At 58.1% G+C, this 190498-nt stretch carries 186 protein-coding genes, 2 tRNA genes, 1 pseudogene and 1 riboswitch; of the genes and pseudogenes, 79 read left to right on the top strand and 110 right to left on the bottom strand.

Going from position 1 to position 190498, the window contains the following annotated elements; all coding sequences use genetic code 11:
* Positions 1-292: 292 nt before the first annotated feature.
* The gene (gene msrQ / locus ACR0LF_RS13075) at positions 293-907 is read right to left on the bottom strand and encodes a protein-methionine-sulfoxide reductase heme-binding subunit MsrQ (protein WP_480578038.1); all 615 of its coding nucleotides are present in this window, start codon (positions 905-907) and stop codon (positions 293-295) included.
* 4 nt (positions 908-911) lie between these two features.
* Positions 912-1814: a protein-methionine-sulfoxide reductase catalytic subunit MsrP gene (gene msrP / locus ACR0LF_RS13070; RefSeq protein ID WP_480578035.1), complete on the bottom strand. Its 903-nt coding sequence runs from the start codon at positions 1812-1814 to the stop codon at positions 912-914.
* A gap of 193 nt (positions 1815-2007) precedes the next feature.
* Between msrP and ACR0LF_RS13065 the strand changes: the two genes are divergently transcribed.
* Together ACR0LF_RS13065 and ACR0LF_RS13060 are read left to right on the top strand one after the other, a co-directional pair.
* Entirely contained in the window at positions 2008-2823 is an 816-nt protein-coding gene (locus tag ACR0LF_RS13065; protein WP_480578032.1) for a cyclase family protein, read from the top strand.
* 192 nt (positions 2824-3015) lie between these two features.
* Positions 3016-3609, top strand: coding sequence for an NAD(P)H-dependent oxidoreductase (locus tag ACR0LF_RS13060; protein ID WP_480578029.1), 594 nt, complete (start codon positions 3016-3018; stop codon positions 3607-3609).
* A 137-nt stretch (positions 3610-3746) separates the two neighbouring features.
* Here the strand turns inward: ACR0LF_RS13060 and clpB are convergent, their stop codons facing one another.
* Entirely contained in the window at positions 3747-6365 is a 2619-nt protein-coding gene (clpB, locus tag ACR0LF_RS13055) for an ATP-dependent chaperone ClpB (protein WP_480578026.1), read from the bottom strand.
* 126 nt (positions 6366-6491) lie between these two features.
* Positions 6492-6809 (bottom strand): hypothetical protein, encoded by a 318-nt coding sequence (locus tag ACR0LF_RS13050; RefSeq protein ID WP_480578022.1) that lies wholly within the window; start codon positions 6807-6809, stop codon positions 6492-6494.
* A 138-nt stretch (positions 6810-6947) separates the two neighbouring features.
* On the opposite strand from ACR0LF_RS13050, the gene pyrF reads away from it, so the two are divergent.
* Both pyrF and ACR0LF_RS13040 read left to right on the top strand, forming a co-directional pair.
* Positions 6948-7652: an orotidine-5'-phosphate decarboxylase gene (gene pyrF, locus ACR0LF_RS13045; protein ID WP_480578019.1), complete on the top strand. Its 705-nt coding sequence runs from the start codon at positions 6948-6950 to the stop codon at positions 7650-7652.
* Between the two features lie 337 nt (positions 7653-7989).
* Positions 7990-9243 (top strand): DNA polymerase IV, encoded by a 1254-nt coding sequence (locus ACR0LF_RS13040; protein WP_480578016.1) that lies wholly within the window; start codon positions 7990-7992, stop codon positions 9241-9243.
* Between the two features lie 2 nt (positions 9244-9245).
* Here the strand turns inward: ACR0LF_RS13040 and ACR0LF_RS13035 are convergent, their stop codons facing one another.
* Complete coding sequence (locus ACR0LF_RS13035) at positions 9246-10106, bottom strand: N-formylglutamate amidohydrolase (RefSeq protein ID WP_480578013.1); 861 nt, start codon at positions 10104-10106, stop codon at positions 9246-9248.
* Between the two features lie 148 nt (positions 10107-10254).
* Between ACR0LF_RS13035 and ACR0LF_RS13030 the strand changes: the two genes are divergently transcribed.
* The 6 genes from ACR0LF_RS13030 to ACR0LF_RS13005 all read left to right on the top strand — a co-directional run bounded on the left by ACR0LF_RS13030 (position 10255) and on the right by ACR0LF_RS13005 (position 14210).
* Positions 10255-10329 (top strand) — tRNA-Val (locus ACR0LF_RS13030).
* Between the two features lie 89 nt (positions 10330-10418).
* On the top strand, positions 10419-10544 hold the full coding sequence (gene ykgO, locus ACR0LF_RS13025) for a type B 50S ribosomal protein L36 (protein ID WP_005648635.1): 126 nt from the start codon (positions 10419-10421) through the stop codon (positions 10542-10544).
* 113 nt (positions 10545-10657) lie between these two features.
* Positions 10658-11818: a WD40/YVTN/BNR-like repeat-containing protein gene (locus tag ACR0LF_RS13020; protein ID WP_480578010.1), complete on the top strand. Its 1161-nt coding sequence runs from the start codon at positions 10658-10660 to the stop codon at positions 11816-11818.
* A 185-nt stretch (positions 11819-12003) separates the two neighbouring features.
* A complete protein-coding gene (locus ACR0LF_RS13015) occupies positions 12004-13020 on the top strand; it encodes a Fe(3+) ABC transporter substrate-binding protein (protein WP_480578007.1) in 1017 nt (338 codons plus the stop codon).
* A gap of 117 nt (positions 13021-13137) precedes the next feature.
* A complete protein-coding gene (locus ACR0LF_RS13010) occupies positions 13138-13692 on the top strand; it encodes a helix-turn-helix domain-containing protein (protein ID WP_480578004.1) in 555 nt (184 codons plus the stop codon).
* Positions 13689-14210, top strand: a complete 522-nt coding sequence (locus ACR0LF_RS13005; protein ID WP_480578001.1) for an N-acetyltransferase family protein — start codon at positions 13689-13691, stop codon at positions 14208-14210. The genes ACR0LF_RS13010 and ACR0LF_RS13005 overlap by 4 nt, the downstream gene beginning before the upstream one ends.
* 15 nt (positions 14211-14225) lie before the next feature.
* Here ACR0LF_RS13005 and phhA read toward each other — a convergent pair whose 3' ends face one another.
* Positions 14226-15098, bottom strand: a complete 873-nt coding sequence (phhA, locus tag ACR0LF_RS13000) for a phenylalanine 4-monooxygenase (protein WP_480577998.1) — start codon at positions 15096-15098, stop codon at positions 14226-14228.
* A 47-nt stretch (positions 15099-15145) separates the two neighbouring features.
* Here phhA and ACR0LF_RS12995 point away from each other — a divergent pair, with 47 nt between their 5' ends.
* The gene (locus ACR0LF_RS12995; protein ID WP_480577994.1) at positions 15146-15604 is read left to right on the top strand and encodes an Lrp/AsnC family transcriptional regulator; all 459 of its coding nucleotides are present in this window, start codon (positions 15146-15148) and stop codon (positions 15602-15604) included.
* 113 nt (positions 15605-15717) lie between these two features.
* On the opposite strand, the gene ACR0LF_RS12990 is transcribed toward ACR0LF_RS12995, so the two are convergent.
* Together ACR0LF_RS12990 and ACR0LF_RS12985 are read right to left on the bottom strand one after the other, a co-directional pair.
* Positions 15718-18507, bottom strand: coding sequence for a bifunctional aconitate hydratase 2/2-methylisocitrate dehydratase (locus ACR0LF_RS12990; RefSeq protein WP_480577991.1), 2790 nt, complete (start codon positions 18505-18507; stop codon positions 15718-15720).
* Positions 18508-18705: 198 nt separating this feature from the next.
* A complete protein-coding gene (locus ACR0LF_RS12985) occupies positions 18706-20043 on the bottom strand; it encodes a serine hydrolase domain-containing protein (protein WP_480577988.1) in 1338 nt (445 codons plus the stop codon).
* Between the two features lie 236 nt (positions 20044-20279).
* Here ACR0LF_RS12985 and ACR0LF_RS12980 point away from each other — a divergent pair, with 236 nt between their 5' ends.
* The 3 genes and pseudogenes from ACR0LF_RS12980 to ACR0LF_RS12970 all read left to right on the top strand — a co-directional run.
* Complete coding sequence (locus ACR0LF_RS12980; RefSeq protein ID WP_480578063.1) at positions 20280-20717, top strand: SNIPE associated domain-containing protein; 438 nt, start codon at positions 20280-20282, stop codon at positions 20715-20717.
* Complete coding sequence (locus ACR0LF_RS12975) at positions 20714-21241, top strand: RNA 2'-phosphotransferase (protein WP_480577986.1); 528 nt, start codon at positions 20714-20716, stop codon at positions 21239-21241. The genes ACR0LF_RS12980 and ACR0LF_RS12975 overlap by 4 nt, the downstream gene beginning before the upstream one ends.
* Before the next feature lie 341 nt (positions 21242-21582).
* Positions 21583-22483, top strand: a pseudogene (locus ACR0LF_RS12970) (transposase); the annotation flags it as partial.
* Positions 22484-22489: 6 nt separating this feature from the next.
* Here ACR0LF_RS12970 and gyrB read toward each other — a convergent pair.
* A complete protein-coding gene (gene gyrB, locus ACR0LF_RS12965) occupies positions 22490-24907 on the bottom strand; it encodes a DNA topoisomerase (ATP-hydrolyzing) subunit B (RefSeq protein ID WP_480577983.1) in 2418 nt (805 codons plus the stop codon).
* A gap of 102 nt (positions 24908-25009) precedes the next feature.
* Positions 25010-25582, bottom strand: coding sequence for a TetR/AcrR family transcriptional regulator (locus tag ACR0LF_RS12960; protein ID WP_480577980.1), 573 nt, complete (start codon positions 25580-25582; stop codon positions 25010-25012).
* 100 nt (positions 25583-25682) lie between these two features.
* Here ACR0LF_RS12960 and ACR0LF_RS12955 point away from each other — a divergent pair, with 100 nt between their 5' ends.
* Positions 25683-26249: a carboxymuconolactone decarboxylase family protein gene (locus tag ACR0LF_RS12955; RefSeq protein WP_480577977.1), complete on the top strand. Its 567-nt coding sequence runs from the start codon at positions 25683-25685 to the stop codon at positions 26247-26249.
* On the opposite strand, the gene recF is transcribed toward ACR0LF_RS12955, so the two are convergent.
* The 6 genes from recF to mutM all read right to left on the bottom strand — a co-directional run bounded on the left by recF (position 26246) and on the right by mutM (position 32871).
* Positions 26246-27343 carry a DNA replication/repair protein RecF gene (recF, locus tag ACR0LF_RS12950; RefSeq protein ID WP_480577973.1) on the bottom strand — a complete coding sequence of 366 codons (1098 nt, stop codon included), beginning with the start codon at positions 27341-27343 and terminating at the stop codon, positions 26246-26248. The two genes, ACR0LF_RS12955 and recF, sit on opposite strands and share 4 nt — an antisense overlap.
* 59 nt (positions 27344-27402) lie before the next feature.
* A complete protein-coding gene (gene dnaN / locus ACR0LF_RS12945) occupies positions 27403-28524 on the bottom strand; it encodes a DNA polymerase III subunit beta (protein ID WP_480577970.1) in 1122 nt (373 codons plus the stop codon).
* Positions 28525-28743: 219 nt separating this feature from the next.
* Positions 28744-30129 (bottom strand): chromosomal replication initiator protein DnaA, encoded by a 1386-nt coding sequence (dnaA, locus tag ACR0LF_RS12940; RefSeq protein ID WP_480577967.1) that lies wholly within the window; start codon positions 30127-30129, stop codon positions 28744-28746.
* A gap of 556 nt (positions 30130-30685) precedes the next feature.
* Positions 30686-30949, bottom strand: coding sequence for a 30S ribosomal protein S20 (gene rpsT, locus ACR0LF_RS12935; RefSeq protein WP_039541017.1), 264 nt, complete (start codon positions 30947-30949; stop codon positions 30686-30688).
* A gap of 227 nt (positions 30950-31176) precedes the next feature.
* The gene (locus ACR0LF_RS12930; RefSeq protein WP_480577964.1) at positions 31177-31953 is read right to left on the bottom strand and encodes an enoyl-CoA hydratase; all 777 of its coding nucleotides are present in this window, start codon (positions 31951-31953) and stop codon (positions 31177-31179) included.
* 66 nt (positions 31954-32019) lie between these two features.
* Complete coding sequence (gene mutM, locus ACR0LF_RS12925; protein ID WP_480577961.1) at positions 32020-32871, bottom strand: bifunctional DNA-formamidopyrimidine glycosylase/DNA-(apurinic or apyrimidinic site) lyase; 852 nt, start codon at positions 32869-32871, stop codon at positions 32020-32022.
* A gap of 86 nt (positions 32872-32957) precedes the next feature.
* Here mutM and ubiE point away from each other — a divergent pair, with 86 nt between their 5' ends.
* On the top strand, positions 32958-33710 hold the full coding sequence (ubiE, locus tag ACR0LF_RS12920; protein WP_480577958.1) for a bifunctional demethylmenaquinone methyltransferase/2-methoxy-6-polyprenyl-1,4-benzoquinol methylase UbiE: 753 nt from the start codon (positions 32958-32960) through the stop codon (positions 33708-33710).
* On the top strand, positions 33711-35240 hold the full coding sequence (ubiB, locus tag ACR0LF_RS12915) for a 2-polyprenylphenol 6-hydroxylase (RefSeq protein WP_480577955.1): 1530 nt from the start codon (positions 33711-33713) through the stop codon (positions 35238-35240).
* A gap of 96 nt (positions 35241-35336) precedes the next feature.
* Here the strand turns inward: ubiB and ACR0LF_RS12910 are convergent, their stop codons facing one another.
* Positions 35337-36512 (bottom strand): acetyl-CoA C-acyltransferase family protein, encoded by a 1176-nt coding sequence (locus tag ACR0LF_RS12910; protein WP_480577953.1) that lies wholly within the window; start codon positions 36510-36512, stop codon positions 35337-35339.
* Positions 36513-36630: 118 nt separating this feature from the next.
* Between ACR0LF_RS12910 and ACR0LF_RS12905 the strand changes: the two genes are divergently transcribed.
* The 8 genes from ACR0LF_RS12905 (at position 36631) to ACR0LF_RS12870 (ending at position 43183) form a co-directional block, all read left to right on the top strand.
* The gene (locus ACR0LF_RS12905; RefSeq protein ID WP_480577950.1) at positions 36631-37194 is read left to right on the top strand and encodes a helix-turn-helix domain-containing protein; all 564 of its coding nucleotides are present in this window, start codon (positions 36631-36633) and stop codon (positions 37192-37194) included.
* A 109-nt stretch (positions 37195-37303) separates the two neighbouring features.
* Positions 37304-38491: a glycine C-acetyltransferase gene (locus tag ACR0LF_RS12900; RefSeq protein WP_480577947.1), complete on the top strand. Its 1188-nt coding sequence runs from the start codon at positions 37304-37306 to the stop codon at positions 38489-38491.
* A complete protein-coding gene (locus tag ACR0LF_RS12895; protein WP_480577944.1) occupies positions 38488-39438 on the top strand; it encodes a PLP-dependent cysteine synthase family protein in 951 nt (316 codons plus the stop codon). The genes ACR0LF_RS12900 and ACR0LF_RS12895 overlap by 4 nt, the downstream gene beginning before the upstream one ends.
* 19 nt (positions 39439-39457) lie before the next feature.
* Positions 39458-40486, top strand: coding sequence for an L-threonine 3-dehydrogenase (gene tdh, locus ACR0LF_RS12890; RefSeq protein ID WP_480578060.1), 1029 nt, complete (start codon positions 39458-39460; stop codon positions 40484-40486).
* Between the two features lie 63 nt (positions 40487-40549).
* Positions 40550-41431, top strand: a complete 882-nt coding sequence (locus ACR0LF_RS12885; protein WP_480577941.1) for a tryptophan 2,3-dioxygenase — start codon at positions 40550-40552, stop codon at positions 41429-41431.
* Positions 41432-41434: 3 nt separating this feature from the next.
* Entirely contained in the window at positions 41435-42262 is an 828-nt protein-coding gene (locus ACR0LF_RS12880) for an alpha/beta hydrolase (protein WP_480577938.1), read from the top strand.
* Between the two features lie 179 nt (positions 42263-42441).
* A complete protein-coding gene (locus ACR0LF_RS12875) occupies positions 42442-42807 on the top strand; it encodes a cupin domain-containing protein (protein ID WP_480577935.1) in 366 nt (121 codons plus the stop codon).
* A gap of 178 nt (positions 42808-42985) precedes the next feature.
* Positions 42986-43183: a hypothetical protein gene (locus ACR0LF_RS12870; RefSeq protein ID WP_480578057.1), complete on the top strand. Its 198-nt coding sequence runs from the start codon at positions 42986-42988 to the stop codon at positions 43181-43183.
* On the opposite strand, the gene ACR0LF_RS12865 is transcribed toward ACR0LF_RS12870, so the two are convergent.
* The 8 genes from ACR0LF_RS12865 to pip form a co-directional block, all read right to left on the bottom strand.
* Positions 43098-43592 carry a hypothetical protein gene (locus tag ACR0LF_RS12865; RefSeq protein ID WP_480577933.1) on the bottom strand — a complete coding sequence of 165 codons (495 nt, stop codon included), beginning with the start codon at positions 43590-43592 and terminating at the stop codon, positions 43098-43100. The genes ACR0LF_RS12870 and ACR0LF_RS12865 overlap by 86 nt on opposite strands.
* Positions 43593-43847: 255 nt before the next feature.
* Positions 43848-44357, bottom strand: a complete 510-nt coding sequence (locus tag ACR0LF_RS12860) for a hypothetical protein (RefSeq protein ID WP_480577930.1) — start codon at positions 44355-44357, stop codon at positions 43848-43850.
* 461 nt (positions 44358-44818) lie between these two features.
* Positions 44819-47293 carry a translation initiation factor IF-2 gene (gene infB, locus ACR0LF_RS12855; RefSeq protein WP_480577927.1) on the bottom strand — a complete coding sequence of 825 codons (2475 nt, stop codon included), beginning with the start codon at positions 47291-47293 and terminating at the stop codon, positions 44819-44821.
* 8 nt (positions 47294-47301) lie between these two features.
* On the bottom strand, positions 47302-47925 hold the full coding sequence (locus tag ACR0LF_RS12850) for an RNA-binding protein (RefSeq protein WP_480577924.1): 624 nt from the start codon (positions 47923-47925) through the stop codon (positions 47302-47304).
* Between the two features lie 22 nt (positions 47926-47947).
* Entirely contained in the window at positions 47948-49561 is a 1614-nt protein-coding gene (gene nusA, locus ACR0LF_RS12845) for a transcription termination factor NusA (protein WP_480577921.1), read from the bottom strand.
* Positions 49561-50151, bottom strand: a complete 591-nt coding sequence (gene rimP / locus ACR0LF_RS12840) for a ribosome maturation factor RimP (RefSeq protein ID WP_152459779.1) — start codon at positions 50149-50151, stop codon at positions 49561-49563. The genes nusA and rimP overlap by 1 nt, the downstream gene beginning before the upstream one ends.
* Before the next feature lie 160 nt (positions 50152-50311).
* Entirely contained in the window at positions 50312-51133 is an 822-nt protein-coding gene (locus tag ACR0LF_RS12835; protein WP_480577919.1) for an ABC transporter substrate-binding protein, read from the bottom strand.
* A complete protein-coding gene (pip, locus tag ACR0LF_RS12830) occupies positions 51130-52107 on the bottom strand; it encodes a prolyl aminopeptidase (protein WP_480577916.1) in 978 nt (325 codons plus the stop codon). Before pip ends, ACR0LF_RS12835 begins: the two co-directional genes overlap by 4 nt.
* A gap of 48 nt (positions 52108-52155) precedes the next feature.
* Here pip and ubiG point away from each other — a divergent pair, with 48 nt between their 5' ends.
* Positions 52156-52902: a bifunctional 2-polyprenyl-6-hydroxyphenol methylase/3-demethylubiquinol 3-O-methyltransferase UbiG gene (gene ubiG / locus ACR0LF_RS12825; protein WP_480577914.1), complete on the top strand. Its 747-nt coding sequence runs from the start codon at positions 52156-52158 to the stop codon at positions 52900-52902.
* 2 nt (positions 52903-52904) lie between these two features.
* Here the strand turns inward: ubiG and ACR0LF_RS12820 are convergent, their stop codons facing one another.
* The 4 genes from ACR0LF_RS12820 to ACR0LF_RS12805 are packed head-to-tail and all read right to left on the bottom strand — an operon-like array spanning position 52905 to position 55250.
* Entirely contained in the window at positions 52905-53345 is a 441-nt protein-coding gene (locus ACR0LF_RS12820) for a MarR family winged helix-turn-helix transcriptional regulator (RefSeq protein WP_037313149.1), read from the bottom strand.
* Between the two features lie 14 nt (positions 53346-53359).
* Positions 53360-54190, bottom strand: coding sequence for a carbon-nitrogen hydrolase family protein (locus ACR0LF_RS12815; protein WP_480577911.1), 831 nt, complete (start codon positions 54188-54190; stop codon positions 53360-53362).
* Positions 54190-54447, bottom strand: coding sequence for a glutaredoxin 3 (gene grxC / locus ACR0LF_RS12810; protein ID WP_171181132.1), 258 nt, complete (start codon positions 54445-54447; stop codon positions 54190-54192). The genes ACR0LF_RS12815 and grxC overlap by 1 nt, the downstream gene beginning before the upstream one ends.
* A gap of 38 nt (positions 54448-54485) precedes the next feature.
* A complete protein-coding gene (locus tag ACR0LF_RS12805) occupies positions 54486-55250 on the bottom strand; it encodes a double zinc ribbon domain-containing protein (protein ID WP_480577909.1) in 765 nt (254 codons plus the stop codon).
* Between ACR0LF_RS12805 and ACR0LF_RS12800 the strand changes: the two genes are divergently transcribed.
* Both ACR0LF_RS12800 and hemH read left to right on the top strand, forming a co-directional pair.
* Positions 55231-56061: a methyltransferase domain-containing protein gene (locus tag ACR0LF_RS12800; protein WP_480577906.1), complete on the top strand. Its 831-nt coding sequence runs from the start codon at positions 55231-55233 to the stop codon at positions 56059-56061. The genes ACR0LF_RS12805 and ACR0LF_RS12800 overlap by 20 nt on opposite strands.
* A 57-nt stretch (positions 56062-56118) precedes the next feature.
* A complete protein-coding gene (hemH, locus tag ACR0LF_RS12795; RefSeq protein WP_480577904.1) occupies positions 56119-57168 on the top strand; it encodes a ferrochelatase in 1050 nt (349 codons plus the stop codon).
* A 71-nt stretch (positions 57169-57239) separates the two neighbouring features.
* Here hemH and ACR0LF_RS12790 read toward each other — a convergent pair whose 3' ends face one another.
* Positions 57240-57422, bottom strand: a complete 183-nt coding sequence (locus ACR0LF_RS12790) for a hypothetical protein (protein WP_010442520.1) — start codon at positions 57420-57422, stop codon at positions 57240-57242.
* A 139-nt stretch (positions 57423-57561) separates the two neighbouring features.
* Positions 57562-58161, bottom strand: coding sequence for a L,D-transpeptidase (locus ACR0LF_RS12785; RefSeq protein WP_480577901.1), 600 nt, complete (start codon positions 58159-58161; stop codon positions 57562-57564).
* Positions 58162-58330: 169 nt separating this feature from the next.
* Between ACR0LF_RS12785 and dalA the strand changes: the two genes are divergently transcribed.
* A complete protein-coding gene (dalA, locus tag ACR0LF_RS12780) occupies positions 58331-58846 on the top strand; it encodes a divisome-associated lipoprotein DalA (RefSeq protein WP_480577898.1) in 516 nt (171 codons plus the stop codon).
* Positions 58847-58906: 60 nt separating this feature from the next.
* Here the strand turns inward: dalA and ACR0LF_RS12775 are convergent, their stop codons facing one another.
* The 7 genes from ACR0LF_RS12775 to ACR0LF_RS12745 form a co-directional block, all read right to left on the bottom strand.
* A complete protein-coding gene (locus ACR0LF_RS12775) occupies positions 58907-59371 on the bottom strand; it encodes a PTS sugar transporter subunit IIA (protein WP_480577895.1) in 465 nt (154 codons plus the stop codon).
* 58 nt (positions 59372-59429) lie between these two features.
* Positions 59430-59993: a ribosome hibernation-promoting factor, HPF/YfiA family gene (hpf, locus tag ACR0LF_RS12770; protein WP_480577892.1), complete on the bottom strand. Its 564-nt coding sequence runs from the start codon at positions 59991-59993 to the stop codon at positions 59430-59432.
* A gap of 252 nt (positions 59994-60245) precedes the next feature.
* A complete protein-coding gene (lptB, locus tag ACR0LF_RS12765; protein ID WP_480577889.1) occupies positions 60246-61004 on the bottom strand; it encodes an LPS export ABC transporter ATP-binding protein in 759 nt (252 codons plus the stop codon).
* Positions 61004-61495, bottom strand: a complete 492-nt coding sequence (locus ACR0LF_RS12760) for an LptA/OstA family protein (protein WP_480577886.1) — start codon at positions 61493-61495, stop codon at positions 61004-61006. Before ACR0LF_RS12760 ends, lptB begins: the two co-directional genes overlap by 1 nt.
* Before the next feature lie 3 nt (positions 61496-61498).
* Positions 61499-62098 (bottom strand): LPS export ABC transporter periplasmic protein LptC, encoded by a 600-nt coding sequence (lptC, locus tag ACR0LF_RS12755; RefSeq protein ID WP_480577883.1) that lies wholly within the window; start codon positions 62096-62098, stop codon positions 61499-61501.
* Positions 62099-62109: 11 nt separating this feature from the next.
* Positions 62110-63072, bottom strand: a complete 963-nt coding sequence (locus tag ACR0LF_RS12750) for a KpsF/GutQ family sugar-phosphate isomerase (RefSeq protein ID WP_480577880.1) — start codon at positions 63070-63072, stop codon at positions 62110-62112.
* Positions 63069-63683: a ribonuclease D gene (locus ACR0LF_RS12745; RefSeq protein ID WP_480577877.1), complete on the bottom strand. Its 615-nt coding sequence runs from the start codon at positions 63681-63683 to the stop codon at positions 63069-63071. The genes ACR0LF_RS12750 and ACR0LF_RS12745 overlap by 4 nt, the downstream gene beginning before the upstream one ends.
* Positions 63684-63695: 12 nt before the next feature.
* On the opposite strand from ACR0LF_RS12745, the gene ACR0LF_RS12740 reads away from it, so the two are divergent.
* Complete coding sequence (locus ACR0LF_RS12740; protein ID WP_480856372.1) at positions 63696-63869, top strand: hypothetical protein; 174 nt, start codon at positions 63696-63698, stop codon at positions 63867-63869.
* Positions 63870-63929: 60 nt separating this feature from the next.
* Here the strand turns inward: ACR0LF_RS12740 and ACR0LF_RS12735 are convergent, their stop codons facing one another.
* Both ACR0LF_RS12735 and ACR0LF_RS12730 read right to left on the bottom strand, forming a co-directional pair.
* Complete coding sequence (locus ACR0LF_RS12735; protein WP_480577871.1) at positions 63930-66164, bottom strand: CHASE2 domain-containing protein; 2235 nt, start codon at positions 66162-66164, stop codon at positions 63930-63932.
* A 39-nt stretch (positions 66165-66203) separates the two neighbouring features.
* Positions 66204-67181, bottom strand: a complete 978-nt coding sequence (locus tag ACR0LF_RS12730; protein ID WP_480577869.1) for a FecR family protein — start codon at positions 67179-67181, stop codon at positions 66204-66206.
* Between the two features lie 397 nt (positions 67182-67578).
* On the opposite strand from ACR0LF_RS12730, the gene ACR0LF_RS12725 reads away from it, so the two are divergent.
* From ACR0LF_RS12725 to ACR0LF_RS12690, 8 genes are all read left to right on the top strand, one after another.
* Positions 67579-67836: a metal-sensing transcriptional repressor gene (locus tag ACR0LF_RS12725; protein ID WP_480577866.1), complete on the top strand. Its 258-nt coding sequence runs from the start codon at positions 67579-67581 to the stop codon at positions 67834-67836.
* Between the two features lie 3 nt (positions 67837-67839).
* Positions 67840-69159, top strand: a complete 1320-nt coding sequence (locus ACR0LF_RS12720) for an MFS transporter (protein ID WP_480577863.1) — start codon at positions 67840-67842, stop codon at positions 69157-69159.
* A 53-nt stretch (positions 69160-69212) separates the two neighbouring features.
* Positions 69213-69641, top strand: a complete 429-nt coding sequence (locus tag ACR0LF_RS12715) for an Lrp/AsnC family transcriptional regulator (RefSeq protein ID WP_480577860.1) — start codon at positions 69213-69215, stop codon at positions 69639-69641.
* A gap of 73 nt (positions 69642-69714) precedes the next feature.
* Entirely contained in the window at positions 69715-70413 is a 699-nt protein-coding gene (locus ACR0LF_RS12710; RefSeq protein ID WP_480577857.1) for a transglycosylase SLT domain-containing protein, read from the top strand.
* A 9-nt stretch (positions 70414-70422) separates the two neighbouring features.
* A complete protein-coding gene (gene flhA, locus ACR0LF_RS12705; protein WP_480577854.1) occupies positions 70423-72510 on the top strand; it encodes a flagellar biosynthesis protein FlhA in 2088 nt (695 codons plus the stop codon).
* On the top strand, positions 72507-73280 hold the full coding sequence (locus ACR0LF_RS12700; RefSeq protein ID WP_480577852.1) for a flagellar biosynthetic protein FliR: 774 nt from the start codon (positions 72507-72509) through the stop codon (positions 73278-73280). The genes flhA and ACR0LF_RS12700 overlap by 4 nt, the downstream gene beginning before the upstream one ends.
* Complete coding sequence (locus ACR0LF_RS12695) at positions 73277-74365, top strand: EscU/YscU/HrcU family type III secretion system export apparatus switch protein (protein WP_480577849.1); 1089 nt, start codon at positions 73277-73279, stop codon at positions 74363-74365. The genes ACR0LF_RS12700 and ACR0LF_RS12695 overlap by 4 nt, the downstream gene beginning before the upstream one ends.
* Positions 74362-74751, top strand: coding sequence for a hypothetical protein (locus tag ACR0LF_RS12690; RefSeq protein WP_480577846.1), 390 nt, complete (start codon positions 74362-74364; stop codon positions 74749-74751). The genes ACR0LF_RS12695 and ACR0LF_RS12690 overlap by 4 nt, the downstream gene beginning before the upstream one ends.
* A 29-nt stretch (positions 74752-74780) precedes the next feature.
* On the opposite strand, the gene ACR0LF_RS12685 is transcribed toward ACR0LF_RS12690, so the two are convergent.
* From ACR0LF_RS12685 to ACR0LF_RS12645, 9 genes are read right to left on the bottom strand one after another with little or no spacing between them, the layout of a single operon-like run.
* Positions 74781-75287, bottom strand: a complete 507-nt coding sequence (locus ACR0LF_RS12685; protein ID WP_480856370.1) for a flagellar basal body-associated protein FliL — start codon at positions 75285-75287, stop codon at positions 74781-74783.
* Positions 75288-75296: 9 nt separating this feature from the next.
* Positions 75297-76028 carry a flagellar basal body L-ring protein FlgH gene (gene flgH / locus ACR0LF_RS12680; RefSeq protein WP_480577840.1) on the bottom strand — a complete coding sequence of 244 codons (732 nt, stop codon included), beginning with the start codon at positions 76026-76028 and terminating at the stop codon, positions 75297-75299.
* Positions 76028-76444: a flagellar basal body P-ring formation chaperone FlgA gene (gene flgA, locus ACR0LF_RS12675; protein ID WP_480577837.1), complete on the bottom strand. Its 417-nt coding sequence runs from the start codon at positions 76442-76444 to the stop codon at positions 76028-76030. Before flgA ends, flgH begins: the two co-directional genes overlap by 1 nt.
* Positions 76444-77229 (bottom strand): flagellar basal-body rod protein FlgG, encoded by a 786-nt coding sequence (gene flgG, locus ACR0LF_RS12670; protein WP_480577835.1) that lies wholly within the window; start codon positions 77227-77229, stop codon positions 76444-76446. The genes flgA and flgG overlap by 1 nt, the downstream gene beginning before the upstream one ends.
* A gap of 21 nt (positions 77230-77250) precedes the next feature.
* Positions 77251-77961: a flagellar hook-basal body complex protein gene (locus ACR0LF_RS12665; RefSeq protein WP_480577833.1), complete on the bottom strand. Its 711-nt coding sequence runs from the start codon at positions 77959-77961 to the stop codon at positions 77251-77253.
* A complete protein-coding gene (locus ACR0LF_RS12660; protein WP_171621143.1) occupies positions 77961-78233 on the bottom strand; it encodes a flagellar biosynthetic protein FliQ in 273 nt (90 codons plus the stop codon). Before ACR0LF_RS12660 ends, ACR0LF_RS12665 begins: the two co-directional genes overlap by 1 nt.
* Positions 78234-78237: 4 nt before the next feature.
* Positions 78238-78528 carry a flagellar hook-basal body complex protein FliE gene (gene fliE, locus ACR0LF_RS12655; RefSeq protein WP_480577830.1) on the bottom strand — a complete coding sequence of 97 codons (291 nt, stop codon included), beginning with the start codon at positions 78526-78528 and terminating at the stop codon, positions 78238-78240.
* A gap of 12 nt (positions 78529-78540) precedes the next feature.
* Positions 78541-78927 (bottom strand): flagellar basal body rod protein FlgC, encoded by a 387-nt coding sequence (gene flgC, locus ACR0LF_RS12650; RefSeq protein ID WP_480577828.1) that lies wholly within the window; start codon positions 78925-78927, stop codon positions 78541-78543.
* A gap of 12 nt (positions 78928-78939) precedes the next feature.
* The gene (locus ACR0LF_RS12645; RefSeq protein WP_480577825.1) at positions 78940-79326 is read right to left on the bottom strand and encodes a FlgB family protein; all 387 of its coding nucleotides are present in this window, start codon (positions 79324-79326) and stop codon (positions 78940-78942) included.
* Positions 79327-79412: 86 nt separating this feature from the next.
* Here ACR0LF_RS12645 and ACR0LF_RS12640 point away from each other — a divergent pair, with 86 nt between their 5' ends.
* The 6 genes from ACR0LF_RS12640 to ACR0LF_RS12615 all read left to right on the top strand — a co-directional run bounded on the left by ACR0LF_RS12640 (position 79413) and on the right by ACR0LF_RS12615 (position 86650).
* Positions 79413-80750 (top strand): FliI/YscN family ATPase, encoded by a 1338-nt coding sequence (locus ACR0LF_RS12640; RefSeq protein ID WP_480577822.1) that lies wholly within the window; start codon positions 79413-79415, stop codon positions 80748-80750.
* An 87-nt stretch (positions 80751-80837) separates the two neighbouring features.
* Positions 80838-81677: a flagellar motor protein MotB gene (locus ACR0LF_RS12635; RefSeq protein WP_480577819.1), complete on the top strand. Its 840-nt coding sequence runs from the start codon at positions 80838-80840 to the stop codon at positions 81675-81677.
* Between the two features lie 91 nt (positions 81678-81768).
* Entirely contained in the window at positions 81769-83064 is a 1296-nt protein-coding gene (locus ACR0LF_RS12630) for a flagellar hook protein FlgE (protein WP_480577816.1), read from the top strand.
* A 33-nt stretch (positions 83065-83097) separates the two neighbouring features.
* Positions 83098-84549: a flagellar hook-associated protein FlgK gene (gene flgK / locus ACR0LF_RS12625; protein WP_480577813.1), complete on the top strand. Its 1452-nt coding sequence runs from the start codon at positions 83098-83100 to the stop codon at positions 84547-84549.
* Positions 84550-84551: 2 nt separating this feature from the next.
* On the top strand, positions 84552-85559 hold the full coding sequence (locus tag ACR0LF_RS12620; protein ID WP_480577810.1) for a flagellin: 1008 nt from the start codon (positions 84552-84554) through the stop codon (positions 85557-85559).
* Positions 85556-86650, top strand: a complete 1095-nt coding sequence (locus ACR0LF_RS12615; protein WP_480577807.1) for a flagellar basal body P-ring protein FlgI — start codon at positions 85556-85558, stop codon at positions 86648-86650. The genes ACR0LF_RS12620 and ACR0LF_RS12615 overlap by 4 nt, the downstream gene beginning before the upstream one ends.
* A 53-nt stretch (positions 86651-86703) precedes the next feature.
* On the opposite strand, the gene ACR0LF_RS12610 is transcribed toward ACR0LF_RS12615, so the two are convergent.
* The 8 genes from ACR0LF_RS12610 to ACR0LF_RS12575 are packed head-to-tail and all read right to left on the bottom strand — an operon-like array spanning position 86704 to position 93880.
* Complete coding sequence (locus tag ACR0LF_RS12610; protein ID WP_480577804.1) at positions 86704-87348, bottom strand: DUF1523 family protein; 645 nt, start codon at positions 87346-87348, stop codon at positions 86704-86706.
* Positions 87349-87358: 10 nt separating this feature from the next.
* The gene (locus tag ACR0LF_RS12605) at positions 87359-87625 is read right to left on the bottom strand and encodes a hypothetical protein (RefSeq protein WP_480577801.1); all 267 of its coding nucleotides are present in this window, start codon (positions 87623-87625) and stop codon (positions 87359-87361) included.
* 1 nt (position 87626) lies between these two features.
* Entirely contained in the window at positions 87627-88964 is a 1338-nt protein-coding gene (locus tag ACR0LF_RS12600; protein WP_480577798.1) for a DUF6638 family protein, read from the bottom strand.
* Positions 88961-89419, bottom strand: coding sequence for a hypothetical protein (locus ACR0LF_RS12595; protein WP_480577795.1), 459 nt, complete (start codon positions 89417-89419; stop codon positions 88961-88963). Before ACR0LF_RS12595 ends, ACR0LF_RS12600 begins: the two co-directional genes overlap by 4 nt.
* Complete coding sequence (locus ACR0LF_RS12590; protein ID WP_480577792.1) at positions 89416-91347, bottom strand: AAA family ATPase; 1932 nt, start codon at positions 91345-91347, stop codon at positions 89416-89418. Before ACR0LF_RS12590 ends, ACR0LF_RS12595 begins: the two co-directional genes overlap by 4 nt.
* A 57-nt stretch (positions 91348-91404) precedes the next feature.
* Positions 91405-92523 carry a hypothetical protein gene (locus tag ACR0LF_RS12585; protein ID WP_480577789.1) on the bottom strand — a complete coding sequence of 373 codons (1119 nt, stop codon included), beginning with the start codon at positions 92521-92523 and terminating at the stop codon, positions 91405-91407.
* Positions 92516-92791, bottom strand: coding sequence for a hypothetical protein (locus ACR0LF_RS12580; protein ID WP_480577787.1), 276 nt, complete (start codon positions 92789-92791; stop codon positions 92516-92518). Before ACR0LF_RS12580 ends, ACR0LF_RS12585 begins: the two co-directional genes overlap by 8 nt.
* A 9-nt stretch (positions 92792-92800) precedes the next feature.
* Positions 92801-93880, bottom strand: coding sequence for a hypothetical protein (locus ACR0LF_RS12575; RefSeq protein WP_480577784.1), 1080 nt, complete (start codon positions 93878-93880; stop codon positions 92801-92803).
* Positions 93881-94163: 283 nt separating this feature from the next.
* On the opposite strand from ACR0LF_RS12575, the gene ACR0LF_RS12570 reads away from it, so the two are divergent.
* The 3 genes from ACR0LF_RS12570 to ACR0LF_RS12560 all read left to right on the top strand — a co-directional run bounded on the left by ACR0LF_RS12570 (position 94164) and on the right by ACR0LF_RS12560 (position 99244).
* Positions 94164-95639, top strand: a complete 1476-nt coding sequence (locus tag ACR0LF_RS12570; protein WP_480577781.1) for an NAD-dependent succinate-semialdehyde dehydrogenase — start codon at positions 94164-94166, stop codon at positions 95637-95639.
* Between the two features lie 129 nt (positions 95640-95768).
* Positions 95769-97952, top strand: coding sequence for an esterase-like activity of phytase family protein (locus tag ACR0LF_RS12565; RefSeq protein ID WP_480577778.1), 2184 nt, complete (start codon positions 95769-95771; stop codon positions 97950-97952).
* A 116-nt stretch (positions 97953-98068) separates the two neighbouring features.
* Positions 98069-99244 carry a S41 family peptidase gene (locus ACR0LF_RS12560; RefSeq protein ID WP_480577775.1) on the top strand — a complete coding sequence of 392 codons (1176 nt, stop codon included), beginning with the start codon at positions 98069-98071 and terminating at the stop codon, positions 99242-99244.
* A 130-nt stretch (positions 99245-99374) separates the two neighbouring features.
* On the opposite strand, the gene ACR0LF_RS12555 is transcribed toward ACR0LF_RS12560, so the two are convergent.
* The 6 genes from ACR0LF_RS12555 to ACR0LF_RS12530 form a co-directional block, all read right to left on the bottom strand.
* Positions 99375-99842: an Hsp20 family protein gene (locus ACR0LF_RS12555; protein ID WP_480577772.1), complete on the bottom strand. Its 468-nt coding sequence runs from the start codon at positions 99840-99842 to the stop codon at positions 99375-99377.
* A gap of 123 nt (positions 99843-99965) precedes the next feature.
* The gene (locus ACR0LF_RS12550) at positions 99966-100781 is read right to left on the bottom strand and encodes a trypsin-like serine peptidase (protein WP_480577769.1); all 816 of its coding nucleotides are present in this window, start codon (positions 100779-100781) and stop codon (positions 99966-99968) included.
* The gene (locus ACR0LF_RS12545; protein ID WP_480577766.1) at positions 100778-101569 is read right to left on the bottom strand and encodes a trypsin-like serine peptidase; all 792 of its coding nucleotides are present in this window, start codon (positions 101567-101569) and stop codon (positions 100778-100780) included. The genes ACR0LF_RS12550 and ACR0LF_RS12545 overlap by 4 nt, the downstream gene beginning before the upstream one ends.
* Positions 101570-101688: 119 nt before the next feature.
* A complete protein-coding gene (gene glcF / locus ACR0LF_RS12540) occupies positions 101689-103002 on the bottom strand; it encodes a glycolate oxidase subunit GlcF (RefSeq protein WP_480577763.1) in 1314 nt (437 codons plus the stop codon).
* A gap of 4 nt (positions 103003-103006) precedes the next feature.
* The gene (locus ACR0LF_RS12535; RefSeq protein WP_480577760.1) at positions 103007-104107 is read right to left on the bottom strand and encodes an FAD-binding protein; all 1101 of its coding nucleotides are present in this window, start codon (positions 104105-104107) and stop codon (positions 103007-103009) included.
* 49 nt (positions 104108-104156) lie between these two features.
* The gene (locus ACR0LF_RS12530; RefSeq protein WP_480577757.1) at positions 104157-105596 is read right to left on the bottom strand and encodes an FAD-linked oxidase C-terminal domain-containing protein; all 1440 of its coding nucleotides are present in this window, start codon (positions 105594-105596) and stop codon (positions 104157-104159) included.
* Between the two features lie 114 nt (positions 105597-105710).
* Here ACR0LF_RS12530 and ACR0LF_RS12525 point away from each other — a divergent pair, with 114 nt between their 5' ends.
* Positions 105711-106058 (top strand): hypothetical protein, encoded by a 348-nt coding sequence (locus tag ACR0LF_RS12525; RefSeq protein ID WP_480577753.1) that lies wholly within the window; start codon positions 105711-105713, stop codon positions 106056-106058.
* A gap of 3 nt (positions 106059-106061) precedes the next feature.
* Here ACR0LF_RS12525 and ACR0LF_RS12520 read toward each other — a convergent pair whose 3' ends face one another.
* The 4 genes from ACR0LF_RS12520 to ACR0LF_RS12505 form a co-directional block, all read right to left on the bottom strand.
* The gene (locus ACR0LF_RS12520) at positions 106062-106547 is read right to left on the bottom strand and encodes a flavodoxin family protein (protein ID WP_480577750.1); all 486 of its coding nucleotides are present in this window, start codon (positions 106545-106547) and stop codon (positions 106062-106064) included.
* 1 nt (position 106548) lies between these two features.
* Positions 106549-107019 (bottom strand): 23S rRNA (pseudouridine(1915)-N(3))-methyltransferase RlmH, encoded by a 471-nt coding sequence (gene rlmH / locus ACR0LF_RS12515; protein ID WP_480471155.1) that lies wholly within the window; start codon positions 107017-107019, stop codon positions 106549-106551.
* 44 nt (positions 107020-107063) lie between these two features.
* On the bottom strand, positions 107064-107423 hold the full coding sequence (rsfS, locus tag ACR0LF_RS12510) for a ribosome silencing factor (RefSeq protein ID WP_058276550.1): 360 nt from the start codon (positions 107421-107423) through the stop codon (positions 107064-107066).
* 164 nt (positions 107424-107587) lie between these two features.
* On the bottom strand, positions 107588-108937 hold the full coding sequence (locus tag ACR0LF_RS12505) for a mechanosensitive ion channel family protein (protein WP_480577747.1): 1350 nt from the start codon (positions 108935-108937) through the stop codon (positions 107588-107590).
* Between the two features lie 90 nt (positions 108938-109027).
* Here ACR0LF_RS12505 and ACR0LF_RS12500 point away from each other — a divergent pair, with 90 nt between their 5' ends.
* The 6 genes from ACR0LF_RS12500 to ACR0LF_RS12475 all read left to right on the top strand — a co-directional run bounded on the left by ACR0LF_RS12500 (position 109028) and on the right by ACR0LF_RS12475 (position 114013).
* Positions 109028-109135 carry an isopropylmalate isomerase gene (locus ACR0LF_RS12500; RefSeq protein ID WP_480577744.1) on the top strand — a complete coding sequence of 36 codons (108 nt, stop codon included), beginning with the start codon at positions 109028-109030 and terminating at the stop codon, positions 109133-109135.
* Positions 109136-109178: 43 nt separating this feature from the next.
* Entirely contained in the window at positions 109179-110582 is a 1404-nt protein-coding gene (gene leuC, locus ACR0LF_RS12495; RefSeq protein ID WP_480577741.1) for a 3-isopropylmalate dehydratase large subunit, read from the top strand.
* Between the two features lie 37 nt (positions 110583-110619).
* Positions 110620-111174, top strand: coding sequence for an HdeD family acid-resistance protein (locus tag ACR0LF_RS12490; protein ID WP_480577738.1), 555 nt, complete (start codon positions 110620-110622; stop codon positions 111172-111174).
* Positions 111175-111216: 42 nt separating this feature from the next.
* Positions 111217-111822: a 3-isopropylmalate dehydratase small subunit gene (leuD, locus tag ACR0LF_RS12485; protein WP_480577735.1), complete on the top strand. Its 606-nt coding sequence runs from the start codon at positions 111217-111219 to the stop codon at positions 111820-111822.
* A gap of 335 nt (positions 111823-112157) precedes the next feature.
* Positions 112158-112988 (top strand): hypothetical protein, encoded by an 831-nt coding sequence (locus ACR0LF_RS12480; RefSeq protein ID WP_480577732.1) that lies wholly within the window; start codon positions 112158-112160, stop codon positions 112986-112988.
* Positions 112985-114013 (top strand): endonuclease/exonuclease/phosphatase family protein, encoded by a 1029-nt coding sequence (locus ACR0LF_RS12475; RefSeq protein WP_480577729.1) that lies wholly within the window; start codon positions 112985-112987, stop codon positions 114011-114013. Before ACR0LF_RS12480 ends, ACR0LF_RS12475 begins: the two co-directional genes overlap by 4 nt.
* On the opposite strand, the gene ACR0LF_RS12470 is transcribed toward ACR0LF_RS12475, so the two are convergent.
* Positions 114005-114913, bottom strand: a complete 909-nt coding sequence (locus ACR0LF_RS12470; protein WP_480577726.1) for a Rossmann-fold NAD(P)-binding domain-containing protein — start codon at positions 114911-114913, stop codon at positions 114005-114007. The two genes, ACR0LF_RS12475 and ACR0LF_RS12470, sit on opposite strands and share 9 nt — an antisense overlap.
* A gap of 84 nt (positions 114914-114997) precedes the next feature.
* Between ACR0LF_RS12470 and ACR0LF_RS12465 the strand changes: the two genes are divergently transcribed.
* A complete protein-coding gene (locus tag ACR0LF_RS12465; protein ID WP_480577723.1) occupies positions 114998-115891 on the top strand; it encodes a LysR family transcriptional regulator in 894 nt (297 codons plus the stop codon).
* A 3-nt stretch (positions 115892-115894) separates the two neighbouring features.
* Here the strand turns inward: ACR0LF_RS12465 and ACR0LF_RS12460 are convergent, their stop codons facing one another.
* Positions 115895-116422 (bottom strand): redoxin domain-containing protein, encoded by a 528-nt coding sequence (locus ACR0LF_RS12460; RefSeq protein WP_480577721.1) that lies wholly within the window; start codon positions 116420-116422, stop codon positions 115895-115897.
* A gap of 91 nt (positions 116423-116513) precedes the next feature.
* On the opposite strand from ACR0LF_RS12460, the gene leuB reads away from it, so the two are divergent.
* Positions 116514-117617, top strand: coding sequence for a 3-isopropylmalate dehydrogenase (gene leuB, locus ACR0LF_RS12455; RefSeq protein WP_480577718.1), 1104 nt, complete (start codon positions 116514-116516; stop codon positions 117615-117617).
* Positions 117618-117692: 75 nt separating this feature from the next.
* Here leuB and ACR0LF_RS12450 read toward each other — a convergent pair whose 3' ends face one another.
* Entirely contained in the window at positions 117693-119876 is a 2184-nt protein-coding gene (locus ACR0LF_RS12450) for a transglycosylase domain-containing protein (RefSeq protein ID WP_480577715.1), read from the bottom strand.
* 258 nt (positions 119877-120134) lie between these two features.
* Between ACR0LF_RS12450 and ACR0LF_RS12445 the strand changes: the two genes are divergently transcribed.
* Both ACR0LF_RS12445 and ACR0LF_RS12440 read left to right on the top strand, forming a co-directional pair.
* Positions 120135-120473 (top strand): P-II family nitrogen regulator, encoded by a 339-nt coding sequence (locus ACR0LF_RS12445; protein ID WP_480577712.1) that lies wholly within the window; start codon positions 120135-120137, stop codon positions 120471-120473.
* A gap of 34 nt (positions 120474-120507) precedes the next feature.
* Positions 120508-121818, top strand: coding sequence for an ammonium transporter (locus ACR0LF_RS12440; RefSeq protein ID WP_480577709.1), 1311 nt, complete (start codon positions 120508-120510; stop codon positions 121816-121818).
* Positions 121819-121889: 71 nt separating this feature from the next.
* Here the strand turns inward: ACR0LF_RS12440 and ACR0LF_RS12435 are convergent, their stop codons facing one another.
* The 4 genes from ACR0LF_RS12435 to ACR0LF_RS12420 all read right to left on the bottom strand — a co-directional run bounded on the left by ACR0LF_RS12435 (position 121890) and on the right by ACR0LF_RS12420 (position 124851).
* Positions 121890-123074, bottom strand: coding sequence for an amino acid aminotransferase (locus ACR0LF_RS12435; RefSeq protein ID WP_480577706.1), 1185 nt, complete (start codon positions 123072-123074; stop codon positions 121890-121892).
* Complete coding sequence (gene sseA / locus ACR0LF_RS12430) at positions 123074-123928, bottom strand: 3-mercaptopyruvate sulfurtransferase (protein WP_480577703.1); 855 nt, start codon at positions 123926-123928, stop codon at positions 123074-123076. The genes ACR0LF_RS12435 and sseA overlap by 1 nt, the downstream gene beginning before the upstream one ends.
* A gap of 93 nt (positions 123929-124021) precedes the next feature.
* The gene (locus tag ACR0LF_RS12425; RefSeq protein WP_480577700.1) at positions 124022-124291 is read right to left on the bottom strand and encodes a CBU_0592 family membrane protein; all 270 of its coding nucleotides are present in this window, start codon (positions 124289-124291) and stop codon (positions 124022-124024) included.
* Positions 124288-124851: a helix-turn-helix domain-containing protein gene (locus ACR0LF_RS12420; RefSeq protein WP_480577697.1), complete on the bottom strand. Its 564-nt coding sequence runs from the start codon at positions 124849-124851 to the stop codon at positions 124288-124290. The genes ACR0LF_RS12425 and ACR0LF_RS12420 overlap by 4 nt, the downstream gene beginning before the upstream one ends.
* Positions 124852-124958: 107 nt before the next feature.
* On the opposite strand from ACR0LF_RS12420, the gene ilvD reads away from it, so the two are divergent.
* Positions 124959-126791, top strand: coding sequence for a dihydroxy-acid dehydratase (ilvD, locus tag ACR0LF_RS12415; RefSeq protein WP_480577694.1), 1833 nt, complete (start codon positions 124959-124961; stop codon positions 126789-126791).
* Between the two features lie 203 nt (positions 126792-126994).
* On the opposite strand, the gene ACR0LF_RS12410 is transcribed toward ilvD, so the two are convergent.
* The gene (locus tag ACR0LF_RS12410) at positions 126995-127813 is read right to left on the bottom strand and encodes a sulfotransferase family protein (protein ID WP_480577691.1); all 819 of its coding nucleotides are present in this window, start codon (positions 127811-127813) and stop codon (positions 126995-126997) included.
* Between the two features lie 143 nt (positions 127814-127956).
* On the opposite strand from ACR0LF_RS12410, the gene ACR0LF_RS12405 reads away from it, so the two are divergent.
* Together ACR0LF_RS12405 and ACR0LF_RS12400 are read left to right on the top strand one after the other, a co-directional pair.
* The gene (locus ACR0LF_RS12405; protein WP_480577688.1) at positions 127957-129534 is read left to right on the top strand and encodes a DUF5928 domain-containing protein; all 1578 of its coding nucleotides are present in this window, start codon (positions 127957-127959) and stop codon (positions 129532-129534) included.
* A gap of 205 nt (positions 129535-129739) precedes the next feature.
* On the top strand, positions 129740-133462 hold the full coding sequence (locus tag ACR0LF_RS12400) for a flavoprotein (RefSeq protein ID WP_480577685.1): 3723 nt from the start codon (positions 129740-129742) through the stop codon (positions 133460-133462).
* Here ACR0LF_RS12400 and ACR0LF_RS12395 read toward each other — a convergent pair.
* The 3 genes from ACR0LF_RS12395 to ACR0LF_RS12385 all read right to left on the bottom strand — a co-directional run bounded on the left by ACR0LF_RS12395 (position 133459) and on the right by ACR0LF_RS12385 (position 138920).
* Complete coding sequence (locus tag ACR0LF_RS12395) at positions 133459-134622, bottom strand: hypothetical protein (RefSeq protein ID WP_480577682.1); 1164 nt, start codon at positions 134620-134622, stop codon at positions 133459-133461. The two genes, ACR0LF_RS12400 and ACR0LF_RS12395, sit on opposite strands and share 4 nt — an antisense overlap.
* 20 nt (positions 134623-134642) lie before the next feature.
* Entirely contained in the window at positions 134643-137918 is a 3276-nt protein-coding gene (locus ACR0LF_RS12390) for an adenylate/guanylate cyclase domain-containing protein (RefSeq protein ID WP_480577679.1), read from the bottom strand.
* Between the two features lie 108 nt (positions 137919-138026).
* Positions 138027-138920, bottom strand: coding sequence for a LysR family transcriptional regulator (locus tag ACR0LF_RS12385; RefSeq protein WP_480577677.1), 894 nt, complete (start codon positions 138918-138920; stop codon positions 138027-138029).
* A 103-nt stretch (positions 138921-139023) separates the two neighbouring features.
* Between ACR0LF_RS12385 and ACR0LF_RS12380 the strand changes: the two genes are divergently transcribed.
* Genes ACR0LF_RS12380 through ACR0LF_RS12360 form a run of 5 tightly spaced genes read left to right on the top strand, consistent with a single transcriptional unit; the run spans position 139024 to position 144779 of the window.
* A complete protein-coding gene (locus ACR0LF_RS12380; RefSeq protein ID WP_480577674.1) occupies positions 139024-140466 on the top strand; it encodes an aldehyde dehydrogenase family protein in 1443 nt (480 codons plus the stop codon).
* Entirely contained in the window at positions 140466-141443 is a 978-nt protein-coding gene (locus ACR0LF_RS12375) for a membrane dipeptidase (protein ID WP_480577671.1), read from the top strand. Before ACR0LF_RS12380 ends, ACR0LF_RS12375 begins: the two co-directional genes overlap by 1 nt.
* Positions 141444-141448: 5 nt before the next feature.
* Positions 141449-143125 carry a hypothetical protein gene (locus ACR0LF_RS12370; RefSeq protein WP_480577668.1) on the top strand — a complete coding sequence of 559 codons (1677 nt, stop codon included), beginning with the start codon at positions 141449-141451 and terminating at the stop codon, positions 143123-143125.
* Positions 143122-143751, top strand: coding sequence for a DUF3726 domain-containing protein (locus ACR0LF_RS12365; RefSeq protein WP_480577665.1), 630 nt, complete (start codon positions 143122-143124; stop codon positions 143749-143751). Before ACR0LF_RS12370 ends, ACR0LF_RS12365 begins: the two co-directional genes overlap by 4 nt.
* 11 nt (positions 143752-143762) lie before the next feature.
* A complete protein-coding gene (locus ACR0LF_RS12360) occupies positions 143763-144779 on the top strand; it encodes an Ldh family oxidoreductase (RefSeq protein WP_480577663.1) in 1017 nt (338 codons plus the stop codon).
* A 112-nt stretch (positions 144780-144891) separates the two neighbouring features.
* Here the strand turns inward: ACR0LF_RS12360 and ACR0LF_RS12355 are convergent.
* A tRNA-Arg gene (locus tag ACR0LF_RS12355) sits at positions 144892-144968 on the bottom strand.
* Between the two features lie 115 nt (positions 144969-145083).
* On the opposite strand from ACR0LF_RS12355, the gene ACR0LF_RS12350 reads away from it, so the two are divergent.
* Together ACR0LF_RS12350 and ACR0LF_RS12345 are read left to right on the top strand one after the other, a co-directional pair.
* Positions 145084-146109 (top strand): LacI family DNA-binding transcriptional regulator, encoded by a 1026-nt coding sequence (locus tag ACR0LF_RS12350; protein ID WP_480577660.1) that lies wholly within the window; start codon positions 145084-145086, stop codon positions 146107-146109.
* A 2-nt stretch (positions 146110-146111) separates the two neighbouring features.
* Positions 146112-147326 (top strand): winged helix-turn-helix domain-containing protein, encoded by a 1215-nt coding sequence (locus ACR0LF_RS12345; protein ID WP_480578054.1) that lies wholly within the window; start codon positions 146112-146114, stop codon positions 147324-147326.
* A 3-nt stretch (positions 147327-147329) separates the two neighbouring features.
* On the opposite strand, the gene ACR0LF_RS12340 is transcribed toward ACR0LF_RS12345, so the two are convergent.
* The 3 genes from ACR0LF_RS12340 to ACR0LF_RS12330 all read right to left on the bottom strand — a co-directional run bounded on the left by ACR0LF_RS12340 (position 147330) and on the right by ACR0LF_RS12330 (position 150519).
* Entirely contained in the window at positions 147330-148028 is a 699-nt protein-coding gene (locus ACR0LF_RS12340) for a fumarylacetoacetate hydrolase family protein (RefSeq protein ID WP_480577657.1), read from the bottom strand.
* A 608-nt stretch (positions 148029-148636) separates the two neighbouring features.
* The gene (gene hpaR, locus ACR0LF_RS12335) at positions 148637-149071 is read right to left on the bottom strand and encodes a homoprotocatechuate degradation operon regulator HpaR (RefSeq protein ID WP_480577652.1); all 435 of its coding nucleotides are present in this window, start codon (positions 149069-149071) and stop codon (positions 148637-148639) included.
* Between the two features lie 305 nt (positions 149072-149376).
* Entirely contained in the window at positions 149377-150519 is a 1143-nt protein-coding gene (locus tag ACR0LF_RS12330; RefSeq protein ID WP_480577649.1) for a DUF3095 domain-containing protein, read from the bottom strand.
* Between the two features lie 141 nt (positions 150520-150660).
* Between ACR0LF_RS12330 and ACR0LF_RS12325 the strand changes: the two genes are divergently transcribed.
* From ACR0LF_RS12325 to ACR0LF_RS12315, 3 genes are all read left to right on the top strand, one after another.
* On the top strand, positions 150661-151833 hold the full coding sequence (locus ACR0LF_RS12325; RefSeq protein ID WP_480577646.1) for an MFS transporter: 1173 nt from the start codon (positions 150661-150663) through the stop codon (positions 151831-151833).
* Positions 151834-151852: 19 nt separating this feature from the next.
* Complete coding sequence (locus ACR0LF_RS12320; RefSeq protein WP_480577643.1) at positions 151853-152908, top strand: glycosyltransferase family 4 protein; 1056 nt, start codon at positions 151853-151855, stop codon at positions 152906-152908.
* 95 nt (positions 152909-153003) lie between these two features.
* Complete coding sequence (locus tag ACR0LF_RS12315) at positions 153004-154026, top strand: aspartate-semialdehyde dehydrogenase (RefSeq protein ID WP_480577640.1); 1023 nt, start codon at positions 153004-153006, stop codon at positions 154024-154026.
* Between the two features lie 257 nt (positions 154027-154283).
* Here ACR0LF_RS12315 and ACR0LF_RS12310 read toward each other — a convergent pair whose 3' ends face one another.
* Both ACR0LF_RS12310 and ACR0LF_RS12305 read right to left on the bottom strand, forming a co-directional pair.
* Positions 154284-155330 (bottom strand): linear amide C-N hydrolase, encoded by a 1047-nt coding sequence (locus ACR0LF_RS12310; protein ID WP_480577636.1) that lies wholly within the window; start codon positions 155328-155330, stop codon positions 154284-154286.
* 167 nt (positions 155331-155497) lie between these two features.
* Positions 155498-155851 carry a hypothetical protein gene (locus ACR0LF_RS12305; protein ID WP_480577633.1) on the bottom strand — a complete coding sequence of 118 codons (354 nt, stop codon included), beginning with the start codon at positions 155849-155851 and terminating at the stop codon, positions 155498-155500.
* Positions 155852-156458: 607 nt separating this feature from the next.
* Between ACR0LF_RS12305 and ACR0LF_RS12300 the strand changes: the two genes are divergently transcribed.
* Positions 156459-157391 (top strand): endonuclease/exonuclease/phosphatase family protein, encoded by a 933-nt coding sequence (locus ACR0LF_RS12300; RefSeq protein WP_480577630.1) that lies wholly within the window; start codon positions 156459-156461, stop codon positions 157389-157391.
* 48 nt (positions 157392-157439) lie between these two features.
* On the opposite strand, the gene ACR0LF_RS12295 is transcribed toward ACR0LF_RS12300, so the two are convergent.
* Both ACR0LF_RS12295 and ACR0LF_RS12290 read right to left on the bottom strand, forming a co-directional pair.
* Positions 157440-157976, bottom strand: a complete 537-nt coding sequence (locus ACR0LF_RS12295) for an SRPBCC family protein (RefSeq protein WP_480577627.1) — start codon at positions 157974-157976, stop codon at positions 157440-157442.
* Between the two features lie 118 nt (positions 157977-158094).
* Positions 158095-158568 carry a phosphoribosyl-AMP cyclohydrolase gene (locus ACR0LF_RS12290; RefSeq protein WP_480577624.1) on the bottom strand — a complete coding sequence of 158 codons (474 nt, stop codon included), beginning with the start codon at positions 158566-158568 and terminating at the stop codon, positions 158095-158097.
* Positions 158569-158850: 282 nt separating this feature from the next.
* Between ACR0LF_RS12290 and ACR0LF_RS12285 the strand changes: the two genes are divergently transcribed.
* The 3 genes from ACR0LF_RS12285 (at position 158851) to ACR0LF_RS12275 (ending at position 161420) form a co-directional block, all read left to right on the top strand.
* Positions 158851-159240 (top strand): hypothetical protein, encoded by a 390-nt coding sequence (locus ACR0LF_RS12285; RefSeq protein ID WP_480577621.1) that lies wholly within the window; start codon positions 158851-158853, stop codon positions 159238-159240.
* A 63-nt stretch (positions 159241-159303) separates the two neighbouring features.
* Entirely contained in the window at positions 159304-160686 is a 1383-nt protein-coding gene (locus ACR0LF_RS12280) for a leucyl aminopeptidase family protein (protein WP_480577618.1), read from the top strand.
* Positions 160683-161420 carry a C40 family peptidase gene (locus ACR0LF_RS12275; protein WP_480577615.1) on the top strand — a complete coding sequence of 246 codons (738 nt, stop codon included), beginning with the start codon at positions 160683-160685 and terminating at the stop codon, positions 161418-161420. The genes ACR0LF_RS12280 and ACR0LF_RS12275 overlap by 4 nt, the downstream gene beginning before the upstream one ends.
* On the opposite strand, the gene ACR0LF_RS12270 is transcribed toward ACR0LF_RS12275, so the two are convergent.
* The 10 genes from ACR0LF_RS12270 to ACR0LF_RS12225 form a co-directional block, all read right to left on the bottom strand.
* A complete protein-coding gene (locus ACR0LF_RS12270; protein WP_480577612.1) occupies positions 161417-161767 on the bottom strand; it encodes a DUF2794 domain-containing protein in 351 nt (116 codons plus the stop codon). The two genes, ACR0LF_RS12275 and ACR0LF_RS12270, sit on opposite strands and share 4 nt — an antisense overlap.
* 73 nt (positions 161768-161840) lie before the next feature.
* Positions 161841-163505: an ABC transporter permease gene (locus ACR0LF_RS12265; protein ID WP_480577609.1), complete on the bottom strand. Its 1665-nt coding sequence runs from the start codon at positions 163503-163505 to the stop codon at positions 161841-161843.
* 121 nt (positions 163506-163626) lie between these two features.
* Positions 163627-164844, bottom strand: a complete 1218-nt coding sequence (locus ACR0LF_RS12260) for a phenylacetate--CoA ligase family protein (RefSeq protein ID WP_480577606.1) — start codon at positions 164842-164844, stop codon at positions 163627-163629.
* Positions 164845-164863: 19 nt separating this feature from the next.
* Positions 164864-165697 carry an ABC transporter ATP-binding protein gene (locus ACR0LF_RS12255; protein WP_480577603.1) on the bottom strand — a complete coding sequence of 278 codons (834 nt, stop codon included), beginning with the start codon at positions 165695-165697 and terminating at the stop codon, positions 164864-164866.
* 71 nt (positions 165698-165768) lie between these two features.
* Positions 165769-167052 carry an ABC transporter substrate-binding protein gene (locus tag ACR0LF_RS12250; protein WP_480577600.1) on the bottom strand — a complete coding sequence of 428 codons (1284 nt, stop codon included), beginning with the start codon at positions 167050-167052 and terminating at the stop codon, positions 165769-165771.
* 75 nt (positions 167053-167127) lie between these two features.
* A complete protein-coding gene (locus ACR0LF_RS12245; protein ID WP_480577597.1) occupies positions 167128-168204 on the bottom strand; it encodes a branched-chain amino acid ABC transporter permease in 1077 nt (358 codons plus the stop codon).
* Between the two features lie 3 nt (positions 168205-168207).
* Complete coding sequence (locus ACR0LF_RS12240; RefSeq protein ID WP_480577594.1) at positions 168208-168465, bottom strand: hypothetical protein; 258 nt, start codon at positions 168463-168465, stop codon at positions 168208-168210.
* A gap of 2 nt (positions 168466-168467) precedes the next feature.
* Positions 168468-169454, bottom strand: coding sequence for a branched-chain amino acid ABC transporter permease (locus tag ACR0LF_RS12235; protein ID WP_480577591.1), 987 nt, complete (start codon positions 169452-169454; stop codon positions 168468-168470).
* A 29-nt stretch (positions 169455-169483) separates the two neighbouring features.
* Positions 169484-170302, bottom strand: a complete 819-nt coding sequence (locus tag ACR0LF_RS12230) for an ABC transporter ATP-binding protein (RefSeq protein WP_480577588.1) — start codon at positions 170300-170302, stop codon at positions 169484-169486.
* Between the two features lie 66 nt (positions 170303-170368).
* Positions 170369-172312: an AMP-binding protein gene (locus tag ACR0LF_RS12225; RefSeq protein WP_480578052.1), complete on the bottom strand. Its 1944-nt coding sequence runs from the start codon at positions 172310-172312 to the stop codon at positions 170369-170371.
* A gap of 346 nt (positions 172313-172658) precedes the next feature.
* Here ACR0LF_RS12225 and ACR0LF_RS12220 point away from each other — a divergent pair, with 346 nt between their 5' ends.
* A complete protein-coding gene (locus ACR0LF_RS12220) occupies positions 172659-173765 on the top strand; it encodes a class I SAM-dependent methyltransferase (protein ID WP_480577585.1) in 1107 nt (368 codons plus the stop codon).
* A gap of 280 nt (positions 173766-174045) precedes the next feature.
* On the opposite strand, the gene mutT is transcribed toward ACR0LF_RS12220, so the two are convergent.
* From mutT to ACR0LF_RS12205, 3 genes are read right to left on the bottom strand one after another with little or no spacing between them, the layout of a single operon-like run.
* Positions 174046-174444, bottom strand: a complete 399-nt coding sequence (gene mutT / locus ACR0LF_RS12215; protein WP_170404924.1) for an 8-oxo-dGTP diphosphatase MutT — start codon at positions 174442-174444, stop codon at positions 174046-174048.
* Complete coding sequence (gene argJ / locus ACR0LF_RS12210) at positions 174441-175667, bottom strand: bifunctional glutamate N-acetyltransferase/amino-acid acetyltransferase ArgJ (protein WP_480577582.1); 1227 nt, start codon at positions 175665-175667, stop codon at positions 174441-174443. Before argJ ends, mutT begins: the two co-directional genes overlap by 4 nt.
* A gap of 5 nt (positions 175668-175672) precedes the next feature.
* Positions 175673-176521, bottom strand: a complete 849-nt coding sequence (locus tag ACR0LF_RS12205; RefSeq protein ID WP_480577579.1) for a peptidylprolyl isomerase — start codon at positions 176519-176521, stop codon at positions 175673-175675.
* A gap of 176 nt (positions 176522-176697) precedes the next feature.
* Between ACR0LF_RS12205 and secA the strand changes: the two genes are divergently transcribed.
* The 3 genes from secA to ACR0LF_RS12190 all read left to right on the top strand — a co-directional run bounded on the left by secA (position 176698) and on the right by ACR0LF_RS12190 (position 182016).
* The gene (gene secA, locus ACR0LF_RS12200; protein ID WP_480577576.1) at positions 176698-179415 is read left to right on the top strand and encodes a preprotein translocase subunit SecA; all 2718 of its coding nucleotides are present in this window, start codon (positions 176698-176700) and stop codon (positions 179413-179415) included.
* A gap of 99 nt (positions 179416-179514) precedes the next feature.
* On the top strand, positions 179515-180432 hold the full coding sequence (locus tag ACR0LF_RS12195; protein WP_480577573.1) for a hypothetical protein: 918 nt from the start codon (positions 179515-179517) through the stop codon (positions 180430-180432).
* 27 nt (positions 180433-180459) lie between these two features.
* Entirely contained in the window at positions 180460-182016 is a 1557-nt protein-coding gene (locus ACR0LF_RS12190) for a phosphate ABC transporter substrate-binding/OmpA family protein (RefSeq protein ID WP_480577570.1), read from the top strand.
* A gap of 3 nt (positions 182017-182019) precedes the next feature.
* On the opposite strand, the gene radC is transcribed toward ACR0LF_RS12190, so the two are convergent.
* From radC to thiD, 11 genes are read right to left on the bottom strand one after another with little or no spacing between them, the layout of a single operon-like run.
* Complete coding sequence (radC, locus tag ACR0LF_RS12185) at positions 182020-182775, bottom strand: RadC family protein (protein WP_480577566.1); 756 nt, start codon at positions 182773-182775, stop codon at positions 182020-182022.
* 35 nt (positions 182776-182810) lie between these two features.
* On the bottom strand, positions 182811-183545 hold the full coding sequence (locus tag ACR0LF_RS12180; protein WP_480577563.1) for an ABC transporter permease: 735 nt from the start codon (positions 183543-183545) through the stop codon (positions 182811-182813).
* Positions 183542-184270 carry an ABC transporter ATP-binding protein gene (locus tag ACR0LF_RS12175; protein ID WP_480577560.1) on the bottom strand — a complete coding sequence of 243 codons (729 nt, stop codon included), beginning with the start codon at positions 184268-184270 and terminating at the stop codon, positions 183542-183544. Before ACR0LF_RS12175 ends, ACR0LF_RS12180 begins: the two co-directional genes overlap by 4 nt.
* Positions 184267-184941, bottom strand: coding sequence for a thiaminase II (gene tenA / locus ACR0LF_RS12170; RefSeq protein WP_480577557.1), 675 nt, complete (start codon positions 184939-184941; stop codon positions 184267-184269). Before tenA ends, ACR0LF_RS12175 begins: the two co-directional genes overlap by 4 nt.
* Positions 184938-185873 carry an ABC transporter substrate-binding protein gene (locus tag ACR0LF_RS12165; protein WP_480577554.1) on the bottom strand — a complete coding sequence of 312 codons (936 nt, stop codon included), beginning with the start codon at positions 185871-185873 and terminating at the stop codon, positions 184938-184940. Before ACR0LF_RS12165 ends, tenA begins: the two co-directional genes overlap by 4 nt.
* Before the next feature lie 19 nt (positions 185874-185892).
* Positions 185893-186855, bottom strand: coding sequence for a ThiF family adenylyltransferase (locus tag ACR0LF_RS12160; RefSeq protein WP_480577551.1), 963 nt, complete (start codon positions 186853-186855; stop codon positions 185893-185895).
* Positions 186852-187448 carry a thiamine phosphate synthase gene (locus ACR0LF_RS12155; protein WP_480577548.1) on the bottom strand — a complete coding sequence of 199 codons (597 nt, stop codon included), beginning with the start codon at positions 187446-187448 and terminating at the stop codon, positions 186852-186854. The genes ACR0LF_RS12160 and ACR0LF_RS12155 overlap by 4 nt, the downstream gene beginning before the upstream one ends.
* A complete protein-coding gene (locus ACR0LF_RS12150; RefSeq protein ID WP_480577545.1) occupies positions 187445-188209 on the bottom strand; it encodes a thiazole synthase in 765 nt (254 codons plus the stop codon). Before ACR0LF_RS12150 ends, ACR0LF_RS12155 begins: the two co-directional genes overlap by 4 nt.
* Positions 188210-188211: 2 nt before the next feature.
* On the bottom strand, positions 188212-188406 hold the full coding sequence (gene thiS, locus ACR0LF_RS12145) for a sulfur carrier protein ThiS (RefSeq protein ID WP_480577542.1): 195 nt from the start codon (positions 188404-188406) through the stop codon (positions 188212-188214).
* Positions 188390-189367, bottom strand: a complete 978-nt coding sequence (locus ACR0LF_RS12140; RefSeq protein ID WP_480577539.1) for an FAD-dependent oxidoreductase — start codon at positions 189365-189367, stop codon at positions 188390-188392. The genes thiS and ACR0LF_RS12140 overlap by 17 nt, the downstream gene beginning before the upstream one ends.
* Positions 189364-190167: a bifunctional hydroxymethylpyrimidine kinase/phosphomethylpyrimidine kinase gene (gene thiD, locus ACR0LF_RS12135; protein ID WP_480577536.1), complete on the bottom strand. Its 804-nt coding sequence runs from the start codon at positions 190165-190167 to the stop codon at positions 189364-189366. The genes ACR0LF_RS12140 and thiD overlap by 4 nt, the downstream gene beginning before the upstream one ends.
* A 46-nt stretch (positions 190168-190213) precedes the next feature.
* Positions 190214-190321: riboswitch (TPP riboswitch) on the bottom strand.
* Positions 190322-190498 lie beyond the last annotated feature (177 nt).

Raw genomic sequence — 190498 nt, 5'->3', positions numbered from 1 at the left:
CCGTCTCTCCGATGCGTCTCAACCGTCTCTCCGGCCCGTCTCCGCCGTCTCCAGCGTCCCAGCAACCGCCTCAGCAGCGCCGGTGAAGGGGGTTCTAAGTATAACCAGCCCTAGCCGCAAGCGGAAAATTCACGAAATCAGAAGAAAATCTCAAAAAGATGGAAAATAGTTTATTTTCAATATGTTGCGTGAGTTTCACTAGGCAAAGAACCACCAAAAAAAGCAAAAAAGCAGATGAGACCCTTTGCTCAACTGTCTTTTACACACAGTTACCCACAGACTCATTTTCGAGTCAGGCAGAATCTGCGCTGTTGGACCGGAAAGAGAGGTTGGGAATCGGCAAACGCAGGACAAGCAGGACGACGATAGCTGCCAGATAGGCCAGCGGCTCGATCTGAAAGCCTTTTGCCAGCATGACGTAATGCACGGCCCCAAGCAGAGCGGCCGGATAGACAAGGCGGTGCAGTTTACGCCAGCGCGGCCCCAGCCTGCGTACCGACCAGTTGTTGGAGGTTAAAGCCAACGGCAGCAGGATCAGAAATGCCCCCATTCCGACTGTTATATATGGGCGCTTGAGGATGTCCGCCCAGATCTGGCTGGGAAGCTGAACATCCAGCACCAGCCAGACAAGAAGATGCAGGCTGACATAGGTAAATGTCAAAACCCCAATAGCACGGCGGAACTTCATCAGGTTCAGACCGACAAACCGACGCAAAGGTGTGACGGCCAGACCGGCGATCAGAAGTTGCAGCGCCAGTTCGCCATAGCGATGCTCCAGCGCTTCTATCGGATCGACGCCCAGACCACCGGTCAAACCAAGATAGAACAGCCAGGGCGCGGGCAGTGCCCCCAGCAGATAAATGGCCCAAACCGGAATACGGCGGAGTGTCTGGTTAACAACCTGCATGATCCTAATAGTTCGCCTTCAGATCCATGCCTTCATACAGGCCAGCCACTTCTTCTTCATACCCGTTGAACATCAGGGTCGGTTTGCGCGACGCAAACAGCCCGCCGCCAATCTCACGCTCCGAAGCCTGAGACCAGCGCGGATGGTCCACGTTCGGGTTCACATTACTATAGAAGCCGTATTCGCGCGGGTTGGACATACTCCAGCTGGTGGGCGGTTCATCCTCGGTAAGCGTGATGCGGACAATCGATTTGATCGATTTGAAGCCATACTTCCACGGAACAACCAGACGCAAAGGCGCGCCGTTCTGATTTGGAATCGTTCGGCCGTAAATCCCTGTTGCCATGATCGTCAGCGGATGCATCGCCTCATCCATACGCAGACCTTCGCGGTAGGGCCATTCCAGAATGGGATACCGTACGCCGGGCATCTCATCCGGGCGAACCGCGGTCTCGAAGGCCAAGTATTTGGCCCCCTCCTGCACACCCGCCATGTTCAGCAGATCGGCCAGTTCGAACCCGTTCCACGGAATCACCATCGACCACGCCTCGACACAGCGGAAACGATAGATGCGTTCTTCCACCGTCATCTCGGACATGATGTCCTTGAAATCATACTCGCCGGGGCGGTCGACCAGCCCGTCGATCTTGACGCTCCACGGCTCAGTCGTCAGGGCGCCGGCGTATTTGGCGGGGTCATCCTTTCGGGTCCCGAATTCATAAAAGTTGTTGTACGAGGTGATCTCTTCCCAGGTGTTGGGCTCCAGAGCGTCCTGTGCCAAGGCGGGTCTGGCCATCGAGGTCAGCCCGACACCCGCCAATCCGGCCATAACCTGACGCCGGTTCAGGAACGCCGCCCTCGGGGTGACGTCGGCATGTGTCAAAGTGTTGGTCCAGCGATGCGCCATTTAGGTCTCCGTAATCAACTCACCTCGGGCATGAGGTAATCTGCTGATAGCACAGAGCCAAGGAAACAGGCGTAACGATTGAGAGACGGGATTGTAACGAAACGGATGCGCACGGGATGAGCCTCACATGGATATTCTTTGCCGCGACGGGAGTTGAGACGTTATGTTTCCAAAACAACAAGGGAGGAGAAACATGTGTGACATATGCGTAGTGAATGCCGTCAAGGAACGGATGCTCTCGAGACGAGGATTTTTCAAAGCAGCCGCTGCATCAAGCGTCGCAGCTGCTGCCACCGGCGCCACGGTCCCTGTGGCGCTGGCCGCCGGCCACGGGGGCGTCGAAGACATGACCCATACGCTTAGCCCCGATTTCCCTACTTGGGGTGGCGAGCCCGGCATCGCGGCCGAGCAGCCGTTTAACTTCGCGGATCACGGCTTCAACCTATTCAACCTTACCATCAATGAACATACGGGGACACATATAGATGCACCGCTTCATTTCTCGGCGGATGGTATTTCGGTCGACGAAATCCCGGTCTCGGATCTGGTCGCGCCGCTCTGTGTCGTGGATATCGCTGCCCGGGCGGCCGAAGATGCGGACACGCGCGTCACGCCCGATGACCTGAAAGCCTGGATCGCAGCAAATGGCGACATCCCAGACGGGGCCTGTGTGGCGATGTATTCCGGCTGGGGCGGCAAAACCGCTACGGACGAATTCCGCAACTTCGACGGCCAGGCTCAACACTATCCCGGCTTCCATGTCGAAGCGGCACAGATGTTGATGGAGGAAACCGGCGCGCGCTCGATTGCCGTGGACACCCTATCGCTGGATCACGGCATGTCCACCGATTTTGCCACCCATTATGCGTGGTTGCCTTCAGGTCGGTTCGGGATCGAATGTCTGGCCAATCTGGACCGGGTGCCTGCGGCGGGCGCAACACTTGTCATTGGCGCGCCGAAGCACAAAGGCGGCACAGGAGGACCGGCGCGGATTTTTGCTTTGGTGTGACAGCGTCAGGCGTTTCTACAGAGGCTCGCTAAACTGGCGGGCCCTATTCAGTTCCGCTATGCGCATCTTTTTGCGCAAAGCACGCCGCTGTCCAAGGAACCTACTCCTACATTCTCTTTTATCTTGACCTGAAGTTACCTTGAGCCTCCAGAGTAAATTCAAACGTCCCAATAGCGAGAAAAAGACCTGCCCGTGCACGTACTGACAATTCTTGATCATCCGGACCCCGAATCCTTTACCGCTGCGGCAGCGCAAAAATTCATGGATGGCGCAAGTGCCGCCGGTCACACCATCGAGCTTGGAAACCTTCACGCCGAGGGTTTTGACCCGCGGTGGTCCATGGCGGATATCGAGGGGGATTTAGCGTCCGAGGCTCTGGCAGATGTTGTTGCGGAACAAGATCGAATTGCGCGCGCTGACGCGATTTGCCTTGCATTCCCGTTGTTCTGGTGGGGCATGCCATCGATGATGAAAGGTTGGGTCGATCGCGTCTGGAGCTGGGGTTGGGCTTATGACCAGCTCAATGACCCGGAGAAATCGCTCCAAAGGGCCCGGTCCGGAGTTCTGTTGATACCGGCCGGCGCGCGTTCCGATGAAATGGAAAACGCCGGATATCTGCAGGCACTGGAAACAAGCTGGACACAAGGCACCTTCGGATATTTTGGGTTCTCACCCAGAAAACTTGAAGTTCTTCATGGATCGACCGGATCAGAAAACAGGCGAAAGGCGCTGTTAGAAAAATGCTACGACATTGGGCTTACTCTGCCCGCGCCGCAAGAAACCTAAGCGGCGAATTGAGCGCGACCGAAGAGCGTCATCCCTGAACCGAAACGGCAAACGCACCTGACGACTGATTTACTACTTGTGAACTTTTCAAATAAGGACCCGCTAAAACAGCAGGTCCTTTTGTCGAATATGCCTGATCAATGCACCACGGCATCGTCCGGTCGTGGTCGATCCGACGTACCCAACCGGTCACCTATGATCAGCCCATCGGAACCGGCGGTCACAGGAACAGTCTCTCCGTCCTTGATCTCACCAGCCAACAGCGCCTCGGCTAGCGGGTTCTGCAGGGCGCGCTGGATTACACGCTTCAGTGGGCGGGCACCAAAGACCGGGTCATAGCCTTCGTTCGCCAGCCATTCCTTGGCGCTATCGTCCAGGGCCAGCTCAATCTTGCGGGCGGCCAGACGTTTCTGCAGACGTGCCATCTGGATATCGACGATGCCATCCATATCGGCCCGCTTGAGGCGGTCAAAGATGATCGTTTCGTCCAGACGGTTCAGGAATTCGGGCCGGAAATGCGCCCGGACCGCATCCATCACATCCCGCCGCGCCTGCGCGCTGTCCGCACCTTCGGGCAACTGGCTGAGCGCCTGAGACCCAAGGTTCGACGTCAGGATGATCAGCGTCTGCTTGAAGTCCACAGTACGGCCCTGACCATCGGTCAGCACGCCATCGTCCAGAACCTGCAACAATACGTTGAACACATCCGGGTGCGCCTTCTCGACCTCGTCAAACAGCACGACCTGATAGGGCCTGCGCCGCACGGCTTCGGTCAGAACACCGCCTTCGTCATAGCCGACGTAGCCCGGAGGGGCACCGATCAAACGGGCGACCGCATGTTTCTCCATAAACTCGGACATGTCGATGCGCACCATCGCGTTGTCATCGTCGAACAGGAAGTTCGCCACGGCCTTGGTCAGTTCGGTCTTACCCACACCGGTCGGGCCGAGGAACAGGAACGAACCCAGCGGGCGACCTTCGTCATTCAGACCCGCACGCGCACGGCGTACGGCATTGGCGACAGCGGTCACCGCCGCATCCTGACCGATCACGCGGGAATGCAGATCATCTTCCATCCGCAGCAGCTTCTCGCGCTCACCTTCCAGCATTTTCGAGGTCGGGATACCGGTCCAGCGCTCTACGACGGAGGCAATCTGTTCCGGACGCACCGTTTCCTCGGCCATCATAGCGTTGCTTTCGGCGTTTTCAGCCTCGGTCAGCTTTTTCTCAAGCTCGGGGATGACGCCGTAGGACAGCTCCCCGGCTTTTGCCAGATTGCCTTCCCGCTTGGCGATCTCCAGATCAGCGCGCGCCTTATCGAGCTGTTCCTTCAGATCACGCGCACCGGCCAGCTTATCGCGCTCGGCCTGCCACTGGGCGGTCATCTCGGCGGATTTCTCCTGCAGATCGGCCAGATCCTTTTGCAAGGTTTCCAGACGATCCTTGGAGGCCGCGTCGTCTTCGAGCTTCAGCGCCTCTTCCTCAATCTGCATCTGCAGAATCTGGCGGTCTAGCTGATCGAGTTCCTCGGGCTTGCTATCCACCTCCATCCGCAAACGCGACGCCGCCTCATCGACCAGGTCGATGGCTTTGTCGGGCAGGAAACGATCAGTGATATAGCGATGCGAAAGTGTCGCCGCCGACACCAGCGCCGAGTCGGAAATCCGTACACCGTGGTGCAGCTCGTACTTTTCCTTGATGCCGCGCAGGATGCTGATCGTATCCTCGACAGTGGGTTCAGCCACAACAACGGGCTGGAACCGGCGCGCCAGGGCCGCGTCTTTTTCGACGTATTTGCGGTACTCATCCAGCGTCGTTGCACCGATGCAGTGCAGCTCACCCCGGGCAAGCGCAGGCTTGATCAGATTGGCGGCATCCATCGCGCCGTCGGATTTGCCAGCGCCGACCAGTGTGTGCATCTCGTCGATGAACAGGATGATTTCACCTGCGGCTTCAGTGACCTCGGTCAGAACGGCTTTGAGACGTTCTTCGAATTCACCCCGGTATTTCGCACCGGCGATCAGCGCGCCCATGTCGAGGGCCAGCAGCTTCTTATCCTTCAGCGATTCCGGCACGTCACCATTGACGATGCGCAACGCCATGCCCTCGGCAATTGCGGTTTTACCGACACCAGGTTCACCGATCAGAACCGGGTTGTTCTTGGTGCGGCGCGACAGAACCTGCATCGAGCGACGGATTTCCTCGTCGCGCCCGATGATCGGGTCGATCTTACCCTCCGCCGCGGCCTCGGTCAGATCACGCGCGTATTTCTTGAGCGCGTCATAACCCTCTTCCGCCGATGCAGTGTCAGCGGTCCGACCTTTGCGGATACCGTTGATCGCTTCGTTCAGTTTCTGGGCGGAAACGGCTCCGGCTTCCAAAGCGTCCTTGGCTTTGGATTTCACCATGCACAGCGCCATCAGCACCCGTTCAACCGGCACGAAGCTGTCGCCCGCCTTGGTGGCAATCTTGGTGGCTTCGTCCAGAACCTTGGCAGTCTGGCCGTCCATGTAAATCTGGTTGGCGTCACCGCTGACCTTTGGGATCTTGCCCATTGCAGCGTCCAACGCCTCGACCACACGGTTCGGCGCGCCGCCCGCGCGTGTGATCAGGTTGCTGGCCAGCCCCTGGTCGTCATCCATCAATGCTTTGAGTATATGCGTGGGCTCCAGCCTCTGGTGCCCCTCGCGCAGCGCAATGGTCTGCGCCGCCTGCACGAATCCCCGTGCCCGCTCGGTGAACTTGTTCAAGTCCATGCTATTCTCCTTTTCCAAGCGCCCCGTTTTGACATGCCCGCTTGGCGGCACATATCGGTCGAAGCCTCACATTCAATCTGGGAAATATCTGCGCCGGTTCAAGAGGCTAAGACTCAGAAATCACCGCTATTCGCGCTGGATCGTATAAACAGTGTAACCCCCTGTCTCGGCGACCTGAACCGCGCCCAGATCAGCAACCAGAGACTGGGCCGCCGCACTACCAGTCGGGCAGGAAACCAGGTCGGCAGTATGATCCAGGAAATTACCGGTGAAGGCCGTTTCACCCGTAAGCTGGCACCAATCATCCTCTGATCTGTAACCGCCCACCAGGCGCAAATCGTCATTTGTCGGCGCAGGTGCAGCCCCGGCATCCGGTGTCTCGGGCGGGGTTTCATCACATGCAGCCAGCGCAATCACTGCGCCCAGCAAAACCAGCTTTTTCATTTTCTGTCCCTTGTTTTGAAATCAAGTGCTCAATACGGGCACGATAACACAAAATGAAACTGACCGTGCCAGCTTCGAAGATGGACAGGACCGCCCGAACCCGCTAGGACGCAGACGTTTGCCAAAAAGGAGCGCCCCATGTCCGATGACCGCCTGATCGTAGCCCTTGATGTTCCGAACGCCCTTCAGGGTCTGGCCATGGCCGAACGGCTGGGGAATAGCGTTTCGTTCTACAAAATCGGGTTGGGTATGCTGACCGGAGGAGGGCTTGCATTGGCCAACGAGCTGAAACAGGACCACGGCAAACGCATCTTCCTTGACATGAAGCTGTTCGACATCGGCAACACAGTAGAGAATGCCGTGCGGGGACTGGCGCAATTCGATCTGGATTTTCTGACCGTGCATGGTGACCCCCATGTGGTGCGTGCCGCCAAAGAAGGCGCTGCGGGCAAAGACCTTAAGATCCTCGCCGTGACGATCCTGACCTCGCTGAACCGCGACGATCTTGATGCAAGTCTTTTAAAATCCGGCGATGTGCAGGATCTGGTTGTCGAACGCGCCGCCAAGGCACTGGAGGCCGGGGCTGATGGTGTCATCGCCAGCCCTCAGGAAGCCGCCCTGATCCGGGCTCTGCCGCAGGCCGAGGGGCGTCTGATCGTAACCCCCGGTGTGCGCCCAGCTGGTGCCGCACTTGGCGATCAGAAACGTGTGGCCACCCCGGCCAGCGCCATTCAGGACGGTGCAGATCACATCGTTGTTGGCCGCCCGATTTATCAGGCAGAGGACCCAAAATCCGCCGCCGAAGCCGTTTTGGCCGAGTTAAATTCTCTGAAAGTACACTAAGCGGATCAGACCCTTCAGGTGAATTTTTGCATGCAAAGCTTGCCGCAACAAATTGACCTTACGTCAATTTTTCGCAAAACCGCGCCAAATCGTCCCTGTGCCTGAAAACACACATTCAAAAGGTGAGTTTTACCAACGCGGCCTTCATCCTATCGAAGACCGTAAAACTTGGCGATTCTTAAGGGGAGTTACTCCCCAACGGACCATTTCTTCCTGAGGTCCGTTACCTCCCCCCGCGACGCTGCGGGGGGTTTTCTTTCCCCGAATGATCTTTGATCGCTGCTGGGTGATGATATAAGGAACCCCCAAGCCAACTGCGGAACACACGAGGACGCAGATGCCCGGTCTTTGCCGAGATTGCCTGACACAATTGACGAACGAACGGCGTTGCACGGCCTGCGGCAGCCCGAGGGTCAAATCACACCCCGAGTTGTTTGACCTGTCCATCGCTCACATGGATTGCGATGCTTTCTATGCGTCGGTGGAAAAACGCGACAACCCGGAGCTGGCGGACAAGCCCGTCATCATTGGTGGCGGCAAGCGCGGTGTCGTTTCAACGGCCTGCTACGTTGCCCGGATTCGCGGCGTGCGATCCGCCATGCCTATGTTCAAGGCGTTGCATCTCTGCCCCGACGCCGTCGTGATCAAGCCGCGCATGTCCGTTTATGCCGAAGTGTCGCGCAACATCCGCGCCATGATGGATGAGCTGACACCGGTGGTCGAACCCCTGTCCCTGGACGAAGCTTTTTTGGACCTGTCGGGCACCGAACGCCTGCACGGAGCACCCCCCGCCGTCATGCTGGCGCGTCTGATCAAACGCATGAAAGACGAGCTGGGAGTGACCGGGTCAATCGGGCTGAGCCACAACAAGTTTCTGGCCAAGGTTGCCTCGGACCTCGACAAGCCGCGCGGGTATTCAGTGATCGGCAAGGCGGAAACGGCAGAGTTTCTGAACGACAAACCTGTGCGCTTGATCTGGGGTATCGGCCCCGCAGCACAGGAATCACTGGATCGGGCAGGAATCCGAACCTTCAACGACTTGCTGCGTTGGGATCAGGAGGCGCTGACCGCGCGCTTCGGCTCGATGGGCTATCGCCTGTGGCATCTGGCACGGGGGCAGGACAAGCGTCGCGTTTCAGCCCATGAGCCGATGAAATCCATCAGCAATGAGACCACATTTTTCGAAGACACCGCCAACCCGGACGTTCTTGATGGCCACTTGTGGCGCATGGCGCTGAAAGTCTCGGACCGTGCCAAAGCCAAGGATTTGGCTGGTCGGGTCGTTACATTGAAGCTTAAAAAGGCCAACCACAAGATTCTGACACGGCGCGTATCACTACGGGACGCAACGCAGATCGCCGACAAGATTTACCGCACGGCCAAAGGGCTATTCGATCAGGTGGGTGATCAGGGGCCATACCGTCTTTTGGGATGTGGCCTGTCCGACCTGTGTCCGGCCGATCAGGCGGATATCTCGGGTGACCTACTTGATCCGGGTGCTGTCCGCAGATCAAAAGCCGAGCGGGCTACAGACGAAATTCGTCAGAGATTCGGAACCGAAGCAATCGTGAAAGGACGCGCTTTGCGCTAGGCTTACTCCGCCGCCAGACGAACCGGTTTCGAACCGATACTGGATATCTCTCGGATCACCTGCCGCAGCAGTTTCGAAAACGCCATGAAGTTGGCGTTCGGCGCGATGTTCTCTTCATTCATATAAAGTGCGCGGTCGATCTCGATCTGGATTGCGTGCTGATGGCGACCAGGGCGGCCGTAGGTCTGAGTGACATAGGCCCCGGCAAAAGGGGCATTCCGCGCCACGTTCAGGCCCGCCGACGCAAAAGCCGATTCGATGAAATCCACAATTTCGGACGACGCTGACGCACCGAACCGATCCCCCAGCACAATCTCGGGCCGTTTGTTGCGGGTCGTGCCAGCCATGGCCACCGCCTCATGCGGCATAGAATGGCAATCTACCAGAATGGCCTGACCAAACTTCTCGTGCGATTCGGCCAGCAGAGACTTCAAACGCGCATGATAGGGGCGCCAATAGGTGTCGATACGCAACCGCGCTTCGTCCATGGTCAGCTTGCCGCTGTAAATCGCCCGCCCATTGGCCACGACACGGGGAATCACGCCCAGCCCCGACGCAACCCGTGGGTTATGCCCGTGCCTGCGGGCACCGCTGATCAGCGCCGGGTCCAGCTCGTCCAAACTCCGATTCAGGTCCAGATAAGCACGTGGCATGGCCGCCTTGATCAAGGGCGCGCCATATTCAGCGGCAGAGGCAAACAATTGATCGACAAAAGCATCTTCCGAGGACCGAATCACGCTTTGATTCAAAACCGAACGTTTCAGAAAGGCTTCGGGATAGTCCCGCCCGCTATGTGGGGATGAAAAAACCACGCATGAGCTGCGGTTTTCGGGCATATCCAATACAAAGGCTGCGTTCTGCATGATCTCTCCATGTTCGCAATCAACATAGACCGGAAAATTGTTCTTCCAAACCCCTTGAACCCCTGAACGACTCCTTTTATAGACCCCGCTACCGGCGCGGTGATCCGCGCCCCATTTCGTTATGGGGCTGGGCACGCAAAGGTAAAGTGGGCGGTTAGCTCAGCGGTAGAGCACTTCGTTGACATCGAAGGGGTCACAAGTTCGATCCTTGTACCGCCCACCATCGTTTCACTGTTCCGGGTTTCCGGGGCACCCGCTAACCCAGGCGCTGGCCACGTCCTTGATGAAGGCGCCGCAGATTGGAGACAGACCATGAAGGTCAAGAACTCGCTCCGCTCGCTCAAGAACCGGCACCGTGACTGCCGTGTTGTGCGTCGCAAAGGCCGCGTCTACGTGATCAACAAGACGCAGCGCAAGTTCAAAGCTCGTCAGGGCTAAGAACTGCACTTCACTATTTTGAAGAACCGCGCTTTCGGGCGCGGTTTTTTTGTTTTCTGCACCTTTGGGCTTTACATGGTACCCTAGCGCCCAAAATGCGGAGCGCGAAGACCATGCGGAAACACGGCATCGACGTGCTGGTGGGCACGACCAAGGGCACGTTTATTGTCACCGGTGATCATGGCAGGTCAAACTGGAAAGTCTCGGGACCGCATTGCGACGGGTGGCCAATCAATCATGTCATCGGCGATACCGAAACTGGCACTCTTTGGGCCGGAGGCGGCGGCGATTGGCATGGCGCAGGCGTCTGGCGATCCGAAGACGGCGGAGCAAACTGGGAGCTGACAAAACTCACCAAAGGCCAACAGGATGAATGGGCCGCGAACGATTCTGATTTTGCCCAGATGATAGGCTGGACCGGAGAGCCTGCACCTTTCTCTGACGCCTTTTCGCAAATCTGGTCACTACGCTATGCGCATGGAACGCTATACGCGGGAACCAAACCGGCCTGCCTGCTGGCCAGCAATGACGATGGCCGGACTTGGAATACGGTTGAGGGTCTGACTAACCACCCCTCAGCACCCGACTGGAATCCGGGCGGTGCGGGGTTGGTCCTGCATACAATCGTGTCGGATCCGAATGACGCAGAAAAGCTTTGGGTTGGCATCTCGGCGGCAGGTGTTTTTGCAACCGAGGATGGCGGTACGAACTGGGAACGGCGCAACAGGTTGTCCAATGCCGAGGCCTGTACGAACCATGATCACCCCGCAGCCCCCAGAGATGGCGAAACAGGTCATTGCGTACACAACATGGTTCAAGCCCCCGGCACCACGGAGTTGCTGTATCAGCAAAATCATCACGGGGTCTGGCGTTCGCCCGACGGAGGGCGCAGCTGGGAGGATGTTACCCAAGGCCTGCCGTCAACCTTTGGCTTTCCGATCCATGTGCACCCGCGTGACCCTGACACGATCTGGACCTTGCCATTGAACGGCGACAGCATCGGACGCTATCCGCCGGAGGCCGCGGCTGCGGTGTGGAAATCCACCAACGGGGGCGCAACATGGCATGATCAGCGGCACGGCCTGCCGCAGGAGAGTTGCTTTTTCACTGTATTGCGCCAAGCCATGGCCGGAGACTGCCGAGACCCTGCCGGGGTTTACTTTGGAACCAACAGCGGATCTGTTTTTGCAAGTGTTGATGAAGGCGAAACTTGGGAAGAAGTGGCGCGCCATTTCCCGACGATTCTAGCCGTTGAAATACTTGATCGTGGATGACCCAGTTGGTTTTGATCTTTCTCCGTCAGACTATTCGCGGATGGTTAAGAAAACCTCTCATCATTCCCTGCGGTCATTTGACCGAGTAAATCAGTCGGATTTTCTTGCATCCCGCCGAGAATCGTATAATTGAGCAAATCAGTCGGATTAATGACCGACACGAAATTCAATTGTTGGGACACACTATGCTGAAATCCACAACCTGCCTTGCCGCCGCTCTGTCGGCATTGATCGCGACCACAGCGGCTGCCGAAGGTGAGCTGAACCTTTATTCGTCGCGCCACTACGACACTGACGAACGCCTGTACACGGATTTTGAAGACGCGACCGGCATCAAGATCAACCGGATCGAAGGCAAAGCAGACGAGTTGATCGCGCGCATGGAAGCAGAAGGCGCGAACTCTCCTGCGGACGTGATGTTGACCGTCGACACCTCGCGTTTGGCGCGTGCCAAGGATGCCGGCATCCTGCAGCCGATCGAAAGCGCAACTCTGGAAGAGCGTATCCCTGCCAACCTGCAGGACAGCGACAATCAGTGGTTCGGCTTTTCACAGCGCGGTAGGATCATATTTTACAACAAAGAAAACGTCACCAACCCGCCGGCCACGTACGCCGATCTGGCCAAGCCGGAATACAAGGGTCTGATCTGCATCCGGTCGTCGACCAACACTTACAACCAGACCCTGCTGGCCTCGATCATCACGCATGAGGGTGCCGAAGCTGCGAAATCATGGGCTGAAGGCATTGTTGCCAACATGGCGCGTGAACCGCAGGGCGGTGACACCGATCAGCTGCGTGGCATCGTTTCGGGTGAATGCGAAATCGCCGTGTCGAACACCTATTACTTCGCGCGTGCAATCCGCAAAGACGTCAAAGGTCTGTCTGCTGACCGCGACATGATCGGCTGGGTCTTCCCCAACCAGGACAGCTATGGCGCGCACATGAACCTGTCGGGCGGTGGCGTTGCGGCACACGCACCGAACAAGGAAAACGCGATCCTGTTCCTCGAGTATCTGGCAAGCGACCAGGCGCAGCAGTACTTCTCGGCAGGCAATGACGAGTTCCCGGCCGTACAGAGTGTCGAGCTGGCTGAATCGGTAAAGGCACTGGGTGAGTTCAAAGCTGACGAAGTGAACCTTTCGGAAGTCGCCAAGAACATCCCGGAAGCGCAGAAAATCTTTAACGAGGTTGGCTGGAAGTAATCCGCCGTATCGTCAAAAGCTTGAGAAGGGCGCAGGTTTCTGCGCCTTTTTTCATTTACATCAGCATATTTTGGGCTTAAATTTCCCATATCCGGTAATTTTTCTCTAATATGAACTATGCTCGATAACCTTTCGAACCGCCTCGCCGTCCGCTTGAACGAACTCCGCCACGGGCGCGGATGGTCTCTGGATCAATTGGCTGCTCAAAGCGGCATCAGCCGTGCGACGCTGTCCCGAATGGAGAAGGGAGAGGTCAGTCCCACAGCGGAAAACCTCGGCCGTCTCTGCGCCGCATATGACCTGCCGATGTCCCGGCTATTGATGATGGTCGAAGACAGCTTTGACCCCAAGGTTCCGTTTGAACGCCAGACCGAGTGGCGCGATCCTGAAACCGGCTTCACCCGCCGCGCAGTTTCACCCCCTGCAAACGGCCTGAACGCCGAGGTGGTGGAATGTCATCTGCCTCGGGACACTGTCATCACCTACGAGACACCGCCAAAATCCGGACAGGAACATCATCTGGTCCTGGTCGATGGCGCGCTTACCCTTACCGTCGACGGAACGGCTCATGCGCTGAGCGCCGGAGATTGCCTGCGCTATCACCTGTCCGGCCCAACCCGGTTTGAAACCGGGACATCCCGCGGGGCACGCTATCTTTTGGTGCTGATATGATCACGCGTCTGACCGTTGGTGAGTTCGACGCAGCGCTTGATGATCTGGCGGACATACTGCATGCCTGCATTCACGACGGGGCCAGTATTGGCTTCATACTTCCGTTTTCTCTGGAAGATGCGCGCCGGTACTGGTTGCAGAACGTTCTGCCTGGGTTAAAGTCCGGTACTCTTGAAGTATTTGTCGCCCACGGTAATGGACGCGTTCAGGGCACCGTACAACTGATCCCGGCGGGCATGCCAAACCAGCCGCACCGCGCCGATGTTGCAAAACTTCTGGTCCATCCAAACGCAAGACGGCGTGGATTAGGCCGAGCCTTGATGGAAGCCCTCTTTCTGAGAACCCGAGAGTTAAAGCGTACAATGTTGGTCCTTGATACGCGCAGCACCGATCCCTCGCGACTGCTCTATCAGGGCCTTGGGTTTCAGGTTGCAGGGGAAATCCCGAACTACTGCCGAAACCCGTTCGAGCCCAAGCTGGAACCGACTACCTACATGTACATGGATCTGTCCGCCTGAAGTCGGGCGGCGGCCTTACTCCGCTGCGGTCGCCTTTTCCGGGAACTTGTTCGGCAGCAACCCCAACTGACGCGCGCGGCGAATATCGGCCAACAGGTCGCGCTCGGCGGCCTCAAAAAGCTCTTCAGGGTCATCCAGAACAAAGTACCCCATCTGATGCATGTCAATCCGATACGGCGTGCGCAGAATGGTAAGAATGTCGAACGGGTCCCGATCCGGGATGTCGCTGTCTACGGCATAGATCAGCTCGGTCGGCGACGACGCCAGCCCGGATCCCAACGCCTTGATCTGACCGTCCTGACGACGCAAACCAAATTCGATCGAAAACCAGTACAACCTGATCAGCCAGGCATAGTCCGCATCCTTCGCTTCCTTGCCCGCCTGACCGATGGCGTGACTGAACGCAGCGAACCGAGGGTCGCTGAGCAGCGGAGTATGACCGAAAATCTCGTGAAAAATGTCGGGCTCTTCGATGTAGTCGAAATCCTCACGAGACCGAATAAAGGATGCCGCAGGAAAAACCCGGTCTGCCAGCATACCGAAAAACGTCTTGAAACCGATCAGCGCCGGAACCGGCTGCACCCGCCACCCCGTCAGGTCCAGCAACCGATCCGAGATATCTGCGCATGAGGGCACTTGAGTCTTCGGCAAATCTAGCCGGACGAGCCCGTCCAGATATTCACGCGCCATGTAGCGCTGTACGTTACCCTCTTGGGCCGCATACAGATCTGCCCAGACGGCGTTTTCCTCGTCGGTATAGGTGATGTGACCGCGCGCATCGACCACCTTGGCGACGTATTTTGTCGATTTGGGCATCCGTTTCCTCCTGCTTGCAAACAGGATACCGCGCCCAGCGCGGTGGATTTGTTTTGATAATTGAAGATTCAACGCTAAAATGAATGAAATATCTCATTTAAGCCAATATTGCGAAACAAATGCTTCATCCTGCCGACATAAACATCCTGCGAGAGCTGCAGATTAGCGGGCGCCTTTCGATGCAGGAACTGGCCGAGCGGACCGGTTTGTCAGCCTCGCAATGCTGGCGTCGTGTGCGCGATCTTGAAGCATCCGGGGTGGTCACAGGCTATCGCGCGCAAGTGCCCGCCAAGGCCGTAGGGCTAAACGCCATCGCCTATGTCCATGTGGCGCTCAAGGACCATCAGGAAAAAAGCATCTCGGATTTTCTGCGGCTGGTCGAAACCGAGCCGCAGATCGTCGAATGCGCATCGATCACCGGGGATCATGATTTTATCCTGAAAGTCTATGCCAAGACACCCGAAGATCTTGAGGTTTTCATCATGCAGCGCCTGTTGAAATCCGGCCTTGTCCGTGACACCCGCAGCAACTTTGTTCTTCGGCAAACCAAGACACGCGGGCCACTGCCTATTCTCTGAAGGCGGGTCGCCTTTTTGTCTGACGCGATCAAAACTTGAATACCGGGGACAAAAAAAGCCCGGCCACCTGATGAGGCGCCCGGGCGATCTAAACTTGGCTTGAAGGTTCGCGCTTAGAAGTGAGCCGACTTCGTGCCCGCCGGTTTTTCCATCGGAGGTGCAAACTTGGTCAGGTCGATGCCTTCAACGGCGGTTTTGTATTCCTCGATATTGGGTGTTCGACCCAAAATGGCCGACAAAACCACAACCGGGGTCGAGGCCAGCAGGCTTTCGCCCTTCTTGTCCGGCGCATCGGCCACAACGCGGCCCTGGAACAGGCGGGTTGAGGTTGCCAGAACCGTATCGCCTTTGGCGGCTTTCTCCTGGTTGCCCATGCAGAGGTTACAGCCCGGACGTTCGAGGTACAGGATGTTTTCGTACTCGGTGCGGGCTTTCTGCTTCGGGAACAGGTCGTCGAATTCGAAGCCCGAGTATTTCTCGAGCACTTCCCAGTCGCCCTCCTCTTTCAACTCATCGATGATGTTGTAAGTCGGGGCCGCGACCACCAGCGGAGCATTGAATTCGACCTTGCCGGTTTCCTTTTCGAGGTTTTTCAACATCTGGGCGACGATCTTGATGTCACCCTTGTGCACCATGCACGAGCCGACAAAGCCCAGATCCACATGCTTTTCGGCATTGTAGTACGAGATCGGGCGGATCGTATCGTGAGTGTAACGCTTGGAAACGTCAGCATTGTTGACATCCGGATCCGCGATCATCGGCTCATTTATCTGATCCAGATCGACGACGACCTCGGCAAAGTACTTCGCGTTGTCATCCGGCTGCAGAGCAGGTTTTTCACCAGACTTGATCTGAGCAATGCGTGCATCGGCGATGTTGATCAACTTCTGCAGCATGCCGTTTTCATGCTCCATACCCTTGTCGATCATGATCTGGATTCGCGATTTGGCCAGTTCCAGCGATCCGATCAGGGTCTCGTCATTAGAGATACAGACCGAAGCCTTGGCTTTCATCTCGGCAGTCCAGTCGGTGAAGGTGAAGGCCTGATCCGCCAACAGCGTACCGATATGCACTTCGATCACACGACCCTGGAACACGTTGTCTCCATGCTGTTCCAGCATCTGCGCCTGAGTGGCGTGAACCACGTCACGGAAATCCATGTGATCGGCCATTTTGCCCTTGAAGGTCACCTTGACCGATTCCGGGATCGGCATCGAAGCCTCACCCGTTGCCAGCGCCAGCGCCACCGTGCCCGAGTCGGCCCCGAAAGCCACGCCTTTGGACATACGGGTGTGGCTGTCACCGCCGATGATGACCGACCAGTCATCCACAGTGATGTCGTTGAGCACCTTGTGGATGACGTCGGTCATGGAATGATAGACGCCTTTCGGGTCACGGCCGGTGACAAGGCCGAAATCATTCATGAATTTCATCAGACGCGGCGTGTTGGCCTGCGCCTTGGCATCCCAGACCGATGCAGTGTGACAGCCCGACTGGTAAGCCCCATCAACACTGGGCGCCACAACCGTCGCGGCCATCGCCTCAAGCTCTTGCATGGTCATCAGGCCGGTGGTGTCCTGCGAACCCACGATGTTGACCTTCACACGCACATCTGAACCGGCGTGCAGCGTCTTGCCCGGCGTTGCGCCCAATGCGTTCTTGTTGAAAATCTTCTCGACCGCGGTCAGGCCCTGACCGTCGTGACTGATTTCCTTCGACGGGGCAAAAACCAAAGGTGCTTCGACACCCAGCGTCTCGGCTGCGATGGTTTGCAGTTTCTTCCCGAAGACAATGGCGTAAGAGCCACCGGCCTTCATGAACTCCACTTTTTGCGGAGTGAAGGACGAGGATACGTCGACCAGGTCGTCGCCATCTTCGCTTAGCAGTTTATGGTCTTTGGTGTTGATCTTCAGAACAGTGCCGGTTGCAACCGAATACTTCTCTTCCAGGATCGGGTTGCCGTCGTTGTTCAGGATCGCGTTGCCGTCATCGTCCACCTTCTTGACCCAGTTTTTCAGGTCCAAACCGATGCCACCGGTCACGCCAACGGTGGTCAGGAAGATCGGCGAGATGCCATTCGTGCCGGCGACGATTGGGGCGAAATTGACGAAGGGCACATAGGGGCTGGCTTGCTTACCGGTCCAAAGCGCCACGTTGTTCACGCCGGACATGCGTGACGAGCCCACGCCCATGGTTCCCTTTTCCGCGATCAACATCACGCGTTTACCGGGGTGCTGAAGTTTTAGTGCTTCGACTTCCTGCTGCGCCTTTTCCGAGATAAAACACTTGCCGTGCAATTCGCGGTCAGCACGCGAATGTGCCTGGTTGCCCGGCGAAAGCAGGTCGGTTGAGATATCACCTTCGGCTGCCACATAAGTCACAACTTCGATTTCTTCATCGATATCGGGCAGCTTGGTGAAAAACTCCGCTTTGGCGTAGCTTTCCAGAATATCTTTCGCGACTGCATTGCCAACCGCGAACGCCTCTTTCAGACGGTCGGTGTCTGCGTCATACAGGAAAACCTGCGATTTCAAAACGTCAGCAGCCTGCCCGGCAATCGCGGCATCATCACCCAACGCCAAGTCCAACAGCACCTCGACCGAGGGGCCGCCTTTCATGTGCGACAGCAGCTCGAATGCGAAAGGAACTGAAATTTCTTCGACCACGGCCTCGCCCAGAACGATCTCTTTCAGGAACTTGGCCTTTTCACCTGCGGCGCTGGTTGTGCCCGGCAGCGTGTTGTAGATGAAAAAGTTCAACGACTCATCGCGATGCTCGTTCCCGGCATCCTTGATCTGCGCAACGATCTCTTTCACAAGAGCGCCGTCATCGATGGGCTTGGGGTGCAGCCCTTGTTCTTTGCGGGTTTCGATCTCGGCAAGGTAGTCTGTGTAAAGGCTCATGGCTGTTCCGGCTATCTGCTTTTGGTGACGATTGACGCCGGGTTTACGGTTATCTGACCAGCCTCGGCATTCATTTGTATGCGGCGGTATACTAAAATGCACCGACATGCAAGACGCCTGCCTGCGACCCGGTGTCCTGATCCTGCGAGGAAACCCGCGGAAATTTACGGTGGTGCGCTGACTACACGGCTCGGGACCTTAATCTTCGAAAGCCGAAATAAGTTCTTTTGCCAACGGCAAAGAAGAGTAGCCCAACCGCGATGGCGTCAGACCCATGCGAACAACAACCATGTCATGCGAAGGGAATATCCCAATGAACTGGCCGTCATGCCCCTGCAACCAGACCGCGTCTTCAAACGGCGGCAAATCACCGGGTGCTTCCAGCCATAGATGGCCTTTGGCATAGCTCCCGTCCGAGGCATCGACCGGCTCAAACATCCATTCGACAAAGCCTTCAGGCAACACCTGCGTGTCGTTCCAGACCCCTTTTTGCAACAGGAACTGCCCATACCTGGCCCAGTCACGCGCCGTAGCATACATATAGCTGGACCCGATAAACGTATCGCTGACGTCGGTCTCAATGATGACCGAAGTCATGCCGAGCGGTGCGAAAAGAGCTTCTTGCGGATAGGTCAGCCCACCATCAGGCAGCTTGTCCTGCCAGACACGCGACAGAATGGTGGATGTACCTGAGGAATAGTTGAAATCGGTGCCGACGTCGAATTCGGGCGCGCGCCCAGCGGCAAAACCGGCCATGTCATCGCGCAAGTACAGCATCCGGGTTACATCAGACACGTCACCGTATTCTTCATTCCATTGCAGGCCGCTGGTCATGGCCAGCATGTCGGCAACGGTTATGTCCCGGCGTGAATCCTCGGCCCAGTCAGGAAAACTGTCAACCAGCGTGTCGGATCCGCTCATCCGGCCCGCTTCAATCAATGTCCCGATCAATCCGGCCGTGACCGTCTTTGTCATGGACCAGCCCAACAACGGCGTGTCCGCATCGAACCCATCGGCATAGCGTTCTGCAATGATGCGGCCGTTTCGAACCACGACAACGGCGCGATACCCCTCGCCCAGCAAACTCTCGTCCGACATAACACTCTGAACTTTGGGATCCTGAGACAGAGCGACGTCACTCCCCCTTGGCCAAAGACCCGCGGGCAATGGGTCAATTGCCTTAAGCTTCTGCGCACTAAGGGGGGCTTCATGAACATTTGTGCAGCCCAGACCCGGCCGAAACTGCGAAGTTGCGGGCGCAAAGAACCTAAATATCCGGGCCTGTACCGTTTGTGCATCCTGATTAACCGTGATCGAGATTTGCTTGAGCAGCGGATGCCCAGGCGCCTGCACATCTACAGCCAGAACCTCGTCAGGATCACGCCCAGCGATGAAGACGTTCGAACAGACGATCTTGGCAGAGTAGTTGGTTCCGACCTTCAACAGATCCGGAGGCGCAACCAGCAAATACCCAATCAAACCCGCTAAGCCCAGAACGGCGACACCTCCAACCGTTTTCAATACCTTCCTGAACATCTGTCTGACCTGCCCTGCTGCCTCGTGTAAGAAAAGGTTAGATGCAACGTGCTCGGGTTTACTACAACCCCATTGTAGGACGCCGCGAACACGTTCGCGCTGCCTTTCGGAAGCATTGAGAAACTTCGCTGGTTGCCGACCAAGAAAATTCGCGACGATTGCTCAAAACTATTCGCGATCTGTTTTCACTTGCGAACGCCCAAGAACGCAAACTGTTGGATCGGTTGAAGGAACGGGTGGCGGTTTACGATGACCGCCTGGCGTTTGTCGAACATGGTGTCTATCAGCCCCATTTCGAATTGGGAGACAGCGAGATCTACAAGCAGAAAATCAAGGAGATACGCGCCCGTCAAAAGGCGATCGTATCGGCCAAGGAAGCGACCATCTGCCCGACGGACTGGACTGTCGAAGACAGTCGGGCAAAGAGGCAAACCATGATCAATCGTCACGCAACCCCGGTTCCAAATTTCACCCTTATCCTCAGACCGCTCGCGCACCACCGCGCCAAGCAACAGTTTTTCAGTTTTCATCGGATTTTCCTGTCTGAGTTATCTCATCACGACAAAAGACGTACGGGGATAAGCGCAAAACCGATCAATCACGCCAATCGCATGTTGACACATCTGGGCCAGAACCGTCCAAATGCAGCGAAAATTCGGAAGCGCCGATCATGACGAAACAAAGCAAGACTCTTTCAAGGATCCTGCGTCACGAGCCTGAACTCGTCGGACTGACCCTTATGCCGGGCGGCTGGGCGCGTATTGACGATCTTTTGCGAGGGATGAAGCGGATCGGCCAGTCGCTGAGTGTCGCAGAGCTGCACAAAATCGTTGAAGACAACGATAAGAAAAGGTTCACGCTCTCGGAGGATGGGACACTGATACGAGCAGCGCAGGGGCACTCGGTCAATGTTGATTTGGGTCTTGAAGCCGTAGCGCCGCCGGAAATCCTGTATCACGGCACCGCCAAATCAAATCTCGACAGCATATTCAGCGAAGGTCTGAAACCCGGAAGACGGCAACAGGTCCACCTTTCTCCTGATCCTGAAACCGCTGAAAAGGTAGGGCAACGGCACGGGAAACCGACCGTCCTTCGAATAGAAACTGGCGGTATGCATCGGGACGGTTATGCGTTCTATCGGGCGGACAATGCGGTTTGGTTGACGGATTTCGTTCCAGCGCAATACCTGGGTTTCTAATCCGACCGCGTTACTTGCAAGGCGGACGGGCGCCTGAACGACCGTTCCGTGCAATGGTCGATTTTTCCACCCTCAAACGTTCTGACACCAAAAGTCCGTTGTTTCATGGATTTCCTGATCCAGCGCATTGGAGGCTGACAATCTGCAGCTCTGCAAAGTGACAAAGCGCTCAGCCGGGCAATTCCATTTGAGTGCGGGTCAAGCCGCCGGATTCTGATAGGCCGCAAGCAGGACCGCGATGATCTCCAGCTCGACGTGTCTGACGTCAGCCCCAATGGGACAGTTTAGGTCGATTTGATGGGAGAGGGTTTCTGGCTGATCGTAGCCGCCAAGGAGTTGAGATGAGAAAGAAACCCGGCACCAAGTCGAGCCATGGTGAGAAGGTCGTAAAGGACATCCGCCGCGCCACGCGCAAGCAATATTCCGCAGAAGAGAAGATCAGGATCGTGCTGGACGGCATGAAGGGCGAGGACAGCATTGCCGAGTTGTGCCGCCGTGAAGGCATCGCGCAGAGCCTGTATTACAGCTGGTCCAAGAAATTCCTGGAAGCCGGAAAGAAACACCTGACTGGCGACACGGCACGTGCTGCGACATCAACCGAGGTCAAGAATCTGCGCCGAGAGGCGCGATCTGAAGGAGGTTGTTGCTGAACAGGCCCTTGAGCTGCGGCTGCTCAAAAAAGCATGATTGCGGATGGGGGCGACGACGAATGAGATACCCCGCATCTGAGAAACTGGAGATCATCCGGCTGGTGGAGGGATCGCACCTTCCAACCAGACGCACGCTGGACAAACAGGGCAGCCCGAAGACAACCTTCTATCGCTGGTACGACCGAATCTCGTCGGTGGCCCCGAGGCGCTTGAAGATCGTAGACCCACTCCGTCACGGGTCTGGAACCGCATTCCCACGCCAGTGCGCGAGAAGATCAAGGATCTGACCCTGAAGGAAAGCGAGCTTTCCCCGCGTGAGTTGGCTGTTCGCTTCACCGACACAGAAAAGTACTTTGTGTCAGAGGGTAAGGAGGATCAGTGATCCGTCCAGTGGACGGATCGCCCGACGAACGCCTATCGCATCCTCAAGTCTTACGACCTGATCACCAGCCCGGCCTATGTGGTTTTATCGGCAGCCGACGAGTTCCACGACAAAACCACGCGGCCGAACCAACTCTGGCAGACCGACTTCACTTACCTGAAGGTCATCGGCTGGGGCTGGTTCTATCTGTCGACCATCCTCGATGACTACAAACCATCAGAAGTCTAAATTTTCCACGCTCAGCGCGTTTTGCTGAATGAACTCACGGCGGGGCTCGACCACATCACCCATCAACTTGGTGAACAGATCATCCGCTTCGACCATGTCGTCGACGCGTACCTGCAGAAGCGTGCGGGCATCCGGGTCCAGAGTGGTTTCCCACAGCTGATCGGGGTTCATTTCGCCCAGGCCTTTGTAGCGTTGCAACGACAGGCCCTTTTCGCCCTCTTCCAGAATCGCGCGCAGCAGGTCCAGCGGGCCGTGAATCACCTGTGACCGGTCACGGCGGATCAGCGTTGCCGGGCTGTTATAGACCTCTTGCAGGCTTTGCGTGAAGCTCCCGGTTTTACGCGCCTCGCCCGAGCGCAGCATCGGGCCGTCCAGCGTGCGCACCTCTTCGACGCCGCGCAGGATGCGGGCAAGTCGGATGCCGTGATCCTGCGTGATCCGGCCCTGCCAACCGCGTTCGTATTCCAGCGCAATCAGGTCCAGACGGGCGGCGACCTTGTCGGCTACGCCTTGCAGATCGGCATCCACCGCGCCCGGTACGAAGGCCCCGGCCACAGCGGCCTGTTCAAGAATGTGGCGCGGATAGTGCGTTGGGAAGGCATCCAGCACACGCTTCAACTGGCGCGCTTCGTCCACCACGCGGGTCAGGTCCTGTCCGATGATTTCCTCGCCCGAGCCGAGTTTCAGCACCGCACCTTCGACCCCCTGATTGATCAGATAGTCGTCCAGCGCTGCCTGATCCTTCAGGTAAACCTCTGATTTACCACGGGAAACCTTATAGAGCGGAGGTTGCGCGATATAGAGGTAGCCGCCCTCGATCAGCTCCGGCATCTGCCGGTAGAAGAAGGTTAGCAGCAGCGTCCGGATATGCGCGCCGTCCACATCCGCGTCGGTCATGATGACGATCTTGTGGTAGCGCAGCTTTTCAATATTGAACTCATCACGGCCGATGCCAGTGCCCAGCGCCATAACCAGATTGCCGATTTCCTGCGAGGACAGCATCCGATCAAACCGCGCCCGTTCCACGTTCAGGATCTTACCGCGCAGTGGCAGAACGGCCTGCGTCAGGCGGTCCCGACCGGTTTGCGCCGAACCACCAGCCGAATCCCCCTCGACGAGGAAAACCTCGGTTTTAGACGGATCTTTCTCAGAGCAATCTTTCAGCTTGCCCGCCAGATAGTTCACATCCATCGCCGTCTTGCGACGGGTCAGTTCGCGGGCCTTGCGGGCAGCTTCACGGGCCAAAGCAGCCTCGATGATCTTGCCAACAATGGTTTTGGCCTCATTAGGGTTCTCTTCGAACCATTCGGCCAGCTTTTCGTTCATCAAGCCCTCAACAGCCGGGCGCACCTCGGACGACACCAGCTTGTCTTTGGTCTGGGACGAGAATTTCGGATCCGGCACCTTGACGGACAACACACAGGTCAGGCCCTCACGCGCATCGTCGCCCGTGAAACTGACCTTTTCCTTTTTCGCGATGCCGCTGGACTGGGCGTAGTTGTTGATCGTCCGGGTCAATGCACCGCGAAAACCAGCCACGTGCGTACCGCCATCCCGCTGCGGGATGTTGTTGGTGAAAGGCAGCACCGTCTCATGATAGCTATCATTCCACCACATGGCGATCTCGACACCGATATCGTCGCGCTCGCCCTTGATGTAAATCGGCTCGGGCATCGCGGCGGTTTTCGATCGGTCGAGATATTTGACGAACTCTTTGACACCACCCTCATAAAACAGCTCAGTCTCCAGCCGTTCCGCCGGTCGTTCGTCGATCAGGATGATACGGACACCAGAATTCAGAAAGGCCAGTTCGCGCAGCCGCTTTTCCAGCGTATCGAAAGAATATTCCAGGTTCGAAAACGTGTCGGTCGACGCCAGAAAGCGCACCTCGGTCCCCGTCCGGTCACCGCAGTCGCTAACGACTTTCAGGTGCTCTGTCGTCTCGCCACCTTCAAACCGGGCCACGTGCTCTTTCCCGTTTCGCCAGACGCGCAGTTCCAGCCAGTTTGACAAAGCGTTTACAACGGACACACCCACGCCGTGCAGACCGCCCGAGACCTTGTACGAGTTGCTGTCAAACTTACCGCCCGCGTGCAGCTGGGTCATGATGACCTCGGCTGCGGACACACCTTCTTCGGGGTGGATATCCACTGGAATCCCGCGCCCGTTGTCGCTGACCGAAACACTGGAATCCGCGTGAATTTTAACCGTCACATGGTCGGCATGACCGGCCAGCGCCTCATCGATCCCGTTGTCGACGACCTCATACACCATATGGTGCAGGCCCGAGCCATCGTCCGTATCCCCGATATACATTCCGGGGCGTTTGCGGACCGCCTCTAACCCTTTGAGAACTTTAATGGAATCAGCGCCGTATTCCTGAGGAGCCTGTGCGTCTTCGGACATGCCGTTAGTACCTATATTATTTTGGTAACTTATACGTTTTCTGGTGGGGATTGTCACGCGATCCCCCAACATTTTGTGGCACCGCCGGGTATTTCCTGCTGATCAAAGCCGATCAAGATCAGCCGCGATATCCGCGGCAATTCCCATGGCATCCACATCGCTGCGTTCCGCCGACAAACGCAGCCCCAAAAGGTCGGACTGATAGCGCATCGCCAGCCGCTCCGGTTCGTGGTCCGGGCTTATGTCACCCGCCGCCTGAGCGCGGCGAAACAGATCGGCAAAGCACGCCCTCATTTCCGCCATATGAGTTCCCGCCTGTTCGGCCAGCGCGTGATCCTTGGCCTGCAATTCGGCAAAAGTCTTGGCCAGCATACAGGCCTTTGCAGGTGCGCCGCTGGCCTCGACAACCAGACCCGGCTGCGCCTTCAACGCACCAAGTGGACCCAGCCGGTCGGCAAGCGCCTTCATATGCGCAACACCCTCCTGCGCGTATCGCTCCAAGGCCAACGCATAGAGCGCATCTTTCGAACCAAATGCCGCATAGAAGCTGCCTGGCTTCAGTTTCAGCTCCCGCTCCAGATCCTTCAACGACGTCCCGGCCCAACCCTGACGCCAGAAGATATCCCTGGCCTGATCGATCAGAGCGTCTCGGTCGAATGAGGGTTTGCGCGGCATGTACGTCACCAATTCTTGAACATTCACTCAAATATATACTTGAGTGATCACTCAAGAAAGACTATTTCCGATGCACACCGCCAGAAACAGGAGTTTTCTCATGGCCGACTTCCCGTCCCACGACCTCGAATCTGCCCCCGAAGGGTCCAAACCGCTGCTGGAAAAATCACAGGCCGCATTTGGCCGTCTGCCCGGCCTGCACAAGGTAATGGCCGAAAGCCCCCAGCATCTTGAGGGCTATCAGGTCCTGCACCATCTGTTCCTGCAAACCGATTTCGACAATGATGAAAAAACCGTCGTATGGCAGACCATCAACGTAGAGAACGAGTGCCACTATTGTGTGCCCGCACACACCGGCATCGCCAAGATGATGAAAGTCTCTGACGACATCACCGAAGCACTGCGCAACGAAACCCCGCTTCCGTCGGCCAAGCTTGAGGCGCTGCGTACCTTCACCCTGCAGCTGATGAACCAACGCGGCAACGTCACGGACGCACAGATGCAAGCCTTCTTTGATGCTGGTTATTCGCATCGCGCGGTTCTGGATGTGGTTTTGGGGCTGGCGCAGAAAACCATGTCGAACTACGTCAATCACATGGCCAGAACTCCGGTCGACGAAGTCATGCGCGGCTTCCTGTGGGAACGCAAAGTCAGCGAACCCGCCTAAGCGGTCACGACCGAGCCCTCATCGCTGTCGGTCACAGTCAGCGTCTGGGCCCGGTCCCCCAGTTCCGCAAACAGCTCAGGCCCGGTGCCTGTCATCCAGGCCTGCGCGCCCAGCGCACAAATCTCGTCATACAGCGCCGCCCGCCGCCCCGCATCCAGATGCGCGGCCACCTCGTCCAGCAGCACGATCGGCGGTGCCCCCACCATCCGGGCCAGCGCCCGCGCGTTGGACAGGATCAGCGACACCAACAGCGCTTTCTGCTCCCCAGTCGAACAGTCTTTGGCAGGCACACCCTTGGCTGCAAACACCCCATACAGATCGGATCGATGCGGCCCAACTAAAGTCCGGCCCGCTGCCAGATCGCGAAAGCGGCTTTCATTCAATGCCTCGCGCAGATCCTCCGCCGTTTCAGGCATCGCCCCTTCGGACTGCACCAGTTCCAGATCAGCTGAAGGAAACGCAGTTTCCGCCCGATCCTGCGCCGCGCGCAAGTGGCCCAAAGCCGCCAGCCGCGCGGCGTGGATGCGATGACCCGTCTCGGCCATCTGCCCCTCCAGCGCGGCATACCAATGGGCATCCCGCACTTGCTCTTTCAACAGACGGTTGCGCTCTCGCATGGCCTTTTCGTAGGTCAGCGAAGCTTCGGCATGGGTGGGATCAAAACTCAGCGCGATCCGGTCCAGAAAACGCCGCCGCCCATCTGCCCCCTCGATCCAAAGCCGGTCCATCGACGGCATCAGCCAGACCACCCGCGCCAGCTTACCCAGATCAATCTGGCTCGAGGCCTTTTCGTCAATCCGAACCTGCCGCGCCGAACCGCCTTCGGACCAAGTCTCGATTTCATATCGCTGGCCCTGCGTTTCCAACAGCCCGGACAGCTTCCACCCCAACGCCTCGGGTCGGCGCGTCATCTCTGCGGCACTCGCACGCCGCATCCCGCGCCCGGGCGAGAACAGTGACACCGCTTCAAGGATGTTGGTCTTACCCGCCCCGTTCGGCCCGTGAATCGCCACAGGCCGCCCGTCCAAAGACAACCGCGCCAGCTTGTGGGACCGAAAATGCGAGACCGTAAGCTCGGTCAGGGCCAAACCCATGACCCCTCCCTTCTTCTGTTCAAAAATACCTCCGCCGGAGGCATCGCGCGCAAGCGCGATCAGACGCGCATCGGCATGACAACATAAACTGCGCTCTGGTCATTGCCCTCGCGCATCAGGGTCGGATCGCCGGCAGAATTGAACATGAACACAGCGTTTTCGCGATCCACCTGCGAGGCGATCTCAAGCAGGTACTTGGCGTTGAACCCGATCTCCAGCCGTTCGTCCCCATAGGCCACGGCCAGTTCCTCTTCGGCGGCACCACTGTCGGGGGCGTTTACGGACAGTACCAGCTTGTCCCCCTCCAGTTGCAGCTTCACAGCACGCGAACGCTCGGACGATACCGTCGCAACCCGATCCACGGCCTGCGCGAACTCGGCGGCGTCAACCTCCAGCTTGCGGGTGTTGCCCTGTGGAATTACGCGGGTGTAGTCGGGGAATGTACCGTCGATCACTTTGGACGTCAGGGTAATATCCGGGGTCGCAAACCGAACCTTGGTTTCGCTGACCGAAACCGCGATATCCATCTCGTCATCGTCCAGCAGCTTGCGCAGCTCGCCCACCGTCTTGCGCGGAACGATCACACCCGGCATGTCCGCGGCACCTTCCGGCAAATCCGCGTCGATGCGCGCCAGACGATGGCCATCGGTTGCCACGCAGCGCAGAACTTTGCCGCCCTCGGACCCGTCGGCCACATGCATGTAAACACCGTTCAGGTAATACCGCGTCTCTTCCGTCGAAATCGCAAACTTCGATTTGTCGAACAGCCGGCGCAGCAGTGCCGCCGAGGCGGTAAAGTTCGACTGATACTCCGAGGATGCCATTACTGGAAAATCCTCTTTCGGCAGGGTCGCGAGCGAAAAGTTCGACCGCCCGGCCTCAACCGTCAGACGGCCAGCAGCACTATCCGCGGTCAGTGTCACCAGCGCCCCGTCCGGCAGTTTACGAACAATCTCATGCAAGGTTGTCGCCGCCACCGTTGTCGCACCGGCCTTCTCGACCTGCGCCGGGGCCTTGTCGACCACTTCGATATCCAGATCGGTGGCCCGGAACAGCGCCTGATCGCCTTCGGCCTCGATCAGTACATTGGCGAGGATCGGTATTGTGTTGCGACGTTCAACAACGGATTGGGCCTGCGAAACGGCCTTGAGAAGGGTGCCGCGTTCGATGCTGATCTTCATACCCTCAATTCCTCTGACTTGCGTACCGACATGGGCGGGACTGGCACGTTAGCGGTTCCACCCTGAGGCACAAGGATTTTTTACGGTTTTCTGGGGCGGAACACCCAATGCGTCAAGGGGCGCGTGCCCAAGCGGGCACAGTTCATTGGCAACCGTGCGGTAAAGCGCACAAAAAACGCCCCGGTCACGACGGACCGGGGCGTTTTCTTAGAAAGCAAATCAGGCTTCGAGCGACCGGCGCAGCATTTCCACGTCTTCGGCAATTTGCCCGTCCGTGCTTTTCAGCTCTTCGATGCGCTTGACGCCATGCATGACCGTGGTGTGATCCCGCCCGCCAAAGCGACGGCCAATCTCGGGCAGCGAGCGGCTGGTCAGCTGCTTGCACAGATACATCGCCACCTGACGCGGGCGGGCATAGGACCGCAGGCGTTTGGGGCCGATGATGTCGGACAGGCGAATGTTGTAATACTCGGACACTTTGCGCTGAATTTCTTCAACGGTGATCTTGCGCTCGGATGCGCGCAGCACGTCCGCCAAACAATCCTGCGTCAGTTCCATGTCGATCTCGCGACCCACCAGCGAAGCAAACGCGAACAGACGGGTCAGAGCGCCTTCAAGTACACGCACGTTGGTCGAGATGCGATGGGCCAGAAACTCCAGCACACCATCTGCAATCGCCAGATCGGGATAGGTGCTGCTGTATTGCTGCACCTTGTTTTGCAGGATGCCCAGACGCAATTCGTAATCGGTGGGATGCAGGTCAACGACCAGACCGCATTGCAGGCGCGATTTCACCCGATCTTCCAAGTCCTTGATCTCACCCGGCGCGCGGTCGGCCGAAATGATGATCTGTTTGTTCTGATCCACCAGCGCGTTGAAAGTGTGAAAGAATTCTTCCTGTGTCGAATCCTTGCCCGCGATGAACTGCACGTCATCCACCATCAGCACATCGACCGAACGGAACAGGTGTTTGAAATCCATCATCCGACGCTCGCGCAGGGCCTGCACAAAGCGATACATGAATTGTTCCGCAGACAGGTACAGCACGTTCAGTTCGGGGCGCTTGGTTTTCAGCTCCCACGCAATGGCGTGCATCAGGTGGGTTTTACCCAGACCAACGCCCCCATACAGAACCAGTGGATTGAAGGTGACCGGCCCGCCTTCGGACACCCGGCGCGCGGCAGCGTGAGCCAATTCATTGGGTTTGCCGACGACAAAGCTGTCAAAGGTAAAACGAGAATCCAGCGGTGCGGCTTGTAAGGACTCCAACGTATCCTGCGCTGTGTCCACCACCGGCACAGCAACAGGTTCAGGCTGCACCTCAGTCACCGCTTTAGCCGAAGGTTTAGGGCGCACAGGAGAGTTTGCGGCAACGCGAAAATCCAGACGCTGCACGGTTTCACCCGCGGTATTCAGTTCATACAATATGAGATCTGCAAAATTTTGACTGACGTAATTGCCCATAAAATTGGTCGGCACGGAGAAAACCGCCACGCCATCCTGCAGCTCTTGAAATTCCAAAGGCTCAATCCAGGTCGTGTAATTGTTCCGACCGATGGCCTTCAGCAATTTGTTACGCAGTAGTCCCCATTTCTCTTGTGTCATTCAGCGCCTCACGCATCCCATTCTTATTGGCCTGTCGGCCTTATTCATACGAAGCCGGTTACCCGGTCTTGGATTCACGCGCTCAAAGGTATCCCTGCGCCAAACCGGAAGGTCTGGCGGGGCTGTCCCGGAAAGCTTATACAACCTCTGGATCGACGCTCAGCAATATCTGAGCGCCCCGAAAACCGGGTTGCACGTCGCAATCTCAATTTTTAGACAGGGCCGGGATCACCGGGTAAAACCCGGACATCTCGGCAAATCGGCAGCCTGGCACATGCCAGTCGTCGACAATTGTCCCCAGATCGTTCTGATGCCCGTCAGTTCGACCGAGTAAACAGCCTGTCCCCCCAAGCGAGTGAATCGCTGACATCAGTGGTAGCAAGTCGAAGCGGTGCGCGGCAACGAAACTCTGATATTGACTCGGTTCTTTGGCCGAAAGAATCTCTCGGTTTCGTGTAGGCGCGGTATTCTGGCAACACGAAAAAAGGCGCCGCATTGCGCGACGCCTTTTGGAATAGTTCAGCTTTGCTGACGTGACTCAGGTCACCCAGAAGCTTTAGCCCAGCGCTTTGACGCGCGCGGACAGGCGCGACATCTTGCGGGCAGCGGTGTTCTTGTGGAAGACACCCTTGGTCACACCGCGCATCAGCTCGGGCTGAGCGGCACGCAGGGCTGCGGTTGCTGCGTCCTTGTCACCGGATGCGATCGCTTCTTCGACTTTACGCAGATAGGTGCGGATGCGCGAACGGCGTGCTTTGTTTACTGCGAAACGCTTTTCGTTCTGACGAGCGCGCTTCTTTGCCTGGGGCGAATTTGCCATGTGTCTCTGACCTTCGTTCGGTACGGTTATCTAGGGTTGCGCGCCACGGACATATCCGCACCGGATCAGAAATCACGAGTGTGAGTCGGGCCAAGCGGGCCGCACGCGCATGTATGACGGCGGTCTTTAGCCAAGTTTGCAGGCTTTGCCAAGTCGATTCGTTGAGCCGGGGTCCGGAACAAAAAAGGCGGGCTAAGGCCCGCCCAGCTTTGATAACGTGCCGCGCGTTATTTGTCGCGGAATTGCGCCGCGCGTTTTTCCAGAAATGCCGCCATGCCCTCTTTCTGATCTTCGGTCGCAAACATCGAATGAAAGACACGACGCTCGAACAGCATTCCCTCGCTGAGCGGCAGTTCATAGCTGCGATTCACCGCTTCTTTCGCGGCCATCGCCGTCAGCTGCGATTTCTCAGCAATTTTCTGTGCGGCGCCCACCGCTTCTTCAATCAGCTTCTTGGCCGGTACAACCCGGCTGACCAAACCGGCACGTTCAGCTTCCTCAGCATCCATGAATCGCCCGGTCAGGTTCATGTCCATCGATTTGGACTTGCCTACAAACCGCGTCAGACGCTGACTGCCGCCGAGACCGGCGATAACACCCAGATTGATCTCGGGCTGGCCAAACTTGGCGGTGTCCGCGGCGATGATGAAGTCGCACAACATGGCAAGTTCGCATCCACCGCCCAGCGCATAACCCGCAACAGCCGCAATGATCGGCTTGCGGATTGCCGTGACGCGATCATTCGCATCGGCAAACAGATTGACGTTATAGACATCGACAAAACTCATCTCGGACATCTCCTTGATGTCCGCGCCGGCGGCAAAGGCCTTGTCCGATCCGGTGATAACGATGCATCGCACCTTGTCATTGCTGTCCGCATCTTCCAACGCGGTACACAGCTCACCCAGCAACTGGGTGTTCAGCGCGTTCAAAGCGTCCGGTCGGTCGAGTTTGATAAGGGCGACGTGGTCTTCGATTTCGACGATGATCGTCTCAAAAGCCATGAGGTATAAGCTTCCGGTTGTTCCGTTCAGGTACGATTCCTTACCACGCGAAAAACTTGGATCAAGCTATCTTTGGCATTGCGCACAATAGAATGATGAGCGACCGGACTGGGTGATTCTCCTGATCGGCGCGCCGCACCCTTCGGTTCGGCAGGCCTCGCCCTCGCGGCCATAAACATCAAAGCTGTGTTGAAAATATCCAAGTTCTCCATCAGCTTGGCGGAAATCCCGCAGAGAGGATCCTCCGGCTTCGATAGCGTCCTGCAATACCTGCCGGATGATGGGAACAAGCGCCGCTACGCGGGGCGCAGAAATCTGACCGGCTTTGCGACGTGGCGACACTCGGCCGCGATAAAGCGCTTCACAGACATAGATATTGCCCAATCCGGCAACGATTCCCTGATCCAGAAGCGCGGATTTGACAGGAGTGTTCTTACCTTTGAACGCATCGATCAGATGCTGCTCGTGAAAATCGTTGCCCAATGGTTCCGGTCCCAGGCCCGAAAGCAGCTTGTGATCTTCTGCCGTGGCCGTCGGCAACAGATCCATCGCGCCAAACCGGCGCGGATCATTGAAGGTGATCCGCGCGCCGTTGGCCATGTGAAACACCACATGGTCGTGTTTTTCGGGCGTCGGGTGCTCATGCACGAACTGGCCAAGAGGGTCGCCCGACACAGTCATTCGCCCCGACATACCCAAATGGATCAACAATGTCTCACCACTGTTGAGATCGGCCAGAATATATTTTGATCGCCGCCGCAACCGATCCACCCGCTGTCCGGTCAACCGCTCGGCCATCCGGTCTGGAAAAGGCCAACGCAAGTCGGGGCGGTTCACATCCGCCGTTTCGATCACGACGCCCTCCATGGCCGGGCTCAGGCCGCGTCTTACTGTCTCGACCTCAGGCAATTCCGGCATTACATGGCTCCTATTCCAAAGGGCCGCATTGTGCCCGCCTCTCATGGCCCTATAACAGAGGCGAAATTCGACAAACGGCAAGGCAAATGTCCGACAACAGCGACAAGACCACTCATTTCGGGTTTGAAACCGTGCGCGAGGCTGAAAAGGCCGGGCGTGTTCAGGGCGTGTTCAACTCGGTCGCCTCGAAATATGACGTGATGAACGATGTCATGTCGATGGGCATTCACCGGGTGTGGAAAGACGCGATGATGGATTGGCTGGCACCACGCCCCGGTCAGCGGCTGCTGGACGTGGCGGGTGGTACCGGAGACATTTCGTTCCGATTCCTCAAACGTGCAGGCCATGGTCACGCCACCGTATTGGACCTGACCGAGCCAATGCTGATCGAAGGCCGCCAGCGCGCCGAGGCCGACCAAATGGCCGACAGCCTGAACTGGGTGGTGGGCGATGCGATGGCCCTGCCGTTCGAAGATAACACCTTCGACGTCTACACCATCTCTTTCGGCATCCGGAACGTGACCCGCCCAAAGGAAGCCCTGAACGAGGCGTTCCGCGTCCTCAAACCCGGCGGTCGGCTCATGGTGCTGGAGTTCAGCCAGCTTCCGAATGATGGGCTTCAGAAACTCTATGACCTCTATAGTTTCAATGTCATCCCGCGCATGGGCAAGCTGATCGCGAATGACTACGACAGCTATCAGTATCTGGTGGAATCGATCCGCAAATTCCCCGATCAGGACACATTCCTGAACATGGTCCGCGCCGCCGGATTCGAAAACGCCAAATACCGCAACCTGAGCATGGGCATCGCCGCGCTGCACTCCGGCTGGAAAATCTAGATGCGCGGCCCTCACAACATCATTCGCCTGATCCGCACAGGCGCCACGCTCGAGCGCACAGGCGCCATGAACGTGGTGCTGGACGCGTTCGAGGCCCCGCGTGCGATACGTATTCTGGCGCATACGCTGGGCAAACCCTTTCAGTGGCTGGGCTATAAGGGCGATCCCGACATGCCGCCCGCCACCCGCGCGCTCACGGCCCTTGGCCCCGCCTATATCAAATTCGGTCAGGTCCTCTCTACGCGCCCCGATGTCGTGGGTGATGAACTGGCCGTACAACTGCGCGTGCTGCAAGACAAGCTGCCACCCTTTTCCAGGGCCGAAGCGATGGCCGAGGTCGAAAAGGAGCTCGGCCAGCCGGTCGCCGAGATTTTCAGCGACTTCAGCGAACCCATCGCCGCCGCCTCGATCGCGCAGGTCCACAAGGCCAAGCTGACCAGCACGGGCGAGGACGTCGCGGTCAAAGTGCTGCGCCCGGGCATCGAACGCGCCTTCCACAAGGATGTCGACGCTTTCTATTTCGCCGCCCGCATCGTGCAGCTTTTCGCCCCCGGTGCCCGTCGCCTGCGCCCGATGGAGGTGATCGAACATTTCGACGGCGTCGTGCGCGGTGAACTTGACCTGCGGCTGGAAAGCGCCGCTGCCTCGGAATACGCCGCCAACACCAAGGACGACGCCGGATTCTGGCTGCCGCCTGTTGTGTGGTCACTGTCCGCGCGCCGTGTCATGACGCTCAGCTGGGCGGATGGCATCCCGCTGGGCGAAAACCAAGCGCTCGATGCCGCCGGTCATAATCGCCCCGATCTGGCTGAACGGGTGCTGCGCCTGTTCCTGCTCCACGCCTTGCGCGACGGTTACTTCCACGCCGACATGCACCAGGGTAACCTCAAGGTCGCCGCGAACGGAGATATCATCGCCTATGATTACGGCATCATGGGGCATATCGACGAATACACCCGCCGGGTCTATGCCGAGATCCTGTTCGGCTTCATCCGCCGCGACTACAAACGCGTGGCCGAGGTGCATTTCGAGGCCGGTTATGTCCCCGCCGACAGGGACGTTGACGAATTCGCCCGCGCCCTGCGCGCCGTGGGTGAACCGATCTTCGGCATGGACGCCTCACATATCTCCATGGGCCGTCTGCTGAACTACCTGTTCGAAGTGACCGAACGGTTCGGCATGGAAACCCGAACCGAGCTGATCCTGCTGCAACGCACCATGGTGGTGGTCGAAGGCGTCGCAAGGTCACTGGACCCTCATATCAACATCTGGGAGGTCGCCCGCCCCGTGGTCGAAGATTACATCAAGCAATCCATCGGTCCACGTGCAGCACTCAGGGATTTCGGCAAAACCGCAATGGTCCTCGCCCGCTTCGGCCCGCGCCTGCCCGCGCTGGTGGAAAACGCGCTGATTGCGCAGACGCAAAAGGAAGCGCCGCAAAACAATGGCTTCTTGCCAGCGATCCTCTTTACCACAATCGGAATCGCCGCTGGAGCAGCCGTCACGCTTCTGATCACGACATTCAGCTAGCACCGACCCGCCTGCTTCATCTGGCCAAAAATATCCTCGGGGGGAATCGCGCCCAAGCGCGATGGGGGGCAGACAGCCCCCCGCCCGGTTACCTGATCAGAGCCGCTCGATAGCAAGGGCAATCCCCTGCCCACCCCCGATGCACATCGTCACCAGACCCTTGGACCCGCCAGTGCGTTCCAACTCGTACAAAGCCTTCAGTGTGATGATCGCCCCCGTCGCGCCAACCGGGTGACCCAGTGCAATCGCGCCGCCGTTCGGGTTCACCTTGCCCGCATCCAGACCCAGTTCCTGGTTGACGGCCAGAGCCTGCGCCGCAAACGCCTCATTGCTTTCGACGACATCAAAATCGCCGACGGACAGCCCGGTTCGATCCATCAGGTTTCGGACAGCAGGAACCGGCCCGATCCCCATCACTTCAGGGCGAACACCCGCATGAGCGTATCCCAGAATGCGCGCCTTGGGTTTCAAACCGGCTTTTTCAGCCGCATCCGCCGTGGCCAGAACCATCGCTGCAGCCCCATCGTTGATGCCCGAGGCATTGCCCGCCGTCACCCGCCCATCTTTCTTGAACACAGGCCGCAACCCGCCCAGAACCTCGGCAGTGGTCGATTTCGGATGCTCATCCACCTTGAAATCGACCATGTCCCGCTTGACCTTGACCTGAACCGGCGCGATCTGGCTTTCGAAATAGCCGGCCTCAATCGCCGCCGCCGCGCGGGTCTGGCTGGCCAGAGCGAAATCGTCCATCTGCTCGCGGCTGATCTGATGCTCATCGGCCACGTTCTCTGCGGTCACGCCCATATGACCGCTGCCAAACGGGCAGTTCAAAGCCCCCAGCATCATATCCAGCGAGGTCACATCCCCCATCTTCGCCCCCCAACGCGCCTGCGGCACGATATAGGGGCTGCGCGACATGCTCTCTGCCCCACCGGCAACGGCAAATTCCGCATCGCCTAGCATCAGGGCCTGCGCGGCGGACACAATTGCCTGCGCCCCAGACCCGCAAAGACGGTTTACGTTCATCGCGGGTGTTCCATCCGGAATGCCAGCCTGCATTGCAGCAACACGGGACAAATACATATCGCGCGGCTCGGTATTGATGACATGACCGAAAAACACGCTGCCAATCTGGGTCGGTTCAACGCCCGACTTCTCCATCGCCGCTTCGGTCGCAACAGTGGCAAGATCAATCGGCGCGGTTGAGGCGAGCGCCCCGCCAAAGGTGCCGATTGCGGTGCGGGCACCATCAAGAATCACGATATCCTTCATGTCTCTCCTCCTCTGGGATTTGGCGGAACTATGCATCTGCAGCGTCAGGCTGTCCCATGGAACGTACCGTCACAAGTTGAATTGACATATGGCAGTCAATAACGCATGAAATTCCGTCATGACGGAAAATACAGACGATATCCTGACACGCCTGCCCTCCCGCCTGAAAGAGGCGCGCCGGGCCAAGGGCCTGTCCCTCGAAGCCGTGGCAAACCTCAGTGGCGTTTCAAGATCGATGGTCAGCCAGATCGAGCGCGGCGAAAGCAGCCCTACGATCTCGACCCTTTGGAACCTGACACGGGCTTTGCAGGTCGATTTCGCCGGGTTGCTGGACGATACCAACAGCGCGGACCGGATCGAGGTTCTGAGGAACTCCGAGGTGCCCAGTATCGACAACATGGGGCAGAACTGCCGCATTCGCATCCTGTCCCCGCCGGAAGAAGCTGGTGGGCATGAGGTCTACGATATCCAGTTTGACAAAGACGGTGCCCTGAACAGCCAACCCCACACGCGCGGCGCACAGGAACAATTGACCGTTTTGGAAGGCGCGGTGCGCGTAACGTCGGGCTCTGCTGTCCGTGAGCTGAAACAAGGGGACACGGCCCGTTATTCGGCCGATGTGAATCACTCAATCGTCGCCGAAGAGCCTGCACGTGTTTTTCTGATCGTCAAAAACGCCTGAGAACGGCAATTTTCCGCCTTCACGGAAAATTTTCCGTAATTTTGGTAATCCCCTATTTGGGAATTTCATCCGTTATGTTAGATACGCGACTCAGAGCAAGGAGATCGCCATGGCAGATGCATTCCTGTCCCATATCACGGACACCCTCGCGCAGATCGAAGCAGAAGGTCTTTACAAGCGCGAACGAATGATCACCTCGCCGCAGGGCGGTGAGATTACGGTGGGCGGCAAACAAGTTATCAACCTGTGCGCCAACAACTATCTGGGTCTGGCCGATCACCCCGCACTGATCGACGCCGCCAAGGGCGCGATGGAGCCCAAGGGCTTCGGCATGGCCTCGGTCCGGTTCATCTGCGGCACTCAGGACATACACCGCGAGCTTGAGCAACGATTGGCAAAGTTTCTGAACAAGGATGATTCGATCCTGTTCGCCGCCTGTTTCGATGCAAACGGAGGGCTGTTTGAGCCTTTGTTAGGGCCTGAAGACGCGATTATCTCGGACAGTCTGAACCACGCCTCGATCATCGACGGCGTACGGCTGTGCAAGGCCAAGCGCTACCGGTACTTGAACAACGACATGAACGACCTCGAAGCTTGGCTGAAACAGGCGCGAGAGGACGGGGCGCGCCATATCATGATCGCCACCGATGGCGTGTTTTCGATGGATGGGTATTTGGCCAACCTGCCGAAAATCCGGGAACTGGCGGACAAGTACGATGCCATCGTCATGGTCGATGACTGTCATGCGACCGGCTTCATGGGGCCGAACGGCGCGGGTACACCGGATCATTTCGGCGTCGATGTGGATATTCTGACGGGAACCTTGGGCAAGGCACTTGGGGGGGCAATCGGCGGTTATATCGCCGGGCCGCAGCCAGTGATCGATCTGCTGCGGCAGCGGGCGCGGCCCTATCTGTTCTCGAACTCGCTGCCGCCCTCCATCGTCGCTGCCGGCCTTGAGGCCATCCGTCTGGTTGAAGAGGGCGACATGCTGCGCGCCCAGTTGTTCGGCAACGCCAAATACTGGCGCGCAGGGCTGGAAAAGCTGGGCTTCGACTTGCTGCCCGGCGAACATCCGATCATCCCGGTGATGCTGGGCGAGGCGACCCTGGCGCAGGAGATTGCATCGCGCCTGTTTGATGAAGGGGTCTATGTTTCCGGCTTCTTCTTTCCCGTTGTCCCACGCGGACAAGCGCGGATCAGAACGCAGATGAATGCGGCTCTAACAAAGGACGAATTGGACCGCGCTCTGGCAGCCTTTGGCAAGGTCGGCAAGAAGCTGGGAGTGATTTCGTGATTCTGCCCTCAATCATCGATGCCATCGGCGATACGCCTCTCGTCGAGCTGTCGCGCATTCGCCAGCACCTCGACTTGGACGGGCGCATTCTGGCCAAGCTGGACTATCTGCTGCCCGGTTTTTCCAAGAAAGACCGCGCCGCCAGATCCATCATCGAAATGGCCCGCGCGGATGGCACCCTTGCGCCGGGGCAGACGGTGGTCGAGTTGACCTCGGGCAATATGGGCACCGGTCTGGCGATTGTCTGCGGCATCCTCGGCCATCCATTCGTGGCGGTCATGAGCGCGGGAAACTCGGTCGAACGGGCGCGAATGATGCGCGCCTTGGGGGCCGAGGTGATCATCGTGCCGCAAGCGCCCGACAGCAAACCCGGCGAAGTGTCGGGGATCGATCTGGCGCTGGTGGATGAGGCCGCCCGGCACGTCACCGCCGAACGCAACGCGTTTCGTGCCGATCAATTCGGTCATTCCGGCAACCCAAAGGCGCATGAAACCGGCACTGGCCCCGAGATTTGGGAGCAATCCGGCGGCGCGGTGACGGTGTTCTGCGACTTCGCCGGGTCCGGGGGCACTCTGGCCGGGACGGCAAGTTTTCTGAACGCGCAAGGCGTGCGGTGCTATGCGGTCGAACCCGACGGGGCGCGGGCGCTGGCCGGGGAAACGGTCACCCACCCGGATCACCCGATTCAGGGCGGCGGCTATGCCATGGGCGATCTGGTTCACCTGAACGGTACCCCGCTGGCCGGGCATCTGTCGGTTTCCGGCGATACGGCGCGGGACTGCACCCGGTTGCTGGCCCGGGCCGAAGGCATTTTCGCGGGTTACTCCGCAGGGGCCAACCTGGCCGCCGCAATCGACCTGCTGCGCGGGCCGGAAAAGGGTGGCTGCATCGCCATCGTCATGTGTGACAGCGGCCTGAAATACCTGTCCACCGACTTATGGGAGTAAGGACATGCGACCGAACACCATGAAAGCGCTGGAAAAATCCCGACCCGAAGAAGGGCTGTGGATGGTGCGGGCCCCTGTCCCCGAAATCGGTCCGGACGAGGTGCTGATCCGCATCAACAAGACCGGCATCTGCGGCACCGATATCCACATCTGGAACTGGGACGACTGGGCGTCGCACACGGTGCCGGTGCCGATGATCACCGGCCACGAATTCGCCGGTGAGATCGTCGAGATCGGGCGCAACGTGACCGGGCTGGAGGTCGGGCAGCGTTGCAGCGGCGAAGGCCACCTGATCACCACCGACAGCCGCCAGAGCCGGGCGGGCAAGTTCCATCTCGACCCCGGCACGCGCGGGATCGGAGTGAATGAACAGGGCGCCTTTGCCGAATATCTGAAACTGCCCGCCTTCAACGTCGTTCCCTTGCCCGATGACGTGCCGGACGAGATCGGCGCGATCCTCGATCCGCTGGGCAACGCCGTGCACACCGCGCTGAGCTTCGATCTGCTGGGCGAGGATGTTCTGATCACCGGCGCAGGTCCCATTGGCATCATGGCCGCAGCTGTTGCGCGCCATGCGGGCGCACGGCATGTGGTGATCACCGATATCAACGCCGACCGCCTGAAGCTGGCCGAACATGTCGTGCCCACGGTGCGCACCGTCGATGTCTCGAACGAGGACTTGCAGGACGTCATCGCGGAACTGGACATGAAAGAAGGCTTCGATGTGGGGCTCGAGATGTCCGGTTCTCAGGCCGCGCTGGACCAGATGGTCGAGGCGCTGGTGATGGGTGGCAAGATCGCCCTGCTGGGCATTCCACCCGGAAAATCACCCGTCGACTGGTCGCGGATCGTGTTCAAGGCCATCACTATCAAAGGCGTCTACGGACGCGAGATGTTCGAGACCTGGTACAAGATGATCGCCATGTTGCAGAACGGTCTGGATGTCAGCCGGGTCATCACCCACCAGATGAAGGTCGACGATTTCGCAGACGGGTTTACGGCGATGAAATCGGGCCAGTCGGGCAAGGTGGTATTGGACTGGACCTGACCCTCTGGCGCTGCGCCGGTTCAGCCCCTACACATAAAGGGCGCAGGCGTTTCGGAGGAGCACATGGGCGACAAGGATGACCGGTATCTTGAGCGTGGCATCGAGGAGACTCTGGTCACCGATTTCGCGCAGACCCACCGCAAAAGTTACGGCGATTTCCTGCAGCTCAAGACATTGCTGAACCTGCAAAAGACCTTTCAGGACCCTGCGCAGCCGGATGAGATGCTGTTCATTATTATCCATCAGGTCAGCGAGCTGTGGCTGAAACTGATGCATCACCAACTGATCGAGGTGCGGCGCTTCTTGCAACAGGATGACTTTGGTCCGGCAATGAAGAACCTCGACCGGGTGAAAGCGATTCAGCGGCAGCTGATCGCGGCCTGGGAAACCCTGCTGACGATGACGCCTGCCGATTACCTGACATTTCGGCAAGCCCTTGGCAGTTCGTCAGGGTTCCAAAGCTATGGCTACCGCCAGATCGAGTTCATTTTGGGCAACAAGGATGCCTCGACCCTGAAAGTGCACGAACATGACCCTGAGGTCATGGCATTGCTGACCGATGCGCTGACCAAACCGTCGCTGTATGACGAGGTGTTGTTCATGCTGGCCCGTCAGGGGTTTGCGGTGCCGAAAGATCTTCTGGATCGCGACTTTGCGAAACCCTATTCCGGTGACGACCGTGTGGTGAAAATCTGGGTGCAGGTGTTCCGCAATACCCAGCAACACTGGGACCTCTATGCGCTGGCGGAAAAGCTGATGGATGTGGAATCCCTGTTTCAGCGCTGGCGCTTCGACCATGTCACCGCGGTGAAACGGGTGATCGGCAACCAGCCCGGCACCGGCGGGTCCAGCGGTGTCTCCTTCTTGCGCAAGGCCTTGGATCTGCGGTTCTTTCATGATCTCTACGATATGCGCACCGAACTGATGTATTCTGGGCAGGAGTAGGCGATGCTGTATCGGGGGTTCTCTCAGGAAGAATTGGAGCAGGAGTATTCTCCCAGTTCGATGATCGGCGGCGACCTAACGCCTTATTTGGATAGCTATGCAGCGCTAAGTGCACAGCATCGGGCACGGATGGAGGTAATCGGGAACGTCTCGTACGGCGAAGGCACGGCGCAGGTTCTTGATTTCTTCCCCGCAAAAGGCGCGGGCGCGCCGTTGCACGTTTTTATCCACGGCGGCTATTGGCAGGCGCTCAGCCATCGCGAGTCGGCGATGATGGCCCCGGCTTTGATTGAAGCCGAACAGTCCTTTGCGACCCTGAACTACACGCTGGCCCCGGACGCGCGCATCGGCGACATGATCGGGGAATGCCGCGACGCTTTGCTGTGGATGGCGGTGAATGCGCCTGATCTGGGCTTCGATCCGTCCCGCGTTACCCTGTCAGGACACAGCGCCGGGGCGCATCTGGCGGCGATGGTCATGGCTACGTCAGCCGATGCACTGGCCCGTGCCGGGCTGCGGATACGCGATGTGATCCTGATCAGCGGCGTCTACGATCTGGAACCGATCAGCCTGACGTCAGTCAATGACCCGCTGAATCTTACTCCGGTCGAGGTGCACGACCTGTCCCCAATCCTGCACCTGCCCGCACCCGGTCCCCGCTATCACGTGACGGTGGCTGAACGCGATACGCCCGAATTCATCCGACAAAGCCGCGATTATGCCGAACTGCTGCGCAAAGGAGGTCATTCGGTCAGTTTCGATCTGAAAAAGGGGATGCAGCATTTTGATATCGTCATGCATGCCGGGACGTTTTTGACCGCATCGCGCTAGTCAAGCGGATTGGACAGAAGCGGATTCGATCTTTGTAACGCAAACCAACACAACCAATAAAATCCGTACTTTTACGGCCTAGCCTAGAATAACCTGTTGGAGCCCAACTTGCGTTTTTCTCCTTTGCGGCCCAATGTCCGGTATCGGTTTTTAGCTGGCCAAGTGGCGGGGGCGTCAAAGTGAAGTTCAAGAAACTGTATGCGGATGCTCAAGGCGAAAGCCATTGGAAAGACATCGAAGTTGAGCTTGAAGAACAAACCTTTGCGCCACCTGCGAAAGCAATCGAGATTTCAAAGCCAGAAGCCGTCAAGCAAACCATGTTCTTGAGGCTCAAGAAGGGTTGGAATGAGCCAATTCATCCCACGCCCGTCGCTCAGAAGCTCATTTGCCTTTCTGGCTCAGTGCGTGTGACCGCCAGCGACGGGGAATTCAGGGATATTGGGCCGGGCGACGTCTGGCATATGGAAGACAAGCACGGCAAGGGTCATCACACCGTTGTAACAAGCGATGAAGATTTTCTTTCCGTGATCGTGCAGTACGAGTAGCAACGGCCGCACTGACCAAGCCCTCCTGATCAGTCAAGCGTTCGGAACGGCCTTCGGTCAGGCAGCCTTGTATGCCTCACGGCCATCTATGCGTTCTGCAGCTAAGGTACTGAGCGAGCCCAAACTGCAGGATGTTGCGTAACGCGCGAAGGTCGGCTGTGTTGCATTCCTTCGCCAGATCGCGGCGGATTTGAACACGCGGGGCATCAAAACAACACGAGGTGGCAAGTGGCACGCAGCTACTGTGCAGAAATTAATGACGGCAAAAATGGTATTGAGCGGGCAGGAAATTAGATACCTGTGTTGCCGATTGCGATCCACCGTGTCCGGCAGGTTTGATCCGCATATGCGTGCTGCTTTTGAAGTTGCCACATAATGATTTCTGATCCGAACCCCCCATGCCGTGTGCCGCCAAGTAGTGGACCAGCTTCCTCAATAAGGCGTTGATATCTTACGGGATCTTCGTCTCTTCGGACTAGTCCTGTATCCATCCGCCAAACAAACTGAAAATCGTCATCCGCGTCGTTTGCTTCTGCGGTTCCATAAACCGTTGTTTCGGTTGTAAAGAACGGCCAAGCATCTCCAGGAAGCAGAGATTTACCGTTTGGAAATTTTGGCACAACTTCGGGACGAAAGTATGGCTTGGCAAAATCAATAATTGCCTGCTTTCCAATATTCATGCCGTTCGGAAGCTGCACGCAGCGTGTTGGTATCCCCCGGGAGAATGCTAGTGCAAAGATTGCAGCACATATTCCGGCAACTAAAAGGAGGCGGAATTTACCCATAGGCACTTCGCGCGGGGTCTAGGTAGATTTGTCCTCTCAGGGTTCCTGACCAATCGTCAGTTATTGAATACGGCTCTCCGGTTTGAAGCCTTGGCCCTTGAGGTCCACGCGGTGGAAGGCCGGTGCGGCCTCGAAGATAATTGTTTAGCGGCCTGTGTATGTTCTCAAAAATCGTCTCGCCTGGATCAATGACTTCAACACCTAAGTCAGCCGGATCGGCAAATTTGTCCCCTAAGTAGAAATCTAACGAGCCTTTCATTTTGTACGGTCTGCCAAATGGATAGGTAAAGCTGCCTGTGCGTTTACTTCGTGCTTCAGTAGCAATTTGATCTTTCGGCCTTTTTTCAACTTGCGCCATGTATTCATCGACTGTTGCGGATAGATGACCGGTCTCACGTACGGTGACGCCTCTACCATTGCCGCGATAGTAGTGGCGCACAAAGTCTGTACTGCTTCAAGCGGCACCACCACCTGAGACATCCTGCAAAGTGATTTCCATAAACTCCGAAGCTTCAGGCAAATATGGTTCTGCCGTGCAGCGACATCCGTAGTCTTCCCCAGGGTGTCCGCCTTCTGGTGGATCGTCCCATGAAAAAATTCGGCCTTCGCGTTCGGCATGTGATGATCGAACCTTGCCGTCGCGCCGCGTCCGCCAGATGTAATGGGTGGCAGGCTTGGTGTTCTTCTTCTCAAACCGGATTGGCGTGCCCTTGCGCAGATATTGCACAAGGCTTCTCGATATTCTTGGGGATCAATCAGGATCATATCGCACACCAGGCCTTTTGTTCAGCACATGATTGTGCCGTTCAGCATTTTAGGAATGGTTAACCATGAATGCGCTCGTCCAGCTTAAATTCTCAATCACCTCTGGTTGTAACAGATCCTCGACGTTTCCCTTGATTTGCACTTTTTGGCCTGAATAAATGAGCCAATCGCCACCATAGCTCTAAAGCTCCTTAGATGGTCAATGGCTGGTACCGCCCTGCTTTTGCGGGTTCGTGTTGTTTGTTCGATGAAGCAGACCTTTGAGGTGTTTAGTTGAAAGGCAGCAAAGTCCCGCACAGCTGACGTATGTCAGGCTTACTTCGTTATTCGAACAAGATTGCACGGCGCGATACTGACTGGATTCAGAGAACCTCACACATGCGATCAAAGCCTCACAGGCATGCACAAAAAAACAGCGGCCAAGGCGAGCCGCTGTTTTCTTGTTTTACTGTGTATCCGGATCAATCCAGCGTCCGAGTAACCTCTTCGCGCTCGAAGATTTCGATCACGTCGCCCTGGCGGATATCGTCGTAGTTCTCGAACGCCATACCGCATTCCTGACCCGACTGTACCTCAGCCACTTCGTCCTTGAAGCGCTTCAGCGTCTTCAGCGTGCCTTCGTGGATCACCACGTTGTCGCGCAGCAGGCGGACGCCTGCGGAACGACGCGCCACGCCTTCGGTGACCAGACAGCCGGCAACCTTGCCGACGCCGGTAACCTTGAAGACTTCGCGGATCTCGGCATACCCGATGAACTTCTCGCGAATCTCGGCGCTCAGCAGGCCAGATGCGGCGGCTTTCACGTCATCCACAAGGTCATAGATCACCGAGTAGTAACGGATCTCGACACCCTTCTGGTTTGCGGTATTCCGCGCCGAAGCATTGGCTCGAACGTTGAAGCCAAAGATCGGTGCACCCGAGGCTTCGGCCAGACCGACATCCGTCTCGGTGATTGCACCAACGCCCGAGTGCAGAACGCGTACGCGCACCTCGTCGTTGCCGATCTTTTCCATCGCCTGAACGATGGCTTCGGCCGAACCCTGAACGTCCGCTTTCATCAGAATGGGCAGCTCGGTGACGTTTTCGTCTTCCTTGGCCTTCTGCATCAGCTGCTCAAGGGTTGTTGCGGCACCAGCGGCGGCGCGTTTGTCCTTGGCGGCTTGCTCACGATATTCAGCGATCTCACGGGCTTGCGCTTCGGTCTCTGTCACGTTCAGAACGTCACCGGCCTCGGGCGTGCCGTTGAGACCCAGAACCTCGACCGGAACCGAGGGGCCGGCTTCCTTCACACGGTCGCCCTTGTCGTTGATCAGCGCACGGACCTTACCGTACTGCTCACCCACAACAAAGATATCGCCTTGGCGCAGCGTGCCGTTCTGAACCAGAACGGTGGCCACGGGGCCGCGGCCCACATCCAGCTGCGCCTCGATCACGGCACCTTGGGCGGCGCGGTCGGGGTTGGCTTTCAATTCCAGAATCTCGGCCTGCAGCGCGATGGCTTCCAGCAGTTCATCCAGACCCTGACCGGTGATGGCGGACACTTCGACGTCCTGAACCTCACCCGACATCTTCTCGACGATGACTTCATGCTGCAACAGATCAGTGCGGACCTTGTCGGGGTTCGCATCCGGCTTGTCGACTTTGTTGATCGCCACGATCATCGGCACCTCGGCCGCCTTGGCGTGGTTGATCGCTTCGATGGTCTGCGGCATCACCGCATCGTCGGCTGCAACAACCAGAACCACGATATCCGTGACCTGAGCACCGCGCGAACGCATAGACGTAAACGCTGCGTGGCCCGGAGTATCAAGGAATGTCAGCGTAGTGCCACCATCGGTTTTCACCTGATAGGCACCGATGTGCTGGGTGATACCACCGGCCTCACCTGCCACAACGCGCGCGTCGCGGATTGCGTCCAGCAACGAGGTCTTACCGTGGTCGACGTGACCCATGATGGTGATGACCGGCGGACGCGGCTGCAGATCGTCTTCGCTGTCTTCGACCTCTTTGATGACGTCCTCAACATCCGAATCGGATACGCGGGTGACCTTGTGGCCAAACTCTTCGATGATCAGTTCGGCGGTGTCTGCGTCGATGGTCTGGTTCTGAGTGACCATCATGCCCATTTGCATCAGCGATTTGACAACGTCAGCCACGCGTTCAGCCATACGGTTGGCTAGTTCCGAAACCATGATGGCCTCGGGCAGTTGAACGTCACGAATGACCTTTTCGCGTTCGACCGAACCGCCCATGGCTTTCTGACGCGCGCGCTCTTGCTTGCGCTTCATCGCGGCCATCGAACGTTGGCGATTGCCTTCACCACCGGTGGCCTGACCCAGTGTCAGCTTGCCGGAACGGCGATTGTCGTCACGGCCTTTGCCTCGACCGCGCTGTTCGCGTTCGCGGTCCTGCTTGCGCGGAGCGGCCGCTGGCGCAGGCTTGCTGGCCGGGGCGCGTGCCGCTTTGGGTTCTTCGGGCGCGGGGGCGGCTGCGGCGCGTTTGGCGGCTTCTTCCGCCTCTTTGCGCTTGCGCTCTTCCTCTTCGGCCTTCTGACGCGCGCGCTCTTCAGCCTCACGCTGTTCGCGCTCTTTGGCTTCCTGCTCCGCACGACGGCGGGCGCGCTCTTCCTCACGCGCTTTTTCGGCCGCCTCGCGGGCCGCGGCCTCTTCGGCCTCACGTGCCTTGGCAGCCTGCAATGCTTTCATCCGGCGGGCCATTTCCGCGTCGGAAATCCCGGCAGGGCGGCGCGACGGATCACCCGACGGCGTCGCTCCGCCACCCGGCTTGCTGGCACCCGGCTTGGGGACCACCACGCGCTTGCGTTTGGTTTCCACCACGACATTCTTGGTGCGTCCGTGGCTGAAACTCTGTTTCACATTTCCGGGGCGTGCCCCGCCACGAAGACCCAATGTCTTTTTGCCGTCATTATCGCTCATAAAGCTTCTTACCCTTCCGCGCGGCCCCTGCCGCCGTCATCCGTTTCGCGCAAGCCACGCAGGCGCTGCGCTTCCTCTACAACACGTTTGGCGAGTCCGCCAGAGGCCAAGGCCGCATGAATCACGGTTTGGCGCCCAAATGCCGCTCCAAGCTCGTCTGCCGTCAGCCAGCCGATGTATTTGCCGAAGTGCGGCGTGCTGAGTTTCGACTTGCCGCGTCCCGATCCATCCGAGGCCTGAATCAGCACCTGAGCCTCTTCCCGGTCCAGCCACGTCTTGACCTTTTCATACCCGGCGACTGCATCGCCGGATTTGCGCGCCAGGCTGATCAGCTCGATCACCCTCCGCGCCACCTGTTTTTCGACCTCATCGGTCAGGTCCTGTTGCGCCGTCACCTGTGCCTTGAACCCGCGTGAGAACAATTTCTTGCTCACAGCCTTGTCCAACGCCGCCCGGTCCGCCGCCACGTAGACCCCGCGCCCCGGCAGCTTTGCCGCGACATCCGGAAAAACCTGACCATCCGGCCCCGTCACAAAGCGGATCAGCCCGTATTTGGGTTGAATCTCGCCCGTGGCGATGCACTTGCGTTCGGGGCCTTCCGACCGATCCTTATGGACGCCACCGCGACCCATGTCAGCCACCCGAGGCCTGAGATCAGGCCTCGGCCTCCTCTTCAGCAATGTCGCCGTCTTCTTCGGCCTGCTCCAGCTCAGCCGGATCAACCCAGCCCAGCATGATACGCGCGGTCATGACCAGATCCTGCGCCTCTTCCAGCGTTACGCCGAAGGGCTCCAGAACACCGTCATCCTTGATACGCTCACCATCGACCGTGGTCCAGCCACCGGCCAGTTCCCAGTCGGCACAGGTTGCGAAGTCTTCCAGCGTCTTCACATCGTCCTTGGCCAGCGCCTCTACCATCTGGGGTGTCAGGCCTTCGAATTCAATAAGGCTGTCCTCGGCACCCAGTGCGCGCGCCGCATCCAGCGCCGCCTTGGCCTGAGCTTCCAGGAATTCGCGCGCACGGGCCTGCAATTCGTTTGCCGTGCCTTCGTCGACGCCGTCGATCACCAGCAGTTCTTCAAGCTCGACATAGGCCACTTCTTCCAGGTTGGTGAACCCTTCGGAAACCAGCAGTTGCGCAAAGAATTCGTCCAGATCCAGGCTGTCCATGAACAGCTTGGTGCGGGCTTCAAATTCTTTCTGACGGCGCGCAGATTCCTCGGCCTCGGTCATGATATCGATGTCGAGGTTGGTCAACTGGCTGGCCAGACGCACGTTCTGACCACGGCGACCGATGGCGAGGCTCAGCTGCTCCTCAGGGACCACAACTTCGATCTTGCCGGCTTCTTCGTCCAGAACCACTTTGGAAACTTCGGCGGGCTGCAACGCGTTCACAAGGAAGGTCGGCTGATCTTCGTTCCACGGAATGATGTCGATCTTTTCACCCTGCAGCTCGTTCACAACGGCCTGCACACGGCTGCCGCGCATACCGACGCAAGCGCCGACGGGATCAATAGAGCCGTCATATGAGATCACGGCAATCTTGGCGCGCGAACCGGGGTCACGGGCCACGGCCTTGACCTCGATGATGCCGTCATAGATTTCCGGCACTTCCATCTTGAACAGTTCGGCCATGAATTCGGGCGCGGTGCGCGACAGGAAGATCTGGTGGCCACGGACCTCGCGGCGGACTTCCTTGATGTAGGCGCGCACGCGGTCATTCGGGCGATAGCTTTCGCGGCCGATCTTGTCATTGCGGCGCAGAACAGCCTCGGCACCGCCCAGATCGACGATGACATTGCCAAATTCTTCACGCTTGACCGCGCCGTTGATGATGGTGCCCGCACGATCCTTGAATTCTTCGTACTGACGATCACGTTCCGCTTCGCGGACCTTCTGCAGAATCACCTGCTTGGCGGATTGCGCCGCGATCCGACCCATTTCAACCGGCGGCACTTCTTCAACGAAGACGTCACCAACCTCGGGCGCTTCCATGTACTGACGCGCCTGTTCGACAGTCATCTCGGCCTGATAGTTCTCAAGCTCTTCATCCTCGACCACGGTGCGCACGCGGGTAAAGGTCGCCTTGCCGGTTTTGCGGTCGATCGACACGCGGATGTCCATTTCCGCGCCATAACGGCTCTTGGCGGCACGGGCGAGCGATTCCTCCATCGCTTCGACAACCAGACCGGGGTCGATCATCTTTTCGCGGGCCACGGCCTCGGCGGTCTGCAGCAGCTCCAGCTGGTTGGCTGAGGTGATTGCCATCAGTTCGTCTCCTCTTCGGACCCTTCGGTCTCAATCTCGTCGAAAGCGTTTTCGTTCAGGGCACCGGCGTCCTTGCGCTGGCGCAGCATTTCCTTGATCAGGTCATCGGTCAGGACCAGCTTGGCATCGCTCAGCCAGTCGAATTGCAGACCGATGGTGATGGTCTCGTCCCCCTCGGGGATGTTGATCAGCACCTCATCTCCTTCTATGCCGGCCAATTCGCCTTTGAAGCGGCGGCGGCCGTCGATCAGTTCGGCGGTTTCGATCTTGGCCTCATATCCCTCGAAGGTCTCGAAATCCTTGAGGCGAGTCAGGGGGCGGTCGATACCGGGGCTCGATACCTCAAGCGTATAGGCGTCAAGAATCGGGTCCTCGACGTCCAGCGTGGCGCTGACCGCGTTCGAGATTTCGGCGCAGTCATCCACTTCGATGCCACCATCGGGCTTGTCAGCCATGATCTGCAGCGTGGTCTGCTTGCCGCTCATCAGGCGAATGCGGACCAGCTCATAACCCAGATCTTCGATCACGGGGGTGATGATCTCGGCCAGTCGCCGGTCAATGGCTGCTTTGGCTATCAGGTCGTTTGTCATCTGGTACTCTACCCTGTCATTCGGGCACAAAAAAACGGGCGCGCGGCCCGTCGAAATTTCCGGTGGAGCCCCGGACCAGAAGTCCAACGCGCCGCTGTTGAAACTGCATATACGCAGGATGGTCCGAGTCTGCAACCCCCGGCAGGAGTCGCAATCGGATTTACACCGTCCACCACCGTTCCGCGATACGGCCATCGTCCAGCGCCCGGTTCCCGGCAATCTGGCGCGGCATCCCGACGGCACCCGATACCGCAAGGGCCATATCCGCCTCGGAGGGGTGGAAACGGACGCCGCGCGTACCCCGTATCTCAACCCGATCCGGTAGTGCCGCGATATCGACATAACCGTCCCGCAGCGCTTCGGCCCGGACAGCCGCATCGGGGATCACGATAACCTCGACCGCATCGGCCCATCCGGCCTGACCGTCCTTGTAATGCCCCTCGACCCGGCGACCCAGAAAATGGCGGCCATCCTCGGCGCGCTCGACACGATAGCAGCCGGTGCCATTGGCATTGCGCAACGGCGTGACACCTTCAGCACCGCGCGTGACGACAAAGCGGCTGTCAGCCAACAGGAATGGCAGGCCCGGGTCGGTTTCGGCCAGTTCCAACAGCACACGGTTGGGGGCAAGTGCCTCGGCCCGTCCAACTTCGGCCAGAACCGCAGTGACATCCGCAATGTCCAACGGTGCGCCATCATGGAACACCGCATTGTCACGCAGATCAAAGCTCCAGACCCTTGCCTCGGCATCGGTTTGCCAGCCTGTTGCAAGCTCGCCCCGCAACGTGCCGTCCGGCGCGATCTCGGTCAGGGTATCGAACACGGCCCCGCGCGCCACTTGCTCAAGGCTGTCATCGCGGGGCACAGCCAGCCGCAAAGTGCCGCCCTTTTTCGGCGTACCGGCAAGGGATGCACCTGTCGCTGCAAGCAGTGCGGCAGCAGCACCAGAGGCAAACAGGGCGCGGCGGTCGATCCGGGTCATGCCAAGCCCTCCGCCACGCGGTCCATGATTCGGACCAGCTCAGCACTGATCCCGGGTTCCGAAAGCGCATGACCCGCCTGACGCACCATCTTCAACTCGACATTGGGCCAGCGTTCAGCCAGCGACCATGCGGCCTGAGGCGGGCAGATCATGTCATAGCGCCCCTGAACGATGTGGCCGGGAATATGCGCGATCCGGTCCATCTGTTCCAGAATCTGCCCATCCGTTTCCAGAAACGCCTTGTTGGTGAAATAATGGTTTTCGAGTCGCGCAAAGGTACGCGCGTATTCTCCGGGGCTTTCACCCACCGACCCATTGGTGTGGATCGAGGCCAGCGCGTTTTCCCAATGCGACCATGCACGCGCATAGAGGATCTCTGTCGCGCGGTCGCCTGAAAACAGGCGCTTGTTATACGCGGCAATGGTGTCTTCAAGTTCGACCTCGGGCAGCAGAGACGTGAATTTCTGCCATTGCTCGGGCCAGAACCGCCCAGCGCCGCCGCCATAAAACCAGTCCAGCTCGGCCTGAGTCGCCAGGAACACCCCGCGCAGCACCAACCGGCTGACGCGGTCGGGATGTGTCTGGGCATAGATCAGCGCCAGAGTCGCCCCCCAGCTGCCACCAAAGGCGATCCATTCTTCAATTTCGAACAATTTGCGCAACCGTTCGATATCGGCAACCAGATGCCAGGTCGTATTGTCTTCGACCGAGGCCGTCGGGCGCGACCGCCCACATCCGCGCTGGTCAAACAGAATCACTCTGTAAGCCTGCGGATCGAAATACCGCCGCATCGCCGGGCTGCAGCCACCACCGGGGCCCCCGTGCAGAATCACAACGGGTATCCCATCGGGATTGCCACATTGTTCCACATATATACGGTGCCCATCGCCCATATCGACCATGCGCTGATCGAAAGGGTCGATCGGCGGGTACAGATATTGAACTGCGCGCTTTTGGTCCGGGTACTTGTCCATTATGGGCCTATATAGTCCTTAAGCGTAAAAGAGCACACGGAGACAGGAATGCAAGCGCATCCGAACACGGTGGACCCTTCCGAGATCGCAAAATTTGAGGCGATGGCGGCGGAATGGTGGGATCCTCATGGAAAATTCAAACCTTTGCACATGCTCAATCCGTGCCGGCTGGATTATATCACACAGCAGATTGCAGGCGAATTCGATCGCGACCTGAAGGCACCGAACCCGTTCAAAGGCCTGCGTTTACTGGATATCGGCTGCGGCGGCGGTTTGCTGAGCGAACCTATGGCGCGGCTCGGGGCCGAAGTCGTGGGCGCCGACGCCGCTGAAGGCAATCTTCCCGTCGCTCGCATCCATGCTGAGCAATCGGGGCTTGAGATCGATTATCGACACACCACTGCCGAGAACATGGCCGCAGCAGGCGAGCAATTCGACGTGGTTCTTAACATGGAAGTGGTCGAACACGTGGCTGACCCGCTGTCATTTCTGACGGCAACGCAGCAATTGCTGAAACCTGGCGGGTTGGAGGTTTGCTCGACCATCAACCGCAACCCGAAATCCTATGCGATGGCCATCTTCGGGGCCGAAGTCGTCATGCGCTGGCTGCCGCGCGGCACGCATGAGTGGAACAAGTTCATCACCCCCGATGAGCTGTTCGACCTGCTGCGCCAAGCCGGGCTGGACCCAGTGGATCGCAAGGGGTTTGTATTTAACCCGATCCTCTGGAGCTGGTCGATCTCGGACCGGGATTTGAGCGTGAATTATGTAACGGCGAGTGTGAAGCCGGGGTGAGGCTACTCACCCTCCAACTGCAACCGCAAATCCCGCAGTACCGGCAGCGTGCTACGGACCCGCTCCAACCCCAGTTCTCCGACCACACGGTTGATCAACGGGGCAATCGACGAAATCGCCTGATCTCGCGCCCGGCGGCCTGCCGGGCTGATCGCGACCATCTTGCGGCGAGCGTCGTCCCAGTCGGGGCGGATGTGAATGTATCCGGCCCATTCCAGCTTGGCCAAGGTGTTCGTCATCGCTCCGCGCGTGACGTGGAACGTGTTGGCCAGTTGCGCCGGGCTGCGCTCATCACCGACAAACACCAGATGGTTCAGAACCGAGAAATGCGAGATTTCCATACCCTTGGGCAGCACCCGGCTCAACCGGTTACGCAACAGTTGGTCTGCAGTCAGAATCTCGCTGAACAGCGTGACCGCCAGGGCATTGTGTTCGTCAGTCATGGTCCGGTTCTGGGTCAGGGCCCGTCGAAAGGCCGCACGTGAGTCAAGGAGGGCACGCGGCGGCGCGCCTCTGTCACAGAACTATCATCCAAATCGAAAATGTGAATGCCCGGATCGGTGCCTGCGTCGATCAGCACCTCTCCCCATGGGGCGATAACCATGCTGTGACCGTGGGTAAAACGCGTTTTTCCGCGCGTCTTCGGGTGTGCACCTGTTTGAGCGGGGGCCAAGACCCAGCACCCGGACTCAATCGCCCGGGCCCGCAAAAGCGATTCCCAATGCGCAGCACCTGTGACCGGCGAAAACGCAGCCGGAACAGTCAGAATGCGCGCGCCCGCCTGCGCCAGTGCCGCGTGCAGATGCGGGAAACGGATGTCATAGCAGATGGTGAGGCCAACTTTGCCAAAATCGGTCTCGGCGATGACCGCCTTACCGCCGGGCCGGTAGTTCTTTGATTCGCTAAACGTCTCGGTCTCGGTGACCTGCACATCGAACATGTGGATCTTGTCGTATCGCGCCACGATCTGACCTTGCGGATCGATCACGAAACACCGATTCGCAAACCTGCCATCAGCGTCGTGGGTTTTGATGCCCAGCGATCCGATCAACAGCCACACGCCCAGTTTGGCGGCTTGTTCTCGCAGGCCAGCCAAGGTGATGTCATCTTCTTCGTGCTGCAGAACCTCGTTTTGCTGCGTCGTACTGTTCGACACGCAATTCGTGACCTCTGGCGTCAGGATAAAACGCGCGCCCTGCCCGGCCGCTTCGGCCATCATGGTGCGCACCATGTCCAGGTTTTCAGCCGGATTGTCCGACGAGGTGATCTGCAGCAGCGCGGTCTTCATCAGGCCGCAAGCAAACGATCAAGCTTGCCTTGTCGCTCCAGCTCATAAAGATCGTCACAGCCGCCCACATGCTGTGTCCCAATGAAAATCTGAGGCACGGTCCGTTTGCCACCTGCGCGTTTGATCATCTCGGGTTTGCGCTTGGGGTGCATCAGAACGTCAACTTCCTTGAACTCAACGCCTTTCTGCTTCAGCAGGCGCTTGGCCGCGTGGCAAAAGCCGCAGAGCGGCGAGGTATAGATTTCTACGGGCTTCATTTTCCGTTCCCTTCGGGTTTCGTGCGATCTTGGGCGAATTAGGCATCCTTGGCAACGCGCGCCAGTGCCAACACGAAAATATGATTTGCCCCTGCGGCCTGACACACACGGGTGCAGGCCGCCAGCGTCGCGCCGGATGTCATTACGTCATCCACCAGCAAGATGTCTTTGCCACGCAAATGCTGACCGCGTCGCGGATGAACGCAAATTGCACCATCCAGCACCTCACCCCTCTCCTGCGCTGTTTTTCCATCCAGCACCGGGGTTCGCCGTTTTCGCACCAAAAGATCCGGCACGCACTCTAATCCGGTGTCTCGCCCCAGGTGTTTCGCCAACAGCGCAGATTGGTTGTAACGACGTTTCAGCAGACGCGACCAATGCAACGGGACCGGAGCAATCACTATTCCGGGCCGCAAAAAAGCGCGCCCGGCTTGCGCCATCCACCGCGCAGCGGGGCGGGCCAATTCGGGTCTGTCACCATGTTTTAAGGCCAGAATCAGCGAACGCGCTTTCCCGTCATACAGCAACGCGGCGCGGCCCGCCTGCCATGGTGGCCGGGTTTTCAGGCAATCATCGCATTCAATCCGAAACCCGTCAGCGTCGCCCATAACGGGCACACCACAGCTTTCACAAACCGTACCGCCGATGAACGGCGTTTCGCGCCAACACGCACCACATAGGCCAAAATCGGACTCCGTGAGCTCTCCGCACCCCATGCAACGCGGCGGATAGATCAATGCAAGGGCGGTTTGAATCCGCTGCGCGATGCGATACTTGCGAGCTATGAAACTGCCCGAGCCCACTGCACCCTCTCTATTCGACCGAAAGGCCATTCTGCTTAACCGCGCCCGCGCGCAGGACGACGCCCTATTCCTGCACCGCACTGCCTTGGACGAGGTGCAGGATCGGCTCTCCATGGTTAACAAAACCTTTACGGCCCCTGCGATCGTGACGCCATTTCCACAGCTTTGGGCAGGGGCCTTTCCCGACGCTGCGATCAGTGCGGATGACGATGTGCTGGCGCTGCACCCCGGCATGCATGATCTGGTGATCCATGCGATGGCGCTGCATTGTGCCAATGATCCGGTCGGGCAGCTGATCCAATGCCACAGAGCTCTGAAACCGGATGGGTTTCTGCTGGTGGTATGCCTGGGGGGTGAGACCCTGCACGAACTGCGCGCTGCGTTGGGTCAGGCCGAAATCGAGGTCGCCGGCGGGCTCAGCCCCCGCATCGCGCCCATGGCTGAGCTGCGTGATCTGGGCAGCCTGCTGCAAAGGGCCGGTCTGGCCTTGCCCGTGGCCGACACCATACCGCTGACGGCGGAATACCGCGATATCTGGCACCTGATGCACGATCTGCGAGGTATGGGTGAGACCAACGCCCTGTCTGCTCGGGTGAAACACCCGACCCGACGCCAGGTGTTTGAGGCCGCACAAAAACTCTATGCGGATCATTTCTCAACAGACTCAGGCCGTCTGGCTGCTACGTTCGAGTTGATCTGCCTGACCGGGTGGTCCCCGGACGACAGCCAGCCCAAACCGCTGCGCCCGGGATCGGCGCAAATGCGACTGGCTGATGCTTTGCGCACGAAAGAGGGCAAACTGCCCGATTGACGCGCGAACAAATCCCCTTATTTCAGGCCGGAACACAAGAAATTCAGGAAGCCTCAAATGTTCGATGCCACTCGTCCTTCACACGCTCCTACAGATCATCCCAAGATCAGGATGGGTCGTGTTGGCATTCTGTTGGCCAATCTGGGCACACCGGATGATTACTCATATTGGCCAATGCGCCGCTATCTGAACGAGTTTTTGTCGGATCAGCGCGTCATCGATTATCCGAAGTGGAAATGGCAGCCAATATTACAGGGAATCATCCTGAGCAAGCGGCCGTTCAGCTCGGGCGAGGCATACAAATCGATCTGGAATCACGACAAGGGCGAAAGCCCGCTGATGACGATCACAAAGGACCAGACCGCCAAGCTGAGCGAAGCGATGCACACGCGTTACGGCGATCAGATCATGGTCGATTTCTGTATGCGCTATGGCAACCCTTCGACCAAATCCAAAGTACGCCAGATGGTGGCGGCAGGCTGTGACCGTATCCTGTTTTTTCCGCTTTATCCGCAATATGCAGGCGCAACGACGGCCACGGCCAACGACCAGTTCTTTCGCGCGTTAATGGAGGAGGCCTGGCAACCTGCCACCCGCACCGTTCCAGCCTATTTCGATGAACCGGCTTATATCGATGCGCTGGCCCAGTCAGTCGAGAATGCCTATGCGAAAATGGAGACCAAACCGGACATTCTTGTGTGCTCGTATCACGGAATGCCCGAACGGTATTTGATGCAGGGCGATCCCTACCATTGCCAGTGCGCCAAAACGACCCGGCTGCTGAAAGATCGGCTGGGTTGGTCCGAAGATCAACTGGTTTCGACCTTTCAATCGCGATTCGGCCCGGAAGAATGGTTGAAGCCCTATACGGTGGATCACGTGGCAGACCTGGCGCAGCAAGGTAAGAAGAACATTGCCGTGATTGCGCCCGCCTTCTCGGCCGATTGCATCGAAACGCTGGAAGAGATCAACGAAGAGATCAAGGAAAGCTTCGAAGAGGCTGGCGGCGAATCCTTCACCTATATCCCCTGCCTGAACGACGACGCAGCCCACATAGCTGCGTTGGGCAAAGTGATCGAAGACAATTTGCGCGGCTGGCTGGATTGAGCCTTACGCTCTATTGAACAAAAAAAGGCGGTGGATTGCTCCACCGCCTTTTTCGTGAATTCTGTATCGAATTAGCTTGCAGCGACAGCAGCAGCAACAACGACCAGCAGGATCAGCGGCAGGATGATGCCCTGCGACGAACCTTGAGTTTCTTCAACAACTACCGGCGCTTCAACAACCGGCTCTTCCAGGTTGCCAGCGTAAGCGGTCGAAGCAGCAGCGGTCAGAGCTGCGGCGAGAACGAGTTTTTTCATATTAACCTCCAGAATTTGCACGGTTCCAATGCCCGGAGCCGCACATCTAAGACTTACCTCGTGTTTTTTTCTAATCAGCATTGACGCTGGAATGCAATTGCAACTTGGTAACTAAGCGGGTTCCCACACAAAAATGTCGTCAAATTAGCAACACTTGCGTGCCAACGTTCGCCATTGCGAACAGCTCGGCTATGTCTTCGTTGAACAAGCCGATGCAGCCATTCGACGACCGACGCCCGATTTTTCGCGTATCGTGCGTTCCGTGAATGCGGTAATATTTCCAGCTCAGGTATAAAGCGTGCGTTCCCAACGGGTTATCCGGCCCCGGTGGAATATAGTCGGGCCATTCCGGATTTCGTTTTTTCATCGACGGCGTCGGCGACCAGCTTGGGCCTTCAACCTTGCGGATCACGCTGGTGCGCCCGCGGCGGGTCAGTTCTTCGGTCAATGGAACCGATGACGGGTAGAGTTTGTATATAGTTTGATCATCTGACCAATAATGCAGCGCCCGCGACACGGTATCGACCAGAATGGCACCGTTTCTTGTGTTCGAGAAGTAGGGCTGCCAATCCAGTGCCCGGAAACCGGACACATTCCGGCGCACGGCTGGCTCGGGCTCGGGTGCGGGACGCAGAGGATCACCGGGGATATATTGCGCAAGTGCGGGTGTCGCCAGCGTGGCAGTGGCCCCGGCCAGAAAACCCCTGCGAGTGGACGAATGAATACTCTTTTTGACCATGGCAAAGGGTCCTGTGCTTAAGTGAAGTCTGAAATCCGTGACATTCTATTGCCAGAATGCTTCAGTCGCAAATCAAACCGGCAGAATCACGCAAGTTACGGCCAATGCACGTTTGCTCAGAGCTGTCAGGCGCGCTATGCCCTTTGGTGACACAATAATCAGGTCGATCATGACGCGCATCGTTTCTTTACTGTTGATTTGCTTTGTCGCATTGGCGGCATGTACAGACACCCGCCCGACAACCCTTGGTGCGGATGGTCGCCCATTGCCGTCGGTCTACAAAATCCGTGGCAACCCGGAAAAGCTGCAATTCCGTATGCTTGATTCGGTCAATGCGCTGCGTCAGGCTCAGGGCTTGCAGTCGGTGCAACTGAACGCTCAGCTGAATGCCGCGGCCGCAACTCATTCCAAGGACATGGCCCGGCAGAACCGGCCCTGGCACTTTGGATCGGACGGTTCGTCCCCAATCGATCGGGCTGCGCGGGTCGGCTATTTTGGTACATTCCTGGGGGAAGCCATTTCCGAGACCTACGAGACCGAGACCGAGACCCTTGCCGCATGGATGCAGGAGCCCGGACCGCGGGCAGTCATCATGGATCCCAAGGCCACCCAAATGGGATTCGCCTGGCATCAGGAGGGTGGTGGCAAAATCTGGTGGACGCTTGAAATGGGCACCGGCGGCTGACGCCGGAAACAGATCGAAGAAAAAGGCCCCCGAAAACCGGAGGCCTTTTTTCTGTGCAAGTTACGCTGCTTGCATTGATTGTGCTTCGGTCAGGATCGCATAGAGCTTGACCGGATCGGGGTTTGCCCGAAGTTTGGTGCACACTGACGTATCCCGCAAAGTGCGCGACACCAGAGCCAGTGCCTTGAGATGCTCAACCCCGGCCTCTTCCGGTGCAAACAACGCGAAGGCAATGTCCACTGGCTGACGATCAACCGAACCGAAATCGATGGGCTTTTCCAGCATGACGAACACGCCCGAAACTGCTTCAAGTTCGGACAGACGTGCGTGCGGCAGTGCAACGCCATGCCCCACACCGGTGGGTCCAAGGCTTTCCCGCTCCAGCAGGCAGTCGACAACTGCCTGGGACTCCAGAGCCAAAGTGGCACCGGCCACATCGCCGATTTCCTGAAACAGCCGCTTCTTGCTGGAAGCGGCGGACAATACACGTACTGCTTCGGGCTTCAGTATGCTCGAAAGCTCCATGATCACGCTCCATGGCACGGCACCCGCCTCAGCGGGTGCGGCCCCGTATCCTTGCCTGTTATGGATCGATCCAGCCGATGTTACCGTCTTCCCGACGATACACGACGTTCAATCCATCCTTGTTCTCATTTCTGAACACCAGCACCGGGGCGCCGGCAAGTTCCATTTGCATAACGGCTTCACCAACGCTCAACGATGGGATCTTTGTTTCCATCTCAGCCACAATCATGGGCTGCAGCGATTCGGGTTCATTAGCCGCGTCCGATTCGTCAGAGGCGAGGATATAAGAGGACGCCCCGAAGAGTTCAACCGGCTCGGACCGATCCTTGTGGTGGTCCTTCAGGCGACGCTTGTAACGACGCAGTTGTGTTTCCATTTTGTCGCAGCATGCCTCGAACGCCGCATATATCTCGGTTGCATGTGCCTTGGCCTGAGCGGTCAGCCCAGTAGACAGGTGCACCGTTGTTTCGCATACATATTCATGCGCTGAACGGGAAAAGACGACGTTGGCGTCCGTAGGCCGCTGGGCATATTTGCCCACAACCTCGCCCAGTTCGGTCTGCACGTGTGTCTGCAGCGCCGCACCGATGTCGATCTGTTTTCCGCTGATTTGGTAACGCATGTGATCTCCTTCACAATTCACACCCATTCTGACGTCACGGAACGCGACGAACTTGTTTTTATCGGGTGGGGGGTCGGGACATTTTCCGCAGTTGCCTTAAAACCAGCCCTTCAAGGAAGGGACATCGATCTCCAGACTGGAACCGGGTAAATGCCATGGGCCAATTGAGGCAAGAGACGAGGGAAGAGTCAATCAAAACAGGTGTGTATATACGCGAATTCCGGCATGCACCCAATGCAGATCGGCGCAAACCTATGAAATACGGAAGTTTTCGCCAAGATAGACACGGCGCACATTCTCGTTCTCGACAACCTCATCGGGTGTGCCGGACATCAGAACCTGCCCGTCATGCAGGATATAGGCGCGGTCGACAATTTCCAGCGTTTCCCGCACGTTATGGTCGGTGATCAGAACGCCGATTCCCCGTTTTTTCAGGTCGGCAACAAGATGCCGGATATCGCCGACACTGATCGGATCAACACCTGCAAATGGTTCATCCAACAGCAGGTACTTCGGATCTGCCGCCAAACAGCGCGCAATCTCGACACGGCGGCGTTCACCGCCGGAAAGAGCAAGGGCCGGCGCGCGGCGCAGATGTTCGATCGAGAAATCCGACAGCAACTCTTCCAGGCGTTCCTTACGCCGGTGCGCATGAGGGACCGTGATATCCAGAACCGCGGCGATATTGTCCTCGACACTCATGCCGCGAAAGATCGACATCTCTTGCGGCAGATAACCGATGCCCATCCGCGCGCGGCGATACATCGGCAGGGTCGTCACGTTCTGACCATCAATCGTGACTTTACCCGCCTCAGGGAACACCAGCCCGGCCACAGAGTAAAATGTCGTGGTCTTACCCGATCCGTTCGGCCCCAGCAGGGCAACCACTTCGGATCGGTCCAATGTCATCGAGACATCGCGGATCACCGTCTTTTTCCGGTAGGATTTCCGCAGCTTTTCGATACGCAGGCCCGAACTGCCCTCGGCCACTGACAGGTCGGGGCGCGCCATCAGTTATTCCCCTGCTGCAGGATCGTTTTGACGCGTCCCGTCATGGTCGCCGTGCCCGTTGTAAGGTTGGCATTCATCTGGTCGCCGCTGATGATGCTGGGGCCTTGCGTCAGCAGGACATTGCCCTTCATGACGATAACACCGGAATCGATCGTGTATTCCGCCCAATCACCTTCCGCCGCGTCCGGCGGGCTGACCAGCACCACATCTTCGGTCGCTTCCATCCGTTCGATGGCCGAGCGTTCCTCGTTATAAATCACCAGAACCCGTTCAGCCGTCAGCCGCATTTCGCCCTGAATTACGATAACATTGCCAAGGAATTCGGCAGAGCCATCCTCTTGGTTGACGTTCAGCGTTTCCGAAGTCACCTCGACCGGCAGGCTTGGATCGGCATTAGCAGACCCAAAAGCCACCTGCGCCTCCTGCGCTGTCGCGGTCGCAGCACCCGCGATCAAAGCGAGGCACAAAGGAACAAAACGAAAATCGAACACACGTTATCTTTCTGCTTTTTCAGGCTCGTATACCAGCTTCACACCGTCTGTAAAAACAATATGGACGGGACCGTCCTTTTTTTCCGTCCCAAAGGTCATGCGCCCTGCAGAAAAATTGCCGATTGGCCCGGTACCATTCACATGTCCCGGAGTATCGCCCCGGATTTCGTCCAGCGAGGTGTTGAGCAGGTCTGTCGTGACCTGAAGACCGTCAGCAGTGGTAATCACCACATCACCGACAAAAGTTGCCGTGCCTTCATCAGGACGGATCAAACCGGAATTGGAATCCAGAAATATCGTCCCACCGCTGAGCAGGCCCAGACGGCCCCGAAACTCGGATGCTGTCGGTGTCGTGTTATCGCTGCCCTGTTTGGCCTGCGTCGCCTCGATATGGACATCCTCACCTTTGCGGGTCGTGCCGCGATAATTCGGCTGAGTCACCACTTGTTGCGCCAGCCGTTCATCAATGTCTGTTTCCGCAAAGGGCACGGACACGTTGGTTTCAATGCTGCGGGACAGCAGGAAAACGGTGGACAGCATCAGAATGGCCGCAAGCGGCAACAGCACCTTCAGGAACTGTACCATGCGGGAATATCTGTCCACTTCAGCCTCCTTCAGCCCAGACCGACGCGCAGGCAGTCGTGGATGTGCAGCAGGCCCAGCGCCTGACCCGACGCAGCCTCGTCAACCACGAACAGCGAGGTGATCTTGCGCTCGTTCATGATCGCCACGGCCTCTTCCGCCAATGCGCCGGGTGTTATGGTGGTCGGATTGGCGGTCATCACTTCTTCGGTGGGCTTGTCCAGCAGCCCGTCCATATTTCGACGCAGGTCACCATCGGTCACGATTCCGACTAGGCGGCCGTCTGCGTCGGTGACGCCGACAACGCCAAAGCTCTTCTGGCTCATGACCAGCAGCGCCTCACCCATCGGGGTTCCTACTGGAACCAGCGGCAGGTCGGAATGCATCAAATCACGCACTGTAGACAGCTGCGCACCAAGTTTGCCGCCGGGGTGGAAGGCCCGGAAATCCTCTGGTTTGAAATCACGATACTTCATCAGCGCAATCGCCAGCGCATCGCCCATTGCCAGGGTCAGCGTCGTTGAAATCGAGGGCACCATGCCAAACCCGCAAGCCTCACCCATCGAAGGGATCAGCAAATGCACATCCGCCTGTTTCATCAATGTGCTTTCAGGCTTGCTGGACAACCCGATCAGCGGAATGCCAAAGCGGCGGGTGAATGCCAGCAGGTTGGCCAGCTCAGGTGCCTCGCCCGAGTTTGAGATCGCCAGCACCACGTCGCCCTTAGACACCATACCCAAATCGCCGTGACTGGCCTCGGCCGGATGTACGAAATAGGCCGGCGTTCCGGTACTGGCCAGCGTGGCCGCAATCTTGTGGCCGATATGGCCGGACTTGCCGATGCCGCTTATGATGATGCGCCCGGTAGCCCGGAGGATCAGTTGCACGGCTTCGGCAAAGTGTTCGTCAAGGCTGTCAGCCAGCACGTCCAGCGCGCGGGCTTCATCGGTGACGACCTGACGGGCGGTTCTCAGAAAAGCTTCGGTATCGGTCATGAGTGCGCAAAGATATCCGTTTCGGGCCAACCGGCGAGGTCCAGCTTCGCACGCATCGGCAGGAAGTCAAAACAGGCCTGCGCCATCTCGGTCCGGTCTTCGCGGTCCAGCCGCTTGTTGAGCTCATCCCGAAGACGATGCAGGTAAAGAACGTCCGAGGCTGCATAGTCCAGTTGAGCGTCCGTCAGGGTTTCAGCGCCCCAATCGCTCATCTGCTGTTGTTTCGAGATATCGACGCCGATCAGTTCCTGACACAGGTTCTTGAGCCCATGGCGATCAGTGTAGGTGCGCACCAACCGGCTGGCGATCTTGGTGCAATAAACCGGTGCGGCCAGCGCACCAAAGGTGTGATACATCGCGGCAATATCAAACCGTCCAAAGTGGAACAGCTTTAGCACCTTGGGGTTTTCCAGCATCGCGCACAGGTTCCGAGCCTCGGTCTGGCCCTTTTCCACCTGAACGATGTGGCTATTGCCGTCTCCACCCGACATCTGGATCACGCACAAACGGTCGCGATGCGGATTCAACCCCATGGTTTCGCAGTCAATGGCCACGACCGGGCCCAGATCCAGCCCATCCGGCAGATCGTTCTTGTACAAATGGTTCGCCACGCGACTATTCCTTTGAGCGGTATCGACCCCGAGATAGGCGGTTTGGTCGATAAACTCAACGCCATGAAAATAGTGCTTCAAAAAGTGGCTGAATTTGCGGCAACCGAAGCGCCGGAAAGTGCCGACAACACAATCTGCCAGTCCCAATTCGAAAAACAGGCATTTCGGTTTGATACAGCCGCTTGAGGTTCAGCTTTCGATACCAACCTTCAACTACGAATTGGCAGTGTTCAGTGAGGCCCGAAACTACACCTCGGATACTTGTCCATGATTGTGTCGCGCAAACATGAATTGACCAGATGGAGCATCTGATCTGAAGTCCGCCGCGCGCCCCGGTAGCGCGCGATAAAACCTGCACAATCCCGGTTCGATCCTTTCGGCCAAACGTTCGCAATTCCCGCAAAGGCCTTTGATGACGCTCAAAGGCTGTCGATCTGTAAGCGCCGCAATCAACTCTCGGTGCCGCGCCATGAGATCCTCGAAGTCCGCTGTTTGCCGCAGGGATTGGTCCCCGACCAAAACGAAAACCGGTTCCGGGTTGGCTTTGCCTTTCAGATCGACGTGACCGGCCTCTAGCAAAGCCAGATCCGATTGCGCAGCCTCATACACCCCATGCGAAACGAGGATGTCGTAATCAACGGTTCGACAACCTTGTTCGAGCCGGGCCGACACATTCACCACGTCGCCAATAACCGTGTAGTTGAACCGTTTCTCTGATCCGATGTTGCCAACACAGGCCTGACCCGACGCAAGCCCAGTTGCCAGTGCGATCGGTGGACGGTTTCGCATGATGCCTGAGTCATTGAATTCCACCAAAGCCCGCCGCATCTTGAGCGCAGCCTGCGCCGCACGGCAAGGATGATCAGCGACGGGCAAGGGCGCGTTCCAGAACGCCATGATCGCGTCGCCAATGAATTTGTCGATTGTTCCCCGTTCCAGCAGTATCTGATCCCCGATGTTGGAAAACAGGGCATTCAACAGTGAGACGAGTTCGGTCGCAGACGCGGCTTCGGACAAAGAGGTAAAGCCTCGGATATCAGAAAACATCACGGTAATTTCCTGGGTCTCACCTCCCAATTGCAGCTGGTGGCCAGTAGATTCCATTTCATCAAGAATTTCCGGGGCAACATAATGCGAGAACACTTTCCGGATTTCCCGCTTTTCGCGCTCGGTCGAAACGAACAGATAGCCCGCCAACAGGCCGAAATTTGCCATGCCACCGATCAGAGGAAACGTAGCATCAAACAAAACTGACTGGTTTTGAAACACCAGCCAACTGATGGCAAGAACAGCGGCGGCAGCGACACCACCGGCAATAAAGGATGCGACAGCACCAAAGCTGGACATGACAGCGATCACGACAAGCCCAAGAAAGGCAAATGCCAGCAATTCCTGCGCCGACGTCACATCAGACCGGCTGAGCATCTCACCAGTCAGGATCTGTTCGATGATCTGCGCATGAATTGAAACACCCGGAACACTTTCCCCAAGGGCGGTTTGATGAATATCGAACAAACCGGCAGCCGAGGTTCCGATCAGGATAATTCGTCCTTCGATTTCGGCCCTCAGCTCAGAGTCCTCTGAACCACTCATGACGTCATTGGCCGAAATATACAGATCAGGCGTGTCTCGCCGATATTTCAGCCAAAGCTCACCGTTCTCGGTGGTGGGAAATCGATATCCCCCGACCTCGATAGCCAGCATGATGCCCGCTTCGTCCGATGCGCCTTCGGCAAAAATAACGGTTTCGCCCAAGGCAACCCTGAGCGCCTCGATAGACAGGCTTGGCAGCGGCCCATCCGGCCCGCTCCAAAGAATAGGCACCCGACGCACAATGCCAGTCCCACCGAGAGGTGAGATATTGACCCCGCCGATACCTGCGGCTGATCGATCCAGCGGCGGCGCAATCGGTGTCCAATGCGGGACTGAGATGAGACCCGTTGCAGGAGCTTCCCCAAATTCAACGATACCGGCTTTGGTCGCAATGCTTTTGCCTTCCTCCGACAAACGCGCAGCCGCTCCCAGAACCACGGGCCAGTAGGCCATTTCCATCGCAAGCAAAACATCATTGTCCAGTTTTCGGGCGTGGTGCTCCACTGTCACCACGCCCTTCAGAGACGGATCGTTCAGCAGGCGGGATGGCGAATACCGATCAGGTTCAGCGAACAGCATATCGAACGCGATAGCAGCGGCACCGTATTCCCCCAGATTCTGCACCATTTGCGCCACTACTGTCCTGGGCCAGGGCCATTGCCCCAAATTGGCCAGCGAGGTTTCATCGATATCCACAACGCGTACGGGGAGATCAGGATTGAACTCTCGGGGGGACAGTCTTTGCAAAACGTCGAAATAGATCAGACGGGTCATTCTAACGGGATACGGATCCAAAACGCGGATGAAACATCCCAAGATGATCAGGCCCAATCCCACAAGACGGAAGCCCCACTGTCCGTTTCTGGTTTTGCGTGTCTTGTCGCTCACATGATCCTCCGGGAAAATGAGGCAAGGCCACCTTGTTGACTAGCGGTATTCGGACTGTTCTGTCTCTTCCCGCTCTGGCTCTTCTTGTGCCGGTTCCTCCTGCTCAGGCTCTTCGGCCTCAGGCTCCTCCGGCTCTGGTTCTTCCTGTTCCGGCTCCTCATGCTCCGGTTCCGGTTCGGGCTCAGGCTCGGGCTGTTCCTGTTCAGGCTCTTGCTGTTCCGGTTCGCTCTCTGCGGTAGGAGATGGGCTCGAAGCGGGGGTCGATTGCACCGTGTCTGCCGCTACATTTTGCTGAGGTTGCTCTCTGTCAATCTCCGCTCTGTCGGCTTTGACCCGCCGCACAGGGGCCCGTTCCCCCGTACATCCTTCGACATCTACTTGCAGTGGCGGCAGCAATCCTTGTTGTGACTTGATGAATGGAAAGCCGCTTTCCAGCGCTTTGTCGTACTGTGCCTGATCTGCGGGTCGGCCCACAGACCCACCCCCACTTGTCGCGAACATGCTGCATTGACGTCCGCTGGACCTGCAAGTGCCGCTCAGGCCGCACATTCGAACGGTTCCTTGCAGCACGAGCATGGCGCTCTGGCTGTTCGACACCACCCACATGTCAAAGGTTGTACCACGAACCGCCATTGTCGCAGAGGGTGTCTTGATCGAGTATGCTCTTTTTCGGCTTTTCCCCGATATGAACCGAAAGCTGCCACCCAATGCCTGAACCGCAAAGCTTTTGGCTTTGCGATTGCTGCGCAGCATTTTCACATCCAGCACCATGCGCGCATTTGGACCAACGGCAATCTTGGTCTCATCGACAAAGACAATTTGAACCAAGCCGCTGCGATCAGTGGCAATCGTATCGCCCGACGCGACCTCCATTCCGGAAGACACAGGCTGAGCCTTACCCTCGCGAACGATCTGAGCACCTTGTTTGACGCTGATAACCGTTCCAATGTTGGCGGTGGCTTGCATCGGCAAGAGCACGACAACACAAAGAAACAACACAATCTTTAACCAAGCCAAACCCAAGACCCCTCCCCACATGGGAAACCTTGCGCATGAAGCGCGCTGAGCCCGATCTTTGCCTCTTAACTATCGTTGTTTTCGTTAATAAACCTGAACAATAATGACGTTAAATATGCATTATTGCTTATATTTTAAGCAAGTTCTTTTTTGACATTGGTGAATTAGCGAATTCATGGTCGCCGGGTTTGCCTCAGAATTTAAGTCGTGAACGCTTCGGCCTATGCCCGAGGAACGGTCATCTGCCCCGCATCGTGCGAAAACTTCGAACAGTATAGCGAACCTAACTCAGTTCTGATCGCGGCTCACTTTTCACTCGTCAAACAAGTCTCGACCGCAATGACCATTCCCGATTGGGCGTTTGACAATATCCCCATGGGGAGGATAAGGATAAAAGATGTCAAATCATTCCCACGCGTCGCACCCACAGATCACAGCCCGGTTGAAACGAGCCCACGGGCATCTGGCCAAGGTCATTGCCATGCTAGAGGCGCAGACCCCCTGTTCGGACGTCGCCCAACAGCTGTTTGCCGTTGAAAAAGCCGTCACCAATGCCAAACGCGCTTTGATCCATGATCATATCGACCATTGCCTATCTGCAGAGGACGAAGGCGAAGGGATTGAAGATTTCAAAGCGATAACAAAGTACCTCTGAACCATGCTGAACATTCTGAGAAACCGCACCTACCGCCACCTGTTCGCCGCCCAGCTCGTCGCTTTGACCGGCACCGGGCTGGCCACGGTTGCGTTGGGGCTGCTGGCCTTTGATCTGGCAGGTGATGCCGCGGGCCTTGTTCTGGGTACAGCGCTAACCATCAAGATGATGGCTTATGTCACGGTTGCACCGCTGGCTGCCGCTTTTGCCGAGCGTCTGGACCGCCGAAGGATGCTGGTCGTGCTGGATCTGATCCGCGCTGCGGTGGCCCTCTGCCTGCCGTTCGTGACCGAAGTCTGGCAAATCTATGTGCTGATTTTCGTGCTGCAATCGGCCTCGGCCGGGTTCACACCCGCTTTTCAGGCAACGATCCCCGACGTCTTGCCGGATGAAGGCGAATACACACGCGCTTTGTCTCTGTCGCGTCTGGCATATGATATGGAAAGCCTGCTGAGTCCGATGTTTGCCGCCGCATTGCTGCTACTGGTCAGCTTCAACAGCCTGTTCTGGGGCACGGCGCTGGGTTTTGTTGCATCAGCGATTTTGGTCGTCTCGGTCGTCCTTCCTTCGCCCAAGCCAAGCAAGCCCCGAGGTATATATGACCGCACCACGCGCGGCATCCGCATCTATCTGAAAACACCGCGGCTGCGCGGGCTGCTTGCCCTTAGCTGGAGCGCTGCTGCGCTGAGCTCAATGGTCATCGTCAACACCGTGGTCATCGTACGCTCTACCCTGGGCCTGTCGGAAAGCGCCGTGGCCATAGCTCTGGCCGGGTTCGGCGGAGGCTCGATGTTGGCCGCCTTTACGCTGCCCCGTCTTCTGGACTGGATCGAGGACCGACGAGTTATGGTCGCAGGGGCTGTTTTCGCCACAGGCTCCATGGCTATCGCCGCAATTCTGGCCGCAACAGTCCCATTGTCGCTCGGTCTTCTGACCCTGCTATGGGCGGTTACGGGTTTCGGCTACTCCACCACGCTCACGCCTTCGGGTCGCCTTTTGACCCGTTCGGCCCACCCCGAGGATCGCCCCGCCGTCTTTGCCGCACAGTTTACCCTGTCGCATGGCTGCTGGCTGGTGCTTTACCCCTTGGCCGGGTGGCTGATGACCGTGTTTGGGCCGACCGTCACGCTCAGCAGCATGGCGACATTGTCCGTGGCCGGTGTAGTGGGCGCGATCAGCCTTTGGCCTCGCCTTGATCAGGAACCTATCGTCCACGATCATCCCGACCTGCCGCCCGATCACCCGCATTTGGCCGGGTCAGGCCCACACACGCATCCGATCATCATAGACGACCTGCACCCGCGCATCCCGCGAGAGCCTTGAGGATTGGATTCAATCTGATCTAAACCCGGACGTACTGCTAAACCGGAGGTTCAATGGACCCGCTTGACCGTCGCATCATCGCCGCCCTGCAAGCCAATGCACGCGCCTCGACCACGCAGATCGCGGCCACGCTGGGCGTTGCCCGCACGACGGTGCATGAGCGGATCAACCGGATGGAGCAGCGCGGCGTCATCACAGGCTATTCGGTTCGTCTCGGGTCCACGGAAGACACGCCGAAAGTGCAGGTCATCGTCATGCTCGAAGTGCAGCAGAAGGAAACAACTCGCATCATCAAGCGGCTCGAAGCCTACCCCGAGGTCAAACTGTGCTTGTCGATCAACGGCGAATTCGACCTGATGCTATCGGCCGAGGCGCCCAGGCTGGAAGATCTGGACATTCTGGTCGACGATCTGGCGAAAATACCCGGCGTCCTGCGCACCAATACCAGCGTTGTCTTCGGGCGCAGGATCGACCGAAACTGAAACGGCGATAACCCTCTGTAAACCGATCATTGGCTAGCTTGGCCGGGACAGATCAGAATCCCGGACCGGCAGAATGCCAAATCGAACGATCCCGCTTGTTGTTGTGTTCTTACTTGTGCTGTTGGCGCAGACAGCGTTTGCCATGCCCGACCACCGGACGGGTGACATCTGCGACCAAGCTGCCCGACGTGCGGCCCTGTCAGAGGATGTGCCGTTGGACGTGCTGCGCGCCATAGCCCGCGTTGAAACCGGACGCACAATGGACGGGCGGTTATTGCCGTGGCCGTGGACAATAAACGTCGAAGGTCAAGGCTATTGGTTCAAGTCCGAGTTTGAGGCCAAGGCCTATGTGTTCAAAATCTTCAAAGCGGGCACCCGCAGTTTTGATGTGGGCTGCTTTCAGATCAACTATCGCTGGCATGGCAAAGCCTTTCGTTCGATCGACGCCATGTTCGATCCGGATGAGAACGCAACCTATGCCGCCCGATTCCTGAAAGACCTGTATGCCGAGCTTGGTTCCTGGCCTGCCGCCGCCGGGGCGTACCATTCCCGCACAGATTCCTTGGCCGAAGATTACAAAGGACGGTTTCAGACCGTTCTGGCACAGCTCGACAGCTCTCCTCTGCCCCGGGTCACATCGAAGTCCCGCGATCCTTTCACAGGGGCAGGAACTCCTTTGATCCCCAAGCAAACGGCTTCGCCCCGAACCGGTGCATTGGGCTCTTTGGTGCCCACCTCAGGCACCGCTACCGCCTTTATCGCTTTCAACTAGGAGATCCGCGTGCCCAAGATCGACATCCGGTCCCTGTTTTCACCAACCGTGCTGCTGGCACTGGCTCTGATGACGATCATCGTCATGATGATCCTGCCCATGCCCGCCTGGGTGCTGGATGTTGGCCTCGCCGCCTCTTTTGCGCTGGCCATCCTGATCTTTACGCTGACGTTGTTTATTGAACGTCCGCTCGATTTCTCGTCCTTCCCGACGATCCTTCTGGCCTCTCTGATGTTGCGGCTGTCGCTGAACGTGTCCTCGACCAAACTGATCATCGGTCAGGGGCATACCGGCCCCAATGCTGCCGGGGACGTCATCGAAGGCTTTGCCAATTTCATCATGGGCGGCAGCATCTTTCTGGGGCTGGTGGTATTTGGCGTACTGTTGATCGTGAACTTCATGGTCATCACCAAAGGCGCCGCCCGCATGGCCGAAGTTGGTGCACGCTTTGCGCTGGACGGGATGCCCGGCAAACAGCTCGCCATCGACAGCGACATGTCCGCCGGTGCCATCGACCACCAACAGGCCAAGGAACGGCGCGAACGCGAACAGCAGGAGACGACATTTTTCGGCTCGCTCGACGGGGCGTCGAAATTCGTGAAGGGCGACGCCATCGCCGGTCTGCTGATTACGCTGCTGAACCTTGTGATGGGTCTGATCATGGGCGTGATCGTACACGGAATGCCCGTGGCTTCGGCGTTTGAGACCTATGCAATCCTGACCGTCGGCGACGGTCTGGTGTCGCAGATTCCTGCCGTGATCATCTCGATCGCCTCTGCTTTGTTGCTAGCGCGCGGAGGGACGCAGGGCGCGACAGACAACGCCATTTTCTCGCAGTTGGGCCGCCATCCGGCGGCGCTGTCTACTGTGGCCGTGCTTATGGTTCTGTTCGCGCTGGTGCCCGGCCTGCCGTTTCTGCCGTTCATTCTGGGCGCGGCTGTCCTGGGATATGCGGCATACACTGTGCACCGTAAGCAGCGAGACGCTGAGACTTCAACACAACTGCCTTCGACCGATACCGAAACACCAATTTCCCAGGCGATCGGAGATATTCTGGACTTGGATGATGTCCATCTGGAATTCGCCCCCGATCTGGTCAGCATGGTGTTGAATCCCGGCACCGGTCTGGATGCCCGCATCGCCAATATGCGCACTTATGTGGCGTCAACTTTCGGCCTGATCCTGCCCGAAATCCGCCTGACCGACCGTGCCGACCTGCCCACCGGGACTTATGTGATCAAGGTACAGGGGGTCGAGCAGGCGCGCGGCGTCCTCAACCCCGATCTGGTTCTGGCCCTTGTCCAGGACGGGTTTGATCTTCTGCCCGACGGCAATGACGTAACCGAGCCCGTTTACGGCGCACCGGCGCGCTGGATCCTGCCCAAAGATCAGGAGGATGCAGCATTGAACGGCGCGACCATCGTCTCACCGCCCGAGATTTTGGCAACCCACCTGCTTGAGATCATCAAACAGAATTTCTCGCGCCTGCTGACGCTGAAATCTCTGCGCCGTCTTCTTTCCGAGATGACGCGGTTAAGTGACCCGGTTCGCGCCGAGGCCAATCGCAAGCTGCTGGACGAACTGATCCCAGACAAGGTACCGATCGACACCCTGCACGCGGTCTTACGCCTGCTGCTGGACGAGCGCGTGTCGATCCGCAACATGGCTTTGATCCTGGAAAGCGTGGCCGAGGCGCGACTGACCACGACCCAGCCCGAGGGCATTTGTGAGCTGGTGCGCCAACGGCTTGGCTTCCAGCTGGTCGCCGACATGAAGCGCGAGGATGGCTCGATCCCTCTGATCCAACTGGCCCCTGAATGGGAGGACACCTTCACCACTTACCAGATCGACGCACCCAATGCCGGACTGGACGTCGCGCTGCCGCCGAACCTGTTCAACAAGCTGGCCGACGGCGTAGTCAGCAGCATTTCCAAATCTGCCGAAAACGGCTTGTTCCCGGCTCTTGTCACCTCGACCCGGCGGCGACGGTTGTTGCGCACGATCATGCATGCGCGCGGTGTCTCCAACCCTGTGCTGTCATTCGAAGAAATCGGGCTGGAAGCCAAACCGGCGCTGGTTGGGACCGTTCCGGCGTGATCGCTCTGCCGCCAGAACTGCTGTCGCAGCTCTCCGACGCCCTCTGGCAGGCATTTGTCGTATTTCTGCGCGTCTCTGCCCTTGTCTCTCTGATGCCCGCCTTTGGCGAACGCAGCATTCCCACCCGCGTAAAGCTTGGCATTTCTGTTGCCTTTACCCTGATCATCCTGCCCGCCGTTCCGCTGGTGAGCCTTCACCCGGGGCTATGGCCGATGGTCCGCCTGGTCGGGACCGAAGCCCTGATTGGACTTGCCCTCGGGATAGGGCTGCGCCTGTTTGTTCTGGCATTGCAAACCGCCGGTTCCATTGCGGCGCAGTCCACTTCGTTGTCGCAACTTTTGGGAAATGCAGCGGCCGATCCGGTCCCTGCCATGGGATACCTTCTGACCCTGGCCGGATTGACCCTCGCCGTGATCATGGGCCTGCACGTACGCGCCGCGCAGTTTCTGATCCAAAGTTATGCCTTGTTTCCCATGGGGTTGGCCCCGAATGCACCGGATCTGTCCCAGTGGGGGGTGCAACAGGTTTCACGCAGTTTCGGACTGGCCTTCGCGCTGGCGACTCCATTTGTCATCGCTTCACTGATCTATAATCTGGCGCTTGGGGTCATCAACCGGGCCATGCCGCAGCTGATGGTTGCCTTTGTGGGCGCACCGGCGATCACCTTTGCCGGATTGTTCCTTCTGTTTGCCGGTACTCCACTAATCCTTTCCGTCTGGTCCGACGCGCTTATGGCTTTCTTCACAAACCCGGTCGGAGGGCAACAATGAGCGCCGGTGATGACGACAGCGACAAGTCATACGAGCCGACGCCCCAAAAACTGCTGAAAGCACGTGAAAAGGGAGAGGTGCCCAAATCCAACGACCTGTCTGTCGTGGCTGGGTATACCGGGCTCATGATCGCCTTTCTGACGGCCGGGCAATACACGACCGAGCATTTGGGAACCATGTTTATGGTCCTGATCGAACAATCCGATGATCTTGCAGGGCTCCTCACCATCGGGCCAGCCAACGGGGCGGTTGCTGGGATTCTGAAAGGCGCTCTGTTGCCGGTGGCATTGCTGTTCTGCCTGCCAGCGGCGTTCGTCTTACTGAACCTGATCGCCCAGCGCGCCTTGATTTTCGCTCCCAGCAAACTGAAACCGAAACTCTCGCGCATCTCACTTATCTCGAATGCCAAAAACAAATTCGGACGCAGTGGGTTGTTTGAGTTTGCCAAGAGCGCAGTCAAACTGGTGATCTATGGCACCTGCCTTACACTTTTTCTCAAAGCGAACCTGACCGAAATACTTTCGGCCAGCGCGGCCCCGGCACAGTCGTCCATTCTTCTGATGATGAACCTGTTGTTTCGCTTTCTTTTCATTGTCATCGCAATCGCTCTGGCCATCGGGGTTGTCGACTTCCTTTGGCAACACGCTGAGCACATGCGCAAAAACCGCATGTCGCGGAAGGAAATCCAGGATGAAACCAAGGATGCCGAAGGCGACCCCCATGTGAAACAACACCGCCGCCAACGTGCGCAAGAGATCGCGACCAACCAAATGATGGCAGATGTGCCTAAAGCGGATGTTGTGATCGTCAACCCAACCCATTTTGCCGTCGCGCTGAAATGGGCAAGAACGGCAGGCAGCGCGCCGGTTTGCGTCGCCAAAGGTGTGGACGAAGTTGCCGCCTCCATTCGCTCCGCCGCAGGGGAGGCGGGCGTCCCGATCCATTCTGACCCACCGACGGCACGCGCGCTTCACGCGACCGTGGATATTGGTCAGGAGATTGCTGAAGAGCACTATCGGCCCGTTGCAGCCGCGATCCGCTTTGCCGAAGCGATGCGAAAACGTGCAAAGGAGCAATTTCGATGAAACGCACTCAGCTACCCGATTTGGAAAAAGTAACCGACGCCGCGTTTCAAAAACAGTTTCAAACATTGCGCCCGCTACTTGAGGCCGAGGCCCGGATCCTACACCAACTGGCCAGATTGGATAGGCAACTCACCCAGACACGCGAAGACAGTACCAAGACGGAAGGCTACCAGGTATCAGGGACGGACATTCTCTGGAACAGCTGGGAATCCGCCACGCGCCGGCAACTGAACACGCAATTGGCGCAAACGCGCGCGCAGAAACTGGCTGGGCTCGAGGCCGTTCGCATAGCGTTCGGGCGAAAACAAGCCGTCGAAACCTTGCTGAAGCGTCTTCAGCAGTCAAATCGTCAAGCAAATGTCAGAAAACAAGCGGGCGAACGTTAGATTGACCCGACGCCTCGGGCCAATCCGCATCAGGTATCCTGACGGTTTACACTCAGGATCAACACTTTGGAGATGTCGTCGCCAAAATCTTTGCGCGCCACTTCCAGCAAGGATTTCCTCAGCACATCCAGATTCTTGGACTCCGTAAAAGTCCCGTCAAAACCACCGGTGTTCGCATGGTCAAAAAGAACCTGCAGAAAACCATCCCTCAGCTTGGGTTCGTTCGCGTAGAATGTTTCCGTAATCGCCGAGTTTGCTTCAAGGCTCAGCGACAGTGTTACCATGGCTTCGATCTGGTCGCTTTTGACAACAGGAATGACAAACTGTTTGGTCATTTTCAAATAACCAAACCCGTCCGTTGCGTCTTTTTTCTTTGATTTTTCAGGCTTTTTGTCGGCAGGTTTTTCGTTTTCTGCCATTTCTTTCTCAGGTGAAGCACCTTCAGGCTTATCTACAGGTGCCAATACCAGACCCGCCCCAATGCCCGCACCCAACCCCGCGATCAGGAAAATCATCGGTATCAATTTCGCAACCACGATCTCACCTCAGAATGGTAAAAGGGAATCAAGGACTTGCTGCCCGTACCGAGGCTGCTGAACATCAGTGATCTGACCTCTGCCGCCATAAGACACGCGCGCCGACGCGATTTTGTCATAGGTGATTTCATTTTTACGCGAGATATCCTGCGGGCGGACATACCCCGCCACCAGAAGCTCTCGCAGCTCGAAATTGACACGCAGTTCCTGTGACCCCGATATCGAAAGAACTCCGTTCGGCAATACGTCCAGCACCGTTGCGGCAACGCGCAGCGTCAGTTTTTCGTTTCGCCTGACCGATCCCCGTCCGGAACTTGAGGAATCCGCTTCGATCGATACGGCCTCATTCAGCGATGCGCCGTCTGGCAAGTTCTTTTGCACGCGCTGAGGCAAGCCGAAGAGGCCAGGAACCTCAAGCTTCTCCGACCCGGATCTGGATCGCCTTGTATTGTTTGAAATCTCGGCTTTTTCATCCAGTTCGATGACGACGGTCAGGATATCACCTTTCTTGATCGCGCGCTGATCCCCCAGCAATGAATGCTGCCCACCGCTCCACAAAGAGGATCGGTCAACGTTTCGTTGGGGTTGTGTGTGCAATGGCAGGCCCGGCCAAAGCATCGCGACCTGTTCCGGAGAATCCTCATTTGATGTGAAGCTTGGCGGTTTGCCAAGGTGATCCAATTTGCCACATGCGGACAGGGCAAATGCCGTGAGGAGAAGGGTTTTTGGAAGTCTGTACATCACTTTACCTCGATTTGACCGTCTGGGCGAATGCGTCCCGTTACCGTTGTTCGGGACGAAAGATTCATGACCCGAATGCGATCACCGGCGGCGCCGCGCCCCAAAGCTCGGCCCTCTGTCGTGATCGACAAAGGTTGGCTGCTGAACACCAGCACAACCAGATCGTTACGATCCACGATGGCAGGTGGCCCAAAGTCAGAACTGCGAATTGGGCGACCGGGATAAAGCGCCACCCGAGCCTCCTGACCGATCAGAAGATCCGGGTCGGTAACCGCACCGGCAATTTCCGTTGGTTTCAACTCAAGATCGGTCACGGCAATGATTTCCTTGGCCCGGATCGTGCGTGTCGAGACAACAATGTCAGCCTGCGTGGCAACCGGAGCCAGCACCGCCAGAGAGAGAACAAGACTTCGCATCACCGCACCTGCGTTGTCGCGCTCATCATCTGGTCCACGGCCGAGATGACTTTGGCATTCATCTCATACCCGCGTTGCGCTTCGATCAGTTCGGTGACCTCGCGCACGGCGTCGACCGAGCTGTCTTCCAGATATCCCTGCCGCAAAGTTCCCAGACCGTCCTCACCCGGCGTGCCCAGAACCGGAGCACCAGAGGCTTCGGTTTCCTTGAACAGATTGCCCCCGATGGCTTCGAGCCCTTTGGCGTTCGAAAAACTGGCAAGGGAAAATTCCCCAAGCAGCTGACCTTCGGGAGTATCGTCAAAATACGCATAGACCTCACCTGACGCATTGATTGAGATCGACCGCGCGTCGTCGGGAACGGTGATTTCGGGCGACACTGCAAACCCGTCAGAGGTGACAATCAACCCTTCTGCGGATCGCTTCAGACTGCCGTCACGCGTGTAAGCAGACTGACCGCTGGGAAGCGTCACCTCGAGATACCCGCGACCTTCGATGGCCACGTCCAAATCGCTTCCGGTTGCCGACAGCGCACCTTGTTCCAACTGCACTGTCACCGCGGCAGGTCGCACGCCCAAGCCCAGTTGAACACCTGTCGGCAGAACCGTTCCGTCCGATGCGTTCACGGCCCCGGCCCGCGCCATCTGCTGATAATGCAGGTCGGCGAATTCGGCTCGCCGGGCGTTGTATCCGGTGGTGTTCATATTCGCCAGGTTGTTCGAGATCGTTTCGACCCGCATCTGTTGCGCAGTCATTCCGGTGGCGGCAATCTTAAGGGCTCGCATGTCTAACTCTCCTCATCCAAATCAGCGCATCAGCGCCTTGAGCGCTCCGCGTACACGTTCATCTTCGCTCTCAAGAAAACTTTGCCCCAGCTCATAGGCGCGCTGGATTTCCACCAAGCGGGTTACCTGCTGAATGGCGTTGACGTTCGAACCCTCGAGAAAGCGATGCAAAACAACAGGTTCATCGACCGGGTCTATCGCGCCATCGGTTCGGAAACGCGTGTTTCCTTCGCGTACAAGCGCCTGCGTGTCAGCGACATTGAAAACACCCAGTTGGCCCAGCAACTGGCCATCGACACTCAGCGTTCCATCACTGCCGACATCAATCGATGCAGCGTCGGGCGGGATAAAGACCGGGGCACCATTGGCATCCAGAACCCGCGCGCCATCCATCGTGACCAGATCGCCTTCGGCATTCGGAGAAAAGCTGCCCGCCCGCGTCAGACGGTTGCCATCTGGGGTTTCAACCATGAAGAACCCGTCGCCTTCGATGGCGAAATCAAACTGCCCACCGGTCTCCGTCAACACGCCTTGTTGCAATGAGGTATTGCGTGCCTCGGCCCTGCTCATCGACAGCGAAGGGTTATTCGGCAGGTCCTGAACGAACTCCGAGAACACCAGTCCCTGCTGGCGATAGCCGGTCGTGTTGGCATTGGCGATATTGTTCGCCACCAGACGCATTTCGTTCATCAGCCCGGACTGGCGGGACAGGGTGACATAGGCGGTATCCATCAGCGACCTCCTGCAATCAATGGAACCAGCGTTCCGGTGAAAAACGTGACAAGGGTTTGGGTCATGAACCCCATCGAAATCCAGAACACGACAACGATGGCGATCAGTTTGGGAACGAAGGTCAGCGTCATTTCCTGAATCGACGTCAACGCCTGAAACAGGCCGACAATCAGACCCGAAACCAGGGCGACGGCCAGGATCGGGACGGATGTGATCACCGCGACCCAAAGGGCCTGGCGCACGATGTCATAGAAAAGACCTTCGCTCAGCATCGCGTCAGACCGGCATCCGCAGGATTTCCTGATAAGCCTCAACCACTTTGTTGCGGACAATCACAGCCGTCTCGACGGCCAGCTCGGTCTGCGCCAGCGCCTGCACCAGCGCATGAGGATCGGCTTGCCCGACCATTGCGGTCTGTGACATCTGCTCGCTGTGTTTCAGCGTGGCGGCAAAGTCCTGAAAACTCGCTTTCAGCCCCTGCGCCATCCCGCTGTGATCGGGATCGGCCTGTGTCGCGGGGCGTGCGCCGGCATAACTCTGTGCGGCGGTCAGGGATCGGATATCCATTCTGGTTGTCCTTTATTTTCTGAGCAATTCCATCAGCGACGACGACATCTGCCGCGTCTGATCGAACATCTTGAGATTGGCTTCGTAACTCCGCTGCGCCTCGCGCGCGTCAGCGATTTCGATCATCAGATCGACATTCGAACCTTGGTAGTGACCGCTTTCATCGGCCATCGGGTGTCCAGGATCGTAAATCCGGCTCAGGTCACGCCGATCCAGCTTTACGCGACCGGCCTGCACCATGTTCTGACCATCTTTCTCAACGGTCTCAAACGGCACCGTCTTGCGCCGGTAACCAGGTGTGTCCGCGTTCGAAATATTCTCGGACACGTGACGCAAGCGAGCCGCCTGTGCACGCAAGGCACTGGCGGATGCGGTCAGAGAATGGGAAAAATCGCTCATCTTCGCGCCCCCTTACCCACGACCCAGGCTGGTGCGCAGAACGTTCATTGAAGATTTGTAGATCGCCAGCGCGCGGTCATGCTGTCGTTTGACCTCGACCGATCTCAACATCTCTTGTTCAAGCGACACGCCGTTACCGTTGGGATCACCCGACGGAACCACCTCATGCTCAGCCCAGAGCTGCGCACCGGCACCGCCGTGCAGATGACCCTGCCGCGTTGCCGCCATGGACACGTCACGGCCGGAGGTTTCGAAAGCTTTTTGGAAGGCCTCAATATCGCGGGGCTGGTAGCCGGGCGAATCCGCATTGGCCATGTTGCGCGCAATAACTGCCTGCCGTTGCCCGGCATGGGTTGCCATTGCGTACGCTGTCTTAAAGACGTTCAGGTCATAGAACATCGGGGCTTCTCCCTCGATCAATTTCAATCAAGGCTTAACCCCGATTCCTTTAGAAACCGTTTCAGAACTCAGTTGGAGAACCCACGATGTCCGATCTCGACCCGATGCTTCTGAAACATGAATTCGACAGGATGACCGCGGTCCGCCATGTGGGCCTGGTCAGTGGTGTCGCGCAGGGCCTGGTCGAAATCAGCGGCTTGAACGCGCACGCTCGAATCGGAGATCTGCTGACGTTAAAGCGGCGCGCAGGGTCCGATCTTGCAGGTGAAGTGCTGCATGTCGGTGCCGACCATATTCACATGATACCGGGCGCAGCCCCCGATGGGGTCAGCCTGGGGGACAGGGTGTATCTTGACCCCTCACCTGTTTTCGCGCCGGGAATGCACTGGCTGGGGCGGGTCATCGATCCGTTTGGCAAACCGCTTGACGGGAAACCCTTGCTGAACGGGTCGCAGGATCGCGATATCATGCAGGCCCCTCCGCCAGCTGTAGAGCGCAAACCGTTAGGGGAACGGATGGCGACAGGTTTATCCGTCCTCAACACGATGCTGCCGATTGTGCAGGGTCAGCGCGTCGGGCTTTTTGCAGGGTCAGGTGTTGGGAAATCAACGCTGCTTTCGACGCTGGCGCGCGCGATGCAGGCCGATGTGGTTGTTGTGGCCTTGGTCGGCGAGCGCGGGCGCGAGGTCAACGAGTTCGTCGCCCACGCCATTGGTCCGGAAGCGATGAAACGCACATTGGTTGTGGCCGCTACATCGGATCAATCGGCCTTGGCGCGCAGGCGCTGCGCGTGGTCGGCTATGTCAGCAGCAGAATTCCTGCGCGATCAGGGGCTGAATGTTTTGTTTCTGGCTGATTCGGTCACCCGCTTTGCCGAAGCCCATCGTGAGATTGCCGTTGCCATGGGGGAATCTCCGTCTTTGCGAGGGTATCCTCCATCTGTCACACCCCTGATTGCCAATCTGTGTGAACGCGCAGGCCCGGGCACACACGATCAAGGGGATATCACCGCCGTGTTCAGCGTTCTGGTTGCGGGTTCGGATATGGACGAACCCATTGCCGACATCCTGCGCGGTGTTTTGGACGGGCATATCGTCCTTAGCCGCGACATCGCCGAACGCGGGCGTTTCCCGGCCATCGACCTCAGCAAATCCGTAACCCGCAGCCTGCCAGAGGCCGCGTCCGAGGCTGAGAACCTGATGATCAAGGAAACCCGCAAGCTTGTCGGCAGCTACGAGCAGTCCGAAGTGATGATCAAGGCCGGGCTTTACGCGGAAGGGTCAGACCCGCTGCTGGATCAGGCCGTGCGCATTCATGATGAATTGGACGCGTTTTTCGGCAAACCTGATTCTGAGGGGATCGAAAACAGCTTTAACCGCCTGTCCCTGATCCTGCGCCGCGCCTCGGCCGGGTTGCCTCGTTAGGGGAATTCCGAACAGTTTTAAGTGTTAAGGCCACCTTAAGACCTGCCCGTCTACGCCTGTAGTCGGGTGATAGAAAAGGTGGTGGAGATGGGTGCGCAATCCAATGCGGCGCCAATCATCATCAAGAAGAAGCGTGTATCAGGTGGCGATGGCCATCACGGTGGCGCGTGGAAAGTTGCGTATGCTGACTTTGTTACGGCCATGATGGCCTTCTTCATGTTGATGTGGCTGCTGAACGCAACAACTGAACAGCAACGAAAGGGGCTGGCGGATTACTTCGCGCCGACAATCCCGCTAAGCCCGGAATCCGGGGGCGGTGACGGGGCCTTTGGCGGCGACAGCATGTTGTCTGAAAAGACATTGTTGCGCGATGGCGTCGGCGCCACCAATACGCACGCCACCGAAGCAAATCAGGCGCGGGGCATCACCGGCATGGATGCCGATGGCGGCGGCAAAGGTGAAAAGGAAGATTTCACCACGCTCGAAGCGCAATTTTTGGGCCGAACCGGCGAAAGCGCGGTGTCGGATAAGCTGCTCAAGCACATTGTCACGCGGGTTACCGATGAAGGGCTTGTCGTGGAACTGTTCGACACCGACGACCAGCCCTTGTTTGAATCCGGGTCCGAGACGCCTACCCGAATCATGCGGGCGCTTGCCCTGATCATTGCCCGCTCTTCGGATCTGGTTACGAATTCGATTGCCGTTGAAGGCCATGTCAGCGCGTCTCCGGTCGTGCAGGTTCGCAATACGGCCTGGAACCTGTCCACGGCACGGGCACAAACGCTGCGTCAGTTGCTGCAAGACAAAGGCGTCGTGGCCAAACGTATGGATCGCGTCACGGGCCATGCTGATCGGAAACTGTTCACCGACAATCCGATGGCCGCACGAAACAACAGAATCGAGGTGATTTTTTTGCGCCAGCCTTAAAGGATAGGACGCATTTTATCTGTTAGCGCGCTGTTAAGGGCCTGCGCGCTACCTGTTGCATCAAGGATTGACGCAACAGAAAGGCGCACCGATGACCATTTCCTCTTCGCTGAATGCCGGTGTGGCGGCGTTGAAGTCCAACGCCAACAGGCTGGCCACGATTTCCGACAACATCGCGAACTCCTCGACCTATGGCTACAAACGGGTCGAGACGGATTTTCATTCGATGGTCACATCCGGACAGGGCGGCAGCTATTCAGCCGGCGGTGTGCGTACGACAAGCCAGCGCATGATCGATCAGCGCGGGTCGCTGGTGACAACCAGCAACTCAACCGATCTGGCCGTGCGCGGGCGTGGCATGTTGCCTGTGCGCCCCAGTTCGCAGATTGGCACCAACTCGAACGAGATGCTGCTGACCACAACGGGATCCTTCCGGACCAACGACCAAGGGTATCTTGTCACTGAATCCGGTCTGGTTCTTCTGGGGTGGCGCGCCGCAGCCGATGGGTCCATTCCATCCGTCCCCCGCGACACACCCGCCGCGCTTGAACCCATTCAGCTGAGCGTGAACCAGCTGTCGGGTTCCCCGACCACGGAAATGAAACTGCGTATGAACCTTCCCGCCACAGCAACTGATGCCGGGGCACCGGGCACCACGCAACCTTTGTCGGTCGAGTATTTTAACAACCTAGGCAAATCCGAAAGCGTCGATATCCAAATGGTCCCGACAGTTCCTGCAACCGGCAGCAGCAATGAGTGGACAATGACTCTGCGCGACTCGGCTTCGGGCGGCGCGGTGATTGGACAATACACACTAACCTTCACCGACAATCGAACTGCGGGCGGCACTCTGGCCAGCGTCACACCAGTTTCCGGTGGTGCCTACGACCCGGCAACCGGCAGCGTCATGGTTAACGTTGCGGGCGGCCCGATGGAGGTCAATATCGGACAGATCGGGAACGCCGATGGCATAACTCAATTGTCCGACACATTTGCGCCCGTGTCGATTACGCGCGACGGTTCTGCCGTCGGCACCATGACCAGCGTTCAGGTGGACGAGAAAGGGTATGTGTACGCCTTCTACGACACGGGCGTCAGTCGCAAGATGTACCAGATCCCGCTGGCGGATGTTCCCAACCCCAACGGTCTGACAGCACTGGACAGCCAGACCTACGCGCCATCGCGTGATAGCGGTACTTTCTTTCTCTGGAACGCAGGCGAAGGCCCAACCGGCGATCTCGTCTCGTTCGCGCGCGAAGAATCCACCACGGATGTGGCGACCGAGCTGACGTCGCTGATTCAGACACAGCGCGCCTATTCCTCCAGCGCCACCGTGATCCAGACGGTAGACGAGATGCTGCAGGAAACGACGAATCTGAAACGCTGATTCAGGCTCTGACCAAAGGAAAGGAGCGGCCTCATGAACATGTCGACGGCACTCAATAACGCATTGGGCGGGCTGACTGCGGCCAGTCGCGGGGCCGCCGTGGTGTCCGGTAATATCGCGAATGCCCTGACTCCCGGCTACGCGCGCCGGAGCCTTGAACTGACCACGAGTACGATATCCGGCAATGGTGTGCGCACAGTCGGTGTGGTCCGGCATCAGGATCCGGTTTTGACGGCCAACAGACGCTCGTCTGACGCTGATCTCGCCTTTCGATCGGCCGTGTCGGACTTTCATTCGCGCTTCAAACAGCTGGTGGGGTCCCCGGCCGACGGCCCTTCGCTGTCTACCCGCCTGTCGTCGTTGGAAAACAGCTTCATTAAGGCGGCCAGCCTGCCAGATTCAAGGGAAAGGCTGGATCAGATTTCGCGATCGGCCCGCGATCTGGTCAATGAGCTGAACACAGCATCAGAAGGTGTGCGGCAGGCTCGATCAGACGCAGATCGAAAGATCGGCACACAGATCGAAAGCCTGAATCAGACTTTGAAAGATATTGAAGACCTGAACGCGAAAATTCCTGCCATACAGAATTCTGGCGGCGACATCGGCGCTTTACTCGATCAGCGAAATGTCCTGATCGATCAGGTCAACAACCTGATCCCGGTCAATGTCGTGCCCCGCGCCAATGATCAGGTTTCGTTATATTCCGACGGTGGATTGATCCTGCTGGAAGGCAGGGCATCCGAGTTTACTTTTTCCACGACGGGTGAAACAAAGCCGCATATGACTGTGGCAAATGGCCTGTTGTCGGGGTTGCAGATGAACGGCAACCCGGTGCGGACCAGCGGGGTTGACGCTCAGATCCGCGGCGGGGCGCTGATGGCCCAGTTTAACATTCGCGACGAATTGGCGGTGGACGCGCAGGTCCAGCTCGACACCGTTGCGGGTGACCTGATTGAGCGGTTTGAAACCCCCGGGCTGGATCCGACTGCGCAGCCAACCGATCCCGGCCTGTTCACCGACGGTGGCAATCGGTTTGATCCGGCATCCGTTGTCGGGCTGGCTTCACGGATATCGATCAATTCGATTGTCGATCCGGACAACGGCGGAAGCAGCTGGAAACTGCGCGCAGGCCTGGGTGCCGCAACTGCGGGCGATCCCGGACAAGCCTCTCAACTGCGCGCTTTCGGGGGTATCCTGAACAACGCACGCCCAGTACCCGGCGGGCTTTTCGGCACGGGAAACATGCGCGCGGCCGAGTTGACTGAGGCTTTGTTGTCGAAAGCAGGCGCGCACGCGCATGCCGCAGATCAACGCAAGACCTTTGCAAACAGCGCCCAACAGCAAATGGCAAAGATCGAGGCTGAACAGGGCGTGGATACGGATCAGGAACTGCAACGCCTTATGCAGATCGAACGGACATATGCGGCAAACGCCCGGGTTATTTCGGTCGTTGATGAGCTAATGGAAACTCTTCTGAGGTTGTGACCATGAATTTAACGTCTATCGGTGATCTGGCACGGGGCATGACACTGCGCACCCGTGCCACGGATATCAAAACCCAGATCGAAACTCTGTCTCACGAGATGTCTACCGGGCAGGTACAGGACATTTCGGGCCGACTTGGCGGAGACTATTCGCAAATCCTGGACCTCGACCGTAGCCTCGCCAGACTCGATGCTTTTCGCGTCGCAACATCTGAGGCGGCCCTGTTCACGGATGCCATGCAGTTGAGTCTCAAAACCTTCGGAGATTCGGTTGGAGATATGACCGCGTCACTGCTGGCTTACGGAACTGCAAATCAGCCCGTAAATCATCAGCAAGCTTCGAGTCAGGCGAAGAATGAACTGGATACGATGATCTCGGCACTGAACACACGCGCCGGCGGGCGCAGCCTGTTTTCCGGTACAGCCACCGACGTGTCACCACTGCCCTCTGCGGACGATCTTTTAACCGCGCTGAAATCTCAACTGACAGGGCAGGTAACCGTCTCTGGTATCCGTCAGGCGGCAGATACCTGGTTCAACAGCCCAACCGGGTTCGATGCGACGTTTTATCAAGGAGCAAGCAGCTCGCTCGCTCCGATGCAGATATCTGAAAATGAAAACGTCACTCTGCCAATCACGGCAACGGACCCGGCATTCAAGGCAGCCCTCAAGGATGTTGCCGTGGCCGCACTGGCCACGGACAGCACATTGACACTTTCACCGGATCAACGCACTGCCCTATTCACGCAGTTGGGTGCCGATCTGGCCAACGCCCAGAACGCCACTGTGAAACTCCGGGCAGAGGTTGGCACTGCCGAGGCCCGCATCGAAGAGGCGGCAACGCGCAATTCAGCAGCTAAAACCAGCCTGGAGTTCAGCCGGAATAAGTTGATCGCAGCTGATCCCTATGAAACTGCGGCGAAACTGAAGACGGTGCAGTTTCAGCTGGAGAGCCTCTATTCGGTAACCGTTCGCAATGCGAACCTGTCACTGGTGAACTTTCTGAGATGAGGGCGCTGATACTTCTCCTTGTCTTCCTGCCCAGCATGGCCTGGGCCGGTGCGATCCGTCTCAAGGACCTCGTGGATTTCGACGGTGTTCGTGGCAACGACTTGGTCGGTTACGGCCTTGTCGTCGGTTTGAACGGAACAGGCGACGGGTTACGCAATGCGCCTTTCACCGAAGAGATTATGTCAAACATCCTTGAACGTTTGGGCGTCAACGTCACGGGTGAGGATTTCCGACCCAAAAACGTGGCGGCGGTTTTGGTGACCGCAAGCCTGCCACCGTTTGCAAGGGTGGGTGGGCAGATCGATGTCACGGTTTCCGCCATCGGCGATTCAAGCAGCCTGCTGGGTGGAACCCTGATCATGACCCCGCTCAACGCCGCCGATGGGCAAATCTATGCGGTTGCACAGGGCACGATCCTTGCAGGCGGTGTTTCCGCCGAGGGAGAGGCAGCATCGGTTGTCCGCGGTGTGCCGACCTCGGGCGTCATCCCGTCGGGCGCGCGAGTTGAGCGTGAGATAGATTTTGACCTGTCAACTCTGACGCAAATGCGCCTAGCTCTGAGAGAGCCCGATTTCACCACAGCCGCGCGTATCGAATCCGCGATCAACACCGAGTTCAACAGAGCGGTGGCGATCATGCGGGATTCAGGCACGGTTGAACTCAACGTCGCGGCGACCCAGGCGGTATCAACGGCCCACGCCATAGGGCGTATCGAAAACATTCTGGTCGAGCCCGAAGCCAAGGCGCGGGTGGTTGTCGATCAGCGGTCTGGCACCATTGTCATGGGGCAGGAAGTCCGCATTTCACGCGTGGCAGTCTCTCAGGGCAATCTGACGTTGACGGTTCAGGAGGCTCCGATTGCGGTACAGCCCAATCCGTTTGCCAGAGGTGAAACCGTGGTCGTGCCACGCACCATTGCCGGGATCGAAGAGGAAGAAGGAACCGGCCTCGCGGAAATCCCCGAGGCCACGACTCTGTCCGAGGTTGTCGCAGGACTGAATGCATTGGGCGTCTCACCTCAGGACATGATCGACATTCTGAAAACCATCAAAGCGGCCGGAGCCCTGCATGCGGAATTCATCGTCAGGTGAAGGGCATCACCATTCAAAAGGGCGCGCCGAATGCGCACCCTTGTCGCAACAGCCTATTTCGACTTCCAACTGTCCAACCAGCGCCGAAACCTGTTGTGACGTTCTTCAATGGCATCACCAGCCGCGTAAAGCCCGTCTTCCACGTTTTCGAGCATCGGGTCGATCCGGGCTTGCCGGAACCTGCGCCAACGGACCCAGAGCGCCCAAACAATAGCCGCAAACAGCGTCAGGAAGATGATATTGAACCAGGGAATGATCCGAACATCCGGCCCTTCCACATGTTTTATGAAGATTGCGTTCGGAAAGATCGACATGAATTCGTTGCGCCAGCCATAATGCGTGACCACCACCCAATCCGGGTTTTCCTTGGTCGATTTCGCATCATTGGCCTCGGTATACAGGTTCGCCGTATCGAACTTGAAATAGGGCGGCCAGCCCCAGCCGGTATCTTCGTTTCGGTACACGATGGGTTTGCCGTTGGCCCGCACCGCCTGAATGAATTGCACATCCCGATTGGACAGGCTGGTGGATTGATCTTCGGGCTCGGACCAGAAAATCCGGGTCCAGTCGTTCAGATCCTGCCGTTCTTCATAAGTGTTGACGATGCGCACAATGTCATGCTGCGGCAGGGAATACTGCAGGATCACGGCAATCGTGCCCCAGAAAATGATAATGAACGCCCATTTCACATAGGCCATGCCTAAACCCTCACATGTAATTCACAATGTAGATCAGCGCGCCAATCGCCACCCACGGCACAATATAGACACCCAGGATCAGTTTACGCCGGAACGAATTGTCATACACATGCAATCCGCGTTCGACAAAGGCTTCTTTGTTGCCCGTCTTGCCCTTTTCGTCCCACCAATCCTCCAGTTTGCGCCGCCGCACGCCACGCGAGTAGAAAGACAACCCGACATAGGCAATCGTCTGGATCACCAGCAAGATCAGCAACAGGCGCAATAATCCGAACATATCACCCTTTCCTCACTGAACCCCACGGACCGACCCGAGCGATTACGTCATCGCTGACCCGGTCATCACCGCTCATATCCGGCTCGTGCCCGAACAGCGCAGCGCGGGCACCTTGCTTGTCCACCTGATACTCGCGCTCGAGGAAGTCGGCAACATAGGCCTTCTTGCTCTCGGGCCAACCCGAATAGGTGCTGTAGAACAGCTCTTTATGGCAGATGAACATCTGGCGCGGGTCCAGAGGGGCCATTTCGGACAGCAACATGTTAACCAGATCGCGGTTCGGCGTGTTGGCCGCGCGAAGCGTGTAGAAATAGGCCGGATGGTCCGAGGTGATGCGCGGCCACGGCCCTCCGTCGGTTGCCCAACGCAGCAGTTGCGCGAGGCCGTGATACGCCTCGGGCAGACGATCCGCGTGATTGCGGGCCAAACGGCGCATGTCGCTGCGATCCAACCCGGTCAGATCGACATCGGCATCTGCGGCGGCGGCCACGGTCAGGAAATCCATCTTCTGCTGCAGGATCGCGGCGGCATCCACTCCGCGTGCTTTGACAATGGGTTCGACCAAATCATTGTAGTCCAGAAACTTGGCAATCTGGTTCCGCTGCGTCGGGTCAAAGATGTACTTGATCGGCAGGTCGTCGGGTTTTTCGCCCATGCAGATCGCCGCCGGGTGATCCATGTCCGGGAACAGATACAGCCCGCCGAAATGCGCCGTCCAGAAATTGCGCTGCTCAAACGCGGTATGTCGCAGGCGGACGGGATTGCGAGTGACATCGCCGGTTTCCTTGGCGGTCTCGATCATCTTCGCGATCAGCACGTCGTCGAACCAGGCGTCCTCTTCGGTCTTGAAGCGTTCAACCATTCCCGCCAGTTGCTGCGCCTTGCGTAGGGTGCCGCCTGCAGTGTCAGCTTCAATCTCGATCTTCCGCAAGTTGAACAGATCGCGGGGCGTAGTAAGTTTGATGACCGAGTTCACCAGCTCTCCGGCCACCGCATCGGTAGCAGTCAGGGCAAACAACTGCGCCTCGTTCATCTCGATGAACTCGCGCAGGATATCGCGAGAGGTCGAGAATTTGACGTTCAGCAAAGGCGCGCGTTTCTGCTCGGTCGTCAGCAGAATGAACTGCCGGTTGACCCCGTTGGGGTTGAGGTAGAGCTCATCCTCCAGCTCAATCCCCACCTCCGGCGAATAGCCCGAGATATCCACATGGAAATCCGTCAGCGCCGTGGTCTTGCCCGCCAGATGCTGCAGCGCGCGGTTATACCGCTCGACCAGAGCCGGGCTGGAGATGTGAACGAGATTGCCGAACATCAGGCCTTTTTTGATGAGGCGGATCATTGGCGCTCTTTCTGTCGGGCAATCGTTTCCTCGACATTCCAGAGAAATTCTTCCTGTTGAGCCATTCGGACCAAATTATGTTCCAAAAACATGTCACTATTGCCGGATCGTCGGCGGCTGATCGAAAGCGTTGCCAGACAAAACAAGAGACTCAAGCCCAATATTACCCAAACTCCAACACTTCCGGACGTTATAGAAACAAGAACAATGAATATGGAAACTGCCCACATGCTTAGAAAATAGTCTAAGCTATCTACACCTCGCGCCAAAACGAGTGATACCGATACTAGAGCGAGGGGAACGATAGTGAAAAACAAAGCCACGGAAATCAATACTGCGCGAAGTCTAAGTCGGTTCAGTTTTCTTGAACCTGTTTTTCCTATACGCCAACCAACAAGGCAGGACACCGCCATGCTGGATACGACGAAGATAAGAACTTCCAGACCGCCGCTCACCCCTTCCCCTCCAAATACCGCCGCTTGGCCTCTTCCATCCGGCCCATCTCACGCACCGCGTTTTCGATGGCAACCTCGTCGCTCTTGTCGGCATAGCGGAATTCGCTGTCGGCGTAGCGGTTGATTTCCTGGATCACCATCTCAACCGTGATCGGCTGGCGCAGGTCCTCGATCATGGCCTTCTTGGTGTCGTAGTCGCGGAACAGAAACAGGTCGGGGTTTTCCATCCATTCGTCGGGCAGTTCGAAATCCATCGCACGGACCTTGACCGCGTCGGTGATGTTCTTGATGGCGCGGCCGGTAAAGCGCTCATCCGCCTGCTGGATCGCCTTGAGGTAGGTGCCCAACTTGGCAATCGTGTCCATCTGGCCGATCTCGCCGGAAACCCGGTCATAGACCTGCAGCAAGGCATCCTCATGCGGGCGGGCGTGGCTTTCGAAACTGGCGGCGACGGCCTTTTTGATCTCCTGCGCGGCATAGGCGTCGTGCTCGCCCAGCGGGATGTCGTGGTTGCGGCCCATCAGCAGGTGCAGGATGTCGATGTAATCCTCGCGCGTTTGCGGCCCGTCCACCAGAAACCGCGCGCCCGCCCGCTGGCGCAGGGCATCGTCCACATTTTCGGGGTAGTTGGAGAACATGCCAAAGGTGCAGTTGCCGCGCACGACGGTGTTGGCGCCCGCAAAGCTCTCCATCAGAACGGCAGTGATCTCCAGTTGCCCGGCCGACGATTGCCGGTCGCCGCGTTTACCCGCAAGCTGGTCGATATCGTCGATGGTGCCAAACCCGATGACCGAGGGGTCGATGATCGTGTTGATAAAGGCCTTGGCGTTCTGACCGGACTTGCCCTGATAGCTGTCGATATTGTCGGTGCTCAGGTTCTGATAGCGGAACGGATAGCCCGCGTTCTGGCAATAGTCGTTGATCAACCCGGCCATCATCTGGATCAAGGTGGTCTTGCCGGTGCCCGGTTTGCCGTCTCCCATGAAGGTGAAAATAAACCCTCCAAGCTCGGCAAACAGATTCAAGCGGCGGTCGAAATCATAGGCCATCACCATCTTGGCCAGCTTCATCGCCTGATACTTGGCAATATGGTTGCCGACCACCTCGTTCGGTTTCTTGAACGTCATGGTCAAGGTGGTGGATTTGGCCTTGGAGGCCGGTTCGAAGCCCCTAATCGTCAGGTCATCCGCCTCGATATGCCACGCGGCGTTCTGGAATGGGGCCAGATAGCCTGCGGATTGGGCGCGCAGGGCGGATTTTTCCATCAGTTGCTCAGCATAAGCGCTGGTGGCCGCGATCAGATGTGCGTCGTCAGGGGCGTGTTTGGCGAGCGTTTGATCCAACTCCCACAACGCACCATGCAGGGCGAGTTGGCCGTTGTCGGTCAGAACCTCTTCGACCTCGCCGATATCAACGGTGGTTTCGCCCAGATGCGAGGACATCAGATAGGCCAGCGCATTGCCAAAAGTATGCGACGTAATCAGAGCCTCTGCTGTCAGCAACTCCGAGAATTCGGTTTTGCGCGCGGCTGGCAGATCCCTGGCCAGATTGGCGCGTTTCAGATCGGCCAGCGGGGTCTGGTCCGCATAGGCCTCGGCGACTGCCAGGGCGATGGCAATAGCGCGACGGATTGCCTGCTGCGTGGTGGCCTGCGGCGGCGAGACAAGCGCATCACCATCATCCGAGGCCTCGATCCGTTCCACTAGGTGCACCCCATCGGCCCGCACCGTACGCCGAGTCACCAGACCCGGAGTCGTCGACCGGAACCGCCGCCCGGTCGACACACCCGAAGACCGCTCCACCGCCACATCAACCGGTTTCGCAATCCGCGGCGCGTGTTCGAATCCGTTTAGCAAGGCGGTCGCCGCCGAATAATGCTTGCGAATATCGTCTTCCCGCAATTCCATCTGATCAGACGTCAAACTCATCTCAAAAACCGCCCATTCTTCTTCTGTTCAAAAATACCTCCGCCGGAGGCAAAAAATCTAATAGCGCAACACCTGCCCAGACTTACTGACGACAAACTTGCGAACATCGGCAAAGCCCGGCGGGTTGCGTTCCGCCAGCACCTGAAACGGCCGCTGAGGCAGGATGATCGACCGCTGCGTGCGCGTGGCCCCGGTCTCAGCCCCTTGTCCACCGAACGGGTCCAGCGCGAACACCTCACGCTCAACAGTCGAAAACCATCCGGCGCGTTCTACGACCACATCTTCGCTCTCCAGCTCTTCCGTGGTCCAGGCCAGCGCCCAGTCCTGACCCTCGGGCGCCTGCGCGTCCTCAAGCACCTTCCGAAGCGGGCCGGTCTGCTCGGTATAGGCCGAGGAATACATCGGCCCCACGTGGATGCGGCGCAGGTGTTTGGGATGCAGGTCGTCGAAATCCTGATCAAAGCCCTTGGCGATCGTCACCAGTTTCAGCCCGCCCAGCGATTGCGCCATCAGATGCGCCTGTACTTCGGGCCAGCGGCGTTGGTCTTTCGGCAAAGCGGTCTTGCCGCTGTCCTCAAGCTGCATCAGATAGATGACCGGCAGATTGATCTGGCTGTCATAAACCGCCCAATGGATCATGAACTTGCGCCGCTCGCCCTCATTCCCGATCCAGTGACATTCCGGATCGTTACGCGCCCAGAACAACTGACCTTTCAGCAATTCCTCATAATAGAGCCTTTGGGACAGCGCGAATTGCAGCTTGGTGGGGATCTCCTGATCACCGATGATCGTCCGAACCATATCGGTTTTCAGGTCGTCTTCCGAAGGCATATTCGCCAGATGCACCTGCGCCTGCTGCGCGTCATTGGCCATGGTCAGCAACTCGGCCGCCACCGGAAAGCCGCTGTCACGCTTGTCCATCGCGAGGCTGCCAAAGAACCGCCCCGTGTCGCGCCCGACCAGTAGGTACTTCATGGAAAGCGCGCGAAAGGTGTAGAGCAGCCCCGAGAGGTAGCGCGACACGATCCGCACCTCTTGTTTGCTGATCGCACCCTCGGCCTCCATCGTCGCGGCCACGCGCAGGAGGTGGACGGTGATTACCTCAAATTTGCGGAAATAGCGGCGCGAGGCGAAGGTGTCGGTCAGGCCGACATGGTCTTGGGTGGGGTTAGTCATTATCCACGCGCTCTTTTCTTTGTCGGCGACCGAACAACTTCTCATCAAGCTGTTCAAGCTTGATGAGACCGTTGGTGAACAGAACGCAGAGGCAGAATGTCACCAAAAGAACACCCGCTATCAGCACAAGTTTAATCACCAAATGATCTGGCATCCAATTAGCTGTCAGAAGAAGCAAAATTAGGAACCCGCCAAAGACAACAAAGAGAATCCCTATCCTGAACCTGTCGCGTATTCCTTTTGGCTTGCCTTTGGAACGGAACGTCACTGAAGCGCCTCACCCCCCATACAAATTCTTATCATGCTTCTCGACAATCGAGGCGAACCGGCGGGCAAAGCGTTCGTCTGCCTTGGCCTTTTTCTCCAGCACGTCGCGGGCAAAGACCATGTGGTCCTCATGCGCCTCAAGCATGTCAGCCATTTTCTGGTTGGTCGCGGTGCCGATGGCGGCCATTGCCGTCTGCGCCTCTTGGTCGGTCTGCACGCCGATCTCGTTGATGCGATGGGCCACGTCCTGCTGCTGCGCGGTTTTCAGCGATTTGGTCAGGGCGTCATACAGTACCACGCGTTGTTGCGTGTCTGTCTGCAGCTTGTTGATCAGCACCATTTGCGTCGCCGCCTGGTTCTGTAACGAGTCGACCCAGGTCTTGCCCTTTTCAATATAGCGCTCGAGCGTTTGCGACTTGGCCAGTTTGACCTGTTCTTCCTGAACCTTGGCGTTGTATTGCTTGTTCAGTTCGGCCAGTTCGGTTTCCAGTTGCGTGCGCGCGGCGGCGTCCTGTTCGACGCTGATTTTGTTTTCAAGCGTGATGATTGTTGGGTCCATGCCCTGAATCTCGGCCCGCAGCGCCTCGAGTTCCGCAACAGTCGCCTCGCGGTCGTCCAGCGTGACCGTCAGGTTGTCTTCGACCTTCACGCGCTGTTCTTCCAGTACCGACAGCTGCCCTTGCAGCAGTTTCACGATCACATCCGACTTGGCGATCAGGTCCTGCAATTTGTCGTCGATATTGGCGGTGCGCATACGCTCCTGCCGCATCGACTCGGATTTGCCCTTCGAGAAAATACCAACGAACGTTTCCCACCCGGATTTCGAGCGCATCTCGTCGAAATCCTTGGAAAACGCGCTGGTGACATCGTCCAGACCCATGATCAGCTCGGCGATATTGGCATTCATCACCTCGGTATGGGCGTGCACATCCTCAAGCGTGGCGTTTTCGATGTCGATATCCGCTTCGGCTGTGCCAATCTTGGCCCGCGCGGCTTCAATCCGCGAGGTCAGCCCTTCGATCTGCGACTGGCTTTCACGAACTTTTGCCTGAGTCTCTTCAATCAGGGCCTCAAATTGTTGGTTCGACATCTTTGCTATCCCTTTTTTCTTTATGCACCCAATAAGATAGGGAATGTTACGTTCATTTACATCCCCTATAGGCTGTGAATCCGGCAAAGAGTGGCAAACTCACCCAGAAAAAGAAAGCAGGTATCGTCGATCAATCGGGTTCGAAATCAGATGACTTCATTAACTTAACATATTAAGTTTCTATTGATCAAACCTGGATTGATTCCACATCCAGAGTGGCCATAGACATTTGCGTTCCCACTTGATTGGGTGCGCCCTATACACATCCCGCCGGAGGCTTATCATGCTGGACGCAACAACCGATCTGAAATCGATCTTGAAAAACCCTGATCTACTGGCGACCAAAGCCTATATTGGCGGTCAGTGGGTAGACGGAGACAATGGCACTTTCGCCGTGACGAACCCTGCACGTGGCGATGTGGTCGCCGAGGTCGCAGACCTGAGCCGCGCGCAGGTGGCCGGTGCGATCGCGCAGGCAGAAGCGGCGCAGAAGGAATGGGCCAAGTTGACCGGCAAGGAACGCGCCGCGATCCTGCGCCACTGGTACGACCTGATGATGGAAAACGCCGAGGATCTGGGCAAGATCCTGACCGCCGAACAGGGCAAGCCGCTGGCCGAAGCCGTTGGCGAGATCGGCTATGGCGCGTCCTTCATCGAGTTCTTCGGCGAAGAGGCCAAACGCGTGTACGGCGAAACCATCCCCGGCCACCAGCGCGACAAGCGGATCATGGTGCTGAAACAGCCCATCGGCGTGGCGGCCTCGATCACGCCGTGGAACTTCCCCAACGCGATGATCACCCGCAAGGCCGCCCCCGCGCTGGCCGCCGGGTGCGCCTTTGTGGCCCGGCCAGCGACGGAAACGCCGCTGTCGGCCCTGGTGCTGGGCGTTCTCGCCGAACAGGCCGGCATCCCGGCGGGTGTGTTCAACGTCGTGCCGTCCTCCAGCGCCAGCGAGATCGGCAAGGAATTCTGCGAAAACCCCGGCGTGCGCAAGCTGACCTTCACCGGCTCGACCGAAGTGGGCCGCATCCTGCTGCGTCAGGCCGCCGATCAGGTCATGAAATGCTCGATGGAGTTGGGCGGTAATGCGCCGTTCATCGTGTTCGACGACGCCGATCTGGACGCCGCTGTCGAAGGCGCGATGCTGTGCAAGTTCCGCAACAATGGCCAGACCTGCGTCTGCGCCAACCGCATCTATGTGCAGGCCGGTGTCTATGACGCATTCGCCGCCAAGCTGAAAACGGCGGTGGAAGCGCTGAAAATCGGTGACGGCTTGTCCGAGGGCACCACCACAGGGCCGCTGATCAGCACCGAAGCGGTTGAAAAAGTGCAGGACCACATTGCCGACGCGACCGCGCAGGGCGCCTCGGTTCTTACCGGCGGCTTGCCGCATGATCTGGGCGGAACCTTCTTTGAACCAACAATCGTCACCGGCGTGACGCAGAACATGAAAGTGGCGCAGGAAGAAACCTTTGGCCCGCTGGCCCCGCTGTTCAAATTCGAAGACGAAGATGACGTGATCGCGATGGCCAATGACACGATCTTTGGTCTCGCGTCCTATTTCTACGCCAAGGACCTGAGCCGCGTCTACAAAGTGGCCGAGGCGCTGGAATACGGCATCGTTGGCGTGAACACCGGCATCATCTCGACCGAGCTTGGTCCGTTTGGCGGCGTCAAGCAATCCGGTCTGGGCCGCGAAGGCAGCCATCACGGCATGGAAGACTATCTTGAGATGAAATACGTCTGCATGTCGGTCTGATCCGATAAGGCCCTGGCGCAAGTGCGCCGGGGCCACCCAGTTTGTCACAAAACTGCAAACAAACCGTCACATCCCTGCAATGACCCGCGTTCATCCCCCTTGCAGCCAAGCAAGAGAGGATACCAACCGATGTCATTGCGCTGTGTTTGCCTGACATCTGCCCTTGCCCTGACCGCCGGGCAGGCCGTGGCAGAGATGAATTTCAACCGAATTGCGTCCTTCCCCGTCGTCAAGAGTATGGCCGATGGGGCCGATACCAGCCGCGAAACCTCGCCCGAGATCATCGCGGCGACCGCGGATGGCATGACGCTTGTTTACACCGACAGCCCACTGGGCGTGATCGGCATGGTCGATATCACCGACCCTTTGAACCCGGCCCCTCTGGGCGCGATGGACGTCGGTGGCGAGCCGACATCCGTAGGCATCGTCGGAGCGACGGCCTTTGTCGGCGTGAACACCTCGGAAAGCTACACCGCCCCATCGGGCAAGCTGATTTCGGTCGATATCGCGGGTAAGGCGGAAACCGGCACCTGTGATCTGGGTGGCCAACCCGACAGCGTCGCCATCGCCCCCGACGGCAGCTTTGTCGCCGTGGCGATCGAGAACGAGCGCGACGAAGACCTGAACGACGGCATCATCCCGCAACTGCCCGCCGGATCGCTGGCGCTGGTTCCGTTGAAAGATGGTACACTGGATTGCGCAGGCATGAAGATGGCTTCGCTGACCGGCCTAGCCGAAGTTGCGCCGACTGACCCCGAGCCGGAATTCGTGGACATCAACACTCTGGGTGAGACAGTCGTTACCTTGCAGGAAAACAACCACATCGCGGTCGTCGACAAAGTCGGCAACGTGGTCAGCCATTTCTCGGCCGGTAGTGTCGATCTGGAAGGCATAGACGCCACCGACGAACGCGGCGCGCTGATCTTCACCGAAAGCCAACCGGGCCGACTGCGTGAACCGGACGCGGTGAAATGGATCGATGACAACCATTTCGCGACCGCCAATGAAGGCGACTATGAGGGCGGCTCGCGCGGTTGGACGATCTTCCACAAGGACGGCACCGTCGTGTACGAGAACGGCACCGAGTTCGAAAAGGCCATCATCCAGATCGGCCACTACCCCGACAAACGCTCGGACAGCAAAGGGGTCGAGCCGGAAAGCGTGACCGCAGCGACCTTTGGCGGTACGCCGATGATCTTTGTGGGGGCCGAGCGCGCCTCGGTCGTGGGTGTCTATGACGCTACTGATCCGGCGAACCCGGTGTTAAAGCAACTGCTGCCCTCGGGCGTTGGCCCCGAAGGTTACGTCGCCATCCCCGAGCGCAACCTGCTGGTATCCGCTAACGAAAAAGACCTGATCGAAGATGGCGGCCCGCGCGCGCATGTCAGCATCTTCGAATATCAGGACGCCCCGGCTGCTTACCCGCACCTCACCTCGGAAGGCGCGGATGAGTTGATCGGATGGGGCGCTCTGTCCGGTCTGGTCGCAGATGAGGACGGCATGATCTACGCGGTCAATGATAGCTTCTACGGTTTCCAGCCCTCGATCTTCAAGATCGACCCCAGCCAGCAGCCCGCCCGCATCGTGGACGTGATCCGTATCCACCGTCAGGACGGGAACCCGGCGCAAAAGCTGGATCTGGAAGGTATCACGCTGGACGGCAAGGGTGGTTTCTACGTCGCCTCAGAAGGCCGCACCGACCGCGTCATCCCGCACGCGATCTACCACGTCTCAGCGGATGGGCTGATCAAGGACCGCAAGGGCGAGATCGGCCTGCCGCCTGAACTGATGGCCGTCGAAAAGCGCTTTGGTTTCGAAGGCATCACCAAGGTTGGCGACACCCTGTGGATGGCCGTTCAGCGCGAATGGAAAGACGACCCCAAGAACCATGTGAAACTGGTCGCCTACAATCTGGACACCAAGGAATGGGGTGCCGTGCACTACCTCAAGGCGGACCCGGAAAAAGGCTGGGTTGGCCTGTCGGAAATCGTGGCCTATGGTGACCATGTCTATGTCATCGAGCGTGACAACCAGCATGACCACCGCGCAGTGACCAAAAAGATCTACCGCATCCCTTTGTCCGAGATGACCCCGGCCCCGTTGGGTGGGGAACTGCCCGTGGTCAGCAAGCAAGAGGTCCGCGACCTGCTGCCCGACCTAACCTCGACCGGCGGCTACGTTCTGGACAAGATTGAAGGTCTGGCCATTCTACCTTCGGGCGAAGCGTTCGTGATGACCGACAATGACGGTGTCGACGATGCCTCGGGCGAGACGATGTTCTGGTCCATCGGGTCGGTGACGGCCGGGAATTGACCAACTTGCAAAACCTTGAGGGACCCCGCACGAAGTTGTGCGGGGTCGCTTTGGTTTTGACGTCGGCTTTAGAACCCAATCTGGACATTGACGAGCGGCTATGCCCACTGTGAGCCATGTCGCTGACGGAAGACCTGAAGCAAATTCTAGAAATTGCCCTGCCAACCGATCCCAGCTTTCGGCGGGTCGAAAAGCCCGCGATAGACAGCTGCATTAGTGACAGCCGGCGATACGCCTTGGAGGGCTCTGTTGAAGCCTTTCTGTTGTCCGCGATGCGCCTATTGGCACTTCCCGAAAATGGGCACACACGGCTGATCCCGAATAATGCGATCTCGGTGCTACCGCTGAGGTTCGTGAGCGTGGGGCGTTCAGTGCACCTCATTGCGGCGGCACCGGGGGTAACTGCACCCCGAGGAGAGTTGATAGCAGTCAACGGTGCAGCTTTGAGCCGAATTGAAGCCGCTGCGGAGAAATTTCTGGCGGGCACGCGTCAAAGAAAACGGGTCATTGGGCCGATTCTTCTGGCATGGCCGTACGCTTTGTCACGTTTGGGGTTTTCGTCAAACGGCGGTACGACAGAATATCGTGTGCAGGACGAAAATGGGCAGATAACCAATCTGAAAGTGGCAAATGAACATACAGTTCCTGCATCGACGCTCTACCCGAGAAACGAGCACGGCAGAGCCGACCCGAACTGGGAACCCGAAACCTTTGCAGAGATAAAAGACTGGCAAGAGCTTGGGCTTTCAATTCAGTTGCCAAGTTTCTTTGATCCGAGCGAAAGTGCTCTGTCCAAAGCCATCTCAGATGCAGCGGACCGCGTGGGCGCCTGCCCAAACAAAACGCTCTTAATTGACGTTCGCGGAAACACCGGCGGCGACTTTCTTCTGACGATGCCTTTGATCGACGCGATCTCGCAAAACGCAAACAAGCAGGTAGTTGTGCTTGTCGACAAATTCACGTTTTCCGCAGCGATCGTGTTTGTAGCCATCCTTAAACATCGTTTGGGAAATAGGCTCAAACTCATCGGGGAAGAAATGGGCGACGGGTTGATGTTCTTTGCCGAGGGTGGAGTGCTCGATTTACCTACGAGCGGAGCGGTCGTTCGATACTCATCAGCCTTTCACGACTGGAAAAATGGAACGTCTGACGAAACCACACCGCCCGAGATCACTCGGCAAATCGTACCCGCAGGAGCACTGAATTTGGATTTGGAATGGGTCGTAAGACCTGCAGATGAGGATGCACAAGGCGCGTTCTATCAGCGAGTTCTCAACAGCATGAGCGATTAGACCAACGGCCGGTAAGTCCACTTAGCGAACATCCTGATGCTGCAAAAACATCGCCCCGCGTCTGGAGGAACGCGGGGCGGGTGTTGCGGCAGTCAGGGAGGAGGCGACCGCCGCAGAACGTTAAGGCGTGTTAATTGACGGCCTTGGCGTCAACTACGTCCTTCTCGATAGCTTTGGCCGAAGTGATCTCGATCCGGCGCGGTTTTAGGGCCTCGGGCACTTCGCGCTTGAGGTCGATGTTCAGCATTCCGTTTTCGTGGCTGGCACCGGTGACACGAACGTGGTCGGCCAGCGCAAAACGACGCTCGAACGCGCGGGTGGCGATGCCACGGTGCAGATAGCTGCGGTCCTTGTCTTCAGCGGCTTTCTTACCAGCCACAACCAGTGAGTTTTCCTTCACTTCGACAGACAGGTCATTTTCCGAAAAACCGGCAACAGCGACCGAAATGCGGTAGGTGTCGGCATCGGTTTTTTCGATGTTGTACGGGGGATAGCTGGGTTGAGCCACGTCGCTGGTCAGAACGCGATCCATCATGTCGGCGATCTGGTCAAAACCAATTGTGGCGCGGTGCAGCGGTGCAAAATCAAAAGTACGCATGTGTCGTATCCTCATCCTTGAGCGATTTACGATATGTGCCCTCCGACTGGACGGGCGATTACAGTTACCAGACCCCGTTGTGGCGATCCGATACACATCACATGGGTAGCGATTTAACCGAGTTCAACCCCCGCCAGAGCTGATGAATTTCGCGCCCGATCCGGACTTGCCCGATCCAACCTGCAACCGGCGGATCGACGCCTTTGGCTGCGGTGCATCGCGCCGCATAATCGCCTTGAGCTCGGCGACAATTCCGTCAAGCTCCATGCCGAACCCCACCTTTCTGCGGCCGTTCGTGCCTACGGCAGAAACCACCGACAGGATCTGCCAGCGCGAACCGTTTTTGGCCAGAATGGCGGACCCGGATGACCCGAAAGTAATGTCGCAATCAAAGGTGATTAGGCCCTGCCTGCGGTCGATGATACGGCATGACCGCTCTCGTGTGATCGCCTCGGATCGCCCTCGCCCATATGAAGCGATGCTGATTTCGTTGCCCTGAACGCGACCGCTGTGCAGCGCAAAAGGGTCCGCGATTGAATATGGAATAGGATCGTTCAGCCGCATCAGGGCCACATCCATCTGGACACCTTCAGGCGAAAGTGGATTCTTGGAGCCATAGCTGGGGTGAACCGCAATTTGCGTGATCTGACGATCGGCCAGAGCGTTACCATTGCTAAGACCCGCGCGAAAGGTGATGTCCTGAGGCGCATATGTTTGCCCGGTGCGGCGATCCACGGCGCAATGCGCGGCGGTCAGAACCATATCCTGAGCGATCAGCGTGCCAGTACAATAGGATCCATCGCCGACATCCAGTCGCCCGATCGCCTCCCAACCATACAGGTCATTCCGGTCTGTCAGCTTGCGTTTGTTGGCTTGCGCATAGGACGCGGTCGCCAAAACACTCAGGCCCAAAACCACGCTCCAGAAGACTTTTTTCATGGCCGAATGAACCTTGCGCCGATGTTCTTGTTTGATCCCGACCCGGAGGTTGACAGCCCAAATCCACGCCCTGCAGAAAGCTCGTCGCGCAGCAATTGCAGCGAATGCTCGACCGCGGTGCCAATCGCAACGCTTTGACCGTCCATACTGGCCTTGGCCGCAACGACTGAAACGATCTGAGGGCGCGCACCTTCAAAGGAAAAAACCGGGGCACCGGAGGATCCGAAATCGACGTCGCAGGACATGACCATGACGCCTGCCTGTTTGTTCATAACCGAACAGACCTGTTGCAGCGACGGGGCCTCGGACCTGTCATGTGCATAGGACACGACGCCGACCTCAGCGCCCCGGCGGGGCTGGTCCCCCGACTCGAAGGGAATGACGGCGGTGTTCCGGATCGGCTGCCACAGCTCGATCAGAGCGACATCTGCGCTTACGCGGTCCGTCGAGGAATCTACATTGTATTGATAGTCTGGATGGACAACGGCTTGTCGGGCCGTCCTGTAGGCCAAAGCCCGCCCCAATCGCCATCCGGCCAGAAACTCGATATCGGACGGGTTGATCCTTTGTCCGGACACTTTGTCGAACAGGCAATGCGCTGCCGTCAGGACAAGGGTCGGAGCCACCAGAGTGCCGGTGCAAAACCCTTTGCCAGCAATGTCCAGCCGCCCGACAGCCATCCATTCGCGCCCGGAATCTGAAGTCTCCAGGCTTTCCAGCCTGGTGTCCTGCGCTGTGGCCGCCATCGGCAAGACACAGAGCACAATCACCTTGATCCAGTTGCGCACGCGGTTCTCCGGGATTCACTCCGACGCACTTGTCCTACGTGCCGCGTTGGGCGAAAATAGGGCGGTCAGCGACTAAGGGAATTTCCTGAGGAATTGATGCGAGTCAGCATCAGCCCGTTTCACCGCACGACGGGTACTGGGTCTCCTGTCCGCTGCAAGGCCGGTGGCATTGGCCCACCTGTCGCCCAGTCCAGCAACTCGACGGTATGAACAATCGGCAGGCTCGTACCGGAACCGATCTGCATCATGCACCCGATATTGCCTGCCGCGATGATATCGGGCTTCTTCGCCTCCAACGTTCTGACTTTGCGCTGTTTTAATTGTCCCGAGATGTCCGGCTGCATCAGGTTATACGTTCCGGCGCTTCCACAACACAGGTGGCTGTCGGTGGGCTCAATCACCTTGAATCCCGCGCGTTTCAACAAGTCTTTGGGATAGCTTTTAATCTTCTGCCCATGTTGCAACGAGCAGGCCGCATGATAGGCAACCGTAAGGTCCTTATCGCGCCCCTCGGGCAATTTCAGTTGCATGACCAGTTCACTGATATCCATCGCAAGGCCCGAGACGCGTTCCGCATCACTGGCGAGTGGGTCGTTGCGGAACATATGTCCGTAATCCTTGACCGTTGTGCCGCAGCCAGAGGTATTGATGACAATGGCATCCAATCCATCACCATCCATCTCGCGAATCCAGGCTCTAACATTGGTCTCTGCAGCTTCATGGCTGTTCTTCACTTTACCCATGTGATGGGTCAAAGCCCCGCAACACCCGGCCCCCTCAGCCACCACAACCTCACATCCCAACCGGGTCAGCAACCGGATCGTGGCATCATTGATATCGGTATTCAGCGCTTTTTGCGCACAGCCCGTCATCAAAGCCACGCGCTTTTTCCGGTCTCCCTTTGGCGCAAAGCTCTGCGGATCATCGTTGCGGCTGACTGGTGGGATGAGTTTGGGCGCCATGTCCAGCATTGCTCGCAACCGGGCATCAGGCATCAGGAACCGGAAAGGACGGCCCAGTTTCGCGCCGATCAGGGCCCAACGGAACCGCATCGGATAGGGCAGGATCTGCGCCAGAACCCAGCGCAACATGCGATCCGACAACGGGCGTTTGTAATTCGCTTCGATGTATTCGCGCGCGTGATCGACCAGATGCATGTAATGCACACCCGATGGGCAGGTGGTCATGCAGGACAGACAAGACAGGCACCGATCAATATGTTTGACCGTCTTTTCGTCCGGCACACGCTCATTTTCCAACATGTCCTTGATCAGGTAGATACGCCCGCGTGGACTGTCGAGCTCATCCCCAAGCACCTGATACGTGGGGCAGGTGGCCGTACAAAATCCACAATGCACACAACTGCGCAGAATCTCGTTCGAGCGCTGGATTGCCGGGTCCTGCAACTGCTTTTCAGTGAATGTCGTCTGCATAGACCTACCCCATCACGCCCGGGTTGAACACGCCACGGGGATCAAATTTCGCCCGTAACCCTTTTGTTAGGGTCGAAATTGCCAGATTCTCCGGCTGAAATCGCCCCAATTGCCAGACCGATTCATTACTCGCGCGCACCAAAGTCGCATGACCGGAATATGAGCCAAGCCGCGCGCGCAGGTCCGTGCCATTCGGGACGCGCAGCCAGACAAGCCCGCCGCCCCAATCAAACAGCATTTGATCCGCTTCGGCGCGCGCCGAAATCTCCGCCGCATCACCGGGTTTTACCGAAACCCGCCAGATGTCCCCATCCTTCCCCTGAAACGGTTGAACATCGCGAATTCCAGCCCAAAGCGCATCGGACTCCGTTTCTTCGGCGATTTCTCCAAAATCTTCCAACTCGGCAGTCAATCTGCTTAACCGATATGCAACAGAATCCGCAAAACCTTCGACCCTAATCATGGCTTTTTGAAGATTTGGGTCATATGCCGCGCCTGACACTTCATACGGAAATTTCAGTGCTGCCGAAAGAACCCGCACGGCGGCGCTGATGTCTTGCACAGCAATAGAAAGGGTTGCGTTCCGGTCGGGCTTGGGCAGCACCTTTAGCGACACTTCGGTCAGAACGCCCAAAGTGCCCCACGATCCACCCATCAGTTTGACCAGATCGTAGCCGGTGACGTTTTTCATCACCCGACCACCATTCTTGATCACCTGCCCGCGCCCGTCGACAAAGCGCACTCCTAAAAGAAAATCCCGGCACGCCCCGGCCTGAATCCTGCGTGGACCCGAGATATTGGCCGCCACAACACCACCAATCGTCGGCTCACCCCGGGTGCCCAGCAAACCCCGATGATCCATTGGCTCAAAGGCCAGTTGTTGCCCTTCAGCCTCCAGCACCGCCTCAATCGCGGCCAGCGGCGTACCCGCCTTTGCCACAAGTGTCAGGGCACCGGGTTCATAAATCGTGATACCGTTCAGTCCGGATACGTTCAGTTCAGCCTCCGGCCCGGTCACACCGCGCGTGCCGCCCCCGGCAATCCGCACCGGGCCGCTCAGCCCAGCCACCAGTTCCGCCAATTCGGCTTCCGTTTCAGGTCTCATATGCTTCATCTTTTCCAAAATACTCCGGGGGCAAGGGGGCAGAGCCCCCTTATTCCGCCGCAATGCGCCGCGTCTGAGACACTTCCAGTGGGAAAACTTTCGCGGGGTTCAGCAGCCACTTGGGGTCGAATACATCTTTAATCGCCATCTGCGCCTCAAGGTCCGCAGGCGCATATTGATGCGCCATCAGATCCCGCTTTTCGATGCCCACCCCGTGCTCGCCGGTCAGGCAGCCCCCCTCATCCACGCACAGCTTCAGAATCTCGGCCCCAAAAGCTTCGCATTTTTCCAGATCACCGGGTTTGTTGGCGTCAAACAGGATCAACGGATGCATATTGCCGTCACCTGCGTGGAACACGTTGCCGACGGGCAAACCGAATTCCTCACTCAGTTCCCCGATCCGACGAAGAACCGTCGGCAAGGCTGACACCGGAATAGTGCCGTCCAGGCACATGTAGTCGTTCAATTGCCCCATGGCCCCGAACGCGGACTTCCGGCCCAGCCAGATTTTGGCGCTTTCCTCGTCCGACTGGCTTTCGTGCAGCTCGACCGGGTTATGACGCTTGGCAATCTCGATAATCTTCGACAGTTGAAAATCTATCTCAGCTTCCGAGCCCTCAACCTCGACAATCAGCAGCGCATGGCAATCGGGATATCCGGCCTTGGCGAAATTCTCACAAGCCTTGATGCACAGAGTATCCATGAACTCGATCGCCACCGGCAGAATGCCTGATTTGATAATGTCAGAGACACATTGACCTGCAACTTCATTGTCATCGAACCCCATCAGAACCGGCCGCGCGCCTTCCGGTTTACGCAGAATGCGCAGCGTGGCCTCTGTCACCACGCCCAGTTGCCCTTCCGATCCGCAAATGACGCCCAACAGGTCCAGACCCGGCGCATCCAGATGCTCGCCACCGATCTCGACAATGCTGCCGTCCATCATGACCATTGTCACGCCCATCAGGTTGTTTGTAGTCACACCATATTTCAGACAATGCGCACCACCGGAATTCATCGCGATATTGCCGGCAATGGCACAGGCCAATTGCGACGACGGATCGGGGGCATAGAAGAAATCCTCTTCCTCGACCGCGCCTGTGACGCTCAGATTGGTGCGGCCTGTTTGCACCTTGATAAAGCGGTTGTCGTAGTCGACCTCCAGAACGTCATTCATCCGTGCAACGCCCAGAATGACGCAATCCGCTGTCGGCAGCGCCCCGCCCGCCAGTGAGGTGCCCGCGCCACGTGGCACAACCGGCACCCCTTCCTCATGGCAGATGCGCAATACGTCCGAGACCTCCTGCGTGGTGGACGGCAGCACCGCCAGCATCGGAGGGCATTTATAAGCGGTCAGCGCATCGCATTCGTAAACACGTGTTTCGGATGGATCATGGATGACCGCGTCCTCTGGCAGAACTTGCAGAAGACGGCGAAGAACACTTGCCTTTCGGCGCAGAATATCGGGATTTGGCGTCGGCATGTCCATGGCTGATCCTCCATTTGGTAAAATAATATTACCAATTTCTCCTGCTGACAAGTTCCCATCGCAAGACACAGACTCGTGATGGCCATGCTGCGGGCCAGACCTTACCTTGACCCTATGCGATATGTGATTCTCAGCCTCTTTATGGCAAGCCCGGCCTTCGCCGACCCGCCCACGATAGAAAACGTAACAGCCAGCCAGAGCGGCGACACATGGCGATTCGACGTGACGATACGACATCCCGATACCGGATGGGATCACTATGCGGATGGCTGGCGTGTCCTGGATATGAACGGCACCGAGCTGGGGATGCGGGTTCTGCATCACCCGCATGAGAACGAGCAGCCCTTTACCCGCTCACTCGGCGGTGTCGTGATCCCCGGCGACGTGGCGCAGGTTCAGATTCAGGCGCGCGACAATGTGGATGGCTGGAGCGAAAGCACCACGGTGATTGACCTGAACTGACGGTCAGAACACTCCAAGGCTCAGCCCTGCGGCCAGGGCCGCGCCGATGTCACGGCATTGATCCAGTTGGTCCGGCGGAATGGTCTTTTCTGCCATAATTGCTTTGGGCGACTGGGCATGAGTGCAGATGATCAGAGGCGGCTGCACTTCCCGCAAGCGCCAGCCGGTGGCGATCCGGGCGGTTTGTCGGGCAGCGTTTTCGCCGTCGGACCCCGCGCAAACCATTTGCGCATAGGGGCGGCCTTCGATCCGGCCCAGCACCGGATAGTAGCAGCGGTCGAAAAACTCCTTCATCAGACCCGAAATCGCCGCAAGATTCTCGGGGGCGCAGAAGATATAGCCATCCGCGTTCAGCAAATCGTCAGGTCCGGCCTGATCGGCGGGCTTCAGGACAACCTCGGCCTCTTCGCGCCCGGCTTCGGCGGCTGCTTCGGCCATCTGCCGGGCGCCGCCGGTGCGCGAATGGTAAACGATCAGAAGCTGCGCCATGTCAGACCCGGTGATAAGGACCGCCCGACAGGATGGTCGCGGCCCGGTAGAGTTGTTCGGCCAGCATCACACGGACCAGCATATGGGGCCAGACCATCGATCCGAAGGAAATGGAAAAATCGGCCTCGGCCCGCAGATTAGGGTCTATTCCGTCCGCCCCACCAATGATCAACGCCAGATCCTGCCGCCCGGCATCGCGCCAACCGCCCAGTTTCTGGGCGAAATCCGGTGAGGACATCACCCGCCCGCGCTCATCCAGCGTACAGATCACCGCGCCTTTGGGCAGTGCCTTGCGCAGCAACGCGGCCTCGGCCCCCATGCCTGCGTTTTTCTTGTCCTCGACCTCGATCACACGTGCGGGACCAAGGCCCAGCGCGCGGCCGGTCCGGTCAAATCGGGTCAGGTAGTCGTCAAGCAGGGATTTCTCCGGTCCGGCGCGCAATCGCCCGACCGCAACTATGCTGATACGCATATCTCTCTCGCCTCCGGCCCTTCAATACAGGCCGGGATGGCGCCTCAGTTCGCCGAGGCGCTGCCGCCCTGAGGCAGCCACATCTTTTCCAGCTGATAGAATTCACGCACTTCGGGGCGGAAGATATGGACGATCACGTCGCCCGTATCGATCAGCACCCAGTCGCCGGCATCCTTGCCTTCGACCTTCGAGGTGAAACCGAATTCCTGCTTGATGCGATCCGTCAGCTTTTCCGCCATGGCCGAGACCTGACGGGTCGACCGACCCGAGGCAATCACCATATGATCCGCAACAGAAGACTTACCTTGCAGGTTGATCTGCACGACATCTTCGGCCTTGTCATCGGAAAGTGAGGAAAGGATACGTTCAAGCAGCTTGTCGCTGATTGACTGAGAGTGGGCCATTACTTTGGCCCGATCATCGGCGGGCAAACCCGCCTGGGTATGTAGAGACAGGACATAGTCCTCCTTTGCTGCGCGCCGCAAAACCCCGGCGCCGGGGTATTATTAAGGTAACAAGGGGATTGCAACATTTCAATGAAAGCCCGCTGTGCAAGTCACACAGGCGCTCACTCTTTGGCGACCTGTTGCGGGGCTGCGTCGGACAGCAGGCGCACTTCGCGCTGCGGGAAGGGAAGGGAAATACCCTCTTCCTGAAAGGCGTCCCACAGCGCCAGATAGACATTGCCGCGGATATTGGTCAGCCCCTTGGTCGGGTCGCTGATCCAGAAGCGCAGCACATAATCCACGCTGCTGTCGCCGAACCCGGTGATGTGGCAGACCGGCTCGTGCGAGCCGCCGCTGAGAACCCGGGTGACAGCCTTTACCGCCCGAATCGCCGTTGCGCGCACCTTGTGCGGATCGTCTTGGTAACTGGTGCCAAAATCCAAATCCAATCGCACGAACTTGTCCGAATGCGACCAGTTCACAACCTGATTGGTGATCAGATCCTCGTTCGGGATCAGATATTCCCGCCCGTCCCGGGTGACGACCGAGACATAGCGCGCGCCCAGCGCGTTGATCCAGCCGAACGTATCACCCAGCGAGATCACGTCGCCCGGCTTGATCGACCGGTCCATCAGGATGATGATCCCCGAGATCAGGTTCGACACCACCTTTTGCAGGCCAAACCCGATCCCGACGCCAATTGCGCCCGATAGCAGCGCGATGCCGGTCAGATCAAACCCAAGCGTGCGGATAGCCACCATAAAGACCGCACCATACAGCAGCACCTGAATACCCTTGGCCAGCAGCACCTGCATCGACGGGGTGATGTCGTCATTGCTCATCAACCCGCGTTCCGCCGCGCGCGTGCCCACGCGCGCCAGCGTCAGCAGGACACCGATCAGCAGAACCGCCTTGAGAATGCCCAGCGCCGAGATGTGCAGATCCCCGATGGAAATCGCCACCCCGTCCAGGAACTCGGCCACGTCATCGGTCAGATTCAGCGCAATAAGCGTTGCATAGACCCACATTGCCCATTTGAAGATCCGCCTCAGGGTGCGATTCCGCACCAGCCGCGCCACCAGCGCAATCGCCAACCACGCAAGCGCCAGAGTTGCGATCACACCAATGATATAGCTGCGCGACGGCCAGGTGACCTGCTGCATGATCAGGTACAACGCCCACGACATCAGCACGAAATAGACCAGTGTCAGGCGCTGCATCAGTTGGATCAGTATGCGCAGCCGCCATTTGGGCCAACCGGTGCGGGCGCGGGCCCAGGTTTCCCACCGGCCTTGGGTGACCAGTTTCAACGCAAATGCCAGCCCCCAAAGCACCAAGATGATGACAAGTTGGTGCTGGCGCCAACCCGGCGTGACCACCAGCTCGACAAGGTTTTCGAATTGCACGGAAAAGCCCGCGACCATGTTGTCATAGAGGTCCGACAGCGAGCCAGGGATCAGTTCTTGGTTCATGGGCCCAGCTTGGACAGCGTTGCCCGGCGATGCAAGCCCGGCGCGGGATTGAACCTTGATTGACGGCAAACCCCGTTATATCTGGACGGCATGAGACTCACAGTAGCCCAACTTCAGAATCTGGAAGACCGCGCGCGTTTGCGTGAACGGTTCTTTGGGGCTGCCCGCACGGTTCTGGCGCGCCTACCCGTCGCCTGAGCCAACTCGCCAGCTATTTCTCATTACACACGGGAGAGGACCGATGTCCCCCAAAACACTCTATGACAAGATCTGGGATGCCCATGTCGCGCACGAAGCCGATGATGGCACCTGCCTGCTTTATATCGACCGCCATCTGGTGCACGAAGTCACCAGCCCGCAGGCGTTCGAGGGCCTGCGCATGGCGGGCCGCAAAGTGCGCGCACCGGAAAAGACCATCGCTGTGCCTGATCACAACGTGCCGACCACGCCGGACCGTGTGAACGGGATCGAGAACCCCGAATCGCGTATTCAGGTCGAAGCTCTGGACAAAAACGCCAAGGATTTTGGCATTCACTACTACCCGGTGCATGACGTCCGTCAGGGCATCGTCCACATCGTCGGCCCGGAACAAGGCTGGACCCTGCCCGGCATGACCGTTGTTTGCGGCGACAGCCACACCGCCACCCACGGTGCGTTTGGTGCTCTGGCCCACGGTATCGGTACATCTGAGGTTGAGCACGTTCTGGCCACGCAGACCCTGATCCAGAAGAAGTCCAAGAACATGAAGGTCGAGATCACCGGCAAATTGCAGCCGGGCGTGACCGCCAAGGATATCACTCTGGCCGTAATCGGCGAGACCGGCACCGCCGGCGGCACCGGCTATGTCATCGAATATTGCGGTGAAGCGATCCGCGACCTGTCGATGGAAGGCCGCATGACGGTCTGCAACATGGCCATCGAAGGCGGCGCACGCGCGGGTCTGATCGCGCCGGACGAAACCACCTTTGAGTATGTCAAAGGCCGCCCGCATGCGCCGAAAGGTGCACAGTGGGAAGCGGCGATGGATTGGTGGAAAACTCTGTTCACCGACGAAGGCGCGCATTTCGACAAGGTCGTCACTCTGCGTGGCGAAGATATCGCGCCGGTCGTCACTTGGGGCACCAGCCCCGAGGATGTGCTGCCGATCACTGCAACCGTTCCGAACCCGGAAGATTTCGAAGGTGGCAAGGTCGACGCGGCCCGCCGGTCCATCGAGTACATGGGTCTGGAAGCTGGTCAGAAGCTGAGCGACGTGGAAATCGACACCGTTTTCATCGGATCCTGCACCAATGGTCGTATCGAAGACCTGCGCGCTGCCGCCGAGATTCTGAAGGGCAAAAAGATCAAGGACGGGATGCGCGCGATGGTCGTGCCCGGATCGGGTCTGGTCCGTGCTCAGGCTGAAGAAGAAGGTCTGGCCGAGATTTTCAAGGACGCCGGTTTTGAATGGCGTCTAGCAGGATGCTCGATGTGTCTGGCGATGAATCCTGACCAATTGCAACCGGGCGAGCGCTGTGCCGCGACCTCGAACCGCAACTTCGAAGGCCGTCAGGGCCGCGGTGGACGCACCCACCTGCTGAGCCCCGCAATGGCTGCCGCAGCGGCAATCACAGGACGGCTGACAGACGTTCGTGAATTGATGTAAGGTGCCCTCATATCTAGATATTTGAGGGATTGAAGACATGAGTGACTGGATCAAATGGCTTTTGCTTGGACTGCTGTCCATAGCGTTCGGCATCTTTGTGCTGGGTGCGCCCGTTGTGGCGTCGATTGCCGTGACAGTGGTGACCGGCGCGTTGCTACTGATCTGCGGTGCGCTGCAGGTTGTGGGCGGCTTCACCGTTGAAGGCACCGGTAACAAAATCCTGTCACTCATCATGGGTGCGGTCATGCTGTTTCTGGGCTGGTCCTTTCTGGATCACCCTTTGCAAGGCACGCTGACGCTGGCGACTGTCTGTCTGATCCTGTTCATGGCAGGCGGCATCGCGCGGATCATCCTGTCGTTCCAAATGAAAGGAACGCAGTTTTTCTGGCCCACACTGATCTCGGGCATCTTGTCGATCGTGCTGGCAGGTATCATCTGGTCTTATGCGGCAGCGGAACCGGCAGTTCTGTTGAAGCTTCTGGGGATCCTGCTGGGCATCGAGATGCTGTTTAACGGGTTCGGATTGGTCTTCATGGCGTTCTTCGTCAAGAACGCACCCACGGACGAAACAACAGAAGCGAAAGAAGCTTAAACGCGAGGCATGGGCGCGGCCCTACCCCGCAGGAGTGTAGAGATGGAAAAGTTCGACAAAGTCCACGGGGTGGCCGCCCCAATGCCGCTGATCAATATCGATACCGATATGATCATCCCGAAAGTGCACCTGAAAACCATCAAACGGTCCGGCCTGGGCGTCGTTCTGTTTGACGAGATGCGCTATCACGATGACGGGCAGGAGAACGAAGAGTTCGTCCTGAACAAACCGGCCTACCGTGAGGCTGAGATTCTGGTGGCCGGTGATAACTTTGGCTGCGGCTCGTCGCGCGAGCATGCGCCATGGGCAATCAAGGATTTCGGCATCAGGGTCGTGATCTCGACCAGTTTTGCCGACATCTTCTTCAACAACTGCTTCAAGAACGGCATCCTGCCGATCGTTGTCGAAGAAGAGCACCACGCGATCCTGATGGAAGACGCGCATAGGGGCGAGAACGCCCGCATGACCGTGCATCTGGAAGATCAGCAGATCACCACCTCGGACGGTGTCGTGATCGCGTTCGACATCGACCCGCACCGCAAACACTGCCTGCTGAACGGTCTGGACGATATCGGCCTGACGATGGAAAAAGATCATCACATCGACAAATTCGAAGATCACGCAAGCCAGGCCCGCCCCTGGGTGTGATTCTGGGAACGAATCTGTGGATACTCAACCTAACGGGGTCGCCAAGGCGGCCCCACTCGCATTCTTGGGGTTGATTTTTACGTAACCACAACATGTAGGTCTCAATTTGATATACACGTCGGATTTGCGTCCAAAATGATGCAATCCCGCACCAGTTGCGCCATCATTTTGCCCGAAATCACGTGTTTTCTGCACCCCATCTTGAGCGAAATGCCGCTTATCGTCCAAATTGGCGTTAACGAGGCAACCGTCAAATAATTCGAGACGACGGGCACAAGTTGGAATTTAGGTCGGCAAAGATCGGCCGATCCGGTTTGGAAAAAAGGGTTCGGAAAGTGATTGCGCGCACAACAGGGGCGGCGATACGCGGAATACTTGTGGCACTGATGGTGCTGACCCCCGCGTTGTACCTGCCTGTAACATCGACGAATGGGACCGAGATACTGGTCTTTCTCGCGATACTCGCGTTTATCCTGACGTTCGCCGAGTATAACTCTGCCTTTCCCAGCTTTATCGAATTCCGCGATGCGCCGCCGGTGAACCGCCTGCGGTTTGTCGGCCTTATGTCGATGGTCACCTTCCTGACACTGATTTGCAAAAACGCCTATGAGCCGACCGAAATGACCACGTTCTCGTATGCGGTCGGTCTGGCCGTCGCAAATGTGTTGGATTTCCCTTATTCGCCGGTTCGGCTGATCGTGTTGATGCTGCCAGCGGATGCCGGCCAGTCACTGATCGAACTGGTTCGGATTACGGCCAGCGTCGCCTATGTCGCCGCTTTGGTAACCATTGCCAGCTTCGCTTATGCGGTCAAAGTGAAAGGCTGGCCAACGGGCAACGGTGCGTTCAACGTATGGACCAATCTGCCGCTTTTTGATCCCACCAAGGGTGGCGACGTTGTCACTCGCTTGCAACGGGATGGCCGCCTGAACATCTGCATCGGCATTCTGCTGCCTTTCCTCATTCCGGCAGTTATCAAGCTGATGAGCAGCGTGGTCGCTCCGATCTCGCTCAGCAACCCGCAGACCCTGATCTGGACCATGAGCGCCTGGGCCTTTCTGCCCGCCAGCATGATCATGCGCGGCGTGGCGACCCTGCGCATTGCGGGTCTGATCGTGGAAAAACGCCGCGCCTATTCAACAAGCGAGTCGACGCAGACCGCATGATCCGCCTGCTTGTTCTGCTTCTGCTGCCCTTTGCGGCACAGGCAGAAACCGTGCGTATCGCCACCTACAACACCGAACTCAGCCGAAAAGGCCCGGGCCTTTTACTGCGTGACATCCAGCGGGACGATCCTCAGGTTCTGGCCGTCATCGACGTCATAGCAGCGGCTCGCCCCGATATCGTCGCTCTTCAAGGCATCGACTGGGATTTCGGCGGGGCAACCGTTGACGCTTTGACTGAAAAACTGCGAACTGCGGGTTTGGACTACGGCTATCACTATTCTGCGCAGCCGAACAGAGGACTGGAAACGCCTCTGGATCTGGATGGGGACGGTCGAACACATGGCCCCGGCGACGCACAGGGTTGGGGTCAGTTCACCGGTCAAGGTGGGCTGGCTGTTCTGTCCCGATACCAGATCATCGCTCCGGAGGTTCAGGACTATTCCGCGCTGCTTTGGCAGGACCTTCCAGGGGCCAGATTACCAAGCGTCGAAGGTCAGCCCTTCCCCTCGGACGCTGCACAAAGTGTTCAACGTCTATCCTCGACCGCGCATTGGGTGATTCCAATAGAAACCCCGCTGGGGCGTCTCAATTTGATGACCTTTCACGCTGCTCCACCGGTTTTCGACGGGCCGGAGGATCGCAACGGCCTGCGCAACAGGGATGAGATCCGCTTTTGGTCCGAGTTGTTGAAAGGAGGCCTGGGACCGGCTCCCGAAGGGCCTTTCGTGATAGCCGGAGATGCCAATCTCGACCCGACACGCGGGGAAGGCCACAAGCAGGCCATTCATTCCCTTCTAAGCAACCCCAATGTGCAGGATCCGGTGCCCGAGACCCCGTCAGGTTCATCCACAACGGTCGATTGGAAAGCCACGGGCGAGATGCGCGTCGACTATGTGTTGCCGTCCAGCGATCTGAACATCTCCGATACCGGTATCGTGTGGCCCGAGGCCAGCGGCACGCTTTACGACAGCGCCCGACGCGCCAGCAGGCACCGGTTGGTCTGGGTTGATGTAACTCTACCCTAGAACTTCGCTCGTTGGTTCTGCAGGAGCCGCAGCGGCAACAGATTGGGACGGAATTGCCGAACACAACGCAATATCCAAATCCGTCTGAGGGACCGGACCCAACAACTCGCTCATATAGCTGCCGTCCAGTTGATGTTTCACCTGCCACAGGTATCGCATTTCCAGCAGATGAGGCGCCAGGCGCCAGAATGGTCGCGCCACGTGCAAAGGCCACCATTTCATGCGCCGGACCGAAACTGACCGACCGGTTACTCGCGAAAGGGACCGCGCAATCTGCGTCCCGGTCAACGTGTACCCTTCGAAAGGAACGTCACAGAAGCGGGGCAGATCGTTTCGTATCTCAGCCAGCGCGACGGCGGCACGGGCCAGATCCGGCAGATAGGCCCAGGCGTGCCGCGCCTCCGGGTCGCCGGGGTAAACTAACTGATTGCGCGACAGGCGTTTGATCATGACCTGATCGAACCAGTTGCCCGATGCTCTGGTGTCAATGAAATCCCCTGCTCGTAAGATGATGGTGCGCACGGTCGAGGCGCGGTATGCCTCTTCCATCTCGACCCGGATGCGACCAAGCGGATTGGTGGCCTGATGCGGTGTCCCGCCAGACCACGGGCCCGGCGTATTCTCACCGAACACGTAGACATTGCCCGGTACAAGCACGGTCGCACCCGTGTCTGATGCAACATCTATTACCTGTCGGGTCAGCTTGGGCACCTGCTGCGCCCAGTCAGGGTAAAGCGGGTTCCATCCGTTTACGATGACATCCGCTCCACGCGCGGCCTGCGCAAGTGTATCGGAGGTGCGATCAAATTCGGTCACGCTCCAACCCGCGTTTCGAAAGGCCAGCGCTGCGTTGCGCCCAAAGCGCCCCGATGCGCCCAGTACAAGTGCTGTCTGCGTCATGGCTGCCTCCTGTCTGCGCTCAATCTACCCATTCAGTTCACGCATTGAATTGCCGTAAATCGCAGAGCGTGTATTCATATCTGAATGGATAAAGCACTTACACATGCGGATTGGTCCCTGATCCAAAGCTTTCTGGCCGTAGCCGAAACCGGTTCATTATCAGCCGCCGCCCGCCATCTGGATCGCAGCCAACCCACATTGGGACGGCAGGTGCAAAGCCTTGAAGACGAGCTGGGCGTGTCCCTGTTCGACCGGCACGCGCGCGGTCTGAAGCTCAGCGAAGCGGGCGCGCAGCTCTTGCCGATGGCGCAGCAGATGCACAGCGCAATGACCGCGTTCAGCCTTGCCGCCGCTGGACAGTCGCAGAAACTGGAAGGCTCGGTGCGCATCACTGCATCCGTCTTTGCCTCGCATCACCTGCTGCCCCCGATTCTGGCGGATATCCGCAGGCAGGAACCCGCCATTCAGCTTGAACTTGTCGCCACCGATACCACCGAAAATCTACTCTATCGCGAGGCGGATATTGCCGTGCGTATGTATCGCCCGGCACAGATGGATCTCATTTCCCGCTACCTTGGGGATGTGCCGCTGTGTTTCTGTGCCGCCACCTCCTATCTGGATCGAATGGGACGGCCCAAAACACCCGAAGAGGTGTTTGCGCATGACCTCGTGGGGTTTGACGCAAACCAGGAGATTATCAAAGCCATGCGGGAAAAGGGATGGCCCGCGAGCCGCGACAGCTTTGCCACCCGCTGCGATCTGCAAAGCGCCTATTGGGAACTGATCCGGGCAGGCTGCGGCATTGGCTTCAGTCAGATTCAGGTGGCCGAAGCCGATCCCGACGTTGAAATTCTGCCACTGGATGTTGAAATTCCGGTCTTGCCGGTGTGGCTGGCCGCGCCGCAGGCGATGCGTCAGACCCCGCGCATCCGCAGGGTCTGGGATTTGTTGGCCGAAGGGCTAAAAGCCATTCTTTGAGGGTCAGAGCGGGCCGGTATAGGTTCCGCGCGCAGGGTAATTGTTGCCCAGAGTGAACTTCAATCCACCTGCGATATCCGACATGGACGGTCGCCCAAAAGGCGTGGTCTGCTGCCACGCGTAATACAGCGTCCGGTCAGGTGCGACATAGAAATGCCCGGGCTCAGCGAACAGGTCCGGTTCGGCACTGCCGTCGCGCTTGGACGAGATGTTCAGCCCCCAGTCCTCCCGCGCCTCGGACAGCGGTAGACTGTGACCCACGCGCAGACGCGACACTCCGGCTTTCTCGGCAGTTTCAGCCGCGCGCTCGGCGGTGTCTGTGGTGATCATGATGACCTCGACACCCAGCGCCGCGAAGTCGTCCAGCGCCGCCTCGACCTCGGTCATCTGCTTGATACAGATCGGGCAGTGCAAGCCGCGATATTGAATCACCAGCGTTCCGTTTTCACCTTTGTCAGCCTCCAGATCGAAGCTGCCATGCGCGACGGTTTCGATTTTCAGCGCAGGAACCGGATTTCCAGGTGTCAGCATGTGTTTTCCTCGTGATTTGGCGGGTTCGTCTCATTGACCCGATGCGACGCAGACGCTAGGGCCTGTGCGACAAAACGCAAGGAGACTGTCGATGCCCAACCCCTCGCTCCTCATCCTGCCCGGAGACGGAATTGGCCCGGAAGTTATGGCCGAAGTGCGCAGAATCATCGATTGGTTCGGCACCAATCGCGGTCTTCAATTTGACGTGAGCGAGGATCTGGTCGGCGGCGCGGCCTATGACGCCCACGGCAAGCCCCTGTCAGATGAGACGATGGCCAAGGCGCAAGAGGTGGATGCGGTTCTTTTGGGTGCGGTTGGCGGCCCGAAATACGACGATCTGGATTTCAGCCTCAAGCCCGAGCGCGGCCTGCTGCGCCTGCGCAAGGAAATGGACCTGTATTCGAACCTGCGCCCGGCGCAGTGCTTTGACGCGCTGGCCGATTTCTCGTCGCTGAAAAAAGACATCGTGGCCGGCCTCGACATCATGATCGTGCGCGAGCTGACCTCGGGCGTCTATTTCGGCGAGCCACGTGGCATCTTCGAGGAAGGCAATGAGCGCGTCGGTATCAACACCCAGCGCTACACTGAATCCGAGATTGAACGCGCCGCGCGCTCGGCCTTTGAACTGGCGATGCGCCGGAACAAAAAGCTGTGCTCGATGGAAAAAGCCAACGTCATGGAATCGGGCATCCTGTGGCGTGAAGTCGTAAATCGCGTTGCCGCCGATTACCCCGAAGTCGAGCTGAGCCATATGTATGCCGACAATGGCGCCATGCAGCTGGTGCGTGCGCCCAAGCAATTCGACGTGATCCTGACCGACAACCTGTTTGGTGACATCCTGTCCGACTGTGCTGCGATGCTGACGGGTTCACTGGGTATGCTGCCCTCGGCGTCGCTGGGCGCTCCGATGGCCAATGGCCGCCCCAAGGCGATGTACGAACCGGTACACGGGTCAGCACCCGATATCGCGGGTCAGGGCAAAGCCAACCCAATTGCCTGTATCCTCAGCTTTGCGATGGCTCTGCGTTACAGCTTTGATCAGGGCGAAGAAGCAGATCGTCTGGAAGCAGCGATCGAGAAAGTTCTGGCTGATGGCGTCCGCACCGGTGACCTGCTGGCGGATGAAGGCGTCACGCCGGTCTCGACCACCGAAATGGGTGACGCGATCCTGGCCGCGCTGGACGCCAGCGTCTGAAACACGCAAGAGACGAATGACAAAAGGCGGTGCCCAGCGCACCGCCTTTTTTCTTTTAAGCCTTCACGAAAAGCCTTAGTTGCCGCCAAAGATGTTCTTCAGCAGGTTGTTGATGTCTTGGGCAAAACCTCCCCGCTTGCGGCGCGGCTGCGGTTGGGCGACCTGAACCGGCGGTTCCGGTGCCATCATCGGCAAGGGCGTGGGTGTCATCCCTTCGGTGACACGCAGCATTGTCTCTTTCCAGATTTCGGCAGGCAGTCCACCGCCGGTTACGCCAGACAGCGGGGTGTTGTCATCATAACCCATCCAGACACCGGTTACATAGTCAGCCGTAAAGCCGATGAACCACGCATCCCGCGCCGCCTGAGTCGTGCCGGTCTTGCCCGCCACTTGCCAACCCGGCAGCTTAGCGCGCCCACCTGTGCCCTCGGACACCACACGTTCCATCATCCAGGTCAATTGCCTGGCGGCCGAGTCATTGATCACCCGCTCGCCGATGCCGGTCGTTGTGACCATGACCGGCGTTTCATCACCCAGCAGCTTCAGTTCGGTCAGCCCATAAGGTTCGACCTGCGATCCGCCATTCAGGATACCCGCATAGGCCCCGGTCATCTCAATCAACGTGCTTTCTGACGCACCAAGCGCCAGCGCCGGCCCCTGCGCAAGGTCGCTGGCAATCCCAAAGCCACTGGCGATTGTTCGAACATTTTCCAGACCGGAAATCTCGGCGACTTTCACGGCTGGTATATTCAGCGAGTTTTTCAGAGCATCCGCCAGCGTCACCTGCCCGTAATACTTGTTGGTATAGTTCTTGGGACACCACTGGCCCGACCCCGGAATGTTCACGCAATAGGGTTCATCCATCACGGTATCCAGCGGCGAATACCCAAGTTCCAGCGCGGTCGCATAGACAAACGGCTTGAACGACGATCCGGTCTGGCGCAGGGCCTGCGTCGCCCGGTTGAACGCACCAGACACCCGCGTCTTACGCCCACCGACCATACCGCGCACTGCACCATCCGCCGACATCACAACAATGGCGGCCTGCGCCTTGGACCCTTCGCGAACCTTTTCTTGAAAGATAAATTTCAGCGCCTCTTCGGCAGAGGTCTGAATGCGCTGATCCAATGTGGTGCGGATCACCACATCCTCGGTCGTGTTGCGCGTAAAGAATTCGGGGCCACTGGCCATAACCCAATCGGCGAAATATCCCCCGGCCCGCGCAGCCGCAGCCTCGGACAGCTGGGCCGGTCTGGCACGCGCTTCGCTGGCCTGTGCAGAGGTCAGATAGCCCTGATCCTCCATCAATCCAATCACAAGCCGTGCCCGATCCTGAGACCGCTGCAGGCTGTTCGTTGGCGCATACCGCGTCGGCGCAACCAGCAGACCGGCCAACATCGCCGCCTCTGCCGGGGACACCTCAGCCGCAGACTTTCCAAAATAGCGCTGGCTGGCAGCTTCGAACCCGCGCGCACCGGCACCAAGGAAGGCACGGTTCAGATAAATCGTCAGAACCTCATCCTTGGAGTATTTCACCTCCATCGCCATGGCATAAATGGCTTCCTTGGCCTTGCGCCAAAGCGAACCCTGACGGCAATCGGCCTCATAGGCCGCCTCGGATTCCCACTCGGTCGGATCGTAAGGTTCGCCCAGACACAAGAGTTTCGCGGTCTGCTGCGTGATGGTTGACCCACCATGCCCGGACAAAGGTCCGCGCCCTTCGCTCAGGTTGATACGAACGGCACTGGCGACGCCGCGCGGGCTCACGCCGAAATGTCGATAGAATCGCTTGTCCTCGGTCGCGATCACAGCGTTCTTCAGATGCGGTGACACCGTATCCGCCGTGATCACCCCGCCGAACTGATCACCGCGCCACGCAAACACCTTGCCGTCGCGATCCAGCAACGTAACCGAGCCACGCGCCCGGCCATCCAGCAACGCATCAACGTCGGGCAAAGTTGTATAGACGACACCCACCGCCAAGGCGATCAACGCAGCGACGATTGCCCCGACACGCCACGTCACGCCCCAGATCAGCCTCCAGATCCATCTGAACAGACGACGAAAAATTCCGCCTCCGTTCCCGCCTGAACGTTTACGCCTCGTCTTGCGCGTGGGTTTTCGCGTGGTGGTTTTGCGTGCCGTCGATTTCTTACCAGCCGGTTTCGCAGCCCGCTTTGATGCCGCAGGTTTGCGCCCTTTCGACGGGTATCTTTTGTCCGCGACCAGTTTCGGCTTGCGGCGGTTGGACTCAGTCATGCTCAAACTCTGCCCGGTTATGCTTTTGCGCCACCATACCCCGGTGGCCGGAGTATGTAGAGGTCCGAATTTCCGTAAATTCCCCTCACATCAGCGCCCGCTTTTTAATCATTTGGATCAATTTGTGCAAAAAATGTGCAATTTTGCGTCACTTTACTGCGCATTTACGCCCCGAAACCGTTTCTTACAACGCTCAGTCGCGCTTTTTTCTGCAGGTGCAAACAAACCGGTCCCGCCGGAGAACCAGAGGGGAAAGACGTGAAACTGATCATTGCGACAATCAAGCCGTTCAAGCTCGAGGAGGTGCGCGAGGCACTGACCGAGGCGGGCGTGCGCGGCATGATGGTAACCGAAATCAAGGGCTTCGGCTCGCAGTCCGGGCACACGGAAATTTACCGCGGGGCCGAATACGCCGTGAATTTCGTGCCCAAGATCAAGCTGGAAATCGTGGTGCCCGCAACGATGACCGACCAGATCGTCGAAACCATCACCAAAACCGCCAAAACCGGCAAGATCGGTGACGGCAAGATTTTTGTCCTCGATGTCGAGCAGGCCCTGCGCGTGCGGACCGGGGAAACCAACGAAGACGCGCTGTAAGCGCGGCTACTTACACTCAAGTCGAGGACTGACAATGAACCTGATGAAATCTCTCGTCCCTGCCGCTGCGCTTGTCGTGCTGCCGCAGATGGGCCTTGCGCAGGAGGCCGTCGAAGGCGAGGCCGCGCTGCACACCCAGTATATCTTCACCACCCTGCTGTTCCTGATGGCGGGCTTTCTGGTCTTCTTCATGGCAGCAGGCTTTGCCATGCTCGAAGGTGGCCTGGTGCGGTCCAAAAACGTGGCCATGCAGATGATCAAGAACGTGGCGCTGTTTTCCCTTGCCGCAATCATGTACTGGCTGGTTGGCTTCAACACGATGTATCCGGGCGACTTCAATGGTTTCTTTGCCCTTGGCGGCCCGACCGTGCTGGATGCTGTGGGTGTTGCGCCCGCTGACGCCGCGTTGGATTACGCTTCGATCGGCTCGGACTTCTTTTTCCAGCTGGTCTTTGTTGCAGCGACCGCCTCGATCGTATCCGGCGCCGTGGCCGAACGGATCAAGCTGTGGCCCTTCCTGATCTTCGTGGTCGTTCTGACCGGCTTCATGTACCCGATCTCGGGGTCGTGGAAATGGGGCGGTGGCTGGCTGGACGCCATGGGTTTCTCGGACTTCGCCGGTTCGACCGTTGTGCACTCGGTCGGAGGTTGGGCGGCTCTGGCTGGCTGTCTGATCCTGGGTCCACGGATCGGTAAGTACAAGGACGGCAAAGTCCACCCGATGCCCGGTTCAAATCTTGCTCTGGCAACCCTTGGAACGTTCATCCTGTGGCTGGGCTGGTTCGGATTCAACGGCGGCTCGCAACTGGCCATGGGCACCGTGGGTGACGTATCTGATGTTTCGCGCATTTTCGCCAACACCAACATGGCCGCCGCATCCGGAGCCGTTGCCGCGCTGATCATGACGCAGGTCCTGTACAAGAAGCCTGACCTGACCATGGTTCTGAACGGTGCGCTGGCCGGTCTGGTCTCAATCACAGCCGAACCGCTGGCTCCTACTCTGTTCGGAGCGCTTTGGATCGGGGCAGTCGGCGGTATCATCGTGGTCTTCGCGGTTCCAATGCTGGACAAGTTCAAGATTGACGACGTGGTTGGTGCAATCCCGGTTCACCTGTTCGCCGGCATCTGGGGCACCATCGCCGTGATCTTCTATGGCGAGGCCAACCTGATCACCCAGCTTACCGGTATCGTGGCCTACGGTGTCTTCACCTTCATCGCAGCTCTGATCTTGTGGTCCGTACTGAAGGCCACCTTGGGTATACGCGTAAGCGAAGAGGACGAGATCAACGGCCTCGACATGGCGGAACTGGGTATGGAAGCCTATCCGGAGTTCTCAAAGGGCTAAGGCTCCGGCTCATCGCAAACAAAAAACCCGGGCGGACTCGCCCGGGTTTTCATATTCTCTGATCAAAGCCTTTAGACCCCGACGTCGACAATTGCCTTTGCCAGGATCGGCACAGTGTTGGCGTTCAGCCCTGCGATGTTCAGACGACTGTCGCCAACCATGTAGATGCCGTGATCGGCGCGCAGCTTCTCTACCAATTCCGGGGCTGCACCGAGGCGCGAGAACATGCCGCGGTGCTGAGCGATGAAGCCAAACCGATCCGAGCCTGTGAGGCGCTGCAATTCATCTGCCAGGTGTTGACGCAGACCCAGCATGGACAGGCGGACCTCTTCCAACTCAGCCGCCCAGTCAGCGCGCAGAGTGTCGTCATTCAGGATCGTTGTGACAACGCGCGCGCCATGATCAGGCGGGAAGGAATAGTTCTGGCGGTTCAGAAATGCCAGTGTACCCTGGTTCAGCGCTGTTTCCTCAGCGTTGTTGCTGATCGCCATCAACAACCCGGTGCGTTCACGATATACACCGAAATTCTTCGAGCACGATGCCGCGATCAGACTCCGGCTGACCGAGGATGCCACCAAGCGCGCCGCTTTTGCGTCTTCTTCCAGACCGTCTCCGAAACCCTGATAGGCAATGTCGATCATGGCAACGAGGCCACGTTCGTTGATCAGGTTCACGACTTCCTGCCACTGCACCATGTTCAGGTTGGCGCCGGTCGGGTTGTGGCAGCAGCCGTGCAGAAGGACCACGTCGCCCGCGTTTGCGGTCTTCAGATCCTCGATCATCCCATCGAAATCTACACCGCGCGTTTCACTGTCGAAATAGCGGTACTGGACCGTCTCCATCCCCAGATAGTTCAGGATCGACAGGTGGTTCGGCCAAGTCGGGTTCGACACGAACACACGGGCCGACGGGTTGGCCATGCGGATCATCTCAAACGCCTGTCGGCACGCGCCGGTACCACCGGGGGTCGCCACGGCGGCGATATTCGCGCGAGGAACCGAGGTGCCCAAGATCAGACCGATCATCGCGTCAGCATAGGCCGGATCGCCAGCCAGCCCGGTATAAGCCTTAGATTCCTGTTCCTCGAGAATACGCTTTTCAGCAGCTTTCACCGCACGCATCACCGGGGTCACGCCCTCGGCATTCTTGTAGACGCCAACACCCAGATCGATCTTCTGATCGCGCGGGTCTTCGCGGTACATCTGCATCAACGCCAGAATCTTGTCGGCAGGCTGCGGTTTGAGGTTTTCGAACATCAGTTCTCTCCGGTTGCGACGGGCAGGGTCGGGAAAGCACCCCATTCAGCCCAGGAGCCGTCATAAAGCGAATGGTCTTTCTTGCCCAAGCGTTCGAGCGCAAGGCTGAGGATCGCGGCCGTCACGCCCGAACCGCAGGACGTGATGGCCGGCTTCGACAGGTCTACACCTGCGGCTTCAAACACGGCACGGCACTCGTCAGGCGACTTCATTGTGCTGTCGGCATTCAACAATTGACCAAAGGGCACATTTCGGGACCCCGGGATGTGGCCCGAACGCAGACCTTCGCGCGGCTCGGCCTCGGACCCGGCAAAACGGGACGCAGAGCGGGCATCAACGATCTCATGATCGGCCAGCTTCGCGGCGGCAGAGACTTGAGTCACGTCACGCACCAGATGGTTCTGAACGCGCACTGTCATGTGACGGTCACGGATTACAGGGGGTAGATCTTCGATTTCGCGCCCTTCGGCCTGCCATTTCGGCAACCCACCGTCCAGTACAGCGATATTCTCCTGCCCCATCAGACGGAACAGCCACCAGACGCGCGCCGCCGACATCAGCCCGGCACCATCATAGACCACGACCTGATGACCGTCGCCCACCCCCATGGCCCGCAGGCGCGACATGAATTTTTCGACCGGTGGCGCCATATGCGGCAGGTCCGACCGGTGGTCCGAAATCTCATCAATATCGAAGAATCGTGCGCCCGGGATGTGTCCGCCGTCATATTCAGCCTTTGCATCGCGGTTTTGCGCGGGCAAATACCAGGACCCGTCCAGAATCCGAAGATCCGGGTCTTTCATATGCGCGGCCAGCCATTCGGTAGATACGAGGGTTTTCGGATCGTCCTGCATCAAAGCCTCCCCTAAGCGAGCTTGAATTTTCCCTATACCCGGCAGCATAGGGGTTCAAGGCTGGATAGCGCCTACGCCTGTAAACCGCTGTATTTATCGCGCCCGGCGGAGGCGAAAGTGCTGAATGATGCCGATGATACTGATAACGATCCAGAACCCTTCGATCAGCATTGAGGCCAGATTGAAGTTCTGAAGCAGGGAATAGACGATCAGGACCGAGCCCAGCAGATTGATCACCGGAAAGGCCAGATCGTCCGAATTCATCATCCGCATCTGCGTCGCGAAATACGCGGCAACCACGATCAGGGCACCGAACGAGCCGATGGCGTCCACGATGGTCAGGCTGTCGAAAAATGCGGTCATGAAAGGACCTTGCCGTTTTCAAAGAATTCAGTGTGCTGTGCGTAGTGGTGCATATTCAGAAAAACCGCCCCTTGCGCACCCGCGCGGTAACCGTGCGGGATATCCGCGGCAAACCGCAAACCTTGCCCCGACTGCAAGGAAACCCATTCCTCACCCCGTAAGATATCCAGCGCACCACTGAGGACGAACACCTCCTCTGTCACGCCTGCTGCATGTGCAGGCGACTCGTGGCTCTGGTTTGGGGTAAGGCTGACGTGAAAGGTTTCGGTCCCCAATGCAGGGTCAAATGGGAAGACGATCTTGACCTCGATACTGCCGGGGAAGGTCACGGTTTGAAACACCGACGGGTCGCCCTGCTTCGTGTCGATCAACGCGCTCAGCGGTACCTGGAACCCTTTGGCGATCTTCCATAGTGTCGCAATGGTGGGGCTGGATTCGCCGCGCTCGATCTGACCCAGCATGGCTTTGCTGACGCCTGTCAGTTCGGCCACCTTGGACAAGCTCAGGCCCGAGGCCGCCCGCACGTCCCGCAGTTTCAATGTTAAATCTTCAGAGTCCATCTCAGCGTCCCGCGAATCCTCTTGTGCGTTATAGCGCACATGTGGTACGTGCGCTATAACGTACGAACCCCAAGACATGCAACCCGAGGCAATAGGGAAACAGCATCATGCCATTGTACCGATCCAGAACCTCAACCCATGGCCGCAACATGGCCGGTGCGCGCGGATTGTGGCGCGCCACAGGCATGGGGGACGACGATTTCGGCAAACCGATCATCGCCATCGTCAACTCGTTCACTCAGTTCGTCCCCGGCCACGTTCACCTGAAGGATCTGGGCCAGATGGTCGCGCGTGAGGTCGAGGCCGCAGGCGGTGTCGCGAAAGAGTTCAACACTATCGCGGTGGATGACGGTATCGCCATGGGCCATGACGGGATGCTCTATTCGCTGCCTTCGCGAGAGGTCATCGCGGATTCGGTCGAATACATGGTCAACGCACACTGCGCCGACGCGATGGTCTGCATTTCGAACTGCGACAAGATTACCCCCGGCATGCTGATGGCCGCCATGCGCCTGAACATCCCGGCGATCTTCGTCTCGGGCGGTCCGATGGAGGCAGGCAAGATCGATATTGCCGATCTGGAAACGAAAAAGATCGACCTCGTAGACGCAATGGTCGCCGCTGCGGACGACAAGTTCACCGACGAACAGGTTCAACACATCGAAGAGAACGCCTGCCCCACCTGCGGCTCGTGCTCGGGCATGTTCACCGCCAACTCGATGAACTGTCTGGCCGAGGCACTGGGCCTGGCGCTGCCGGGCAATGGCTCGACACTGGCCACACACGCCGACCGTAAAGAGCTGTTCCTTGAGGCCGGTCGTCGGATCGTTGAGATCACCAAGCGTCACTATGATCTGGACGAAAAAGGCTTCCTGCCGCGCGAGATCGCAACCTTTGACGCGTTCGAAAACGCCATGAGCCTTGATATCGCCATGGGCGGATCGACCAATACGGTTCTGCACCTGCTGGCCATCGCACATGAAGGCGAGGTGCATTTCACCATGTCCGACATGGATCGCCTCAGCCGCAAGGTGCCGTGCCTGTGCAAGGTCGCGCCCAACACCGAGAACGTTCACATGGAAGATGTTCATCGCGCCGGTGGTATTTTCTCGATCCTCGGCGAGCTTAGCCGCGCGGGTCTGCTGCATGAAGACTGCAGCACTGTGCATTCGGCCACGATGGGTGAGGCGATTGCCAACTGGGACATCAAGATCGCCAACAACCCCAAGGCGCAAGAACTGTTCAAAGCCGCCCCCGGCGGTGTCCGCACCACGCAGGCGTTCAGCCAGTCGAACAGGTACAAAGAGCTGGACGTTGATCGCGAAGGCGGCGTGATCCGGTCCAAGGAACACGCCTTCAGCCAAGATGGGGGTTTGGCGGTTCTGTTCGGTAATATCGCTCGTGATGGCTGCATCGTGAAAACGGCTGGCGTGGATGAAAACATCCTGAAGTTCACTGGCTCCGCTTACGTCTGTGAAAGCCAGGATCAGGCTGTCAGCGACATCCTGACCGGCAAGGTGAAAGAAGGCGACGTGGTCGTCATCCGCTACGAGGGTCCACGCGGCGGTCCGGGGATGCAGGAAATGCTTTACCCGACGTCGTATCTGAAATCCAAAGGTCTGGGCAAAGCCTGCGCCCTGCTGACCGATGGCCGCTTCTCGGGCGGCACCTCCGGTCTGTCGATTGGGCACGTCTCGCCCGAGGCGGCCGAGGGCGGTGAAATCGGATTGGTCAAGAACGGAGATACGATAGAGATCGATATCCCGAACCGTACAATTCATCTGGCGGTCTCGGACGAGGAGCTTGCTGCCCGTCGCGAAGAGCAGGACGAAAAAGGCTGGGTGCCCGCCGCACCGCGCAAGCGCAAAGTGTCCACGGCACTGAAGGCCTATGCCAAACTGGCGACCAGCGCTGCCAAAGGAGCCGTGCGCCAGCTTTGATCACGTTCCGTACAGGCCTGCTATTTCAGCAGGTCGGTAAACGGAGCACGCACGGGCGCTCCCGCGCTCAAACGCGGTATCAGCTTCGCCGACACCACGTTCGGACTTGGGCCCGGCGCCGCGCAAATCGCGGCGCCGGGCCCAACCAGAGGAGGCGTCCCGCCAGAGACGTCGACAATGGACGGGAGAATTTGTTTGGCGGATCAGTCGCCCAGCTTGGCGTGGATTTCGTCCAGATCGATTTCGCCGATGGGCATCTTGTTGGCCGGGTTTTCGAAATCGTATTTGAACAGCTCGAAATCCTGTTTGTAGATTTCATAAACCAGATGCATCGACAGATCGTCGAAGTAATCTTCGACCGGGTGCGCGCGTTTGGGGCCGTGGCCTTCGGATTCATTGAACCGCGGAATCTCGGCCAGAGTCACCGGGTGCTTCAGTTCAACGTTATCCAGAACATCCTGCATCCCGTCATTGAACGCCTCGGTCCAGAAAATCCGGTCATAACGCCCGCCGTTTACAATGAAGGTCGATACATGGCCGGACATGGCTGACCAGTGAATGTCGGGATCCATCGGGCGGCGCCAGCGGATCGTGTCGCGGGCAAACAGAAGGAACCGGCGGAAACTGGCGATCTGGTCGAACTCGCCCTTACCGTCATCTCCGCCCACTTCGATCCCGTAGTTGTAGATCAGCGTCGGCACCAGATTGCCCCGGTACCGCCTGCCGTTGCGCTGGATGCCGCAGATCTTGTCGAAAAACGAACTGAGGATACGGGTGTAAGGATTGCGCACACAGGTAAAGGAATAAGACCCGTGATTGCGCACATTGTTCGTGATCAGGCCCTGACTCTGGTCAAACGCCCATTTATGCATGCCATCCTTTGCATCGTGGATGTCACCGTCAAAGAACTGACCATGATCGGAGTAATACATGATCTGACCAATGGTCGAACAGGCACATTTGGGCACCACACGGTACACCATGCTTTCGCTCTCGGTCATCCAGGTACCGGGAAAACCCATCTGCTGTGCCTCCTTCGCCGGTCAGGTATCGATCCGATACGCCAGCTTTTGGTAACAAAAAACCAAAATTATTCTGTTTATTCAATCGCTCATCCTCAGTATCACGGTTGAAACCGGGCAGAAACGGAAATTACGTAATCTCAATGGCGATGATTGCCTATATATTGCTGTGCCATAAGGACCCTGATGCGATCATCGCACAGGCCGAACAACTGACCGCGGCGGGCGATTGCATGGCGATCCATTTCGACGCGCGCGCCAGCGCTGACGCCTATGATCAGATCCGCACGGCGCTAAGAGACAACCCCAACGTAACCTTTGCCACCAAGCGCGTCAGGTGCGGATGGGGAGAATGGTCACTGGTGCAGGCCACGCTGAACACGCTGAACGCCGCGGTTGAGACTTTTCCCCGCGCCACCCATTTCTACATGCTGTCCGGCGATTGCATGGCCATCAAAACGGCGGAGTACGCCCACCGTTTTCTGGATGACCGCGACAAGGATTTCATCGAAAGCCACGATTTCTTTGAAAGCAACTGGATCAAGACCGGGATGAAAGAAGACCGGCTGATCTATCGCCACTATTTCAACGAACGCACCCAGTCCAAACTGTTTTACTCAACCTATGAGATGCAAAAACGCTTTGGCCTGACGCGAAATGTACCCGAAGATATTCAGGTGATGATCGGCAGCCAATGGTGGTGCCTGCGTCGCAGAACAGTCGAGATGATTCTCGATTTCCTGCGCCAGCGCCGCGATGTGATCCGTTTCTTCTCGACCACGTGGATACCCGATGAAACCTTCTTTCAAACACTGGTACGTCACCTGATCCCGAAGGATGAGATCGAGAACCGAACCCTGACATTCCTGATGTTCTCGGACTATGGAATGCCTGTCACGTTCTACAATGACCACTATGACATGCTTCTGGGCCAGGATTACCTGTTTGCCCGCAAGATCAGCGCCGAGGCGCATGAGTTGAAGGACCGTCTGGGTTCGCTCTACGCAAGTGAAGGGGTCGAATTTCCTGTCTCGAATGAAGGCCGCAACCTCTACGCGTTTCTTGCTGGTCGCGGGCGCATCGGCCGCAGGTTCGGGCAGCGTTTCTGGGAGGCCGCAAGTACGTTCGGCACCGAACGGGAACTCTTCATGATCGTCTGCAAGAAGTGGCACGTGGCCAAACGTCTTGTCGATCAGATCGCGTCGGAAACGAATATCCCCTGCGTTGAATACCTGTTTAACGAAGAAGAAACATTTCTGCCCGATCTGGGTGGGATCGAAACCACCTTGTTGAAACGCTCCCGCCATCGGCGGGCCGTCGTGCGCATGCTGTTCGACAGTTTCAGGTCGGATCAGTTGGTTCTGTGCCTCGACCCGGCCAATCTTGATGCGATTCAGGATTTTTGTGGTGAACAGGCCAAAACCCATGTGCTTGAAATTGAATGTGAATACTCGGACGAATACCTGATCGGCCACGCACGCCGTGTCGGGCTTGCCGGCGACAGCAGCCCTGAGAAAACGGTTGCACAGCTTCTGCCGACACTTCGCAACGACCTGAGCTACGAATCCGAACAGATCCGTGCCGCCGGGTTCGACAACTACTTGCGCCTTAGCGAAACCGCGCAGCGCGCCGAGAATGAAGCGGTGATCGCCAGGTTTCTTGGCCTGGACGAGGTACAAGCTCAGGCCGTGATGCGGTTGGATTATCTTTTCCTCGACTAAGCCCGATCGTCTTCCAACGATAGGCCACCTGCGGGCGCTCTCAGGCGGATACTCCATACCTCGGACGAGCATTCGATCTGTCAAACCAAGCGGGACCGTAAGCCCCAGTCACAGTATTCGTGATTTTTGTCCAAAAATCGGATACTGTGCAGCCAATTGGGCCATTTTGTTCACACTTTTTCCATCAGCAATGCGGCCCCCGCCAGTGAAACGCACAGAAAAAGACGGGTCTTTAATTCTGAATGACCGGTATCTGAGCGTCGAAAAACCAAAAGCACTGGCAGATCGAAGGTTGAATTTTGAAACGCAACTCCGGGGGGACACAGTTGTGCCTACAGATCACATTGCCAAATCCAGACCATACATCCCAAATGACGCAGACTGGACGTTGATTTACAACATCCTTCCGGGCGAAGCCCAGGTTGCGGACCCAGCCGTCATCAACCCTCAATTCGAATGCATTGAGGTGACCGGAAACACGGTCCTGCCAGCTGGCGGCATGTATATCGTGCTGCGCGGCGTGGTTCAGCTGCGCCAGAATGGGGAACCGTTGGCCAGTGCGGATGTTGGCGACTACTTCTATGAAGAACATCTGCAAATCTCGGATATTCCCGTCAGCCTCGAAGCGCTTGCGCTGGAGGGTACGCGGCTGGCTTACCTGTCCAGCGCGAACTGGCGGCAAATCCCCGAAGATATCCGGCAACCCTGTTTTGCCACGATGTTCGGGGACCTGGTCAGCGTTCAGTTGCAGAACTTTCAGCAGCCGATCAATTGCTGCAGCGTCACTGCGGCTGCACTCAGCATGTCGGCGCTGGGATTCAGCTGCGAAGTGAATGACATCTTCCGCGAATGCGCGCTGCCTTCGTCCTTTGTGGTGAACGACGGTATCTCGCTGGGTGAGCTGTTTGACGTCGCCTGCACCTATATTCATTCGCAAGGTCTTCGGGACCGGGTCCAGGTTCAGGCCTATTTCATGGATGAAGACACGACCAGCGTGCCGCTGCTGCTTGAGGCGATTGACGAATCCAATCGGCTGGGCGGGGACAACGACATTCTGGTGGCGAATTTCCAGGTCGGCGTCACCCACGGCAAAGAGAATATGCCGGGCGGGCATTTTGCCGTCATTGCCAAATGCAACCCAAGCACCGGGCTGGTGCATATGATGGATGTGCATCCCGAGAAATACGGCAAGCTTTGGGTAACAACAGTCGAGCGGCTGTGGAAGGGTATGTCGGATCGCGACGGAACCTCGATGCGATCACGCGGCATTCTGCGGTTTTCGGCGCGCGCCGCGGTCAAAACCCATCTGAAGACATTCAAGCAGCGGTGCAACTATGTCGACAGCACGCGGTATCTGGCGAAAGACCCCAAGAAACGCCGCAACCTATTCCGTCGGGCCACGCCCAACATGAATTCACTGGGAGTGCTGGCGGAAAGCCTCGCCATTCACGGCGACAACAGGGTGGACGAAGACGAGCTGCTGCGGGCAACCGAGGCGTCGTTCACGGATGCGGTCAGCCGGGTCGCCACCGCCGAAGATATGAACGACATGGCGGAAAAGTACCTCAGCCAGTCCGAGTATGTGCATCTGAGCAGCTCGTTTCATAGCTTTGAAACCCGCGAGGAAAAATCGCTCAAAACCCCGCAAGACTGGTTCAAGGCCCAGTTGAAAAGCCTGAACACCAACAAAGATCGTCACCTGATGATCAATATCGACTTCAATCGCGTCACCGGAATAGAAGCGATCTGCCCACCGGAAAACGTCTATCGGGAAACCGCCCTGCTGGAAGAGTTCTGGTGCCTGTGCATCGATTATGACGAGGCGGAGGACGTTGTCACCATTGTCGACATGAGTCCTGCGACCTCTCAGGTCTGGCAGGCCCCGCGCGGCAACATATTTCGCGGGCTGCGCGATCTGGAAGACCCCGCGCTGGTGATGATCGAAGAGATCGAACCGCCTGAAGACCCAAGCGATATCGCCAGTATCGTCAAGCACAATACGATGGTTCTGTTCTACGAGGATGAGGACCCCTGGTCTTACATGCTGCGCAGCGTTCTTTCGAACATCGGGGCAACAACCGTCAAGCAGATCGACGTGGGCGGGCGTGACCCCAACATGATCAGGATGCGGCGGCAATTGGTGACGCTCGGCGAAAGACCGGACACACCTTACCTGTTTTTCAAAGGCAAATGCATCAGCAAAAGCGATGAGCTGGAAGACATTGTGGACATGATCAGGGCCGGTGAATTGCAGGCCAGGATGCGTAAGGAAGGACTGCCTGTTTCCGATCTGAATGAAACCCCGAGTCTTGAGAAAAACCCGTTCGGATATCCCAAAGGGGTGATGAATCAGGTGAACGTCGGCAAGCGAAACGTCTTGTTGTGCGCCTGTGGGTCGTCGGCAGCTGACAAAATCCCTGAGCTCGTCGAACGTATCGTCGATGCAGGGCATAACGTGAAACTGATCCCCTCGGTCTCAGCCGAGAAATTCTTTCGGGATTTCGGGGCCGAAAGGATCGACGCCAAAATCACCCATCATGACTACTACCGTGACGATGACGAGTGGAATTTCCGCTACATGAAGTTTGACATGCCGGTGCGCGCCTCGCATCTGGCGCTGTGTGACTGGGCCGATTGCGTCATCGTGGCCCCCATCACCTGCAACACGATGGGCAAGGTCGCAAACGGTATCGCCGACAACCTTCTGACCTCGGTCTTTGTGGCCTGGCAATACCAGAAGAAACCGGTGATCCTTTGCCCCGCCTGCAACACCAATATGTGGAACAACATCACCACGCAAAACAACGTCGACAAGCTGAAGACACTGGGCGTCGATTTCGTCGGACCGCGTGAGGGGCGTTTGTCAAACGGCCGGATGGGCATCGGTATGATGGCCACGCCGGACCAGATCATGGAAGCACTGGCCGACGCGTTCGAAGAGTTGGACGATCAGAAGTACCGTGTCTGCAAATGGGCGCGCGAGGCTGCTGCTGCCGATGACATCAACGAATGGAAACGCGTGTTCCGCGCCATCGACGAAGGGATCGTTGGCGTCAATATCGTGGACGAAGCGCATGGGGATTCATTGCTGCACTACGCAGCCGGTGGTGAGGGAGAGCTGAACGAAAGCGGCCATGATCTGGGCAAGCCGGATTATGAGGCCGCCCAGGATCTGATCAAACGCGATATCGACGTCAATATCGTCAACGATCACGGGTTCACGGCCCTGCATGTGGCGGTAATGAACAAAGCGCCCAGGATGGTGGAAATCCTGCTGGGGGCCCAAGACATGGATGCGACCTCGTGCATCGAATTTGTTCAGGGCATGAAAATCGATCCCGAAATCCGGACCATGCTGGATAGCTGGGCGCATGATCACAACCTGAAGATGGCAGATCTCGAACAGGGGCGCGACGAGAGCTTTGTGGCGGTCAACGAGCCCACATACCTGTACTTTACCTATGGCTCACTGAAGCAGGGCTTCCCTAACCATGAGGCACATAGCGCAGTTCTGAGCGATTTCGTAGGATCGGCCCGCACCCGGCAACCGATGCCCCTGATCGTGCCGAAAGAACCCTTCTGCGACAATCCGAACTGTGGGTATTTGCACCGTATGGCCACGCTCGTGGATCAGCAGGGAATGGGCAAACAGGTGAGTGGCGAGGTCTATCGGGTGACACAATCCGGCCTGCGCGAGTTAGACAAGCTGGAGGGGTTTCACGGCCCCGACTCGCCTGAGAATGTATATATCCGCAAGAAGATCAACGTCATTGTCGAAGGCGTGATGAAGCCCGCCTATGCCTATGTCATCGCTGATCCCGCAAAGTATCTGCAAAACTTGCGCGACGGGACATCCGAAGTGGTCAGCGATTACACATTGGACATGGCGCAGGGCGAGCCCAAGCCGGGTTTTGAACCCGTGGCCTAACCCTCTTGCGTGCTGATCGGTGGCGGTTCGTTGCTTTCCTTCAGGCTGAGGTTATAGGCCGTGATCGCCACCATGCACAGCAGCACAAACGGCCAGAAGCTGGCCTTGGGAATCAGGTTGTCCCGATAGTGGATGATCCGCAGCGACGGCACCGCCTCAGAAGCGAAGAGGTAGGTGTTGATCGAAACCGCCAGCAACAAGAAATACATCAGGAAAAAGAAGGATTCCATGTAGATCACGGGCGAACCCGCAAATCCTTCGCGCAGTTGCACATGGGCCAGCAGGATCACGAAGAACAGAACCGAGCAGGTGCCGATCACGCTGGACGTGCTGAAGTCATGCCGCTCTGCCAGACCCTCGCGGCGGGTGACGGTCATGACCGCGCCGAACAACAGCATGGTCACAACGATCAACGGGATCATGTGGACAATGAACGCGTTTGCGAAATTGCGTTTGATGACGAAGTTATAGTGCAATTCGGGCGCGTTGGTTTGGTAGGCGTTCTGCCGAATGCCCAGTGTCGTATCCAGATTTGACAGTTTGTAATCGAAATAGGTGTTTTCACGCTCCCACGTCCCCATCACGATCTGGTTGTCGATCCCAAAGATGTCATCCGGCCCCGTTGCCGGGTACGCCTCAAAGTCAGGCACCAGCGCGACATTGACGTCAAACGAGGCAGGCCAGAACCGCACCCAGACCGTTTTGTGATCGAAGGGGTAACTTGTGTAGTCAAAGCTTTGGCGCAGGGTTTGTTCGAAATACCATCCGATCAATACACCGCCGGATTGCGGCAACCGATAAGCCTCGGCGATCAAACCGTTTGCGGTATCGACTGCTTCGGGCAGAAGAAAACCGACCTCCCCTTCGGCCGGAAGGATCGCATCGTGTTCACCCGTCTTGTAGTGCTGCCAGATGTAACCGGTGATCTGTACATCGCTGGCCCCAAGAAAGCTGAATGACTTAATGTAGATCCCCGTGCTCAGACGATAGTCCGGTGCCCCTTCCAGCTTGCCCAGATAAGCCTCGACTGAGGCCTGATCGGGCAGTTGCGTCGGGTCGCCTTCGAAATGGTTCAGTTCGATCCAAAGCCAGAGCAACAAAGCGGCCAGACCAAAGGTCAGCAGGCCAGAGATCAACCACACCTTTCTTTCGACGCTCATTCAGCCTCCTGCCTAGCCGCCTAATCCGTCAGAAAATCCGCGCGGCCCAGCAGGGATTGCGTGATGCCCATCGAGGCAAATTGCGTTTTCAGATCGGCAAATCCGCTATGCTCGGACGATGGGATATTCTGCTGACCACTTTCGGCCAAAAGGCGCGTTTGACGAATGGTCAGATCGACCATCGGCAAAGGCTCATTCGCCGTGAAAGCCGCAAGCCCTTCCGCGTATTCGATCGCAGCATCCCAATCCCCACGCCCCAGCATGACAGCGCTGGCATCGGGGTAAAAGTGCAGGTGACTGTGGCCAACACATCCTTCAGCGATGATCTCAGAGCCCAGTTTCAAAAGGCGTGATTGCTCATCAGGATCAGACTCGGCCATCGCTAGGGCCGAAAGGGCCTTGGGCCCCACAAAGTTCCGCCCATGCTCAAGCGCAATTTCAACCGCTCGAAGGCCGGTTTCCCGCGCCTGCTCCACCTGCCCGGCATAGACCTGCGTTCTGGCCAGATGTTCCAACGCCTGCGCCTCAAGGCGTTTTGCCCCCACACGCTCGGCGATTTCGGCAGAGACTGTGAAGGCTTCAAGCGCGCGGTCCAGGCTGCCCAAGAATGTCTCGGCCACACCAAGGCATGTTTGTGCCACGCATTCCGGAACGAAGGCAAAGTATTTCTGCGAGATTTCAATTGCTTCGTTGGCATCCGCTCTGCCCTGCCCGACATCGCCTGTGTAACTGCGCGCGACACTTAGATTGTGCAGATTGGCGGCAAGGTCCCGGACCAGCCCTTTTTCACGCGCCCGTTCCACGGCCTGAGTATAGAACCCTGTCGCCGTCTTCATGGTGGCATTCATGAAATTGGCGTCGCCAAATCCGCTCAGCGCCCCGACCTCAAGACGGGCTGATTCCAGTTTGCGCGCCAGCGACAGCGCCCGTTCATTGGCAATCAGAGCCTCTTTGTCGCGCCCGAGCGGGAAGTAAACATTGCCGCGCACATAGTTGATCTGCGCCATGTCCCGCTCAGATCCACATCGTTCGGCGGCTGCCTCGGCTGTATCGAGCGCTTCCAGCGCCTCCTGATACAGGCTGGCTTGCCGCGCGGCTTGCGCCAGGCCGATATGCGCCCGGCTGATTTGTTCGTCGGTTTCCGCCAGCTTGGCCGCGTCTTTGAATTCCTGCAGCGCTTCGTTTGATAGCCCCTGCAACCGATGCGTCTCACCCCTGGCGCATAACAGATCAAATCGAACACCTGCCGGCGATGGCAGTTCCAAAGCACGTTCTATCAAGGGGCTGGCATCGTCGAAACGGAACGCCTGAATCAGTTTGTCGGCGGCGTCCAGATAGGCTTGCGCGGCGTTATTCGCCCCGGCCCGATCCAGATGCTGAGCCCGCAGGGTCGCATCACGATCCTCGAACCACTGCGCCGCCTGACGGTGCAGGCGGGCACGTTCGGACTTGACCAATGTCGCATAAGATCCGTCCCGGATCAGCGCGTGGGCAAACATGAGGTCGGGTCCGGCCTCACGGATCAGTGCCGAACGGATCAGGTTGGTCGTATCCAGATGCCCTTCGCCCAGAATGAAATTCAGAACTTCGGGCGAGAACCTCTGACCCAGTACCGACGCGGCCTGAATGGCGGTTCGGCTGGCTCGGTCCAATGCATCAAGACGCGACTGAACGATACCCTGAATGCTGCCGGGCACGCTTTCCTGCTTGAGCACATCCGTATTGCGCAGCAGCTGCTCCAGAAACAGCGGGTTGCCGCCTGCGCGTTGGACGCAGGTTTCCAGCAAATCCGAGTCAATGGCGCGGAACTCCTCGACCAGTTGTCTGACCTGATCCTCTCCCATCGGGGCCAGTTCCAGTTTTGACACCAGCGCACCATCCGTTGCCATTTGCCAGTCCCTGTTGATCGGGTCGCCTTCGGCCCGGCTGGTCATCATCAATACACAAGGGATATTCCGCGTTGCGGCCGCAATATGCGAACTGGCGGTCAAAATGTCAGGCGAGGCCCAGTGAATGTCTTCGATCTGAATGAGTAGAGGCGCTTCCTGACTGCGGGCCGTAAGCAGTTCATCCAGGACCTGACGCCGCCCCCGCAGGCGGGTTTTGTTATCCATCACTGCATAAACTTCGGCTAGGCCCGGGTCCTGTTCAAGCTCAAGCAATGCGTTGAGATGCGCCGCATTGGACGGGCTGACCCAGCCCTTGGCAATCGCGTCCTTTGCAACAGCGGCCCCGGTTTCCGCCCCGTCCGATGCGTCCAGTCCCAAAATGCTGCGGGCCACGGTCTGAATGGCCGAATGCCCTTCGCGTGCACCGAAATCCATCACAACGCCATTGTGGATTGTGTAGGACAGGCTGGACGCCAGTTCCGCCACCTGTTCGGACAAGTGGGTTTTGCCAATTCCGGGCTCGCCCAGAACGATGTGAACCTCGCCTTTACCATGGCGCTGGCACCGGTCGAACGTGGCCGAGAAAATCGACATCTCACGCTCGCGCCCGATGAATTTATGCCGTCGCGTCCGGATGTTCCGGGCCAGCCGATCCAGACGCCAAACCTCAATCGGCTCGCTCAGGCCCTTGATCGTTTTGACACCGATGGATTCACCCACGAATAGCGGGCCCAGCGCACGCTGAATGTCATGTGAAACCAGGGTTTCCTCGCCGCCGGAAATATCGGTCAGCCGGGACGCCAAGTTCACCCCATCCCCCGTTACCGTGTATTCCGTATGGGACTGGCTGCCGGTTGTACTGGCAATGACCTGACCGGATGAAATGCCGATGTGACAGGACAACGGCGGTGACAGTGTCGGCAGTACCGCGTGAATCTCGGCCGCAGCCCGCGCCGCCCTTTCGGTGTCGTTGGTATGCGAGATCGGCGCCCCGAATACCGCCATGACCGCGTCACCGATATGCTTGTCGATGCGACCGCCGTATTTCTCGACGACATTGTCCACCTTGCTGAAGAACTGATTGAGCAGCGCGTGCATGTCTTCCGCATCCAGCTCGCTGGACAGTTTCGTAAATCCGGTCAGGTCAACAAACATCACGGTGACCTGTCGCCGCGCAGGTTCAAGCGGCGCGGCAGGTTCCGGATCAGAGGCCGTCTGAGTGGCGTCGAGCTGTTCAATAGCCCGCAACAGCCGCCGACGATCGCCGACGGCAGTCACCCCGATTTCGATCAGATCCTCGGCCGTCAAATCCGGCAGGATAGAGAAATCGATCTTGTTGTCTGTGAAGGCCTGCGCGTACTCGTTTAATCCAATTGCGCTCAGCCAGCCCCTCAGGTCTTGAGACATATCGCCCCTCTGAAGTCCCCCACTTCAAACGGGAACCTAACATGACAGCATGCCTCGAGTCTGCAAAAACCAAATTAATTTGTGATTTTGAGCAGGGTTAAGCCATTTTTACTCGCTCCCTGAGCCTGCGTTTCCAAATCCGCTCGACAGGATAAATGAACGGCAGGTTTCGGTGATCTCCCGAAATCGGGCCCTTTCCCGGACATAAAGATACACCTCGCGCTTGTCCGGCAAATTTGAAATCGGACGAAAGGCAACGGCGTCCGGGATGAATTGCGCGACGGTTTGCGGCAAGACCGTGATCCACCGACCCGCCCTGACCGTCGTGATCAGGGAATGCGTGTTGTGAATGGTGACCTCGGCCCTGTCCAGAATTTCTCGGAAAGAAGGGGATTCGATAAAGTCACACAGGGCGTTTCGTACGAAGGGTTCAGTCATAAGATCTGAAATGCCGGGCGGTTCGGCCTGTGTCATCAACGGGTGATCGGATGCCGCAACCAGCCCGAAACGGTCTTGAAACAGCGGCTCTGCACTGACCCCGTTCAGCGGGTAATGGCCGGATGCAATCCCGATATCCGAACTGTCCCCGGCTACGGCATCCAGAACCTGCTGCGAATCCCCGTCCCGCAACTCGATCTTCAGACCGGGAAAGCGCGATGTCATGTGACTCAGCAACTCAGGAAAGACCAACGCACCGACGGACGGAACAGATACGATGCGGATCATACCATGCTCGGCCTGCGCGGCCAATTCTATGTTCTGAACGGTCTGATCGAAATCCCGCACCTGTTTGAGCGCAAGATCCAGAACCTGCTGGCCCAGCGGGGACAGGTGGTTTTTCCGTTCCCCTTCAAACAGTTTCTTGCCCAGATGTTCTTCGAACTGTTTCAACATCATTGAAACGGCAGACTGTGTCCGGCCCAATCGGCTGGCGGCCTCGGCAAGGTTTCCGGTTTGCGCGACGGTACAAAAGCACCGCAGCATCTCGACTTTCATGGCCATACTTCAATCTTTCTGAAGTTTTCTAAAGTTATTTGAGTTTGACTGATGCTACCTTCAAACCCCATCTTTACCCAAATCGAAATTTGCGAATTTGGGGCCTGACGTGACCAAACTGAACCTGATTGCCGGCGAATGGCTGGCGGGCGAAAGCGAAATTGAAAACCGCAACCCTTCGGACCTGAGCGATCTGGTCGGCATGTTCGCGCAGGCCAGCACCGATCAGCTTGAGGCAACGCTGGATCAGGCGCGCGTCGCGCAGGCCGAATGGGCCGCCTATGGACTGGAGCGGAAACAGGCCGTGCTGAATGCCATCGGCACCGAGTTGATGGCCCGCGCAGAAGAACTGGGCACTCTGCTCAGCCGTGAAGAGGGCAAACCGCTGACCGAAGGCAAGGGTGAGGTCTACCGCGCCGGTCAGTTCTTCACTTACTACGCCGCCGAGTGCCTGCGTCAGATCGGCGAGAATGCGGATTCCGTGCGCCCCGACATCGAAGTCGATGTGCGCCGCGAAGCTGTCGGTGTAGTTGCCATCATCAGCCCGTGGAACTTCCCGACAGCAACCGCATCGTGGAAGATTGCACCGGCACTGTGCTATGGCAACGCGGTTGTGTGGAAGCCAGCCAACATCACACCGGCGTCGGCTGTGGCCCTGACCGAGATCATTGAACGGCAGGACATCCCCAAGGGTCTGTTCAGTCTCGTGATGGGTTCGGGCCGTTCGATCGGCCAGCGCCTTGTCGAAAGCCCCAAGGTCAACGCGATCTCGTTCACCGGTTCGGTCCCAGTGGGCAAAGGCATCGCCGCCGCTGCGATCCAAAACCTGACCAAAGTGCAGATGGAGATGGGGTCCAAGAACGCTCTGGCCGTGATGGACGACGCTGATCTGGATCTGGCGGTAACGCTGGCTTTGGGCGGCGCGTTTGGGGGAACCGGGCAGAAATGCACGGCCTCGTCGCGGCTGGTGGTTCACGCAGGCATTCACGACGCCTTTGTCGAGAAACTGGTTGCAGGCGCGCAGGCAATGAAGGTCGGCCATGCGCTGGAAGAAGGCGTGCAAATGGGCCCCGTTGTCAGCCAGCAGCAGCTAAGCGAGAACCTCGCTTATGTCGATCTGGGCAAGTCCGAAGGGGCCGAGCTGGCGTGCGGTGGTCAGCGTCTCGAGATGCCACATGACGGTTTCTACATGTCGCCGGGCGTGTTCCTGAACACCACCAACAACATGCGCATCAACCGCGAGGAAATGTTCGCCCCTCTGACCAGCGTCATCAAGGTTGGCAGCTATGACGAGGCGCTGAGCGTCGTCAATGACACCAATTTCGGCCTGACTTCGGGCATCGTCACCAAATCTTTGGCCCGCGCCACCCATTTCCGCCGCAACGCGCGCACTGGCGTTGTGACGGTCAACCTGCCCACCGCCGGCACCGACTACCATGTGCCCTTCGGTGGGCGTGGTGACAGTTCCTACGGGCCGCGCGAACAGGGCAAGGCCGCGGCCGAATTCTACACAACTGTCAAAACCGCCTATATCAGCGCCGGGCCAGTCTGATGCTGATCGACGGCCTGCAATATGCCAACTGGTCGGAAAAGATTTTCCGGCAACTGCGCGAAGGCGGCGTGGATGCGATCCACGTTACCATCGCCTATCATGAGAACTTCCGCGAAACGGTTCTGAATTTCGAGAAATGGAACCGCTGGTTCGAGCAATACCCGGACCTGATCATGAAAGGCCGCTGGGCCAGCGACATCGATACCGCGCGGGAAACAGGGCGGACAGCGGTGTTCTTCGGGTTCCAGAACCCCTCACCCATCGAAGACGATATCGGGCTGGTCGAAATCCTGCACGATCTGGGTGCCCGGTTCATGCAGCTGACCTATAACAACCAGTCCTTGCTGGCGACCGGCTGCTATGAGGCCGAAGACACCGGCATCACCCGCATGGGCAAGCAGGTCATCAAGGAAATGAATCGTGTGGGCCTTGTCATCGACATGAGCCATTCGGCAGACAGATCGACCATCGAAGCCGCTGAGCTGTCGCAACGCCCCATCGCCATCACGCACGCCAATCCGTACGAATGGTCCCCGGCTTTGCGCAACAAACGCGACGACGTCATCCGCGCGGTGACGGAAAACGGTGGGATGCTGGGCTTTTCGGTCTACCCTCATCACCTGAAAGACAAGTCCGACTGCACGTTGGAGAGCTTTTGCGAGATGATTGCCCGGACCGCAGACAAATACGGTGCTCAGCACCTCGGGATCGGCACCGACTTGTGTCAGGATCAACCCGACAGTGTGGTCGAGTGGATGCGTGTCGGGCGCTGGACAAAAGAAATTGACTACGGCGAAGGTTCGGCCTCGGCCGCTGGGTTCCCTCCTATGCCCGGCTGGTTCAAGGACAACCGCGACTTTGGAAATATCGAATCCGGTTTGCGCGCTACCGGTATGAATGACGAAGAAATCGCAGGCATCATGGGCGGCAACTGGTATCGTTTCTTTGCTGAAAACTTTGGTCCACAATCCGCATGAAAGAAATGAGCGCCCATATCCCGCGGCGAGAGCCCGCGCAGGTGATGCGCCTGTCACGGCTTGGGTCATTGCATCAATGCCGCCTCAGCTTCATGCGGCAACTGACACGCCGAATGGCACGGGAGAGCTGGCGATTTACCCGCCCTGTGTTTGATATCGATGCCAATGGCGTGGGCCACGCCGTTTATACCGCGCAGGGGCCGGATCGCGCGTATTCTCTGGTGGCTTTTGCCCATGATCTGCCGCCCGAACAGCGATCCGACCGAGTGATCGCTGAAGCCTGGGATGCCACTTTTACCTTGTTCGACGGTGTCCCCACCCCTGAAGATATCGATCGCCTGTCGCGAAATGTACCGCTGCAAGAGGCAGGGCGGGTCAGCGAATCCGAATTGTCGCTGTCGCGCGCCAATCGCTCGGTGCGGCTCTGGGCTCATGTGGTGGATCGTCTGGCAGCAGGTCGACAACCGGATCTGGAACAGATTTATCAGGTTGGATATCTGATGCGGACCACGGCTGTTTATGGGTCCGGCAAATTCGGTGCTGCAGATCGTGAGAAAACAGCGGACCGGGCCGAGGTCAGCGGGCCGTTCCAGATCGAAATGCTGTCGGTCTATCTAACCCGGGTTTTCGTACGCGATCTGGTGCAACATATGGCGCGCGCCAAAGGAGGGGATCAGACAGCGGTTCTTGACCCTCAGATCGCCCGCTGGCTGGGTATCGGCAATTCAACTGGTCTGGGCATGGCGCCGTTCATCGTGAACCATCCGGTTCTGTTCAACAACTGGATCATGGCACGGGAAGAAGCCATCTCGCGCGTGCGGTCTGTCGAAACAGCCTCCGTGGACGAGGTTCACGGGTTCCACGATGCATTCGCGCGCAGCAAACAGTCGATCGCATGGTGGCGATCCGCGCATCCAATCCAGCTTGAAAAGCTCGCTGCCCTGAATGCCGACGTGCAACAAATTGACAGCTATCTGACCATAAACAATCTGAATCAGGCTCACCCCTGGAATCGTCTAATCCGATGGTCCGAAACTGCCCTTTCGGAAGAGGGGCAGGAACTGCTGGCCTCGCTCATCCTGGAACCTTATGGCGATATGGTCGACGGGCTGGCCGGTTGCATGGCCGACACAAACGCGACAGCACAGATGATCGACGGAGAGATGCCGGTCGCGGATGTGCGCACCCTGATCCGCCACAGCTTTGACTGGGCTTTGGGTCTGGATTGGGGCGCATCCGAAAACTGCGCGCGGGCCTGGTATGTATCCGAAGAAAAACTGGAACCCCGTCTGGGCGAACGGTTTGAAGAACCAATTGCCGACTATGAACAACCGCTCGCACCGGCGCGTGACGCGGTGGCGGCCTATGAAGCCTTACGGGAGTGGCCAGATGACGCTCTGGTCGCAGATTTCCTTCTGCGCCATCCGGAACATCGCCACACCGTGCGCCGCGCCCAAATCAGCCGCGTCGCGCCTTATGGCGAAATCCATGACAACACGATCAGTGCCAAAGTGATGCCCATCGATATGCTACGTGCGAAACTGTCCTTCTTTGGCGCCACGCATTTTGACCCTCGATCAGATCGTTGGGTGCGCATCTGCATGTATTCCGGCGCACCTTATCCTGAGGAGTTGAACGCCGGAAACGCGGATCTTTGGGTCTATCCGGAGGTCGCAGAATGACCTTTTCCCTGAACGAAGTGGAGGCCACCGCCAAACGCGCATCCCGTGGGGCCGGATATGCCTGGGGCGTGGCGGAGGAAGCTGCAAAAGCCACACGCTGGCTTTGCGCCCAGGGGTTCGATGGGACGGCCATTCTGGCGCAACTGCTTCGGCGGGAATTTGCACCGGTTCTGGAACGTCACATTCCAACCGCCCAGAAAAGAGAGTGGGTCGGTGACCAGGACCTATGCCCATTGGTGACCGGAGCGGCGCTATCGGATTCTCCGACCACCCTGTCGCAAGGCACCATATCGATTTCCAACGTTGCCGCCCCGCTTTTGTTGCTGCCCTTTGTGGCCGCCATAGCAAAAAACCGAATGACAACTGTGGCAATCACTTTTGACGGGTTTTCAGCGATAACTGACGGAACTCATCTGAGCTGCGAAGACTGCAATGTGTACAGGTCTGACCACGTTGAAATAGTTGAAGGCGGTCACCTACAAGCGGCACGCACCATGCAAAGCCGCGCCGCCCCGAATTATGAGGCGTGGCAGTTCCTCAACACCATGGCGCATCGCACCTATGCCCCAGCAACAGAAGAATCCCGACGGCTTGGCGCTGGTTCAGGCTTGTCAGACAACGATTGAAGGACCACCCGATGACCGAGACCAAAACACTTTCGCTTGCCGAAATCGAAGAGCTGTCGTTCAACGCTCTGATCGCCGCTGGCACAAGCGAAGAGAACGCCCGCCCTCTGGCCGTCGCCACGGCCGCGACCGAGGCAGATGGGGTGGCCAGCCACGGTTTGGCTTATATCCCGATCTACTGTGAACATGTGCAATGCGGCAAGGTTGATGGTCAGGCGAAACCAACGCTTGAAACCCCGCGCCCCGGCCTTATCCGTGTCGACGCCGCGACCGGTTTCGCGCATTCGGCCATTGATCTGGGGTTTGAGGCATTGATCCCTGCGGCGCGCGAACAAGGCATCGCTGCGTTGGCAATTACCAACAGCTACAACTGCGGTGTTCTCGGCTATCACACCTATCGATTGGCGCAGGCGGGACTGGTTGGTCTTGGGTTCACCAATGCCCCCGCCTCGATTGCACCGTCGGGCGGATCGAAGCCCGTTGTGGGCACCAATCCGTTCTCCATTGCGGCACCGGGTACAGACGGGCAGCCAGCCCTGCTGATCGACCAAAGCGCCAGCACCATCGCAAAAAGCGAGGTCATGAAACACGCAAGGGAAGGCAAAGCCATTCCGGTCGGATGGGCGCTGGATGCTGACGGGAACCCGACAACAGACCCTAACATTGGCCTAAAGGGCAGCATGGCCCCGTCCGGTGGGTACAAAGGCGTGGGTATCGCTTTGCTGACCGAAGTCATGGCCGCTGCCCTGACGGGATCAACACTTGGATTGAACGCATCGCCCTTTTCAGGAACTGCCGGAGGACCGCCAAAGACAGGGCAATTTTTCATCGCGATTGATCCCACAGTATCGTCCGACGGCTTGTTTACCGGTGCAATGACAGATCTGGTTGAATCGATCAGAGCTCAGGATGGCGCGCATCTGCCCGGCGACGGCCGTCGCAAGAGCCGCTTGTCGTCCAGCGAGTCCGGTGTCGCGGTGAACTCTGCAACTTTGGCAAAGATCGAAGGAATTGTGGGGGCAGGCTAACGCCCCCCCCCTCAGTTTGAGCGCAGCAATCAGGTGACTGCTTTGTGGCAATATGCATTGCACGCGCTACCACCCCACAAAAAACTGTCACGCCAACAAGGAAGACATACATTGGCGACCCCGGCAGGATTCGAACCTGCAACCTGCCCCTTAGGAGGGGGCTGCTCTATCCAGTTGAGCCACGGGGCCGCGCTTCGCCTTCTGTAACCGGGATTTTCCGGGTTGTCATCGGCTTTGCACAATTGTTGTACACGCAGACCTGTTCACGCTACCATCGGACAAAACAACAACGCAGGTGCCTCCCGTGAACAGTGAAACCAAACGCCCGCTTACCCTCCGCGATGTGTCCGAGGCTTCCGGAGTATCCGAGATGACGGTAAGCCGGGTTCTGCGTAACCGGGGGGATGTGTCCGACGCCACCCGCACCCGCGTTCTCGCCGCCGCCAAAGAGCTGGGATATGTCCCCAACAAGATCGCAGGCGCGCTGGCCTCCAGTCGGGTCAATCTGGTTGCGGTGATCATCCCGTCGCTTTCGAACATGGTGTTTCCCGAGGTGATGACCGGCATCAATCAGGTATTGGAAGATACCGAACTGCAACCCGTGGTTGGCGTCACGGATTACCTGCCCGAGAAAGAGGAAAAGGTGCTGTACGAGATGCTCTCGTGGCGGCCTTCGGGCGTTATCATCGCTGGGCTCGAACACACTGACGCCGCCCGCGCAATGCTGGATTCGGCAGGCATTCCCGTGGTCGAGATCATGGACACTGACGGCAAACCGGTGGACGCGATGGTGGGAATCTCACACCGCCGCGCCGGGCGCGAGATGGCGCAGGCGATCCTGAAGGCCGGGTATCAGCATATCGGGTTCATGGGCACCAAGATGCCTCTGGACCACCGCGCCCGGAAGCGCTTTGAAGGCTTTACCGAGGTGCTGGGCAAACACGGGATCGAGATCGAGGATCGCGAGTTCTATTCCGGCGGATCTGCCTTGGCCAAGGGGCGTGAGATGACGCAGGCCATGCTGGAACGTTCGCCTGAATTGGATTTTCTATATTATTCCAATGATATGATCGGTGCCGGCGGTCTGCTGTACCTGCTGGAACAGGGCGTGGATATTCCGGGTCAGATCGGGCTGGCCGGGTTCAATAACGTTGAACTTTTGCAGGGCCTGCCACGTAAACTGGCGACGATGGACGCCTGCCGTTTGGATATCGGCCGACAAGCCGCTCAGATCATCGCCGAACGCCTAAAAGATCCGGAGTCCGAGATCGAGACGCGCGTGACCCTGACCCCCAAAATCAGCTTTGGCGACACTCTGAAACGGCGATGAGCGTGTCCCTGAAACGGCTCGACAACCGCGCGGCCCGAGCCATTTTCATGGATCGACATGCATTGGCCGAACAACCTTCGGGCGCGGCTAAAGGTGATGAGCTTCTGGACCTGATCCAGCGGCTAGGTTTCGTTCAGCTCGACAGCATTAACACGGTCGCCCGCGCTCATGACATGATCCTGTTTTCACGCAGGCCTTCTTATCGCAGTGCAAACCTGAAAAGGCTCTATGAAAGGGAAAAAGCGCTGTTTGAGCACTGGACGCATGATGCAGCCGTGATTCCGATGTCGTACTACCAACACTGGCACCTGCGCTTTCAACGCGATGCGGACTTGCTGAAAGCGCGATGGAAAAACTGGCGGCGGGATGGGTTTGAACAGCAGTTCGAAACGGTTTTGCAACACATTCGGGACCACGGTCCGGTATCCTCTTCCGACGTCGGCAAGGATGAAAAGAAGGGCTCGGGCGGATGGTGGGATTGGCATCCGTCGAAAACCGCTCTGGAGTTTCTATGGCGTTCGGGTGCTTTAACCGTTGTGGGGCGGGAAGGGTTCCAGAAACGCTATGATCTGACCGAACGGGTGATTGAAACCCGGCTGTGTCCCGGCAATATGCCCTGTGATGCCGAGGCGACCGTCGATTGGCTGTGCAATGCAGCGTTGGACCGGTTGGGTTTTGCAACGTCCGGCGAATTGGCTGCGTTCTGGGACACGGTCAGCACAACAGAGGCGAAGAACTGGTGCGCCCGGGCGCTGGCAGATGGCGACATTGAAGAAATCGAGGTTACCTGCGCCGACGGACGCCTGCGTAAAACTTTTGCACGCCCGGGATTGCTGGATCAGGTGACCGACTTACCGCAACCGCCCGGCCGCATCCGTGTTCTCAGCCCGTTCGACCCGATGCTGCGTGACCGGAACCGGGCCGAGCGGTTGTTTGGCTTTCACTATCGCATCGAGGTCTTTGTACCCGAGGCCAAGCGCACCTATGGCTATTACGTCTTCCCGCTGCTCGAAGGAGACCGTCTGGTTGGCCGGATCGATATGAAAGCGCATCGCGATCGTAACCTGTTGCATGTCAAAGCACTCTGGCCCGAACGCGGGGTGCGTTGGTCTGACGCTCGCACCCGCCGTCTGAATGCCGAGTTGGACAGGGTGCGTCGACTGGCCGGCGTCACCGATGTCGAGTTCGCAAATGACTGGCTGAAAGACCCTAAATAGGGTCTATTCGGCGCCAGAGATCGTGAGTTGGATCGGCTCCAGCCCGTCGATTTCACCAGTCAGAACATCCCCTGCCACAACCGGGCCTACGCCCGCAGGTGTACCGGTCAGGATCAGATCACCGGGGCGCAGATGGTAGAAACCGGACAGGTGCACAACGATTTCGTCGATCTTCCAGATCAGTTCTTCCAGCGTCGCGTCCTGGCGCAGTTCGCCGTTTACACTGAGGCGGATGTGTTTGTTGTCGTCCGGAGACCAATCAGCAGCAGGGGTCAGTGGAGCAAAAACTGCTCCGTTTTCGACGTCTTTGCCCAGATCCCAGGGTCGCTGCTTGTTTCGCTCGCGGATTTGCAGGTCGCGGCGGGTCATATCAAGCGCACAGCCATAGGCGTAGACAGCATCCCACGCCTGCGCTCGGGTGGCTCGAAACACTGGCTTTCCAATCGCCAATGCCAGTTCCATCTCGTGATGGTAATTCTCGGTCCCGGCTGGATACGGGACGGTCGCTCCGGAGAGGATCGCGTTTGGTGCGGACTTGGTGAAATAGAACGGTGCTTCGCGATCCACCTCATTCCCCATCTCGGCGGCATGGGCCGCATAGTTTCGGCCTACGCAGAAAATACGCCCAACAGGATAGCCCGCGGGCTCGCCGACGAAGGGGATGGTGATTGGATCGGGAAGGGAAAACAGACTGTTCGACATGTTGGATCCTGAATATTGCTTTGCCGTCATCTTACGCCTGCCAGAACAGTCAGCAAGCCGGGAAAGCGCGCTGGATTTCGCCACCATCCAAGAGTTGTTTCAGCGCGAACCTGCTCAATTCTGACCTGAGAGAAAACCGCCGTATCAAAACAAGTGCATATTCGTCTTTATGGACGCATCAAGGCACAAACAAATCGGGTTAACACTTGGCTCAGACGAATGTCGGGCTAGGTACTGAAAAGGACTGGTTTGACGCATCCATCTTATGAGATGCGAAGACAGCAATACCGCGCCCTTGGCACCATAAGTGACCAAGGTGACGCGAGAAAACCACTTGCGGACCCATGTAACGATCGGAAATTGCCAAAGTCTGTTTCGGAGAGCATAGGTGCATGGCCCTTCCCCCAAGGGCAGAAAAACCCTAGTCAGAGCCACATTTTCGGCTCGCCAAATACTCCGATGCGCAGGCCGGACCGTCAGGTCAAACCTGACGCAACCGGCCTCAGGCCAGGCCCAACAACCAGTCCGAGTCTGGCCGCCCCGCCGGAGATACCCCCTAAAGTTTCCGGCGGGGTTCTGGCGAAAAATGCCTCGGATCGCGATCGATATCAGGTATCCAGGTCTTTCAGTTCGTTCAGAAGATCCAGCAACAGTTCATGCTTCTCCGACCCCAGATTGGAGCGAATGCGTTCGGCCTGTGCCAGGCTGACGGCCAGGTTGGCGCGTATGATCTGAACTCCGCCCTCAGCAATCTCGACAATCTGGCGGCGGCGGTCCGCCGGATGGCAGCGCCGCGTGATCAATCCACGATGTTCCAGCTTTTGCAAAATGCGGGTCAGGCTGGGCAACAACAGACAGGCACGATCAGCAATATGCGTCGGCTCCTGCGGGCCTTCTTCGATCAATACACGTAGCACGCGCCACTGCTGTTCAGTGACGCCAGCGTTGGCCAGCATTGCTCGGATGGGTCCCATAACCTTTTCCCGCGCCCGTAAAAGCGCAATGGGCAAAGATCGCGACGTCAGTGGGATGTCGTCGGTCATATGAAAATTATCGCCGAAATCCGTGCTTTACGCAAGGGAACCCACCGGAAGGGTTACGGTTTCAAACCACTGCGCCAGGTGAAAAAACCATGCGCGAAGTGTCATATTCAGCCATCACACTCACCAGAAAAGGCTGGGTCACGCCGAACAAATGAACCCAAAAATGATGATGCGTTCATGGTCCAGGTCGCCATCGCTGCGCACCTGACGGTTCAAAAGCGGAGGATTTCAGACTTGTGCATCGTAAAATCGCATATTCAGTCTCTAATGCAGGGAAAATACAGTTTGACGGCCTCGATACGCGTTTATCGATCCATAGCCGCAGCTGCCTGAGCGTACCCACCCGACGCTCCGTCCACGAAGTGTACGTGGTCATCCCGCGTGGCGGACGGGACAAAACATGTCATCATGGCCTCGTCTTGCACATGTAGCCCGTATCGAATTTTGCCGCGCCCACGGGCCTCTTGCAGCATATGTTTGATCTGTCGCAAAGTGGCTGGATCACAATCCAGTGTCATCTTCAGACCGTCATCGAATTTGCGGAAATCAGCATTGCTGCTGACCATTTTCCTGTAATGATCGGGCTCGAACTGCCCAAGGCGCTTACCGATCTTGAACAGGATCGCGATCAACAGGTTCTGAACCAGCAAGAAGAGCTTGTGCAGCGCCAAACGCCGCCCTTCGCGCGAAACATGCGCGTCGATTTCGAGCCCAGGCGGAGGCCACCTCATGGGCGGGCCATTTTCCGGCACCGGATGGCCTGCGCGTTCCAGTTCTTCAGACGCTGACAAAACGGATTGTGCCAGATCGGCAAAGTCACGTTCAGTTGCCGAGGCGGTCGGTTCGATGACCAGCGAAACGATCTGACCATGCCGCGCCGGGCTGTTGGACCATCTACACGACAGGCCCGTCAGGTCCGGCTGCACACCTGGCTCGGCTGGCGCAATCATATGGTGGCCCGCTTTCATCTCAGCCTCGGCCCAGGCCAACCCGCCGCCCGAGAACATGGCGTAATCCACCCCGGACGACGGTGCAAAGCGGGCAACACGCAGATCCCTGCCCACCCTTCGAATCTCTGCGACAGACACCAACGCCGCACGCAAAGGCATGGAAAACTCTTCTTCCGCCCAGCGCCGCAAGGCTGCCAGGGTTTCCCGGGCCGCTTCAACGCCACTGGGAGGGACGGCAAACGCCGCTCCATCACCGCCAAAGACATAGGGAAACAGCTTGCCGCCCATCGCGTTAATCATCGCCGAGATTACGGCGGCCCCAACAGTGTTGACGGTCTTGTACCTGCCCCTCGCGATTTCACCCGTTGAATCAACAATATCCGCAACACCCAGAAACCAATCGTCCGGCACAGTCGAAAACTGCGCCGGGTCTGCCAACAGCGTAAAATCCCGCAACAGGGGAAGGTTTTCATAAAACGCAGAATGGAGGTCTTTCATTTTCCCCCTCGAAATCAATCATCTGGCTAAGATAGATGGAATGCGGCCCGAGTCCGCTTTCTGAAACATAATACACATGCTTGTGCGTTGCATCATGACATGCCAAGCGTTCCTTTCGGATGAGCGGAAAAGGGGCAGGAAATGCAGACGGGTTTGGTGGTTTTATGCCTGGGCTATGTGCTCAGTCAGTTCTTCCGTGCGTTTCTGGCCGTTCTCAGCCTGGACCTTGAACGTGATATCGGCGCGACGCCCGAGGATCTGGCCTTTGCGTCGGGTCTTTGGTTTCTGGTGTTTGCAGCAATGCAGATCCCGGTCGGCTGGGCACTGGACAGGGTCGGCCCCCGGTTGACTGCAGCGGCGCTGCTTCTAGTTGGCGGCGCAGGAGGGGCTGCGATTTTCGCCGCAGCGACCTCACCTTTGCATGTCAGCGTCGCTATGGGTCTGATAGGCGTCGGGTGCTCTCCGGTCCTGATGGCATCGTATTTCATCTTTGCCCGCGAATACCCTCCGGCCCGGTTCGCCACATTGGCCGCCGTCATGCTGGGGGTCGGCTCGGTGGGCAATCTGGTAGCCTCTTACCCAACCGCGCTTGCCGTTGAGTGGATGGGGTGGCGCGCAACGATGATCGGGTTGGCCACGGTATCTGCCGTAATTGCCTTGGGGATCTGGCTGAGCGTACGCGACCCCGCCAAGGTCGAGACGGAACACAAAGGGTCGCTGCTGGATCTTCTGAAAGAGCCTGCTCTTTGGCTGATCATGCCCCTGATGCTGGTGGCCTACGCACCCTCAGCCGCCCTGCGCGGGCTTTGGGCGGGTCCCTATCTGAACGATTTCTTTGGTCTGAACACGACTCAGATCGGCACTGCAACACTGATCATGGGGTCCGCCATGATTGCCGGTACCTTTGTCTACGGACCGTTGGATCGTGTTTTCGGCACCCGCAAGTGGGTGATCTTCGCAGGGAATGCGCTGGGCGCTGTTTCACTGACCCTACTGTGCCTGTGGATTGACAATGCCATATGGTTGTCCGTTCTGCTGTTGGCTGTCATCGGCTTTGTCGGAGCCAGCTTTCCGGTCATCATGGCCCATGGTCGGGCCTTCGTGCCGCCGCATCTGGTGGGCCGGGGTGTGACCCTGTTGAATCTTTTCGGGATCGGCGGTGTCGGCATCGCCCAGTTTGTCACCGGCCGCATTCACGCCGCCTCTGTTGAAGCTGGGCCGACCGCGCCCTACACGGCGATATTCGGGTTTTTTGCCATAACCCTTGCCATAGGATGCGTGATCTATCTATTCAGCCGGGATAGTGTGGATTGAGGCAATTACGGAGCAAACTGTGCAGGATATCGAGGTTATAGCGCCAAACCTGAAACACAGCCTGTCCGGCGTCACCACAACCGTCATACGCCTGCTGCCGATCCAGAAGCACTTGATCGGGATCGTCGCCACCGGACCCGGCCTGCCTGATGACCTGCCCCATATCAGACTGATCAAAATTCCATTCCTATCGAACCGGACAACCCGGGTCTGGCACGCTCGCCGCAATACCGAAATGCTGATGGGGCTGTTTCTGAAAAACGTGCTGCGACGCAATCTGAAGCTGTTGTTCACTTCGGCCGCACAGCGTAATCACTCTGGTTTCACCAAATGGCTGATCTCGAGAATGGACGCGCTGATCGCCACGACACCCCAAGCCGCGTCCTTTCTCGAACATCCCGCAACCGTCATCATGCATGGTGTGAACACTGAATTGTTTCATCCGGCCAAGGGCAAATCAGCGCTACGGCAAAAACTGGGGCTGCCTGATGGGACTTTGATCGGGTGTTTCGGGCGTATTCGGCCACAAAAGGGTGTCGATCTCTTGGTGGATGCGGCGATCGAAGTCCTGCCAAACCATCCCGACGCCAGCATTGTCTTTACCGGGCGCGCCACAAAAGAGTTTGAAACGTTCCAACAGGAACAAGAGGCCAAACTCAACGCGGCCGGATTGTCGGAGCGTGTGCATTTCCTGGGCGAGCGCCCCTGGGAGGAAATTGTCGAAACCTACCGCGCGCTGGATCTGTTTGTGGCCCCGGCCCGTCACGAAGGCTTCGGCCTGACCCCGCTTGAGGCGATGGCCTCAGGCGTCCCAGCAATCGCCTGCGACGGCGTCGGAGCCTTCAGCGCTCAGATCAAGGACGGGGAAACCGGCCGTTTGATCGAAAAAGACAACGCAGCAGCGCTGGCCGAAGCGCTGGATCAGATGCTGAGCAATCCTGACAATCTGGCCCAGTCCGGTCGGGCCGCCAGAAAGCATATCGAAAAGGATTTTCGAATCGAAGGAGAGGCCGAAGCCATCGTGCAGGTCTATAGGTCTTTGCTGGATACAGGCGAAACAGGGCATTCCGATTAAAATCGACGTCAATTCGATCAATTCGCCTGTGAAAGCCCTTTTTTCTTTGCCGCAACGCAGCTATGAACGCGCGTCCTTAACTTTGGAGACATGAAATGGGCTATCGCGTCGTTGTCGCCGGCGCCACGGGTAACGTGGGCCGCGAAATGCTGAACATCCTGGCGGAACGCCAGTTCCCGGTCGATGAAATTGCCGCTCTGGCAAGCCGTCGTTCGCTGGGCACCGAGGTAAGCTTTGGCGACAAGACATTGACGACCCAGGACATCGACACTTTCGACTTCTCCGGCTGGGACATGGCGCTGTTCGCCATCGGCTCGGACGCGACCAAGACCTATGGCCCTAAGGCGGCTGCGGCTGGTTGTGTGGTGATCGATAACTCGTCGCTCTATCGCTACGACCCGGACATTCCGCTGATCGTGCCGGAGTGCAACCCCGAGGCGATCCACGACTACAAAAACAAGAACATCATCGCCAACCCCAACTGCTCGACCGCGCAGATGGTTGTGGCGCTGAAGCCGTTGCATGACCGCGCCAAGATCAAGCGCGTCGTCGTGTCGACCTATCAGTCGGTTTCGGGTGCCGGTAAGGACGGCATGGATGAGCTGTGGGATCAGACCAAGGCGATCTACAACCCCACGACCGAGGTTGAGCCGAAGAAATTCCAGAAACAGATCGCCTTCAACGTCATTCCACAGATCGACGTCTTCATGGAAGACGGCTCGACCAAGGAAGAGTGGAAAATGGTTATCGAGACCAAGAAGATCGTCGATCCGTCGATCAAGGTCACCGCAACCTGCGTCCGCGTCCCGGTTTTCGTCGGCCATTCCGAGGCCGTGAACATCGAGTTCGAAGAATTCCTGGACGAAGACGAAGCCCGCGACATCCTGCGCGAGGCACCAGGCATCATGGTGATCGACAAGCGCGAAGCTGGCGGCTACGTCTCGCCCATCGAATGCGCGGGCGATTTCGCCACGTTCATCAGCCGTATCCGTCAGGATTCGACCATCGAGAATGGTTTGAACCTGTGGTGCGTGTCGGACAACCTGCGCAAGGGCGCGGCCCTGAACGCGGTACAGATTGCCGAATTGCTGGGCCGAGAAGTTCTGAAAAAGGGCTGACAGGCCGACATTCTTCAAGGATTAGAAAACAAGAAACCCGCTGTTTTGTCAGCGGGTTGTTTTGATTTTTGTAAGAAAGCCAACTTTGTGCAGCAATGCTGACGTTAAAGCTAATGAAGCGAATGGCCGCTTTCAGACCCACCATCTATTCGGCTACTTCACTATTCCACTTAGTAGCTCAATTTCCTGCACTTACTCCCAACCTTAGTCATCGAGCCAACGCGGAGGAAACTCGCTTGGCATCATAAAGCGCGCACCTAAGGTGCAAGCCACCTAAACGGCTCAGCAGGTGCAAATTTATCTGAGACATCGCCCGCCAGAATTGGATGCCCTTTTAGTTCCAGCTTTTGAGGTTCACCGCCCTCTGAAAGATCAAGTTTGTTGATTTCAACCCAATAAACATTGGGGCTTATAGCCGACTCAAAGTAATATCTTCCGCTTTCATGGTCTGCGACGGAACGCCAAACCGTCGTTGCGAGGTTCGGCGCATCAGGGTCAGTAATTCCGAGTGGAACCGAAACATTGCGGATGATCGAAAAGGCGGCTGCGGTCGCCATTCGGGGATCTTTGAACTCAGGTACTGTATCGAGATAAAAATCTGCTCGTGTAAAACGATCTGCCGCGCGATTGGTGCCCGGCAACATAGAAAGGCCGCCGACCTGATCCCAATAGGCGGTCAAAGCAAGTTGCTCATCATAGGTAGGAGAGTTTGTCATGACGCGATATTCGCCACCGTGATGCACAATGAGCTCGCCCTCCACGTATTCGAAGATCGCGGAATCCCCGCTTTTGTCAGACAACGAAAGATGCAAGCCGGCTTCGTGGCCATTGGGAAGGCGCGGAGCTACCATAGTGAATGGCTGTGCCGACAAGCCTTCAACCGCCTCCGCGACCGTCGCGAAATTGTCGAGTGCATATTGCGCCCAGGCACCGACGGACAGCATTGGCTTACCTTCTGCTTCACCGTAATCGGCTTCCGCCAAATAAAGCAGGTTAGCTACAAGCCCCGCTTCGTTCATGCCGTCGACGGTGCCAATGTCATAACCTGACAAGGTGATAGATCCATATTTGGAAACCCACTCAATGGAACCTTCTCCCAGACCTCCGTCCCGTTTCATACCTTTGGGGAACGCCCAGAAATCTGATCCTACATCCTCGAACCAATCCATACTTCTGGCCGTGATGAAATTGTCCGCTCCAGTTTTGTAGAGTAACCGAGTGCAAGCATCGGCAGAAACTGCCATTGCAGATACAGCGCAGATACTGCAGATCCCAGCAAATAGTTTTCGAGAAAGAATTTTCATTTTTGAACCCCATAGTGTGTTTCGAATGTCGACATACAGGAAGATCGGGTGCTTCAATTTTTCGAAAGTCGCACAGAAACTGTCTATAAGCCCTGTGACATGCTTTCAGGGCTTACATTAACAGCGTGACACTGACGGTTTGCATCAACAAACTGACTTCGACACCCTTATCCAATAACGCCGTGCCCACGGGCTTGCATGCAATTCACCAGAACCTGGCGCTGGACCAACTCGTCATTGTATTGACCTTTGACAGAGCCAAGAATCCCACCAGCGACTGCCCCACCCAGAGCGTCATACCCATCTCCAATCATGGCACCGGTGAGTGCACCGTCGATTGCACCGAATGTAGTATCCATTGCCCTTTTACCGGATTGATAGTTTACGGCCAGAGCAGTGCAATCTGCTTCGTCCAGAAAAAAATTCGCATTTCTTGTGCCATCAACTGCAAGCGGCTTCTGCATGGGGTACTGAGTGCAAGCGGTTAAGCCAAGTACCGCAACGAGAACGAGTTTTTTCATGATCGCTTCCCTTCCAATCTATGGATTTTGGCCTGAGAGATAAGCGTTCAGATTGGCCTTTCTCTGAACAGTGCTCACATAAGCAATCACGGAAATGTTATAAGAACGATTTCGACGATTTGACGCCGCGTAAAATTCCAGTATTCGCGGATGACGGAAGCAGACATGTTTTACTGTTCTGAGTTTCGGAATGGAAAATTTAAACAATCAATGCGTGACAATGCGTCAGCAGATGAAAGTTGCTCAGCGATCTCAGGTTTCATAGCACCGGAAGGGTCAGTCGTGCGCCACCGGTTTCTTCCGTTTGCGGACGTTGGCCAAGTTTGCATTTCGTGTCAAAAATGACTCCATCCGGACCTTCAGCAGTCTAGACAGATGGACCGCCAATTATCCCTGCCTCTCTACCAGAACCTTTGGGTTCATTGAGCGTATCCGCCAAAACGCAAAAATTACCTGCGCAATGGCACAACCCCGAACACGGCACTTTCCGCCCTAACCCGTTGACAAAGGCAGGCGCACTTGCCACCTAAATGCCAAACCTTGATCGCGGCAGATGTGACAGAACAGGCCAAAGGCAGCGTCCCGCACAAGGTGACAGAGGCTGGGCATGCACGTTTCGACCAAACACAGGATTGGCAGAACCCTGACCATCGGATGCGCGTGCATTCTGATGGCGCTTGTGGTGATCGGCTTTACCGGGCAGGTCTTTGCCGTGGGGGACTCGATTGCCCTTCTGCGCCCGCAGGCCGGGGTTTTGCTTTTGCCCTGCGCAGCGATTTTGCTGTGCATACGCGCCAGATATCTTGCATTGACCACGCTGGCCTTTGCCGCGGTCGCCATCGGATCAATCGCGATGAGTGTTGCTGCACCATCCAACGATTGCGATGATACCTGCCTGACGCTCTATCAGAAAAACCTGATGAGCAAAGCCTGGCCGCGCTATTCCCTGGCCGAAGATATCATCGGGTCCAAGGCCGAGATCGTGACGTTGCAGGAAGTCTCCAGTCACAATCGCAAGTACATGAGCAACATGTTCGAGCATTACCCGTCAAAAGCGATCTGTGAGTTTCGCCCCGAACAAAACGTTGCCATCCTGACGACCTTGCCAATTGTCGAAAATTCCGAGTTTTGTCTGGAAGGCTATGGGCTTGTTGGCGTGCAGGTTAAAACGCCCGGCGGTGGTTCGGTTTGGGTTGTGTCCATTCATCTGAAATGGCCGTTTCCGTACGACCAATCCAATCAAAGCCAGGTGATTGCGGACCGGATCAGGGAACTCGAAGGCCCGGTGCTGATTGCCGGCGATTTCAACATGGTGCCCTGGGGCGAAAGCGTCCAGCGAATTGCGGCAGCAGCCGACAATCAGAGTTTTGGTACCGTCCTGAACACTCACAGCCTTGGCAGCTGGAAAGTTCCCTTGCCGATAGACAACCTTTTGTTCCCGAAAGGAACAACTGGAACGGTCGAGCTGCGACCTTTCATGGGGTCGGATCACCTCGGAAAACTCGCCCGGTTTCAGCTTGAATCAAATGCACTTCATTAAGCGAACCGCTACGCGAAACACAGCTTTGACCACAAAAACACCGCCAAATTAGCCATGGCGTTCGACCAATGCCTTAAGATTGGTCAACCCGCGCTCATAATCACCGCCAACCCACTTATCCATCATCAGTCCCATCCAGCGGGACATCGGGTTCATCCCCAGATCGGATTCGAACCCCCAGGTCACTTTGGTTGCGTCCCCTTCCGGTTCCAGAACAAACGACGCCGTAGCAGTCCCCATGGAGCCGAAATCCAGCGCTGTTCTGACCAGTTGGTTTTCCACGCTTTCGACGATTTCCTGTGACCCGGTGCCGACCTGCGGATGGTCAGAGGCCCAGTTCAGCGTATTTCCAACACCCGCCTCAGGGCCCGAGTAAGCCAGTTTGGTTTCAGGATCACGGTGCAGCCAGGGCGACCACTGTTCGGTTTCCTGCATCGAATTCACATAAGGAAAGATTGCATCCGCTGGTGCGTCGATCGTGATGCTACGTGAAACTTCAGCCTTGCCCGGCAACAGGTAGGACGTGCCGACCAGCGCCAGAATGAGAATAAGCAGAGTGATAACAATACGTTTAATGAATCGCATGACGCGCCCCTGATCGAAAAGCCCATTCACCGATCATAACAAAAAATGGCGCGAAATCAGAGGTCTGATCCGCGCCAATCAAATGTTTCAGGTCATGCCGTCTAGCGCGCCACCTATGTCACGGCTGATAGGGCAATGACGAGTGGTGCAAAACGATACGAAGTGTTCCGTCAGAGTCTTTCTTGTAGCCAAAACTCTTGTCGACCTGCGTGACGTTGCCGTTCTTGTCCGTCAGCTTGACCTTGCCCATCCACATGGCGACATCGCCCTCGACAAAGCTGGCAGACGTTTCGCTTTCCATCGCTCGCCAGCCTTTGATCCCGAACCCGCCATCCAGCGGATACTCGGCATCATGACCAACGAAATAGGCCAGTGCGCCGTGGCGTGTCGGGCGGAACGTCTGATCCCCCGAGGCCATGGTCGGCTTGAACAGGACCGATCCCAGATTATAGCCATAGGCCGCATCCAGAACACTTTCAGCAACGGGGCGGGCCGCCTCGATACCACCTTCTTCGAAGGCTTTTGAAATGGCGATCAGCCCTTCGCCCCAAGCGTTGCGGGCAGCGGCCAGTTCATCGTTGGTTATCGGCATGGTCCTGTCCTTTCATGTCCAGCGCGTATCGCACGGTAATTGGCAGCAAGTGAATGCCATAGCAAGAGGGTGCTGTTTGCGGGGTTCAAGCACGCCCTGGCGCCACCTGACAGATTGGGGAAGAACGCCTTTGGTTCACCTGTCGCACAGTGATTGCCCATTTTCTGCTAAAGCCCTATTAATTATCAGAAAATTCGAACCACTATCGAATTTCCTTGCAAGGTTTTGCAAAGGAATTTGCCACCAGTATCAAACCAGCGCCGTGGGGGCGTTTGAACTAGGGTGAATGTGGTGGAAATGATTATCACGCTTGAACACAAGGAATCCGTCCGTCTGGACCCGGATCAACTGAGCGGGCTGTACCGACAGCTTGGCGACAAGAACGCGCTGGACGTTCTGTGCCGCACGGTCGAGGAACTGGCCGTGCGCCTGTCAAACTGCGAACGCTATTGGCGTCAGCGGGAGTGGGCTGACTTGCGAAAATGCGCCAAGTCACTGGTCGCAATTTCTGAACAGATTGGGATGACGGCCCTGGCCAGGGTGGCGGGCGACGTCGCCCAGACCGTCGATGCTGGTGACGCGGTTGCGGCCGGCGCGACATTAGGGCGTCTGATCCGCGTTGGTGAACGGTCGTTGACGGCGGTCTGGGATCAGCAGGACCTTTCCGTCTGACAGGGGTTGCGGGCAAATCATGCGCGGCTAGTCTGTGCGCAGTATCCATCTGCCGAGACACCCATGACCCTGTCCTTTGCCCCATCCTCTGACCCTTCCCTGCCGCTTCATGTGATCGCAAAGCCGGATCTGGACCATTGGTTGCAGGACCAACCTGACGCAGTGCGATCCTGGGTCGCCGCGAACGGGTTTACCGCAGCACTGGGGCAGACTCTGCTGGTGCCGAACGGAAATGGTGCGGTTGAAATGGCGCTGGCCGGGTATGGAACCGACGAAAAGCGCGCGCGCAAGCGGTTTCCCTTGGCTGCTGCAGCCATGGCTCTGCCGGAAGGCACCTATCGCATCGCGTCGGGCGTTCCCGCCGACCGGTTGGAGATGGAGTGTTTTGGTTGGTTGATGACCGGCTACACCTTTGATCGATACGCGTCTCAATCCGGTGGGTCGGCGGCGTTGATTGCGCCCGATGGTGTCGACACCGCCCGTATCGAAGCCATGGCCAATGCCGAGGTTCTGACCCGCGATCTGGTGAACACCCCTGCCTCGGACATGGGACCGAACCAATTGCAACAAGCGGCCGAAGCTCTGGCCGGTGAATTCGACGCCTCATGCGATGTAATCACCGGCGACGCGTTGCTGGACCAGAATTTCCCTATGATCCACACGGTCGGACGGGCTGCGGAGCAGGCCCCACGGCTGATTGAAATGAACTGGGGTAAAAGCGGCCCCAAACTGACGCTGGTCGGCAAAGGCGTGTGTTTCGACACAGGCGGGCTGAACCTGAAACCGGGCGCGTCCATGGGTCTGATGAAGAAAGACATGGGTGGCGCGGCCAATGTGCTTGGGCTGGCACGGATGATCATGGCGCTGGACCTTCCGTTGCGACTGCGGGTCCTGATCCCAGCGGTCGAAAACGCGGTGGCCGGAAATGCCTTCCGCCCCGGAGACATTTTGACCTCGCGCAAGGGTTTGACGGTTGAGATCAACAATACCGATGCGGAAGGGCGACTGGTGCTTGCGGATGCGCTGGCGCTTGCGGCTGAAGAGGAGCCCGATCTGGTGATCTCGATGGCGACGCTCACCGGTGCCGCTCGGGTGGCCGTGGGGCCTGATTTGGCTCCGTTCTACACTGATGATGAAACTTGTGCATCTGCGCTGTCCATCGCTGCAAAAGCTTCGGCAGATCCGGTCTGGCGCATGCCGTTTCACGCACCTTACGAAACAATGATCGAACCGGGCATCGCAGATCTGGACAACGCGCCATCGGGCGGGTTTGCGGGATCAATCACCGCCGCTTTGTTTCTGCGCCGGTTCGTGGGCACGCAACGCTATATCCATTTCGACATCTATGCCTGGCAACCCAGAAGCGAGCCCGGGCGCACAAAAGGCGGGCTGGGTCAAGGACCGCGCGCGTTACTGAACGCGCTGCCGGCGATGTTGGACCTATGACCCACAAACGCATCTCCACACCCGTGGTCGATCTGCTACGCAGTCCGGATGGCCCTCGCGACCGGCAGGTCCTGTTTGGTGACACGGTTCAGGTCACGGATACAATAGACGGGTGGAGCCGTATCGTCGCGGACAAAGACGGATACAGCGGCTGGTTGGAAACGGATCATCTGTCGGCAGACGTGCCCGCTACACATAGGGTCAACGCGCCCGCGACACATGCCTACGAGGCACCGGATTTCAAAAGCCGAGATCTGGCGTCACTGAGTTTCGGAAGCAAAATCCATGCCACGGCCGAGACGGATCGATTTGTGCAGACCGAGTTGGGTTTTGTTCCAAAGGTTCACACAGCGCCAATCACGGAAAAACCACAAGATCCGGTGGCCGTGGCCGAGTTGTTCCTTGGCACACCCTACCTGTGGGGCGGCAACAGCCGGTTCGGCATCGATTGTTCCGGGTTGGTACAGGCAGGTCTTTTGGCCTGTGGTCTGCCCTGTCCCGGAGACAGCGGCGATCAGGAACATGCTTTGGGCAGGCTCTTGTCCGAAGACGAACCAGCAAGGCGCGGTGACTTGTTGTTCTGGAAGGGGCACGTGGCCTGGGTTTCCGGCGACAACATGCTTTTACATGCGAACGCCAGCCATATGGCGGTGGTATTCGAACCAATGGATCAGGCCATCCAGCGCATTCTGGATCAGGGCGACGGCCCCGTAACCGCCCGAAAAAGGCTCTAATCCGGGTTTACGGCCCGGATCAGCTTGCGTTCCAGCACCCGCAGAACCGCACGCAGATCATGGCCGCGTTTCAGGATCCGGCCATCCATACCAATGACAGAGTACATCCCCTGCCTTGATCTGAGACGTGGATGCTTTTCGACGCGGTAAATCGGGTGTTCTGCGGTGCGCCGGAAGATCGAAAACACCGCCATATCGCGCAGGTTGGAAATACCATAGTCACGCCATTCTCCGGCGGCGACCATCCGACCATAAACGGATAGGATTTGAGACATCTCATGCCGGTTGAAAGCTACGGGCATCTGCGCTGCGCTTGCCGAAAACCGGCTGGGAGGCTGCATATTCATACCTCCAGCCTTGCCGGAAATCGCGTTTAAATCAAGCCTGATGCGCTGTTGTCTTACAATTGCGACACAAGTGTTACCGTCGACCAACCTGACGGCAGATCAGGATTACGGGCAACAAACCCACCGCCAGAATGACCAGCGACGGCACCGCGGCACCCTCCAACCTTTCATCTGACGCCAACCGATACGCCTGTACGGCCAATGTGTCGAAATTGAACGGACGCATGATCAGCGTAGCGGGCAGCTCTTTCATCACGTCCACGAACACGATCAGCAGGGCGGTCAACAGCGACGGGGTCAGAATGGGCAAGTGAACGCGCCGCAGCGTGCCCAGCGGCGTCTGACCCAATGAGCGGGCAGCGGCGTCCATATTGGCGTGAACCGTGCTTTGACCACCTTCATATGCGCTGAGCGCTGCGGCAAGGAACCGTACCATGTATGCCGCGACCAGCAGCCAGATCGATCCCGTGACCAACAGCCCCGTGGACACATCGAAAGTCTTGCGCATCCAGGCATCCAGCGCGTTGTCAAAGCCCGCAAAGGGTACAATCAGACCGACCGCGATCACGCCACCGGGCACGGCATATCCCAGCCGCGCTATATAAGCTGTCGCTGAAGACGCGCGTCCGGGCCTGAGGCGTTGAAAGAACCCGACACAGATCGCCGCGAAAACGGTGACGACTGCGGCCGTTCCGGCAAGGGTCAGCGAATTCTGAACAAAGCCGATATAGCGCCGCGACAGCAGGTTTTGTTCCGATTCCAACCCCATCTCTACCAGAATGATGACCGGCAACAGAAACCCGAACACAACGGGTATCGCGCAAAGCAGAAAAGCCCCAAAGGCGCGCACCCCTGTCAGCCGTGCCGCCGGTTGTGCCACATGTTGTTTCCCGGCCTGGTAATACTTTGCCTTGCCGCGCTGAGTGCGCTCGGCCACTGCCATGATCAGGGCAAAGACCAACAGGCAGAGGGCAAGCTGTGCCGCCGCCGCCCGGTCGGCCATCGAGAACCAGCTGGTGTAAATCCCGGTGGCAAAGGTCTGGACCCCGAAATACGAGACCGTTCCAAAATCCGCAATCGTCTCCATGACGGCCAGCAGAACGCCACCTGCGATTGCAGGCCGCGCCATCGGCAGTGAGACACGCCGGAACGCCAGCCATGGATTGTTGCCCAGCGCGCGCGCTGCCAGAAACGCCGTCGCACTTTGCTGCAAGAACGCAGCCCGTGCCAGCAGGTAGACATACGGATAAAGCACCAGGATCAGCATGACCGCTGCGCCCTCGGTCGAGCGTATCTCTGGGAACCAGTAATCGCGCGGCCCCCAGCCTGTTACATCGCGCAGAGTACTTTGAACGATACCCGGATGGTCCAGAATGAAGGTATACGCATAGGCCAGAACATAGGCTGGAAAGGCCAGCGGCAGAACCAAAGCGATCTCGAGAAACCGAACGCCGGGAAAGCGCGTCATCGTCACCAGCCAAGCCGCCCCGGTGCCAATGCTAAACGTACCTGCCGCAACCAGAACCACGAGGATCAGAGTCGTCACCGTATAGCTGGGAAGCACGGTCTCCATCAGATGCGAGATCGTGTCTGTCCCACCCGTCACTGCCGCCAGCACCACAGCGACCATGGGCAACAGGCACGCCGCAGCCACCAAATAGGCAATTCCGGCCAGCAGTCGGGTGCCGCGTACGCCGCGATTGCGCGATCCGTTTTGTGAATACTCGATTTCGGCCATCATCCCGGCTTGTGACTGGCAAAGGCGAAGGGTTCGCCTTTAATCGACCAAAAAGCTCGGAAACACCAGTGCGTCGGTCAACAAATCTGCGGCATAAACTGCCGCAGATTTGAAAACACTGTCATTCGTAGACGCGCTGATCCTCGATCACCAGCCCGTCCTTGGGCAGCGACCCCGGAGCCACCACCTCGATCGCGCCTTTCAGCTTCAGCACTTCGGCAACCGACTTGGCATAGGCCATGTCATCACTGCGTGGGCTTTCGATCTGGACCGTCATTGTGTCCATCTCTCCCTGCCGCGCTGCGATGACGCGGGCTTTGACGATCTCTTCGTGCTTGTCGACCAATGCCGCAACCTGTTCCGGGCGCACGAACATCCCCTTGATCTTTGTGGTCTGATCGGCACGACCCATCCAGCCCTTGATCCGGGTATTTGTTCGCCCGCAAGGCGAAACGCCAGGCATGACTGCCGAAAGATCACCTGTTGCAAAGCGGATCAGCGGATAATCGGGGTTCAGAGAGGTCACAACAACCTCGCCCACCTCGCCCGGTGCGACTGGCGTTCCGGTACCGGGGGTCACGATTTCGACGATCACATGCTCGTCGATGATCATCCCCTCCATCGCGGCGCTTTCATAGGCGATATTGCCCAGATCCGCCGTCGCATAGCATTGCAGGCACGAGATGCCCCGGTCCGCATATTCCTGACGCAGCGACGGGAACAACGCGCCGCCACCGACGGCAGCTTTTGAAAAGCTCAGGGACACGCCCATTTCATCAGCCTTGTCCAGAATGACCTTCAGATAATCCGGTGTGCCCGCATAAGCGGTACAGCCGACGTCGCGCGCCGCTGTCACCTGCAGTTCTGTCTGTCCGGTTCCCGCTGGCAGAACGGCGGCCCCAACAGCGCGCGCACCGTTTTCAAAAATCATGCCCGCCGGTGTCAGGTGATAGCCAAAGCAGTTCTGAACAATATCACCTGCACCAACGCCCGCTGCATTCAAAAACCGGCCCATACGCCACCAGTCATGATCTGTGCTGCCCGGCTCATAAATCGGTCCGGGGGATTGAAACACATGGTGAAAATGCCGCGCGGGTTTCACGGTGAACCCGCCAAAGGGGGGCCGATCCGCCTGAGCGCGAGTCAGATCGGACTTGCGCAACACCGGCAGCACGGGCAGATCTTCGACAGAAGTAACTTTGTTAGTGTCTAATTCTGACAGGTATGCCGCAAATCCCGGGGCAGACTTCGCCCGTTCGATCTGCTCCACAAGCGCTTTGGCCTGATCGGAGGCACGTTCGTCTGCCGAGCGTGTTTCGAGAGCGTCGAAAAAGGTCATCGCCATATCCTCCATCCGTTCACAACCACCGCTTGCGGCGGCGGTATGAGCGCACATCGCGAAAGCTTTTGCGCCCTTCATCGGACATGCCCAGATAAAATTCCTTCACATCCGGATTTTCGCGCAGATCGGCGGCAGGGCCGTCCATTACCACACGCCCGGATTCCAGAATGTAACCGTAATGGGCAAACCTCAGAGCCACATTGGTGTTCTGTTCGGCCAGCAGGAAGGACACTCCCTCTTTCTCGTTCAAGTCCTTCACAATGCCGAAAATCTCTTCGACCAGCTGCGGCGCCAAACCCATCGAGGGTTCATCCAGCAGGATCGTTTCGGGCCGCGACATCAGCGCCCGGCCCATTGCAACCATCTGTTGCTCACCCCCCGAGGTATAGCCTGCCTGCGACCGGCGGCGCTCCTTGAGGCGGGGGAAATAGGTGTAGACCAGATCAAGGTCCTGTTGAATGGCGGCCTTGCCGTCTTTGCGCGTATAGGCGCCCGTCAGCAGATTTTCCTCAACAGTCAGGTGTTCGAAACAATGGCGGCCCTCCATCACCTGGATGACGCCTTTTTCCACCAGATCGGCGGGATCGCTTTCATGCACGCTGGTGCCGCGATAGGTGATTGTACCCTTTGTGACCTCGCCGCGTTCGGAATGCAGCAGGTTCGACACCGCCTTGAGCGTCGTGGTCTTGCCCGCCCCATTGCCACCCAGCAGGGCCGTGATTCCGCCCTTGGGCACGGTCAGGCTGACGCCTTTCAGAACGAGGATCACGTGGTTGTAGATCACCTCGATATTGTTGACCTCCAGCAGGGTTTCCGCCTGAACTTCGGTGGTTTGGGCCGCATCCAGCATCTGCGCGTATCCTTGTGCGAGTGTGGGGTTCGGGGCGGCAACATATCGCCGCCCCGGTGTTTCAAAGCGCCTTAGTTGCAGCGCTCTGCAATGTTGTTTTCAGCCGCATAAGCTGCCGAGTCTTCGCTGATCAAAGCTCCGATCACTTCGGCATCCGTTGGTTTGAAATCCTGGATCTGGTTCCAGGTTCCTGTCGACGCATCCCATTGCACGACACCAACCAGACCCGGGCCACCGTGGTTTTCACAGCTGACCGAGAATTCGGGCCCGAACCCGGCCATGCCCAGACTTTCCATCTTGGCATTGGTGATCTCCAGCGCCTCCATGCCGTCGCGCATCATCGCTGGGGTGATGTCCGCCTCGCCGTGCATTTCCTGTGCGGTTTTGATCGCCTCGGCAGCCAGCATCGCGGCATAGAGACCACGGTTGTACTGAACTGCGCCCAGCTGATCACCGGCACCGGCAGCTTTGCCCGAGTCGACGACGTATTTCTTCAGATCGTCGTAAACCGGGTAATCAGACCCCAGACCGGTGAAGGTCAGTGCCTTGTAGCCAGTGGCTTTGTCACCCGCAGGCTCTACGTCGAATTCAGCGCCAGACCACCAGACACCGATGAAGTTCTCCATCGGGAAACGGATGTTGGCGGCCTCTTGTACCGCAACCTGGTTCATCACGCCCCAGCCCCACATGACCACATAATCGGGCTTTTCACGGCGGATTTGCAGCCATTGCGATTTCTGCTCCTGACCGGGGTGGTCCACCGGCAGCAGGGTCAGTTCATAGCCGTGCTTTTCGGCCAGCGTTTCCAACGTGCGGATCGGCTCTTTGCCATAGGCCGAGTTGTGGTAGACCAGCGCGATTTTCTTACCGCTCAAGTCCCCGCCGTTTTCGTCCAGCAGATAGTTGATCGCACCGGACGCACCGTTCCAGTAGTTGGCCGGATAGTTGAACACGTTGCTGAACACTTTGCCGTTTGCCGCCGAGGTACGGCCATAGCCCATCGTGTGCAGCGGGATGCCGTCGGCGGTGACTTTGGGGATCAGCTGATAGGTAATCCCGGTCGACAGCGGCTGATACACCAGCGCGCCTTCGCCCTTGGTCGATTCATAGCATTCCACGCCTTTTTCAGTGTTGTAGCCGGTCTCGCATTCGACCACGCGGACAGGAACGCCACCGATGCCGCCATCCCGTTCATTCAGCAGGGTAAAATAATCGTTATAGCCATCCGAGAACGGGATACCGCCCGCCGCGTAAGGTCCGGTGCGATAGCTGAGATCCGGGATCACCAGATCCGCCATCGCCGGCCCAGCGGCCATCAGCGCGCCCAGAGCCATGGTTGCCAGTGTCTTGTTCATCGGGTGTCTCCTCCCTTGATTGATCCGATGGTGATTTCGGGCGTTTGCACCCGTCTTTTTTGATTGGGCCTGTCCCTAGTGCGGGAACGGCCAGAGTCTGAGTTTTTCCTTCGCGACGCGCCACAGCTGCGCCAGACCATGCGGTTCGAGGATCAGGAACATGATAATCAACGCGCCTACGATCACGAGGTTCAGATGCGCCACGATGTCCGTGGGCCAACCCAGCAGGTCGACGCCAATCAGCTTCAGCACAACAGGCAACAATACGAGGAAAGCAGCCCCCGCGAAAGATCCGAAAATAGACCCTAATCCACCGATAATGACCATGAACAGCACGAGGAATGATTTCTGGATGCCAAAGACCTCACCCACTTCGACCGCGCCCAGATAAACCGCAAAGAACAACGCCCCGGCCACGCCCACGAAAAAGGAACTGACGGCAAAGGCGGTCAGCTTGGCCTTGAGTGGGTTCACCCCGATGATCTCGGCCGCGATATCCATGTCGCGGATCGCCATCCAGGTCCGCCCCGTGGTGCCTCGCGTCAGGTTGCGTGCGAGGATGGCGCAGACTGTCAGGAAGATCAGGCAGAACAGATAGGTCGCCCATGCCGGAGCATTGGGGCCGGTGATGATAATACCGAACACATCCCGTTCCGGCGCGTTGATCTGACCCGAGGCTGAATAGTTGTAAAACCACGGTACCCGGTTGAACAGCCACACAAGGAAAAACTGCGCCGCCAGCGTCGCCACGGCCAAATAGAACCCCTTGATCCGAAGGCTCGGTAGACCGAACAACACGCCTACTAAGGCCGTGATACCGCCGGCAAGGATCACGTGGATGAACATGCTGACATCGGGAAAAGCAGTCATCAGCTTGTAGCAGGCATAGGCCCCAACGGCCATGAACCCACCGGTGCCCAGCGAAACCTGCCCGCAATAGCCCACCAGAATGTTCAGTCCGATCGCCGCGATTGCGTAAATCAGAAATGGCAATAGCAGCGCGTTGGCCCAATAGTCGTTGATCAGGAACGGTATGATCCCGAACGCAACTGCCAGCACCACATAGTAACGATACCGGTCGAACTTGATCGGGAAAGTCTGGCTGTCATCCACGTAGGAGGTTTTGAAATCTCCGGCCTCACGATAGAACATGTCTTACTTTCCCCATTCTTCCTGCGCCCGGTTCCGGGCCGCGGCGTCCAGTTGATTGGACCCTTTGGCATATCCGCTCGCCTCTGAGGCGCGCACGAGTTTCAGGTAGGCCAGGATGCCCATGACCAGTCCGGCAAAGGCCAGGATCGCAGCGATAGTCAGTTGGCTTGGGCTCAGATCATCCGAGGTCAGGGCGATGTACCCAAACGCCCAGAACCCGGCCCACGCGATGACGTTTATGATGGCGATCAGCTTGGTCATGCCTACACCCTCTCGATGATCTTCTCACCGAACAGACCCTGCGGTCGGAACACCAGAAAGATCAGCGCAAGTACGTAGGCAAACCAGTTCTCGGTCGCGCCGCCCACCATCGGGCCGATGGCGAACTCGAACAGCTTCTCGCCCACACCGATGATCAGCCCGCCGACGATGGCGCCGGGGATCGAGGTGAACCCGCCCAGCATCAGCACCGGCAGCGCCTTTAGCGCGATCAGCGACAGCGAGAACTGAACGCCCGACTTGGTGCCCCACATGATCCCCGCGACCAGCGCAACGAAACCCGCCACCGACCAGACCATGATCCAGATGAAGTTCAGCGAGATGCCAACCGACAGCGCCGCCTGATGGTCATCCGCCACCGCACGCATCGCCCGGCCTTGCTTGGTGTACTGGCTGAACGCGACCAGAGCAGCCACCAACAGGGCAGCGATGATCGTCGCCACAATATCCAGATTGTCGATGAAGAAACCGTAGCCGAAGATGTTATAGGTGCTTTCATCAATCCACAGGTTGATGCCCTGCGGCAGACCCACGTTCAGCGTCTTGATCTCGGATCCCCACATCAGGTCGGCGACGCCTTCAAGGAAATAGGCCAGCCCGATGGTCGCCATGAACAGGATGATCGGCTCCTGCCCGACCAGATGCCGCATGACGAACCGCTGCACGGCCCACGCCAGCAGGACCATCACCGCCATGGTCAGAAGGATCGCCAGCAACGCCGGGACGTTCCAACCGAAATAGTGGATATGCGTGCCGAATATGGCATTGATCAGATGCGAAAACGGCACCTGTCCGTTCATGATCCCAACCAAAGTCATGGCCGCGAAGAGCGCCATAACCCCTTGGGCGTAGTTGAAAATCCCTGACGCTTTGTAGATCAGCACAAAGCCCAGCGCGACAAGTGCATACAGCACCCCGGCCATCAGACCGTTGAGGATGACCTCCATCGCGAATACGAGTTGTTCAGGCATGCCAGCCCCTCCCCAATTCTGCCCGGACCTCAGTCATGCGACACCCCCAGATAGGCGTCGATGACTTCCTGATTGCTGCGCACCTCGTCCGGGGTGCCGTCACCAATCTTGCGGCCATAATCCATCACCACTACGCGGTCGCTCAGATCCATGACGACGCCCATATCGTGCTCGATCAGGGCAATGGTGGTCCCGAACTCGTCATTCACGTCGAGGATAAAGCGGCTCATGTCCTCTTTCTCTTCGACATTCATCCCGGCCATCGGTTCATCCAGCAGCAGCAGCTTGGGTTCCGCCGCCAGCGCGCGAGCCAGTTCGACGCGTTTCTTCAGGCCATACGGTAGGCGCGAGACCGGCGTTTTGCGGATGTGCTGGATTTCCAGAAAATCGATGATCTTCTCGACCGCCTCGCGGTTTTCAACCTCTTCCGCCTCGGCCTTTCCCTTCCACAATGCCTGCTGAAAGATGTTGGTCTTCATATAGTTCAACCGCCCGGTCATGACGTTATCCAGAACACTCATGCCTTCGAACAAGGCGATGTTCTGAAACGTCCGGGCGATGCCCTGCCGCGCAACTTCATAAGGCCGCATCGGCGGGCGTTTCGCCCCATGGAACCAGACCTCGCCCTCCTGCGGGACATAAAACCCCGAGATCACGTTAAGCATCGAGGACTTGCCCGCCCCGTTCGGCCCAATGATCGCCCGGATCTCACCCTCACGAATGTCGAACGAGATATCCTTGATCGCCACCACGCCGCCAAAACGCAGGGTGATATTCTTCATCTCCATCACCACGCCGCCGATCTTGCGGCCGTCTTCGGTGACATATCCTTCGGAACTATCCAGCATCAGAACCTCCCTGACACGAAAACGGGATGGCGGGCGGGGCGATGACCGCAAGTCGAGCGGCGCGCGTCATTCCGCCGCCACCTTGTGCTGCGCGACCGCCACTACCGGCGCATCCACAATCTCCAACGTCGCCGAAATCGAGCCCTTGCGACCATCTTCATAGGTCACTTCAGTGGTGGTCGAGACACTCTCGGACCCGTCATAAAGCGCGGCGATGATGTCGCTGAATTTGTCCTCGACAAATCCACGTCGGACCTTGCGGGTCCGGGTCATCTCACCGTCATCTGCATCCAGCTCTTTATGCAGCACCACAAAGCGGTGGACCTGACAACCAGAGAGCATTTCATCGGCCGCAACCGACTTGTTGACTGCCTCCACATGGCCACGAATCGTCTCTAACACGCGGGGATGTCCCGCCAGTTCCTGATAGGACGCATAGGCGACGTTGTTGCGCTCGGCCCAGTTGCCCACCGCCGTCAGGTCGATATTGATGAAGGCGACACAGCGATCTTTGCCGTTGCCGAACAGCACGACCTCAAGGATGTCGGGATAGAACTTCAGCTTATTCTCGACATATTTCGGAGCGAACATCGAGCCGTCAGCCATTTTGCCAACATCCTTGGCGCGGTCGATGATCCGAAGATGGCCCGAGCCTTCTTCGATGAAACCGGCATCCCCGGTGGCCACCCAACCCTCGGCATCTTTGGTCGAAGCCGTGGAATCTGGGTTGTTGTAATATTCGACAAACACACCGGGCGAGCGGTAGTGGATTTCACCGCTATCGTCGATCTTCAGCTCAACATCTGGCGCGGGTACGCCCACGGTGTCGGCCCGAACCTCTCCGTCCGGCTGCACGGTGATGAACACCGTTGCCTCAGTCTGACCATAAAGCTGTTTCAGGTTGATGCCCAACGAGCGGTAGAAATCGAAAATCTCAGGCCCGATTGCCTCACCCGCCGTATAACCCACACGGAACCGGCCATAGCCCAGCGTATCCTTAAGCGGTCCATAGACCAGCAAATTGCCCAGCGCGTATTTCAGCTTGTCGCCAAAGCCAACTGGCTTGCCGTCCAGCAACAGGCCGCCAACTTTCTTGGCATGCGCCATGAAGTGGTGGAACATACGCTGCTTCAGCTTGCCCGCGTCCTCCATCCGGATCATCACGTTGGTCAGCTGCGTCTCGAACACGCGCGGCGGAGCGAAGAAATAGGTCGGCCCGATCTCGCGCAGGTCGGTCATCATCGTGTCGGCGCTTTCGGGACAGTTCACGCAGAACCCGCACCAATAGGCCTGTCCGATGGAGAAGATGAAATCGCCCACCCACGCCATCGGCAGGTAGGACAGGATGTCCTCATTCCGTGTCAGATGGTCGAAATCGGCCGAGTTCTTAGCGCTTTCAATGACGTTGCGGTTCGACAGCACCACGCCCTTGGGCTTGCCCGTTGTGCCCGAGGTATAGAGCATCACGCAGGTTTCGTCATAGGTGATCGCAGCGATACGCTTATCCAGTTCGGCATCAAACCGCGCGTGACCGGCGCTGCCCTCGGCCATGATGTCCTCAAGCGCGTTCATCTGCGAATGATCATACTTCCGCATCCCGCGCTTGTCGGTGTAGAGGATGTGTTTGACCTGATGCAGGTTTTCCTGAATCTCGATGACCTTGTCGACCTGCTCCTGGTCGCCGCAGACGACATATTTTGCGCCGCAATGTTCCAGCACATAGGCCATCTCTTCCGCGACCGAGTCCTGATACAGAGGCACCGGAACCGCGCCGACCATCTGGGCCGCGACCATCGACCAGTAATGCGCCGGACGGTTGCGGCCTATGACGGCGATATGGTCGCCCTTTTCGACACCGAGCTCCAGAAACCCCAACGCAATGGCGCGGATTTCCTTGGCGGCTTCCGCCCAGGTCCAGCATTGCCAGATCCCGAATTCCTTTTCCCGATAGGCCGGGGCGTCCCCGAACTGCGTCGCGTTACGGTGTAGCAGCGCCGGAAGGGAGGCCATCCCTTCAGCGCCCGACTGCGTCTGAGCCAATCTCTCTCTCCTCCCCATCCGGCCCCTCCCCGGGCCGGAAATGGCGGGTCCGGGTTGTATCCCCGGACGCCAATGCCCCAATTAGGAGCATCGACACGATCAGCGTCAAGTTTTGCCTGATGTTTTCTCAATTCTTACGAATTGTAACAGGCGCAGGAAGAGGAAGAGGATGTGTCGATCTGTACAAGATGTACATGTCGCGCAATTGAACGGTTCGGTTGAGGTTGTGGGTCCCGCGAATTGAGAAGAAAAACGAATTCAAGAGATCGCCAATAACGCCACTCTACTTCGCCCAAACAGCCTCAGAATACCGCCTTTGAAACCCGTCTACCTTACGACAGTTCCTGCTTCTTTTTTCGCAATGGAAGCTGGACATTGCCGATCATCTGTTCAATGTGAGGTAACTTGCAAATTACTTGAGGACAGTAGCGTGGGACTCAGGCGATATTTCAGACGGCACTTTTGCCCGCAAACTCCAACTCCAACTCCAACGCAATCTCCAACGCTGGTTCAAGTGTACCAACCCGGGGCCGGGCATCCACTTTATAACTTTGTGTGCGAATTTCCGGCCATGGACGTACTTCGCGAATTCGCAGAGCCTAATCCAGAGGCAAAAGACGGGTTGGTGACCAACTTCCTTGGCGTCAGAATTGAGCCTCGCGTGATGCCGAGCCTTCTGGATCCAAAGGCAGGCACGGTAGAACCGATCCCGGATCCGGGCAACTGGCATGCCGATATCGCAGAATGGGCGGGAGCACTTCTGTCCGTGAAAGAGGCCTCGGGTACCTACCGAATTATCGAGCTTGGCTGCGGTTGGGCGTGCTGGCTGAACAATATGGGATTCGCGGCCAAGAAAAGAGGCTTGAAGGTTGATTTGATCGGCATCGAAGGCGACGGCTCTCATTTGGCGAATGCCGAGCGCACGTTTCAGCTGAACGGCTTCAACCCGGACGAGTACCGCCTTGTCAACGGAGTTGCCGCCAGCCAAGAAGGTATCGCGCTTTTCCCCAAATATGAGGGGGGGCACGAAAACTGGGGTGCCGAGCCGATTTTCTATCCGGACGAAAAGACTCTGGCCAATGCCCGTGCCAACGGCGACTACACGGAACTGAATTGTCACACGCTTGAATCCCTCTCGAATGGCGAAGCTGTCGATTTGCTGCATATCGACATTCAGGGCTCGGAGCTGGATTTTGTGCAGAGCAACTTCGACAGCATAGAAAAGCTTGTAAAACGCGTGTTCATCGGAACGCACTCGCGTTATCTTGAGGGCGCTTTGCAGAACTTTTTCCTGTCAAAGAGATGGAAGCTCGAGATGGATCGCCCTGTGATTCATAAGCTGATCAACGGGCACCCGCAGATCGAAACCGATGGCGTATTGCTGTTCAAAAACCCCAACTTTGACAAGCTGCCAATGCGTTGACTGAAGCGCATTTTGAGTTAGGCAACTGACGCTATTGGTGTTTGTGGCGGCGTGGGAATGTCGGGACAGTTGTTGATCTGTCCTTCATTTCCACGCCTTTGCTGAGCCTCATGGCCATATATTGACCGTCTGTTTTTTGCTGCTTCATCGGTTGGTACAGCGACGGCGGACGGCATGATAGAATTTAGGCCTGAATGTCACGGCACTAATAAGCGACATTAAGTCGTGCCAAAGCCGGTCGACGCTCTACTTTGAAACGGGTTGAGTTGACCATCTTCACCTACAACCAATCCCGTAAAATCGGGATCAGCGGCACATCCGCAGCGGGCATCGGATAATTCCGCAACTCATTCGCACGCGCCCATTTCAGCGCCTGTCCTTCTTTCGATTGCGGTATCCCCTCCCACTTGCGGCAGGCAAACAGTGGCATCAGCAGGTGGAAGTCGTCATAGCTGTGGCTGGCGAAGGTCAGGGGCGCAAGGCACGAGGCCCAGGTGTCGATGCCCAGTTCCTCATGCAATTCCCGGATCAAAGCGGCCTCGGGGGTCTCGCCGGGTTCGATTTTTCCGCCGGGGAATTCCCACAGACCGGCCATGGATTTGCCTTCGGGGCGTTGGGCCAGCAGGACGCGGCCCTCGATGTCGATCAGGGCGACGGCGGAAACAAGAACTGTTTTCACGAGCGGTAATCCGCGTTGATCTCGATATAGCCGTGGGTCAGATCGCAGGTCCAAACGGTAGATTGCCCCTCGCCCAGACCCAGATCGACAGCGATCACCAAATCCTGACCTTTCATATAGGCGGCTGCGTCTTCTTCGCGGTAATCGGGGCTGACCCAGCCATTTTCGGCCACCAGAATGTCACCGAAGGAAATGCTCAGCAGGTCACGATCAGCCGCCGCGCCTGATTTGCCGATGGCCATGACCACGCGGCCCCAGTTCGGGTCTTCGCCCGCGATGGCGGTCTTGATCAGTGGCGAGTTGGCAATGGCCAGTCCATGTACCTTGGCGTCCGCGTCCGTCGCGGCACCGGTCACGCGGATTTCCACGAATTTCGTGGCCCCTTCCCCGTCGCGCACAACCTGTTGCGCCAGATCCAGCATTACCGTTTCCAAAGCTTCCGCGAATGCCGCGTTGTCGGTTGAATCCACTCCGGACGCGCCAGTGGCGCAGAGCAGCAGGCTGTCTGAGGTCGAGGTGTCACTGTCCACGGTGATGCAGTTGAACGTGCGGTCCGTCTGCGCGCCAAGCATGGCTTGCAGCGCTGATTGTTCCACCTGCGCATCGGTGAAGATGTAGACCAACATCGTCGCCATGTCGGGCGCGATCATGCCGGACCCCTTGGCAATCCCCGCAATAGAGACTGTTTTGCCGTCAATCTCGACCTGCGCCGAGGCCCCTTTTGCGAAGGTATCGGTGGTCATGATCGCCCGCGCCGCGTCTTCGATGGCGTGGCGGCTGAGGCCGGATTTCAACGTCTCCAGCTGTGCGACGATACGGTCGTGGGGCAAAGGCTCGCCGATCACACCGGTCGAAGAGGTAAAGACCCGTTCAACCGGAACACCGGTGGCCTTGGAGACCGCCTGTGTCACCTCAGCCACTGAGGTTTGGCCGTAATGCCCGGTAAAGGCATTGGCGTTGCCCGAGTTCACAAGGATCGCCGCGGGCCCATCGCTGTTTCCGCCGATCTTGTCCTGACAATCCAGCACCGGCGCGGCCCGCGTGGCCGAACGGGTAAAGACACCAGCCACAGAGGTGCCCGGATCCAGAACGGCCAGCATCACATCGGTGCGGCCCTGATAGCGCACACCGGCCTCGACGGTGGCAAAACGCACACCGTCAATCGCGGGCAGATCAGGGAAAGACGCGGGCGCCAGCGGCGAAACCTTGGTGATTGTAGCCACGGGGGTTACTCCTGAATCAGGTCCAGTTGGCGCATGGCCTCGGGGCCGACACCTTCCAGGGCGGGGCGTTCGATCTGGGCCTGCTGAGTCAATTCGTCGATTCGCGCCTGAATGGCTTCCTGTTGGATGGTCTGGGCCAGCTCATCGCGCACGGCGTCCAGTTCAGGCGCTTCGGTTTTGCGCTTGTCGTTCAGCTTGACCACATGCCAGCCGAATTGGGTTTGAACCGGATCCGACACCTGCCCTTTTTCCAGCGCGATCACCGCACCCTCGAATTCGGGCACCATCTGGCCCTTGCCGAACCAACCCAGCGCGCCGCCATTGGGGCCCGAAGGCCCGGTCGATTTCTCGCGCGCCAGTTCGGCAAAATCGGCACCGTCATCCAGTTGCGTCTTGAGGTCTTTGGCCTCTTCTTCCGTCTCGACCAGAATATGGCTGGCGTCGAATTCGTCTTCGCCCGCGAATTCACTGAACTGCGCGTCATAGGCCGCCTGCACCGCCTCGTCCGTAACGGCGGTTTCGGTCAGGGCTGCAACTGACTGAACCGCTTGAAGCGACCGTTTCTCATTGTCGAGTGTCAGTTCGTTCTGTTTGTTCAGGCCATCCTGCTGTTGTCCCAGCAATTGCTGCTGGATCAGCTGTTCCAGCACGAAATCGAACAGAACATCATCCTCAACCTGCTGGTATTGCGGTGGCAAGTTGGCAACCGTGGCGATCATGTGACCCAATGTGATTTCATCGCCGTTCACACGCGCCACAACCGTAGATGCATCCGGCTGGGTTTCGGCGGCCAGCGGCAGTGCCATCACGGCGGTCAGGGCCAGCGATGGCAGAAAAGTGAGGCCTTTGGGCATTGAATCATCCTATTTCCTTGCCGCGACAGGGCGCAGCGTTGACACTCTGGAACCTGCCGCTTACATCGCTTTGAAGCCTTGGACAGGGCCGCCTTTCACCCCCCGTATCTATGGGTTGCGCGCAAGGTGGGCAAGCCTGTCGCAACCAAGACAAGAACAGATCCGCTGGAGTGAACATGCTGGGACTCGGAACGCTCGCCAAAAAGGTGTTCGGAACACCGAACGACCGCAAGATCAAGGCGACCCGCCCGCTGATCGAAAAGATCAACGCGTTGGAGCCCGAGTTCGAGAAACTGTCCGACGCAGGCCTGATCGAAAAGACCGAAGAGCTGCGCAAACGCGCGCTGGATGGCGAAAGCCTGGACGCGCTGCTGCCGGAAGCCTTTGCCAACGTCCGCGAAGGCGCCAAGCGCGCATTGGGTCTGCGAGCGTTCGACGTGCAGCTGATGGGCGGTGCCTTCCTGCATCAGGGCAACATCTCGGAAATGAAAACGGGTGAGGGCAAGACGCTGGTCGCCACCTTCCCCGCCTATCTGAACGCGCTGACCGGCAAGGGCGTGCATGTGGTGACGGTGAACGAATACCTGGCCAAGCGCGACTCGGAATGGATGGGCAAGGTGTTTGCCGCCGTGGGCATGACCACCGGCGTGATCTGGTCCGGTCAGCCAGATGATGAGAAACTGGCCGCCTACAAGTGCGACATCACCTATGCCACAAACAACGAACTGGGTTTCGACTATCTGCGCGACAACATGAAGGCGGATCTGGAGCAGGTTTACCAGAAACACCATAATTTCGCGATTGTGGACGAGGTCGACTCGATCCTGATCGATGAGGCGCGGACACCGCTGATCATCTCGGGGCCGTCACAGGACCGCTCGGATCTGTATACCGCCATCGATGCGCTGATCCCGTCGCTGAGCGATGAACATTTCACGCTGGACGAAAAGTCCCGCAGTGTAACCTTCACCGACGAAGGCAACGAATTTCTTGAGGCGCAGTTGATTCAGGCGGGCCTGATCCCCGAAGGTCATTCTCTGTACGATCCGGAAAGCACCACGGTCGTGCACCACGTGAACCAGGGTCTGCGCGCGCATAAACTGTTCCAGCGTGACAAGGACTACATCGTCCGCGATGGCAATGTCGTACTGATCGACGAATTCACCGGCCGGATGATGCCGGGCCGCCGCCTGTCCGAGGGCCTGCATCAGGCCATCGAAGCTAAGGAAGGTGTTCCGATCCAGCCCGAAAACGTGACGCTGGCCAGCGTGACGTTCCAGAACTATTTCCGCCTTTACGACAAGCTGGGAGGCATGACCGGGACCGCCCTGACCGAGGCCGAAGAATTCCTGGAAATCTACGGTCTTGGCGTGGTCGAGGTTCCGACCAACAAGCCGATTGCCCGTCTGGACGAGGATGATCAGGTCTATCGCACCGCGGTGGAGAAATACGGCGCGATGATCCGCGAAACTCAGGAGGCGCAGGAAAAAGGCCAGCCGGTTCTGTTGGGCACCACATCGATCGAGAAATCGGAATTGCTGAGCCAGATGCTGACCAAGGAAGGCATTCAGCACAACGTTCTGAACGCCCGTCAGCACGAGCAAGAGGCGCAGATCGTTGCCGATGCGGGCCGTCTGGGTGCGGTGACCATCGCCACCAACATGGCCGGTCGCGGCACCGACATTCAGCTGGGCGGCAATGTAGAAATGAAGGTTCTGCAGGCGCTGGCAGAAAACCCCGAGGCTGATCCGTCAGAACTGCGGGCCGCGGAAGAGGCGCGCCATGCCGAAGAAAAAGACAAGGTTCTAGCTGCGGGTGGTCTGTACGTAATGGCGTCGGAACGCCACGAAAGCCGCCGCATCGACAACCAGCTGCGCGGCCGTTCGGGCCGTCAGGGCGATCCGGGCCGCACCGTGTTCTACCTGAGCCTCGAAGACGACCTGATGCGCATCTTTGGCTCGGAACGTCTGGACAAGGTGTTGACCACGCTGGGCATGAAAGAGGGCGAGGCGATCATCCACCCCTGGGTGAACAAGTCGCTGGAACGTGCGCAATCCAAGGTCGAAGGTCGCAACTTTGACATGCGCAAGAACGTTCTGAAATTTGACGACGTGATGAACGATCAGCGTAAGGTGATCTTTAGCCAGCGTCGCGAAATCATGTCGGCCAATGACCTGTCCGAGATCGTCTCGGACATGCGCGAACAAGTGATCGACGACCTGATCGACGAATACATGCCGCCGAAATCCTATGCGGATCAGTGGGATACCGACGGTCTGCATGAGGCGATCAAGGACAAGCTGACCATTGATGCGCCGGTTCAGGACTGGGCCGCCGAGGAAGGCGTGGATGACGAGCAGGTGCGCGAGCGTCTGGTCAAGGCCGCGGATGAGATGATGGCGCAGAAGGCCGTCGCCTTTGGCCCGGAAAACATGCGCAACATCGAAAAGCAGGTGCTGCTGCAGACCATCGACAGCAAATGGCGCGAGCATCTTCTGACGCTGGAACATCTGCGTTCGGTTGTGGGCTTCCGGGGATACGCCCAGCGCGATCCGCTGAACGAATACAAGAATGAAAGCTTCCAACTGTTCGAAGGAATGCTGGACAGCTTGCGCGAAACCGTGACACAGCAATTGTCGCGTGTGCGACCGCTGACCGAGGAAGAGCAGAAAGAAATGCTTGCCCAGATGGCCGCGCAACAGGCGCAGGCGCAGCAGGCGGTGGACAAGGCCGCCGGTCAGGCCGAAGCAAAGGCAGAAGCTGCGGCATCGGGCGACGCGCTTCCGGGGTTTGACGAAAACGATCCGTCAACCTGGGGCAATCCATCGCGCAATGACCTCTGCCCCTGCGGGTCCGGCAAGAAGTTCAAACACTGTCACGGTCGGCTGACCTAACGTCATCCTCAGACATCACAATGTGTTCGTCTCGCGGCCACAAATTGGCCGCGATTCGTAGCGAGAGTGCGACTCGCTCCTTCAACTGGGGAGGGTGTCTTGTTTGTAGTTCGAAACTACGTGACCATGTGCGGAACGGTCGCTTGTGCGTTGGGCATAGGCTATCTGATGCAAAACGGATCAACTGCGCAGCCTGCCAGCGCGCAGAACAGTGTCGATGTTGCGTCGGCAACCGAGCAGACTTCGGTTCTGTCCGGGCTGGATAGTATCGTTCTGACTTCCGCCACTGCGTCTGACGCGACTCCGGGTCATACAGCGCCCGTGACCCGCGCGAATCCAGCGACCCCCAAAATTACGGATTGCAGCATCAGCGCACGCGCTGTTGCGGTTCCCGGCGCAATGGCGCGTCTGTCAATCAAAGCCCCGTGCCACAAGAGCAAGCGTGTCGAAGTTCATCACAGCGGTCTGACGGTAAGCCAGAACACCGACGATTCCGGTGCTCTGAGCGTGACGATCCCGGCCCTTTCGGAATATGCGATTTTCCTGATTTCATTCGAAGATGAAACCGGCACAGTCGCCACCACTCACGTAACCGATATTGCCGAATATGACCGCGTTGCCTTGCAATGGCAGGGTGATACCGAATTGCAGATCCATGCTCTGGAATTTGGGGCAAGCTATGGCACAGACGGCCATGTGTGGGATGATGCCTCAGCACAAGGCGCAGGAGAGGTTGTGCGTCTGGGCCAGTCCGGGCTGGGTGAGGCGCAGAATATCGAAGTGTATTCCTTCCCGGCGGGTACGTCGGATCAGTCCGGCACAATCGATCTGACCGTCGAGGCCGAGGTCACCAAGGCAAATTGCGGCCACACTCTGAACGTGCAGGCATTGGAACTAATGTCGGATCGCCGCCTGCGGTCGCGCGACATGTCATTGAGCCTGCCGGATTGTTCACAGGCCGGTGAGTTTCTGGTGTTGAATAATCTGCTCTCAGACCTGACAATTGCGGCAAAGTAATCCGCAGCAGGCAGGCTCGACTCTCTTATGACATTTTTCCGTGCGGCGAAGGCCGCGCTGTTTTCAGTTGCATTTGCTACCGGCGCTGTGGCGCAGGACATCACACTGACCTCGCATGACGGCAAGGTCGAAGTGACCGGCAACCTGCTGGGTTTTGACGGCGAATTCTACCGCGTCGATACTCAGTTTGGTGAGTTGACCGTGGATGGCTCGGGCGTCACCTGCGATGGACCGGCTTGCCCCAGCCTGACAGATTTCGTGGCCGAGTTGCGGTTTTCCGGGTCTTCCGTGATGGCCGAAACGGTCTTGCCCGCCCTGATCATCGGATTTGCACGGCAGGAGGGACTGACCGCATCACCTGCCCGCGTGGATTCGGATACCTTTGTCTATGAATTGCATCAGGCAGGCAGGCAGGCCCCATTGGCGCGGTTCTTCTTTGACGTCGGCACGACGGACCGCGGCTTTGCCGACCTGATCAAAGATCAGACGGATATCGTAATGGCCCTGCGCGAGGTTCGCGAGACTGAACAGGAGGCAGCTGAGACCGCCGGGCTGGGCGACCTGAAACGCACGCGACGATCCAGAGTCGTTGCATTGGACGCTATGGTCCCGGTGGTTGCACCGGACAGTGTGATGCGTCAAATCTCGCTCGCCGATTTGGCGCGCATTCTGTCTGGTGAAATAAGTAACTGGGTTGAACTGGGTGGACCGGACGCCCCAATCGCCTTGCATATGCCGGATCCAGGGTCAGGGCTTGCGCAGGCGGTCGAGGATCAGGTTTTGAATACTGCCGGTGTGGAACTGGCCGAAACCGCGATCCGTCATGGCCGCACGCGCGATCTGGTCAAGGCCGTGGCCAAGGACCCGTTTTCCATCGGTATCGCCAGCAAGGCGTCGGCGGATACCACCCGGCCTTTGCCCTTGACCGGCGGCTGCGGGCATCCGCTTGCTGCGACCCGTCAATCGATCAAGACCGAGGACTATCCGCTGAACTTGCCGATGTTCCTCTATCTGCCTGAACGCCGCCTGCCTCGGATCGCACGGCAGTTTCTGGCCTATAGCCTGGGTTCCGAAGCCCAGATGGCAATTCGTGACGCAGGTTATGTAGACCAATCGCCCGAAACCATGCCCGTTGCTGTGCAAGGCGACAGGCTTGCCAACGCTGTCACCACCGGCGGGTCCGAGGTTGGGCTGGAGGAGCTTCAGCGCATGGTCAACACACTGCGTCCGCTATCTCGCTTGTCCCTGTCGGTCCGGTTCGAGCCAGGATCGTCCCGACCGGATGCGCAGTCGCGTTCCAACATTCAACAGCTGGCGCATATGCTAGAAGCCGGAACACTGAAAGCACGCAAATTGGTGTTCGCCGGTTTCAGCGACGGTGACGGAGGGGCCGCCACAAATGCCCGCATCGCCCTGCGGCGCGCGCAAACCGTTCGGAACGCGGTATTGGCTGCGGCTGAAACATCGATCCCCGACAGCATTGAGGTCTCGGCCGAAGGGTTTGGCGAAGCGATGCCCATGGCCTGCGACGACACCGAATGGGGCCGCAAGGTCAATCGAAGGGTCGAGATCTGGGTGCAGTAATCGCTACAAATACCCTTCGGACCGAAAGCTCAGCTCGGTCGATTTTCCAATGATCAGATGATCGTGCAGGGTCAGACCCAGCGCTGAACAGGCGTCCTGAATACGGTTGGTCATGTCGATATCCGACTGTGAAGGTGTCGGATCGCCGGATGGGTGATTGTGCACCAGAATGAGGGCCGAGGCATTCAGCTCCAACGCCCGTTTGGCAACTTCGCGCGGGTAGACCGGCACGTGGTCCACGGTACCCTTGGCCTGTTCCTCATCCGCGATCAGCACGTTCTTGCGATCCAGATAGAACACGCGAAACTGTTCGATCTCACGATGCGCCATTGTGGTGTGACAATAGTCCAGCAGTGCGTCCCAGCCCGAGATCACATGCCGCTGCATCACCCGTGCACGAGCCATGCGATGCGCACAGGCTTCGAGGATTTTGAGGTCCGTGATCACAGTATCACCCACGCCCTTGATCTGGCGCAGCCGCTCCTCGGGCGCGGTCAGGACGCGGTTGAAATCGCCGAACGCATCCATCAGCGCGCGGGCCAGCGGCTTTACGTCCTGCCGCGGGATCGACCGGAACAGCACCAGTTCCAGCAGTTCGTAATCCGGCATCGCCGCCGACCCGCCAGACATGAACCTTTCGCGCAGCCGCTTACGGTGGTCTTTGATGTAGGAGGGTAACCGACCAGAGGGCAGCGGCTGCGCTGGCGCTTCGTCCGTGTCAAACAGCATCGGGGCTTCGGCAAAGGCGTCCTGTGTCATGGCTCTACCCTGACGCAGAATCGGTTTCTGATTGGTTAACGCGTCTCACCTGCCATGCGCGCAGTCGCGCGGCGAACTACCAGATGCAGCAGGATCGAAAACACGCCGAGTGTCAGCATCGCCGCAAACATCAGGTCGGTCTTGGCGCGGCCATTGGCCAGCAGCATCAGATAGCCCAACCCCTGTGACGACCCCACCCATTCGCCGATTACCGCCCCGATCGGCGCATACACCGCCGCCAGCCTCATCCCCGAAGCCAGCGAGGGCAAAGCAGCCGGAATGCGGATATGCCACAGCACCGCGCGCCGACTGGCCTGCATCGTGCGCGCCAGATCGAGATACCCCGCAGGTGTCCGCATCAACCCGTCGAAAAAGGACGAGGTGATCGGGAAATAGATGATCAGCACCGCCATCGCGACCTTGGACCAGAGCCCATAGCCCAGCCACAGGGTCAGCAGCGGTGCCAGCGCGAACACCGGCAGCGCCTGCGTGAATACCAGCATCGGCTGCACCAGAACCCGCGCGGCACGGGAATTGGCCAGTTGCAGCGCGGTGATCACCCCCAGAACGGTGCCGCAGGCAAGGCCGATGACCACTTCGACCGCCGTGATCCATGTGTGTTCTGCGATGATCCAACGGTTCTGCCACCAGGTCTCGGCCACGATGGCAGGCCCCGGCAGGATGAATTTCGGCAATCCGGTCAGGGTGACGATGCTCTGCCAGATGGCAACGGCGAACAGGGTCGCGGCGAGGGCGGACAGGTACTTCATGCCGCCTCCTCGCGCAGAAGCCGCAGCAGCGCGCCTTGTGTCTCGAGCGTTTCCAGATCGTCCACCTTGCGTGGGGCTGGTGCATGCGGCGGCTGGCACGGGGTCAACCCGTGCTGGGTCATGACCACGATGGACTGCCCCAACCGCGCGGCCTCGCCCGGGTCATGGGTGACCAGCAAAACGGTACGGCCTTGCAACGCTTCGGCGGCCAGGTCCTGCATGTCTGCGCGAGTGCGAGCGTCGAGGGCCGAGAACGGCTCGTCCAGCAACACGATGGGGCGGTCCTCCATCAGCGTGCGCGCCAATGCCACGCGCTGACGTTGACCGCCTGACAGTTCGGCGGGCTTCTTGCCCATGTGATCCTGAAGGCGCATCCGTTCGATCAGACGATCGCGGCGCGCAAGATCGGGCTTTTGCCTCCGCAGTCGCGCGCCCAATGAGACATTCTGCGCCACGGTGGCCCAGGGCAGCAGCAGGTCATCCTGCGCCATATAGGCAACGCGTTGATGCACCGGCTGGCGGTCACTGGCAGTGATCTCTCCGTCAAATACCGCGCCGGTTTCCAGCCCGGCGATCAGACGCAGAACAGTTGTTTTACCCACGCCCGACCCGCCCAGCAGACACGTCCACTGCCCGGCCCCAAGGGTCAGGGTCAACGGCGCGAACAATGTCGCGCCGCCAATCGTGGCCGAGCCGCTGATGGTTAGATCGGGCGCAGGGGTCATGGGGTCAGGCCCATTTGCCAGAAATTGACTTCCAGCTCGGTTGCGGTGCAGAAAGTCTGGCACAAGCGATCCCAACGGGGGGAGGCTTCGAAATCGGCGCCAATACGTCGAGTTAGAGCCGAATCGAGCAACTCTCCAACCGCTTTGCAGCCCGCTTGGTAATCGTTACCTGCATAGGTGTCGATCCAGTCGCGATAGGTTTCCGAGGTCGCCTCGGACGCCAAACGGGTACCGATTTCACCATAGCCCATGACACAAGGGGCCAGCGCCGCCAGAAGGTTCAGCAGATCGCCGCTGTACCCGGCTTCCAGCACAAAGCGGGTATAGGCGAGGTTCTCGGCCCGTTCCGGCGTGGCGAACAGCTGGTCCTGCGGGATACCAGCGGCTTCGCAGACGCCGATATGCAGCTTCATTTCTTCGCTGATCAGCCCGTTCACCGTGCGCGCGGAGGCCAACATTTCCTCATGCGTTTCCGATTTCACCACCGCCAGCGCCCAGGCGCGGGAGAAGTGGATCAGGAACACATAGTCCTGCCGCAGGTAATGCAGGAACGCCTCGTGCGGTAGGGTGCCATCCTTGAGGCCTTCGACAAAGCCGTGGCGGGTGTAATCCCGCCACGGCCCTTGCGCCGCATCGCGCATCAGCGCGAAAGCTCTGCCGTAATCGCTCATTGCGCGGTCACGTCGATTGCGATGTCGCTGACCGGCAAGATGCTGTCGATCATGCCGCTGTCGTTCAGGAACGCTTCGAACCTGGCATAGCGACCGGCCTCAAGACCCGCCGGGCGCAGTGCAAAGCGCGGCAGCGTGTCGACCCAGGCGCGGGCGTTCAGTTCATCCTGCAGTTCAGGCGAGGTGCCAGAGAAGATCTCCCAGCTTTTTTCCGGATTGTTGACGATGTACTGCGTCGCCTTTTCGGTCGCAGCAAGGAAGCGTGTAACCTTGTCGATGTCCATGGTGTCGGGGTTGGCGACATAGATCAGCTCGTCATAGGCGGGCACGCCCTCTTCTTCGATATAGAAGCAGGTACCGGGATGGTTTTCGATATCCATCTGGTTCAGTTCAAAGTTGCGATACGCCCCGATCACCGCGTCCACCTGACCGGTGATCAGCGACGGCGAGAGCGAGAAATTGACGTTGATCAGCTCAACATCATCCAGTTTGACGTCATATTTGCCCAGAACGGTGCTCAGAACCGCCTCTTCAACACCAGCAACCGAGAAACCGATTTTCTTGCCCTTGAGGTCTGCCGGCGATTTGATCGGGCCGTCCTTCAGAACCAGCAGGCAGTTCAGTGGCGTGGCGACCAGCGTGCCGACGCGCTTCAGCGGCAGGCCTTCGTGGATTTGCAGATGCAATTGCGGCTGATAGGACACGGCCAGATCAGCCTGACCGGCAGCCACCAGACGCGGCGGGGCGGACGGATCGGCGGGCGGGACAATCTCGACCTCAAGCCCCTGCTCGGCGAAATAGCCGTTTTCCTGCGCCACGATGATCGGGCCGTGGTCAGGGTTGATGAACCAGTCCAGCAGGACGGTCATCTTGTCTTCGGCCCAGGCAGGCGCGGCGGCCAGCAGGGCAATCGCTGTCATCAGCTTTTTCATGTCTCGCAATTCCTTCTGTTCACGAGGTTGAGGCCGCGACGAGGACAATCTCGCCCGGCCAATCCGGTTGAATTTGTTCGGCCGCACGCCAGGCGCGCAGGCCCGTGGCACAACAAAGTGCCAGTCTTTGGCCTTTGTTAGGCTCTGATTTCACGGCTTTCGACTGGATACGGCGCGCGTTGGGGTGAATGGGGTCCGGGGCCTCGTCCGGGCTGCGCAGCTCGACGATCAGATCATCTGGGGTCAGCTGACTGGCCGCGACAAAGGCAAAGTGATGTGTGGGTTCCGGGGCATCGTCAAAGCGGAACGTGGTGCTGCGCAGGGTTCGGGCGTCATATTGCACCATCTGCCCCAGCGGCGAAGGTTCAAGACCAAGGATCAGGTTCAGCGCCATCTGTGCCTGCAACGCGCCGATCACGCCGACAACCGGGCCCAGCACCCCCGCAGTGGCACAGCTTGCGCCGCTGTCAGGCGCGTCCGGGAACACCGCCCGCAGCGACGGCGCACCGCCGCAGAATCCGCCCACATAGCCCGACAGGCCCAGAACCGAGGCGCTGATCAGCGGTTTGCCCAGAGCAAGGCAGGTGTCCGACAGCGTATAGCTGGCCGCATAACTGTCAGCGCAGTCCAGCACGATGTCCGCCTGACCAACAAAATCCGCCGCGTTTTCGTTTGTTAGAGCCTGTTCCAAGGCCGTTACAGTGATTTCACTGTTCAACGCGCGGCAGCGATCTGCCGCAGCCTGGGCCTTGGGGCGGCCGCAATCTTTTTCGTCAAACAACGTCTGCCGGTGCAAGTTGGACAAGGCGATCTTGTCCCGGTCCATGATGGTCAGGTGGCCGACCCCAGCCCCGGCGAGCAACGGCAAAGCCGGGGCCGCAAGCCCACCGGCACCCACCACCAGAACCCGCGCCGCGGACAGGCGCGCCTGACCGGCAGCACCGACTTCGGGCAGGATCATCTGGCGGGCATAGCGGCTCATCTGGTGGCCTCGATCCAGGCGCGCACCCGTGCTTCGGGGTCGGGGTTCAGGGTGATGTCGGTGACGGCTGAGACGATATCGGCCCCGGCCTGCAACACGCCCGGCGCGCGTTCGACACTCATCCCGCCGATGCCAACCAGAGGGATTTCACCCACACGTGCCTTCCATTCGGTGACGCGCGGCAAGCCCTGCTGTTCCCATATCATCTTCTTCAGGATCGTCGGATAAACCGGCCCCAGCGCCACATAATCCGGGTCCATGGCCAGAACCCTCTCAAGCTCATCATCGTCATGGGTCGAGACGCCCAGCTTCAGCCCCGCCTTGCGGATGGCTTTCAGATCGGCGTCGTCCAGATCCTCCTGCCCCAGGTGAATCCAGTCGCAGCCCGCATCCATTGCCGCCTGCCAATAGTCGTTGATGACCAGAACCGCACCATGCGCCTGGCAAAGATCACGGGAAATGGCGATCTGCTCGCGCACCGCGGCATCGGGTTGGTCCTTGATCCGCAGCTGCACCAGTTTCACGCCCAATGGCAGCATCCGGCGCAGCCAGTCCGAGTGGTCGAAGATCGGATAAAACCGGTCAAGGGTCATGACAGGAACGCCTTTCCGATAACAGGGGTCGAAGGTTCGGCCATATCCCGCGCTTCGATCGGGTCGGCCTGATGGGCCAGTTGCCCGGCCTCGATCGCCCGCATCATCGCCCGCGCCATCGCCACTGGATCACCCGCCCGTGCCACGGCGGTGTTCAGCAGAACCGCGTCATAACCCAGCTCCATCGCGCGCGCGGCATGGCTGGGCAGGCCGATTCCTGCATCGATCACCAGCGGCACGTCCGGAAACTCGGCCCGCATCGCGCGCAGGGCGTATTCGTTGTTCAGGCCACGCCCCGACCCGATGGGCGCACCCCAGGGCATCAGCACCTCACACCCGGCGGCCAGCAAGCGTTCACCCACGATCAGATCGTCGGTTGTGTAGGGGAAGACTTCAAAACCGTCCTCGGTCAGGATGCGGGCGGCTTCGACCAGTTGGAACACATCCGGTTGCAGGCTGTCGGTGTGGCCGATCAGTTCCAACTTGATCCATTTGGTGTCAAACACCTCGCGCGCCATATGGGCGGTGGTGACGGCCTCTTTCACAGTGTGGCAACCAGCGGTGTTGGGCAGAATCAGAACGCCCAACTCGCGGATCATCTGCCAAAAGGTCTGCCCTGCCCCGGATTCCCGCCGCAGGGACACGGTGGCCACCCCGGCCCGACTGTCACGAAAGGCCTTCTCCAGAATGGCCGGGCTGGGATATTGCGCGGTACCCAGCATCAGCGGGTTGGGCAGTTCCGTTCCGTAAAACATCTTCATCCTCAGCCCCCTTGCATCGGCGCGACGACCTCGACCCGGTCGCCTTCGGTCAGTTTGTGGGCGATGCGCAGGCTTGAGGGCACGAAGTCCTCGTTCACGGCAGTGGCAACGCGGCCTGAAAAGCCGCATTCCTCCAGCAAATCCGACAGGGTTTCGGCGCGCACGTCGCGCGTCTCGCCGTTAAGCACGATCTTCATCGACCATCTCCGAATGTTTGTTGTCCAGCGCCAGATCGGCCACGCCCTGCGCCAGCGCAGGCGCCAGCAGATAGCCATGGCGATAGAGTCCGTTGGCATAGATCGTCCGGCCCAGCCGCCGGATACGCGGCAGGTTGTCCGGGAAGGCGGGACGCAGATCGACGCCGATTTCCAACACCTCAGCCTCGCCAAAGGCCGGGTTCAACGCATAAGCGGCGCTGAGCAGTTCCAGCATCGAACGAGCGGTGATGCGGCTGCTGTCTTCGGATTCGATCATCGTCGCACCCAGCATATAAATGCCATCCCCGCGCGGCACGATGTACAGCGGCATGCGCGGATGCAGCAGGCGTACAGGCCGGGTCAGCGTCACGTCGCGGCAGCGGATCACCAACATTTCACCTTTGACGCCGCGCAGATCATGCAGCACCTCACGCGCGTGCAGCCCCCGACAGTCGATGGCGTTTTCCAGTTGGGCCGGAGCGAGTTTTCGGTGAAACTCCACACCCTGATCCAGAAGCTGACGGTACAGGTCCTGCAGGGCCTGACGAGGGTCCAGATGCGCCTCGGCGCTGAAATGCAGACCTTTGCTGAAATCGTGTAGATCAGGCTCTAATTTGGCGATTTCGCCTTGGCTAACCTCTGAAAACCCTTCGGTCCGGCGGGCAAAACGCCGCAGATCGGGCAGGTCGCGGGAATTGGCAACCACCAGCGTGCCGCGCCTGTGAACCGGCGTGCGTGCGGCCCACCAGTCAATGGCGGTCTGACCAAGGCGCAGCACCGGTTCTTCGGCATTTTCATACTCGCACCACGGTGCCAGCATTCCACCCGCCCACCAGGAACACCCGTGCGGGCCCGGAGGGCCACCGGGGTCGAACACCTGCACCTTCGCCCCACGCGCCACAAGCTCTGACGCGACCGCCAATCCGGCGACGCCGGCGCCTATGACCGACCAGATCGTCACGCGGACCAGACCCGATGGAAGTGATGCACCGGCCCATGGCCGTGTCCGACCTTCAGGTCATCGGCCTGCGCAATTGCACCCTGCAAAAAGTCATGCGCCTGCGCCACTGCCTCGGTCAGAGGCAGGCCCTTGGCCAACCCGGCCGCGATTGAGGACGACAATGTACATCCTGTTCCATGGGTGTTTCGGGTAGGCAGGCGCGGAGCCGTGAACTTGGCCACCAGACCGGCTGGGTCGATCAGCAGGTCCTGACAGATGTCCCCCTTGCCGTGACCGCCTTTCATCAAGACCGAAGATGCGCCCAGGTCGCACAGGGCGTGTCCCTGTTCGATCATCTCTTCGGCGTTATCCGCCGGATGAGTGTCCAACAGACAGGCGGCCTCAGGTAAATTGGGTGTCAGTACGGTTGCACGGGGAACCAAAACCTCCCGCAAGGTTTGCACCGCCTCTTCGGCCAACAGGGCATCACCTGATTTGGCAATCATTACAGGGTCCAGAACGATGGGGCCGGTGTAATCTGCAATACTGTCCGCGACACTCTGGATGATGTCCGGCGTTGCCAGCATGCCGATCTTGATCGCCCGCACATCCAGATCACTCAGAACCGCCATGATCTGAGCCGCAATCACATCCAACGGTATTCCGTGCACCGCCGTCACAGCACATGTGTTCTGGGCCGTCACAGCCGTGATTGCACTGGCCCCAAAAACGCCCAAGGCGGACATGGCTTTGAGGTCGGCCTGTATGCCCGCCCCGCCGCCGCTATCCGACCCTGCAATCGTCAAGGCAATAGGTGCCATAGGGTTGCTCCACTTCATCTTGGGCAACCGGGCATGGAAAACGTCTGTTCAACATAAGACCGTTCCCTACGCCGGTACTGCCCGGATCAGGTTCGATGGGTTAGCGCATGCGCACCTCTCAGCCCCCAAAAGCAGGGCACCCCAACGGTTGGCGCGGACAATCTCAGGCGTGACACGAAAAATCAAGGTGGAATCTGAGCTGATTAAGGCCAGCCAGACCGCATAAATAAGGCCAATTCCCAGGTGGAGAATGAGGGAGTTTGCGAGGCTCTGCCTCGCGCTCCGGGATATTTATGGCCAGATGAATACAGGATCCCTTGCTTCATCTGGC

Source organism: Ruegeria sp. E8 (assembly GCF_056533985.1).
Note: the sequence above shows the minus strand (reverse complement) of the source record. Positions and strands in the feature narration are given on the sequence as shown.

What these genes read in the sequence shown, in the direction of transcription:
- msrQ (WP_480578038.1), bottom strand. Translation starts at nt 907, where the DNA reads ATGCAGGTTGTTAACCAGACACTCCGCCGTATTCCGGTTTGGGCCATT.
- msrP (WP_480578035.1), bottom strand. Translation starts at nt 1,814, where the DNA reads ATGGCGCATCGCTGGACCAACACTTTGACACATGCCGACGTCACCCCG.
- ACR0LF_RS13065 (WP_480578032.1), top strand. Translation starts at nt 2,008, where the DNA reads ATGTGTGACATATGCGTAGTGAATGCCGTCAAGGAACGGATGCTCTCG.
- clpB (WP_480578026.1), bottom strand. Translation starts at nt 6,365, where the DNA reads ATGGACTTGAACAAGTTCACCGAGCGGGCACGGGGATTCGTGCAGGCG.
- ACR0LF_RS13050 (WP_480578022.1), bottom strand. Translation starts at nt 6,809, where the DNA reads ATGAAAAAGCTGGTTTTGCTGGGCGCAGTGATTGCGCTGGCTGCATGT.
- pyrF (WP_480578019.1), top strand. Translation starts at nt 6,948, where the DNA reads ATGTCCGATGACCGCCTGATCGTAGCCCTTGATGTTCCGAACGCCCTT.
- ACR0LF_RS13040 (WP_480578016.1), top strand. Translation starts at nt 7,990, where the DNA reads ATGCCCGGTCTTTGCCGAGATTGCCTGACACAATTGACGAACGAACGG.
- ACR0LF_RS13035 (WP_480578013.1), bottom strand. Translation starts at nt 10,106, where the DNA reads ATGCAGAACGCAGCCTTTGTATTGGATATGCCCGAAAACCGCAGCTCA.
- ykgO (WP_005648635.1), top strand. Translation starts at nt 10,419, where the DNA reads ATGAAGGTCAAGAACTCGCTCCGCTCGCTCAAGAACCGGCACCGTGAC.
- ACR0LF_RS13020 (WP_480578010.1), top strand. Translation starts at nt 10,658, where the DNA reads ATGCGGAAACACGGCATCGACGTGCTGGTGGGCACGACCAAGGGCACG.
- ACR0LF_RS13015 (WP_480578007.1), top strand. Translation starts at nt 12,004, where the DNA reads ATGCTGAAATCCACAACCTGCCTTGCCGCCGCTCTGTCGGCATTGATC.
- ACR0LF_RS13010 (WP_480578004.1), top strand. Translation starts at nt 13,138, where the DNA reads ATGCTCGATAACCTTTCGAACCGCCTCGCCGTCCGCTTGAACGAACTC.
- ACR0LF_RS13005 (WP_480578001.1), top strand. Translation starts at nt 13,689, where the DNA reads ATGATCACGCGTCTGACCGTTGGTGAGTTCGACGCAGCGCTTGATGAT.
- ACR0LF_RS12995 (WP_480577994.1), top strand. Translation starts at nt 15,146, where the DNA reads ATGCTTCATCCTGCCGACATAAACATCCTGCGAGAGCTGCAGATTAGC.
- ACR0LF_RS12990 (WP_480577991.1), bottom strand. Translation starts at nt 18,507, where the DNA reads ATGAGCCTTTACACAGACTACCTTGCCGAGATCGAAACCCGCAAAGAA.
- ACR0LF_RS12985 (WP_480577988.1), bottom strand. Translation starts at nt 20,043, where the DNA reads ATGTTCAGGAAGGTATTGAAAACGGTTGGAGGTGTCGCCGTTCTGGGC.
- ACR0LF_RS12975 (WP_480577986.1), top strand. Translation starts at nt 20,714, where the DNA reads ATGACGAAACAAAGCAAGACTCTTTCAAGGATCCTGCGTCACGAGCCT.
- gyrB (WP_480577983.1), bottom strand. Translation starts at nt 24,907, where the DNA reads ATGTCCGAAGACGCACAGGCTCCTCAGGAATACGGCGCTGATTCCATT.
- ACR0LF_RS12960 (WP_480577980.1), bottom strand. Translation starts at nt 25,582, where the DNA reads ATGCCGCGCAAACCCTCATTCGACCGAGACGCTCTGATCGATCAGGCC.
- ACR0LF_RS12955 (WP_480577977.1), top strand. Translation starts at nt 25,683, where the DNA reads ATGGCCGACTTCCCGTCCCACGACCTCGAATCTGCCCCCGAAGGGTCC.
- recF (WP_480577973.1), bottom strand. Translation starts at nt 27,343, where the DNA reads ATGGGTTTGGCCCTGACCGAGCTTACGGTCTCGCATTTTCGGTCCCAC.
- dnaN (WP_480577970.1), bottom strand. Translation starts at nt 28,524, where the DNA reads ATGAAGATCAGCATCGAACGCGGCACCCTTCTCAAGGCCGTTTCGCAG.
- dnaA (WP_480577967.1), bottom strand. Translation starts at nt 30,129, where the DNA reads ATGACACAAGAGAAATGGGGACTACTGCGTAACAAATTGCTGAAGGCC.
- rpsT (WP_039541017.1), bottom strand. Translation starts at nt 30,949, where the DNA reads ATGGCAAATTCGCCCCAGGCAAAGAAGCGCGCTCGTCAGAACGAAAAG.
- ACR0LF_RS12930 (WP_480577964.1), bottom strand. Translation starts at nt 31,953, where the DNA reads ATGGCTTTTGAGACGATCATCGTCGAAATCGAAGACCACGTCGCCCTT.
- mutM (WP_480577961.1), bottom strand. Translation starts at nt 32,871, where the DNA reads ATGCCGGAATTGCCTGAGGTCGAGACAGTAAGACGCGGCCTGAGCCCG.
- ubiE (WP_480577958.1), top strand. Translation starts at nt 32,958, where the DNA reads ATGTCCGACAACAGCGACAAGACCACTCATTTCGGGTTTGAAACCGTG.
- ubiB (WP_480577955.1), top strand. Translation starts at nt 33,711, where the DNA reads ATGCGCGGCCCTCACAACATCATTCGCCTGATCCGCACAGGCGCCACG.
- ACR0LF_RS12910 (WP_480577953.1), bottom strand. Translation starts at nt 36,512, where the DNA reads ATGAAGGATATCGTGATTCTTGATGGTGCCCGCACCGCAATCGGCACC.
- ACR0LF_RS12905 (WP_480577950.1), top strand. Translation starts at nt 36,631, where the DNA reads ATGACGGAAAATACAGACGATATCCTGACACGCCTGCCCTCCCGCCTG.
- ACR0LF_RS12900 (WP_480577947.1), top strand. Translation starts at nt 37,304, where the DNA reads ATGGCAGATGCATTCCTGTCCCATATCACGGACACCCTCGCGCAGATC.
- tdh (WP_480578060.1), top strand. Translation starts at nt 39,458, where the DNA reads ATGAAAGCGCTGGAAAAATCCCGACCCGAAGAAGGGCTGTGGATGGTG.
- ACR0LF_RS12885 (WP_480577941.1), top strand. Translation starts at nt 40,550, where the DNA reads ATGGGCGACAAGGATGACCGGTATCTTGAGCGTGGCATCGAGGAGACT.
- ACR0LF_RS12880 (WP_480577938.1), top strand. Translation starts at nt 41,435, where the DNA reads ATGCTGTATCGGGGGTTCTCTCAGGAAGAATTGGAGCAGGAGTATTCT.
- ACR0LF_RS12865 (WP_480577933.1), bottom strand. Translation starts at nt 43,592, where the DNA reads ATGGGTAAATTCCGCCTCCTTTTAGTTGCCGGAATATGTGCTGCAATC.
- ACR0LF_RS12860 (WP_480577930.1), bottom strand. Translation starts at nt 44,357, where the DNA reads ATGATCCTGATTGATCCCCAAGAATATCGAGAAGCCTTGTGCAATATC.
- infB (WP_480577927.1), bottom strand. Translation starts at nt 47,293, where the DNA reads ATGAGCGATAATGACGGCAAAAAGACATTGGGTCTTCGTGGCGGGGCA.
- ACR0LF_RS12850 (WP_480577924.1), bottom strand. Translation starts at nt 47,925, where the DNA reads ATGGGTCGCGGTGGCGTCCATAAGGATCGGTCGGAAGGCCCCGAACGC.
- nusA (WP_480577921.1), bottom strand. Translation starts at nt 49,561, where the DNA reads ATGGCAATCACCTCAGCCAACCAGCTGGAGCTGCTGCAGACCGCCGAG.
- rimP (WP_152459779.1), bottom strand. Translation starts at nt 50,151, where the DNA reads ATGACAAACGACCTGATAGCCAAAGCAGCCATTGACCGGCGACTGGCC.
- ACR0LF_RS12835 (WP_480577919.1), bottom strand. Translation starts at nt 51,133, where the DNA reads ATGACCCGGATCGACCGCCGCGCCCTGTTTGCCTCTGGTGCTGCTGCC.
- pip (WP_480577916.1), bottom strand. Translation starts at nt 52,107, where the DNA reads ATGGACAAGTACCCGGACCAAAAGCGCGCAGTTCAATATCTGTACCCG.
- ubiG (WP_480577914.1), top strand. Translation starts at nt 52,156, where the DNA reads ATGCAAGCGCATCCGAACACGGTGGACCCTTCCGAGATCGCAAAATTT.
- ACR0LF_RS12820 (WP_037313149.1), bottom strand. Translation starts at nt 53,345, where the DNA reads ATGACTGACGAACACAATGCCCTGGCGGTCACGCTGTTCAGCGAGATT.
- ACR0LF_RS12815 (WP_480577911.1), bottom strand. Translation starts at nt 54,190, where the DNA reads ATGAAGACCGCGCTGCTGCAGATCACCTCGTCGGACAATCCGGCTGAA.
- grxC (WP_171181132.1), bottom strand. Translation starts at nt 54,447, where the DNA reads ATGAAGCCCGTAGAAATCTATACCTCGCCGCTCTGCGGCTTTTGCCAC.
- ACR0LF_RS12800 (WP_480577906.1), top strand. Translation starts at nt 55,231, where the DNA reads ATGAAACTGCCCGAGCCCACTGCACCCTCTCTATTCGACCGAAAGGCC.
- hemH (WP_480577904.1), top strand. Translation starts at nt 56,119, where the DNA reads ATGTTCGATGCCACTCGTCCTTCACACGCTCCTACAGATCATCCCAAG.
- ACR0LF_RS12790 (WP_010442520.1), bottom strand. Translation starts at nt 57,422, where the DNA reads ATGAAAAAACTCGTTCTCGCCGCAGCTCTGACCGCTGCTGCTTCGACC.
- ACR0LF_RS12785 (WP_480577901.1), bottom strand. Translation starts at nt 58,161, where the DNA reads ATGGTCAAAAAGAGTATTCATTCGTCCACTCGCAGGGGTTTTCTGGCC.
- dalA (WP_480577898.1), top strand. Translation starts at nt 58,331, where the DNA reads ATGACGCGCATCGTTTCTTTACTGTTGATTTGCTTTGTCGCATTGGCG.
- ACR0LF_RS12775 (WP_480577895.1), bottom strand. Translation starts at nt 59,371, where the DNA reads ATGGAGCTTTCGAGCATACTGAAGCCCGAAGCAGTACGTGTATTGTCC.
- hpf (WP_480577892.1), bottom strand. Translation starts at nt 59,993, where the DNA reads ATGCGTTACCAAATCAGCGGAAAACAGATCGACATCGGTGCGGCGCTG.
- lptB (WP_480577889.1), bottom strand. Translation starts at nt 61,004, where the DNA reads ATGGCGCGCCCCGACCTGTCAGTGGCCGAGGGCAGTTCGGGCCTGCGT.
- ACR0LF_RS12750 (WP_480577880.1), bottom strand. Translation starts at nt 63,072, where the DNA reads ATGACCGATACCGAAGCTTTTCTGAGAACCGCCCGTCAGGTCGTCACC.
- ACR0LF_RS12725 (WP_480577866.1), top strand. Translation starts at nt 67,579, where the DNA reads ATGTCAAATCATTCCCACGCGTCGCACCCACAGATCACAGCCCGGTTG.
- ACR0LF_RS12720 (WP_480577863.1), top strand. Translation starts at nt 67,840, where the DNA reads ATGCTGAACATTCTGAGAAACCGCACCTACCGCCACCTGTTCGCCGCC.
- ACR0LF_RS12715 (WP_480577860.1), top strand. Translation starts at nt 69,213, where the DNA reads ATGGACCCGCTTGACCGTCGCATCATCGCCGCCCTGCAAGCCAATGCA.
- ACR0LF_RS12710 (WP_480577857.1), top strand. Translation starts at nt 69,715, where the DNA reads ATGCCAAATCGAACGATCCCGCTTGTTGTTGTGTTCTTACTTGTGCTG.
- ACR0LF_RS12695 (WP_480577849.1), top strand. Translation starts at nt 73,277, where the DNA reads ATGAGCGCCGGTGATGACGACAGCGACAAGTCATACGAGCCGACGCCC.
- ACR0LF_RS12690 (WP_480577846.1), top strand. Translation starts at nt 74,362, where the DNA reads ATGAAACGCACTCAGCTACCCGATTTGGAAAAAGTAACCGACGCCGCG.
- flgH (WP_480577840.1), bottom strand. Translation starts at nt 76,028, where the DNA reads ATGTACAGACTTCCAAAAACCCTTCTCCTCACGGCATTTGCCCTGTCC.
- flgA (WP_480577837.1), bottom strand. Translation starts at nt 76,444, where the DNA reads ATGCGAAGTCTTGTTCTCTCTCTGGCGGTGCTGGCTCCGGTTGCCACG.
- flgG (WP_480577835.1), bottom strand. Translation starts at nt 77,229, where the DNA reads ATGCGAGCCCTTAAGATTGCCGCCACCGGAATGACTGCGCAACAGATG.
- ACR0LF_RS12665 (WP_480577833.1), bottom strand. Translation starts at nt 77,961, where the DNA reads ATGGATACCGCCTATGTCACCCTGTCCCGCCAGTCCGGGCTGATGAAC.
- ACR0LF_RS12660 (WP_171621143.1), bottom strand. Translation starts at nt 78,233, where the DNA reads ATGCTGAGCGAAGGTCTTTTCTATGACATCGTGCGCCAGGCCCTTTGG.
- fliE (WP_480577830.1), bottom strand. Translation starts at nt 78,528, where the DNA reads ATGGATATCCGATCCCTGACCGCCGCACAGAGTTATGCCGGCGCACGC.
- flgC (WP_480577828.1), bottom strand. Translation starts at nt 78,927, where the DNA reads ATGAGCGATTTTTCCCATTCTCTGACCGCATCCGCCAGTGCCTTGCGT.
- ACR0LF_RS12645 (WP_480577825.1), bottom strand. Translation starts at nt 79,326, where the DNA reads ATGTTCTATGACCTGAACGTCTTTAAGACAGCGTACGCAATGGCAACC.
- ACR0LF_RS12640 (WP_480577822.1), top strand. Translation starts at nt 79,413, where the DNA reads ATGTCCGATCTCGACCCGATGCTTCTGAAACATGAATTCGACAGGATG.
- ACR0LF_RS12635 (WP_480577819.1), top strand. Translation starts at nt 80,838, where the DNA reads ATGGGTGCGCAATCCAATGCGGCGCCAATCATCATCAAGAAGAAGCGT.
- ACR0LF_RS12630 (WP_480577816.1), top strand. Translation starts at nt 81,769, where the DNA reads ATGACCATTTCCTCTTCGCTGAATGCCGGTGTGGCGGCGTTGAAGTCC.
- flgK (WP_480577813.1), top strand. Translation starts at nt 83,098, where the DNA reads ATGAACATGTCGACGGCACTCAATAACGCATTGGGCGGGCTGACTGCG.
- ACR0LF_RS12620 (WP_480577810.1), top strand. Translation starts at nt 84,552, where the DNA reads ATGAATTTAACGTCTATCGGTGATCTGGCACGGGGCATGACACTGCGC.
- ACR0LF_RS12615 (WP_480577807.1), top strand. Translation starts at nt 85,556, where the DNA reads ATGAGGGCGCTGATACTTCTCCTTGTCTTCCTGCCCAGCATGGCCTGG.
- ACR0LF_RS12610 (WP_480577804.1), bottom strand. Translation starts at nt 87,348, where the DNA reads ATGGCCTATGTGAAATGGGCGTTCATTATCATTTTCTGGGGCACGATT.
- ACR0LF_RS12605 (WP_480577801.1), bottom strand. Translation starts at nt 87,625, where the DNA reads ATGTTCGGATTATTGCGCCTGTTGCTGATCTTGCTGGTGATCCAGACG.
- ACR0LF_RS12600 (WP_480577798.1), bottom strand. Translation starts at nt 88,964, where the DNA reads ATGATCCGCCTCATCAAAAAAGGCCTGATGTTCGGCAATCTCGTTCAC.
- ACR0LF_RS12590 (WP_480577792.1), bottom strand. Translation starts at nt 91,347, where the DNA reads ATGAGTTTGACGTCTGATCAGATGGAATTGCGGGAAGACGATATTCGC.
- ACR0LF_RS12585 (WP_480577789.1), bottom strand. Translation starts at nt 92,523, where the DNA reads ATGACTAACCCCACCCAAGACCATGTCGGCCTGACCGACACCTTCGCC.
- ACR0LF_RS12575 (WP_480577784.1), bottom strand. Translation starts at nt 93,880, where the DNA reads ATGTCGAACCAACAATTTGAGGCCCTGATTGAAGAGACTCAGGCAAAA.
- ACR0LF_RS12570 (WP_480577781.1), top strand. Translation starts at nt 94,164, where the DNA reads ATGCTGGACGCAACAACCGATCTGAAATCGATCTTGAAAAACCCTGAT.
- ACR0LF_RS12565 (WP_480577778.1), top strand. Translation starts at nt 95,769, where the DNA reads ATGTCATTGCGCTGTGTTTGCCTGACATCTGCCCTTGCCCTGACCGCC.
- ACR0LF_RS12560 (WP_480577775.1), top strand. Translation starts at nt 98,069, where the DNA reads ATGTCGCTGACGGAAGACCTGAAGCAAATTCTAGAAATTGCCCTGCCA.
- ACR0LF_RS12555 (WP_480577772.1), bottom strand. Translation starts at nt 99,842, where the DNA reads ATGCGTACTTTTGATTTTGCACCGCTGCACCGCGCCACAATTGGTTTT.
- ACR0LF_RS12550 (WP_480577769.1), bottom strand. Translation starts at nt 100,781, where the DNA reads ATGAAAAAAGTCTTCTGGAGCGTGGTTTTGGGCCTGAGTGTTTTGGCG.
- glcF (WP_480577763.1), bottom strand. Translation starts at nt 103,002, where the DNA reads ATGCAGACGACATTCACTGAAAAGCAGTTGCAGGACCCGGCAATCCAG.
- ACR0LF_RS12535 (WP_480577760.1), bottom strand. Translation starts at nt 104,107, where the DNA reads ATGAGACCTGAAACGGAAGCCGAATTGGCGGAACTGGTGGCTGGGCTG.
- ACR0LF_RS12530 (WP_480577757.1), bottom strand. Translation starts at nt 105,596, where the DNA reads ATGGACATGCCGACGCCAAATCCCGATATTCTGCGCCGAAAGGCAAGT.
- ACR0LF_RS12525 (WP_480577753.1), top strand. Translation starts at nt 105,711, where the DNA reads ATGCGATATGTGATTCTCAGCCTCTTTATGGCAAGCCCGGCCTTCGCC.
- ACR0LF_RS12520 (WP_480577750.1), bottom strand. Translation starts at nt 106,547, where the DNA reads ATGGCGCAGCTTCTGATCGTTTACCATTCGCGCACCGGCGGCGCCCGG.
- rlmH (WP_480471155.1), bottom strand. Translation starts at nt 107,019, where the DNA reads ATGCGTATCAGCATAGTTGCGGTCGGGCGATTGCGCGCCGGACCGGAG.
- rsfS (WP_058276550.1), bottom strand. Translation starts at nt 107,423, where the DNA reads ATGGCCCACTCTCAGTCAATCAGCGACAAGCTGCTTGAACGTATCCTT.
- ACR0LF_RS12505 (WP_480577747.1), bottom strand. Translation starts at nt 108,937, where the DNA reads ATGAACCAAGAACTGATCCCTGGCTCGCTGTCGGACCTCTATGACAAC.
- ACR0LF_RS12500 (WP_480577744.1), top strand. Translation starts at nt 109,028, where the DNA reads ATGAGACTCACAGTAGCCCAACTTCAGAATCTGGAAGACCGCGCGCGT.
- leuC (WP_480577741.1), top strand. Translation starts at nt 109,179, where the DNA reads ATGTCCCCCAAAACACTCTATGACAAGATCTGGGATGCCCATGTCGCG.
- ACR0LF_RS12490 (WP_480577738.1), top strand. Translation starts at nt 110,620, where the DNA reads ATGAGTGACTGGATCAAATGGCTTTTGCTTGGACTGCTGTCCATAGCG.
- leuD (WP_480577735.1), top strand. Translation starts at nt 111,217, where the DNA reads ATGGAAAAGTTCGACAAAGTCCACGGGGTGGCCGCCCCAATGCCGCTG.
- ACR0LF_RS12475 (WP_480577729.1), top strand. Translation starts at nt 112,985, where the DNA reads ATGATCCGCCTGCTTGTTCTGCTTCTGCTGCCCTTTGCGGCACAGGCA.
- ACR0LF_RS12470 (WP_480577726.1), bottom strand. Translation starts at nt 114,913, where the DNA reads ATGACGCAGACAGCACTTGTACTGGGCGCATCGGGGCGCTTTGGGCGC.
- ACR0LF_RS12465 (WP_480577723.1), top strand. Translation starts at nt 114,998, where the DNA reads ATGGATAAAGCACTTACACATGCGGATTGGTCCCTGATCCAAAGCTTT.
- ACR0LF_RS12460 (WP_480577721.1), bottom strand. Translation starts at nt 116,422, where the DNA reads ATGCTGACACCTGGAAATCCGGTTCCTGCGCTGAAAATCGAAACCGTC.
- leuB (WP_480577718.1), top strand. Translation starts at nt 116,514, where the DNA reads ATGCCCAACCCCTCGCTCCTCATCCTGCCCGGAGACGGAATTGGCCCG.
- ACR0LF_RS12450 (WP_480577715.1), bottom strand. Translation starts at nt 119,876, where the DNA reads ATGACTGAGTCCAACCGCCGCAAGCCGAAACTGGTCGCGGACAAAAGA.
- ACR0LF_RS12440 (WP_480577709.1), top strand. Translation starts at nt 120,508, where the DNA reads ATGAACCTGATGAAATCTCTCGTCCCTGCCGCTGCGCTTGTCGTGCTG.
- ACR0LF_RS12435 (WP_480577706.1), bottom strand. Translation starts at nt 123,074, where the DNA reads ATGTTCGAAAACCTCAAACCGCAGCCTGCCGACAAGATTCTGGCGTTG.
- sseA (WP_480577703.1), bottom strand. Translation starts at nt 123,928, where the DNA reads ATGCAGGACGATCCGAAAACCCTCGTATCTACCGAATGGCTGGCCGCG.
- ACR0LF_RS12425 (WP_480577700.1), bottom strand. Translation starts at nt 124,291, where the DNA reads ATGACCGCATTTTTCGACAGCCTGACCATCGTGGACGCCATCGGCTCG.
- ACR0LF_RS12420 (WP_480577697.1), bottom strand. Translation starts at nt 124,851, where the DNA reads ATGGACTCTGAAGATTTAACATTGAAACTGCGGGACGTGCGGGCGGCC.
- ilvD (WP_480577694.1), top strand. Translation starts at nt 124,959, where the DNA reads ATGCCATTGTACCGATCCAGAACCTCAACCCATGGCCGCAACATGGCC.
- ACR0LF_RS12410 (WP_480577691.1), bottom strand. Translation starts at nt 127,813, where the DNA reads ATGGGTTTTCCCGGTACCTGGATGACCGAGAGCGAAAGCATGGTGTAC.
- ACR0LF_RS12405 (WP_480577688.1), top strand. Translation starts at nt 127,957, where the DNA reads ATGGCGATGATTGCCTATATATTGCTGTGCCATAAGGACCCTGATGCG.
- ACR0LF_RS12395 (WP_480577682.1), bottom strand. Translation starts at nt 134,622, where the DNA reads ATGAGCGTCGAAAGAAAGGTGTGGTTGATCTCTGGCCTGCTGACCTTT.
- ACR0LF_RS12390 (WP_480577679.1), bottom strand. Translation starts at nt 137,918, where the DNA reads ATGTCTCAAGACCTGAGGGGCTGGCTGAGCGCAATTGGATTAAACGAG.
- ACR0LF_RS12385 (WP_480577677.1), bottom strand. Translation starts at nt 138,920, where the DNA reads ATGGCCATGAAAGTCGAGATGCTGCGGTGCTTTTGTACCGTCGCGCAA.
- ACR0LF_RS12375 (WP_480577671.1), top strand. Translation starts at nt 140,466, where the DNA reads ATGCTGATCGACGGCCTGCAATATGCCAACTGGTCGGAAAAGATTTTC.
- ACR0LF_RS12370 (WP_480577668.1), top strand. Translation starts at nt 141,449, where the DNA reads ATGAGCGCCCATATCCCGCGGCGAGAGCCCGCGCAGGTGATGCGCCTG.
- ACR0LF_RS12365 (WP_480577665.1), top strand. Translation starts at nt 143,122, where the DNA reads ATGACCTTTTCCCTGAACGAAGTGGAGGCCACCGCCAAACGCGCATCC.
- ACR0LF_RS12360 (WP_480577663.1), top strand. Translation starts at nt 143,763, where the DNA reads ATGACCGAGACCAAAACACTTTCGCTTGCCGAAATCGAAGAGCTGTCG.
- ACR0LF_RS12340 (WP_480577657.1), bottom strand. Translation starts at nt 148,028, where the DNA reads ATGTCGAACAGTCTGTTTTCCCTTCCCGATCCAATCACCATCCCCTTC.
- hpaR (WP_480577652.1), bottom strand. Translation starts at nt 149,071, where the DNA reads ATGACCGACGACATCCCACTGACGTCGCGATCTTTGCCCATTGCGCTT.
- ACR0LF_RS12330 (WP_480577649.1), bottom strand. Translation starts at nt 150,519, where the DNA reads ATGAAAGACCTCCATTCTGCGTTTTATGAAAACCTTCCCCTGTTGCGG.
- ACR0LF_RS12325 (WP_480577646.1), top strand. Translation starts at nt 150,661, where the DNA reads ATGCAGACGGGTTTGGTGGTTTTATGCCTGGGCTATGTGCTCAGTCAG.
- ACR0LF_RS12315 (WP_480577640.1), top strand. Translation starts at nt 153,004, where the DNA reads ATGGGCTATCGCGTCGTTGTCGCCGGCGCCACGGGTAACGTGGGCCGC.
- ACR0LF_RS12310 (WP_480577636.1), bottom strand. Translation starts at nt 155,330, where the DNA reads ATGAAAATTCTTTCTCGAAAACTATTTGCTGGGATCTGCAGTATCTGC.
- ACR0LF_RS12305 (WP_480577633.1), bottom strand. Translation starts at nt 155,851, where the DNA reads ATGAAAAAACTCGTTCTCGTTGCGGTACTTGGCTTAACCGCTTGCACT.
- ACR0LF_RS12300 (WP_480577630.1), top strand. Translation starts at nt 156,459, where the DNA reads ATGCACGTTTCGACCAAACACAGGATTGGCAGAACCCTGACCATCGGA.
- ACR0LF_RS12295 (WP_480577627.1), bottom strand. Translation starts at nt 157,976, where the DNA reads ATGCGATTCATTAAACGTATTGTTATCACTCTGCTTATTCTCATTCTG.
- ACR0LF_RS12290 (WP_480577624.1), bottom strand. Translation starts at nt 158,568, where the DNA reads ATGCCGATAACCAACGATGAACTGGCCGCTGCCCGCAACGCTTGGGGC.
- ACR0LF_RS12280 (WP_480577618.1), top strand. Translation starts at nt 159,304, where the DNA reads ATGACCCTGTCCTTTGCCCCATCCTCTGACCCTTCCCTGCCGCTTCAT.
- ACR0LF_RS12275 (WP_480577615.1), top strand. Translation starts at nt 160,683, where the DNA reads ATGACCCACAAACGCATCTCCACACCCGTGGTCGATCTGCTACGCAGT.
- ACR0LF_RS12270 (WP_480577612.1), bottom strand. Translation starts at nt 161,767, where the DNA reads ATGAATATGCAGCCTCCCAGCCGGTTTTCGGCAAGCGCAGCGCAGATG.
- ACR0LF_RS12265 (WP_480577609.1), bottom strand. Translation starts at nt 163,505, where the DNA reads ATGGCCGAAATCGAGTATTCACAAAACGGATCGCGCAATCGCGGCGTA.
- ACR0LF_RS12260 (WP_480577606.1), bottom strand. Translation starts at nt 164,844, where the DNA reads ATGACCTTTTTCGACGCTCTCGAAACACGCTCGGCAGACGAACGTGCC.
- ACR0LF_RS12255 (WP_480577603.1), bottom strand. Translation starts at nt 165,697, where the DNA reads ATGCTGGATGCGGCCCAAACCACCGAAGTTCAGGCGGAAACCCTGCTG.
- ACR0LF_RS12250 (WP_480577600.1), bottom strand. Translation starts at nt 167,052, where the DNA reads ATGAACAAGACACTGGCAACCATGGCTCTGGGCGCGCTGATGGCCGCT.
- ACR0LF_RS12245 (WP_480577597.1), bottom strand. Translation starts at nt 168,204, where the DNA reads ATGTTCTATCGTGAGGCCGGAGATTTCAAAACCTCCTACGTGGATGAC.
- ACR0LF_RS12240 (WP_480577594.1), bottom strand. Translation starts at nt 168,465, where the DNA reads ATGACCAAGCTGATCGCCATCATAAACGTCATCGCGTGGGCCGGGTTC.
- ACR0LF_RS12235 (WP_480577591.1), bottom strand. Translation starts at nt 169,454, where the DNA reads ATGCCTGAACAACTCGTATTCGCGATGGAGGTCATCCTCAACGGTCTG.
- ACR0LF_RS12230 (WP_480577588.1), bottom strand. Translation starts at nt 170,302, where the DNA reads ATGCTGGATAGTTCCGAAGGATATGTCACCGAAGACGGCCGCAAGATC.
- ACR0LF_RS12225 (WP_480578052.1), bottom strand. Translation starts at nt 172,312, where the DNA reads ATGGCCTCCCTTCCGGCGCTGCTACACCGTAACGCGACGCAGTTCGGG.
- ACR0LF_RS12205 (WP_480577579.1), bottom strand. Translation starts at nt 176,521, where the DNA reads ATGCCCAAAGGCCTCACTTTTCTGCCATCGCTGGCCCTGACCGCCGTG.
- secA (WP_480577576.1), top strand. Translation starts at nt 176,698, where the DNA reads ATGCTGGGACTCGGAACGCTCGCCAAAAAGGTGTTCGGAACACCGAAC.
- ACR0LF_RS12190 (WP_480577570.1), top strand. Translation starts at nt 180,460, where the DNA reads ATGACATTTTTCCGTGCGGCGAAGGCCGCGCTGTTTTCAGTTGCATTT.
- radC (WP_480577566.1), bottom strand. Translation starts at nt 182,775, where the DNA reads ATGACACAGGACGCCTTTGCCGAAGCCCCGATGCTGTTTGACACGGAC.
- ACR0LF_RS12180 (WP_480577563.1), bottom strand. Translation starts at nt 183,545, where the DNA reads ATGAAGTACCTGTCCGCCCTCGCCGCGACCCTGTTCGCCGTTGCCATC.
- ACR0LF_RS12175 (WP_480577560.1), bottom strand. Translation starts at nt 184,270, where the DNA reads ATGACCCCTGCGCCCGATCTAACCATCAGCGGCTCGGCCACGATTGGC.
- tenA (WP_480577557.1), bottom strand. Translation starts at nt 184,941, where the DNA reads ATGAGCGATTACGGCAGAGCTTTCGCGCTGATGCGCGATGCGGCGCAA.
- ACR0LF_RS12165 (WP_480577554.1), bottom strand. Translation starts at nt 185,873, where the DNA reads ATGAAAAAGCTGATGACAGCGATTGCCCTGCTGGCCGCCGCGCCTGCC.
- ACR0LF_RS12160 (WP_480577551.1), bottom strand. Translation starts at nt 186,855, where the DNA reads ATGAGCCGCTATGCCCGCCAGATGATCCTGCCCGAAGTCGGTGCTGCC.
- ACR0LF_RS12155 (WP_480577548.1), bottom strand. Translation starts at nt 187,448, where the DNA reads ATGACCCTTGACCGGTTTTATCCGATCTTCGACCACTCGGACTGGCTG.
- ACR0LF_RS12150 (WP_480577545.1), bottom strand. Translation starts at nt 188,209, where the DNA reads ATGAAGATGTTTTACGGAACGGAACTGCCCAACCCGCTGATGCTGGGT.
- thiS (WP_480577542.1), bottom strand. Translation starts at nt 188,406, where the DNA reads ATGAAGATCGTGCTTAACGGCGAGACGCGCGACGTGCGCGCCGAAACC.
- thiD (WP_480577536.1), bottom strand. Translation starts at nt 190,167, where the DNA reads ATGGCACCTATTGCCTTGACGATTGCAGGGTCGGATAGCGGCGGCGGG.